The 229155-nt window shown below is 59.3% G+C and carries 215 protein-coding genes, 7 tRNA genes, 3 rRNA genes and 1 pseudogene (2 of these 226 cut by a window edge); 93 read left to right on the top strand and 133 right to left on the bottom strand.

What is annotated here, in order from left to right:
- Both nadD and ACX3YF_RS10830 read right to left on the bottom strand, forming a co-directional pair.
- Positions 1–258, bottom strand: partial view of a nicotinate-nucleotide adenylyltransferase gene (nadD, locus tag ACX3YF_RS10835; RefSeq protein ID WP_161793943.1) — the start only. It extends 432 nt beyond the left edge of the window; the window shows 258 of its 690 coding nt (coding positions 1–258); it begins with the start codon at positions 256–258; its stop codon lies beyond the left edge, outside the window.
- Between the two features lies 1 nt (position 259).
- A complete protein-coding gene (locus ACX3YF_RS10830; RefSeq protein ID WP_458973726.1) occupies positions 260–1531 on the bottom strand; it encodes a glutamate-5-semialdehyde dehydrogenase in 1272 nt (423 codons plus the stop codon).
- A gap of 189 nt (positions 1532–1720) precedes the next feature.
- Between ACX3YF_RS10830 and ACX3YF_RS10825 the strand changes: the two genes are divergently transcribed.
- Together ACX3YF_RS10825 and ACX3YF_RS10820 are read left to right on the top strand one after the other, a co-directional pair.
- Positions 1721–2419, top strand: coding sequence for a DNA-3-methyladenine glycosylase (locus ACX3YF_RS10825; protein ID WP_196587176.1), 699 nt, complete (start codon positions 1721–1723; stop codon positions 2417–2419).
- Positions 2420–2527: 108 nt separating this feature from the next.
- The gene (locus ACX3YF_RS10820) at positions 2528–3844 is read left to right on the top strand and encodes a bifunctional DedA family/phosphatase PAP2 family protein (RefSeq protein WP_458973725.1); all 1317 of its coding nucleotides are present in this window, start codon (positions 2528–2530) and stop codon (positions 3842–3844) included.
- 61 nt (positions 3845–3905) lie between these two features.
- Here ACX3YF_RS10820 and ACX3YF_RS10815 read toward each other — a convergent pair whose 3' ends face one another.
- The 4 genes from ACX3YF_RS10815 to ACX3YF_RS10800 all read right to left on the bottom strand — a co-directional run bounded on the left by ACX3YF_RS10815 (position 3906) and on the right by ACX3YF_RS10800 (position 5866).
- Positions 3906–4067 (bottom strand): hypothetical protein, encoded by a 162-nt coding sequence (locus ACX3YF_RS10815; protein WP_288099018.1) that lies wholly within the window; start codon positions 4065–4067, stop codon positions 3906–3908.
- 118 nt (positions 4068–4185) lie between these two features.
- Positions 4186–4776, bottom strand: a complete 591-nt coding sequence (locus ACX3YF_RS10810; RefSeq protein WP_130211344.1) for an LON peptidase substrate-binding domain-containing protein — start codon at positions 4774–4776, stop codon at positions 4186–4188.
- An 11-nt stretch (positions 4777–4787) separates the two neighbouring features.
- Positions 4788–5504: an LrgB family protein gene (locus ACX3YF_RS10805; RefSeq protein WP_047533755.1), complete on the bottom strand. Its 717-nt coding sequence runs from the start codon at positions 5502–5504 to the stop codon at positions 4788–4790.
- Positions 5501–5866 carry a CidA/LrgA family protein gene (locus ACX3YF_RS10800; RefSeq protein ID WP_130211346.1) on the bottom strand — a complete coding sequence of 122 codons (366 nt, stop codon included), beginning with the start codon at positions 5864–5866 and terminating at the stop codon, positions 5501–5503. The genes ACX3YF_RS10805 and ACX3YF_RS10800 overlap by 4 nt, the downstream gene beginning before the upstream one ends.
- Positions 5867–6060: 194 nt before the next feature.
- Between ACX3YF_RS10800 and ACX3YF_RS10795 the strand changes: the two genes are divergently transcribed.
- From ACX3YF_RS10795 to ACX3YF_RS10785, 3 genes are all read left to right on the top strand, one after another.
- The gene (locus ACX3YF_RS10795; protein ID WP_130211347.1) at positions 6061–6516 is read left to right on the top strand and encodes a MaoC family dehydratase; all 456 of its coding nucleotides are present in this window, start codon (positions 6061–6063) and stop codon (positions 6514–6516) included.
- 113 nt (positions 6517–6629) lie between these two features.
- The gene (locus ACX3YF_RS10790; protein ID WP_458973724.1) at positions 6630–8348 is read left to right on the top strand and encodes a C13 family peptidase; all 1719 of its coding nucleotides are present in this window, start codon (positions 6630–6632) and stop codon (positions 8346–8348) included.
- 27 nt (positions 8349–8375) lie between these two features.
- Positions 8376–9017 carry an oxidoreductase gene (locus ACX3YF_RS10785; protein ID WP_130211349.1) on the top strand — a complete coding sequence of 214 codons (642 nt, stop codon included), beginning with the start codon at positions 8376–8378 and terminating at the stop codon, positions 9015–9017.
- Between the two features lie 29 nt (positions 9018–9046).
- On the opposite strand, the gene ACX3YF_RS10780 is transcribed toward ACX3YF_RS10785, so the two are convergent.
- From ACX3YF_RS10780 to ACX3YF_RS10765, 4 genes are all read right to left on the bottom strand, one after another.
- Positions 9047–9331 (bottom strand): YceK/YidQ family lipoprotein, encoded by a 285-nt coding sequence (locus tag ACX3YF_RS10780; protein WP_130211350.1) that lies wholly within the window; start codon positions 9329–9331, stop codon positions 9047–9049.
- Positions 9324–9956: a flavin prenyltransferase UbiX gene (gene ubiX / locus ACX3YF_RS10775; RefSeq protein WP_047533771.1), complete on the bottom strand. Its 633-nt coding sequence runs from the start codon at positions 9954–9956 to the stop codon at positions 9324–9326. Before ubiX ends, ACX3YF_RS10780 begins: the two co-directional genes overlap by 8 nt.
- Positions 9953–11302: a UDP-N-acetylmuramate:L-alanyl-gamma-D-glutamyl-meso-diaminopimelate ligase gene (mpl, locus tag ACX3YF_RS10770; protein ID WP_458973723.1), complete on the bottom strand. Its 1350-nt coding sequence runs from the start codon at positions 11300–11302 to the stop codon at positions 9953–9955. The genes ubiX and mpl overlap by 4 nt, the downstream gene beginning before the upstream one ends.
- Before the next feature lie 128 nt (positions 11303–11430).
- Positions 11431–13344 (bottom strand): sigma-54-dependent Fis family transcriptional regulator, encoded by a 1914-nt coding sequence (locus tag ACX3YF_RS10765; RefSeq protein ID WP_458973722.1) that lies wholly within the window; start codon positions 13342–13344, stop codon positions 11431–11433.
- A 299-nt stretch (positions 13345–13643) separates the two neighbouring features.
- Between ACX3YF_RS10765 and exaC the strand changes: the two genes are divergently transcribed.
- The 10 genes from exaC to ACX3YF_RS10715 all read left to right on the top strand — a co-directional run bounded on the left by exaC (position 13644) and on the right by ACX3YF_RS10715 (position 24809).
- Entirely contained in the window at positions 13644–15164 is a 1521-nt protein-coding gene (gene exaC / locus ACX3YF_RS10760; RefSeq protein ID WP_047533778.1) for an acetaldehyde dehydrogenase ExaC, read from the top strand.
- Positions 15165–15427: 263 nt separating this feature from the next.
- A complete protein-coding gene (gene eat, locus ACX3YF_RS10755) occupies positions 15428–16798 on the top strand; it encodes an ethanolamine permease (RefSeq protein ID WP_130211353.1) in 1371 nt (456 codons plus the stop codon).
- Between the two features lie 136 nt (positions 16799–16934).
- Complete coding sequence (locus tag ACX3YF_RS10750; RefSeq protein WP_130211354.1) at positions 16935–18329, top strand: ethanolamine ammonia-lyase subunit EutB; 1395 nt, start codon at positions 16935–16937, stop codon at positions 18327–18329.
- A gap of 8 nt (positions 18330–18337) precedes the next feature.
- A complete protein-coding gene (gene eutC / locus ACX3YF_RS10745) occupies positions 18338–19162 on the top strand; it encodes an ethanolamine ammonia-lyase subunit EutC (protein ID WP_458973721.1) in 825 nt (274 codons plus the stop codon).
- A gap of 116 nt (positions 19163–19278) precedes the next feature.
- Positions 19279–19740: a GNAT family N-acetyltransferase gene (locus ACX3YF_RS10740; RefSeq protein WP_130211356.1), complete on the top strand. Its 462-nt coding sequence runs from the start codon at positions 19279–19281 to the stop codon at positions 19738–19740.
- Positions 19741–20010: 270 nt separating this feature from the next.
- On the top strand, positions 20011–20667 hold the full coding sequence (locus ACX3YF_RS10735) for a DedA family protein (protein ID WP_454838341.1): 657 nt from the start codon (positions 20011–20013) through the stop codon (positions 20665–20667).
- 6 nt (positions 20668–20673) lie between these two features.
- A complete protein-coding gene (locus ACX3YF_RS10730) occupies positions 20674–21486 on the top strand; it encodes a M90 family metallopeptidase (protein ID WP_130211358.1) in 813 nt (270 codons plus the stop codon).
- Between the two features lie 112 nt (positions 21487–21598).
- Positions 21599–22126, top strand: coding sequence for an inorganic diphosphatase (gene ppa / locus ACX3YF_RS10725; RefSeq protein ID WP_003228599.1), 528 nt, complete (start codon positions 21599–21601; stop codon positions 22124–22126).
- A 229-nt stretch (positions 22127–22355) separates the two neighbouring features.
- Complete coding sequence (locus ACX3YF_RS10720; protein ID WP_130211359.1) at positions 22356–23102, top strand: S24 family peptidase; 747 nt, start codon at positions 22356–22358, stop codon at positions 23100–23102.
- Between the two features lie 531 nt (positions 23103–23633).
- Entirely contained in the window at positions 23634–24809 is a 1176-nt protein-coding gene (locus tag ACX3YF_RS10715) for a GGDEF domain-containing protein (protein WP_448647458.1), read from the top strand.
- Here the strand turns inward: ACX3YF_RS10715 and ACX3YF_RS10710 are convergent.
- From ACX3YF_RS10710 to ACX3YF_RS10685, 6 genes are read right to left on the bottom strand one after another with little or no spacing between them, the layout of a single operon-like run.
- Positions 24796–25608, bottom strand: coding sequence for a YfaP family protein (locus ACX3YF_RS10710; protein ID WP_458973720.1), 813 nt, complete (start codon positions 25606–25608; stop codon positions 24796–24798). The genes ACX3YF_RS10715 and ACX3YF_RS10710 overlap by 14 nt on opposite strands.
- Positions 25609–25611: 3 nt before the next feature.
- Positions 25612–27231: a DUF2300 domain-containing protein gene (locus tag ACX3YF_RS10705; protein WP_458973719.1), complete on the bottom strand. Its 1620-nt coding sequence runs from the start codon at positions 27229–27231 to the stop codon at positions 25612–25614.
- 1 nt (position 27232) lies between these two features.
- The gene (locus tag ACX3YF_RS10700) at positions 27233–31792 is read right to left on the bottom strand and encodes an alpha-2-macroglobulin family protein (protein WP_458973718.1); all 4560 of its coding nucleotides are present in this window, start codon (positions 31790–31792) and stop codon (positions 27233–27235) included.
- Positions 31789–32439: a DUF1175 domain-containing protein gene (locus ACX3YF_RS10695; protein WP_130209795.1), complete on the bottom strand. Its 651-nt coding sequence runs from the start codon at positions 32437–32439 to the stop codon at positions 31789–31791. Before ACX3YF_RS10695 ends, ACX3YF_RS10700 begins: the two co-directional genes overlap by 4 nt.
- Positions 32424–34136: a DUF2138 domain-containing protein gene (locus ACX3YF_RS10690; RefSeq protein ID WP_458973717.1), complete on the bottom strand. Its 1713-nt coding sequence runs from the start codon at positions 34134–34136 to the stop codon at positions 32424–32426. The genes ACX3YF_RS10695 and ACX3YF_RS10690 overlap by 16 nt, the downstream gene beginning before the upstream one ends.
- A 35-nt stretch (positions 34137–34171) precedes the next feature.
- Positions 34172–34963, bottom strand: a complete 792-nt coding sequence (locus ACX3YF_RS10685; protein ID WP_130209777.1) for a YfaP family protein — start codon at positions 34961–34963, stop codon at positions 34172–34174.
- 386 nt (positions 34964–35349) lie between these two features.
- Here ACX3YF_RS10685 and ACX3YF_RS10680 point away from each other — a divergent pair, with 386 nt between their 5' ends.
- The 4 genes from ACX3YF_RS10680 (at position 35350) to ACX3YF_RS10665 (ending at position 40506) form a co-directional block, all read left to right on the top strand.
- Entirely contained in the window at positions 35350–35592 is a 243-nt protein-coding gene (locus ACX3YF_RS10680; RefSeq protein WP_458973716.1) for an exodeoxyribonuclease VII small subunit, read from the top strand.
- A complete protein-coding gene (locus tag ACX3YF_RS10675) occupies positions 35589–36476 on the top strand; it encodes a polyprenyl synthetase family protein (RefSeq protein ID WP_458944246.1) in 888 nt (295 codons plus the stop codon). Before ACX3YF_RS10680 ends, ACX3YF_RS10675 begins: the two co-directional genes overlap by 4 nt.
- A 91-nt stretch (positions 36477–36567) precedes the next feature.
- Positions 36568–38466, top strand: a complete 1899-nt coding sequence (dxs, locus tag ACX3YF_RS10670; protein WP_448647465.1) for a 1-deoxy-D-xylulose-5-phosphate synthase — start codon at positions 36568–36570, stop codon at positions 38464–38466.
- Positions 38467–38622: 156 nt separating this feature from the next.
- Positions 38623–40506, top strand: coding sequence for a TonB-dependent receptor domain-containing protein (locus tag ACX3YF_RS10665; RefSeq protein WP_458973715.1), 1884 nt, complete (start codon positions 38623–38625; stop codon positions 40504–40506).
- A 120-nt stretch (positions 40507–40626) separates the two neighbouring features.
- Here the strand turns inward: ACX3YF_RS10665 and ACX3YF_RS10660 are convergent, their stop codons facing one another.
- The 12 genes from ACX3YF_RS10660 to nrdR form a co-directional block, all read right to left on the bottom strand.
- On the bottom strand, positions 40627–41427 hold the full coding sequence (locus tag ACX3YF_RS10660) for a cobalamin-binding protein (RefSeq protein ID WP_458944244.1): 801 nt from the start codon (positions 41425–41427) through the stop codon (positions 40627–40629).
- A complete protein-coding gene (locus ACX3YF_RS10655) occupies positions 41427–41846 on the bottom strand; it encodes an MFS transporter (protein WP_458944243.1) in 420 nt (139 codons plus the stop codon). Before ACX3YF_RS10655 ends, ACX3YF_RS10660 begins: the two co-directional genes overlap by 1 nt.
- Positions 41843–42460 carry a GTP cyclohydrolase II gene (gene ribA, locus ACX3YF_RS10650; protein WP_047533858.1) on the bottom strand — a complete coding sequence of 206 codons (618 nt, stop codon included), beginning with the start codon at positions 42458–42460 and terminating at the stop codon, positions 41843–41845. The genes ACX3YF_RS10655 and ribA overlap by 4 nt, the downstream gene beginning before the upstream one ends.
- 150 nt (positions 42461–42610) lie before the next feature.
- Complete coding sequence (locus tag ACX3YF_RS10645; protein WP_130209767.1) at positions 42611–43348, bottom strand: substrate-binding periplasmic protein; 738 nt, start codon at positions 43346–43348, stop codon at positions 42611–42613.
- Between the two features lie 43 nt (positions 43349–43391).
- Positions 43392–43895, bottom strand: coding sequence for a phosphatidylglycerophosphatase A family protein (locus tag ACX3YF_RS10640; RefSeq protein WP_047533863.1), 504 nt, complete (start codon positions 43893–43895; stop codon positions 43392–43394).
- The gene (gene thiL / locus ACX3YF_RS10635; RefSeq protein WP_130209765.1) at positions 43892–44857 is read right to left on the bottom strand and encodes a thiamine-phosphate kinase; all 966 of its coding nucleotides are present in this window, start codon (positions 44855–44857) and stop codon (positions 43892–43894) included. The genes ACX3YF_RS10640 and thiL overlap by 4 nt, the downstream gene beginning before the upstream one ends.
- 23 nt (positions 44858–44880) lie before the next feature.
- Complete coding sequence (gene nusB / locus ACX3YF_RS10630; protein WP_103403407.1) at positions 44881–45381, bottom strand: transcription antitermination factor NusB; 501 nt, start codon at positions 45379–45381, stop codon at positions 44881–44883.
- Positions 45378–45854 carry a 6,7-dimethyl-8-ribityllumazine synthase gene (gene ribH, locus ACX3YF_RS10625; RefSeq protein ID WP_003228649.1) on the bottom strand — a complete coding sequence of 159 codons (477 nt, stop codon included), beginning with the start codon at positions 45852–45854 and terminating at the stop codon, positions 45378–45380. The genes nusB and ribH overlap by 4 nt, the downstream gene beginning before the upstream one ends.
- Positions 45855–45945: 91 nt before the next feature.
- Complete coding sequence (gene ribBA / locus ACX3YF_RS10620) at positions 45946–47037, bottom strand: bifunctional 3,4-dihydroxy-2-butanone-4-phosphate synthase/GTP cyclohydrolase II (protein WP_130209764.1); 1092 nt, start codon at positions 47035–47037, stop codon at positions 45946–45948.
- Between the two features lie 16 nt (positions 47038–47053).
- Positions 47054–47719, bottom strand: a complete 666-nt coding sequence (locus tag ACX3YF_RS10615; protein ID WP_008059524.1) for a riboflavin synthase — start codon at positions 47717–47719, stop codon at positions 47054–47056.
- 47 nt (positions 47720–47766) lie between these two features.
- On the bottom strand, positions 47767–48900 hold the full coding sequence (gene ribD, locus ACX3YF_RS10610) for a bifunctional diaminohydroxyphosphoribosylaminopyrimidine deaminase/5-amino-6-(5-phosphoribosylamino)uracil reductase RibD (protein ID WP_448647472.1): 1134 nt from the start codon (positions 48898–48900) through the stop codon (positions 47767–47769).
- Positions 48897–49361 (bottom strand): transcriptional regulator NrdR, encoded by a 465-nt coding sequence (nrdR, locus tag ACX3YF_RS10605; protein WP_003228656.1) that lies wholly within the window; start codon positions 49359–49361, stop codon positions 48897–48899. Before nrdR ends, ribD begins: the two co-directional genes overlap by 4 nt.
- A 127-nt stretch (positions 49362–49488) precedes the next feature.
- Here nrdR and ACX3YF_RS10600 point away from each other — a divergent pair, with 127 nt between their 5' ends.
- From ACX3YF_RS10600 to trxA, 3 genes are read left to right on the top strand one after another with little or no spacing between them, the layout of a single operon-like run.
- Positions 49489–49953 carry a YbaY family lipoprotein gene (locus tag ACX3YF_RS10600; protein WP_458973714.1) on the top strand — a complete coding sequence of 155 codons (465 nt, stop codon included), beginning with the start codon at positions 49489–49491 and terminating at the stop codon, positions 49951–49953.
- Positions 49950–50606: a class I SAM-dependent methyltransferase gene (locus ACX3YF_RS10595; protein WP_130209758.1), complete on the top strand. Its 657-nt coding sequence runs from the start codon at positions 49950–49952 to the stop codon at positions 50604–50606. The genes ACX3YF_RS10600 and ACX3YF_RS10595 overlap by 4 nt, the downstream gene beginning before the upstream one ends.
- Before the next feature lie 54 nt (positions 50607–50660).
- Entirely contained in the window at positions 50661–51533 is an 873-nt protein-coding gene (gene trxA, locus ACX3YF_RS10590) for a thioredoxin (protein ID WP_458973713.1), read from the top strand.
- A 104-nt stretch (positions 51534–51637) separates the two neighbouring features.
- Here trxA and ACX3YF_RS10585 read toward each other — a convergent pair whose 3' ends face one another.
- The gene (locus ACX3YF_RS10585) at positions 51638–51976 is read right to left on the bottom strand and encodes a hypothetical protein (RefSeq protein ID WP_130209754.1); all 339 of its coding nucleotides are present in this window, start codon (positions 51974–51976) and stop codon (positions 51638–51640) included.
- 136 nt (positions 51977–52112) lie between these two features.
- On the opposite strand from ACX3YF_RS10585, the gene ACX3YF_RS10580 reads away from it, so the two are divergent.
- The 5 genes from ACX3YF_RS10580 (at position 52113) to ACX3YF_RS10560 (ending at position 56245) form a co-directional block, all read left to right on the top strand.
- Positions 52113–52697, top strand: coding sequence for a DUF2796 domain-containing protein (locus ACX3YF_RS10580; protein ID WP_458973712.1), 585 nt, complete (start codon positions 52113–52115; stop codon positions 52695–52697).
- Positions 52698–52832: 135 nt separating this feature from the next.
- On the top strand, positions 52833–53543 hold the full coding sequence (locus ACX3YF_RS10575; RefSeq protein ID WP_047533892.1) for an ABC transporter ATP-binding protein: 711 nt from the start codon (positions 52833–52835) through the stop codon (positions 53541–53543).
- Position 53544: 1 nt separating this feature from the next.
- Positions 53545–54810, top strand: coding sequence for an ABC transporter permease (locus tag ACX3YF_RS10570; protein ID WP_047533894.1), 1266 nt, complete (start codon positions 53545–53547; stop codon positions 54808–54810).
- Positions 54811–54821: 11 nt separating this feature from the next.
- Positions 54822–55340, top strand: coding sequence for a DUF3299 domain-containing protein (locus ACX3YF_RS10565; RefSeq protein WP_288096527.1), 519 nt, complete (start codon positions 54822–54824; stop codon positions 55338–55340).
- A 206-nt stretch (positions 55341–55546) separates the two neighbouring features.
- Positions 55547–56245, top strand: coding sequence for an OmpW/AlkL family protein (locus ACX3YF_RS10560; protein WP_130209748.1), 699 nt, complete (start codon positions 55547–55549; stop codon positions 56243–56245).
- Positions 56246–56385: 140 nt separating this feature from the next.
- Here the strand turns inward: ACX3YF_RS10560 and ACX3YF_RS10555 are convergent, their stop codons facing one another.
- Both ACX3YF_RS10555 and ACX3YF_RS10550 read right to left on the bottom strand, forming a co-directional pair.
- Positions 56386–57315: an NAD-dependent epimerase/dehydratase family protein gene (locus ACX3YF_RS10555; RefSeq protein WP_458973711.1), complete on the bottom strand. Its 930-nt coding sequence runs from the start codon at positions 57313–57315 to the stop codon at positions 56386–56388.
- Positions 57308–58192 (bottom strand): sugar nucleotide-binding protein, encoded by an 885-nt coding sequence (locus ACX3YF_RS10550; RefSeq protein WP_103403396.1) that lies wholly within the window; start codon positions 58190–58192, stop codon positions 57308–57310. The genes ACX3YF_RS10555 and ACX3YF_RS10550 overlap by 8 nt, the downstream gene beginning before the upstream one ends.
- A gap of 203 nt (positions 58193–58395) precedes the next feature.
- Between ACX3YF_RS10550 and ACX3YF_RS10545 the strand changes: the two genes are divergently transcribed.
- The 6 genes and pseudogenes from ACX3YF_RS10545 to ACX3YF_RS10520 all read left to right on the top strand — a co-directional run bounded on the left by ACX3YF_RS10545 (position 58396) and on the right by ACX3YF_RS10520 (position 67980).
- Positions 58396–62700, top strand: a complete 4305-nt coding sequence (locus ACX3YF_RS10545) for an Lhr family helicase (RefSeq protein ID WP_458973710.1) — start codon at positions 58396–58398, stop codon at positions 62698–62700.
- A 183-nt stretch (positions 62701–62883) separates the two neighbouring features.
- A complete protein-coding gene (locus tag ACX3YF_RS10540; protein ID WP_130209742.1) occupies positions 62884–64086 on the top strand; it encodes an MFS transporter in 1203 nt (400 codons plus the stop codon).
- A gap of 621 nt (positions 64087–64707) precedes the next feature.
- A pseudogene (locus ACX3YF_RS10535) lies at positions 64708–64899 on the top strand (DUF72 domain-containing protein); the annotation flags it as partial.
- Between the two features lie 20 nt (positions 64900–64919).
- Positions 64920–65717 (top strand): endonuclease/exonuclease/phosphatase family protein, encoded by a 798-nt coding sequence (locus ACX3YF_RS10530; protein ID WP_130209740.1) that lies wholly within the window; start codon positions 64920–64922, stop codon positions 65715–65717.
- Positions 65714–66997: a cardiolipin synthase ClsB gene (gene clsB / locus ACX3YF_RS10525; protein ID WP_458973709.1), complete on the top strand. Its 1284-nt coding sequence runs from the start codon at positions 65714–65716 to the stop codon at positions 66995–66997. Before ACX3YF_RS10530 ends, clsB begins: the two co-directional genes overlap by 4 nt.
- Complete coding sequence (locus ACX3YF_RS10520) at positions 66994–67980, top strand: lysylphosphatidylglycerol synthase domain-containing protein (protein WP_458973708.1); 987 nt, start codon at positions 66994–66996, stop codon at positions 67978–67980. The genes clsB and ACX3YF_RS10520 overlap by 4 nt, the downstream gene beginning before the upstream one ends.
- A gap of 137 nt (positions 67981–68117) precedes the next feature.
- Here ACX3YF_RS10520 and ACX3YF_RS10515 read toward each other — a convergent pair whose 3' ends face one another.
- The 3 genes from ACX3YF_RS10515 to ACX3YF_RS10505 all read right to left on the bottom strand — a co-directional run bounded on the left by ACX3YF_RS10515 (position 68118) and on the right by ACX3YF_RS10505 (position 71178).
- Positions 68118–68876: an alpha/beta hydrolase family protein gene (locus tag ACX3YF_RS10515; protein ID WP_047533918.1), complete on the bottom strand. Its 759-nt coding sequence runs from the start codon at positions 68874–68876 to the stop codon at positions 68118–68120.
- Positions 68866–69975: a DUF3182 family protein gene (locus ACX3YF_RS10510; protein ID WP_458973707.1), complete on the bottom strand. Its 1110-nt coding sequence runs from the start codon at positions 69973–69975 to the stop codon at positions 68866–68868. Before ACX3YF_RS10510 ends, ACX3YF_RS10515 begins: the two co-directional genes overlap by 11 nt.
- 210 nt (positions 69976–70185) lie before the next feature.
- On the bottom strand, positions 70186–71178 hold the full coding sequence (locus ACX3YF_RS10505) for a GlxA family transcriptional regulator (RefSeq protein WP_288096497.1): 993 nt from the start codon (positions 71176–71178) through the stop codon (positions 70186–70188).
- A gap of 102 nt (positions 71179–71280) precedes the next feature.
- On the opposite strand from ACX3YF_RS10505, the gene ACX3YF_RS10500 reads away from it, so the two are divergent.
- On the top strand, positions 71281–71838 hold the full coding sequence (locus ACX3YF_RS10500) for a cysteine hydrolase family protein (protein ID WP_196586127.1): 558 nt from the start codon (positions 71281–71283) through the stop codon (positions 71836–71838).
- A 62-nt stretch (positions 71839–71900) separates the two neighbouring features.
- On the opposite strand, the gene ACX3YF_RS10495 is transcribed toward ACX3YF_RS10500, so the two are convergent.
- The 3 genes from ACX3YF_RS10495 to ACX3YF_RS10485 all read right to left on the bottom strand — a co-directional run bounded on the left by ACX3YF_RS10495 (position 71901) and on the right by ACX3YF_RS10485 (position 75187).
- Positions 71901–73106, bottom strand: a complete 1206-nt coding sequence (locus ACX3YF_RS10495; protein WP_130211659.1) for an ISL3 family transposase — start codon at positions 73104–73106, stop codon at positions 71901–71903.
- Positions 73107–73264: 158 nt separating this feature from the next.
- On the bottom strand, positions 73265–73780 hold the full coding sequence (locus ACX3YF_RS10490) for a single-stranded DNA-binding protein (protein WP_007970128.1): 516 nt from the start codon (positions 73778–73780) through the stop codon (positions 73265–73267).
- Between the two features lie 9 nt (positions 73781–73789).
- A complete protein-coding gene (locus tag ACX3YF_RS10485; RefSeq protein ID WP_130209726.1) occupies positions 73790–75187 on the bottom strand; it encodes an MFS transporter in 1398 nt (465 codons plus the stop codon).
- 191 nt (positions 75188–75378) lie between these two features.
- Between ACX3YF_RS10485 and uvrA the strand changes: the two genes are divergently transcribed.
- The gene (uvrA, locus tag ACX3YF_RS10480) at positions 75379–78213 is read left to right on the top strand and encodes an excinuclease ABC subunit UvrA (protein WP_130209724.1); all 2835 of its coding nucleotides are present in this window, start codon (positions 75379–75381) and stop codon (positions 78211–78213) included.
- Positions 78214–78278: 65 nt separating this feature from the next.
- Here the strand turns inward: uvrA and bfr are convergent, their stop codons facing one another.
- The 55 genes from bfr to tyrS all read right to left on the bottom strand — a co-directional run bounded on the left by bfr (position 78279) and on the right by tyrS (position 120751).
- On the bottom strand, positions 78279–78743 hold the full coding sequence (gene bfr, locus ACX3YF_RS10475) for a bacterioferritin (protein WP_025109504.1): 465 nt from the start codon (positions 78741–78743) through the stop codon (positions 78279–78281).
- Between the two features lie 150 nt (positions 78744–78893).
- Positions 78894–80348: a catalase gene (locus tag ACX3YF_RS10470; RefSeq protein WP_458973706.1), complete on the bottom strand. Its 1455-nt coding sequence runs from the start codon at positions 80346–80348 to the stop codon at positions 78894–78896.
- A 236-nt stretch (positions 80349–80584) separates the two neighbouring features.
- Positions 80585–80971, bottom strand: coding sequence for a 50S ribosomal protein L17 (gene rplQ / locus ACX3YF_RS10465; RefSeq protein WP_007924175.1), 387 nt, complete (start codon positions 80969–80971; stop codon positions 80585–80587).
- 42 nt (positions 80972–81013) lie between these two features.
- Positions 81014–82015 carry a DNA-directed RNA polymerase subunit alpha gene (locus tag ACX3YF_RS10460; RefSeq protein WP_007924176.1) on the bottom strand — a complete coding sequence of 334 codons (1002 nt, stop codon included), beginning with the start codon at positions 82013–82015 and terminating at the stop codon, positions 81014–81016.
- A 22-nt stretch (positions 82016–82037) separates the two neighbouring features.
- Entirely contained in the window at positions 82038–82658 is a 621-nt protein-coding gene (gene rpsD, locus ACX3YF_RS10455; RefSeq protein WP_003176404.1) for a 30S ribosomal protein S4, read from the bottom strand.
- An 18-nt stretch (positions 82659–82676) separates the two neighbouring features.
- Complete coding sequence (rpsK, locus tag ACX3YF_RS10450; RefSeq protein ID WP_002555466.1) at positions 82677–83066, bottom strand: 30S ribosomal protein S11; 390 nt, start codon at positions 83064–83066, stop codon at positions 82677–82679.
- A gap of 30 nt (positions 83067–83096) precedes the next feature.
- Entirely contained in the window at positions 83097–83453 is a 357-nt protein-coding gene (gene rpsM / locus ACX3YF_RS10445; RefSeq protein WP_008374135.1) for a 30S ribosomal protein S13, read from the bottom strand.
- Positions 83454–83583: 130 nt separating this feature from the next.
- Positions 83584–83700, bottom strand: a complete 117-nt coding sequence (gene rpmJ / locus ACX3YF_RS10440) for a 50S ribosomal protein L36 (protein WP_002555468.1) — start codon at positions 83698–83700, stop codon at positions 83584–83586.
- 27 nt (positions 83701–83727) lie between these two features.
- Complete coding sequence (gene secY, locus ACX3YF_RS10435; RefSeq protein WP_003228718.1) at positions 83728–85056, bottom strand: preprotein translocase subunit SecY; 1329 nt, start codon at positions 85054–85056, stop codon at positions 83728–83730.
- The gene (gene rplO, locus ACX3YF_RS10430; RefSeq protein ID WP_003228720.1) at positions 85057–85494 is read right to left on the bottom strand and encodes a 50S ribosomal protein L15; all 438 of its coding nucleotides are present in this window, start codon (positions 85492–85494) and stop codon (positions 85057–85059) included.
- A gap of 3 nt (positions 85495–85497) precedes the next feature.
- On the bottom strand, positions 85498–85674 hold the full coding sequence (gene rpmD, locus ACX3YF_RS10425) for a 50S ribosomal protein L30 (protein WP_003176408.1): 177 nt from the start codon (positions 85672–85674) through the stop codon (positions 85498–85500).
- Positions 85675–85676: 2 nt separating this feature from the next.
- A complete protein-coding gene (gene rpsE / locus ACX3YF_RS10420) occupies positions 85677–86177 on the bottom strand; it encodes a 30S ribosomal protein S5 (RefSeq protein ID WP_003186035.1) in 501 nt (166 codons plus the stop codon).
- A gap of 3 nt (positions 86178–86180) precedes the next feature.
- Positions 86181–86531, bottom strand: coding sequence for a 50S ribosomal protein L18 (gene rplR / locus ACX3YF_RS10415; RefSeq protein WP_003186037.1), 351 nt, complete (start codon positions 86529–86531; stop codon positions 86181–86183).
- Positions 86532–86541: 10 nt separating this feature from the next.
- Positions 86542–87075 (bottom strand): 50S ribosomal protein L6, encoded by a 534-nt coding sequence (rplF, locus tag ACX3YF_RS10410; RefSeq protein ID WP_003176412.1) that lies wholly within the window; start codon positions 87073–87075, stop codon positions 86542–86544.
- A 12-nt stretch (positions 87076–87087) separates the two neighbouring features.
- Positions 87088–87480, bottom strand: coding sequence for a 30S ribosomal protein S8 (rpsH, locus tag ACX3YF_RS10405; RefSeq protein WP_008065722.1), 393 nt, complete (start codon positions 87478–87480; stop codon positions 87088–87090).
- Positions 87481–87689: 209 nt separating this feature from the next.
- Positions 87690–87995, bottom strand: a complete 306-nt coding sequence (gene rpsN / locus ACX3YF_RS10400) for a 30S ribosomal protein S14 (protein ID WP_003176414.1) — start codon at positions 87993–87995, stop codon at positions 87690–87692.
- A gap of 13 nt (positions 87996–88008) precedes the next feature.
- A complete protein-coding gene (gene rplE, locus ACX3YF_RS10395) occupies positions 88009–88548 on the bottom strand; it encodes a 50S ribosomal protein L5 (RefSeq protein ID WP_003210069.1) in 540 nt (179 codons plus the stop codon).
- A 20-nt stretch (positions 88549–88568) separates the two neighbouring features.
- Positions 88569–88883: a 50S ribosomal protein L24 gene (gene rplX / locus ACX3YF_RS10390; RefSeq protein ID WP_003186046.1), complete on the bottom strand. Its 315-nt coding sequence runs from the start codon at positions 88881–88883 to the stop codon at positions 88569–88571.
- A gap of 11 nt (positions 88884–88894) precedes the next feature.
- Positions 88895–89263 carry a 50S ribosomal protein L14 gene (rplN, locus tag ACX3YF_RS10385; protein ID WP_002555479.1) on the bottom strand — a complete coding sequence of 123 codons (369 nt, stop codon included), beginning with the start codon at positions 89261–89263 and terminating at the stop codon, positions 88895–88897.
- A 23-nt stretch (positions 89264–89286) separates the two neighbouring features.
- A complete protein-coding gene (gene rpsQ, locus ACX3YF_RS10380) occupies positions 89287–89553 on the bottom strand; it encodes a 30S ribosomal protein S17 (RefSeq protein ID WP_003176419.1) in 267 nt (88 codons plus the stop codon).
- Positions 89554–89555: 2 nt separating this feature from the next.
- Positions 89556–89747: a 50S ribosomal protein L29 gene (gene rpmC, locus ACX3YF_RS10375; protein ID WP_002555481.1), complete on the bottom strand. Its 192-nt coding sequence runs from the start codon at positions 89745–89747 to the stop codon at positions 89556–89558.
- On the bottom strand, positions 89747–90160 hold the full coding sequence (rplP, locus tag ACX3YF_RS10370) for a 50S ribosomal protein L16 (protein ID WP_003228729.1): 414 nt from the start codon (positions 90158–90160) through the stop codon (positions 89747–89749). The genes rpmC and rplP overlap by 1 nt, the downstream gene beginning before the upstream one ends.
- A 12-nt stretch (positions 90161–90172) precedes the next feature.
- The gene (gene rpsC, locus ACX3YF_RS10365) at positions 90173–90859 is read right to left on the bottom strand and encodes a 30S ribosomal protein S3 (protein ID WP_003176422.1); all 687 of its coding nucleotides are present in this window, start codon (positions 90857–90859) and stop codon (positions 90173–90175) included.
- Positions 90860–90872: 13 nt separating this feature from the next.
- Positions 90873–91205 (bottom strand): 50S ribosomal protein L22, encoded by a 333-nt coding sequence (rplV, locus tag ACX3YF_RS10360; protein ID WP_003103908.1) that lies wholly within the window; start codon positions 91203–91205, stop codon positions 90873–90875.
- A gap of 11 nt (positions 91206–91216) precedes the next feature.
- Positions 91217–91492, bottom strand: coding sequence for a 30S ribosomal protein S19 (gene rpsS, locus ACX3YF_RS10355; RefSeq protein ID WP_002555486.1), 276 nt, complete (start codon positions 91490–91492; stop codon positions 91217–91219).
- Positions 91493–91508: 16 nt separating this feature from the next.
- Positions 91509–92333 carry a 50S ribosomal protein L2 gene (rplB, locus tag ACX3YF_RS10350; protein WP_003186055.1) on the bottom strand — a complete coding sequence of 275 codons (825 nt, stop codon included), beginning with the start codon at positions 92331–92333 and terminating at the stop codon, positions 91509–91511.
- A gap of 14 nt (positions 92334–92347) precedes the next feature.
- Positions 92348–92647 carry a 50S ribosomal protein L23 gene (gene rplW, locus ACX3YF_RS10345; protein ID WP_002555488.1) on the bottom strand — a complete coding sequence of 100 codons (300 nt, stop codon included), beginning with the start codon at positions 92645–92647 and terminating at the stop codon, positions 92348–92350.
- Complete coding sequence (gene rplD, locus ACX3YF_RS10340) at positions 92644–93246, bottom strand: 50S ribosomal protein L4 (protein WP_007924200.1); 603 nt, start codon at positions 93244–93246, stop codon at positions 92644–92646. Before rplD ends, rplW begins: the two co-directional genes overlap by 4 nt.
- A gap of 12 nt (positions 93247–93258) precedes the next feature.
- Positions 93259–93894, bottom strand: coding sequence for a 50S ribosomal protein L3 (gene rplC, locus ACX3YF_RS10335; protein WP_003186059.1), 636 nt, complete (start codon positions 93892–93894; stop codon positions 93259–93261).
- Between the two features lie 80 nt (positions 93895–93974).
- Entirely contained in the window at positions 93975–94286 is a 312-nt protein-coding gene (gene rpsJ / locus ACX3YF_RS10330) for a 30S ribosomal protein S10 (RefSeq protein WP_003186070.1), read from the bottom strand.
- A gap of 157 nt (positions 94287–94443) precedes the next feature.
- A complete protein-coding gene (tuf, locus tag ACX3YF_RS10325) occupies positions 94444–95637 on the bottom strand; it encodes an elongation factor Tu (protein ID WP_130211430.1) in 1194 nt (397 codons plus the stop codon).
- A 30-nt stretch (positions 95638–95667) separates the two neighbouring features.
- Positions 95668–97773 (bottom strand): elongation factor G, encoded by a 2106-nt coding sequence (gene fusA / locus ACX3YF_RS10320; protein ID WP_046815908.1) that lies wholly within the window; start codon positions 97771–97773, stop codon positions 95668–95670.
- Between the two features lie 30 nt (positions 97774–97803).
- Positions 97804–98274 carry a 30S ribosomal protein S7 gene (gene rpsG / locus ACX3YF_RS10315; RefSeq protein WP_002555493.1) on the bottom strand — a complete coding sequence of 157 codons (471 nt, stop codon included), beginning with the start codon at positions 98272–98274 and terminating at the stop codon, positions 97804–97806.
- 119 nt (positions 98275–98393) lie between these two features.
- Positions 98394–98765 carry a 30S ribosomal protein S12 gene (gene rpsL / locus ACX3YF_RS10310; RefSeq protein ID WP_003186084.1) on the bottom strand — a complete coding sequence of 124 codons (372 nt, stop codon included), beginning with the start codon at positions 98763–98765 and terminating at the stop codon, positions 98394–98396.
- Positions 98766–98981: 216 nt separating this feature from the next.
- Positions 98982–103181 carry a DNA-directed RNA polymerase subunit beta' gene (gene rpoC, locus ACX3YF_RS10305; RefSeq protein WP_047534044.1) on the bottom strand — a complete coding sequence of 1400 codons (4200 nt, stop codon included), beginning with the start codon at positions 103179–103181 and terminating at the stop codon, positions 98982–98984.
- Positions 103182–103245: 64 nt separating this feature from the next.
- The gene (gene rpoB / locus ACX3YF_RS10300; protein ID WP_130211429.1) at positions 103246–107319 is read right to left on the bottom strand and encodes a DNA-directed RNA polymerase subunit beta; all 4074 of its coding nucleotides are present in this window, start codon (positions 107317–107319) and stop codon (positions 103246–103248) included.
- Positions 107320–107539: 220 nt separating this feature from the next.
- Complete coding sequence (gene rplL / locus ACX3YF_RS10295) at positions 107540–107905, bottom strand: 50S ribosomal protein L7/L12 (RefSeq protein WP_077046802.1); 366 nt, start codon at positions 107903–107905, stop codon at positions 107540–107542.
- Positions 107906–107980: 75 nt separating this feature from the next.
- On the bottom strand, positions 107981–108481 hold the full coding sequence (rplJ, locus tag ACX3YF_RS10290) for a 50S ribosomal protein L10 (RefSeq protein WP_007970413.1): 501 nt from the start codon (positions 108479–108481) through the stop codon (positions 107981–107983).
- Positions 108482–108679: 198 nt separating this feature from the next.
- Positions 108680–109375, bottom strand: a complete 696-nt coding sequence (gene rplA / locus ACX3YF_RS10285) for a 50S ribosomal protein L1 (protein WP_003186095.1) — start codon at positions 109373–109375, stop codon at positions 108680–108682.
- Complete coding sequence (gene rplK, locus ACX3YF_RS10280) at positions 109375–109806, bottom strand: 50S ribosomal protein L11 (RefSeq protein ID WP_007933726.1); 432 nt, start codon at positions 109804–109806, stop codon at positions 109375–109377. The genes rplA and rplK overlap by 1 nt, the downstream gene beginning before the upstream one ends.
- A gap of 117 nt (positions 109807–109923) precedes the next feature.
- Positions 109924–110457, bottom strand: a complete 534-nt coding sequence (gene nusG, locus ACX3YF_RS10275; protein WP_007933727.1) for a transcription termination/antitermination protein NusG — start codon at positions 110455–110457, stop codon at positions 109924–109926.
- 9 nt (positions 110458–110466) lie between these two features.
- Positions 110467–110835: a preprotein translocase subunit SecE gene (secE, locus tag ACX3YF_RS10270; protein ID WP_110965138.1), complete on the bottom strand. Its 369-nt coding sequence runs from the start codon at positions 110833–110835 to the stop codon at positions 110467–110469.
- Positions 110836–110880: 45 nt separating this feature from the next.
- Positions 110881–110956 (bottom strand) — tRNA-Trp (locus ACX3YF_RS10265).
- A 171-nt stretch (positions 110957–111127) separates the two neighbouring features.
- A tRNA-Thr gene (locus ACX3YF_RS10260) sits at positions 111128–111203 on the bottom strand.
- Between the two features lie 26 nt (positions 111204–111229).
- Positions 111230–111303, bottom strand: a tRNA-Gly gene (locus ACX3YF_RS10255).
- 24 nt (positions 111304–111327) lie between these two features.
- Positions 111328–111412 (bottom strand) — tRNA-Tyr (locus ACX3YF_RS10250).
- A 143-nt stretch (positions 111413–111555) separates the two neighbouring features.
- The gene (locus tag ACX3YF_RS10245; RefSeq protein ID WP_458973705.1) at positions 111556–111996 is read right to left on the bottom strand and encodes a hypothetical protein; all 441 of its coding nucleotides are present in this window, start codon (positions 111994–111996) and stop codon (positions 111556–111558) included.
- A gap of 7 nt (positions 111997–112003) precedes the next feature.
- Positions 112004–112753 carry a pantothenate kinase gene (locus ACX3YF_RS10240; RefSeq protein WP_288096375.1) on the bottom strand — a complete coding sequence of 250 codons (750 nt, stop codon included), beginning with the start codon at positions 112751–112753 and terminating at the stop codon, positions 112004–112006.
- Positions 112743–113702 carry a bifunctional biotin--[acetyl-CoA-carboxylase] ligase/biotin operon repressor BirA gene (gene birA, locus ACX3YF_RS10235; RefSeq protein WP_458944232.1) on the bottom strand — a complete coding sequence of 320 codons (960 nt, stop codon included), beginning with the start codon at positions 113700–113702 and terminating at the stop codon, positions 112743–112745. The genes ACX3YF_RS10240 and birA overlap by 11 nt, the downstream gene beginning before the upstream one ends.
- Positions 113703–113839: 137 nt before the next feature.
- Positions 113840–113955: ribosomal RNA gene (gene rrf / locus ACX3YF_RS10230) — 5S ribosomal RNA — on the bottom strand.
- A gap of 151 nt (positions 113956–114106) precedes the next feature.
- A 23S ribosomal RNA gene (locus ACX3YF_RS10225) occupies positions 114107–116998 on the bottom strand.
- A 239-nt stretch (positions 116999–117237) separates the two neighbouring features.
- Positions 117238–117313, bottom strand: a tRNA-Ala gene (locus ACX3YF_RS10220).
- A 9-nt stretch (positions 117314–117322) separates the two neighbouring features.
- Positions 117323–117399 (bottom strand) — tRNA-Ile (locus tag ACX3YF_RS10215).
- A 121-nt stretch (positions 117400–117520) separates the two neighbouring features.
- Positions 117521–119057 (bottom strand): 16S ribosomal RNA (locus ACX3YF_RS10210).
- The 16S, 23S and 5S rRNA genes sit together here with 2 tRNA genes alongside, the layout of an rRNA operon.
- A 494-nt stretch (positions 119058–119551) precedes the next feature.
- Entirely contained in the window at positions 119552–120751 is a 1200-nt protein-coding gene (gene tyrS, locus ACX3YF_RS10205) for a tyrosine--tRNA ligase (protein ID WP_130209536.1), read from the bottom strand.
- A 212-nt stretch (positions 120752–120963) separates the two neighbouring features.
- Between tyrS and ACX3YF_RS10200 the strand changes: the two genes are divergently transcribed.
- Together ACX3YF_RS10200 and ACX3YF_RS10195 are read left to right on the top strand one after the other, a co-directional pair.
- Positions 120964–122382: a peptidoglycan DD-metalloendopeptidase family protein gene (locus ACX3YF_RS10200; RefSeq protein WP_458944229.1), complete on the top strand. Its 1419-nt coding sequence runs from the start codon at positions 120964–120966 to the stop codon at positions 122380–122382.
- A gap of 3 nt (positions 122383–122385) precedes the next feature.
- Positions 122386–123477: an anhydro-N-acetylmuramic acid kinase gene (locus ACX3YF_RS10195; RefSeq protein WP_458973704.1), complete on the top strand. Its 1092-nt coding sequence runs from the start codon at positions 122386–122388 to the stop codon at positions 123475–123477.
- A gap of 66 nt (positions 123478–123543) precedes the next feature.
- Here the strand turns inward: ACX3YF_RS10195 and erpA are convergent, their stop codons facing one another.
- Together erpA and argC are read right to left on the bottom strand one after the other, a co-directional pair.
- Positions 123544–123894, bottom strand: a complete 351-nt coding sequence (erpA, locus tag ACX3YF_RS10190) for an iron-sulfur cluster insertion protein ErpA (protein ID WP_007906865.1) — start codon at positions 123892–123894, stop codon at positions 123544–123546.
- A 168-nt stretch (positions 123895–124062) separates the two neighbouring features.
- A complete protein-coding gene (argC, locus tag ACX3YF_RS10185) occupies positions 124063–125097 on the bottom strand; it encodes an N-acetyl-gamma-glutamyl-phosphate reductase (RefSeq protein ID WP_047534080.1) in 1035 nt (344 codons plus the stop codon).
- Positions 125098–125231: 134 nt separating this feature from the next.
- On the opposite strand from argC, the gene hemJ reads away from it, so the two are divergent.
- From hemJ to coq7, 6 genes are all read left to right on the top strand, one after another.
- Positions 125232–125663 carry a protoporphyrinogen oxidase HemJ gene (gene hemJ, locus ACX3YF_RS10180; RefSeq protein WP_090466794.1) on the top strand — a complete coding sequence of 144 codons (432 nt, stop codon included), beginning with the start codon at positions 125232–125234 and terminating at the stop codon, positions 125661–125663.
- A gap of 33 nt (positions 125664–125696) precedes the next feature.
- On the top strand, positions 125697–126665 hold the full coding sequence (locus ACX3YF_RS10175) for an NAD(P)H-dependent flavin oxidoreductase (RefSeq protein WP_130209544.1): 969 nt from the start codon (positions 125697–125699) through the stop codon (positions 126663–126665).
- 61 nt (positions 126666–126726) lie between these two features.
- A complete protein-coding gene (locus ACX3YF_RS10170) occupies positions 126727–127677 on the top strand; it encodes a DUF805 domain-containing protein (RefSeq protein ID WP_458973703.1) in 951 nt (316 codons plus the stop codon).
- A 61-nt stretch (positions 127678–127738) separates the two neighbouring features.
- Positions 127739–128527 (top strand): SDR family NAD(P)-dependent oxidoreductase, encoded by a 789-nt coding sequence (locus ACX3YF_RS10165; RefSeq protein ID WP_130209548.1) that lies wholly within the window; start codon positions 127739–127741, stop codon positions 128525–128527.
- 81 nt (positions 128528–128608) lie between these two features.
- Positions 128609–128947: a histidine triad nucleotide-binding protein gene (locus tag ACX3YF_RS10160; protein WP_047534088.1), complete on the top strand. Its 339-nt coding sequence runs from the start codon at positions 128609–128611 to the stop codon at positions 128945–128947.
- 208 nt (positions 128948–129155) lie between these two features.
- Positions 129156–129803 carry a 2-polyprenyl-3-methyl-6-methoxy-1,4-benzoquinone monooxygenase gene (gene coq7, locus ACX3YF_RS10155; RefSeq protein ID WP_047534090.1) on the top strand — a complete coding sequence of 216 codons (648 nt, stop codon included), beginning with the start codon at positions 129156–129158 and terminating at the stop codon, positions 129801–129803.
- An 80-nt stretch (positions 129804–129883) separates the two neighbouring features.
- Here coq7 and speD read toward each other — a convergent pair whose 3' ends face one another.
- Together speD and ACX3YF_RS10145 are read right to left on the bottom strand one after the other, a co-directional pair.
- Positions 129884–130678, bottom strand: coding sequence for an adenosylmethionine decarboxylase (speD, locus tag ACX3YF_RS10150; RefSeq protein WP_047534092.1), 795 nt, complete (start codon positions 130676–130678; stop codon positions 129884–129886).
- Between the two features lie 238 nt (positions 130679–130916).
- Positions 130917–131339 (bottom strand): OsmC family protein, encoded by a 423-nt coding sequence (locus ACX3YF_RS10145; RefSeq protein WP_130209550.1) that lies wholly within the window; start codon positions 131337–131339, stop codon positions 130917–130919.
- A gap of 225 nt (positions 131340–131564) precedes the next feature.
- Here ACX3YF_RS10145 and crp point away from each other — a divergent pair, with 225 nt between their 5' ends.
- Positions 131565–132209 (top strand): cAMP-activated global transcriptional regulator CRP, encoded by a 645-nt coding sequence (gene crp / locus ACX3YF_RS10140; RefSeq protein WP_458944227.1) that lies wholly within the window; start codon positions 131565–131567, stop codon positions 132207–132209.
- Here crp and ACX3YF_RS10135 read toward each other — a convergent pair.
- The 14 genes from ACX3YF_RS10135 to ACX3YF_RS10070 all read right to left on the bottom strand — a co-directional run bounded on the left by ACX3YF_RS10135 (position 132206) and on the right by ACX3YF_RS10070 (position 148233).
- Positions 132206–132907 (bottom strand): lipoate--protein ligase family protein, encoded by a 702-nt coding sequence (locus ACX3YF_RS10135; protein WP_288094819.1) that lies wholly within the window; start codon positions 132905–132907, stop codon positions 132206–132208. The genes crp and ACX3YF_RS10135 overlap by 4 nt on opposite strands.
- A gap of 145 nt (positions 132908–133052) precedes the next feature.
- Positions 133053–133889, bottom strand: a complete 837-nt coding sequence (trpC, locus tag ACX3YF_RS10130) for an indole-3-glycerol phosphate synthase TrpC (RefSeq protein WP_130209554.1) — start codon at positions 133887–133889, stop codon at positions 133053–133055.
- The gene (gene trpD / locus ACX3YF_RS10125; protein ID WP_130209556.1) at positions 133886–134935 is read right to left on the bottom strand and encodes an anthranilate phosphoribosyltransferase; all 1050 of its coding nucleotides are present in this window, start codon (positions 134933–134935) and stop codon (positions 133886–133888) included. Before trpD ends, trpC begins: the two co-directional genes overlap by 4 nt.
- Before the next feature lie 9 nt (positions 134936–134944).
- Positions 134945–135538, bottom strand: coding sequence for an aminodeoxychorismate/anthranilate synthase component II (locus ACX3YF_RS10120; RefSeq protein ID WP_130209558.1), 594 nt, complete (start codon positions 135536–135538; stop codon positions 134945–134947).
- A gap of 113 nt (positions 135539–135651) precedes the next feature.
- Positions 135652–137133, bottom strand: coding sequence for an anthranilate synthase component I (gene trpE, locus ACX3YF_RS10115; protein WP_090466780.1), 1482 nt, complete (start codon positions 137131–137133; stop codon positions 135652–135654).
- Positions 137134–137203: 70 nt separating this feature from the next.
- Positions 137204–138022 carry a phosphoglycolate phosphatase gene (locus ACX3YF_RS10110; protein ID WP_458973702.1) on the bottom strand — a complete coding sequence of 273 codons (819 nt, stop codon included), beginning with the start codon at positions 138020–138022 and terminating at the stop codon, positions 137204–137206.
- A complete protein-coding gene (gene rpe, locus ACX3YF_RS10105) occupies positions 138019–138693 on the bottom strand; it encodes a ribulose-phosphate 3-epimerase (protein ID WP_033044299.1) in 675 nt (224 codons plus the stop codon). The genes ACX3YF_RS10110 and rpe overlap by 4 nt, the downstream gene beginning before the upstream one ends.
- 91 nt (positions 138694–138784) lie before the next feature.
- Positions 138785–139933, bottom strand: a complete 1149-nt coding sequence (locus tag ACX3YF_RS10100; protein ID WP_196585052.1) for an iron-containing alcohol dehydrogenase — start codon at positions 139931–139933, stop codon at positions 138785–138787.
- 225 nt (positions 139934–140158) lie between these two features.
- Positions 140159–140983: an ABC transporter permease gene (locus tag ACX3YF_RS10095; RefSeq protein ID WP_196585053.1), complete on the bottom strand. Its 825-nt coding sequence runs from the start codon at positions 140981–140983 to the stop codon at positions 140159–140161.
- A 12-nt stretch (positions 140984–140995) separates the two neighbouring features.
- Positions 140996–142243: an ABC transporter permease gene (locus tag ACX3YF_RS10090; RefSeq protein WP_196585054.1), complete on the bottom strand. Its 1248-nt coding sequence runs from the start codon at positions 142241–142243 to the stop codon at positions 140996–140998.
- A gap of 168 nt (positions 142244–142411) precedes the next feature.
- On the bottom strand, positions 142412–143455 hold the full coding sequence (locus ACX3YF_RS10085) for an ABC transporter substrate-binding protein (RefSeq protein ID WP_196585055.1): 1044 nt from the start codon (positions 143453–143455) through the stop codon (positions 142412–142414).
- A 309-nt stretch (positions 143456–143764) separates the two neighbouring features.
- The gene (locus ACX3YF_RS10080; RefSeq protein ID WP_196585056.1) at positions 143765–144892 is read right to left on the bottom strand and encodes an ABC transporter ATP-binding protein; all 1128 of its coding nucleotides are present in this window, start codon (positions 144890–144892) and stop codon (positions 143765–143767) included.
- A gap of 311 nt (positions 144893–145203) precedes the next feature.
- A complete protein-coding gene (locus tag ACX3YF_RS10075; protein WP_096514706.1) occupies positions 145204–145833 on the bottom strand; it encodes a response regulator in 630 nt (209 codons plus the stop codon).
- Complete coding sequence (locus ACX3YF_RS10070) at positions 145834–148233, bottom strand: PAS domain-containing sensor histidine kinase (RefSeq protein WP_448647495.1); 2400 nt, start codon at positions 148231–148233, stop codon at positions 145834–145836.
- A gap of 73 nt (positions 148234–148306) precedes the next feature.
- Here ACX3YF_RS10070 and ACX3YF_RS10065 point away from each other — a divergent pair, with 73 nt between their 5' ends.
- Positions 148307–149299 carry an alpha/beta hydrolase family protein gene (locus tag ACX3YF_RS10065; protein ID WP_458944225.1) on the top strand — a complete coding sequence of 331 codons (993 nt, stop codon included), beginning with the start codon at positions 148307–148309 and terminating at the stop codon, positions 149297–149299.
- Positions 149300–149371: 72 nt separating this feature from the next.
- Here ACX3YF_RS10065 and ACX3YF_RS10060 read toward each other — a convergent pair whose 3' ends face one another.
- From ACX3YF_RS10060 to ACX3YF_RS10050, 3 genes are read right to left on the bottom strand one after another with little or no spacing between them, the layout of a single operon-like run.
- Positions 149372–150136 carry a TerB family tellurite resistance protein gene (locus ACX3YF_RS10060; RefSeq protein ID WP_130209570.1) on the bottom strand — a complete coding sequence of 255 codons (765 nt, stop codon included), beginning with the start codon at positions 150134–150136 and terminating at the stop codon, positions 149372–149374.
- A gap of 1 nt (position 150137) precedes the next feature.
- Entirely contained in the window at positions 150138–150809 is a 672-nt protein-coding gene (murU, locus tag ACX3YF_RS10055) for an N-acetylmuramate alpha-1-phosphate uridylyltransferase MurU (RefSeq protein ID WP_130209572.1), read from the bottom strand.
- Complete coding sequence (locus ACX3YF_RS10050; protein WP_130209574.1) at positions 150806–151825, bottom strand: aminoglycoside phosphotransferase family protein; 1020 nt, start codon at positions 151823–151825, stop codon at positions 150806–150808. Before ACX3YF_RS10050 ends, murU begins: the two co-directional genes overlap by 4 nt.
- A gap of 130 nt (positions 151826–151955) precedes the next feature.
- Here ACX3YF_RS10050 and ACX3YF_RS10045 point away from each other — a divergent pair, with 130 nt between their 5' ends.
- The 11 genes from ACX3YF_RS10045 to ACX3YF_RS09995 all read left to right on the top strand — a co-directional run bounded on the left by ACX3YF_RS10045 (position 151956) and on the right by ACX3YF_RS09995 (position 166147).
- Positions 151956–154754, top strand: coding sequence for an LPS-assembly protein LptD (locus ACX3YF_RS10045; protein WP_130209576.1), 2799 nt, complete (start codon positions 151956–151958; stop codon positions 154752–154754).
- Positions 154729–156051 carry a peptidylprolyl isomerase SurA gene (gene surA / locus ACX3YF_RS10040; RefSeq protein WP_177329335.1) on the top strand — a complete coding sequence of 441 codons (1323 nt, stop codon included), beginning with the start codon at positions 154729–154731 and terminating at the stop codon, positions 156049–156051. Before ACX3YF_RS10045 ends, surA begins: the two co-directional genes overlap by 26 nt.
- On the top strand, positions 156048–157037 hold the full coding sequence (gene pdxA, locus ACX3YF_RS10035; protein ID WP_288094842.1) for a 4-hydroxythreonine-4-phosphate dehydrogenase PdxA: 990 nt from the start codon (positions 156048–156050) through the stop codon (positions 157035–157037). The genes surA and pdxA overlap by 4 nt, the downstream gene beginning before the upstream one ends.
- Positions 157034–157852 carry a 16S rRNA (adenine(1518)-N(6)/adenine(1519)-N(6))-dimethyltransferase RsmA gene (rsmA, locus tag ACX3YF_RS10030; RefSeq protein ID WP_449106462.1) on the top strand — a complete coding sequence of 273 codons (819 nt, stop codon included), beginning with the start codon at positions 157034–157036 and terminating at the stop codon, positions 157850–157852. Before pdxA ends, rsmA begins: the two co-directional genes overlap by 4 nt.
- A gap of 123 nt (positions 157853–157975) precedes the next feature.
- The gene (gene apaG, locus ACX3YF_RS10025) at positions 157976–158356 is read left to right on the top strand and encodes a Co2+/Mg2+ efflux protein ApaG (RefSeq protein WP_130209582.1); all 381 of its coding nucleotides are present in this window, start codon (positions 157976–157978) and stop codon (positions 158354–158356) included.
- Positions 158356–159240 (top strand): symmetrical bis(5'-nucleosyl)-tetraphosphatase, encoded by an 885-nt coding sequence (locus tag ACX3YF_RS10020; RefSeq protein ID WP_130209584.1) that lies wholly within the window; start codon positions 158356–158358, stop codon positions 159238–159240. Before apaG ends, ACX3YF_RS10020 begins: the two co-directional genes overlap by 1 nt.
- 33 nt (positions 159241–159273) lie before the next feature.
- Positions 159274–159603 carry a thiosulfate sulfurtransferase GlpE gene (gene glpE, locus ACX3YF_RS10015; protein WP_030130002.1) on the top strand — a complete coding sequence of 110 codons (330 nt, stop codon included), beginning with the start codon at positions 159274–159276 and terminating at the stop codon, positions 159601–159603.
- Between the two features lie 296 nt (positions 159604–159899).
- Complete coding sequence (locus ACX3YF_RS10010; protein WP_047534149.1) at positions 159900–161822, top strand: PrkA family serine protein kinase; 1923 nt, start codon at positions 159900–159902, stop codon at positions 161820–161822.
- 201 nt (positions 161823–162023) lie between these two features.
- Positions 162024–163295, top strand: a complete 1272-nt coding sequence (locus tag ACX3YF_RS10005; RefSeq protein ID WP_130209586.1) for a YeaH/YhbH family protein — start codon at positions 162024–162026, stop codon at positions 163293–163295.
- A complete protein-coding gene (locus ACX3YF_RS10000) occupies positions 163292–164854 on the top strand; it encodes a SpoVR family protein (protein WP_047534154.1) in 1563 nt (520 codons plus the stop codon). Before ACX3YF_RS10005 ends, ACX3YF_RS10000 begins: the two co-directional genes overlap by 4 nt.
- Positions 164855–164917: 63 nt before the next feature.
- Positions 164918–166147: a multifunctional CCA addition/repair protein gene (locus ACX3YF_RS09995; protein ID WP_448647499.1), complete on the top strand. Its 1230-nt coding sequence runs from the start codon at positions 164918–164920 to the stop codon at positions 166145–166147.
- A gap of 85 nt (positions 166148–166232) precedes the next feature.
- On the opposite strand, the gene folK is transcribed toward ACX3YF_RS09995, so the two are convergent.
- A complete protein-coding gene (gene folK, locus ACX3YF_RS09990; RefSeq protein ID WP_047534158.1) occupies positions 166233–166751 on the bottom strand; it encodes a 2-amino-4-hydroxy-6-hydroxymethyldihydropteridine diphosphokinase in 519 nt (172 codons plus the stop codon).
- On the bottom strand, positions 166742–167098 hold the full coding sequence (gene folB / locus ACX3YF_RS09985) for a dihydroneopterin aldolase (RefSeq protein WP_008051601.1): 357 nt from the start codon (positions 167096–167098) through the stop codon (positions 166742–166744). The genes folK and folB overlap by 10 nt, the downstream gene beginning before the upstream one ends.
- A 74-nt stretch (positions 167099–167172) precedes the next feature.
- On the opposite strand from folB, the gene plsY reads away from it, so the two are divergent.
- On the top strand, positions 167173–167742 hold the full coding sequence (plsY, locus tag ACX3YF_RS09980) for a glycerol-3-phosphate 1-O-acyltransferase PlsY (protein ID WP_198132111.1): 570 nt from the start codon (positions 167173–167175) through the stop codon (positions 167740–167742).
- A gap of 23 nt (positions 167743–167765) precedes the next feature.
- Here plsY and tsaD read toward each other — a convergent pair whose 3' ends face one another.
- On the bottom strand, positions 167766–168791 hold the full coding sequence (gene tsaD, locus ACX3YF_RS09975; protein ID WP_458973701.1) for a tRNA (adenosine(37)-N6)-threonylcarbamoyltransferase complex transferase subunit TsaD: 1026 nt from the start codon (positions 168789–168791) through the stop codon (positions 167766–167768).
- 199 nt (positions 168792–168990) lie between these two features.
- On the opposite strand from tsaD, the gene rpsU reads away from it, so the two are divergent.
- The 18 genes from rpsU (at position 168991) to ACX3YF_RS09885 (ending at position 187573) form a co-directional block, all read left to right on the top strand.
- Positions 168991–169206, top strand: a complete 216-nt coding sequence (gene rpsU, locus ACX3YF_RS09970) for a 30S ribosomal protein S21 (protein WP_002551877.1) — start codon at positions 168991–168993, stop codon at positions 169204–169206.
- A 479-nt stretch (positions 169207–169685) separates the two neighbouring features.
- Positions 169686–171665 (top strand): DNA primase, encoded by a 1980-nt coding sequence (gene dnaG / locus ACX3YF_RS09965; RefSeq protein ID WP_047534172.1) that lies wholly within the window; start codon positions 169686–169688, stop codon positions 171663–171665.
- Positions 171666–171732: 67 nt separating this feature from the next.
- Complete coding sequence (rpoD, locus tag ACX3YF_RS09960) at positions 171733–173580, top strand: RNA polymerase sigma factor RpoD (RefSeq protein WP_458973700.1); 1848 nt, start codon at positions 171733–171735, stop codon at positions 173578–173580.
- Positions 173581–173703: 123 nt separating this feature from the next.
- The gene (locus tag ACX3YF_RS09955) at positions 173704–177450 is read left to right on the top strand and encodes a bifunctional diguanylate cyclase/phosphodiesterase (RefSeq protein ID WP_458973699.1); all 3747 of its coding nucleotides are present in this window, start codon (positions 173704–173706) and stop codon (positions 177448–177450) included.
- Between the two features lie 15 nt (positions 177451–177465).
- Positions 177466–177542: transfer RNA gene (locus tag ACX3YF_RS09950), tRNA-Ile, on the top strand.
- 133 nt (positions 177543–177675) lie between these two features.
- A complete protein-coding gene (locus ACX3YF_RS09945) occupies positions 177676–178695 on the top strand; it encodes a tyrosine-type recombinase/integrase (protein ID WP_458973698.1) in 1020 nt (339 codons plus the stop codon).
- On the top strand, positions 178692–179222 hold the full coding sequence (locus ACX3YF_RS09940) for a hypothetical protein (RefSeq protein ID WP_458973697.1): 531 nt from the start codon (positions 178692–178694) through the stop codon (positions 179220–179222). The genes ACX3YF_RS09945 and ACX3YF_RS09940 overlap by 4 nt, the downstream gene beginning before the upstream one ends.
- A 68-nt stretch (positions 179223–179290) precedes the next feature.
- Complete coding sequence (locus ACX3YF_RS09935) at positions 179291–179488, top strand: hypothetical protein (protein ID WP_103404105.1); 198 nt, start codon at positions 179291–179293, stop codon at positions 179486–179488.
- Between the two features lie 35 nt (positions 179489–179523).
- On the top strand, positions 179524–181998 hold the full coding sequence (locus tag ACX3YF_RS09930) for a DNA primase family protein (protein WP_458973696.1): 2475 nt from the start codon (positions 179524–179526) through the stop codon (positions 181996–181998).
- A 135-nt stretch (positions 181999–182133) separates the two neighbouring features.
- The gene (locus ACX3YF_RS09925; protein WP_458973695.1) at positions 182134–182424 is read left to right on the top strand and encodes a hypothetical protein; all 291 of its coding nucleotides are present in this window, start codon (positions 182134–182136) and stop codon (positions 182422–182424) included.
- Positions 182425–182779: 355 nt separating this feature from the next.
- Positions 182780–183118: a hypothetical protein gene (locus ACX3YF_RS09920; protein WP_458973694.1), complete on the top strand. Its 339-nt coding sequence runs from the start codon at positions 182780–182782 to the stop codon at positions 183116–183118.
- A gap of 561 nt (positions 183119–183679) precedes the next feature.
- Entirely contained in the window at positions 183680–184168 is a 489-nt protein-coding gene (locus ACX3YF_RS09915; protein ID WP_458973693.1) for a hypothetical protein, read from the top strand.
- Positions 184169–184513 (top strand): hypothetical protein, encoded by a 345-nt coding sequence (locus ACX3YF_RS09910; protein ID WP_458973692.1) that lies wholly within the window; start codon positions 184169–184171, stop codon positions 184511–184513. It abuts the gene before it with no gap.
- Positions 184510–185454 (top strand): hypothetical protein, encoded by a 945-nt coding sequence (locus ACX3YF_RS09905; RefSeq protein ID WP_458973691.1) that lies wholly within the window; start codon positions 184510–184512, stop codon positions 185452–185454. The genes ACX3YF_RS09910 and ACX3YF_RS09905 overlap by 4 nt, the downstream gene beginning before the upstream one ends.
- Before the next feature lie 442 nt (positions 185455–185896).
- Positions 185897–186340 (top strand): hypothetical protein, encoded by a 444-nt coding sequence (locus ACX3YF_RS09900; RefSeq protein ID WP_458973690.1) that lies wholly within the window; start codon positions 185897–185899, stop codon positions 186338–186340.
- On the top strand, positions 186340–186519 hold the full coding sequence (locus tag ACX3YF_RS09895; RefSeq protein WP_458973689.1) for a hypothetical protein: 180 nt from the start codon (positions 186340–186342) through the stop codon (positions 186517–186519). Before ACX3YF_RS09900 ends, ACX3YF_RS09895 begins: the two co-directional genes overlap by 1 nt.
- 1 nt (position 186520) lies before the next feature.
- Entirely contained in the window at positions 186521–187210 is a 690-nt protein-coding gene (locus ACX3YF_RS09890; RefSeq protein ID WP_458973688.1) for a hypothetical protein, read from the top strand.
- A 15-nt stretch (positions 187211–187225) separates the two neighbouring features.
- A complete protein-coding gene (locus tag ACX3YF_RS09885; protein WP_458973687.1) occupies positions 187226–187573 on the top strand; it encodes a hypothetical protein in 348 nt (115 codons plus the stop codon).
- On the opposite strand, the gene ACX3YF_RS09880 is transcribed toward ACX3YF_RS09885, so the two are convergent.
- The gene (locus ACX3YF_RS09880) at positions 187566–187754 is read right to left on the bottom strand and encodes a hypothetical protein (protein ID WP_458973686.1); all 189 of its coding nucleotides are present in this window, start codon (positions 187752–187754) and stop codon (positions 187566–187568) included. The genes ACX3YF_RS09885 and ACX3YF_RS09880 overlap by 8 nt on opposite strands.
- Before the next feature lie 895 nt (positions 187755–188649).
- Positions 188650–189399 (bottom strand): DUF2971 domain-containing protein, encoded by a 750-nt coding sequence (locus ACX3YF_RS09875; protein ID WP_458973685.1) that lies wholly within the window; start codon positions 189397–189399, stop codon positions 188650–188652.
- 658 nt (positions 189400–190057) lie between these two features.
- Here ACX3YF_RS09875 and ACX3YF_RS09870 point away from each other — a divergent pair.
- On the top strand, positions 190058–190366 hold the full coding sequence (locus tag ACX3YF_RS09870; protein WP_458973684.1) for a DUF3077 domain-containing protein: 309 nt from the start codon (positions 190058–190060) through the stop codon (positions 190364–190366).
- 120 nt (positions 190367–190486) lie between these two features.
- Here ACX3YF_RS09870 and ACX3YF_RS09865 read toward each other — a convergent pair whose 3' ends face one another.
- Both ACX3YF_RS09865 and ACX3YF_RS09860 read right to left on the bottom strand, forming a co-directional pair.
- Positions 190487–191107 (bottom strand): peptidase M41, encoded by a 621-nt coding sequence (locus ACX3YF_RS09865; RefSeq protein WP_130209594.1) that lies wholly within the window; start codon positions 191105–191107, stop codon positions 190487–190489.
- A gap of 113 nt (positions 191108–191220) precedes the next feature.
- Positions 191221–193575 (bottom strand): glucose/quinate/shikimate family membrane-bound PQQ-dependent dehydrogenase, encoded by a 2355-nt coding sequence (locus ACX3YF_RS09860; RefSeq protein ID WP_130209596.1) that lies wholly within the window; start codon positions 193573–193575, stop codon positions 191221–191223.
- A gap of 175 nt (positions 193576–193750) precedes the next feature.
- Here ACX3YF_RS09860 and ACX3YF_RS09855 point away from each other — a divergent pair, with 175 nt between their 5' ends.
- The 10 genes from ACX3YF_RS09855 to ACX3YF_RS09810 all read left to right on the top strand — a co-directional run bounded on the left by ACX3YF_RS09855 (position 193751) and on the right by ACX3YF_RS09810 (position 204710).
- Positions 193751–194212, top strand: coding sequence for an Lrp/AsnC family transcriptional regulator (locus ACX3YF_RS09855; RefSeq protein WP_007980298.1), 462 nt, complete (start codon positions 193751–193753; stop codon positions 194210–194212).
- A 221-nt stretch (positions 194213–194433) separates the two neighbouring features.
- Positions 194434–196116 carry a flavin monoamine oxidase family protein gene (locus ACX3YF_RS09850; protein WP_047534184.1) on the top strand — a complete coding sequence of 561 codons (1683 nt, stop codon included), beginning with the start codon at positions 194434–194436 and terminating at the stop codon, positions 196114–196116.
- A gap of 12 nt (positions 196117–196128) precedes the next feature.
- Positions 196129–196923: a carbon-nitrogen hydrolase family protein gene (locus tag ACX3YF_RS09845; RefSeq protein ID WP_458973683.1), complete on the top strand. Its 795-nt coding sequence runs from the start codon at positions 196129–196131 to the stop codon at positions 196921–196923.
- 38 nt (positions 196924–196961) lie between these two features.
- Complete coding sequence (pqqF, locus tag ACX3YF_RS09840; protein WP_458973682.1) at positions 196962–199382, top strand: pyrroloquinoline quinone biosynthesis protein PqqF; 2421 nt, start codon at positions 196962–196964, stop codon at positions 199380–199382.
- Between the two features lie 155 nt (positions 199383–199537).
- The gene (gene pqqA, locus ACX3YF_RS09835) at positions 199538–199612 is read left to right on the top strand and encodes a pyrroloquinoline quinone precursor peptide PqqA (RefSeq protein ID WP_009045898.1); all 75 of its coding nucleotides are present in this window, start codon (positions 199538–199540) and stop codon (positions 199610–199612) included.
- 86 nt (positions 199613–199698) lie between these two features.
- Positions 199699–200610 carry a pyrroloquinoline quinone biosynthesis protein PqqB gene (pqqB, locus tag ACX3YF_RS09830; protein ID WP_047534191.1) on the top strand — a complete coding sequence of 304 codons (912 nt, stop codon included), beginning with the start codon at positions 199699–199701 and terminating at the stop codon, positions 200608–200610.
- A gap of 139 nt (positions 200611–200749) precedes the next feature.
- Positions 200750–201502, top strand: coding sequence for a pyrroloquinoline-quinone synthase PqqC (pqqC, locus tag ACX3YF_RS09825; RefSeq protein WP_448647505.1), 753 nt, complete (start codon positions 200750–200752; stop codon positions 201500–201502).
- On the top strand, positions 201499–201774 hold the full coding sequence (pqqD, locus tag ACX3YF_RS09820) for a pyrroloquinoline quinone biosynthesis peptide chaperone PqqD (RefSeq protein ID WP_021784513.1): 276 nt from the start codon (positions 201499–201501) through the stop codon (positions 201772–201774). The genes pqqC and pqqD overlap by 4 nt, the downstream gene beginning before the upstream one ends.
- A 7-nt stretch (positions 201775–201781) precedes the next feature.
- Positions 201782–202918, top strand: coding sequence for a pyrroloquinoline quinone biosynthesis protein PqqE (pqqE, locus tag ACX3YF_RS09815; RefSeq protein WP_448647749.1), 1137 nt, complete (start codon positions 201782–201784; stop codon positions 202916–202918).
- Entirely contained in the window at positions 202884–204710 is a 1827-nt protein-coding gene (locus ACX3YF_RS09810; protein ID WP_458973681.1) for a S9 family peptidase, read from the top strand. Before pqqE ends, ACX3YF_RS09810 begins: the two co-directional genes overlap by 35 nt.
- Before the next feature lie 103 nt (positions 204711–204813).
- Here the strand turns inward: ACX3YF_RS09810 and ACX3YF_RS09805 are convergent, their stop codons facing one another.
- Positions 204814–204972 carry a YqaE/Pmp3 family membrane protein gene (locus ACX3YF_RS09805; RefSeq protein WP_003228885.1) on the bottom strand — a complete coding sequence of 53 codons (159 nt, stop codon included), beginning with the start codon at positions 204970–204972 and terminating at the stop codon, positions 204814–204816.
- Between the two features lie 209 nt (positions 204973–205181).
- The gene (locus tag ACX3YF_RS09800; protein ID WP_448647507.1) at positions 205182–206465 is read right to left on the bottom strand and encodes an aspartate aminotransferase family protein; all 1284 of its coding nucleotides are present in this window, start codon (positions 206463–206465) and stop codon (positions 205182–205184) included.
- Between the two features lie 169 nt (positions 206466–206634).
- Here ACX3YF_RS09800 and ACX3YF_RS09795 point away from each other — a divergent pair, with 169 nt between their 5' ends.
- Positions 206635–207564, top strand: a complete 930-nt coding sequence (locus ACX3YF_RS09795) for a LysR family transcriptional regulator (protein WP_448647508.1) — start codon at positions 206635–206637, stop codon at positions 207562–207564.
- A 227-nt stretch (positions 207565–207791) separates the two neighbouring features.
- On the opposite strand, the gene ACX3YF_RS09790 is transcribed toward ACX3YF_RS09795, so the two are convergent.
- The 10 genes from ACX3YF_RS09790 to bioB all read right to left on the bottom strand — a co-directional run bounded on the left by ACX3YF_RS09790 (position 207792) and on the right by bioB (position 220310).
- The gene (locus ACX3YF_RS09790) at positions 207792–209570 is read right to left on the bottom strand and encodes an acyl-CoA dehydrogenase C-terminal domain-containing protein (protein ID WP_130210242.1); all 1779 of its coding nucleotides are present in this window, start codon (positions 209568–209570) and stop codon (positions 207792–207794) included.
- Between the two features lie 188 nt (positions 209571–209758).
- Entirely contained in the window at positions 209759–211555 is a 1797-nt protein-coding gene (locus ACX3YF_RS09785; RefSeq protein WP_458973680.1) for an acyl-CoA dehydrogenase C-terminal domain-containing protein, read from the bottom strand.
- An 86-nt stretch (positions 211556–211641) separates the two neighbouring features.
- Positions 211642–212934 (bottom strand): GGDEF domain-containing protein, encoded by a 1293-nt coding sequence (locus ACX3YF_RS09780; RefSeq protein WP_448647509.1) that lies wholly within the window; start codon positions 212932–212934, stop codon positions 211642–211644.
- A 253-nt stretch (positions 212935–213187) separates the two neighbouring features.
- Complete coding sequence (locus ACX3YF_RS09775) at positions 213188–214993, bottom strand: phenylacyl-CoA dehydrogenase (RefSeq protein WP_130210236.1); 1806 nt, start codon at positions 214991–214993, stop codon at positions 213188–213190.
- 278 nt (positions 214994–215271) lie between these two features.
- Positions 215272–215568 carry a pyrroloquinoline quinone biosynthesis protein PqqE gene (locus ACX3YF_RS09770; RefSeq protein WP_103404136.1) on the bottom strand — a complete coding sequence of 99 codons (297 nt, stop codon included), beginning with the start codon at positions 215566–215568 and terminating at the stop codon, positions 215272–215274.
- Positions 215569–215675: 107 nt separating this feature from the next.
- Positions 215676–216356 carry a dethiobiotin synthase gene (gene bioD, locus ACX3YF_RS09765; RefSeq protein WP_047534235.1) on the bottom strand — a complete coding sequence of 227 codons (681 nt, stop codon included), beginning with the start codon at positions 216354–216356 and terminating at the stop codon, positions 215676–215678.
- Entirely contained in the window at positions 216353–217165 is an 813-nt protein-coding gene (gene bioC / locus ACX3YF_RS09760) for a malonyl-ACP O-methyltransferase BioC (protein WP_130210234.1), read from the bottom strand. Before bioC ends, bioD begins: the two co-directional genes overlap by 4 nt.
- Positions 217158–217889 carry an alpha/beta fold hydrolase gene (locus tag ACX3YF_RS09755; RefSeq protein ID WP_448647512.1) on the bottom strand — a complete coding sequence of 244 codons (732 nt, stop codon included), beginning with the start codon at positions 217887–217889 and terminating at the stop codon, positions 217158–217160. The genes bioC and ACX3YF_RS09755 overlap by 8 nt, the downstream gene beginning before the upstream one ends.
- The gene (gene bioF / locus ACX3YF_RS09750; RefSeq protein ID WP_130210230.1) at positions 217882–219060 is read right to left on the bottom strand and encodes an 8-amino-7-oxononanoate synthase; all 1179 of its coding nucleotides are present in this window, start codon (positions 219058–219060) and stop codon (positions 217882–217884) included. Before bioF ends, ACX3YF_RS09755 begins: the two co-directional genes overlap by 8 nt.
- A gap of 194 nt (positions 219061–219254) precedes the next feature.
- Positions 219255–220310, bottom strand: coding sequence for a biotin synthase BioB (bioB, locus tag ACX3YF_RS09745; protein WP_047534246.1), 1056 nt, complete (start codon positions 220308–220310; stop codon positions 219255–219257).
- Between the two features lie 90 nt (positions 220311–220400).
- On the opposite strand from bioB, the gene ACX3YF_RS09740 reads away from it, so the two are divergent.
- From ACX3YF_RS09740 to rarD, 5 genes are all read left to right on the top strand, one after another.
- Positions 220401–221141: a double zinc ribbon domain-containing protein gene (locus ACX3YF_RS09740; RefSeq protein WP_458973679.1), complete on the top strand. Its 741-nt coding sequence runs from the start codon at positions 220401–220403 to the stop codon at positions 221139–221141.
- A gap of 63 nt (positions 221142–221204) precedes the next feature.
- Entirely contained in the window at positions 221205–221969 is a 765-nt protein-coding gene (locus ACX3YF_RS09735; protein WP_448647514.1) for a TOBE domain-containing protein, read from the top strand.
- Between the two features lie 67 nt (positions 221970–222036).
- Complete coding sequence (locus ACX3YF_RS09730) at positions 222037–223938, top strand: alkaline phosphatase PhoX (protein ID WP_198132823.1); 1902 nt, start codon at positions 222037–222039, stop codon at positions 223936–223938.
- A 179-nt stretch (positions 223939–224117) separates the two neighbouring features.
- Positions 224118–225092, top strand: a complete 975-nt coding sequence (locus ACX3YF_RS09725) for a serine/threonine protein kinase (protein WP_047534256.1) — start codon at positions 224118–224120, stop codon at positions 225090–225092.
- A gap of 183 nt (positions 225093–225275) precedes the next feature.
- A complete protein-coding gene (rarD, locus tag ACX3YF_RS09720) occupies positions 225276–226163 on the top strand; it encodes an EamA family transporter RarD (protein ID WP_198132824.1) in 888 nt (295 codons plus the stop codon).
- Between the two features lie 215 nt (positions 226164–226378).
- Here the strand turns inward: rarD and ACX3YF_RS09715 are convergent, their stop codons facing one another.
- Positions 226379–226897 (bottom strand): glycine cleavage system transcriptional repressor, encoded by a 519-nt coding sequence (locus ACX3YF_RS09715; RefSeq protein ID WP_130210220.1) that lies wholly within the window; start codon positions 226895–226897, stop codon positions 226379–226381.
- Positions 226898–227473: 576 nt separating this feature from the next.
- Between ACX3YF_RS09715 and ACX3YF_RS09710 the strand changes: the two genes are divergently transcribed.
- Positions 227474–229155, top strand: the 5' portion of a protein-coding gene (locus tag ACX3YF_RS09710) for a malate synthase G (protein ID WP_458973678.1). 496 nt of this gene lie beyond the right edge of the window; the window shows 1682 of its 2178 coding nt (coding positions 1–1682); its start codon is at positions 227474–227476; its stop codon lies off the right edge, out of view.

The raw sequence follows: 229155 nt of genomic DNA, 5'->3' as shown, positions 1-229155 counted from the left end.
CACCAACGGCGCCACACCGGCCACCGCGCACTCGACCATCGCCAGACGGTCTTTCGCCGACACCTGCGGCGTATCCCGATGGGGAGGCCTGGCACTGGGTGTCAGACGCAGCTCATCGAGCGCCAATGATTCGGCGACTTCCAGTGCACCGCGCAAATGGCCGATGTGCACCGGGTCGAAAGTTCCGCCCAGTATGCCGATACGGCGAGGTGCGGGCTCGCTGCCAGTGACCGGAGCTGACGGGTCGAGGTCGCCCAAGTCAGACCGACTCCTGTCCGCGCAGCTGTCCATCACCGACCACGACGTACTTCTCGCAGGTCAAACCTTCGAGGCCGACCGGGCCGCGGGCGTGCAGCTTATCAGTAGAAATGCCGATCTCGGCACCCAATCCGTATTCGAAGCCATCGGCGAAGCATGTCGGGGTGTTGATCATCACCGACGACGAGTCGACTTCAGCCACGAAACGCCGGGTGTCGCCCAGGTGTTCGCTGACAATCGAATCGGTGTGGTGAGAGCCGTAATGGTTGATGTGGTCGATGGCCTGCTCCAGCCCGTCGACCACGCGGATCGACAGGATCGGCGCCAGGTACTCGGTGCTCCAGTCTTCTTCAGTGGCCGGCAGCGCTTCGATGATAGCCCGCGTGCGATCGCAACCGCGCAGCTCGACGCCTTTTTCGCGGAACCGGGCAGCCATCGGCGGCAGGAAATCCCGGGCAACGGTTTGGTCGACCAGCAGCGTCTCCATCGCACCGCAAATGCCATAGCGGTAAGTCTTGGCATTGAAGGCGATACGCTGGGCTTTCGGCAGGTCGGCGTGGGCACTGACATAAACGTGGCAGATGCCGTCCAGATGCTTGATCACCGGTACGCGGGCATCGCGGCTGACCCGTTCGATCAGGCCACGACCGCCACGGGGCACGATGACATCAACGTATTCCGGCATGGTGATCAATGCACCAACGGCTGCACGATCGGTGGTTTCGACCACTTGCACCACCGCCGCCGGCAAATCGGCTTCGGCCAGACCGCGCTGGATACAGGCAGCGATGGCACGATTGGAATGAATGGCCTCGGAGCCGCCCCGCAGGATGGTCGCATTGCCGGACTTCAGGCACAGGCTGGCGGCGTCGATGGTCACGTTCGGTCGCGATTCGTAAATAATCCCGATCACGCCCAAAGGCACGCGCATTTTGCCGACCTGGATACCCGAAGGCCGATAGCTCATGTCGCGGATCGCACCGACCGGGTCCGGCAACGCCGCAACCTGGCGCAGGCCGACGATCATGCCGTCGATACGCGCAGGGGTCAGCGCCAGGCGTTCAAGCAGCGCCGGCTCCAGACCATTGGCGCGGCCGGCTGCCAAGTCCAGCTCATTGGCGGCCGTCAGCTCGGCGCGGGCAGCATCCAGCGCATTGGCAGCCGCCTGCAAGGCGCGGTTTTTCTGCGCGGCGCTGGCACGGCCGATAACGCGGGAAGCCTCGCGGGCAGCGATCCCCAAGCGGGTCATGTAGTCAAGAACGGACTCAGTCATGGTCTGGCGTGGTCTTTTCCGAGGTCGTGGTAAAGAGTAAAGCGGCAGATTATAGCTGTCGCGTCCACCGACTAACAGCGGTGACGGGCGGATGGTCGAAATGGAGGGCAATTTGCCGACGTTCAGCCGGGATTAAGCTGCAAATTGTTATCATCACGACTCAATCAGCCCTGATAAACGCCGTTCATCATGACTAATCTGACTGTTCGTGAGTCCGCCGCGAGCCTGCCCAAGGGCCTCCCGGACGCTTTTTTCGACCGTGACGCCCAAACAGTGGCCCGGGATCTACTGGGCAAAGTCATCCGCCATCGGGTCGGCGACCTGTGGCTCAGTGCCCGGATTATCGAAACCGAAGCCTATTACTGCGAAGAAAAAGGCAGTCACGCCTCCCTCGGTTACACAGAAAAGCGTAAGGCTTTGTTTCTGGATGGCGGCCACATTTATATGTATTACGCCCGTGGCGGCGACTCCCTCAACTTCAGCGCTCAAGGCCCTGGCAACGCAGTGCTGATCAAATCCGCCTACCCTTGGGTCGATGAGGTCAGCGGGCCGGCGAGCCTGGCGCAGATGCTGTTGAACAACCCCGACGCCCAAGGCCGCCCTCGCCCCTCGCAGAAGCTGTGCGCGGGGCAAACGCTGCTCTGCAAGTCGCTGGGGCTGAAAGTGCCCGTCTGGGACGCGAAACGCTTCGATCACGAAGTGCTGCTGGTGGAAGACGTCGGTCAGACACCCCCACACATCATCCAGGCGACCCGCCTGGGCATTCCCCACGGGCGCGACGAACACCTGATGTACCGCTTCGTGGACGGCGCCTATGCCGCCCATTGCACGCGGAACCCGCTGCGACGGGGGCAGGTCGAAGGTCGCGATTATTTTGTGCTGTCCTGAATGCTGACAAGCCTTTGATGTCACCCTATTGCTGTGGGAGCGGTGACATCTTTACTAGAGCCGCGTGGATTCAGCAGGATCAATTGAACATTCAATGGAGTTGTTTTTATGGGCCCATGGCTCGATAGCGTGACGGCCTGGTTGACGGTCAACCCGCAATGGCTGGCAGCGGCAGTATTCATCGTGGCCTTCGTGGAGTGCCTGGCGATTGCCGGACTGATCGTGCCCGGCACGGTTTTGTTATTCGCGGTGGCGGTGCTGGCCGGCAGCGGTGCGCTGTCGTTGAGCGAAACGTTGTTGCTGGGCTTCCTCGCCGGCGTACTGGGCGACGTCGTGTCCTATTTCCTGGGACGCCATTTCCATCAGAACATCCGGCGCCTGCCCGGGCTGCGTCATCACCCGGAGTGGATCGCCGGGGCCGAGTCTTACTTCCAGCGCTACGGTATCGCCAGCCTGCTGGTCGGGCGCTTCATTGGCCCCTTGCGGCCCATGTTGCCGATGGTCGCCGGGATGTTCGACATGCCATTCCCACGCTTCTTCGCCGTCAGTCTGCTGGCAGGAGCGGGATGGTCAGTGGCCTACCTATTGCCGGGCTGGGCCACGGGTGCGGCGATTCGCTTGCCGCTGCCCGAAGGCTTCTGGCCGCAGGCGGGTATCGTCGTCGGCAGTATTGCGGTCATGGTGGGACTGAGCGCGACCAGCAGTCTGCGTCGCCACCGCAAAGCCACGATGTTCATTGCAAGCATGAGTTTTCTGATTCTGGCAGGGTTGTTTATCAGCTATCCGCACCTGACGGCCCTCGACCAGGGGATTATGGCCCTGGTACAGGAACACCGCAGCCCGGCGCTCGATGAAGTGGCCGTGGTCTTCACGCTGATCGGCGAATTTCGCAGCATGCTCCTGTTCAGTGCCTTGCTGGTCGGGCTTTTACTGATCACCCGGCAATGGCGTCCGGCGATCTTTGCCGGCAGCACGCTGATGTGCACCGCATTGGCCAACACCTTGACCAAGTACTTTTTCACACGCCTACGTCCGGAAGTGCTGAGCGACCCACTGACCAGCTACAGCATGCCCAGCGGCCACGCGTCAGGCTCTTTCGCGCTGTTCCTGACCATCGCCGTGCTGGCCGGCCGTGGACAGCCACCACGGATGCGCCTGACCTGGCTGCTGGTGGGATGCCTGCCGGCGCTGGCAATCTCCCTTTCCCGCGTCTACCTCGGCGTGCATTGGCCTACGGATGTTTTGGCCGGGGCGATGCTGGCGGCGAGCGTTTGCGCGACGAGCCTGTGGTTGAGTCAGCGCAAGACTTCGCTCAACGCCCTGCCGCCCAGGGTGTGGTGGCTGGTATTGCCGGCGCTGGTGGCGCTGTTCGCGTTCTTCGTGATCCGGCACTTACCGCACACGATGCTGCGGTATGCCTATTAAAAAAGAACCCCGGCCTGACAGGCCGGGGTTCTTTTTTGAAACGTATTCAGTTCATCAGTGATCAAGCACTTTGACGCTTACGCATCTCAAGAATCAGAGCATCTGCGAACCGACCTGCCGTGGTTGCGGTGTCCTCAAAAGATTGCCCGATGCTGGCATGTTTAAGCATGTAGCCCACAGCAGCAGCTTCCCAAGTGGCGCGTTCGGTTGTGTAGATAGTCATGATTTTTAATTCCTTTTAGTAATGAAATTGGCCACTTCGTGTGGACCAACCGCAAACTAAATAAATCCTTGGCACCCTTCAATGCTGGCTACCTGACCGAATCGTTGCCAATTGCTGCTCAGGCAAACAACTCCCCTTGCAACTCGTCCAGCAACGCCTGAATCGCATCCAGTCGTTGCTGCGGATCATCGAGTTGCAGCAGGTCGATCTTGTCCACTTCGGCGAACGGCAAGAGGTAAGCCAACTGATTGGCCAACGACTGTTGGCCGGTCGCTTCCGTGCCCATGTTCAGCGCTTCGACCATCGGGTGTTCGGCCAGCGCGTTGAGCAAGGCCACCAGATCGGCGTCCTCTTCCTGTAATGGCTGTTCAGGCTCATCTTCCAGCCACTCGACTTCGGCGACGGTCAACTGATCGCGCTGAACCTCGGTGCGCAATACATGGAATCGCCGACCGCCCTGGACTCGAATCCCGAGCAGGCCGTTGTCCTGCTGCTTGAAGTCGGTGATCAGCGCCTCGCAACCAACCAGGGCATAACCCGCCGGAGCGATGCCGACTTCTTCGCCGTCTAGAATGCACACCACACCGAAGCCGCCGCCCTGCTTCATGCAGCGACCGATCATGTCCAGGTAGCGCGCCTCGAAAATCTGCAAGTCGAGGATGCAGCCAGGAAACAGCACCGTGTTCAGCGGAAAAAGCGGCAGACTCATAGACATTTCCTTCAAACCACTATCGACACCGCCAACGGCAGGAACACCGCCGTGGCCACGCCCATCAAACTCATCGCCAGCGCCGCGAACGCGCCGCACTCTTCACTTTCCTGCAAGGCCACCGAGGTGCCAACCGCGTGGGCGGTCATGCCCAGCGCCATGCCGCGTGCCTCCGGGCTGTGAACACCGAGCCGGGTCAGCAGGCTCGGGCCGAAAATCGCCCCGATCACACCCGTGATCAGCACGAACACCGCCGCCAGCGCCGCGACACCGCCGATTTGCTCGGCCACCAACATGGCAATCGGCGAAGTCACCGACTTCGGCGCCATGGTCATCAGGATCATGTGTTCGGCACCGAACCACCAGCCCAACAGCACACCCATGCCTGTAGCCACCACGCCGCCTATCACCAGCGTAGTAAAAATCGGCCAGAACAACTGCCGAATCCGTCGCAGGTTGAGATAAAGCGGGACGGCCAGCGCGACCGTCGCCGGGCCGAGCAGAATGCTGAGAATCTCGGTGCTCTTGCGGTACTCGGCGTAGGTCAACCCGCAGCCCACCAGCACACCGATCACCAGCAACATGGAGACCAGCACCGGCTGCAAAAAGATCCAGCGGGTTTTCTCGAATGCGGCCAGTACCAGCTGATAGGCGCCGAGGGTAATGCCGATACCGAACAATGGATGGTGAATCACCGACGTCCAGGCGCCATACCAGTCAAGGATCATTGGCTGTCCTCGGGATGGTGAGCGTGACGCTTGATCAAGCGCTGCATCAGCACGCCCGCGAAGGCCATGGACAGCAGCAGCGACAACACCAAGGCTCCCGTGATGGCCCAAAAATCCGCGGCAATGTCTTTGGCGTAAACCATCACGCCCACCGCCGGCGGTACCAGCAGCAAGGGCAAATACCGCAACAGGCTGCTGGCCGCCAGGTTCAGCGGTTCACCCACCTGACCACGGCTGATCAGGAACACCAGCAACAGCAGCAGACCGACAATCGGCCCCGGCAGCACTGGCAAAAACAAATGGTTTATCGCGGTGCCGAGCAATTGGAACAGCACCAGCCAGGTCAGGCCACGTAACAACATTCTTCATCTCCCGCAAATCCGTCACCCGCATTGGCCCGGGCATTATAAGCACGCCTGCGCTATAGACCGGCATTCGCCAAAAGCATGGTCGGTTGACCGGAGCAATTTGCCATGTTGATCTAAAGTGGTAAGCCGGGAGGCCAAAAATCCCCCCATTCAAAACTATAAAACCGATGAACCCAAGGAGAGTCTCAATGCCCTATGTTCCAGTTGCAGAGCTCAATGATTATGTCGGCAAGGAACTTGGACGTTCCGAATGGCTCACCATCGATCAGGAACGCATCAACCTGTTCGCCGAAGCCACAGGGGACTATCAGTTCATCCATGTCGATCCGGTCAAAGCCGCGCAAACGCCCTTTGGCAGCACCATCGCCCACGGTTTCCTGTCGCTGTCGCTGATTCCAAAACTGATGGAAGACATCCTCGTCATGCCCGAGGGCTTGAAGATGGTGGTCAACTACGGCCTCGACAGCGTGCGCTTCATTCAGCCGGTCAAGGTCAATTCGAACGTACGCCTCAAAGTCGACCTGACCGACGTCACCGAGAAGAAACCCGGCCAATGGCTGCTCAAAGCCACCGCGACCCTGGAAATCGAAGGCTCGGACAAGCCGGCGTACATTGCTGAGCCCTTGTCGCTCTGCTTCGTGTAAACCATCCCGGATGCGAAGCAGGCCGTACTGTTTCGCATCACCTCCTTTTATACCGACTGTATAAGGTCACATAGCTGCGGCATACTCCGTCGCCTAATTGCCCGGATCCTGCTATGCGCTCACTCGCACTCCTTGCCTTGACCCTGATGCTCACCGCTTGCGGCGACGGCGAATCGCCGCTGCCCCCTGACGCCCGCCTGCCGGATGGCGGACGCTATCGTGGAGATCTGGTCAATGGGCTGCTGCAAGGCCAGGGTCGCATCGATTACCCGAACGGCAGTTGGTATGCCGGCGAGTTCGACCAAGGCCAATGGCATGGCCAGGGCGAATGGCACGGCAGCAACGGCGAGGTTTATCGCGGGCAATTCAAGCAAGGGCTGTTCGACGGCCAGGGCAGCCTGACCACCAATGGCAGCAGCTTCACCGGCAGCTTCAAACTCGGCCGCCGCGACGGCGAAGGCACCCTCAAAGAAAACGGCATGACGTACCGCGGCGAATTCAAAGCCGATCAGTATTCAGGGCTTGGCCGTCTCGAACTCGATGATGGCAGCACCTACCAGGGCCAGTTCGCCCACGGCAAGCCCAACGGCGAAGGCCAGCGCGGGGACGGCAACGGCAATCAGTTCACCGGGCACTTCGTCGATGGACAGCTGCAAGGTAACGGGACGTTCAACAGTGCCGACGGCGACATTTATGTCGGCGGTTTCAAGAACAATCAACTGCACGGCAAGGGCCGCTACGAAAACGCCGACGGCGACGTCTGGCTGGGCCAATTCGAGGAAGGCTCGCTGAACGGCAAGGGCGAGTTGATCGGCGCCGATGGCAGCCATTACATCGGTCAATTCAGCGACTGGCGCTTTGTCGGCCAAGGTCGCCTGAACCTGCCTGATGGCAGTTTCTATATCGGCCAGTTCGACAACGACAGCTATTCCGGTCGCGGCACCCTGGTGCTGACGGACGGCACGGTACAAAGCGGTACCTGGATCAACGGCCAGCGCGTACGCGATGCCAGTGGCAAATTACTCCCCGACACCCTCGAACTCGGCCTGCTGGCCCAGGGCCACCTGCTGGAGGACGCACTCGGCAATGTACCGACCTCGACCCCGGCCGTAGAGTTGTACACCTTGACCCTCGGCGGCGATGGCAATCTGAGTGTTTTCCTGCGCGAATCCGACTACGTCGCCAACATGCTCACCAGCCGCTTCGGCGCCTTCGGCCAGATCCGCCTGGTGAACCATCGCGATCACCTCGTCGACCGTCCGATGGCCACCCGGGAAAACCTGCGTCGCGCCGCCGTGACCCTGGCCGAACGCAGCGGCCCGGAAGATTTGGTTTTCATCTACCTGACCAGCCACGGCAACGCCGAACACGAACTGGTGCTCGACCAGCCACGCATGGAACTGGCCGATCTGCCGGCCGACGAACTGGCCACGGTCCTCGCCCCGCTGAAAAACCGCGACAAGATCATTGTGATTTCGTCCTGCTACTCCGGCGGTTTCATCCCGGCCCTCAAGGACGAACGCACCCTGATCATGACCGCCACACGGGCTGACCGCGTGTCTTTCGGCTGTTCGGAAGAAGCCAACTTCACGTACTTCGGCGATGCCCTGTTCGCCCAGGCCCTGAACCAGACCGATGATCTGGAACAGGCCTTCAAGCTGGCCAGGGCGACTGTCGCCGAGCGCGAGCTGGCCGATGGCTTCGAAGCCTCCGAACCGCAGATCTGGGCACCGAAAACCGTGCTCTCCCACTGGCAGCTGTTACGTAAACAACAGGCACGCAAAGCCCTGCAAAGTGCCGCCATTGAAAGCAAGGATACAAAGAACAACTAAGCTGATGGGTATCAAGGGAGAAACACTATGTACTTGACGCCTCAGCACGTACTGCTTGCCGGAGCCACCGGGTTGACCGGTGAACATCTACTCGATCGTTTGCTCAATGAGCCCACCATTACGCGGGTTCTGGCCCCCTCACGCCGGGCGCTGGCCAAACATCCCCACCTTGAAAACCCGGTCGGCGACCCGGCAGTATTCCTCCCGCAATTGAACGGTCGCGTCGACATCGCCTATTGCTGCCTGGGCACCACCATCAAGCAGGCGGGCTCGGAACAGGCGTTTCGCGCGGTGGACCTGGACATGGTGGTGGCCTTCTCCAAACGGGCGCGGGAAATGGGCGCCCGTCACCTGATCGTGATCAGCGCCCTGGGCGCCGATCCGAAGTCTCCGATTTTCTACAATCGGGTCAAAGGCGAGATGGAGCAGGCATTGCGCGCGCAGGACTGGCCGCAACTGACCATCTGCCGTCCATCACTGCTCTTGGGCGAGCGCACCGAACCGCGCCTGGCAGAGAAACTCGCCGGCCCGCTGTCTCGCCTGATACCCGGCAAGTACCACGGCATCGAGGCCTGCCAAATGGCCCGCGCCATGTGGCGACTGGCGCTGGAAGAACAGAATGGAGTGCGGATTGTCGAGTCGGATGAGCTGCGCAAGCTCGGCAAATAGACTGGCCGACTTGCGGCGAGGGGACTTGCCTATAACCCACCTGTCGCCTGAAAGCTGACCCCGATTACAGTCAGCAACGACAAAGGCAGCAGCAGGGTGTCGAGCAGTGCGCTGGCCGGCAGGTCGACGCCGGGATAGCTCGGCGCTTCGGCGCCGAAGCGGTCCATCGCGCAGCAACCACCGTTCATCGCATACAAATCCAGCCGGGTCCCCGAATACACTACGGGCGCACCCGGCTTCGCGGCATCCAGCGTGCGCGCAGTGGCGCATCCGGCCAACTGCAAGGCCAGCACAATCGCCAGTAACTTATTCATCGCTGGTCAGATGGTGTTCGCCCCAGCGCGGCAGCATGTCTTGCGGAATATTCAACAGGTTGAGAATGCGCGCCACGACGAAATCGATCAGGTCGTCGATGGTTTGCGGCTGGTGATAGAAGCCCGGCGATGCTGGCAGAATCGTCACGCCCATGTTCGACAACTTGAGCATGTTTTCCAGGTGAATGCTCGAATACGGCGCTTCACGGGGCACCAGGATCAGTTGGCGACGCTCCTTCAGCGTCACATCGGCGGCACGTTCGATCAGGTTGTTGCAGGCGCCGGTCGCGATGGCTGACAACGTCCCGGTAGAGCACGGCACGACCACCATCGCCGCCGGTGCGCCGGAGCCCGAGGCCACCGGCGACATCCAGTCTTCCTTCCCATACACCCGAATCTGCCCCGCCGCAGCGCCGGTGTATTCGGTGAGGAAGGCCTGCATCATCTGCGGTTTGGCCGGCAGCGTGACGTCGGTTTCGGTGGCCATCACCAGTTGCGCGGCCTTGGAAATCAGAAAGTGCACTTCCCGCTCTTCGCGCACCAGGCAGTCGAGCAGGCGCAAGCCGTACTGGGCGCCGGAAGCGCCCGTCATCGCCAGCGTGATGCGGTCCGGGCCGTTGTTCATTTAAGCGCCTCGGCGAGTTTGCCGTGCAGGCCGCCGAAGCCGCCGTTGCTCATGATCACCACGTGAGTGCCGGGCTGGGCCTGGCTCTTGACGCGTTCAATGATGCCTTCGAGCGAATCACTGACGATCGACGGCACCGTACACAGTGCGGCGGTGCCCGCCAGATCCCAACCGAGGTTGGCCGGTGCATACCAGATCACCTGGTCGGCGTCGACCACGCTTTCCGGCAAACCGTCACGGTGCGCACCCAGCTTCATGGAATTGGAGCGCGGCTCGATGATGGCGATCAACGGTGCATCGCCAATGCGTTTACGCAAGCCGTCGAGCGTGGTGGCGATGGCGGTCGGATGGTGAGCGAAGTCGTCATAAATAGTGATGCCGCGCACCTCCGCGACTTTTTCCATGCGACGCTTCACGCTTTTGAAAGCGCTCAACGCGGCGATGCCCATGGACGGCACCACACCGACGTGACGTGCCGCAGCCAGTGTGGCCAGTGCGTTGGCGACGTTGTGCTGGCCGGTCATGTCCCACTCGACCACGCCCTGGGAAGCGCCTTCGAACATCACTTCGAACTTCGAGCCGTCTTCGCTGAGCAGCTTGACCTGCCACTGGCCGCCGACACCCGTGGTTTGCACCGGGGTCCAGCAGCCCATCTCGATGACGCGTTGCAAGGCTGGCTCGGTGGTCGGATGAATGATCAGGCCTTCACTCGGGATGGTCCGCACCAAGTGATGAAATTGCCGTTCGATGGCCGGCAGATCCGGGAAGATGTCCGCATGATCGAACTCCAGATTGTTCAGGATCGCCGTGCGCGGACGGTAGTGCACGAATTTGGAACGCTTGTCGAAGAACGCACTGTCGTACTCATCGGCTTCGATGACGAAGAACGGCGTATCACCCAGGCGCGCCGAGACCGAGAAATTCTGCGGCACGCCGCCGATCAGGAAGCCAGGGCTCATGCCCGCATGCTCCAGCACCCAGGCGAGCATGCTGCTGGTGGTGGTTTTGCCATGAGTACCGGCAACGGCCAGCACCCAGCGACCTTGCAGCACGTGGTCTGCCAGCCATTGCGGACCGGAAACATAGGGCAGGCCTTTGTTCAGCACATATTCCACGGCGGGGTTGCCACGGGACATGGCGTTGCCGATCACCACCAGGTCGGGGGCCGGGTCCAGTTGCGACGGGTCATAACCTTGGGTCAACTCAATGCCCTGGGCCTCGAGCTGGGTGCTCATCGGCGGATAGACGTTGGCATCGGAGCCCGTCACGTGATGGCCCAGCTCTTTGGCCAGAACCGCCATCGAACCCATGAAAGTGCCGCAGATACCAAGAATATGAATGTGCATAGTCGACCTCGTAAAACATGGCCGCAGGTTAGCTTAGGGAGGGGAAAATCGCACCTTGTGTTTCAGTCCCTGCTGATGGCTGGACCTGTGGAAGCACGACTTTCCGTGCCCCCACCGACTGGCGGGTCCTAGCGGGCGATACCGTGTTTGCGCAGTTTTCTATAAAGCGTGTTACGGCTGACTCCCAACTGCTCAGCCGTGCGGGTCATGTGCCAACGCGTTTGCTCCAGCGCATTCAACAGCGCCAGGCGTTCGGCATCTTCCAGCGGATGTTCGGCAGGCTCTTCAATGACCGATTGAACCGCCGGTCGGGTCTGGCGAATCACCGCCGGCAAATCGTCCAGTACAATCCGCCCGCCCTCGCACAACGCGGCCAATGTCCGCAGTACGTTGCGCAACTGCCGCACGTTGCCCGGCCAGGCGAAACCCAGCAGGGCCTGGCGGGCCGGCCCGTCGATCACGACCGGTTCTGCGCCCGCCTCTTCGGCCAGTAAAAAGTCCAGCAGTTGCGATTTGTCACTGCGATCGCGCAATGCCGGCAGCGCGACCTCCAGCCCGTTGAGTCGATAGAACAGGTCCTCACGGAAACTGCCTTCCTGCACCCGTTCCAGCAGATTGCGGTGCGTGGCGCTGATGATCCGCACGTTGACCGCCTCCGGCTCGCCACCGATCGGTACCACCTGACGATCCTCCAGCACCCTCAAGAGTCGCGTCTGCATCGCCAGCGGCATGTCGCCGATCTCGTCGAGGAACAAGGTGCCGCCATCGGCCTGTTGCAACTTGCCGCGCATGCCTTCCTTGCGCGCCCCGGTGAAGCTGCCGCCGCGATAGCCGAACAGCTCGCTCTCGATCAGGCTTTCCGGGATGGCGGCGCAGTTGAGGGCGACAAACGCCTTGTCCGCCCGTTGACTGGCGCGATGGACGGCTTTGGCGAAAGCCTCTTTGCCCGAGCCGGTTTCACCGTTGATCAGCAACGGCACATCCCGTTCGTACACCCGCAGGGCCTTGCGGAAATCCGCCTGCAAACCGGCATCGCCCAGGCAGATACCCAATGACGGCGCACGCTCCTCAACCACCGGACTGGGCACCAGTGGTACTGGCACGCGGCGCGGCTGCCCACGCAATACGGCGAACAGCTTGCGCCCGTCACGGGTGCGCAGCGGCCAACTGGCGCTGGCATTGGCGCTCGCACGGCCAAGCAACTCATCCAGCGAACAATCGAAAAATGCCTCAACCGGCTTGCCCAGCAATCCCCCGCGCACGTGGCCCAGCAGGTTCAGTGCGCTTTGATTGACCGCGCAGATCCGCCCTTCCCCATCAAACGCCAGCAACCCTTCGCTGAACAGCCCGACGGACTCGGCCTGCAAATGAAAACGCAGCAGCCATTGGTTATCGAAGTAACGCAGGAAATAGCAGCTCTCGATCATCTTCGCCGAAAGATTGACCAGGGCCATGGTATGGAACTGACTCTGACGCGACACCTCATGCCGCGCCGACGAGACGTCGAGCACCGCCAGCAATTCGCCATGCGGGTCGAACACCGGGCTCGCCGAGCAGGTCAGGCCGGTATGACGGCCGCGGAAGTGCTCGTCCTGGTGGATGGTCAGCGACTGGCGCTCCACCAGACAGGTACCGATGCCATTGGTGCCTTCGCAGGCCTCGCTCCAGTCGGCGCCGAGCCAGAGCCCGGCGCGCTCGAAAATCTTCCGTTCGGCGGGCGCCGTCACACAGTTGAGGATCACACCACGCGCGTCGGTCAGCAGCACCGCATGGCCGGCGCCGGAAAGCTGTTGATGCAGGCTGGTCATTTCACTGCCGGCGATGTGCAGCACTTGCTGCAGGCGTTCACGGCTTTCGAGGACGCGTCCATGTTCCAGCACTGTCGGCGCCATGCTCAGGGCCGGATCGAGGTGATAGTCCTCAAGGCAGCGCAGCCAGGAGCGGGCGATGGACGGATCGCTGCCAGGACCGTGCAGGTGGGCTTTGCCCTGGGTCACAGTCAGTACTTGCTGGGCATGGCGACTCAAATGGTTGTCGTGCATTTCTTATTATTCTCCCCGGGGCTCGGCGACCCGTGTTGAGGTGATGCCGAGCATCCTCCAGCCTAGCCTGCATTGCAATGCCGGCAAGACCGGCCCGTCACAGGCTGTGCCACAAACGGTACAAAGTGTCACAGGCACTGTATCGAAAGCGTCACAGACACCGCCCGCCCGTCCGACAGAAATCGCCCAAGGCCTTGATTTGCCTGACCTGCAAGGCACTGGCCCGACCCTTGCTCTACGCTTATAGCAAGCGCACATGCGCGTCTCTCTTATAAATACAAAAGCCAAGGAGAAACATCATGCGTTACGCTCACCCCGGTACTGAAGGCGCTATCGTTTCGTTCAAGAGCAAATACGGTAACTACATCGGCGGCGAGTTCGTCGCGCCTGTCAAAGGTCAGTACTTCACCAATACCTCGCCAGTCAATGGCCAACCGATTGCCGAATTCCCGCGTTCCACCGCCGAAGACATCGACAAGGCCCTGGACGCCGCCCACGCGGCCGCCGATGCCTGGGGCGCCACGTCCGCCCAGGCACGCTCGCTGGTGCTGCTGAAAATTGCCGACCGCATCGAACAAAACCTCGAACTGCTGGCAATCACCGAATCCTGGGACAACGGCAAAGCCGTGCGCGAAACCCTCAACGCCGATATTCCGCTGGCCGCCGACCACTTCCGCTACTTCGCCGGCTGCATCCGCGCCCAGGAAGGCAGCGCTGCCGAAATCGACGGCAACACCGTGGCCTATCACATCCATGAACCGCTGGGCGTGGTCGGGCAGATCATTCCGTGGAACTTCCCGATCCTGATGGCCGCCTGGAAACTCGCCCCGGCCCTGGCCGCCGGCAACTGCGTGGTGCTTAAACCTGCCGAACAAACCCCGCTGGGCATCACCGTGCTGGTCGAGCTGATTGGCGACCTGCTGCCGCCAGGCGTGCTGAACATTGTGCAAGGTTTCGGTAAAGAAGCCGGCGAAGCCCTGGCGACCAGCAAACGCATCGCCAAAATCGCCTTTACCGGCTCGACGCCAGTCGGCTCGCACATCATGAAATGCGCCGCCGAAAACATCATTCCGTCCACCGTGGAGCTGGGCGGCAAGTCGCCGAACATCTTCTTCGAAGACATCATGAAGGCAGAGCCAAGCTTCATCGAAAAAGCCGCCGAAGGCCTGGTGCTGGCGTTCTTCAACCAGGGTGAAGTCTGCACCTGCCCGTCCCGCGCGCTGGTGCAAGAGTCGATCTACGACGAATTCATGCAAGTGGTGATGAAAAAGGTCCTGCAGATCAAACGTGGCGACCCGCTGGACACCGACACCATGGTCGGCGCCCAGGCGTCCGAGCAACAATTCGATAAAATCCTTTCGTACCTGGAAATTGCCAAGGGCGAAGGTGCTGAACTGCTGACCGGCGGCAAAGTGGAAAAACTCGAGGGCACCCTCGCGACCGGGTATTACATCCAGCCGACGCTGCTCAAGGGCACCAACAAAATGCGGGTGTTCCAGGAAGAAATCTTCGGCCCGGTCGTGAGCATCACCACCTTCAAGGACGAAGCAGAAGCCCTGGCCATCGCCAACGACACCGAGTTCGGCCTGGGCGCCGGCCTCTGGACTCGCGACATCAACCGCGCCTACCGCATGGGCCGCGCCATCAAGGCCGGTCGTGTGTGGACCAACTGCTACCACCTGTACCCGGCGCACGCCGCGTTCGGCGGTTACAAGAAGTCCGGCGTCGGCCGTGAAACCCACAAAATGATGCTCGATCACTATCAGCAGACCAAAAACCTGCTGGTGAGCTACGACATCAATCCGCTGGGCTTCTTCTAAAAACCGGGGGCGACACAGGGTTTCTGTGTCGCCCTTCCAGCAGCCATCGCGAGCAGGCTCGCTCCCACAATGGATTCGGGTTGATTCCGAAAACCTGACTCAGCAGAAATCCCTGTGGGAGCGAGCTTGCTCGCGATGGCGCCTTCAATGGCACAACACAAAAGGCTGGCCGCTCTGGCACGGGCCTTGCGTGCCCGCATTACACGCAAAAGCCGCTTCCGAAAGTCCAAAAGATCAAACAATAAAAAAGACAGCGAGGACTTATGACTTCTACCACACAGCTCAAACCCACACTCGGCACCCTGCATTTATGGGGCATCGCCGTCGGCCTGGTGATTTCCGGCGAATACTTCGGCTGGAGTTACGGCTGGGGCACCGCAGGCACCCTGGGTTTCCTCGTCACCGCCCTGATGGTGGCGACGATGTACACCTGCTTCATCTTCAGTTTTACCGAACTGACCACCGCCATTCCCCACGCGGGCGGGCCGTTTGCCTACAGCCGGCGAGCCTTTGGCGAGAAAGGTGGCTTGATCGCCGGCATCGCCACCCTGATCGAATTCGTCTTTGCGCCCCCGGCGATTGCCATGGCCATCGGCGCCTACCTCAATGTGCAATACCCGGAACTGGACCCGAAAATCGCGGCGGTAGGCGCCTATTTCGTGTTCATGACCCTGAATATCCTCGGCGTCAGCATCGCGGCCACCTTCGAACTGGTGGTCACCGTACTGGCGGTCGCCGAATTGTTGGTGTTCATGGGCGTCGTTGCGCCAGGCTTCAGTTTCAGTAACTTCGTGCTCAATGGCTGGTCCGGCTCCAGCGAGTTCACGATGGCGGCCGTTCCAGGCATTTTCGCCGCCATTCCCTTTGCGATCTGGTTTTTCCTCGCCATCGAAGGCGCGGCCATGGCGGCCGAAGAAGCCAAGGACCCGAAGCGTACGATCCCCAAGGCCTACGTCAGCGGGATTCTGACCCTGGTGTTCCTGGCCATCGGCGTGATGATCATGGCCGGCGGCGTTGGCGATTGGCGTCAACTGTCGAACATCAACGATCCACTGCCCCAAGCCATGAAGGCTGTGGTGGGCAACAATTCGAGCTGGATGCACATGCTGGTATGGATCGGCCTGTTCGGTCTGGTGGCGAGTTTCCACGGGATCATCCTGGGCTACTCGCGGCAGTTCTTTGCCCTGGCCCGCGCCGGCTACCTGCCCCGCAGCCTGGCCAAGCTGTCGCGCTTCCAGACGCCGCACCGGGCAATCCTTGCCGGCGGCGTTATCGGTATAGCGGCGATTTACAGCGACGGCCTGGTCAACCTGCAAGGCATGACCCTGACGGCAGCGATGATCACCATGTCGGTTTTCGGCGCCATCGTGATGTACATCATCAGTATGCTGAGCCTGTTCAAACTGCGTAAAACCGAGCCGAACCTGGAACGCACCTTCCGTGCGCCAGGCTATCCGATCGTGCCCGGTATCGCGCTGTTTCTCGCCGTGGTGTGCCTGGTGGCAATGGCCTGGTTCAACACCTTGATCGGCCTGATTTTCGTCGGATTCATGGCCGCCGGTTACCTGTATTTCCAGTTGACCGCCAAGCAACGCTCCGAAGCACCGGCGGACGCCATGCTCGAAGGCGTCTGAGATGCACCGGCGCCGGGCTCCTGGCCTGGCGCCTGCATGATTGAAGTGCATGCACATTCCCTGGTGGGAGCACACGCTCTCCCACAGGGACTGTTTGTGTTATCAAGACTTGTACAGAACCAGAGGACACCGCCCCATGGCCGCATTTGCCCATTCCGTCGGCGCTCAGACCTACCGTTTCGAAAACCTCAAGGACGTGATGGCCAAGGCCAGTCCGGCGCGCTCAGGGGATTTTCTGGCCGGCGTCGCCGCGCTCAATGATGGCGAACGAGTGGCCGCGCAAATGGCTTTGGCCGACATTCCGCTCAGCCATTTCCTACAGGAAGTACTGATTCCCTATGAAGACGATGAAGTCACCCGGCTGATCATCGACACCCACGACATGCATGCGTTCAGCGTGGTCAGTCACCTCACCGTGGGCGGTTTTCGAGACTGGCTGCTCAGCGATGCCGCCGACGAACACGTCCTGCGCGCCCTTGCACCCGGCCTGACGCCGGAAATGGTCGCCGCCGTGTCGAAGATCATGCGCGTGCAGGATCTGGTGCTGGTGGCACAGAAAATCCGTGTGGTCACGCAGTTCCGCGGCACCCTGGGCCTGCGCGGCCGGCTCTCCACGCGACTGCAACCGAATCACCCCACGGATGAACCGGCCGGTATCGCCGCGAGCATCCTTGACGGCTTGCTGCACGGCAACGGCGACGCGATGATCGGGATCAACCCGGCCACCGACAGCATCGCCTCGATCTGCGCGATGCTGGAAATGCTCGACGCCATCATTCAACGCTACGAAATCCCGACACAGGCCTGCGTTCTGACGCATGTCACGACGTCGATCGAAGCCGTCAATCGCGGGGTGCCGCTGGACCTGGTGTTCCAGTCGATCGCCGGCACCGAGGCGGCCAACGCCAGTTTCGGCATCAATCTGAATGTATTGAAGGAAGGTTACGACGCCGGATTGAGCCTCAATCGCGGCACCCTCGGGCAAAACCTGATGTATTTCGAAACAGGCCAGGGCAGCGCCCTGTCGGCCAACGCCCACCATGGCGTCGATCAACAGACGTGCGAAACCCGGGCGTATGCCGTGGCACGACATTTCAATCCGTTTCTGGTGAACACCGTCGTAGGATTTATCGGCCCGGAGTACCTCTACAACGGCAAACAGATCATCCGCGCCGGCCTTGAAGACCATTTCTGCGGCAAGCTGCTGGGCGTACCGATGGGTTGTGACATCTGCTACACCAACCACGCCGAAGCCGACCAGGACGACATGGACACCCTGTTGACCCTGCTGGGCGTGGCCGGGATCAACTTCATCATGGGCATCCCCGGCTCCGACGACATCATGCTCAACTACCAGACCACTTCATTCCACGACGCGCTCTATGCCCGTCAGACCCTGGGCCTGAAGCCCGCGCCGGAATTCGAACAATGGCTGGCGAAAATGGGCATCTTCACTCAAGCGGACGGCAAGATTCTCTTCGGCAACAGCCTGCCTCCGGCATTCCGCCAGGCCCTGGCGCAATTGGGATGAGTGTTTCCATGGATAAACCACCCTTCGATCCGCACAACCCATGGCTGGAACTGCGACGCCTGACACCGGCGCGGATCGCCCTGGGCCGAACCGGCACCAGCATGCCCACGCGCGCGCAGCTGGACTTCCAATACGCCCATGCCCAGGCCCGGGACGCCGTGCATTTGCCGTTTGACCACAAGACACTGAGCTCGCAATTGGCTGAACGTGGGCGCGAAAGCATCTTGCTGCACAGCGCGGCGATCGATCGCAACAGCTACCTGCAGCGCCCCGATTTGGGGCGAAAGTTGAGCGATGAGTCCGCACAACTCCTGCGCGATTACGCATCGGCACATCCCGGCGGGGTCGATCTGGCGATCGTGGTCGCCGATGGTTTGTCGGCCTTGGCCGTTCATCGCCACACGGTGCCGTTTCTGGCGCGCCTGGAAGAACAGATGGGTGCCGAAAACTGGTCAATGGCCCCGGTGATTCTGGTGGAACAAGGTCGCGTTGCAGTGGCCGACGAGGTTGGTGAACTGCTCGGCGCCAAAATGACAGTGATCCTGATCGGCGAACGCCCCGGCCTCAGCTCGCCAGACAGCCTGGGTTTATATTTCACCTACAATCCCAAGGTCGGCCTGACGGACGCCTACCGCAACTGCATCTCTAATGTTCGCCTTGAAGGCCTGAGTTATGGCATGGCGGCACACCGTTTGCTGTATCTGATGCGCGAGGCCTGCCGACGGCAGCTTTCGGGTGTCAATTTAAAGGATGAAGCGCAGGTTCAGACGCTGGGGTCGGACGTTGACGCGGACATGAAAGGTAATTTCCTACTGAGTCCGCCGGATGCCTGAACCGCTTCCGCATTGCACTTTCGGGATGATTTCAGGCAGGATCGACGCACGGCTGCCAGTGAGTACCTTTTGCCGTCAGAGCACGTGAAGACAGCCACTTGAAGACGAGACCTACCATGCGGATTATTCAAGCGACCCTCGAACACCTGGACCTGCTGACCCCATTGTTCGTCAAATATCGCGAATTCTATGGCTCCCTGCCGTATCCGGACTCGTCCCGGGCGTTCCTCGAGAAACGCCTGCGTCGCAAGGAGTCAGTGATTTACCTGGCACTGGCCGATGACGACGACAACAAGCTGATGGGTTTCTGTCAGTTATATCCAAGCTTTTCCTCGCTCTCGCTGAAACGCGTGTGGATCCTCAACGACATCTATGTCGCCGAAGACGCCCGCCGCCAACTGGTGGCCGACAACCTGATCCGTACCGCGAAGAAAATGGCCAAGGAAACCAATGCCGTGCGCATGCGTGTTTCCACCAGCAGCAACAACCAGGCCGCACAGAAAACCTATGAATCCATCGGGTTCAAGGAAGACACCGAGTTCAAGAACTACGTGTTGCCGATCAGCGAAGAGCTTTGACCCGCGTCAAACCTGCAGGCGCAAGCTTGCTCTCGATTGCGGCGTGTCATTTGGCACCTTCATCGCGAGCAGGTGTGCGCCCGCAAAACAGAGCGCACCCAGCGTCAGCCCGAGTGAAATCCCCCGCTACAATCTCGACGCTCTTTTCACTTCTCACTCCGTATAATCCCGATCTTTCCGGCTTGTAAGAAAAACTACACCCATCCGTAGTCTTACGCGAAGTCATACGCACAGGCCTGCCGAGTCGGGCCGTTATCACAGGTGCCCTCCATGGATTTCAACCCGATCGATATCGTTCTGCATCTCGACGCCTACCTCGACATGCTCGTAACCAATTACGGGGCCTGGATTTACGCCATTCTGTTTCTGGTGATCTTTTGTGAAACCGGCCTGGTGGTGATGCCTTTCCTGCCAGGCGACTCGCTGCTGTTTATCGCCGGCGCCGTTGCCGCCGGTGGCGGTATGGATCCGGTGTTGCTGGGCGGGCTGCTGATGCTGGCGGCGATACTGGGCGACAGTACCAACTACATCATCGGCCGAACGGCCGGCGAACGTTTGTTCAGCAACCCGAACTCGAAAATCTTCCGCCGCGACTATCTGCAACAAACCCATGACTTCTATGACAAGCACGGTGGCAAAACCGTGACCCTGGCGCGCTTCCTGCCCATCATCCGCACCTTTGCACCGTTCGTCGCCGGCGTCGGCAAGATGCCTTACCCGCGCTTTTTCGGGTTCAGCGTACTGGGCACGGTTTTTTGGGTCGGCGGCCTGGTCACCCTCGGTTACTTCTTCGGTAATGTACCGTTCATCAAGAAAAACCTGTCGCTGCTGGTGGTCGGGATCATCCTGCTGTCACTGCTACCGATGATCATCGGCGTAATCCGCAGCCGCTTCGGCAACTCGAACTCCAAAGCCGAAACACGCTGATTCACGATGTGGTCCCTAAGCGCCTGGAGACGCCAGCGCACCCTGGCCAAACACCCGATTGCCGACGACATGTGGCAACGGGTGCGTCATCAACTGAGCTTTCTGGATGGCATCAGCGCCGCCGAAGACCAGTGGCTGAGAGAAGCCAGCGTGCTGTTCCTGCAAGACAAACACCTGACCGCCCTGCCCGGCGTTGAACTCCATCAGGAGCAACGCCTGCTGCTCGCGGCCCAGGCACAACTGCCATTGCTGAACCTGGGCGACCTGAACTGGTACCAGGGTTTTCACGAAATCATCCTCTACCCAGACGACTTCCTAAGCCCGCAACGGCATCGCGACGCCAGCGGCGTCGAGCACGAATGGGATGGCGAGCACAGCGGCGAAGCCTGGCAGCAGGGCCCGATCATCCTCGCCTGGCCCGGCGTCTTGGCCAGCGGTGGCTGGGAAGGCTACAACCTGGTGATCCACGAACTGGCGCATAAACTCGACATGCTCAACGGCGATGCCAACGGCCTGCCACCGTTGCATGCCGACATGCGAGTCAGCGACTGGGCGAAAGTCATGCAAGAAGCCTATGACGATCTCGACCGACAACTTGATCGCCATCCTGACGCCGAGACCGCGATAGATCCCTACGCCGCCGAGAACCCGGCCGAATTTTTCGCCGTGACCAGCGAGTACTTCTTCAGTGCTCCGGATTTGCTGCACGAGGCTTATCCACAGGTCTATGAGCAGCTGAAACTGTTCTATCGCCAGGACCCGCTGAGGAGACTCAAGCAACTTCTCGCCGAGGACCCGGTCTATCAGGCACATGACTAAAGGTCTACGACCTCTGGTACATGGCGTCGACGTAGGAATATGCCTATAATCGCCGCCACTTTTTGGTCAATCCGGCCAAGTGTTTTTGGTCAACTAACGGGGGCAACGCCCAATGAGCTACAGCAAGATTCCGGCTGGCAAAGACCTGCCGAACGACATCTACGTCGCGATCGAGATCCCGGCCAACCACGCGCCGATCAAGTACGAAATCGACAAAGACAGCGATTGCCTCTTCGTTGACCGTTTCATGGCCACCCCGATGTTCTACCCGGCCAACTACGGTTACATCCCGAACACCCTGGCTGACGACGGTGACCCCCTCGACGTGCTGGTCGTGACCCCTTACCCGGTTGCTCCAGGCTCCGTGATCCGCGCTCGTCCTGTCGGCATCCTGAACATGACCGACGACGGCGGCGGCGATGCCAAAGTCATCGCGGTTCCACACGACAAGCTGTCCCAGCTGTACGTGGACGTGAAGGAATACACCGACCTGCCACCGCTGCTGATTCAGCAGATTGAGCACTTCTTCGCGAACTACAAAGATCTCGAAAAAGGCAAATGGGTGAAAATCGAAGGCTGGGACGGCGCAGACGCCGCCCGTGCCGCGATCACCAAGTCGGTTGCTGCCTATAAAGGCTAAGCGCCACTGCGAGCTTCAAGCAGCAAGCTTCAAGAAAAGCCCCGGTGATCCGGGGTTTTTTTTGGGCGCTCGAAAAGCACCATTTAAACGGGTCGTTTAACAGGCGCCAATTTGGTTTTTTCTTGTTTAATTTCACCCGAGAACGTCTTACATCCAGTCTTAAATCTCCCTCGAAATTTGAACGGTTCGTTTATTCAAAGCCTTATGCGCCGCCAGTAGACTCGCGTTTATGAAAAAGAACACTAGCGGCCCGCGCTTTAAAGCGCTCCTTGAAGAAGCGAACATCACGACAACGGGATTTGCCGAGTTTCTGGACGCAGTCCCGCAGAAAGTCCACAACTGGTACACCCGTGGCGTGCCTGCGCACTGCATGGAAGAAGTGGCCAGAAAACTCTCCGTAAACAGTGAATGGCTGAAAACGGGCGAAGGCCCGAAAGACGCCAGACACCTGCGCCTGCTCGACGAGACCGGCCATACATTCGATGCCCAGGCCATTCGCGGCATTTACACCGTCGTCGAGCCCCTTGACGTCGAACTGCCCCTCTACAAGGAAACCGCCACCGCACCTGGCTCCAATAAAACCCACGTCGTCGAAGACCCCGGCCAATCCATCCGATTGCCCCGCAGTCACCTCGACTCCCTGGAAATCAGACATACCGATGCCATCTGTGCCCGCATGATCGGCAACAGCATGGGCGAAAGAATTGAAGACGGTTCCTTCCTGGGCATAGACCGCGGGCTCAAGGACATCATCGATGGCGAAATCTACGCGATCGAACATGACGGCATGCTGCGGATCAAATACCTGCACCGAGTGCCCGGCAACGCAATTCGCATGCGCAGCCACAACAGGATCGAATACCCGGACGAAATCTTCCGGGCCGCGCAGATCGAAGAGCAAAACATTCGGGTATTAGGTTGGGTGTTCTGGTGGTCGACACTGAACAAGCGCCGGCCGCAAGTGCCATTTCTGTGATACCGAGGCGAATTCATCACGCGCAAGCCATGCGCCCGCAGGGACAGACGAGACCTGTGGGAACGGACTTGCCCGCAAAGGCGTCGAGAGAATCACCCTGAGAACCAGCCCCAGAGCTCTATCTCGCACACCAAGCTGGGAATTTCCTCAAAAAATCAGTATGCTGCGCCCCACATTTGCGCATCCCCCCGCTCCGCGGCGGAGAATCGCACCGACAAGGCAGATGATTTTCTCGCCGAGTCCCACAGCCGGACGCAAGATCCGGGTGTACGTTTTGAAGGCTGGCGCGGTTTACCAAAAATGAACCAAGCCAGTCCCCGAGAAGCCGGCCACAAGCCGGCTTTTTAATGCCTGCCAGAAAACCATCCCAATCAACACAACCCACTCCCCCGCCCCGCAAACTCAGATAAACGTCCCCCTTGCCAATACTCACATCCCAAGTGCTAAATCCACCCTTTCGACCACTACCTCGTTGACCCGAGCCCCCTTCTGCAGGACCACTCCGGTTTGAGCTTCGCGGGAACCAAAGACATGGCGCTTCACATCCCGACCTTGCTGGTCGCGTCAGTCTTCGTCTTCGCGTTGATGGGGCTGTTGACCTGTCACGCCTGTTGGCGCGAACCCCGTGAGCGGACCCTGGCTTATCTGGGCGCCATGATGCTGCTGGCTGCGCTGGGTGTGGTGCTGGTCAGTTGGCGGGGCCGGGGGGTCGATTTTGTGCCGATCATCTTCGGCAACGTCGCCCTGTTGTTGAGCGCGGCGATGAACTGGACGGCCATGCGCGTGTTCGTCGGACGCACACCATCAATGCAGGGGATTCTGGCCGGTCCCGGCCTCTGGCTGACGCTGTGTCTGAGTCCGGTTTTCTATGACGCCATGCCCATTCGAGTCGTGGTGTATTCCCTGCTGGTCGCCGGTTATGGCGTGCTGACGGCACTGGAGTTCTGGCGCAGCCGTCGCAGCCTTGAAGTCGCGTACATGCCCGCGTTGCTGCTGACGCTGCTGCACACCACTTTCTATGTTGTCCGCAGTGTGATCGACAAAAGCCTGCCGCTGGATCAGGCCTTGTCGGGCGTCGGCGATGGCGTGCGCTTTTTCTCCTTCATGCTGTTCGAGTCCATGCTCTACGTCATTGGCATTGCCTATGTGGCGTTGGCCATGGTCAAGGAGCGCGCCGAACTCAAGTTCAGGGCCGCCGCTTTCTGCGATCCGCTGACCGGAATCGGCAACCGTCGCGCGTTCATGGCGAACGGAGAACGCTTGCTGGCGGACAGCAATCGCCGCAAGGAACCCGCCGCTCTGCTGCTATGCGACCTGGATCATTTCAAGCGCCTGAACGACAGTTTTGGTCACCCGATGGGGGATCAGGCCTTGATCGCATTCAGTCGGATTCTGACGGACAACCTGCGCAAGCAGGATGTGTTCGGTCGTATCGGTGGCGAAGAGTTTGCCTGCCTGCTCAAGGAGGCTGGTGAGCAGGAAGCGGTTCAGGTGGCCGAGCGCATTCGCCTGTCCTTTTCACAACTGTCGATGCTGGAACCGGGAATGCTCAGTGTCAGCATTGGTGTCGTCACCACGCGTGAGTCGGGCTACGATCTTTTCGGCCTGCTTTCACAAGCGGATGAAGCGCTATACGGGGCAAAGAATCGGGGACGTAACCGCGTTCAGACCCTGCGCAAGATGTACTTGAGCCTCACGGATAACTGAACGCCTTCACCAGCGTCAACTCCCCCACCGCCCGCATGGGCACCAGAAACGTCTCGATCTTCTCGCTCGGCGTACCCTCCTCGGTAATCACCGTGACCTGCGCGGTGGTCAGCGCTTGAACCGCCTCTTCCTGCCCCTCTTCGTCACTGCGATAGCCACCGCCGAAGTAGTTCACATACACCAGATACTGCCCCTTGATCGGCGCCGGCATGGCGAAGATTTCCGGACCGTAGCCGGTAGTCACGTCGACATCGAGTGCTGCGCCATTGGGGGCGACGCGGTCGCCGTACCAGATGTGCACACCATCGGGGGTGATCAGGTGCAGGTCGAGGTCGGTGTTGTCGCTGTCCCATGACAGCAGAACGCGCAATTTGGCCGGTGTTGCTCCACCGCTGGCATTCAAGAACTGCACACGATGGCGTTGCTGGCCGTCAGGGCTGCGGACCTCGACACTGTTGCTGCCGTTGGGAAACGAGAACGGGCGATCAAAGCGGCCCGCCGGATCGATTTTCAGCGGCATGCTGACACCGTTCACAATCAACCGGCCGGGCTCCGCCGACTTGGGCGTGGCTTTGATCTGTCCGGCAATGCGCGCGGTGTTGGCCTGGCCGGCCGGTGTGTTCACCGAGGAGGCCGGGTAGTTGACGGTCTGACGGAAGTTCTCCCCCTCGCCTTCAGCCGCACCGGTGCGCCAACCGCCTGCGGGGGTGTCGAGCTTGACGCTGTCGGCAGCCTGGGTCGGCGATAACACGGCCAACGCGCAGAGCAACAGCAAGACCTGTGGATAACGGAGTGTCATGGTCTATTCCAGCAAAAGATGACGGGCGAGCCCTTCGATGTAGGTTTCATCCTGGCCGTTGGGGTGTGCCTCAAAGGCCAGGTGCAGGTATTCGTGAGTCAGGTCGAGACGGTCTTGCAGCGAGAGCACGCCGCGCACGTAGATGCGCTGGCGTTCGCGGTCGACATAGGGGCGGCCGAAAGTCAGGCGGCAGACGGCGAACGTGCTGACTTCGTTGTAGCCGGTTTCGCTTTCCAGCCGTGAGCGCCAGCCGCGACGCTGCTTTTGCAGCCAGTCCTGCGCAGCGGGCAGGGCTTCGCAGGAAGCGACGGGATTGTCCCAACGGCTGAGGCTCGCGCGCGGGTAAGCGTGCAGCAGGATGGCGTCGTAGCGTTGGCCGGCATTGGCTTGTTCGACGGCGTGCTGCCAGGACAGTTTGTCCGGGCCGGGTTGATCGGAATGGTAGGTCACGGTGCTGCCGGCCAGTACCAGATCACGGGTCCAGGCGGCGATGTCGCGCGCTTCGGCGCTGGCCGGACGCGGTGCGACCCGTTGGCGCTGGCTGCTGTCGTCGATGCTCAGGCAGTCGCCGTGGCGCGTGGCGTTTTGCAGCAGGTAGGTGCGAATGGCCACGGCCAGGGCTTTGGCCGCTTCGGCGGGTTCAGCGGTGGCTTCGCGCTGCAGCACGCGCGCGACGTATTCTTCGCGATCCAGCCGAGCCACCAGTGTGTTGTTCAGTAAAAACAGTTCGCCATCGCTGTGGATATCGAGCTGATTGCCGCTGACGAATTCGACACGATAGTCGCCCTGCAAAGGCCCGGACGCTGCCAGGCGATCTCCAGACAGTACGCGTTTCAGTGGATAACGAGAGAACAGACTGACCTCGACGCACGTTCCGCTTTCGGCCGTCCCTGATGCCGGGAGCACCGTCGCCAACGCCGGACCATACTCACGCAAGACTCGCTGACTGGTCCCGCGCCCACCGGCCCAGATCGGCGTACCGTCCGCCGTCCAACCGGCAAAACCGCCCTGGGGCGACGCCGGATCCCGATCCCCCAGCCAGCTCCAGGTTTTCACCCGCAACCGGCCGCCGAGCTCGCCGACGACATTGCCGTCTGCGGCATTGAGCACCACATCGAGCAACACCCGGCGCGCCTGATCCTGGGCCGGCAGCAGCGCCAACGTGCGTAACAACTCAGCCACCGGAACCCGAGTGGCGGGCCGCACCGACGGTAAGCTCAGCAACCATTCCGGCGCCTGTCGCGTCTGCCAATAAACTCGCCAATCGGCGCTGGAAATGCCCAAACGCGCCGGCTCGAAATACAATCCGCAGGATTTGACCAGCGCCTGATCACGCTCGATCTTGCCGCCCGCCGTGCAGCAATAGACTTCTTCTTTCGACTGCCCGCGACATTCGTAAGCCGGCTCGCGCGCGCCGGTGTCCACCAGCCAGCTGTAGACAAACAACTTCCACACACTGCCCAGCGGGGTCTGCAAGGTATCGGGCAACGCCTCGCGCGACAGCAACTGAGTCCGGCTCAAGGACAGCAAATCACCCTTGAACGCCAGATGCAGCGGTTCGTCCTGCGCCGTGGCCAGCGCAGGGATCAAACACAACAGCCAGCAGACCAGAAGCCGCTGCATGTCAGTGGACCGTGACCTGACCGAGCGCCGGTTTCTGCTCTTGAGCCTGATGCTGTGGCGCATACACCTGAGTGAAGCGCGCCGGCGGCAGGTTGAATTGGCCTTTCTGCGAGAAGCGCACCAGATGACGCAGGCGCAGTTCGCCGCTCAGCGCATCGACCGGCACGGCATAGGCCAGTTGCCCCGGTTCGAAACGGGCCTTTTCCAGTGCCGTCGGCTCGGTGCCGGCCTTGCCCATCAACTTGATGCCCCAGGTAGTGCGCTCAACATCGGCGCCCGGTGGCAACGGCACTTCGAGCATGCCGTAGCGCAGCGGTTTGGCGGCTTTGCTGGTGAGGATCACTTCGTCCAGGTACAGGTTGTCGCTGGACAACGGCGCGTTGCCGACCGCTTCCAGTTTGAAGGTGAACGCTTCATCCCCCGGCACCAGCCGAGACAGGCGACGGGTGATGGTCACGGCCATTGGATCGACGGTGGGTTGCTGGCTTCGGAAGCTCAACGCCGCCCGCAATGGGCGCTCCTGGGTGCCGCTTAACGACAACACCGTCGGCACCGGTGTAGCCCCCTGCCACGTCCAATACACCTCACCGGTATCACCGTATTTTTTCTTCCAGCCTTCACCCGGTGCCAAGGCAATGGTAGGTGAAGCCTGTTCGATACTGCGCTGCAGCCAGGTCAGCGCCAAGGCCCGTTCCAGGGTCGATTGCTGGGGCAGCAATCGCTGCAGCAACGCTTGCGCGCGGGCCTGATCGAAGGCTTGCAGCGACAGGCTCAGGGCTTCGGCAAACGGCTGGGAACTGACGGCCAGGCGCTGCTGTGCATCCGCCAGTTGCCGGTTGAAAGCGTCGGGCACGGTGACCTTCGATTGCTTGGCCAACGACGCCGTCAACGCCCGGGCGGCGGCCAGGCCCAGCGCCGAATCCGGATCGCTCATGACAATGCTGTCTTCGCCATCGTCCATCAGGTTCGCGGCATTGCCCTCGCCCGCTTTCGCCAGGTCATCCATCAAACCGCCGAGCAAGGTGTTCACCGGCAATTGCATCTGTTTGGCGAACGACAGAATCAGCGCTCGCTGCAACAGCGGCGTGTTCTTCGCCTGCTTCGAATAGACCTCCAACACCCGCTGCCAGTGCTCCGGCGGCAGGCTCAGTTCCAGCACTTTGCTGGCGTGCCAGTCGGCGTAATAAGCGTAGGCGGTGAGGAACGCGTCCGGCTCGCCGTCCATGCCCCACCAGGTGAAACTCGCCGACGGCCCGGCCATTTGCACCAGACGCAAGCGGCTGTTCTGCATGATCAGGCGCAAGCGGTCGCGGACCTGCGGGTTCGACGTCAGGCTCGGATAGGCCATGCTCAGAGGCAGCAAGCGACTGGCGGTTTGTTCGACGCCGCCATAGGGGTAGCTCAGCAGATCATCCAACGCCGAGCGGAACAGCGCTTGCGGGCTGTCATCCAGGCGCAGGCGAATATCCGTGGCGTCCGCCGGCAGTGTCAGCGGCGTATCGCCGACGGTCACGTCCAGGCTTTGGCTCTGCGTGACCTGCCAACCTTCACCCGTGGCGGTCAGGCGCACAGCCAAGGCATCAGCGGTTTTGCCATCCTGCACCAGCTCGGCGGTCCACTCGCCAATGGCCAATGAGAACGCCGGCAACGCGATGTAGTTGATGCCGTTGCTCAGGGTCACTGGCACACGCTGCTCGTTGCCCGCGTAATGAATCACCAGCTCGGCCTTGACCGGTTTTTCTGCCTGGCTGAACGCGAACACGCCGAGATCCGGCTTATCGCCCGTGCGGAATGTGCTCGGCCCGCTCCACTTCAGGTACAGCGGTTTCTCAGAGCGCACGAACTGCTTCTTCTGCCCGACCTGACCGTCATCGGCGATGGCCCGGGCGGTGATACGCCAGCGGGTCAGCGAGTCCGGCATCTTGAAGGTGAAGCGGGTTTTGCCACTGGCGTCGGTCACCAGCTCCGGTTGCCACGCGGCGGTGTCGACGTCTTCGCGACGTGGCCGCTCCAGCACCTTCACACCGCGCTCGCTACGGTTGGCCTTGCCCGGCGCGCCGGGGCTGCCCGGCAACGCCACGTCGTAGCTGATGAATGACAGGCTGGCGCTGGTGCGCACGTTGTTGCGCCGCGGGTGATAGAAAAACTGGTCGATGCTCGGCGCCACTTCCGGCTGCAAGGCGTAGACCATTTCGTCGACCACGCTGACCGTCAGGTGCGCCGGGATCGGCTTGCCGGCGAACTGGGTGGTCAGGTCCACCGACACGGTATCGCCGGGTTGATAGGTGTCTTTATCGGTGGCGATGGCCACGTCTATCTGCGGCGCAACCACCTTGATACCGGCGTTCTGGAAACTGTACTGACCGCCCTTGGTGTACAGCACCGAGAACGTCAGGTTCGGCGCAAAGCTGTCCTTCACCGCAATGCGCGCGCGGTATTGGGTGTCGCTGAGTTTTTCCAACTTCAGCCAGTCACCGCCCCTGGACAGCAACGCCGTGGCCTCGACCTTGTCGCGCTCCAGCGACAGCAGTGCATCACTGATCGGCTCGGGGAAGGTCATCAGTGCCAGCGCTTCGTCGCCGGCCTTGTACTCGGGTTTGTCGAGGACGATTTCAACGGTCCCCGGCACCGCTTTGACGCCCTCGCCGGTGACCGAATGACCAGTGGCGCCGAGGGTTCGGCCGTGGTCATCCCGCAGTGTCAGGTTGTAGGTGCCAGGGCGCTCGAAGGCCAGGGTGAACCCCTTGTCGGTGGCCGCCAGTTTGCCTTCGCCGGTGCTCTGGTCCTCCAGGCGGACCCAGCCATAACTGCTCGGCGTGACCGCTTGGCTCTGCTCGTTTTCATTGGCGTAGCTGAATACCACCTTGTCGCCCACCGCGCTGAAACGCTGCGGCGCGCTGAGGCGGAAGTTTGCCGCACCGCGATCGATGAGGATTTCCTTGGTGGTCTTGACCCGGTACGCCGCGCCATCACTGGCGAACACGGTGAGCATGTAGCGACTCGGCTTTTCTGCGGCCGGCAGGTCGAGGGTGGCGTTGCCCTTGGCGTCGGTGGTCAGTTCGGTGCTGGTCAGCTCCACCGGGAATTGCCCGAGGTATTGCAGCGCGTTGTCGACCATCGACAGCTGCTGAGCACGCAGGCTCAGGCTCAGTTTGGCATTGGCCACCGGTTTGCCGTCGGGATACAGCAGCACCAGGCTGCCCTTGACCGCTTCGCCGGTGCGGTAGTCCTGCTTGGCCAGGTTCAGTGAAATCTCGAAGTGCGGCTTGATGTACTCGGCGACCCGGAAGGCGCTGCTGTAGGCTTGATCCTTGTAATTGAAACGCAGCTCATAACCACCGGCCACGGCGTTGTCAGGCAACTGGAAACGGCCTTGGGTGCCGGCCTTGGAATCGAGTTTCAAGTCCAGTGTTTGCAACGCCGTTCCCGTCGCATCCAGCACCGTCACATTGACATCAGCGGCACTGGGTTGCACCGAGTCCCGGGCGTTCTTGAACTCGCGCCCGACGATCTTCAGCGACACCCAGTCCCCTGGCCGGTACAGCGGCCGGTCGGTGAAGGCATAGAGTTTGGTGTCGTAGATTTCACTGTCGTAGTAGAAGTTTTCCGAGACGAAAACGCCGCCCTCTTCGTCTTCACCTATCACGAACGAACGCTCGGGGCTGACGTGCTTCAAGCGCAGCAGACCCTCGGCATCGGTGGTACCGCTGCTCATCACGCCGAGGCCGTCGGTCCACAACACACTGACCTTGGGCACCGAACTGCCTTCGTGTTTGCGCGCCGCCCACACCAGCAATTCATCGCCAGCGATCTTGCTCACGGCCACGGTATTGGAAACGAAGACCATGGTGGTCGCCCGGTACTTGCCGATCAGCGCTTCCACCAGATACAGGCCCGGTTTCAGGTTGCCCAACGGGATATAGACGTTGCCCGGCGCGACGCTGACGAATTCACTGGAGGAGCCCGCGAGGTTCACCCCTTGCGGTGGCTGGATCGGCTTGGCCTGCCACAGCGGGTAGCGGAACTGGCTGACCACTGGCAGCCCCGGAATCAACGCGAATTGCGGTTGGGCGTCGTAGGGCGTTGGCGCGGCCATGGCGTTGCCCATCTTCAGTTCCGGCACTTCTTCGGTGACGTGTTTACGCGACTCGTAGGAAAACGCCCGCTGCATCACCCGGCGGGACTTGCGGTACCAGCTATCCCACAGGTACGCCAAGGTGTTGGACAGGCCTTCGCCCTTGAACTGACCGTCGCTGACCACCCGGTGCAGGTTCTTCTGGCGCTTGAGGAAATCCAGCGGCTTGTCGATGCGATACACGCGGATGTCGGCGCCGCCGTAGGGTTCCATGCGGAACCGGCGATAGTCGCGGCCCGGTGCTTCGAGACGCACCATCGCCTGTTCATCGCTGGCGAAACTGCTGTCCGCCAGCAAAAAGAAACTCTCACCGGCTACCGGCGCATAGCCACTCGGCTCGACGGTGTCTTCGGCATTCACCCGCGAAAAAGGCAGCATCAAGACCAACAGCAAGGGCAGAAAACGCAACATGCGGGCACCGATCATTGGGAGAGAAAATTCAGTCGATAAACGCCGATGAAGTTGGGGTTGGCTGCATCGGGTATCCATCGGGTGTCCTTCCATGTCATGAGTTGTTGCAGGCTTGCGGAGCGCATGCCGTTGTCAGTGGGTGTGGTGGTGCCGGTGTGATAGGCGATGTAGCGACCCATCCAGATCATCAGGTGCTGGTCGTCGCCCTGATCGAAAAACATCAGGTCGCCGGGACGCGCCTGGGCCACATCACGGCCGACCAGATGGCTGTTGAACTGAATCAGCTTGATCGCGTTGACGTACGGCCCGACCTTGCCGCCACCCTGCTGCCACTGCTGGGCGAGGCCGCGCTGGGCGTCGCTCAGTTGCAGTTCCGGCGGCAGGTAGCGGTTGGACAGGCCATTGCTGCGCAGCCATTTATCGTCATGGACTTTCAGTGCTTCGTTGGCAGCGAAGCGCACCAGCCCGGCGCAGTCCTGCTGATACCAGCGCGGGCTCGGGCCCTGGCTCAGTTGCTCCTGGGCGATGCGCACGAACCAGGCGCGGAACACCTGGGATTGCTGCGGGTCGAGCGCCGGGGTTTCGACGGCCCGGGCACCCGCGCTCAGCAACAGCGCGAGCAGGCCAAGGCTTCGGATCAGTCCGGTCACAGCGCTTTCCATTCCAGTGGCAGCCATTGCCAGTGGCCGTCGGGTTCGCTGCCTTCAGGCAAGGTCAGCGCGTACTTGCCGTAACCGCCGAGCTTGCGCAGTTTCGGGATCAGGTAGGTTTGCGCGGCGTTGTAGAACACCGGTTCCATGTCCTGGGGCAGGCTGTCGAGGGTTTCCTGCTGCATCAGCTGGGCCATCGCATCCGGACCGAAATAGACCGGCATCAGCCGGTCTTTCGGCACCACGTCAGCCATCGGCGGGAAGCGCTTGTCGAGGGTGCCGAGCGCCTTGTCCACCAGTTTGTCGTCGAGGGAGAACAGCAGCGTCGAACCGTGACGCGCCAGGCTGACGCGCATGAAAGCCTTGCCGGTGATCGCGTCCGGGTCTTCGGCGTCCTTGGCCGCGTACGGACCGAAGTTTGAGCTGACCTGGCGCTGCCACTGATGGCTCTGGCCCTCCTGCTTTTCGACCACCGGGAACGCGTGATCATCGACCTTGCCTTCGTAGGCACCGACCATCGAGCCGAACAGTTTGCCCAGATCACCGTCGAGTCGGGCACTGTCCTTGTCGCTCAAACCGGCCACCAGCAGCGGCGTGTACAGCCGCGAATCGGCGTACCAGCACAGGCCGGCCACGCCGGCCATGTGTTCGGTCAGCGCCTTGGCCGTGGGTTCATCAGCACCGAGTTTCACCAGCAGCGGTTGCTGCTGTTCCGCCGCCAGCGGCAAGGCCACGCAAGCGCTGGCGCCCATGGGCATGGCTTGCCAGATCGGTTTGAAATCGAAGCCCGGCTGGTCGTCCAGTTCATCCATGGCGAGGAAGCTGTGCCAGCCCTTGTCGTCCATGTCGAACCGCAGACCGGCGAAGTTGGGGATGAAACGCTGGTAACCCATCGCCAGCACACTGGCGTTGACCGACAGGCGCTGCTTCACTTCGGGCGCGCGCGGCGGCAGGCCGAACGCTTCGGGGAACAGTTTGTCACCGTTGAGCAACGCGGCGATGGCGGCTGTCGAGACACTCCCCGGCTCCTCGGCCTGGCCACTTTGCGGATCGTAGAGTTTCGACGGGTTGGACAGCACCACCAGTTTGTCGCCATGGGAGGCAAACAGCAGCGCCTTGCTGGCGTTGTAGGTGAGCTGATAGAGCGCCACATCGTCGTTGCCGACTTTCACATCGGCGATTTTGCTCAGCTGTGAATCATCCAGCGCGACCTTCGCCAGCGGCTCGAGCACCTTGGCCAGTCCGCCGCGATCCATCACCAGCAGGAAATCCTTGAGCCGACCATCCGCCCCCCGCCACAGCGCCACGTCGGCGGGTTGATCGAAGAGCTGCTCGATCAGGCTGTCCTGCAACTTCAGGTCATGCTCGTAAATGATCCGCCGCAGACTGCCGATCAGCCCGAGGCGATCAGCGTGGGTTTCGTAATAGAAGACGAAATCTTCGGTGAGGGTTTCCTTGAGGAACGGCACCGCCAACAGATCCTTGGGCAATTGGCTCAAGGAACGGGTTTCCAGCAGGCCATCCGGCCGGCTCATGCCCAGCTTGTCGCTGGCCAATACGGGCGCGGGGGCCTTGGGCTTGTGCAGGAACCATCCCACCCCGCCCGCCACAACGGCTACCAGGCCCAACCCAAGCAATAGCGCCGGCCAGCGCCGGGAAGGTTTGGCGGCCGATGCATCGGCGGCTGGAGACACAATGTTTTCACTCATTTCACAAAACCCAATTCATCCGTGGTGCGGGATGCTTAATAGTTGAAAGTCTTGACCAGCAGCAGGTCGCCGATCGCACGCAAGGGCACGATGAAGGTCTCGCGTTTTTCGTCGACGGTGTTTTCGTTGAGCACCAGATTGATCTGCGAGGTGATCACCTCGTTCTGGTTGCTGGCCTCATCGAAGTTATAGCCGCCACTGCCGAAGTTGCCCCAATAGTTGACGTAAACCAGATAGGTGCCATGCAGCGGCGCCGTCATGGTGAACATTTCCGGGCCGGGACCGTCGACGCCATCCGGGTCGAGGCCGCCGCCATTGGTCAGCGCCGAATGAGCCCAGAACGCGTGCTGGCCATCGGGAGTAATGATGTGCAGGTCGAGCTCGGCCTTCGGGTCATCCCAACCGAGTACCACCCGAATCCGCGCCGGGGTGCGCAGGTTGTTGGCTTCATAGAATTGAACGCGCTTGAGCGACTGGCCTTCGGCACTGCGCACTTCGACACTGTTGGAGCCGGCGCCGAACGCATAGGGCCGGGCGAAACGCCCCTGATCGTCGGTGTACAGGTTCAACGGATTGCCGTTGACCGCCAGGGTGTGGGGGCCGCGTTGCGTGCCGATGGCCTTGAGCTGGCCCTCGATCATCGTGCGATTGCGCTGCACACCCCGGTCGATGGGCGGCGTGGGATAGGCCACTTGCGGATGTTCCGTACGGTCGAGCAAACCGTTGTAGCGCCAACCGCCCACGGGTTCCGACACCTCGGCGCTCGGCGCGGCCAGGAGTACCGGCGCACAGAGCCATCCAACCAGCAGCAAAAGAATCGAACGCATGTGATGCCTCCTGCCATGCATGACGAAACCTTGCGCCCGATCCTCGGCGCGTTACAGAGGTTGATACTGCGTTTCGTCTGAAAGACCCGTGACTGTCGGGTCGTATTGGGCGCGAAGGTTAACCGCCGTGGCCGCTTCTAACAATCAGCTCCCTCTGAAAATGCGGCGCAAATCACGCGGGTGAGTGGACGGTGAGCCGAATAACGCTTCTATTCGGCTCATTTTATGAGCCGAATAATCCCCAAGTCTGCGCCACCATCCACTTGTGGCCGGGGAGCTCGCTCTCGCTTGGCCGCGAAGCAGTCGCCAAATGCCCCGCTCATTTGCCCATAAACCCCATGTCTGCTAGTGTCGCGCCGGTTTAACGTCAACCGGAACTCGCCGCCATGGCCCGCAAAAAAGCTGCACTGGATTTCGAACAATCCCTCGCTGACCTGCAAACGCTGGTCGAGCGTCTGGAGAATGGTGAATTGTCGCTGGAAGACTCGCTGACCGCTTTCGAGCAGGGCATCGGTCTGACCCGCGATTGCCAGGCGGCGCTGGCCCAGGCCGAGCAAAAGGTGCAGGTGCTGCTCGAGCGTGATGGCGAGTTGGCCGAGGAACCCTTCGACGTGGATCAACCAGAATGATTGCAGCGTATTCGGCGACCAGCCAGGCCCGGGTCAATGCGGCCCTGGAAACCCTGTTCATCGCGCCCGGCCCTGAGCTGGCGCGTCTCTACGAAGCCATGCGCTACAGCGTGATGAACGGCGGCAAGCGTGTGCGCCCGCTGCTGGCCTACGCCGCGTGTGAAGCATTGGGTGGCAAGGCCGAGCAAGCCAACGGCGCGGCCTGCGCGGTGGAGCTGATCCACGCCTACTCGCTGGTGCACGACGATTTGCCGGCCATGGACGACGACGACCTGCGCCGCGGCCAGCCCACCACTCACAAGAAATTCGATGAAGCCTGCGCGATCCTCGCCGGCGACGGCTTGCAGAGTCTGGCTTTCAGCGCCCTGCTCGACCCGCGCCTGAACGGCGCAGACGCGGAAATCCGCCTGCAGATGGTCAGCGCCCTGGCATTGGCCGCAGGCCCGGCGGGCATGGTCGGCGGTCAGGCCATCGACCTGGGTTCGGTCGGTCTCAAGCTCGATCAGAAGGCCCTCGAATACATGCACCGGCACAAGACCGGTGCGCTGATCGAAGTCAGCGTCAAGCTCGGTGCCCTGGCCAGTGGGCACGCGCAGAAGGACGAACTGAAGTCCCTGCAGACTTATGCACAGGCCGTTGGTCTGGCATTTCAGGTCCAGGACGACATTCTCGACGTCGAAAGCGATACCGAAACCCTCGGCAAACGCCAGGGCGCCGACATTGCCCGCGACAAGCCGACCTACCCGGCCCTGCTCGGCCTCGACGCCGCCAAGGCCTACGCCCTGGAATTGCGCGATCTGGCCCTGCACGCGATGCGACCGTTTGACGCAGCGGCCGAACCGTTGCGCGATCTGGCCCGTTACATCGTCGAGCGCCGCAACTAAAGGCGTATCCGCCAAAAGGGACCTATGCGTGGGCAGGGTGCGATCCATCAGGTAAACTGCCGCATCTTTTATACCTATAACGATTCGCCTGATGCCCACGACGTTTCATGAGATTCCCCGCAAGCGCCCAACCACGCCCCTGCTCGACCGCGCGAACACGCCGGACGGCCTGCGCCGGTTAGGCGAAGCCGAGCTGGAAACCCTGGCCGATGAGTTGCGCCTGGAATTGCTCTACACGGTCGGTCAGACCGGTGGGCATTTCGGCGCCGGCCTGGGCGTGATCGAGCTGACCATCGCGTTGCATTACGTCTTCGACACCCCGGACGACCGGCTGGTGTGGGACGTGGGTCATCAGGCTTATCCGCACAAGATCCTCACCGGTCGTCGCGAGCGCATGGGCACCCTGCGCCAGAAGGACGGCATCGCCGCCTTCCCGCGCCGCTCCGAGAGCGAATACGACACCTTTGGCGTCGGTCACTCGAGCACCTCGATCAGCGCAGCGCTGGGCATGGCGATTGCCTCCCGCCTGCAAAACAATGATCGCAAGGCCATCGCGGTGATCGGCGACGGCGCCTTGACCGCCGGCATGGCGTTCGAAGCGCTGAACCACGCGCCGGAAGTGAACGCCGACATGCTGGTGATCCTCAACGACAACGACATGTCGATCTCGCGCAACGTCGGTGGCTTGTCCAACTATCTGGCGAAGATCCTGTCCAGCCGCACCTACGCCAGCATGCGCGAAGGCAGCAAGAAAGTACTGTCGCGTCTGCCCGGCGCCTGGGAAATCGCCCGGCGCACCGAAGAATACGCAAAAGGCATGCTGGTCCCCGGCACCCTGTTCGAAGAGCTGGGCTGGAACTACATCGGCCCGATCGATGGCCACGACCTGCCGACCCTGATCGCCACCCTGCGCAACATGCGCGATCTGAAAGGCCCGCAGTTCCTGCACATCGTCACCAAGAAGGGCAAGGGCTTCGCGCCTGCTGAAGTCGATCCGATCGGCTACCACGCGATCACCAAGCTCGAACCGCTGGACGCCCCTGCCGCTGCGCCGAAAAAGGCCAGCGGGCCGAAGTATTCCGGTGTGTTCGGCGAATGGCTGTGCGACATGGCCGCGGCCGACCCGCGCCTGGTGGGCATTACCCCGGCGATGAAGGAAGGCTCCGACCTGGTGGCCTTCAGCGAGCGCTTCCCGCTGCGCTACTTCGACGTGGCGATTGCCGAGCAGCACGCCGTGACCCTTGCCGCCGGTATGGCCTGCGAAGGCGCGAAACCGGTGGTGGCGATTTATTCGACCTTCCTGCAGCGCGGCTACGACCAGCTGATCCATGACGTGGCAGTGCAGAACCTCGACGTATTGTTCGCCATTGACCGTGCAGGTCTGGTGGGCGAAGACGGCCCGACGCACGCCGGCAGCTTCGACCTGTCGTTCCTGCGCTGCATCCCCGGCATGCTGGTGATGACCCCGAGCGACGAAAACGAGCTGCGCAAAATGCTCACCACCGGCCATCTGTACGAAGGTCCGGCGGCTGTGCGCTACCCGCGTGGCACCGGCCCGAATGCAACCATCGAGAAGAACCTCGAACCGATCGAAATCGGCAAGGGCGTGGTTCGCCGTCAAGGCCGCAACGTCGCCCTGCTGGTGTTTGGCGTGCAACTGGCCGAGGCGCTGAAAGTCGCCGAGACGCTGGACGCCACCGTGGTCGACATGCGTTTCGTCAAACCACTGGACGAAGCACTGGTCCGGGAAATCGCCGCCAGCCATGAGCTGCTGGTGACCGTCGAGGAAAACGCGATCATGGGCGGCGCCGGCGGCGCGGTCAGCGAGTTCCTTGCCCGGGAAAACATCCTCAAGTCGATGCTGCACCTGGGCTTGCCGGACACTTACGTCGAACACGCCAAGCCTGCGCAAATGCTGGCCGAGTGTGGATTGGACGAGGCCGGAATCGAAGCCGCGATCCGCGAACGGCTGCAGCTGCTTAACCGCTAAACACACTTTCCCTGTGGGAGCGGGCTTGCCCGCGAAGAGGCCGGCTTATCCAACATCAATGTTGGCTGTGCCGACGCCTTCGCGGGCAAGCCCGCTCCCACAGTGTTTTGTGGGCTCTCAAAACTGTATTTGCCTCAACGCACCCTCGGACTATCAATGAAGTTTGCCCGCGTCGCCCTGCCCCTGCTTCTGCTACCCACCGCCAATACCCTCGCTGACACTTTCGAACGCGATCAAGCCCTGAAACTGCCCGACGTGCTGATCAGCGCCAACCGCCAGGTCGAAGCGCGCAATGACAGCAGCGCCGCCAACACCGTGTTCACCCGCGAAGACATCGACCGCCTGCAACCGGACAGCGTCACCGATCTGCTGCGTCGAGTGCCGGGCGTGCAAGTGGCGCAAACCGGTGGTCGTGGCAGTTTGCCGGGGGTGTACATTCGCGGCACTCAATCGGCCCAGAGCCTGGTGCTGGTGGACGGCCAACGGATCGGCAACTCGACCTCCGGTGACAGCAACCTGCAACACATCAACATCGAGCAGGTCGAGCGCCTGGAAGTGCTGCGAGGCTCTCGCTCGGCGATTTACGGCAGCGATGCGATTGGCGGCGTCATCCAGATCTTCACCCGTCGCGGCGGCGAGCAAGGCTTGCAACCGCGCCTGCACATGGGCTTTGGCAGCCACCAGACCTGGGAGCGCAGCCTCGGCCTGTCCGGTGGCGATGAACGCACCCGTTTCAACCTTGGCACCAGCCTTGATGAAACCGCCGGGATCAACCGCACCCGCGAGTCGTATCCCAGCGATGGCGATCACGATGAATACCGCAACAAGTCGCTGAGCCTGAGCCTGAGCCACGCACTCACCGACGACATCGAAATCGGCGCCAACCTGCTGGATAACCGTGGCAAAAGCGCGTTCGACAACCCGTTTGGCCGCTTCGACCTGGCGACATTCGAGTCGGTGCAGCAACAGCCCTACAGCGAATTCGACGTGAGCAGTGTCAGCAGTTACCTCGATGCGCGAGTGAATGACCTCTGGAAAACCCGCCTCGAATTCGGCCACAGCGAAAACCGCGAGAAGACCCTCGACAAACTCAGCGACGAGCGCAGCGTGTTCAACACCTATCGCGACTCGCTGACCTGGCAGAACGATCTGAAGCTCAACGAGCGCAACAGCCTGATCCTCGGCGGCGACTGGTACGAAGACCGGATCAACAGCAGCACGGACTTCAACGAAGACAGTCGCTGGAACCGCGCGGCGTTCATCCAGCACCGCTACCAGACAGACCGCTTCTCCACCGAGCTGGGCTTGCGTCACGATGACAATCAGCAGTTCGGCGGCCAGAACAGCTGGAGCGGCACCTTCACGCTGCCGCTGAACCCGGACAACGAGGTCCTGCTGAGCTACAGCGAAGGCTTCCGTGCACCGACCTTCAATGACCTGTATTACCCGGACTTCAGCAACCCCGACCTGAAACCCGAAACATCAAAAAGCTATGAGCTGCAATGGCGCAGCCAGTTGACGCAGGACAGTCGCCTGGAAGCCTCGCTGTACCGCACGGACCTGGAAGACGCGATCATCTTCGGCAGCAACTCGCGCCCGCAAAACGTGGCTTCGGCACGGATCAACGGCTTTGAGGCCGCGTTGAAACAAGAGTTGTTCGGCTGGCAGAGCAACCTCGGCGTGGCGATCATTGACCCTCGCGATCGCGACACGGGCCATACCCTGGCGCGGCGTGCCCGACGCACCTTGAGCCTGGACCTGGACCGGCAGTTCGACCGCCTGGGCCTCGGCGCCAGCTGGCAAGCGGTGAGCGGAAGTTATGACGACCTGAACAATCAACAACCCTTGGGTGGCTATGCCTTGTTGGGGTTGCGCAGCAGTTGGGAACTCAATCACGAGATCAAGCTGGAGTTGAAAGTCGATAACCTGCTGGACAAGGACTACAGCCGGGTGCTGTACAGCCATGAAGGCAGTCAGTATGGGTATCGAGAGGAAGACCAAACCTGGATGTTCGGGGTGACGTGGACCCCGCAGATCTGATCTGAAATGAGCGGTGTTCGGGCTGGCCTCATCGCGAGCAGGCTCGCTCCCACAGAGATCTGCGGTGTGCTCCAATCCAATGTGGGAGCGAGCTTGCTCGCGATGGCAGGCGCCCCGGTCTCAGCGATCAGGTGCGATCAACTGGCAAAGCCTGGCTGTCGCGTTGATCATCTGGCCGCTCGGCCGCTCCAGCCCTTTATCCTCTACCAACAACAACTTTCCCTGCGCCACCGCCGCCACCTGCGGCCACGCCTTCCACGCATCGAGCTGCGCCTGATCGCCAGCCAGAATCACGTGCGGATTGCGCTGTAACACTGCTTCCAGGCTGACCTGAGGTGCCGGCAACTTCAGATCGGCAAATACGTTTTCTGCGCCACAGACTTCCAGCGCATCACTGATGATCTGCTCGCCGCCAATGGTGTACAGCGGTCGGTCCCAGACCTGATAAAACACTCGCAACGGCGTATCCCGTCGATAGCGCTGACGCAGTTCATCCAGTCGTCGGCGCAAATCCGTGGCCAATGAAGCGCCGCGCTCTGGTCGACCGAGCTGAGCGGCAATCGCCTCGATCTGTGCGGCAAGCTGTTCCAGGTTATGGGGCTCGGCGACGAAGGTCGGGATGTTCAAGCCTTTGAGTTGTTCACGCTGGGCCGGGCCGACGCTGCCGGGCCAGAGCAGCAGCAAGTCGGGCTTGAGGCTGAGCAGCCGCTCCATATCCAACTGACCGTAGCGGCCAACGGAAGGCAAGTCCTGGATTTCAGCGGGACGCTCACCGGCATCCAGCACCCCCACCAGCAGGTCGGCTGAACCCAGTTCGACAACGATTTCAGAGAGCGATGGCGCGAGACTGACGACCCGTTCGACCGCCGCCACCGAGCCGCTGACGGCCAGCAACAGAACCGCCAGCCAGGCCGCATGCATCAGCCGAGTTGACGCGGAATGCGGTAGAGGTAGAACAGCACCGTGGTCGAGAGCCCCAGCAGCACCAGCGGCACGGCTTCGAGACCGACGAACACGGCCAGGGCACCGATCCATGCCGGCAGGGCGGCGACAAGGAAGGCTGTGCGACGCTTGGCCGCCAGGCTGATCCACGCGGCAGGCTCTTCAGGGGTATCGAGGGCTTTCTGGGTGGCGATCAAGGCGTGCTTGTAAGCACCGAAAAACTTCAGGCTGACAAACATCGAAGCCACACCGGCGATGAACAACGGCATCGCCAGCACCGGCAAGATCGCTTCGCTCTGGCCGAACACGCCGTTGATCACGAACAGCGGCAACAAGGCCAGCGTCAGGTATTGCCACCAGTTGACGGACAGTCGCCGCCGCACCTGACCGCGGGTCACGCCCGGTCTACCTCGCCCTGATGTTCATTGCCCATCATGTGGTCAAGCTTGCTGGCCTTGGTCGCCAGGTAGAGTTTGTTGTGCGGATTATGACCGGTGTGCAACGGCACGCGCTCGGCGACCACGATGCCCATCTCGGTCAAGGCTTTGACCTTGCGCGGGTTGTTGGTCATCAAACGCAGGGATTTCACGCCCAGGTGCTCCAGCATCGGCAGGCACATGGCGTAGTCGCGCTGGTCGGCGGCAAAGCCCAGGCGCTCGTTGGCTTCAACGGTGTCGGCACCGCCATCCTGCAGCTCATAGGCGCGGATCTTGTTCAGCAGGCCAATGCCACGGCCTTCCTGACGCAAGTACAGCAATACGCCCCGGCCTTCGCGGGCAATCGCCTGCAACGCGGCTTCGAGTTGCGAGCCGCAGTCGCAACGCTGGCTGAACAAGGCATCGCCCGTCAGGCATTCGGAGTGCAACCGGCCCAGTACCGGGGCACCGTCGGCAATCTCGCCCAGGCTCAGGACAACGTGCTCACGGCCGGTGGCTTCATCGAGGAAGCCATGCATGGTGAATTGCGCAAAAGGCGTTGGCAGCTTGCAAGCGGCGACAAAAACGACAGGCACCTGTGTGCTCCTGATCTAAAAGTCTGAAGATTCGCAGTCGGGCATTGTAACAGCAGGTTCCGGATGACGCTTAGGCTGAATTATCGGGGATAACGATCAAAAAGTTTGATATGCCCCCTGACGACACCGCTCCCGTGAGGTGTCAGCCCTTCAGTTTTCGTCAAACGGATAAGGCTGTTTCCAGCGTTCGAAGATGGGTTTGAGCTCGCCGCTTTTCACCAGTTGTTCCATGCGCTGGTCAAACAACACCATCAGCGTACGGGCCTGCGGGGTCTTGGCGAAGCACAGATACAGCGGCAGTTCTGCGATATGGGTGCGGCGCAACTGCGATGGATCCTTGGCGCGGCTGACGACGTAATCGACCTCGGTCAACGCGTCTATATAGAAGTCGGCACGGTTGTGGGTCAGCATCGACACGATACCGGTACGCCGGATGACTTCGTCGTAATGACGCACATTGGGCAAGTAATCCTGGTAGTCGTAGCCACGAACCCACGCCAGCCGATAATTGCCCAGGGTTTCCGGGGTCGGCACCGGGCTGCTGGCCAGCCCCAGGGCGTAGATGTGATCGGTATCGAAGTTCCAGCGGGGATAGAGCAGCTCGCTGGATTCGTCGCGATAGGAACCGACACAGGCGTCGACCTCGCCACGCTCGGCCAGGCCTACGGAGCGCAGGTAGGGTTCAGTGCGGATATCGAGCTTGACGCCTGCCGGTTCGAAGACTTGTCGCAGCACGTCCCAGCCCAGCCCATGGCCGTCGGCGGCGGTATAGTCCTCCCAATCTTCGCTGGCCAGGTGAATGACCGACGGCGGCGCCACGACCTCCTGCGCTTGGGCGAGGGAGCAAAACACGGCAAGCACCATTACCATCAACCTGTGTAGAGCCATCCTTAGTTCTCCCACTTGGTGCCTCATGACCTCCACGGTCAGGTCAGGCGAAAATCCATACCAACCCCTGCATGGCCAGCCACGCAAACACACCCGCCAAAACGTCATCGAGCATGATCCCGACGCCACCGTGCACATGCCGGTCGATCCAGCGAATCGGCCACGGCTTGAGAATATCGAAGAAACGGAACATCAGGAAACCCGCCAGCAACCACTGCCAGCCTTCCGGCACCAGCCACAGGGTGATCCACATGCCGACCATTTCGTCCCAGACGATGCCTTCATGGTCGTGCACCCGCAAGTCGTCCGCGACTTTGCCGCACAGCCAGAAGCCGAACAGCATGGTGATGCCGAGCATCAGCCAGTAACCCCAGTCCGGCAGCATCTGCCACAACGGGATAAAGGGTAGCGCAACCAATGAACCCCAGGTACCGGGGGCCTTTGGCAAGGTGCCCGAGCCGAAGCCGAACGCCAGGAAATGCCACGGGTTGCGCCAGACCGACGGCGGTACGACTTCCGCCGGGACCTGTTTGGGATGATCTGTCACGGTGACTCCCGAAAATGTTGATAACCCCGGGTTTGCGGGGTGATGTCTTGCCCATCGCTATCGAGCAGCGTCACGCCCTGCCCCGCCACAATCCGCCCGATCACATGAATCGGCCAGCCTTCGGCCAGCAATGGCGGCAACTCGACGGACGGCAGCGTGAAAGCCAATACATAATCATCGCCACCGCTGAGGGCCGCGTTCTGCGCCCCCGCCTGCCCGAGTAAAGCGACCAGGGCCCCGGACAACGGCAAGCGATCGCGCTCGACCTGAACGGCGACCTTCGAGGCCAGCGCAATATGCCCACAGTCAGCGAGCAAGCCGTCGGAGATGTCCAGCGCCGCCGTTGCCTTGCCACGCAATGCCTGGCCCAGCGCCAACTGCGGTTGCGGCGACCAATAGTGCGCCAGCAGCGGATCGGCGATGGCAGGTTCGGCAGTGCGCTCGCCGAGCACCAGGGGCAAGGCGCCAGCGGCATTGCCCAGTTCACCGCCGACGCACAACAAGTCGCCCGGTTGCGCGCCGCTGCGGCTCAGGGCCAGCCCGTTGGGTACGCGCCCGAACACGGTCATGGTCATGCTCAACGGCCCGCGGGTGGTGTCACCGCCCACCAGTGCCACGCCGCAGCTTTGCGCCATCCGGTTCAAACCGCGGGCATAGGCCTGCAACCAATCGGCAGTCACCGTCGGCAAGGTCAGGGCAAGGGTAAAGGCAATGGGGGTGGCGCCCATGGCGGCCAGGTCACTGACGGCCACGGCCAGCGAGCGCTGACCGAGCAGAAAGGGATCGCAAGGGTCGGCGAAATGCACACCGGCCACCAGCGTATCGGTAGAAATCGCCAACTGCTCCCCCGGGGGAACAGCCAGCAAGGCGCAATCGTCACCGATCCCGAGGTCAACGCCTTCGCCGCCCTGCGCACAAGGCGCGGCGGCAAAGAAATTGCGGATCAGCTCAAACTCACCCATTGGGTATCCTGTTCAAGCGCAGGTTAGCGCTTGAACGCCTTCACTTCAGCTTCACGCAGACGCGGGGCCAGTTTGTCGAGCACACCGTTGACGAACTTGTGACCGTCGGTGGAACCGAAGACCTTGGCCAGTTCGATACCTTCGTTGATCACAACGCGGTACGGTACGTCGACGCGCTTGAGCAGTTCCCAGGTGGACAGACGCAGAACCGCCAGTTCAACCGGGTCGAGCTCTTCGATGGTCAGGTCCAGGCAAGGCTTGAGTGCGGTGTCGATTTCGGTCTTGAACTGCGGAACCCCGTGGAGGATCTCGCGGAAGTAAGCGCCATCGACATCGCTGAAATCGTTATCGACCCGAAACTGCGCTTCGATCTCGTTCAGCGACTGTTTGGCCATGTGCCATTGGTACAGCGCCTGGGTCGCGAGCTGACGGGCTTCGCGACGCTTGACGCTTTTCGATGGCTTGCCGGCATCCGCAGGCTTTGGATCGCGCGGGTTGAAACGATCGCTTTCGTCGCTAATCACTTGGCCTCCAACTGCGCCAGCAGGCTGACCATTTCCAGAGCGGACAGGGCAGCTTCAGCACCTTTGTTACCGGCCTTGGTGCCGGAACGTTCGATGGCTTGCTCGATGGAATCAACGGTCAGGACGCCGAAGGCAACCGGAACGCCGAACTCCATGGACACCTGGGCCAGGCCCTTGGTGCATTCGCCCGCCACGTATTCGAAATGCGGAGTACCGCCACGAATGACCGCGCCCAGGGCGATGATTGCCGCGAACTCACCCTTCTGAGCGACTTTCTGCGCAACCAGCGGGATTTCGAAGGCGCCAGGCGCACGGATGATGGTGATGTCGCTTTCGCTCACGCCATGGCGAACCAGGGCATCAACTGCACCGCTGACCAGGCTTTCAACGACGAAGCTGTTGAAACGGCCCACTACCAGAGCGTAGCGGCCTTTAGGGGCGATGAAGGTACCTTCGATGGTCTTCAGGGTCATTCGTTAGATCTCTTAAAGAGCCGGGACGCGTCTTCTACGCGCCCCTCAGTGATATTTGAACCGCGAATTCAAGGCCGGAAACAACCGGTCATTATTCGGAGGGCACGTATTCTACAACTTCCAGATCGAAACCGGATATCGCATTAAATTTCATCGGCGCGGACATCAGGCGCATTTTGCGCACACCGAGGTCACGCAGGATCTGCGAACCGGCACCGACAATGCTGTAGGTGGTCGGTTTTTTCACGGCCGCGTGGTCTGCTGTTTCGCGGATGTGCGCCAGCAACACGTCGCCATCGAGCGGGTGACCGAGCAACAGCACCACGCCGCTGCCGGCCTCGGCAACCGCAGCCATGGCGGCGCGCAGGCTCCAGCGGCCCGGTTGCTTGACCATCAGCAGGTCGCGCAGCGGGTCCATGTTGTGCACGCGGACCAGGGTCGGTTCATCAGCGCAGACATTGCCCAGGGTCAGTGCCATGTGCACGTCGCCTTCCACGGAGTCACGATAGGTCACCAGGTTGAATTGGCCCAGTTCGCTGTCCAGCGGCTGCTCGGCAATCCGCTGAACGGTACGTTCGTGGATCATCCGGTAGTGAATCAGGTCGGCGATGGTGCCGATCTTGATGTTGTGTTCGGCAGCGAAAGTTTCGAGTTCCGCGCGACGGGACATGGTGCCGTCGTCGTTCATCACTTCGCAGATCACGCCGCTCGGCTCGAAACCGGCCATGCGCGCCAGGTCGCAGGCGGCTTCGGTGTGGCCGGCGCGAGCCAGCGTACCGCCAGCCTGGGCCATCAGAGGGAAGATGTGGCCAGGGCTGACGATGTCTTCAGCCTTGGCGTCTTTCGCGGCCGCAGCCTGAACGGTGCGGGCACGGTCGGCGGCGGAGATGCCGGTGGTCACGCCGGTGGCCGCTTCGATCGAAACGGTGAACTTGGTGCCGAAACCGGAACCGTTGCGCGGCGCCATCAGCGGCAGCTTCAGCAGCTCGCAGCGCTCGCGGCTCATCGGCATGCAGATCAGGCCACGGGCGTGCTTGGCCATGAAGTTGATGTGCTCGGGCTTGCAGCACTCGGCGGCCATGATCAGGTCGCCTTCGTTCTCGCGGTCTTCGTCATCCATGAGGATGACCATCTTGCCTTGGCGGATGTCTTCAACCAGTTCTTCGATGCTATTGAGCGCCACAAGGCACCCCCTTGAGTCAGGATTTGAGGTAGCCGTTGGCGGCCAGAAAGCTTTCAGTAATGGTGCTGCCGGCCGTAGGCTCTGCGGCCTTGTCGCCGAGCAACAGGCGCTCCAGGTAACGCGCCAGCAAGTCCACTTCCAGATTCACCCGGCGACCTGGCTGGTACGACGCCATGATGGTTTCGCTCAAGGTGTGCGGAATGATCGTCAGCAGGAACTCGGCGCCATCGACCGCGTTCACGGTCAGGCTGGTGCCGTCGACGGTGATCGAGCCTTTATGGGCGATGTACTTGGCCAGTTCTTTCGGTGCGCGGATACGGAACTCCACGGCACGGGCATTCTCGGTGCGGGCAACCACTTCACCCACGCCATCGACGTGCCCGCTGACCAGATGCCCGCCAAGGCGAGTGGTCGGAGTCAGGGCTTTTTCCAGATTGACCGGACTGCCGCTTTTCAGGTCATTCATGGCGGTGCAGTCGAGGGTTTCGCGGCTGACGTCGGCCGCAAAGCCGTTGCCCGGCAATTCAACCGCCGTCAGGCACACGCCGTTGACCGCAATGCTGTCGCCCAGTTTGACGTCGCTCAGGTCGAGCTTGCCGGTTTCTACATGGACCCGCACATCTCCGCCTTTTGGGGTCAATGCGCGAATACTGCCGATGGATTCGATAATGCCGGTGAACATGGGGTTCTCCTCGAGAACAGAGCCAGCGCAGTAGCGATGGCCGGAAATTATACGCTCGCTGCTGGCAAAGGAATGGCAGTGACTCGCCAGTCATCGCCAACCGCACGAATTTCGATAATTTTGAGCGCTGGCGCGTCTTTCATTTGCGCGAGCGGCCAGTCCAGCAGTGGGCGCGCCGAGGAGCCCAGGAACTTGCCGGCCATGAAGATCTGAAACTCATCGACCAGACCTTGCTGAGCAAAAGCCCCGGCAAGACGCGGCCCCGCCTCGACCAACACCTCGTTGACTCCGCGAGCGGCCAGTTCGACCAATAACTGGCGCAGATCGACCTGGCCATCGTAGCCCGGCACGATCAGGCACTCAGGGCCGTTGGCGTATTGCTCTTCCACCGCCATGCACGTGGCGACCAGCGCCGGGCCGGCCCTGAAGAATGGCGCATCCAGCGGCACGCGCAGACGACCGTCCACCAGCACGCGCAGCGGCGGACGGCTCATGGCCAGTGCGGTTTGTTCCGCGTCCAGCCCCAGTTCATCGGCACGCACGGTCAAGCGGGCGTTATCCGCCAGCACCGTGTCGGCACCGGTCAACACCACACTGGCCTGGGCCCGCAGGCGTTGCACCGCCGAACGCGCGGCCGGACCGGTGATCCATTGGCTTTCACCGCTTTCCATCGCCGTGCGGCCATCGAGGCTCATGGCCAACTTGACCCGCACGAACGGCAAGCCGTGTTCCATGCGTTTCAGGAAGCCTTGATTGAGCTTGCGCGCCTCGCCTTCCAGCACACCGCTTTCGGTGGCGATGCCGGCCTGTTCCAGGCGTTGCAGGCCGCGACCGGCGACTTCCGGGTTCGGGTCCTGCATCGCCGCGACCACACGCGCCACACCGGCATTGACCAGTGCGTCGGCACAGGGCGGTGTCCGGCCATGATGGCTGCAGGGTTCGAGGGTTACGTAAGCGGTGGCGCCACGGGCGAGCTCACCGGCGGCGCGCAAGGCGTGGACCTCGGCGTGGGGTTCGCCGGCGCGTTCGTGCCAGCCTTCGCCGACGATCTGCCCGTCACGCACGATCACACAACCGACCCGGGGATTGGGGTGCGTCGTGTAATGACCTTTGCGCGCCAGTTCCAGGGCACGGGCCATGAAATGGGCGTCGAGGATGGCTTGTTCGGCAGGCACGCTCATTCTTTCACCGGCTCACGGGCCAGGCGATCGATCTCTTCGCGGAACTCGTTGAGGTCCTGGAAGCGGCGATACACCGAGGCGAAACGGATGTAGGCGACTTCGTCGAGCTTCTGCAGCTCGGCCATCACCAGTTCGCCGACGACGAGGGATTTGACCTCGCGCTCGCCGGTGGCACGCAGTTTGTGTTTGATGTGCACCAGCGAAGACTCCAGGCGTTCTACACTCACAGGGCGCTTTTCCAGCGCGCGCTGCATGCCGGCGCGGAGTTTTTCTTCGTCGAACGGCTGACGACTGCCGTCGGTTTTGATCAGGCGCGGCAACACCAGTTCGGCGGTCTCGAACGTCGTGAATCGCTCGCCGCAGGCCAGGCATTCACGCCGGCGGCGCACCTGTTCGCCCTCGGCGACCAGACGCGAGTCGATGACCTTGGTGTCGTTGGCACCGCAGAAGGGACAGTGCATGGTGGCAGGCAACAAAAAAAGGGAGGGCCATGGTAGCGCATCCCCGTGGCAAGACAAGCCATAGGGTTTGCGGTATACAGACGCCATGATCTATCGATCCATGGAATTTACCTTTACGGAGCTGCCAATGTCGTTACGACCGCTCATTTTGCTCAGTCTGTTCAGCCTGCTGGTGGCTTGCGGCAGCGATGCGCCCAAAACCCAGCCACCGACACCAGGCCCCGTGCCGGAGCAGGCGCAGAAGAAAGCCAGGGAGTCGGCCAACCTCGGTCCGCTGCCGGCGTATCAACGTGAACTGAGCGGCACCCTGCAAGGTGTGCCGGCAGGCGCCGAAGTCGAACTGGCGCTGCTGGTGATCGACGAAAAAGGCCGTCCGCAACAGTTACTCGCCAATTCGAGCCTGATCGGCAACAACCAGGTATTGCCCTTCCACCTGCGCTTCAATCCGGAATCCTTCCCGGCCGGTGCCCGGGTTGAACTGCGCGGCCGCGCCAGCCAGTCCGGCCAGCTGATCCTGCATCTGCCGGCGCAGCTGATCACGCAACCGAATACCCGGGTGCTGGGCCAACTGCAATTCGTCAAAGCCCCATGAGTGCTCCGCTCGACCTGCAACGGGCCTTGGGGGAATTGCTTGGCGATGCGCAATTGGTCGACTGCAAGCTGCCGGGCACCGAGCTGAAGCTGTGGCTGATCGATGGCGACAACATGGACCGCGCCTTCACCCCGGAAGAAACCCGGCGGATTCTGCATGAACCGCCTTACTGGTGTTTCTGTTGGGCCAGTGGCTTGGCGGTAGCCCGCTATCTCGCGCAATTCCCTGAGTGGGTCAAAGGCAAACGAGTCCTGGATTTCGGCGCAGGCTCCGGCGTGGCCGGGATTGCGGCGGTGAAGGCCGGAGCGCTGGAAGTGGTGGCTTGCGACCTCGACCCGCTGGCGATTGCCGCCTGTCGGGCGAATGCCGAACTCAATGACGTGCAGCTCCACTACTCGACGGATTTTTTCGCCGAAGCCGATCGCTTTGATCTGATCCTGGTCGCCGATGTGCTGTACGACCGGGCGAACCTGCCGCTACTCGATGAGTTCCTGAGTCGTGGCCAGGAGGCGCTGGTGGCCGATTCGCGAGTCCGGGATTTTCGCCATCCGTTGTATCGCCGAATCGAAATGCTTGAAGCGATGACCCTGCCGGATCTGGCGGAGCCGGAAGAGTTTCGGCATGTGAGCCTTTACCATGCGCGGCGCGCTTGAAAGCGTAGCGCCAGGCCGTATAGTTGCCCCATTCACGCTTCTACGAGATCCCCCATGAGCCAGGAAACGCCGTACATCTTCGACGCCACGACTGCCGACTTCGACCAGTCGGTGATCGAGAATTCTTTCCACAAACCGGTGCTGGTGGATTTCTGGGCCGAATGGTGTGCGCCGTGCAAAGTGCTGATGCCGATGCTGCAGACCATTGCCGAGAGTTATCAGGGTGAGTTGCTGCTGGCCAAGGTCAACTGCGACATCGAACAGGACATCGTTGCCCGTTTCGGCATTCGCAGCCTGCCGACCGTGGTGCTGTTCAAGGATGGTCAACCGGTCGACGGGTTTGCCGGGGCGCAGCCGGAATCCGCCGTGCGGGCGATGCTCGAACCTCACGTGCAAATGCCGCCGCCCGCAGCGGCCGATCCGTTCGACCAGGCCCAGGCGCTGTTCGACGACAGCCGCTTCGCCGACGCCGAAGCCATCCTCAAAGTGCTGCTGGGCGAAGACAACACCAACGCCAAGGCGCTGATCCTCTATGCCCGCTGCCTCACCGAACGCGGTGAACTGGGCGAGGCGCAAGCCGTGCTCGACGCGGTCAAGAGTGATGAACACAAGGCTGCATTGGCCGGCGCCAAGGCGCAGATCAAGTTTCTCGGCCAGGCCAAGGACTTGCCGGATGCCGCCGAGCTGAAGGCACGCCTGGCAAAAAATCCGCAGGACGATGAAGCGGTCTATCAACTGGCGGTGCAGCAACTGGCCCGCCAGCAATACGACGCGGCGCTGGATGGCCTGCTCAAGCTGTTCATCCGCAACCGCAGCTACAGCAAAGGCTTGCCACACAAGACTTTGCTGCAGGTGTTCGAACTGCTCGGCAACGATCACCCGCTGGTGACCACCTACCGTCGCAAGTTGTTTGCAGCCCTTTATTAAGCACGACCTTGCAGGAGCGAGCCTGCTCGCGATGGACATAAGGGCGCCGCAGTTATGCAGGTAGTCCGCGTCAGGATTGACGTCCTTCGCGAGCCAGCTCGCGCCTACAACCAGCGATAGAGCGGCGTATCCCCGCCGCTCTCCACCTTCACGTCCGGGCAATGGCGCAAACGCACCAACAGGCGTTTGCCCGCCGACGCATTACCGGTCAGCCCTTCCAGTTGCTCCAGCAGATCCGGCCCACTCAACTGCCCGGCCTTGCGCAATAAGTCCCTGGCAATCTGCCACAGCGCATCATCCTGATTCTGCGGTTTGGCCGGCGCGGCATTGACCTCGGTTTTTTCCACGGTCAACTGCGCCCCCAGCCGCGCCCAGTCGGCGTCATCCATCTCCAGCGTCAAATCCACCGGCCAGTCGCCGATGCTTCCGCGAATTCGCAACATGAGTCTGCTCCCGCCTGTTTCTGACGGGCATGCTCCCATGGGACTTGTGCAACGCCAAGCAGCCAGTCAAACTCTCCGCACTTACGTTATAAGATTACATAACATATTTTTCATTTTACTTTCCGGAGTGTCACCCATGCGTCGTCTGCTGCTCGCTTTGCCGTTTGCCTTGTTGCCACTGGCTGTCGCCCACGCGGCTGACGAACATGACCACGACCATGAGCACGGTAGCCTCGGCGCCCACGAACACGGTGTCGGTCGCTTGAACGCGGTGCTGGATGGTCAGACCCTGGAGCTGGAGCTGGAAAGCCCGGCGATGAATCTGGTCGGTTTCGAACATGCCGCCACCACCGATGCCGACAAGGCCAAAGTTGCCGCTGTTCGTGCTCAGCTGGAGAAACCCCTGGCGCTGTTCTCCCTGGCGAAAGCCGCCGGTTGCGAAGTGGCGAGTCAGAAACTGGAAAGCCCGCTGTTCGGCGACAAACCGGAGGCTGATGATGATCACGACGAAGATGCCAAGGACGAACATCACCACGACCACAGCGAAATTCACGCCCATTACAGCTTCACCTGCGCCACTCCCGGTGCGCTGAAGACTCTGGATCTGGCGAATATCTTCAACACGTTCCCGGCCACCCAGAAAATTCAGGTACAACTGATCGGCCCGAGCGGGCAACAAGGGGTCGAGGTGACGGCGAAGGCCGCTGCCCTGAAATTCTGATCCACCGCAAATCAAACGTGGGAGCGAGCCTGCTCGCGATGAGGCCGTAACATTCAACATCTTTGTTGACTGTTACACCGCCATCGCGAGCAGGCTCGCTCCCACAGGTTAATGAACACCACTGAAATCGGCGCCATGACCCAAGCACTCATCGAACTGTCCGACCTGGGCTTCAGTTGGCCCGGTCACCCACCGTTGCTGGATATCCCGGCGTTTCGCCTGGAGCCGGGGGAAACCCTGTTCCTCAAAGGCCCGAGCGGCAGCGGCAAGACCACCCTGCTCGGCCTGCTCGGCGGTGTGCAGAAACCGAATCGTGGCAGTATCCGCCTGCTCGGCCAGGAACTGACCGAACTCTCGGCCGGCGCCCGCGATCACTTTCGCGTCGATCACACCGGCTACATCTTCCAGCAGTTCAACCTGCTGCCGTTTCTCTCGGTGCGCGAAAACGTCGAGCTGCCTTGCCGCTTCTCCAAGTTGCGCGCCCGACGGGCGATCCAGCGCCATGGCAGCATCGATCAGGCTGCGGCCACGTTGCTTGCACATTTGGGTTTGAAAGATGAAAGCATCCTCAGTCGCCGCGCCGATTCGCTGTCCATCGGCCAACAGCAAAGGGTTGCGGCCGCACGGGCGTTGATCGGCCAACCGGAACTGGTGATCGCCGACGAACCGACCTCGGCCCTGGATTACGACGCCCGCGAAAACTTCATTCGCCTGCTGTTCGCCGAATGCCGCGAAGCCGGATCGAGCCTGCTGTTCGTCAGCCATGATCAAAGCCTTGCGCCGCTGTTCGATCGCCACCTGTCGCTGGCCGATCTCAATCGCGCCGCCACCCCGTCCGAGGTCTGAGATGTATTTGTTTCGTCTAGCCATGGCCAGCCTGGCTAACCGCCGCTTCACCGCGATCCTCACCGCGTTCGCCATTGCCCTGTCGGTCTGCCTGTTGTTGGCGGTAGAGCGGGTGCGCACCGAGGCCAAGGCCAGTTTCGCCAGCACCATCAGCGGCACCGACCTGATCGTCGGCGCCCGCTCCGGCTCGGTCAATTTGCTGTTGTACTCGGTGTTCCGCATCGGCAACGCCACCAACAACATTCGTTGGGACAGCTTCGAACACTTCGCCAGCAACCCGAAAGTGAAGTGGGCGATCCCGATGTCCCTCGGCGACTCGCACCGCGGTTACCGAGTGATGGGCACCACCGAAGCGTACTTCGAGCATTATCAGTACGGCCGCCAGCAGCACCTGGAACTGGCCGACGGTCGCGCCTTCGCCACCGATCCGTTCGAAGTCGTGCTCGGAGCCGAAGTGGCCGATGCACTGCATTACAAACTGGGCGACAAACTGGTCCTGGCCCACGGTGTCGCGGCGATCAGCCTGGTCAAGCACGACGACAAGCCCTTCACCGTGGTCGGCATTCTCAAGCGCACCGGTACCCCGGTGGACCGCACGCTGCACATCAGTCTTGGCGGCATGGAAGCCATTCACATCGACTGGCACAACGGCGTGCCGGCCAGGGGCGAAGGTCGGGTCAGCGCCGATCAGGCGCGCAACATGGACCTGACGCCGCAGGCGATCACCGCGTTCATGCTGGGCCTCAACAACAAGATTTCGACCTTTGCCCTGCAGCGTGAAATCAATGAATTCCGCGGCGAACCAATGCTGGCGATCCTGCCGGGCGTGGCCCTGCAAGAATTGTGGAGCTTGATGGGCACGGCGGAAAAAGCCTTGTTCGTGGTGTCGTTGTTCGTCGTGCTGACCGGGCTGATCGGCATGCTTACCGCCATTCTCACCAGCCTCAACGAGCGGCGCCGCGAGATGGCGATCCTGCGTTCGGTAGGCGCGCGGCCGTGGCACATCGCAACGCTGCTGGTGCTGGAGGCGTTTGCCCTGGCATTGTCCGGCGTGGTCGCCGGCGTCGCGCTGCTGTATGTGTGCATCGCTGCCGCCCAGGGTTACGTGCAAGCCAATTACGGTCTGTTTCTGCCGCTGACCTGGCCAAGCGAATATGAATGGACGCTGCTCGGTGGCATTCTGATCGCCGCGCTGCTGATGGGCAGCGTGCCGGCCTGGCGCGCTTATCGCCAATCCCTGGCCGATGGCCTGTCGATCCGTTTATGAGGACGTTGAAAATGCCCCGCGCTCTGCTTGCGCTGTTGATGCTGGTCGCCCTGCCCCTGTGGGCGGCCGAGCCGAAAGAGCTGACCTGGTCGGAAATGATCCCGCCGGACGCCCCGGCGGAAGTACCGAACATGACACCACTGCACGACCTGTCGCAGATGAGCAGCGCACTGTCCGCCGAATCCGCGCCCGCCGCCAGGCAGGACATGCCCAACGCGCCGGTGGTCAAGGCCCTTGACGGGCAAAACGTTCGCCTGCCGGGTTACATCGTGCCGCTGGAAGTGAGCGAAGAAGGACGTACGACGGAGTTTCTGCTGGTGCCGTATTTCGGCGCCTGCATCCACGTTCCGCCGCCGCCCTCGAACCAGATCGTGCATGTCAAAAGCGAAGTCGGCGTGAAGCTCGACGAGCTGTATCAGCCGTATTGGATCGAAGGTGCGATGCAGGTCAAACCCTCCACCAGCGAACTGGCCGATGCCGGGTATCAGATGGAGGCGGACAAGATTTACATCTATGAATTGCCGGAGTGAACCGTTTTTTTTGCGTCCATCGCCAGCAAGCTTGCTCCCACAGGGAATCGCGCAACCCTGTGGCAGCGAGCTTGCTCGCGAAGAGGCCCGCAAAATCGCCAACAAAATTCCGCACACCCAACTTTCATTGAGCTGAGTCAAAAGACCGAATCAAACGGCTGTTTACCATTGGACTACAAACATTTTTAACGTCCTCTGGAGCCCCCATGAACAAGTCCTTGCTCAGCGTCGCGCTGGTCTCCCTCGCGCTCGCCGCACCGCTCGCACACGCTCACGAAGCCGGTGAGATCATCCTTCGTGCCGGTGCAATCACCGTCAACCCGAAAGACGACAGCTCGAGCGTCAAAGTCGATCAGGGTCCGTTGGCGGGTACCAATCTGGGGGGCAAGGCAACCCTGAACAGCGACACACAGCTGGGTCTCAACTTTGCCTACATGATCACCAAAAACTGGGGGATCGAGCTGCTCGCGGCCACGCCGTTCGAGCATGACGTCAAACTCAAGGGCACGTCCCTGGGTGCGGCGAACGGCAAACTCGGCTCGCTGAAACACCTGCCGCCGACCCTCAGCGTCGTGTACTACCCGCTGGACGCGAAGTCCGCATTCCAGCCTTACGTCGGCGCCGGTATCAACTACACCTGGATTTACGACGAACACGTCAGCAGCGATGCCCAGGCCAAAGGCTTCAGCAACTTCAAGGCAGATAACTCCTGGGGCATGGCGTTCCAGGTCGGTGCCGATTACATGATCACCGACAACATCATGCTCAACGCCCAGTTTCGCTACATCGACATCGATACCCGCGCGACCGTGGAAAACGACGCCGTGGCACCGGGCACCCGTGCCCGCGTCAACGTCGATGTGGACCCGTTCATCTACATGGTGGGCCTGGGTTACAAGTTCTAACGGATGTTCACGTGGTGGTGAACCTGGCTTTTGTGGTGAAGGGGCTTGCCCCCTCGCCACAGGAATTAACTCGCCTCAGAAGCGAAATCCGGCCACAAAAAAGGCGCCTCCAGGGGCGCCTTTTTTGTGCTCGCTGAATCTCAGCGTCCCAACAATCGCGCCAGTCCGACACTCAACGGCGTCTGTTGCGGGCGGGTAAAGCGCTCCAGCAGACGCCGGTTGTTCGCCCGTGAATGACGGATGTCGCCGGAGCGTGCCGGGCCGTAGTTCACCGGCGGCAACTCGCCGATCACTTCCTTGAGCGCAGTGAGCATCTGCTTGAGGCTCGTCGCCTCGTTCCAGCCCACGTTGACCGCGCCGACGTCCACCTGCGGTTTCTCGATGGCTTGCACCAGCAGGCTGACCAGATCCTCGACGTAAACAAAATCGCGCGTCTGCTCACCGTCGCCAAACACCGTGATCGGCAGGCCGTTCTGCGCACGTTCACTGAAAATACTGATCACCCCGGAGTAAGGCGAAGACGGGTCCTGACGTGGGCCGAAGATGTTGAAGAAGCGGAAAATCACCGGTTCCAGCCCATGCTGGCGTCGATAGAAATCGAAGTAATGTTCGCTGGACAATTTGTCCGATGCGTAAGGGGTCAACGGCGCCTTGGGCGTGTCTTCATCGATCGGCTCACCTTCGCCATTGTTGCCATACACCGCCGCGCTGGAGGCGAACAACACGCGTTTGACACCCGTCTGGCGCATGGCTTCGCAGACATTGAGCGAGCCGATGAAATTGCTCTGGTGCGTTTTCACCGGATCGTCCACCGAGGCTTGCACCGACGCCACTGCCGCCAGGTGTGCCACGGCGCTGCAACCGGCCATCGCCCGTGCGACCAGTGCGGCATCGGCGACGTCACCGACGATCAACTCGACCTTGGGATTGTCCAGCGGCAGGTTGCTGCGCTTGCCGGTCGACAGGTCATCGAGCACCCGCACCGAATGGCCCTTGGCGAGCAAGGCATCGGCGAGATGCGAACCAATGAAACCGGCACCGCCGGTGATTAAAACGGGGCCGTCAGCCATGGCGATAGAACCTGTCGAGTAAGCCTGGAAGGGCCGCACGCCAGGCGCGTGGCTTGATCCCAAACGTGTGCAGAATTTTTTTGCAGGCCAATACCGCGTGTTGCGGTTCTTCAGCGGCGTCCGGTCGCGCGGCGTGAGCCTGGGCGGTCGGTGCTTCGATGGCCAGCGGATGCAGGGCGCGTGCCTCGGTGAGGATCGCCTGGCCCAGGGCAAGCGGCGTGGTCGCTTCATGCCCGGCGTAGTGGTAAGTGCCCCACAGCGGCGCGGCGCAGTCCAGTTGCTTGAGTACGGAGATGATCACTCGGGCAGCGTCATCCACCGGGGTCGGATTGCCCCGGCGATCGTCGGCCATCAGCAACTCTTCCGGCAGTTCGGCGCGACTGAGAAAACGCCCCAGCGTGCCCTCGGGACTGTCGTCGAGCAGCCAGCCGAAACGCAACAGCACATGTTGCGGGCACGTGGCGCGCACACTTTGCTCGATACGCCACAACGCCTGACCGCGCAGGCCCAACGGCACCGGTTCGTCTTTCTCGCTGTAGGCGGTCGCCCGGGAGCCATCGAACACGCGATAGCTCGAAGGTTGCACCAGGACGATGTTGTGATGCTGGCACAGTTCGGCCAGGCGTTCGATCGCCCGCTCCTGCCCGGCCAGACGCTGTTCGCTGACCGTCTCCGCCTGGAACCAGTCGAAGTAGTAGGCGAGGTTGATCAACGCGTCCGGGCGGGTGTCGTCGAGCAGTTGCGTCAGGCTCGCGGCATCCCAGCCGTCTTGCGGTGGGCGGGGGGCGAGGAAACCGATGTCTTCTTCCGCACCGAGGCGAATCAGCGCCTGCCCAAGGGCATTTCCGCCGCCCAGTAACATAAGGCGCATTCGCATAGAGTCAGCAGGCCCAGTCTGATTGGAACGAGGGTTTGTCGACAGCGCTCGTGAGCGGTGTCGTTGAAAGTAGCCAGAATCCTTGCATTTTGCGGGTTTAGTGCGCAACCGTCATCCGTAAAGTGTAGATGTGCGGGAATTGGGCTGCTGCGCCGCCCCAGCGGTACTTGCATCTTGCGCCCCCCACCCGCATAAATTGTGGCATGAACCTGCCCATCCCCGCAGACAGTGCCCTGAACGGCTTCCATCCCGCCGTCAGCGCCTGGTTCAGCAAGACCTTCGCGACGGTGACCGCCGCCCAGGCCCGGGCGTGGCCGTTGATTCGCCAGCGTCGCTCGACCCTGATCGCCGCCCCCACGGGCTCCGGCAAGACCCTCACCGCATTCCTCGCCGTCATCGACGAGTTGGTGCACCGTGGCCTGGAGCAGCCCGAAGGCCTGCCGGACGAAACCCTGGTGGTCTACGTCTCGCCGCTCAAGGCGCTGTCCAACGACATCCGCATCAACCTGCAAAACCCGCTGGCCGGGATCACCGAACAATTGCGCCTGCTGGGCTTGCCCGAATTGCAGATCACAACGGCCGTGCGCACCGGCGACACCCCGCAAAAAGAGCGCTCGGCGATGCGCAAGACGGCGCCGCACATTCTGGTCACCACCCCGGAATCGCTCTACGTGCTGCTCGGCTCCGATTCGGGCCGGCAAATGCTCGGCACCACGCGCACGGTGATCGTCGATGAAATCCACGCCATCGCCGCCAGTAAACGCGGCAGCCACCTCGCACTGAGCCTCGAGCGCCTGCAAGCGCTCTGCGCCGAGCCGCTGGTGCGCATCGGCCTGTCCGCCACGCAGAAACCCATCGAAGCGGTGTCGCGCTTCCTGGTGGGCCGCGACCGGCCGTGCGAAATCATCGACATCGGCCACGCCCGCCCCCGGGACCTGGACATTGAAGTGCCGCCAGTTCCGCTGTCAGCGGTAATGGCCAACGATGTCTGGGAATTGGTGTACGACCGCCTCGCCGCTCTCGCCCGCGAACACCGGACCACGCTGATTTTCGTCAACACCCGGCGCCTGGCCGAACGCCTGAGCCGTCACTTGAGCGAACGTCTCGGCAAGGACGCCGTGGCCGCCCACCATGGCAGCCTGGCCAAGGAGTTTCGCCTGGATGCCGAGCAACGGCTCAAGCGCGGCGAACTGCAAGTGCTGATCGCCACGGCGTCGCTGGAATTGGGGATCGATATTGGCGACGTCGACCTGGTCTGCCAGATCGCCTCGCCGCGCTCGATTTCGGCTTTTCTGCAACGGGTCGGTCGCTCCGGGCACCAGGTCGGCGGCACCCCCAAGGGCCGTTTGTTCGCCACCACCCGCGACGACCTGATCGAATGCGCCGCCCTGCTCGACTGCGTGCGCCGGGGCGAACTCGATACCCTGCAAATCCCCGAGGCCCCGCTGGACGTGCTGGCGCAGCAGATCATCGCCGAAGTCAGTTGCCAGGAATGGCCGGAGGACGCGTTGCTGGCGTTGTTCCGCCAGGCCTCGCCCTACGCCGCGCTCGACGACAAACATTATCAGGCGCTGCTGCGAATGCTCGCCGAGGGCTACAACGGTCGCCAGGGGATCCGCAGCGCTTACCTGCACCGCGACGCGGTGACCCGCAGCCTGCGCGGTCGCCGGGGCGCCAAGCTGACGGCCGTGACCAGTGGCGGGACCATTCCGGACAACGCCGACTACAGCGTGCTGCTGGAGCCGCAAGGGTTGAACATCGGCAGCGTCAACGAAGACTTCGCGGTGGAAAGCATCGCTGGCGACGTTTTTCAGCTGGGCAATACGTCGTACCGGATCCTGCGGGTCGAGACCGGCAAGGTCCGGGTCGAGGATGCCCAGGGTCAACCGCCGACCATACCGTTCTGGCTCGGTGAGGCGCCGGGGCGCAGCGCGGAACTGTCGTTCGCCGTCGCGCGCCTGCAAGCGCAACTCGATGAACTGCTCGGCGCTACGCCGGGTCATTTACAGCCGAGTCTCGACTGGCTGACCCAGACGCTCGGCCTGAACCTGGCCAGCGCCGAACAACTGGTGGAATACCTGGCCCGCGCCCGCCAGGCCTTCGGCGCCCTGCCCTCGCAAGACACACTGCTGATGGAACGGTTTTTCGACGAGTCCGGTGGCACGCAACTGATCATCCACACGCCGTTCGGCAGCCGCATCAACCGCGCCTGGGGCCTGGCCCTGCGCAAGCGTTTCTGCCGCACCTTCAACTTCGAATTGCAGGCTGCCGCCAGTGAAGACGCCATCGTGTTGTCGTTGTCCACCAGCCACAGTTTTGAGCTGGAGGACGTGTGGCGTTACCTGCACAGCAACAGCGCCGAGCACACGCTGATTCAAGCCGTCCTCGATGCGCCGCTGTTCGGCGTGCGCTGGCGCTGGAATGCCGGGGTGGCGCTGGCATTGCCACGCTATTCCGGTGGGCGAAAAGTCCCGCCGCAGATCCAGCGGATGAAGAGTGAAGACCTGATCGCCAGCGTGTTTCCCGATCAGATCGCCTGTGTGGAAAACCTCGTCGGCGAGCGGGACATTCCCGACCATCCGCTGGTGGAACAAACCCTCGACGATTGCCTGCACGAAGCCATGGACAGCGAAGGCTGGCTCGCGCTGTTGCGGCGCATGGAGCGCGGCGAGGTCCGGCTGATCAGCCGCGACCTGCCGGCACCCTCGCCATTGGCGGCGGAGATTCTCAGCGCCCGCCCCTACACCTTTCTCGACGATGCGCCGCTGGAAGAACGCCGCACGCAAGCGGTGCTCAACCGCCGCTGGAGCGACCCGGAATCGACCGACGACCTCGGCGCGCTGGACGCCGAAGCGATTGCCGCCGTGCGCGAAGAAGCCTGGCCTGCCCCCAACGGCATCGATGAAATGCACGAGGCATTGATGAGCCTGGCCTGCATCACCGAAGCCGAAGCCCAGGCCAACCCGAACTGGCTCGACTGGCTCAACACCCTGGCCGACAGCGGCCGCGCCTGCCGCCTCGACTCGTCGCTGTGGCTGGCACGGGAACGGTTGACCTGCCTGCGGGCGATTTATCCACAGGCTGATGTACTGCCGGCACTGGAGGCGCTGCCGGGATTCGATGAAGCCTGGGACGCGGACGATGCGGTGCTTGAAGTCATCCGCGCCCGGCTCAGCGCTTTTGGCCCGTTACCGTTGAAGGCGATTGCCGATCCGCTCGGCTTGCCCGGGACACAGGTTGCCCAGGCACTGGCGCAACTGGAACGCGAAGGTTATGTGCTGCGCGGCCGCTTCACGCCGGGCGCGACTGAAGAACAATGGTGCGAGCGTCATTTGCTGGCGCGGATTCATCGATACACGGTCAAGCGCCTGCGCCGGGAAATCGAGCCGGTGGCGTTGCAGGATTTCATGCGGTTTCTGTTCGACTGGCAGCACTTATCCAGCGCCACTCAGGGCCAGGGCAGTGCGGTGTTGCCAACGATCATCGCGCAGTTCGAGGGCTACCCCGGCGCCGCATCGGCCTGGGACAGCGACCTGCTGCCAGCACGCCTCAAGGACTATGCGCCGAGTTGGCTGGATGACCTGTGCCGCAGCGGCAAACTGGTCTGGACCCGACTCACCGCGCGCAACAAAAGCGCCGGTACCGCGCTGCGCAGCACGCCGATTCTGTTACTGCCGCGCAATCGGGTCGGGCTCTGGAGCGACTTGACCGAGCAAACGCCGATCAGTGAACTGTCGCCGAAAACGCAAAAGGTCCATGCCGCACTCAGCCAGCACGGCGCGCTGTTTTTCGATGAGTTGATTCACGAGGCCCACCTGCTGCGCTCGGAGCTGGAAATTGCCTTGCAGGAACTGGTGGGCGCCGGACTGGTGAACGCCGACAGCTTCGCCGGACTGCGGGCACTGATCACACCGGCCAGCAAACGCCTGAACCGCAGCAGCCGTCGCGGGCGCGGCGCGTTTGTCGGCGGTATGGACGATGCCGGACGCTGGGCGCTGTTACGGCGCGGGGCTGTCGCGCCGGTTGTGGATAACAAGCGGCCGTCGGCCACGCCTGCCGAGACCCTGGAACACATCGCCATGACCCTGCTGCGTCGCTATGGCGTCGTGTTCTGGCGCCTGCTGGAACGCGAGGCCGATTGGTTGCCGAGCTGGCGCGAATTACTGCGCACCTTCCATCGACTGGAAGCGCGGGGCGAGATTCGCGGCGGACGCTTTGTCAGTGGCCTGGCGGGCGAGCAATTCGCCCTGCCCGAGGCGATTGCGCTGTTGCGCGAAGTCCGGCGCCGGCCCCATGACGGCAGCTTGATCGCGGTGTGCGGCGTCGATCCCTTGAACCTCGCCGGCACCCTGCTGCCCGGTCCCAAAGTACCGGCACTGGCAAGCAATCGGCTGGTGTACCGCGACGGTTTGCCGGCCGCGGCCGAGATCGCCGGCAAACCGCATTTCTGGCTGGAGCTGGATCAACAGGCCATGGCGGAAGTGCATGGCAAGCTGATCCGGCATTAGTGCTGCCTGGGCTGGCCTCATCGTCGGAACGCCGCCCGGAGCAAGCGCCCTCGCCACAGGGCTGCCGTTGTCGCGGCAATATTTGATCTGCACGCAAATATCAAATGCTCATCCCTGTATTTTTCCGCACACCCCAAACCCCGACACTGCGCTCCATCGAATCAACCCACCGGAGTTGCAGCCATGCCCATTGCCTTGCTCGCGCTGACCCTCAGCGCATTTGCCATCGGGACGACCGAATTCGTCATCGTTGGCCTGTTACCCACCATCGGCGCCGACCTGGGCGTCAGCCTGCCATCCGCCGGCCTTCTGGTCAGCCTGTATGCGCTGGGCGTCGCGGTCGGCGCCCCCGTGCTGACGGCCCTCACCGGCAAAGTCCCGCGCAAAATGCTGCTGTTGTCGCTGATGGTGCTGTTCACCCTCGGCAACCTGCTGGCCTGGAAAGCGCCGAGCTACGAATCGCTGATCATTGCGCGGATCGTCACCGGCCTGGCCCACGGGGTGTTCTTTTCGATTGGTTCGACCATCGCGACCAGCCTTGTGTCCAAGGACAAAGCCGCCAGCGCGATCGCCATCATGTTCACCGGACTGACCGTGGCACTGGTCACTGGCGTGCCGTTGGGCACCTTCATCGGCCAGCATTTCGGCTGGCGTGAAACCTTTCTCGCCGTGTCCGCGCTGGGTGTCATCGCGTTCATTGGCAGCCTGCTGTACGTGCCGAAAAACATCGCCCACAGCAAACCTGCGTCGCTGTTGCAGCAATTGCAGGTGCTTAAGCAACCACGGTTGTTGCTGGTGTACGCCATGACGGCGGTTGGTTACGGCGGTTCGTTCATTGCGTTCACGTTCCTGGCACCGATCCTCCAGGACATTTCCGGCTTCAGCGCCAGCACTGTCAGCCTGGTGCTGCTGGTCTACGGCATCTCGGTGGCCGTGGGCAACATCTGGGGCGGCAAACTGGCGGACAAACGCGGTCCGATCAGTGCCCTGAAAATTATCTTCAGCCTGCTCGCCGCCGTGCTGTTCGTGCTGACTTTCACGGCCGGCAATCCATGGCTGGCGCTGGCCACCGTGCTGGTCTGGGGCGCCGTGGCGTTCGGCAATGTGCCGGGGTTGCAGGTGTACGTGGTGCGCCAGGCCGAACATCACACGCCACATGCGGTGGACGTGGCTTCCGGCCTGAACATCGCCGCGTTCAACCTCGGCATCGCCGGTGGCGCCTGGGGTGGTGGCCTGATCGTTGCGCATATGGGGCTGATACATACGGCGTGGATTGGCGGCCTGGTGGTACTGGTGGCACTGGCGCTGACGGCCTGGAGCGGTCGTCTTGACCGCTTGGGTCCGGTGTATGCCGAATCCTCGACACGTATCGTCGTCGGTCACTGACCCCCCTGTAGGAGCCAGCCTGCTGGCGATGGACCCAAGGGCACCGCGTTTATCCAGATCACACGCGTTATCGCTGACGACCATCGCCAGCAGGCTGGCTCCCACAAGAGACCATGCCCAGGCATAGGTCACGCAATACCTGTAGGGGCGAGCTTGCTCGCGATGGACCCAAGGGCGCCGCGTTTATCCAGATCACACGCGTTATCGCTGACGACCATCGCCAGCAGGCTGGCTCCCACAAGAGACCATGCCCAGGCATAGGTCACGCAATACCTGTAGGAGCGAGCTTGCTCGCGATGGACCCAAGGGCGCCGCGTTTATCCAGATCACACGCGTTATCGTTGAAGACCATCGCCAGCAAGCCGGCTCCCACAAGAGACCATGCCCTGGCATAGGTCACGCAATACCTGTAGGAGCCAGCCTGCTGGCGATGGACCCAAGGGCGCCGCGTTTATCCAGATCACACGCGTTATCGTTGACGACCATCGCCGGCAAGCCGGCTCCCACAAGAGACCATGCCCTGGCATAGGTCACGCAATACCTGCCACCCGTAGTCCCGTCGAAACTTTTGCCATTGCCCCGCAGTCATCAAAAGACAGGGGCACTCGGACCGGAGGCGACATGGCGGCGATTCATATCGGCATTTCAGGTTGGCGCTACACACCTTGGCGAGGGGATTTCTACCCGAAGGGCCTGGCCCGGAAGCGCGAATTGCAATTCGCCTCGCGGGCCGTCAACAGCATCGAACTCAATGGATCTTTTTACGCCCTGCAACGGCCAGAGCGCTATGCCGAGTGGTACGTCGACACGCCGGCTGCCGAAGGAGTGCTGGCATGAGCATTACCGAGCCGGTTGGCGTCACCGACGAGCAAGCGACCATCGAGCCCCTGGTGCATCGCTTCACCGTACTGACGGTCAATACCCACAAAGGCTTCACCGCATTGAACCGGCGATTCATCCTGCCGGAATTGCGCGAAGCGGTGCGCAGTGTGTCTGCCGATGTGGTGTTTTTGCAGGAAGTCCACGGCACCCACGAACACCACCCCAAGCGCTATGACAATTGGCCGGCGATGCCGCAATACGAATTCCTCGCCGACAGCCTCTGGCCGCAGTTCGCCTATGGGCGCAACGCGGTCTACCCGGCGGGCGATCACGGTAATGCGCTGCTGTCGAAATTCCAGATCGTGCGCCATGACAATCTCGACGTGTCGATCAGCGGCCACGAGAATCGCGGCGTCCTGCATTGTGTGTTGCGCTTGCCCGGCGAAGGCCCGGAGGTGCATGCCATTTGCGTGCACCTGGGCCTGCGTGAAAGCCACCGCACTGAACAACTCAAGCTGTTGGCCCGTCGCCTGGAAGAACTGCCCGGTGACGCACCAGTAATCATCGCCGGTGATTTCAACGACTGGCGCCAGCGCGCCGATGCCTTGCTCAAGCCTTGCGGCTTGCGCGAAGTCTTCGCCGAACATCAGGGCAAACCGGCGCGCAGTTTTCCCGCGCGATGGCCGGCGCTGCGCCTGGACCGCATCTACGTACGCAATCTGAAAGCCGGTTGCCCGCAGGTGCTGACAAACCGACCCTGGTCACACCTTTCCGACCACGCACCGCTATCGGTGGAGATCGAGCTATGAGTGCTTCGCCGATGGATAAAACCACCGTGGACCCGGTTCCCGCGCCCCCGGTCAGCGAGCCGGCCGTGGTCGATGTCGAGTACCGCTGGCAGGGCAACAACCGGGTCGAGTTGCTGGAAAACGGCGAAGCCTATTTCCCCCGGGTGTTCGAGGCGATGCGTCAGGCCAAAAGCGAAATCCTCCTGGAAACCTTCATCGTCTTCGAGGACAAGGTCGGCGCAGAACTGCAGGACGTACTGATCGACGCGGCCCGGCGCGGCGTGCGTGTCACCGCCAGCCTCGACGGATTTGGCTGCGGAGAACTGAGCAGCGGTTACCTCGCCGCCCTCAGTGACGCCGGTGTGCATTTGCAAATGTTCGACCCGGCGCCCAAACGCCTGGGCATCCGCACCAACTGGTTTCGGCGCCTGCACCGCAAGATCGTGGTCGTCGACGGGACCTTCGCGTTCCTCGGCGGGATCAACTTTTCCGCCGACCATTTGGCCGACTTCGGCCCGGAGGCCAAGCAGGATTACTCGGTGGAAGTGCAAGGCCCGGCGGTGACCGACATCCATCACTTTGCCCTGCTGCAATGCGGGCGCCCGGTGCGCGCCAGGTACTGGTGGCAACGACGTCGCCAACGCCGCTCGGAGTTGGCGTTCAGCGATCACGATGGACAAGTGCGCCTGGTGTATCGCGACAACGGCGAGCATCGGACCGACATCGAGGAGGTTTACCGCCAGGTACTGCGTACCGCACAACGGCGCGTGGTGATCGCCAACGCGTACTTCTTTCCCGGCTATCGACTGCTGCGCGATATTCGCAATGCAGCCCGCCGGGGTGTCGAGGTGCGGCTGATTCTGCAAGGGCAGCCGGACATGCTGGTGGCCAAGCTCGCGGCGCGCATGACCTACGACTACCTGCTCAAGTCCGGTGTGAGGATTTACGAATATTGCGACCGTCCGCTGCACGGCAAAGTCGCGCTGGTGGACGAAGACTGGAGCACGGTCGGCTCCAGCAACCTCGACCCGTTGAGCCTGTCGATGAACCTGGAGGCCAATGTGTTGATCCGCGACCGTGGGTTCAACCGGCATCTGTTCGAACGCCTCGAAGATCTCAGCGACAACCATTGCAAGATCATGTCGGTCGACAACGCCCCGCGCGGCCGCATCTGGCACATGACCGTGGGTTTTCTGGTCTTCCACTTCCTGCGGCATTTCCCGGCCTGGGCCGGTTGGTTGCCGGCGCACAAACCCCGCCTCAAGGCCTTCACCGCGCCGCCCCGGAGCGAGCCATCATGAGCCGCACTGAAGCACCCGCGATGCGCAACGCCGAACACCCGGCCAAGTCGCGCTGGCGCCGCTGGAAACGACCATTGACGCTGCTGTTTTTTCTGGCGCTGATCGTGCTGTTGACGATGTTCGCCCAGCGCATCGAATGGAACGAGGTGTTCGACACCCTGGCCGACTTCAAGGTGCGCACGCTGATCATCGCGTCCGGGCTGACCCTCACGAGCTTCCTGGTGTATGCCTGCTTCGACCTGATCGGCCGCACTTACATCCGCCAGGACCTCACGTGGAAACAGATCCTGCCCGTCGGGATCATCAGTTACGCCTTCAACCTCAACCTGAGCGCCTGGGTTGGCGGCATTGCCATGCGCTATCGGCTGTACTCACGACTCGGTGTGAGCAAAGCCAACATCGCGAAAATCCTCGGTCTGAGCCTGGCCACCAATTGGTTTGGCTACATGGTGATTGCCGGCGCAGTGTTCAGCAGTGGTCTGGTGCGCATGCCGCCCGGCTGGACACTCAGCAGCGGAGCGCTGCAAGGGGTGGGTGTGTTACTGCTGCTGGTGAGCGCGGGCTATCTGGCCGCCTGCCGGTACTCCACCCGCCGGGAATGGGCCATTCGCGGTGTGGAAATCAACTTGCCGTCGCTGCGCATGGCCATCCTGCAACTGGCCCTCGGGGCCTTGAACTGGTCGTTGATGGCGGCGGTGATTTTCACCCTGCTGCCGAGCAAACTGGACTATCCGCTGGTGCTTGGCGTGCTGCTGATCAGCGCCATCGCCGGGGTGATCACCCACATCCCGGCCGGCCTCGGTGTGCTGGAGGCGGTGTTCGTGGCACTGCTGCAACATGAGGTGTCGCGGGGCAGCCTGGTGGCGGGGCTGCTGGCCTACCGGGCGATCTACTTCCTGCTGCCGTTGTTGATCACACTGGTGATGTATCTGGTGGTGGAGGCCAAGGCCAAGGCATTGCGGATCTCGAGGAAGCCCAAGTGACTGATGCTGCCTGAAAGGCCGCCTTCGCGGGCAAGCCCGCTCCCACAGGGTCCCTGGTGTTCACAAATAATGTGTTCAACCAGGATCCATTGTGGGAGCGGGCTTGCCCGCGATGGCGTCCTTCGAAACACCCACTATCACCGGGACTGAATGATGCTCAGCCGCTCGCCCACCACCATTTCCGTGATCCAGTCCACGAGGATCGAGGTGTAGGCCTGCTGTGAAACGGGATCACTCAGCGCATGGTCGGCACCGTCGATGATGCGGTGCGTCAGCGAATGGGTCTGCTGACAGGCCGCGCGATAACTCATGATGGTTGCGTGGGGCACGTAGTCGTCGGTCTCGGACTGCACCAGCAGCACATCCCCGGTAAATTGCGAACAGGCATGCAGCGCCCGGTTGCCATCGGCGCGCACCAGGGTGCTGCGATAATCGCGCAGATCGAGTTTGTCCAGATCGCGCTTGGGCGTGTGCCATTGATCGTCGCGGTACAGCGCCGGCACCCGCAGCGCCAGCCAGCGCACGGGGCGCAACGAAGTCAGGATCGCAGCCAGGTAACCGCCATAGCTGGTGCCGACCACGGCAATCGCCGAGGTATCGAGCGCCGGGTGCGCGAGCAGGCGATCGTAGGCCGCCAGCAGGTCGCGCAGGTTGTCTTCACGGGTCACCCGGGACAACGGAATGCCGGTGCCGCCGGTATGCCCGCGCAGGTCGAAGGTCAGGCACACGCAACCCAGGCCGGCAATGCCTTTGGCCCGTTCCAGGTCGCGCTCCTGACTACCGCCCCAGCCGTGCACGAACAACACGCCGGGGACCTTGGATTTGGGGCTGAGAAAAGTCCCGCTCATCTGTTCGTCGTCGATGTCGATTTGAATGCTTTCGCTTCTAGCCGTCATAGGGTTTGACCGTTACGTACTTGAGGAGAAAATCACTGTCTTGCGCCGGTCCGCGATACACCTCGATGGCGTGCGCCGGCAAAGGTTGTTCAATGTAGGTTTCCACCGAAGACACACGAATCGCGCGCATATCCGGATCGTTGACGAAGCTCTGCAAGGCCGCCACTTCGGCACTGCTGGCCCCGCCCATGCGCCAGGATTGTTCGAGCACGCCGCTGCGTGGCTTGCCGTCGCTGGCCATGCCTTGGGCAATGTCGTAATTGCGACGCGACGCATAGAAACCGGGGTAGGCTTCATCCGCGGCGCTGTCGAACACTTGTGCCTGCTGGATGGCCAGCCGCACGTCATCGGGCAGGTCCAGCTTCAGTAAATCGTCGTATCCACCCTGCACCACCAACAGGTTGGAACCACCATAGACCTCTTCGCCGTGGGCGTCTTTGGTCAAATATTGATCACCGCAATAACTCAGTACTTTGTCGCCGATGAAACTCTGACCAACGCTGTGGGTAATCACCTGGTCCAGGTCCTGCTCCAGCACCACGCCTTCGGTGAACAGGGTTTTGGCCTCGGGTCGGGCAAGAATTTCATCGAACTGGTCGAGGCACTTGATGACTTCCTGACCCCGCCCGGCGCACGCATGAATCGGCTTGAGGCGGATCGGGCCGGTGTATAGCAGGTGCTCCGCCGCCGGCCGCGCATCGTCGAAGGAAAACACGCTGAGACCATCCAGCACCACAGGGCGCACCCGTTGGGAAAACAACGGCGACCAGCCATGGGGAGCACGGGCCAGATGGTTGCGCAAACCGTGACTGATGGCCTTGGTGCAGATGAAGTCATGCTCGACGTAACCGCCCCACAAATCCTCAGGCCCCTTGACGCCCAGTTGCCGGGCAGCGGCAGCACCGACCAGGGTTTGCGTCGGCAGCAGGTAAAGTTCACGACCGAGATGCTGAGCCGGATCGTAACTGCCGCCGTACTTGAGCCCGAGAATGTGCGCCAGCCAGCGGGCCAGCGCGCGATTGGTTTCGACTTCGTGCAACGGCGCGTCGGAACGCACCGAGTGGGCGACCACCAGTTTCTTGCGGCTTGTTGGGGTCATGCGTCCCCCTTCAATCGGCGCCAGATGAATGTAGCTGTTGGGGTGCAGAGATCAGGCCAATCGCGGCTGAAAAGAAACGCATTTCAAATCAGCCGGTTACACGGAAGGCAGTGGCATCTGGCCTGCTTTATTCTGCACGACGACCTTTAACATTCCGGCATTTTGCACGACTCAAACCGTCCTCTTCCCACGGGTTAAGTGGTTCGGCTTTTATCGGGTAACAACACTCGGCATCACGCCAAACCGGGTCCGGTAATCACTTGGCGCCAGCCCGGTGATCTTCTTGAAGGTCGAACGAAAGGCGCCCGGGTCCTGATACCCCACGGTCCAGGCAATGTGGTCGATGGTGCTGTTGGTGAATTCGAGCATTTCCCGCGCCTTGCCGACCCGCAAGTGCTGGCAGTACTCGGTGGGCTTGAGCCCGGTGGCGGCACGGAACCGGCGCAGGAAGGTGCGCTCCTCCAGCCCTGCCCGCTCGGCCATGGACGTCAACGACACGTCGGTGGCCCCGGTGCTTTGCAGCCAGTGTTGAACCTTGAGGATCGATGCATCGCCATGGCTGAGAATCGGCGCGAAGTTGCTGCCGCACTCGCTGGCGCTGTCACTGTGTTCAACCACCAGAAAGCGTGCGGTGCCGGTGGCGATGCTCGGCCCCAGCAAGCGATCCACCAGGCGCAGACCCAGCTCCGACCAAGCCATCAGCCCGGCGGTGGTGATCAGGTCGCCGTCATCGACGATGGGGGTATCAGCCTTGAGCTTGATTGCCGGGTAACGTTCGGCGAATGCCTTGGCCGAGGTCCAGTGGGTGGTGGCACTCCGGCCGTCGAGCAGACCGCTTTCGGCCAGCAGAATCGAGCCCACGCAGACACCACCGAGGGTTGCGCCGCTGGCATGTTGCTGGCGCATCCAGCGAATCAACGCCTGCGGTGCCTGGCCTTCGCGGAACCCGGCAATCGACGGCGGAATCAATACCGCCACCAAGGCGCCGTCCACCCCGGGATGGCTGTCGTACACCCGTGCTGGCGCCTGCTCGCCGTCCACTTGCCAATGACTGACCCGAAGCAACGGTAACTGCGCCGCCTGATGTTCGGCGGCGATCCGGTTGGCCACCCCGAACAGGTCCGTCAACCCATGCACCGCCGCCATTTGCGCGCCGGGATAGATCAACACGCCCAGTTCGGCGATTGCCCTGTGTGCATCCATTGTCAGTTTTCCCCCTTCTATTGTCGGTGAGGCCAATCCCCGGATGGCGCGCCTGGGCCAATACTTGATGCCACATCCAACCCGCACTTCAAGGAACCAGTCATGGCCAAGCAAGCACTCATCCTAGTCGATATCCAAAACGACTACTTCCCCCAAGGCAAGTGGCCGCTGGTCGGCGCCGATGCCGCGGCGGACAACGCTGTACGCCTGCTCAAAGCCTTCCGCGACGCCGGTGATTCAGTGGTGCACATCCGCCACGAATTCACGTCCGAAGAAGCACCGTTTTTCACCCCTGGCTCCGAAGGCGCGAAGCTGCACCCCAAAGTCCTCAACCGTACCGATGAGCCGGTGGTACTCAAGCACTTCGTCAACTCGTTCCGCGAAACCGAACTGCAGTCGATCCTCGACGAACAGGGCATCAAGGAACTGGTGGTGGTCGGCAGCATGAGCCACATGTGCATCGATGGCATCACCCGTGCCGCAGCGGATTTTGGTTACACCGTGACAGTGATCCACGACGCCTGTGCGACCCGTGACCTGGAATTCAACGGCGTGACAGTCCCGGCTGCCCACGTTCATGCGGCCTTCATGTCAGCCTTGGGTTTTGCCTACGCCAAGGTGATAGCCACCGACGAGTTCCTGTCTGCGAGCCAGGGCTAGGACCGGAGCTTGCCGCGCCCGGTAGCGAATTGATCAATCCATTGCCCACAAAAAAAGGTTCTTCACGGATTACCGGGAAAGACGCTCTTGATCTTCATGAAAAAGAATTCGCTATCCCGGTAACCGTACGCCATCCGCTTAATGACCTTTATTCGATTGTTGATGCCTTCCAATTGGCCCGTATGCATCGGCCAGCGAACACGACTGACGATGCCTCGCCAGTAACCCTTCAGTCGTTTGGCAAACTGGATCAGAGGTGGTATTTGGCTTTCATGAGCGTGGCGCAACCATTGCTGCCAGGCTGATCGCCAGCCCCAAGCGGTGCTCGGTGCCCAAAGCGTTTTGAGTTCAGCCTTCATCAAATAGACCGTCATCAACGCTTGGTTGGCCGCCAGCAGATCCTCCAAACGGACCTGTTGCTCCGGCGTTTTCAGGTTCTGCGGGTTGCGCAGCAACAGCCATCGCGCTTGCTTGATGACCTTTCGGGCAGGCTTGTCATGACGTAGCCGATTAGCTTCATCGACGCGGACTCGATCAATCACCTCTCGGCCATATTTAGCCACCACATGAAAGAGGTCGTAGACCACGCGCGCTTTTGGGCAGTGCTGACGAACCTCCAGGTCAAAGGCGGTGTTCATGTCCATCGCCACCGCTTCGATGCGAGCGCAACCCTCTGGCCCCAGCTCTTCGAAGAATGGCCTGATCGCCGCGCGGCTGCGACCTTCGCCAATCCAAAGCACTCGCCGGGTATCGGCGTCCAGCACGACGCTGGCGTAACGATGACCTTTGAACAGAGCGAATTCATCCATCACCAAGCGCCGTGGCTGCGCCTTTGGCAAAACACTCAACGCCACTTGCAAGGCTCGACGCTCTAGCAACCGAACGCTGTCCCAATGCAGACCGAACAGTTGAGCCACGTGTTTTGTGGGGAGACGCTCGCAGGCTTGAATGACCGCCTCGGCCAGGCGGCGCGTCATGCGGGCATAGCGATCCAGCCAACTGACCGCTTCCATGCGTTTACCACAGTCGCGACACCCAACACGCCGAAGCAAAACGCTGAGGCGCACTGCTCGGCCAAGAATGGGCAGATCGCGGATGACTCGTTGGCAATACTCATGCGTGGTCGAGCACGGTTTTTGGCAGCCGCTACAAGAGGGGAATTGGGTGGCGTGGGGTGTCAGGTCGATCTGTAGCGCATCGCCATCGGGCTTGATGGTGACGACAGAAAAGCCCTCCCAAAAGGGAAGGAAAGTATTAATATCGCGCATAAGAACGCCGGTTTGTTAGATGTGTTTGCTCGCACGAACATCATCAATCAAATCGGCGTTCTTGTTTCTGTGTTTCCCGGGATTCCGTGAAGAACCCAAAAAAAGGCCCGACGCTGTGAGCGCCGGGCCTTTGTGTTCAGAGCGGGTGAAGCGGCTTATCAGAACGGAATATCGTCATCAAAGCTGTCGAAATCCGGAGCCGGTTGCGGCGCGGCTTGTTGCGGTGCCGGGCGCTGTGGCTGCTGTTGCGGGGCAGGACGTGGTGCCTGCTGGCGCGGAGCGGATTGCTGGTAGTTGTTACCGCCGCCCTGGCCTTGCTGGTCGCCCTGTGGACGGCCGCCCAGCAGTTGCATGGTGCCTTGCATGTCGACGACGATTTCGGTGGTGTAACGCTTGATGCCGTCTTTTTCCCACTCGCGGGTCTGCAGCTTGCCTTCGATGTACACCTGCGAACCTTTACGCAGGTACTCGCCAGCGATCTCTGCAACTTTGCCGAACATCGACACACGGTGCCATTCGGTCTTTTCGACTTTCTGACCGGTTTGCTTGTCAGTCCACTGCTCGCTGGTCGCCAGACTCAGGTTGGTCACGGCGTTACCGTTTGGCAGGTAGCGAACTTCAGGATCCTGGCCGCAAGTGCCGACCAATATGACTTTGTTAACCCCACGGGCCATTACGTTCTCCTAGGCTACGCACGCTGCCTCGGCCGGGCTGTTCACCAGGCGCTCAAGGGTGGTGCGATCCAATAGTTCGGTGTCCAATTTGATGTAAATGGCCGCTTCATCAGCGACGATCACTGCATCTGTTACCCCTACGACCGCCTTCAGGCGCTCAACCAGACCCGCTTCGCGGATCGCCTCGGGCGACAACGGCAAGCGCAGGCTCGTGACGTAGGGTGGTTCGCGCATGGTAACAGCAAAGGCCAGCCAGAGGGCAGCCAGACCGGCGCATCCCAGGAACACAACCGACAAACCGCCATGCTGGAACAACCAGCCGCCGAGAATGCCGCCCAGTGCCGAACCCAGGAACTGGCTGGTGGAATACACCCCCATGGCCGTGCCCTTGCCGCCGGCCGGTGAAACCTTGCTGATCAGCGACGGCAACGAAGCTTCCAGCAGATTGAACGCAGTGAAGAACACCACCGTCCCGATCACCAGAGCCCGCAAGCTGTCGCCGAACTGCCAGAAGAATAGCTCAGTGAGCATCAGCGTCACGACGGCACCGAGCAAAACTCGTTTCATTTTGCGTTTTTTCTCGCCGTAGATAATGAACGGAATCATGGCGAAGAAGGAAATCAGCAGCGCGGTCAGGTACACCCACCAGTGCTGTTCTTTAGGCAGCCCGGCTTTTTCGACCAGGGCCAAGGGCAACGCAACGAAACTCGACATCAACATCGCGTGCAACACAAAGATGCCCAGGTCCAGGCGCAGCAGGTCCGGGTGCTTGAGCGTCGGAATCAGCGCCTGGCGTGCGACACCGGACTCACGATGCTGCAACGGCCCGGTGGCACGCGGCACCATGAACATCACGATCACAATGCCGAACAGTGCCATGCCGCCGGTGGCGAGGAACAATCCGCTCAGGCCGAAAGCGCGCGTCAGCAACGGTCCGACCACCATGGCGACGGCAAACGACAGGCCAATCGTCATGCCGATCATGGCCATGGCCTTGGTCCGATGCTGCTCGCGGGTCAGGTCTGACAACAATGCCATGACTGCGGCGGAAATCGCCCCGGCCCCCTGGAGGATACGTCCGGCGATCACGCCCCAGATCGAATCGGCGTTGGCGGCCAGCAGACTGCCCAGCGCAAAGATAATCAAACCGAGATAAATGACCGGGCGGCGACCGATGCGGTCGGAAATGAAACCGAAAGGAATCTGGAAAATCGCCTGGGTCAGGCCGTAAGCGCCAATCGCCAGCCCGATAAGGGCCGGGGTCGCTCCCGCCAGGTCCATCCCATAGGTCGCCAATACCGGCAACACCATGAACATGCCAAGCATACGGAAGGCGAACACCAGGGCCAGACCACTCGCTGCGCGGGTCTCGCTGCCACTCATGCGTTCGCTGTGGGGATCGTGCATGGAAAAACCTCATGTGAACCGGCGGCGATTCTACCAGTCCCATCGATTGGCGGGGTATATCGCGACGCTTTGACGCGCTCAGCTGACAGACTCTTCATGTAAGCCAATACTCCCGTCATTTGATAGTGTGCATCCATCCAGTATTTGGCCGTATACTCTTACGTTTTCGACGCCCGCCAAGCGAGGCCACTTTGGACAAGATCCTGATTCGTGGGGCTCGAACCCACAACCTGAAGAATATCGACCTGACCCTGCCAAGGGACAAGCTGATCGTCATCACCGGCCTGTCCGGCTCCGGCAAGTCATCCCTGGCTTTCGATACGCTCTACGCCGAAGGCCAGCGCCGCTACGTCGAATCATTGTCGGCCTACGCCCGCCAGTTCCTGTCGATGATGGAAAAGCCCGATGTCGACACCATCGAAGGCCTGTCGCCGGCCATTTCCATCGAACAGAAGTCGACCTCGCACAACCCGCGCTCGACGGTCGGCACCATCACCGAAATCTACGACTACCTGCGCCTGCTTTATGCCCGCGTAGGTATTCCGCGCTGCCCGGATCACGACATCCCGCTTGAGGCTCAGACCGTCAGCCAGATGGTCGACCTGGTTCTGGCGCAACCGGAGGGCAGCAAGCTCATGCTGCTGGCCCCGGTCATTCGCGAGCGCAAGGGCGAGCACCTTTCGGTGTTCGAAGAGCTGCGTGCCCAGGGCTTCGTGCGCGCCCGGATCAACGGCAAGCTGTATGAGCTGGATGAAGCGCCCAAGCTCGACAAACAAAAGAAGCATTCCATCGATGTGGTGGTCGACCGCTTCAAGGTCCGCGCCGACCTGCAGCAACGTCTGGCCGAATCCTTCGAGACTGCGCTGAAGCTGGCAGACGGCATCGCCCTGGTGGCACCGATGGACGACGAACCGGGTGAAGAGATGATTTTCTCCGCACGCTTCGCCTGCCCGATTTGCGGTCACGCCATCAGCGAACTCGAACCCAAGCTGTTCTCTTTCAACAACCCGGCCGGCGCCTGCCCGACGTGTGATGGCCTGGGTGTGAAGCAGTTTTTCGACATCAAGCGACTGGTCAATGGCGAGCTAACCCTGGCCGAAGGCGCGATTCGTGGCTGGGACCGGCGCAACGTCTATTACTTCCAGATGCTCGGCTCGCTGGCCTCGCACTACAAGTTCAGCCTCGAGGTGCCGTTCAACGAACTGCCCGGCGATCAGCAGAAATTCATCCTGCACGGCAGTGGCTCGCAAAACGTCGACTTCAAGTACCTGAACGACCGTGGCGACATCGTCAAGCGTTCGCACCCGTTCGAAGGCATCGTGCCGAACCTGGAACGCCGCTACCGCGAAACCGAATCGGCTTCGGTGCGCGAAGAGCTGGCCAAGTTCTTAAGCACCCAGGCCTGCCCGGACTGCCGCGGCACCCGTCTGCGGCGTGAGGCGCGGCATGTATGGGTCGGCGAGAAAACCTTGCCGGCGGTGACCAACCTGCCCATCGGCGATGCCTGCGATTACTTCGGCGAGCTCAAGCTCACCGGACGTCGTGGGGAAATCGCCGACAAGATCCTCAAGGAAATCCGCGAGCGCCTGCAGTTCCTGGTCAACGTCGGTCTGGATTACCTGTCGCTGGATCGCAGCGCCGACACCCTGTCCGGTGGTGAGGCCCAGCGTATTCGCCTGGCCAGTCAGATCGGCGCCGGCCTGGTTGGTGTCCTGTACATCCTCGACGAGCCGTCGATTGGCTTGCACCAACGCGACAACGACCGGTTGCTTGGCACGCTCAAGCATCTGCGGGACATCGGCAACACGGTGATCGTGGTCGAGCACGACGAAGATGCGATTCGCCTGGCTGACTACGTGGTGGATATCGGCCCGGGTGCCGGGGTTCATGGCGGGCATATCGTTGCCGAGGGCACGCCGGCCGAGGTGATGGCTCACCCTGACTCGCTGACCGGCAAGTACCTGTCGGGTCGGGTGAAGATCGAAGTACCGGCCAAACGCACGCCGCGCAACAAGAAGCTGTCGCTATCGCTCAAGGGCGCTCGCGGCAACAATTTGCGCAACGTCGACCTCGAGATCCCGATCGGGCTGCTGACCTGTGTGACCGGTGTATCCGGCTCAGGCAAATCGACCCTGATCAACAACACGCTGTTTCCCCTGAGCGCCACGGCACTCAACGGTGCGACCACGCTGGAAGCCGCCGCTCACGACAGCATCAAGGGGCTGGAGCACCTGGACAAGGTCGTCGATATCGACCAGAGCCCGATTGGTCGTACGCCGCGTTCCAACCCGGCGACCTACACCGGGTTGTTCACGCCGATTCGCGAACTGTTCGCCGGCGTGCCGGAGTCCCGCTCCCGTGGTTACGGGCCGGGGCGCTTCTCCTTCAACGTGAAGGGCGGACGCTGCGAGGCCTGCCAGGGCGATGGCCTGATCAAGGTGGAAATGCACTTCCTGCCGGACATCTACGTTCCTTGTGACGTGTGCAAGAGCAAGCGCTACAACCGCGAAACCCTGGAGATCAAGTACAAGGGCAAGAGCATCCACGAAACCCTCGAGATGACCATCGAGGAAGCGCGGGAGTTCTTCGACGCCGTACCGGCACTGGCGCGCAAGCTGCAGACGCTGATGGATGTCGGCCTGTCGTACATCAAACTGGGGCAATCCGCGACCACGCTGTCCGGTGGCGAAGCACAGCGGGTGAAACTGTCCCGCGAGCTATCCAAGCGGGACACAGGCAAGACCCTGTACATCCTCGACGAGCCGACCACGGGCCTGCACTTTGCAGATATCCAGCAACTGCTCGACGTGTTGCACAGACTGCGCGACCACGGCAACACGGTCGTAGTGATCGAGCACAACCTGGACGTGATCAAGACCGCTGACTGGTTGGTGGACCTGGGGCCGGAAGGCGGCTCCAAGGGCGGGCAAATCATTGCCGTCGGTACACCGGAGGAAGTGGCGCAGATGAAACAGTCTCATACCGGCTTCTACCTGAAACCGCTACTGGAACGCGATCGGGCCTGAGTCCAGGCCAGTAAAAAGCCCCTGTCACTTCATCAGTGACAGGGGCTTTTTGATATCCGCCGCAATCAGGTGTGCGATTGCAGGTAGTTCTCGAGACCGATCAACTTGATCAGACCCAACTGCTTTTCCAGCCAGTAGGTGTGATCTTCTTCGGTGTCATTGAGCTGAATACGCAAGATTTCGCGACTGACGTAGTCCTTGTGCTGCTCGCAGAGCTCGATACCTTTGCACAGTGCTGCGCGAACCTTGTACTCAAGGCGCAGATCCGCCTCAAGCATCTCAGGCACTGTAGTGCCCACATCGAGATCGTCCGGACGCATGCGCGGCGTGCCTTCCAGCATCAGGATCCGCCGCATCAGCGCATCGGCGTGCCCGGCTTCTTCTTCCATTTCGTGGTTGATTCGTTCGTAGAGCTTGGTGAATCCCCAGTCCTCATACATCCGCGAATGGACGAAATATTGATCACGCGCGGCCAATTCGCCGGTCAGCAACGTGTTGAGGTAATCGATAACGTCTGGGTGGCCTTGCATCGCCCTACATCTCCCTGCCTGAAAGTCTGTAGTTTGAACCAAGCTGCTTGGCAGGTCACTCGATTCAAGCAATAAAAGCGAAGATATTCTGAGAAAAGCAGCTTAATTAACGCAAAAAACCGCCCAATCAAGGGCGGTTCTGCTTCTCATTTAGACTTCGTTAAGCTGTACGTCGAGCAGCTTCGCGATTGCTTCTCCATACGCCGGATCAGCCTTGTAGAAATGCTGCAATTGGCGGTCAACCACATCACTGGATACACCCCCCATCGCACCGGCAATGTTACCGACCAACAACGCTTTCTGCTCATCGCTCATCAGGCGAAACAGCGCGCCGGCATGACTGTAGTAATCGGTATCCTTGCGGTGATCGTAGCGATCGGCCGAACCGCTTAACGCGAGCGCCGGCTCAGCGTAACGAGGTGCTTGTTTAGGCGATTCGACATAACTGTTCGGTTCGTAGTTGGGTGCTGCACCGCCATTGGTGCCAAACGCCATCGTTCCATCGCGCTGATAGCTGTTAACCGGGCTACGCGGAGCGTTAACCGGCAATTGTTGGTGATTGGTGCCGACACGGTAGCGGTGAGCATCGGCATAAGCGAAAACGCGTCCCTGTAGCATCCGGTCTGGCGACAGCCCAACCCCCGGTACCATATTGCTTGGGCCAAACGCTGCTTGTTCGACTTCCGCGAAATAGTTGAGCGGGTTGCGATTGAGCTCCAACTCGCCGACCTCAATCAACGGAAACTCTTTCTGCGACCAGGTCTTGGTCACGTCGAACGGGTTCTCATAATGCGCGGCAGCTTGTGCTTCGGTCATGATCTGGATGCACACACGCCATTTCGGGAAGTCGCCACGCTCGATGGCGCTGAACAGATCACGCTGGGCGTAATCCGGATCAGTACCCGCGAGGCGCGCAGCTTCTGCCGGCGCCAGGTTCTTGATCCCTTGTCGGGTCTTGTAGTGCCACTTGACCCAATGGCGTTCGCCATTGGCATTGATCAAGCTGTACGTGTGACTGCCGAAGCCGTGCATGTGACGATAGCCATCAGGAATGCCACGATCGGAAAACAGGATCGTGACCTGGTGCAGCGCTTCAGGAGAGTGGGACCAGAAGTCCCACATCGCCTGCGCGCTTTTGAGATTGCTTTGCGGCAGCCGCTTCTGCGTATGGATGAAGTCCGGGAATTTGAGCGGATCGCGGATGAAGAACACTGGCGTGTTGTTGCCAACAATGTCCCAATTTCCTTCCTCGGTGTAGAACTTCAACGCGAAGCCGCGTGGATCGCGCTCGGTATCCGCCGAACCGCGCTCACCGCCAACGGTGGAAAACCGCAAAAAGGTCGGCGTTTGTTTACCCACTGTTTCAAACAGCTTGGCGCTGGTGAGCTGAGTAATGTCGCGAGTCACGGTAAACGTACCGTACGCACCTGAACCTTTGGCGTGTACACGTCGTTCAGGGATGTTTTCCCGGTTGAAATGGGCGAGTTTCTCGATCAGGTGGAAATCGTCGAGCAGCAGCGGGCCCCGAGGGCCGGCGGAACGGGAATTCTGATTATCGGCGACAGGAGCGCCACTGGCGGTGGTCAGTGTTTTATTTTGGCTCATGCGAACTCTTCCTTTGTCAGTCTTGAACTGCCGGGGAATCGGCTTGGCGGGAAGTATTGATCATCATCGTGACCGCCACAAATTCATTAACTTGCGGAGATCGATAGAAAATTACTAATGATCAACCCACACTTATAGTGCCGACCAGGAAGGCTTGAAGCTTGTATGTAGAGCGCATTTCTTACAGGCACAAAAAACCGGGCACTGGGCCCGGTTCCTTGTTTCAGACTGACGTCTTACTCAGCGGATACAGCTTCACCGCCGACAGCACGATCAACCAACTCGACGTACGCCATAGGCGCGTTGTCGCCAGCGCGGAAACCGCACTTGAGGATGCGCAGGTAGCCACCCTCACGGGTAGCGTAACGCTTGCCCAGGTCGTTGAAGAGCTTACCAACGATAGCTTTCGAACGAGTACGGTCGAAAGCCAGACGGCGGTTAGCCAGGCTGTCTGTCTTGGCCAGAGTGATCAGCGGCTCAGCAACGCGACGCAGTTCTTTGGCTTTTGGCAGAGTAGTTTTGATCAGCTCGTGCTCGAACAGCGACACCGCCATGTTCTGGAACATGGCCTTGCGGTGCGAGCTGGTGCGGCTGAGGTGACGACCACTTTTACGATGACGCATGGTTCATTCCTTACCAAACACTACGTTCGGTGATTACGACGATCAGGCAGTCGCCTTGTCGTCCTTCTTAAGACTTGCAGGCGGCCAGTTGTCGAGGCGCATGCCGAGGGACAGACCGCGGGAGGCCAGAACGTCCTTGATTTCAGTCAAGGATTTCTTGCCCAGGTTCGGAGTCTTCAACAGCTCTACTTCGGTACGCTGAATCAGGTCACCGATGTAGTAGATGTTTTCCGCCTTAAGGCAGTTGGCCGAACGTACAGTCAGTTCCAGATCGTCAACCGGGCGAAGCAGGATCGGATCGATCTCGTCTTCTTGCTCGATTACCACTGGTTCGCTGTCACCTTTGAGGTCGACGAACGCAGCCAACTGCTGTTGCAGGATGGTTGCAGCGCGGCGGATAGCCTCTTCAGGATCCAGAGTACCGTTGGTTTCCAGATCAATAACCAGCTTGTCCAGGTTAGTACGCTGTTCGACACGGGCGTTTTCCACCACGTATGCGATACGGCGAACCGGGCTGAACGAAGAGTCAAGCTGCAAGCGACCGATGCTGCGGCTTTCGTCTTCATCGCTCTGACGCGAGTCTGCCGGTTCATAACCACGACCACGAGCTACGACGAGCTTCATGTTCAGGGCGCCGTTAGACGCCAGGTTAGCGATTACGTGATCGGGGTTAACGATCTCGACATCATGATCCAGCTGAATATCGGCAGCGGTAACCACCCCCGAACCCTTCTTCGACAAGGTCAGCGTAACTTCGTCACGGCCGTGCAGCTTGATAGCCAGACCTTTAAGGTTCAACAGGATTTCAATTACGTCTTCCTGTACACCTTCGATGGCGCTGTACTCGTGGAGCACACCGTCAATCTCGGCCTCGACTACTGCACAGCCGGGCATTGAGGACAACAGGATGCGGCGCAGCGCGTTGCCCAGGGTGTGGCCAAAGCCACGCTCGAGAGGCTCGAGAGTGATCTTGGCGCGGGTTGGACTGACAACCTGCACATCAATGTGGCGGGGTGTCAGGAACTCATTTACCGAAATCTGCATGGATGCACCTATTTTCTAGCCCTTACTTGGAGTAGAGCTCGACAATCAGGCTTTCGTTGATGTCGGCGGACAGATCACTGCGAGCTGGAACGTTCTTGAAAACGCCCGACTTCTTCTCAGTGTCTACTTCTACCCATTCTACGCGGCCACGTTGGGCACACAGATCGAGAGCTTGGACAATGCGAAGTTGATTTTTTGCTTTCTCGCGAACAGCAACCACGTCACCAGCACGAACCTGGTAGGACGGTACGTTAACGGTCTGACCGTTTACGCTGATCGACTTGTGCGATACCAGCTGGCGAGATTCGGCACGAGTCGAACCAAAGCCCATACGGTATACAACGTTGTCCAGACGGCATTCGAGCAGTTGCAACAGGTTTTCGCCAGTTGCGCCTTTCTTGCCAGCAGCTTCTTTGTAGTAGCCGCTGAATTGACGCTCGAGAACGCCGTAGATACGACGGACCTTCTGCTTTTCACGCAGTTGGGTGCCGTAATCGGACTGGCGACCGCGGCGTTGGCCGTGGATACCAGGTGCTGCTTCAATGTTGCACTTCGATTCGATCGCGCGCACGCCGCTCTTCAGGAAGAGATCGGTGCCTTCGCGACGAGCGAGTTTGCATTTTGGACCAATGTAACGAGCCATTCTTTACAATCTCCTGGATTACACGCGGCGCTTCTTCGGCGGACGGCACCCGTTGTGCGGGATTGGCGTCACGTCGGTGATGCTGGCGATCTTGTAGCCACAGCCGTTCAAAGCGCGGACTGCGGATTCACGACCTGGACCTGGACCTTTGACGTTTACGTCGAGGTTTTTCAGGCCGTATTCCAGCGCAGCTTGACCAGCACGTTCAGCAGCTACTTGAGCAGCAAACGGGGTGGACTTGCGGGAACCGCGGAAACCCGAACCACCGGAGGTAGCCCAGGAAAGAGCGTTACCTTGACGGTCGGTAATGGTCACGATGGTGTTGTTAAAAGATGCATGGATGTGGGCGATGCCATCAACCACTGTCTTTTTAACTTTTTTACGAGGACGAGCAGCAGGTTTTGCCATGATTAATTTCCTGTCGATTCGCTGGGGCGATTACTTGCGGATCGGCTTACGCGGACCTTTACGGGTACGCGCGTTGGTCTTGGTACGCTGACCGCGTACTGGCAGACCACGACGATGACGCAGACCGCGATAGCAACCGAGGTCCATCAAGCGCTTGATTTTCATGTTGATTTCGCGACGCAGGTCACCTTCAGTGGTGAACTTCGCCACTTCGCCACGCAGCTGTTCAATTTGCTCGTCGCTCAGATCCTTGATCTTTGCTGCTGGGTTTACCCCAGTATCTGCACAAATTTTCTGTGCAGTAGTGCGACCAACACCATAGATGTAGGTCAGCGAGATAACAGTATGCTTGTTATCTGGAATGTTAACGCCTGCAATACGGGCCATTCAGTGGGACTCCAATTGACAGCTACCTACGCCCCGGAAGCCAAGAAATAGGGCGCGAGATAATATCGCTGTAATAACAAATAATCAACCCGGCAGCGCACTAGCTGCCGGGCTTGAAGCACAATCACACTCAGCCTTGGCGCTGTTTGTGACGCGGTTCCGCGCTGCAAATTACTCGAACAACACCTTCGCGGCGAATAATCTTGCAGTTACGGCACAGCTTTTTCACCGATGCACGAACTTTCATCACCAACTCCTCGAACCTTATGGGTACTCAGCGCAACATGCCGCTGCCGTAACCCTTCAGGTTGGCTTTCTTCATCAGGGATTCGTACTGGTGCGAAACGAGGTGCGATTGTACTTGGGACATGAAGTCCATCACAACCACGACCACGATCAGCAACGAGGTCCCGCCAAGGTAGAACGGAACGTTGGCTGCAACCACCAGGAACTGGGGCAACAGGCAGACGGCCGTCATGTAAAGAGCACCGAACATGGTCAAGCGAGTCAGAACGCCATCAATGTAGCGCGCAGACTGCTCACCTGGACGGATGCCCGGAATAAAGGCACCGGACTTCTTCAGGTTTTCCGCTACGTCTTTCGGATTGAACATCAACGCCGTATAGAAGAAGCAGAAGAAAATAATCCCTGCACTAAACAGCAGAATATTCAACGGCTGACCAGGAGCGATCGACTGCGAGATGTCCTGCAACCAGCCCATACCTTCAGACTGACCGAACCAGGCACCCAACGAAGCCGGGAACAGCAATATGCTGCTCGCGAAAATAGCCGGAATAACACCGGCCATGTTCACCTTCAGCGGCAAGTGGCTGGTCTGCGCAGCGAAGACCTTGCGACCCTGCTGACGCTTGGCGTAGTGAACAGCAATACGACGCTGGCCACGCTCAATGAACACCACGAAACCGATAATCGCTACTGCCAGCAAACCGATGGCAACCAGGGCGAAGATGTTGATATCACCCTGACGTGCAGACTCGAAAGACTGCCCGATCGCTCTCGGAAGACCGGCGACGATACCCGAAAAAATCAACATCGAGATACCGTTGCCAACACCACGCTCAGTAATCTGCTCACCCAGCCACATCATGAACATCGCACCAGCCACAAAAGTGGATACCGCGACGAAATGGAAGCCAAAGTCACCAGTGAACGCTACGCCCTGCCCCGCCAGACCAATGGACATGCCAATGGCCTGAACGAGAGCGAGGACGACAGTGCCGTAGCGGGTGTACTGGCTGATCTTGCGACGGCCAGCTTCACCTTCCTTCTTCAACTGCTCCAGCTGCGGGCTGACGGCGGTCATCAGCTGCATGATGATCGATGCCGAAATGTACGGCATGATCCCCAATGCAAAGATGCTCATCCGTTCCAGCGCGCCGCCGGAAAACATGTTGAACAAGCTAAGAATGGTCCCCTCATTCTGTCGAAACAGGTCCGCGAGTCGGTCCGGGTTGATACCTGGAACCGGGATGTGTGCGCCTATTCGGTAGACGATAATCGCCAGGAACAGAAAACGCAGACGAGCCCAGAGTTCAGACATACCGCCTTTGCCGAGCGCAGAGAGAGCACCTTGCTTAGCCATTTATTCCTCGAACTTGCCGCCAGCTGCTTCGATAGCCGCACGCGCACCTTTGGTGGCGCCGATTCCCTTGCCGATAGTGACAGCGCGAGTCACTTCACCGGACAGCATGATTTTCACACGCTGTACGTTGACGTTGATCACGTTGGCATCTTTCAGGGACTGCACGGTGACGATGTCGCCTTCCACTTTAGCCAGCTCGGACAGACGCACTTCTGCGCGATCCATGGCTTTCAGGGAAACGAAACCGAACTTCGGCAGGCGACGATGCAGCGGCTGTTGACCGCCTTCAAAGCCTGGAGCAATGGTGCCACCGGAGCGGGAAGTCTGACCTTTGTGACCACGGCCACCAGTCTTACCCAAACCACTACCGATACCACGGCCCGGACGATGCTTTTCGCGACGGGAACCCGGCGCTGGACTCAGATCATTGAGTTTCATCGATTAACCCTCGACACGCAGCATGTAGTAAGCCTTGTTGATCATCCCGCGATTCTCGGGAGTATCCTGGACTTCTACAGTGTGACCGATGCGACGCAGACCCAGACCCTTAACGCACAGTTTGTGGTTAGGGATGCGGCCGGTCATGCTTTTGATCAGCGTAACTTTAACGGTAGCCATGATCAGAAGATCTCCTTGACGCTTTTGCCACGCTTGGCGGCAATGGATTCAGGAGACTGCATAGCCTTCAAACCTTTGAAAGTGGCGTGAACCACGTTTACCGGGTTAGTCGAGCCGTAGCACTTGGCCAGAACGTTCTGAACGCCAGCAACTTCGAGAACGGCACGCATAGCGCCGCCAGCGATGATACCGGTACCTTCAGAAGCAGGCTGCATGTACACCTTCGAAGCGCCGTGAGCGGACTTCATTGCGTACTGCAGAGTGGTGCCGTTCAGATCAACCTGGATCATGTTGCGGCGAGCAGCTTCCATTGCCTTCTGGATCGCAGCAGGCACTTCACGCGACTTGCCACGGCCGAAGCCAACGCGCCCTTTACCATCACCAACCACGGTCAACGCGGTGAAAGTGAAGATACGGCCGCCTTTAACGGTTTTGGCTACGCGGTTAACTTGAACCAGCTTCTCAATGTAGCCTTCGTCGCGCTTTTGGTCGTTATTTGACATAACTTAGAACTCCAGCCCAGCTTCACGAGCAGCATCAGCCAACGCTTTAACGCGGCCATGGTACTTGAAGCCAGAGCGGTCGAAAGCCACCTGCGAGACGCCAGCGGCCTTAGCACGCGTAGCGACCAGCTGGCCAACCTTAGTGGCCGCGTCGATGTTGCCAGTGGCGCCATCACGCAGTTCTTTATCCAAAGTCGAGGCGCTTGCCAGGACTTTGTTGCCGTCGGCCGAAATGACCTGGGCGTAAATGTGCTGCGAAGAGCGGAACACGCAGAGACGCACGACTTCGAGTTCGTGCATTTTCAGGCGTGCTTTGCGAGCGCGACGCAGTCGAGTAACTTTTTTGTCGGTCATTTGCTATGCCCTACTTCTTCTTGGCTTCTTTACGACGGACGACTTCGTCCGCGTAGCGCACACCTTTGCCTTTGTATGGCTCTGGTGGACGGAAGTCGCGGATCTCGGCGGCCACTTGACCTACCAGCTGCTTGTCGATGCCCTTGATCAGGATATCGGTCTGGCTAGGAGTCTCAGCGGTGATGCCTTCCGGCAGTTCGTAATCCACTGGATGCGAGAAGCCAAGAGCCAGGTTCAGCACTGTGCCTTTTGCTTGCGCTTTGTAACCAACACCGACCAGCTGGAGCTTGCGCTCGAAGCCTTGGCTTACGCCTTGGACCATGTTGTTTACCAACGCACGAGTGGTACCAGCCATTGCGCGAGTTTGTTGATCGCCATTGCGAGCAGCGAAACGCAGCTCACCAGCTTCTTCAACAATCTCAACGGACGAATGGATGTTCAGTTCGAGAGTGCCCTTGGCACCCTTCACCGAAAGCTGTTGACCTGCGAATTTTACTTCGACACCGGCTGGCAGCTTAACGGGGTTCTTAGCGACGCGAGACATGCTTATCCCCCCTTAGAACACAGTGCAAAGAACTTCGCCGCCGACACCGGCAGCGCGCGCAGCACGATCAGTCATCACACCCTTGTTGGTGGAGACGATAGACACACCGAGACCGCCACGAACTTTTGGCAGATCATCGACGGACTTGTACTGACGCAGGCCTGGACGGCTAACGCGCTTCACTTCTTCGATAACCGGACGGCCTTCGAAGTATTTCAGCTCGATGGACAGCAGTGGCTTTGTTTCGCTGCTGATCTGATAACCCGCAATGTAACCTTCGTCCTTCAGGACTTTGGCAACAGCTACCTTCAACGTGGAAGATGGCATGCTTACGACGGACTTTTCAGCCATCTGGGCATTACGGATACGAGTTAGCATGTCCGCTAACGGGTCCTGCATACTCATGGGCTAGACGCTCCTAATACAAAAAAATTAGCCTTGCGGCTATTACGTGTCGCCGAGAATCTCCGAGCGTAGAAAACACGGGCTCAGGCGAGCCGGGTATTCTAGACACACCCCAGAAATGAATCAAGCCCCAAAAGGGGCTTGATTCAGATTCAAGGCCACCAGTGGTCAGGATCTTGCGATTCCGACCACCGAGACTTTGACAGTACTTACCAGCTAGCTTTAACCAGACCTGGTACGTCACCACGCATTGCCGCTTCACGCAGTTTGTTACGGCCGAGGCCGAACTTGCGGTAAACGCCGTGTGGACGACCGGTCAGGCGGCAGCGGTTACGCATGCGCGAAGCGCTTGCGTCACGTGGCTGCTTCTGCAAGGCCACTGTAGCTTCCCAACGCGCTTCTGGACTTGCGTTCAGATCAACGATGATAGCTTTCAGTGCTGCACGCTTCTTGGCGTACTTGGCAACCGTGAGCTGACGCTTCAGCTCGCGGTTTTTCATGCTCATCTTGGCCATGGTCCTACTCCAATCAGTTGCGGAACGGGAATTTGAACGCACGCAGCAGAGCGCGGCCTTCATCATCGTTCTTGGCAGTGGTGGTCAGGGTGATGTCCAGACCGCGGAGAGCATCGATCTTGTCGTAGTCGATTTCCGGGAAGATGATCTGCTCTTTCACGCCCATGCTGTAGTTGCCACGACCATCGAAGGACTTGGCATTCAGGCCGCGGAAGTCGCGAACCCGAGGCAGGGAGATCGACAGCAGACGATCCAGGAACTCGTACATACGCTCACGGCGCAGGGTCACTTTGACGCCGATCGGCCAACCTTCACGGACTTTAAAGCCAGCGATGGATTTGCGAGCGTAGGTCACAACGACTTTCTGGCCGGTGATCTTTTCCAGGTCAGCAACAGCGTGCTCGATGACTTTTTTGTCGCCGATCGCTTCGCCCAGACCCATGTTCAGGGTGATTTTGGTAACGCGCGGAACTTCCATCACGTTCGAAAGCTTAAGTTCTTCCTTAAGTTTCGGAGCGATTTCCTTCCGGTAAATCTCTTTTAGTCGTGCCATGGTCTTCTACCTAGCAGTGTTCAAGCATCAACCGCTTTTTGGGTCGACTTGAAGACACGAATTTTCTTACCGTCTTCTACTTTGAAACCAACGCGGTCAGCCTTGTTGGTTTCGCCGTTGAAGATGGCGACGTTGGAAGCGTGCAGTGGCGCTTCTTTCTCGACGATACCGCCCTGTACGCCCGACATCGGGTTAGGCTTGGTATGACGCTTGACCAGGTTCAGACCACCAACAACCAGACGGTTGTCAGCAAGAACCTTCAGCACCTTACCGCGCTTACCTTTGTCTTTGCCGGCGATCACGATGATCTCGTCGTCACGACGAATCTTTTGCATGTCGGATCTCCTTACAGCACTTCTGGGGCGAGCGAGACGATCTTCATGAACTTCTCAGTACGAAGTTCACGGGTCACTGGCCCAAAGATACGGGTGCCGATTGGCTCTTGCTTGTTGTTCAGAAGAACAGCAGCGTTGCCATCAAAGCGGATAATGGAGCCATCAGCACGACGTACGCCGTGACGAGTGCGGACTACAACAGCAGTCATCACTTGGCCTTTTTTCACCTTACCGCGAGGAATTGCTTCCTTCACGGTAACTTTGATGATGTCACCGATACCAGCGTAACGACGATGGGAGCCACCCAGCACCTTGATGCACATAACGCGGCGAGCGCCGCTGTTATCGGCCACATCGAGCATGGATTGAGTCTGAATCATATAATTTCTCCGACCCCTAGTCCTTAGACTTCCACAGCGCGTTCGAGAACATCAACCAGCGCCCAAGACTTGGTCTTGGCCAAAGGACGAGTTTCACGAATAGTGACTTTGTCGCCGATGTGGCACTGATTGGTTTCGTCGTGCGCGTGCAGCTTAGTCGAACGCTTAACGTATTTACCGTAGATCGGGTGCTTTACGCGACGCTCGATCAGAACGGTGATGGTTTTGTCCATCTTGTCGCTGACAACACGGCCAGTCAGCGTACGGACAGTTTTTTCGGCTTCAGCCATGATTACTTACCTGCCTGCTGGTTGAGCACAGTCTTCACGCGAGCGATGTCACGCTTAACTTGCGAGAGCAGATGAGACTGCCCCAACTGGCCAGTTGCTTTCTGCATACGCAGATTGAACTGGTCGCGCAGCAAGCCGAGCAGTTGCTCGTTCAGCTGCTGTGCGGATTTTTCACGAAGTTCATTCGCTTTCATCACATCACCGTCCGTTTAACAAAGGAGGTGGCGAGCGGCAGCTTTGCAGCAGCCAGGGCGAAAGCCTCACGCGCCAGCTCTTCAGAAACACCCTCGATTTCATACAGGACTTTGCCTGGCTGAATCTGGGCAACCCAGTATTCGACGTTACCCTTACCTTTACCCATCCGAACTTCGAGTGGTTTTTTGGAAATAGGCTTGTCCGGGAATACACGGATCCAGATCTTGCCGCCACGTTTTACGTGACGGGTCAGAGCACGACGCGCTGACTCGATCTGACGAGCGGTGAGACGACCACGAGCAACAGACTTCAGCGCGAACTCGCCGAAGCTGACTTTGCTACCGCGCAATGCCAGGCCACGGTTGTGACCAGTCATTTGCTTGCGGAACTTCGTACGCTTTGGTTGCAACATTTGGCGTACCCCTTACTTAGCAGCTTTTTTACGAGGCGCTGGTGCTTGTGGTTTCAGTTCTTCTTGGCGACCACCAATTACTTCGCCTTTGAAGATCCAAACCTTTACACCGATCACACCGTAGGTGGTGTGAGCTTCGTAGTTGGCATAGTCGATGTCGGCACGCAGGGTGTGCAGTGGCACACGACCTTCGCGATACCATTCAGTACGTGCGATTTCAGCACCGCCGAGACGACCGCTCACTTGGATTTTGATGCCCTTGGCACCAATGCGCATTGCGTTCTGTACAGCGCGCTTCATAGCGCGACGGAACATGACGCGACGCTCCAGCTGCTGAGCTACGCTCTGCGCAACCAGCATACCGTCGAGCTCCGGCTTGCGGATCTCTTCGATATTGATGTGCACAGGCACACCCATTTGCTTGGTCAGGTCCTGACGCAGTTTCTCAACATCTTCACCTTTCTTCCCGATAACGATACCTGGGCGAGCGGTGTGAATGGTGATACGTGCAGTTTGGGCCGGACGATGGATATCGATACGGCTTACGGACGCGCTTTTTAGTTTGTCTTGGAGATACTCACGCACCTTCAGATCAGCGAACAAGTAGTCCGCATAAGTCCGACCGTCTGCGTACCAGACGGAGGTGTGCTCCTTGACGATTCCCAGGCGAATGCCAATGGGATGTACTTTCTGACCCATCTCTTCGACTCCGTTACTTGTCAGCAACCTTGACAGTGATATGGCAAGACCGCTTGACGATGCGATCAGCACGGCCTTTGGCACGTGGCATGATGCGCTTCAGCGAACGCCCTTCGTTAACGAAAACGGTGCTGACTTTCAGGTCATCAACGTCTGCGCCTTCGTTATGCTCGGCGTTGGCTACGGCCGACTCCAGCACTTTCTTCATGATCTCGGCGGCTTTCTTACTGCTGAAAGCCAACAGGTTGAGCGCTTCGCCCACCTTCTTCCCGCGGATCTGGTCGGCGACCAAGCGGGCTTTCTGGGCGGAGATTCGAGCGCCCGACAACTTAGCGGCTACTTCCATTTCCTAACCCCTTAACGCTTGGCTTTCTTGTCTGCCACGTGCCCACGATAAGTGCGGGTACCGGCGAACTCGCCCAGTTTGTGGCCGACCATGTCTTCGTTAACGAGAACTGGGACGTGTTGACGACCGTTGTGTACTGCGATGGTCAGACCGACCATTTGTGGCAGGATCATCGAACGACGCGACCAGGTTTTAACTGGTTTGCGATCGTTCTTTTCCGCCGCCACTTCGATCTTCTTCAGTAGGTGAAGATCGATAAAAGGACCTTTTTTCAGAGAACGTGGCACTGTCGTATCCCTCTATTTACTTGCGACGACGGACGATCATTTTGTCGGTACGCTTATTACCACGAGTCTTCGCGCCCTTAGTCGGGAAGCCCCATGGCGATACCGGATGACGACCACCAGAGGTACGACCTTCACCACCACCATGTGGGTGGTCAACCGGGTTCATGGCAACACCACGAACGGTTGGGCGAACGCCACGCCAGCGTTTGGCACCAGCTTTACCCAGCGAACGCAGGCTGTGCTCGGAGTTCGAGACTTCACCCAGGGTCGCGCGGCATTCAGCCAGCACTTTACGCATCTCACCAGAACGCAGACGCAGGGTCACGTAGACACCTTCACGAGCGATCAGCTGAGCCGAAGCACCAGCGGAACGAGCGATCTGTGCGCCTTTACCTGGCTTCAATTCGATGCCGTGTACGGTGCTACCAACTGGAATGTTACGCAGTTGCAGAGCGTTGCCCGGCTTGATCGGTGCCAGAGCACCTGCGATCAGCTGGTCGCCAGCGCTCACGCCTTTAGGGGCGATGATGTAGCGACGCTCGCCATCTGCGTACAGCAGCAGAGCGATGTGAGCAGTACGGTTTGGATCGTATTCGATACGCTCGACAGTGGCAGCGATGCCATCTTTGTCGTTGCGACGGAAGTCGACCAGACGATAATGCTGCTTATGACCACCACCGATGTGACGAGTGGTAATACGGCCATTGTTGTTACGACCACCAGACTTCGACTTCTTCTCGAGCAGCGGTGCGTGAGGAGCGCCTTTATGCAGCTCCTGGTTGACCACCTTGACCACAAAACGGCGGCCAGGGGAAGTCGGTTTGCATTTAACGATTGCCATGATGCACCCCTTCCTTACTCAGCACTGCTGCTGAAATCGAGATCTTGGCCTGGCTGAAGGGAGATAACTGCCTTCTTCCAGTCATTACGCTTGCCCAGACCGCGAGCAGTGCGCTTGCTCTTACCCAGAACATTCAGGGTAGTAACACGCTCTACTTTCACGCTGAACAGGCTTTCGACGGCCTTCTTGATTTCCAGCTTGGTTGCATCAGTAGCAACCTTGAAAACGAACTGGCCTTTCTTGTCTGCCAGAACCGTAGCCTTCTCGGAAACGTGCGGGCCAAGCAGAACTTTAAATACGCGTTCCTGGTTCATCCCAGCAGCTCCTCGAATTTCTTCACGGCCGACACGGTGATCAACACCTTGTCGTATGCGATCAGACTAACTGGATCGGAACCTTGCACGTCACGTACATCTACGTGCGGCAGGTTACGAGCAGCCAGGTACAGGTTCTGATCAACAGCGTCCGACACGATCAAAACATCGGTCAGGCTCATGTTGTTCAGCTTGCCCAGCAGGTCTTTGGTTTTCGGCGTTTCAACAGCGAAATCCTGAACCACGACCAGACGATCAGTACGCACCAGCTCAGCAAGGATGGAACGCATTGCTGCGCGATACATCTTCTTGTTCAGCTTCTGGGAGTGATCCTGAGGACGAGCTGCGAAAGTGGTACCGCCGCCACGCCAGATTGGGCTACGGATAGTACCGGCACGAGCACGGCCAGTACCTTTCTGACGCCATGGGCGCTTACCGCCACCAGAAACGTCGGAACGGGTCTTTTGCTGCTTGCTACCTTGACGGCCGCCAGCCATGTAGGCCACGACTGCTTGGTGAACCAGCGTCTCGTTGAATTCGCCGCCAAATGTCAGTTCGGAAACTTCGATCGCTTGAGCGTCATTTACATTTAATTGCATGTCAGCTTCCCCTTAACCGCGAGCCTTGGCTGCTGGACGTACAACCAAGTTGCCGCCAGTAGCGCCAGGAACAGCGCCCTTGACCAACAACAGATTGCGTTCAGCGTCCACGCGCACTACTTCGAGGGACTGCACGGTCACGCGCTCAGCGCCCATATGACCGGACATTTTTTTGCCCTTGAATACACGACCAGGAGTCTGGCACTGGCCGATAGAGCCTGGAACGCGGTGGGATACGGAGTTACCGTGGGTGTTATCTTGCCCGCGGAAGTTCCAACGCTTGATCGTACCCTGGAAGCCTTTACCCTTGGACTGACCGGTTACATCAACCAGTTGACCAGCGGCGAAGATTTCAGCGTTGATCAGATCGCCGGCCTGGTACTCGCCTTCTTCAAGACGGAATTCCATTACGGTACGACCAGCGGCAACGTTCGCTTTAGCGAAGTGGCCAGCCTGAGCTGCTGTTACACGCGAAGCACGACGCTCGCCGACAGTGACTTGCACTGCACGATAGCCATCGGTCTCTTCAGTTTTGAACTGGGTGACGCGATTCGGTTCGATCTCAATGACCGTGACCGGAATGGAGACACCTTCTTCGGTGAAAATACGGGTCATACCGCATTTACGACCGACTACACCAATAGTCATGTTGTAAACCTCATGAGTGTACGGGGCTTTCACCCGCTATGGCCGCCCATTTCAGAGCGTTACACGACTAAGACCGAGTCTTAGCCGAGGCTGATCTGCACTTCCACACCGGCCGCAAGATCAAGCTTCATAAGTGCATCAACGGTTTTATCCGTTGGCTGGACGATGTCCAGAACGCGCTTATGAGTACGGATCTCGTACTGGTCACGCGCGTCTTTGTTGACGTGCGGGGAGACCAGAACGGTGAACCGCTCTTTACGGGTAGGCAGTGGAATTGGACCACGCACTTGAGCACCAGTACGTTTCGCGGTTTCCACGATTTCCTGGGTGGATTGGTCGATCAGGCGATGGTCGAAAGCCTTCAACCTGATACGGATTTGCTGATTTTGCATTGGATTTCAGACTCCGGCTGCTATTCCCACCGGGCGCAATACGCCCGTTAAAAGGAGGCGCAATTCTATAGACGCCCCCGATAGGTGTCAACCCAATAAAAAAAGCCCCCGCTGAGCGGGGGCCTTTTCAAAGCATCAAAGCTAACTCAAAAGGAGCTTACTCGATGATTTTAGCTACAACGCCAGCACCAACGGTACGGCCGCCTTCACGGATAGCGAAGCGCAGACCGTCTTCCATTGCGATGGTTTTGATCAGGGTAACAGTCATTTGAATGTTATCGCCTGGCATTACCATTTCAACGCCTTCTGGCAGCTCGCAGTTACCAGTCACGTCAGTAGTACGGAAGTAGAACTGTGGACGGTAGCCTTTGAAGAACGGAGTGTGACGACCGCCTTCTTCTTTGCTCAGAACGTAAACTTCTGCGGTGAACTTGGTGTGCGGCTTAACCGAACCTGGCTTAACCAGAACCTGACCACGCTCAACGTCGTCACGCTTGGTACCACGCAGCAGAACGCCGCAGTTCTCGCCAGCACGACCTTCGTCGAGCAGCTTGCGGAACATCTCAACACCGGTGCAGGTGGTGGTGGTGGTGTCACGCAGACCAACGATTTCCAGTGCATCTTGAACGCGAACGATACCGCGCTCGATACGACCAGTCACAACAGTACCACGACCCGAGATCGAGAATACGTCTTCGATTGGCATCAGGAATGGCTTGTCGATAGCACGCTCTGGTTCTGGGATGTAGCTGTCCAGAGTCTCTACGAGGCGCTTAACGGCAGTGGTGCCCATCTCGTTGTCGTCCAGACCTTCCAGAGCCATACGAGCCGAACCGATGATGATCGGAGTGTCGTCGCCAGGGAAGTCGTAGGTGGACAGCAGGTCGCGAACTTCCATCTCAACCAGTTCCAGCAGCTCAGCGTCGTCTACCAGGTCAGCCTTGTTCAGGAAAACCACGATGTACGGAACGCCTACCTGACGGGACAGCAGGATGTGCTCACGAGTTTGCGGCATCGGACCATCAGCGGCCGAGCAAACCAGGATCGCGCCGTCCATCTGGGCAGCACCAGTGATCATGTTCTTCACATAGTCAGCGTGACCTGGGCAGTCAACGTGAGCGTAGTGACGAATGCTCGAGTTGTACTCTACGTGCGCGGTGTTGATGGTGATACCACGAGCTTTTTCTTCTGGTGCGCTGTCGATCTTGTCGAAGTCAACACGAGCCGAACCGAAAACTTCGGAGCAGACGCGAGTCAGAGCAGCGGTCAGAGTGGTTTTACCGTGGTCAACGTGGCCGATGGTGCCAACGTTTACGTGCGGTAGGGAACGATCAAATTTTTCTTTAGCCACGACAATTAACTCCTTGCCTAAAGGACTGAATCAGCCTTGTTTTTTGGTAACGGTTTCGACGATGTGCGACGGAGCCGTATTGTATTTTTTGAATTCCATAGAGTAGCTTGCGCGACCCTGGGACATCGAACGAACGTCAGTCGCATAACCGAACATCTCGCCCAACGGAACTTCAGCACGGATAACCTTACCGGAAACCGTATCTTCCATACCCAGAATCATGCCGCGACGACGGTTAAGGTCGCCCATCACGTCACCCATATAGTCTTCAGGCGTAACAACCTCTACCGCCATGATCGGCTCGAGCAACTCACCACCACCCTTCTGGGCCAGTTGCTTGGTCGCCATGGAAGCAGCCACCTTAAACGCCATCTCGTTCGAGTCGACGTCGTGGTAAGAACCATCAAACACGGTAGCCTTCAGGCCGATCAGCGGATAGCCGGCAACAACACCGTTCTTCATCTGCTCTTCGATACCCTTCTGGATAGCCGGGATGTATTCCTTAGGAACCACACCACCCACTACTTCGTTCAGGAATTGCAGACCTTCCTGACCTTCGTCAGCAGGTGCAAAACGGATCCAGCAATGACCGAACTGGCCACGACCGCCGGACTGACGAACGAACTTGCCTTCGATTTCGCAGCTCTTCGTGATGCGCTCACGATAGGAAACCTGAGGCTTACCGATGTTGGCTTCGACGTTGAACTCACGGCGCATCCGGTCAACCAGGATGTCCAGGTGCAGCTCGCCCATGCCAGAGATGATCGTCTGACCAGTCTCTTCATCAGTTTTGACGCGGAAAGACGGGTCTTCCTGAGCAAGCTTGCCCAGAGCGATACCCATTTTTTCCTGGTCATCCTTGGTTTTAGGCTCAACGGCAACCGAAATAACCGGCTCCGGGAAGTCCATACGAACCAGGATGATTGGCTTGTCAGCGTTGCACAAAGTTTCACCGGTGGTGACGTCCTTCATGCCGATCAAGGCCGCGATGTCACCAGCGCGTACTTCCTTGATTTCTTCGCGAGCGTTTGCGTGCATTTGCACCATACGACCCACACGCTCTTTCTTGCCTTTAACCGAGTTGATCACGCCGTCGCCGGAGGCCAACACGCCCGAGTAAACACGGACAAAGGTCAAGGTACCCACGAATGGGTCGGTAGCGATTTTGAACGCCAGAGCCGAGAACGGCTCGTTGTCGTCTGCATGACGCTCCATCTGCTTTTCCTCGTCATCCGGGTCAGTACCCTTGATGGCAGGAATGTCAGTTGGCGCAGGCAGGTAGTCGATAACGGCGTCGAGAACCAGGGGAACGCCCTTGTTCTTGAAGGAAGAACCGCAAACAGCCAGAACGATCTCACCAGCGATGGTACGCTGACGCAGAGCGGCCTTGATTTCCTCGATGGAGAGCTCTTCGCCTTCGAGGTACTTGTTCATCAGCTCTTCGCTGGCTTCGGCCGCAGCCTCAACCATGTTGCTGCGCCACTCTTCAGCCAGCTCCTGCAGTTCAGCAGGGATAGCTTCGCGACGTGGAGTCATGCCCTTGTCAGCATCGTTCCAGTAAACCGCTTCCATGGTCATCAGATCGATCTGACCCTGGAAGTTGTCTTCGGAACCGATAGCCAACTGGATCGGCACCGGAGTGTGACCCAGACGCTGCTTGATCTGAGCGATCACGCGCAGGAAGTTCGCACCGGCACGGTCCATCTTGTTCACGTAAACGATACGTGGAACACCGTACTTGTTGGCTTGACGCCATACGGTTTCGGACTGAGGCTCAACGCCGGAAGTACCACAGAACACAACGACCGCGCCGTCGAGTACACGCAGGGAACGTTCAACTTCAATGGTGAAGTCTACGTGACCCGGGGTGTCAATGACGTTGAAGCGGTATTGGTCTTTGTGCTGCTTAGCAGAACCCTGCCAGAAGGCGGTAATAGCAGCAGAAGTAATGGTAATACCACGCTCCTGCTCCTGCACCATCCAGTCTGTGGTCGCGGCGCCGTCATGCACCTCGCCCATCTTGTGACTTTTGCCAGTGTAAAAAAGGACGCGCTCGGTGGTGGTGGTTTTACCAGCATCCACGTGAGCAACGATACCAATGTTACGGTAGCGATTAATCGGTGTAGTACGAGCCATAAAGCCCTCGCAAAATTAGTGACGCTAAAATTAGAAGCGGTAGTGCGAGAAAGCTTTGTTAGCTTCAGCCATACGGTGCACGTCTTCACGCTTCTTAACTGCAGCACCTTTACCTTCGGCAGCGTCCAGCAGTTCGCCAGCCAAACGCAGAGCCATAGACTTCTCGCCGCGCTTACGGGCGAAGTCTACCAACCAGCGCATTGCCAGAGCGTTACGACGGGACGGACGAACTTCAACCGGAACCTGGTAAGTGGCACCGCCTACACGGCGCGACTTTACTTCGACCAGCGGAGCGATGGCGTCGAGAGCTTTCTCGAAGATTTCCAGGGGGTCGCTGTTCTTGCGTTCTTTAACCTTTTCCAGCGCGCCATAAACGATACGCTCGGCAACGGCTTTCTTACCGCTTTCCATCACGTGGTTCATGAACTTGGCCAGGATTTGGCTTCCGTATTTTGGATCGTCAAGCACTTCGCGCTTGGCTGCTACGCGTCTTCTTGGCATGGATAAGCCCTCAAACGGTCTTCAGGTTCGCTCGGAATCGGTGCCCTTGACGGGACGCCTCCGACCTTACTCTTATCGACTCAGAAAAATAGAAATCAGTTTTTTGCAGCAAGCGACTACTACTTCGGACGCTTGGTACCGTACTTCGAACGACCCTGGTTACGACCTTTAACGCCGGAAGTATCCAAAGAACCGCGTACGGTGTGGTAACGAACACCTGGCAAGTCTTTTACACGACCGCCGCGGATCAGTACCACGCTGTGCTCTTGCAGGTTGTGGCCTTCACCGCCGATGTACGAGGAAACCTCGAAACCGTTGGTCAGACGCACACGGCATACTTTACGCAGTGCCGAGTTAGGTTTTTTCGGCGTAGTGGTGTACACACGGGTGCACACGCCACGACGTTGCGGGCAGTTCTGCAGCGCAGGCACGTCGGATTTCTCGACGATACGCTTACGCGGCTGACGTACCAGCTGGTTGATAGTTGCCATCTACTAGCTCCACTGTTGTCTTGCGACGCTATTGTCTTGCAAGAAAAGCAAAATGGCAGGAACGAGTTCCCGCCAAATTTAGGGGTACAAGAGTCTAAAGAGGATCTTGTCCCCAGTCAAGGCAAGGCCCCGACCTCCCCGCTCATCCAACCTCGACAATTTGTCTCGATTCGATGAACGGAGTGACCAGGGCCTTACGCTCATTTACCGCAGAACTCAGTTACCGCTCGAGTTCAGCGCTTCGGTCAGTGCAGCTTCCACTTCACTGGCGCTTACGCGCAACGGTTTGTCTGCATCACGGCGACGCTTGCGCTCGCTGTGATAAGCCAGACCGGTACCAGCCGGGATCAGACGACCCACGACCACGTTTTCTTTCAGGCCGCGCAGGTAATCGCGCTTGCCGGTTACCGCCGCTTCGGTCAGTACGCGAGTGGTTTCCTGGAAGGAAGCCGCCGAGATGAACGATTCGGTGGACAACGACGCCTTGGTGATACCCAGCAGAACGCGAGTGAACTTGGAGACAAACTTGTCTTCCGCGCTCAGGCGCTCGTTCTCTACCAGTACGTGAGTCAGTTCCATCTGGTCGCCCTTGATGAAACTGGAATCGCCGGATTCAGCGATCTCAACTTTACGCAGCATCTGACGCAGGATGGTCTCGATGTGCTTGTCGTTGATCTTCACGCCTTGCAGACGGTAAACGTCCTGGATCTCGTTAACGATGTACTTGGCGAGCGCACTTACACCCAGCAGACGCAGGATGTCGTGTGGATCGCTCGGGCCGTCGGAGATAACTTCGCCGCGGTTCACTTGTTCGCCTTCGAAGACGTTCAGGTGACGCCACTTCGGAATCAGCTCTTCATACGGATCGCTACCGTCGTTCGGGGTGATAACCAGACGGCGCTTGCCTTTGGTCTCTTTACCGAACGCGATGGTGCCGCTGACTTCAGCCAGAATCGACGCTTCTTTCGGACGACGAGCTTCGAACAAGTCGGCAACACGCGGCAGACCACCGGTGATGTCACGGGTCTTCGAAGTTTCTTGCGGAATACGAGCGATAACATCACCGATCGCAATCTTCGCACCGTCCGCTACACCGACCAGGGCGTTGGCTGGCAGGAAGTACTGAGCGATAACGTCAGTGCCTGGCAGCAACAGATCCTTGCCGTTGTCATCGACCATCTTCACGGCTGGACGGATGTCTTTACCGGCAGCTGGACGATCTTTGGCGTCGAGTACTTCAATGTTGGTCATACCGGTCAATTCGTCAGTCTGACGCTTGATCGTGATGCCTTCTTCCATGCCCACGTAGGTCACGGTACCTTTCATTTCGGTAACGATCGGGTGAGTGTGCGGATCCCACTTGGCCACGATTGCGCCAGCGTCGACCTTGTCACCTTCTTTAACCGAAATCACGGCACCGTATGGCAGCTTGTAACGCTCACGCTCACGACCGAAGTCATCAGCGATAGCCAGCTCGCCAGAACGGGACACAGCAACCAGGTGGCCATCCACTCGCTCAACGTGTTTCAGGTTGTGCAGACGGACGGTACCGCCATTCTTCACCTGAACGCTGTCGGCTGCGGAGGTCCGGCTTGCCGCACCACCGATGTGGAACGTACGCATCGTCAGCTGGGTTCCCGGCTCACCGATGGACTGGGCAGCGATAACGCCAACCGCTTCACCGATGTTCACCTGGTGACCACGAGCCAGGTCACGGCCGTAGCACTTGGCGCAAATGCCATAACGGGTTTCGCAACTGATCGGCGAACGCACGATCACTTCGTCGATGCTGTTCAGCTCGATGAACTCGACCCACTTCTCGTCTACCAGGGTGCCGGCAGGAACGATGACGTCCTCGGTACCTGGCTTGAATACGTCACGGGCGATAACACGACCCAATACGCGCTCACCCAATGGCTCTACAACGTCACCGCCTTCAATGTGCGGAGTCATTACCAGGCCATGTTCGGTGCCGCAATCGATCTCGGTTACAACCAGATCTTGCGCTACGTCTACCAGACGACGAGTCAGGTAACCGGAGTTAGCTGTTTTCAACGCGGTATCCGCAAGCCCCTTACGAGCACCGTGAGTGGAGATGAAGTACTGGAGTACGCTCAAACCTTCACGGAAGTTCGCAGTAATCGGCGTTTCGATGATGGAGCCGTCCGGCTTGGCCATCAGGCCACGCATACCGGCGAGCTGACGGATCTGCGCAGCAGAACCCCGTGCGCCCGAGTCGGCCATCATGTACATCGAGTTGAAGGATTCCTGGTCGACTTCGACGCCATGACGGTCGATGACTTTCTCTTTCGAGAGGTTGGCCATCATCGCCTTGGAAACTTCGTCGTTCGCCTTGGACCAGAGGTCGATCACTTTGTTGTACTTCTCGCCCTGGGTTACCAGGCCGGAGGCGTACTGACTTTCGATCTCTTTCACTTCGTCGGTGGCTGCACCGATGATGCGGGCTTTTTCATCCGGGATAACGAAGTCGTTAACACCGATGGAAACGCCGGAAATGGTCGAGTAGGCAAAACCGGTGTACATCAACTGGTCAGCGAAGATCACGGTCTCTTTCAGACCAACCACGCGGTAGCACTGGTTGATCAGCTTGGAGATCGCCTTTTTCTTCATCGGCAGGTTGACGACGTCGTACGACAGACCTTTTGGCACAACCTGGAACAACAGCGCACGGCCGACAGTGGTGTCGACGATACGGGTGTTGGTCACGCTGCCGCCGTCACGGTCGTTGACGGTTTCGTTGATCCGCACTTTGACCTTGGCGTGCAGAGCGGCTTCGCCGGCACGGAACACACGGTCAACTTCCTGCAGATCCGCGAACACACGACCTTCGCCCTTGGCGTTGATCGCTTCACGAGTCATGTAGTACAGACCCAATACAACGTCCTGCGACGGAACGATGATTGGCTCACCGTTGGCTGGCGACAGAATGTTGTTGGTCGACATCATCAACGCACGCGCTTCCAACTGGGCTTCCAGTGTCAGCGGTACGTGCACGGCCATTTGGTCGCCGTCGAAGTCGGCGTTGTACGCGGCGCAGACCAGAGGGTGCAGCTGGATAGCCTTGCCTTCGATCAGTACCGGTTCAAACGCCTGGATACCCAGACGGTGAAGGGTCGGCGCACGGTTGAGAAGCACTGGGTGTTCGCGAATCACTTCAGCGAGAACGTCCCAAACCTCTGGCAGCTCGCGCTCGACCATCTTCTTGGCGGCTTTGATGGTGGTCGCGAGACCACGCATTTCCAGCTTGCCGAAAATGAACGGCTTGAACAGCTCGAGAGCCATCTTCTTCGGCAGACCGCACTGGTGCAGACGCAGGGTCGGACCTACGGTAATTACCGAACGACCCGAGTAGTCAACACGCTTACCGAGCAAGTTCTGACGGAAACGACCTTGCTTACCCTTGATCATGTCAGCCAGGGATTTCAGAGGACGCTTGTTGGAACCAGTAATGGCGCGGCCACGACGACCGTTGTCGAGCAATGCGTCGACGGCTTCCTGCAACATACGTTTTTCGTTGCGCACGATGATGTCCGGAGCGGACAGATCCAGCAGGCGCTTCAAACGGTTGTTACGGTTGATCACTCGACGATACAGATCGTTGAGGTCGGAAGTCGCGAAACGACCGCCATCCAGCGGGACCAGTGGACGCAGATCTGGCGGCAGAACCGGCAGAACGGTCAGCACCATCCACTCTGGCAGGTTGCCGGAACCCTGGAAGGCTTCCATCAACTTCAGACGCTTGGACAGCTTCTTGATCTTGGTTTCGGAGTTGGTTTGCGGAATTTCTTCACGCAGGCGACCAATCTCGTGCTCCAGGTCGATAGCGTGCAGCAGTTCGCGGACAGCTTCGGCACCCATGCGGGCATCGAAATCGTCGCCGAACTCTTCCAGCGCTTCGAAGTACTGCTCGTCGTTGAGCAGCTGACCTTTTTCAAGGGTGGTCATGCCTGGATCGATAACGACGTAGCTCTCGAAGTAGAGAACGCGCTCGATATCACGCAGGGTCATGTCCATCAGCAAGCCGATACGGGACGGCAGCGACTTCAGGAACCAGATGTGGGCAACCGGCGAAGCCAGTTCGATGTGCGCCATGCGCTCACGACGAACTTTTGCCAGCGCGACTTCAACGCCGCACTTCTCGCAGATCACACCACGGTGTTTCAAGCGCTTGTACTTACCGCACAGGCACTCGTAATCCTTTACCGGGCCAAAGATTTTGGCGCAGAACAGACCGTCACGCTCAGGTTTGAACGTACGGTAGTTGATGGTTTCCGGCTTTTTAACTTCACCGAACGACCACGAACGGATCATCTCAGGCGATGCCAATCCGATACGGATGGCGTCGAACTCTTCGACTTGACCCTGGTTTTTCAGCAAATTCAGTAGGTCTTTCAAGGCCTTTCCTCCTGGCGGAGCAGAGAGCGGGCAATCCAGCCCCGCTCTCGATTCGCGTCACGTGTTATTCGGTTTCCAGATCGATATCGATGCCGAGGGAACGAATTTCCTTGATCAACACGTTGAAGGACTCGGGCATGCCCGGCTCCATACGGTGATCGCCGTCCACGATGTTTTTGTACATCTTGGTCCGGCCGTTCACATCGTCCGACTTCACTGTGAGCATTTCTTGCAGAGTGTATGCAGCACCGTATGCTTCCAGTGCCCAGACCTCCATCTCCCCGAAACGCTGACCACCGAACTGCGCCTTACCACCCAGCGGTTGCTGGGTAACCAGGCTGTACGAACCGGTAGAACGAGCGTGCATCTTGTCGTCTACCAAGTGGTTCAGCTTCAGCATGTACATGTAGCCAACGGTAACCGGGCGCTCGAACTTGTTGCCGGTACGGCCATCGGTCAGCTGCATCTGGCCGCTTTCTGGCAGGTCTGCCAGTTTCAGCATGGCCTTGATCTCGCTTTCCTTGGCACCGTCGAACACCGGAGTGGCCATCGGTACGCCGCCGCGCAGGTTTTGAGCCAGATCCAGAATTTCCTGGTCCGAGAAGTCATCGAGGCTTTCCTGACGACCGCCGATCTCGTTGTAGATCTCGTGCAGGAATTTACGCAGCTCGGCAACTTTACGCTGCTCTTCAATCATGCGGTTGATCTTCTCGCCCAGACCTTTGGCCGCGAGGCCCAGGTGGGTTTCAAGGATCTGACCAACGTTCATACGCGAAGGTACGCCCAACGGGTTGAGGACGACGTCGACCGGGGTGCCATTGGCATCGTGCGGCATGTCTTCAACCGGCATGATCACGGAGACCACACCCTTGTTACCGTGACGACCGGCCATCTTGTCGCCCGGTTGGATGCGACGACGGATTGCCAGGTAAACCTTGACGATTTTCAGCACGCCTGGAGCCAGGTCATCACCTTGCTGCAGTTTGCGCTTCTTGTCTTCGAACTTGTCATCCAGCAGACGACGACGATCAACGATGTAGGCCTGGGCCTTTTCGAGCTGCTCGTTCAGAGCATCTTCAGCCATGCGCAGTTTGAACCACTGGCCGTGCTCAAGACCGTCGAGTACTTCGTCGGTGATGTCCTGGCCTTTCTTCAGGCCGGCGCCGCCTTCGGCTTTGTGGCCGACCAGAGCGGAGCGCAGACGTTCGAAAGTAGCGCCTTCGACGATACGGAACTCTTCGTTGAGGTCCTTGCGGATCTCGTCCAGCTGGGACTTCTCGATCGACAGGGCACGAGCATCACGCTCAACGCCGTCGCGGGTGAAGACCTGTACGTCGATGACAGTACCCTTGGTACCGGTAGGTACACGCAGGGAGGTGTCTTTAACGTCGCTGGCTTTTTCACCGAAGATCGCGCGCAGCAGCTTCTCTTCCGGAGTCAACTGGGTCTCGCCTTTCGGAGTGACCTTACCAACCAGGATGTCGCCAGCGCCTACTTCAGCACCTACGTAAACGATACCGGCTTCGTCCAGCTTGTTCAGTGCAGCCTCACCCACGTTCGGGATGTCCGCAGTGATTTCCTCTGGGCCAAGCTTGGTGTCACGGGCCACACAGGTCAGTTCCTGGATGTGGATCGTGGTGAAACGGTCTTCCTGAACAACACGCTCGGACAGGCAGATGGAGTCTTCGAAGTTGAAGCCGTTCCATGCCATGAACGCGATGCGCATGTTCTGACCCAGTGCCAGTTCACCCATATCGGTGGACGGACCATCGGCCATGATGTCGCTACGCTGAACCCGATCACCTTTACGCACCAGCGGACGCTGGTTGATGCAGGTGTTCTGGTTGGAGCGGGTGTATTTGGTCAGGTTGTAGATGTCGACACCGGCTTCACCGGTTTCAACTTCGTCATCGGCAACACGAACCACGATACGGCTGGCATCGACGGAGTCGATCACGCCGCCACGACGAGCCACGACGCAAACGCCGGAGTCACGAGCTACGTTACGCTCCATACCGGTACCGACCAGCGGCTTGTCAGCACGCAGGGTTGGTACGGCTTGACGCTGCATGTTCGAACCCATCAACGCACGGTTGGCGTCGTCGTGCTCGAGGAACGGGATCAGCGACGCTGCAACCGAAACTACCTGCTTCGGCGATACGTCCATCAAGGTGACGTCTTCAGGCGCCTTGACGGTGAACTCGTTCAGGTGACGAACAGCTACCAGCTCGTCGATCAGGACTTTCTTGTCGTTCATCGTGGCCGAAGCCTGAGCGATCACGTGATCAGCTTCTTCGATGGCGGACAGGAACACGATCTCGTCGGTGACCAGAGCGTCTTTCACCACGCGGTACGGGCTCTCGAGGAAGCCGTACTGGTTGGTGCGCGCATAGGCAGCCAGGGAGTTGATCAGACCGATGTTCGGACCTTCCGGCGTTTCGATCGGGCAAACACGACCGTAGTGCGTCGGGTGTACGTCTCGAACTTCGAAGCCGGCACGCTCACGAGTCAGACCGCCAGGGCCGAGTGCAGAAACACGACGCTTGTGGGTGATCTCGGACAGCGGGTTGTTCTGGTCCATGAACTGGGACAGCTGGCTGGAACCGAAGAACTCTTTCACCGCCGCCGCTACCGGCTTGGCGTTGATCAGGTCTTGCGGCATCAGGCCTTCGCTTTCAGCCATCGACAGACGCTCTTTGACCGCACGCTCAACACGCACCAGGCCAACGCGGAACTGGTTCTCGGCCATTTCGCCTACGCAGCGAACACGACGGTTACCCAGGTGGTCGATGTCATCGACGATGCCTTTACCGTTACGGATGTCGACCAGAGTCTTCAGTACCGCGACGATGTCTTCCTTGCACAGCACGCCCGAACCTTCGATTTCGGTACGACCGATACGACGGTTGAACTTCATCCGGCCGACCGCAGACAGGTCATAGCGCTCAGGGCTGAAGAACAGGTTGTTGAACAGGGTTTCGGCAGCGTCTTTGGTTGGCGGCTCGCCAGGACGCATCATGCGATAGATCTCGACCAGCGCTTCCAGTTGGTTGCTGGTGGAGTCGATCTTCAGCGTGTCGGAGACGAACGGACCGCAGTCGATATCGTTGGTGTACAGAGTTTCGATGCGAACAACGCCGGCCTTGGCGATTTTCGCCAGGATCTCGGTGTTCAGCTCGGTGTTGCACTCTGCCAGGATTTCGCCGGTTGCCGGATGCACGATGACCTTGGCGGTGGTGCGACCCAGGACGTAGTCCAGAGGCACTTCCAGCTCTTTGATCCCTGCTTTTTCCAGCTGGTTGATGTGACGAGCGGTGATACGACGACCTTGCTCGACAATAACCTTGCCTTTGTCATCCTGGATATCCAGAACTGCGATTTCACCGCGCAGGCGCTGAGGCACCAGCTCCAGGCTCAGGCTCTCGCCTTTCACGTGGAATACGTTGGTGGTGTAGAACGCGTCCAGCACTTCTTCGGTGGTATAGCCGAGCGCGCGCAGCAGTACCGATGCAGGCAGCTTGCGACGACGGTCGATACGCACGAATACGCAGTCTTTCGGGTCGAACTCGAAGTCCAGCCACGAACCGCGGTAAGGAATGATGCGCGCGGAGTACAGCAGTTTACCGGAGCTGTGCGTCTTGCCACGGTCGTGGTCGAAGAACACGCCCGGGGAACGGTGCAGCTGGGAAACGATTACACGCTCGGTACCGTTGATTACGAAGGTACCGTTCTCAGTCATCAGGGGGATTTCACCCATGTAGACTTCTTGCTCTTTGATGTCCTTGATCGCTTTATTCGACGACTCTTTGTCGAAAATGATCAGGCGCACTTTTACCCGCAAAGGTACGGCGTAAGTTACACCGCGCAATACGCATTCTTTGACATCAAATGCCGGTTCGCCCAGGCGATAACCGACGTACTCCAGCGCAGCATTGCCGGAGTAGCTGATGATCGGGAAAACGGATTTGAAGGCCGCATGCAGGCCCACGTCGCGGAACTGATCTTTAGTCGCTCCCGCTTGCAAGAATTCACGATACGAATCCAGCTGGATGGCCAGGAGGTACGGCACATCCATGACGTCCGGCAACTTGCTAAAGTCCTTGCGGATACGTTTTTTCTCAGTATATGAGTAAGCCATCAGCGTTCCCCAGCTTGGTCACCTGCTTGTTTGGCCCCTCCCGACGGGAGCAGCCAGAAAATCGTGCAAACCCCATGGTTTGCGCCACCGCATCGGGTGGTTACAGCTCGTTATCAGCGCCGACCGAGCCGGCTGCCAATAACGGAAAAAGGCCGGTGGCAAGAGCCACCAGCCATCAGCCTGTCGCTTAACGCTCGGGCTGGAAACGCAAAGTCGATGCTTACTTCAGCTCGACTTTAGCGCCTGCTTCTTCCAGAGCTGCTTTGGCTTTGTCAGCTGCGTCTTTGGCAACGCCTTCCAGAACCATCGCAGGAGCACCGTCAACTACAGCCTTGGCTTCTTTCAGGCCCAGACCGGTCAGTTCACGTACAGCCTTGATCACGTTAACTTTCTTCTCGCCAGCTTCGGTCAGCATGACGTTGAATTCAGTTTGTTCTTCAACAACGGCAGCGGCAGCAGCTGGACCAGCCGATGCAGCAGCAGCGGTAACACCGAATTTTTCTTCGAAAGCTTTGATCAGCTCAACAACTTCCATTACGGACATGTTGCCAACTGCTTCAAGGATATCGTTCTGAGAGATAGACATGAATCTAATTCCTGATATTGGGGACGGCCTACGCGACCATCGAAAAAAACAAAAAACGCGAGAAGTTGACGAGCCTTAGGCTGCAGCAGCTTCTTTCTGGTCGCGAATTGCCGCCAGAGTACGAGCCAATTTGCTGGTTGCGCCTTGAATCACGCTCATCAGCTGAGAAATTGCTTCGTCACGGGTCGGCAGAGTTGCCAGTACGTCGATTTGGTTAGCTGCGAGGAACTTGCCCTCGAACGCAGCTGCCTTGATCTCGAACTTGTCCTGACCCTTTGCGAACTCTTTGAAAATCCGGGCAGCAGCGCCTGGATGTTCTTTGGAGAATGCAATCAGGGTAGGGCCGGTGAACACGTCGTTAAGGACACTGAATTCAGTGTCAGCAACAGCGCGCTTGAGCAGGGTGTTACGTACAACACGTACGTAAACGCCAGCTTCACGAGCCTCTTTACGGAGTCCGGTCATCGCGCCTACTGTTACGCCACGGGCATCAGCCACGACAGCGGACAGAGCGACTTTGGCAGCCTCGTTGACTTCAGCGACGATGGCCTTCTTGTCTTCGAGTTTAATTGCCACGGGTTTAACTCCTGCTTGTTACCGTTTCATCTGGTCGAAACCGGATGTCGTTTTGGTGTCTGATTCGGTAAGGAACCGGGAGCACCATCTGCGTAGGCTTGTGGTTTAAGACTTTCGTCGCCTACGGTCTTGGATAGCCCCCGCCAGGCAGGGACCCCAATTTTTCAACTGGCGCAAATACTTGCGCCAATTTTTGTCTTACGCGTCCAGCGAGCTCTGGTCGATGACCAGACCTGGGCCCATGGTGGTGCTCAGGGTTACGCGCTTAACGTAAATGCCTTTCGAGGAAGCTGGCTTGATACGCTTCAGATCAGCGATCAGGGCTTCAACGTTTTCCTTCAGCTTGACGGCGTCGAAGCCGATCTTGCCAACGGAAGTGTGGATGATGCCGTTTTTGTCGGTGCGATAACGAACCTGACCAGCCTTGGCGTTTTTAACCGCGGTGGCTACGTCTGGAGTTACGGTGCCGACTTTAGGGTTAGGCATCAGACCACGTGGACCGAGGATCTGACCCAGTTGACCTACTACGCGCATGGCATCCGGGGATGCGATCACTACGTCGTAGTTCAGGTCGCCGCCTTTCATTTCGGCAGCCAGATCATCCATACCTACGCGGTCAGCGCCGGCAGCCAGAGCAGCTTCAGCAGCTGGACCCTGGGTGAACACAGCAACGCGAACGGTCTTGCCAGTGCCGTGTGGCAGCACAGTAGCGCTACGAACGACCTGGTCGGATTTACGTGGGTCAACGCCCAGGTTTACAGCAACGTCGAACGACTCGCTGAACTTGACAGTCGACAGCTCGGCCAGCAGTGCAGCGGCGTCTACAAAGTTGTAGGCCTTGCCTGCTTCGATTTTGCCGGCGATAGCCTTTTGACGCTTGGTCAGCTTAGCCATTACACACCCTCCACGTTAAGGCCCATGCTACGAGCAGAACCGGCGATAGTACGCACGGCTGCTTCCATATCAGCTGCAGTCAGATCCGCGTTTTTGGTTTTCGCGATTTCTTCCAGCTGAGCACGGGTAACGGTGCCAACCTTAACGGTGTTCGGACGAGCGGAACCGCTGGTCAGACCGGCCGCCTTCTTCAGCAGAACCGAAGCAGGGGTGGATTTGGTTTCGAACGTGAAGCTACGGTCGCTATAGACAGTGATGATCACTGGAGTCGGCAGACCTGGCTCAAGCCCCTGAGTACGGGCGTTGAAAGCCTTGCAGAATTCCATGATGTTCACGCCGTGCTGACCCAGAGCAGGACCAACAGGTGGGCTTGGGTTAGCCTGAGCGGCCTTCACTTGCAGCTTGATGTAAGCGGTAATCTTCTTGGCCATGAGGCACTCCAATTACGGGTTCAAACGCCTCGAAAGGCTCCCCGGTTACTTGCGCGTTTATCCCAGTGACGACAAAACCCCACAGCCTAGGGCTGCGGGGTTGGGATGCTTGCTCAGTTAGACCTTTTCGACCTGACTGAACTCCAACTCTACCGGAGTAGAGCGACCGAAAATGAGTACAGCCACCTGGATGCGACTCTTTTCGTAGTTAACTTCTTCAACAGTGCCGGTAAAATCGGCAAAAGGACCATCATTGACGCGTACCGACTCACCTGGCTCGAACAGAGTCTTCGGCTTCGGCTTGTCGCTACCATCAGCGACGCGGCGCAGAATTGCTTCTGCTTCCTTATCAGTGATTGGAGCCGGCTTATCAGCGGTACCGCCAATGAAACCCATAACTCGAGGAGTATCCTTGACCAAGTGCCAAGTACCCTCATTCATGTCCATCTGAACCAGCACGTAACCCGGGAAGAATTTGCGCTCGCTTTTACGCTTCTGGCCATTACGCATTTCAACCACTTCTTCAGTGGGAACCAGAATCTCGCCGAAGCCATCTTCCATGCCAGCCAGCTTTACGCGCTCAATCAACGAGCGCATAACATGCTTCTCGTAACCGGAGTAAGCATGCACAACATACCAACGCTTAGCCACGGGACACCCTTAGCCGACAATCAAGGAAACAAGCCAGCCGAGCAGGGAATCAAGCCCCCACAACAGCAACGCCATAACCAGAACAACAGCCACAACAATCAACGTGGTCTGCGTGGTTTCTTGGCGAGTTGGCCAAACGACTTTACGAATCTCGGTGCGCGCTTCCTTGACAAGAACAAAGAAAGACTTGCCCTTGACCGTCTGCAAGCCTACAAAGGCAGCTACAGCAGCAATCACAAGCAAAGCGAGCACACGGTACAGGATCGGCGAAGCAGAGAAATACTGATTGCCAACAACGCCAACAACCACCAAAGCGACTACCACTAGCCACTTGAGCAGATCGAAGCGAGAACCTTGAGCTTCAGCTTTAGGAGTCATCTATGAAGATCCTGTGAAAAGAAAGCCAGACACACCTGGTGAATCTGGCAGGTCAGGAGGGAATCGAACCCCCAACCTACGGTTTTGGAGACCGTCGCTCTGCCAATTGAGCTACTGACCTAAAACAAAATCAGGCCGACCATTATGCCGGCCCGAAAAAGACTTTACAACAACTTACTCAATGACCCAAATCGCTCGCCTGCACCAGGAGGTCAAAACCGCCTGCACACAATGACAAACAACCTCTAGCCATTAAAACAAAGGCAGATATTTTCATATCTGCCTTGTTATATGGAGCTCTTGAGCGGATTTGAACCGCTGACCTCACCCTTACCAAGGGTGTGCTCTACCAACTGAGCTACAAGAGCGAAACACCGTGCAAAACCTGCAAACTTGGAGCGGGTAGCGGGAATCGAACCCGCATCATCAGCTTGGAAGGCTGAGGTTCTACCACTAAACTATACCCGCGAGGCTTGCAGCTCTCGCTAAAAATGGTGGAGGGGGAAGGATTCGAACCTTCGAAGTCGTAGACGTCAGATTTACAGTCTGATCCCTTTGGCCGCTCGGGAACCCCTCCTAAGCGAGCCGGCATTCTACATCATGCCAGCCTTCTGTCAAGCATTTTTCTCATTAAAAACCTGAGGTTAGCTGCGTTGACCTTGCTTCACATCGCTAACCGCTTTAGGTCTTCGCTGTGGAGCGGGCGCCATTCTATGCAAACTATTCGATGGGCGCAACCCCCTCGCAAGGCATTATTTTATGTTTTAACTCATTGAATTCTCTAGAAAGGTTTAGCAACTGCAAATCATCCAGCCAACGCCTGCTCTCGGGGGCCACACGTACCCAGTAACCGGCTGACTCAGCACTCCCCTTCGGCAACAACTGATATTTCACCTCCATGCCGCTCAATCGGCGCTCAAGCCCCTGAGCGACATCCTGCCGCGTAAATCCGCCTAAATACAGGCAACCTGGATCTACTTGAGCAGCCTTTCCTTTTTCCTTGGTCGAATCAGGCGTTTCACTCAGCAGGCGAATATCCTGCTGCCCCCCCCGATACAAGCTTAAAGGCGTCACATCCTTCGCACGCAGAGGAGCCTCTTGCTGATACCAGATGTAGTAGAAGACGTTGAGAACCAGCAGAAGCAGAAACAACCAACGCATAAGGACCTCAGGACAAAGGACACGCCATAGCCAAGCCAACGAATACCAGGTCCGGAACCACCCTCGCCTCCGGCACGATGCCTGAAACCAAGGCAGCATCCCCCCCCGTCAGGAACACTACGAATTCTTTACCCCAGTAGCTGCGCGCCAGTTCCAGCTGAGTAAGCACAAACCCTTGAAGCATCAACAGACACCCTCGCTCGACAGCTTCGACCGTCGTACGACCCGGAATGAGACTCTCCAGCGCGCGCTCCGCCGCGCGATCACCGTAACGAATCTTGCGGGTATGTGTGCGAAGCTGATTACGCATCAATGGCATACCGGGACAGATGAATCCACCCAAGTGCCCTCCATCCCTGGCAACGAAGTCAGCTGTTACAGCAGTACCGAAATCAAGGACAAGGCACGCGCCTGCAGCCAGATGAAAACCGCCCAGCATCGCAAGCCAGCGATCCAGCCCGAGCCGCTCGAATTCCTCATAACCATTGCGCACGCCGGACATTTCCCGCGCGGGAACCGCGCAGACCGCCGAGACATTGAAGGACGCCTTCAACAAAGCGGTCAACTCATTGGTTTCATCCGCAGTCCTGACACTCACCAGCCGACAAAACTTCAGAGCAAGGCCTTTCAGTGCCTTCAAGTCGTCAAGCAGCGCCAGATCCGAATCGACAACGCCCTCACCCACCACTGACTGCGCATTCGCCTCAAGCACGCGCCACTTGATGAAACTATTTCCGCAATCGAGCTCAAGAATCATCGCGCAACCTCAGACTCAGCTCGCCACCACTGAAAACTTTTTCCACGCCATCCACCTTCAAGCGCAAGGCGCCTTGGCTATCGATCCCCAGCACTTCACCGTCTATATGGGTTACACCAGCTATCAACGACACCGCCCGCCCCTGCCACAGATGATTTTGCTCCCACTCAGCCTGAATAGCTGAAAATCCGCTCGCCTGGTGACGCAACAGATACTTTTGAAGCATCAATCCAAGCTCGGCGACCAGGCGATTGCGATCGAACACCTTGCCGGACTCAAGCCGCATGGAAGTCCACTGCTGATCGACCTCCTCAGTTATCTGCATGTTTACATTGATCCCCACACCCAGCACCACATGGCAAACATCAGCGGGATCTCCCACTAGCTCAAGCAGAATTCCGGCAATCTTCTTCTGACCCACAAGAACATCGTTGGGCCACTTCAATCCAGCCGCCGAAATGCCAAGCTCTCGCAGCGTATGCATGACAGCGAGCCCCACAACAAGGCTCAAACCTTCCAGCTGACGCATCCCACCTTCAATACGCAGCACCAGGCTGTAATAAATATTCTCTGCAAATGGACTCGCCCATCGCCTTCCGCGCCTTCCACGACCCGCTGTCTGACGCTCGGCGAGTACGATAAAGGGAGACGCCTGGCCTTGATCTATGGCGCGTAGTGCCTCGGCATTGGTGGAGTCAATCGAGTCAAAAGCCAAAACCGGCCAATTACAGGAAGACGCCAGCCGGCCAATTTCCTGCGGATCAAGCAACGTCAATGGCGCGGCAAGCTGATAACCTCGCCCTCGGACCTTGTGAATGGACAAACCCAGCTCAGCCTCCAGGTGCTGGAGCTGCTTCCAGACAGCACTGCGACTGATGCCCAAGGCAGCACCTAGCGCTTCACCCGAATGGAATCGGCCATCTTTAAGAAGCTTTAACAACGTCAGCATGCAAGTCTCGCCTCACAATGAGGCCCGCATGATAGCCACGCCCCGAGCAGTTGCATAGAAACCCGGAGAGTCAGATTTTCCTGCGGACAAAAACAAAACCCCTACCTGCATACGCAGATAGGGGTTTCGGAATTTAATCTTGACGATGACCTACTCTCACATGGGGAAACCCCACACTACCATCGGCGATGCATCGTTTCACTACTGAGTTCGGGATGGGATCAGGTGGTTCCAATGCTCTATGGTCGTCAAGAAATTCGGGTACCGAACCGTCTTTCGACGCTTCAGCAAATTGGGTATGCGATAGTTTGTGTGTTGTGCGAACTTTCGGTTCATTGCGTCTTCACACACCGCAATCTGGCTTTGCTCTTTATTTAGGAGCATGCAAATTGCTTGGGTGTTATATGGTCAAGCCTCACGGGCAATTAGTATTGGTTAGCTCAACGCCTCACAGCGCTTACACACCCAACCTATCAACGTCGTAGTCTTCGACGGCCCTTCAGGGAACTCAAGGTTCCAGTGAGATCTCATCTTGAGGCTAGTTTCCCGCTTAGATGCTTTCAGCGGTTATCTATTCCGAACATAGCTACCCGGCAATGCCACTGGCGTGACAACCGGAACACCAGAGGTTCGTCCACTCCGGTCCTCTCGTACTAGGAGCAGCCCCTCTCAAATCTCAAACGTCCACGGCAGATAGGGACCGAACTGTCTCACGACGTTCTAAACCCAGCTCGCGTACCACTTTAAATGGCGAACAGCCATACCCTTGGGACCGGCTTCAGCCCCAGGATGTGATGAGCCGACATCGAGGTGCCAAACACCGCCGTCGATATGAACTCTTGGGCGGTATCAGCCTGTTATCCCCGGAGTACCTTTTATCCGTTGAGCGATGGCCCTTCCATACAGAACCACCGGATCACTAAGACCTACTTTCGTACCTGCTCGACGTGTCTGTCTCGCAGTCAAGCGCGCTTTTGCCTTTATACTCTACGACCGATTTCCGACCGGTCTGAGCGCACCTTCGTACTCCTCCGTTACTCTTTAGGAGGAGACCGCCCCAGTCAAACTACCCACCATACACTGTCCTCGATCCGGATAACGGACCTGAGTTAGAACCTCAAAGTTGCCAGGGTGGTATTTCAAGGATGGCTCCACGCGAACTGGCGTCCACGCTTCAAAGCCTCCCACCTATCCTACACAAGCAAATTCAAAGTCCAGTGCAAAGCTATAGTAAAGGTTCACGGGGTCTTTCCGTCTAGCCGCGGATACACTGCATCTTCACAGCGATTTCAATTTCACTGAGTCTCGGGTGGAGACAGCGCCGCCATCGTTACGCCATTCGTGCAGGTCGGAACTTACCCGACAAGGAATTTCGCTACCTTAGGACCGTTATAGTTACGGCCGCCGTTTACCGGGGCTTCGATCAAGAGCTTCGCGTTAGCTAACCCCATCAATTAACCTTCCGGCACCGGGCAGGCGTCACACCCTATACGTCCACTTTCGTGTTTGCAGAGTGCTGTGTTTTTAATAAACAGTCGCAGCGGCCTGGTATCTTCGACCGGCGTGGGCTTACGTAGCAAGTACTTCACCCTCACCGGCGCACCTTCTCCCGAAGTTACGGTGCCATTTTGCCTAGTTCCTTCACCCGAGTTCTCTCAAGCGCCTTGGTATTCTCTACCCAACCACCTGTGTCGGTTTGGGGTACGGTTCCTGGTTACCTGAAGCTTAGAAGCTTTTCTTGGAAGCATGGCATCAACCACTTCGTGTTCTAAAAGAACACTCGTCATCAGCTCTCGGCCTTAAGATCCCGGATTTACCTAAGATCTCAGCCTACCACCTTAAACTTGGACAACCAACGCCAAGCTGGCCTAGCCTTCTCCGTCCCTCCATCGCAATAACCAGAAGTACAGGAATATTAACCTGTTTTCCATCGACTACGCTTTTCAGCCTCGCCTTAGGGACCGACTAACCCTGCGTCGATTAACGTTGCGCAGGAAACCTTGGTCTTTCGGCGTGGGTGTTTTTCACACCCATTGTCGTTACTCATGTCAGCATTCGCACTTCTGATACCTCCAGCAAGCTTCTCAACTCACCTTCACAGGCTTACAGAACGCTCCTCTACCGCATCACCTAAGTGATACCCGTAGCTTCGGTGTATGGTTTGAGCCCCGTTACATCTTCCGCGCAGGCCGACTCGACTAGTGAGCTATTACGCTTTCTTTAAAGGGTGGCTGCTTCTAAGCCAACCTCCTAGCTGTCTAAGCCTTCCCACATCGTTTCCCACTTAACCATAACTTTGGGACCTTAGCTGACGGTCTGGGTTGTTTCCCTTTTCACGACGGACGTTAGCACCCGCCGTGTGTCTCCCATGCTCGGCACTTGTAGGTATTCGGAGTTTGCATCGGTTTGGTAAGTCGGGATGACCCCCTAGCCGAAACAGTGCTCTACCCCCTACAGTGATACATGAGGCGCTACCTAAATAGCTTTCGAGGAGAACCAGCTATCTCCGAGCTTGATTAGCCTTTCACTCCGATCCACAGGTCATCCGCTAACTTTTCAACGGTAGTCGGTTCGGTCCTCCAGTCAGTGTTACCTAACCTTCAACCTGCCCATGGATAGATCGCCCGGTTTCGGGTCTATTCCCAGCGACTAGACGCCCTATTAAGACTCGCTTTCGCTACGCCTCCCCTATTCGGTTAAGCTCGCCACTGAAAATAAGTCGCTGACCCATTATACAAAAGGTACGCAGTCACAGAACAAAGTCTGCTCCCACTGCTTGTACGCATACGGTTTCAGGATCTATTTCACTCCCCTCTCCGGGGTTCTTTTCGCCTTTCCCTCACGGTACTAGTTCACTATCGGTCAGTCAGTAGTATTTAGCCTTGGAGGATGGTCCCCCCATATTCAGACAAAGTTTCTCGTGCTCCGTCCTACTCGATTTCATGACCAAGAGATTTTCGCGTACAGGGCTATCACCCACTATGGCCGCACTTTCCAGAGCGTTCCGCTAATCTCAAAGCCACTTAAGGGCTAGTCCCCGTTCGCTCGCCACTACTAAGGGAATCTCGGTTGATTTCTTTTCCTCAGGGTACTTAGATGTTTCAGTTCCCCTGGTTCGCCTCTTAAGCCTATGTATTCAGCTTAAGATAACCATCTTATGATGGCTGGGTTCCCCCATTCAGACATCTCCGGATCAAAGTCTGTTTGCCGACTCCCCGAAGCTTTTCGCAGGCTACCACGTCTTTCATCGCCTCTGACTGCCAAGGCATCCACCGTATGCGCTTCTTCACTTGACCATATAACCCCAAGCAATCTGGTTATACTGTGAAGACGACATTCGCCGAAAATTCGCATTGCTCAAAGAGCAACTCACAAATTTTACCTTAGCCTGATCCGTTACCAGTGAAAGTAACGTTCAGTCTATCTTTCTATCACATACCCAAATTTTTAAAGAACGATCTAGTCAAAAGACTAGAAATCAATATTCACATCGGAATATTCATTTCTAAACTCTCAAACGTTTCGAAGCAGTTAATGGTGGAGCCAAACGGGATCGAACCGTTGACCTCCTGCGTGCAAGGCAGGCGCTCTCCCAGCTGAGCTATGGCCCCATACAAAATTGGTGGGTCTGGGCAGATTCGAACTGCCGACCTCACCCTTATCAGGGGTGCGCTCTAACCAACTGAGCTACAGACCCAATTTCGAGCGCGTAACTGTTAGCGTGAGCTATCAGCTTGGAGCTTAAAGCTGCTTCTATCGTCTTCTTCAATGAATCAAGCAATTCGTGTGGGAACTTATGGAGCAGCTGAGTCGTCGATTAAGGAGGTGATCCAGCCGCAGGTTCCCCTACGGCTACCTTGTTACGACTTCACCCCAGTCATGAATCACACCGTGGTAACCGTCCTCCCGAAGGTTAGACTAGCTACTTCTGGTGCAACCCACTCCCATGGTGTGACGGGCGGTGTGTACAAGGCCCGGGAACGTATTCACCGCGACATTCTGATTCGCGATTACTAGCGATTCCGACTTCACGCAGTCGAGTTGCAGACTGCGATCCGGACTACGATCGGTTTTATGGGATTAGCTCCACCTCGCGGCTTGGCAACCCTCTGTACCGACCATTGTAGCACGTGTGTAGCCCAGGCCGTAAGGGCCATGATGACTTGACGTCATCCCCACCTTCCTCCGGTTTGTCACCGGCAGTCTCCTTAGAGTGCCCACCATGACGTGCTGGTAACTAAGGACAAGGGTTGCGCTCGTTACGGGACTTAACCCAACATCTCACGACACGAGCTGACGACAGCCATGCAGCACCTGTCTCAATGTTCCCGAAGGCACCAATCCATCTCTGGAAAGTTCATTGGATGTCAAGGCCTGGTAAGGTTCTTCGCGTTGCTTCGAATTAAACCACATGCTCCACCGCTTGTGCGGGCCCCCGTCAATTCATTTGAGTTTTAACCTTGCGGCCGTACTCCCCAGGCGGTCAACTTAATGCGTTAGCTGCGCCACTAAGAGCTCAAGGCTCCCAACGGCTAGTTGACATCGTTTACGGCGTGGACTACCAGGGTATCTAATCCTGTTTGCTCCCCACGCTTTCGCACCTCAGTGTCAGTATCAGTCCAGGTGGTCGCCTTCGCCACTGGTGTTCCTTCCTATATCTACGCATTTCACCGCTACACAGGAAATTCCACCACCCTCTACCATACTCTAGCTTGTCAGTTTTGAATGCAGTTCCCAGGTTGAGCCCGGGGCTTTCACATCCAACTTAACAAACCACCTACGCGCGCTTTACGCCCAGTAATTCCGATTAACGCTTGCACCCTCTGTATTACCGCGGCTGCTGGCACAGAGTTAGCCGGTGCTTATTCTGTCGGTAACGTCAAAACAGCAAAGTATTAATTTACTGCCCTTCCTCCCAACTTAAAGTGCTTTACAATCCGAAGACCTTCTTCACACACGCGGCATGGCTGGATCAGGCTTTCGCCCATTGTCCAATATTCCCCACTGCTGCCTCCCGTAGGAGTCTGGACCGTGTCTCAGTTCCAGTGTGACTGATCATCCTCTCAGACCAGTTACGGATCGTCGCCTTGGTGAGCCATTACCTCACCAACTAGCTAATCCGACCTAGGCTCATCTGATAGCGCAAGGCCCGAAGGTCCCCTGCTTTCTCCCGTAGGACGTATGCGGTATTAGCGTTCCTTTCGAAACGTTGTCCCCCACTACCAGGCAGATTCCTAGGCATTACTCACCCGTCCGCCGCTGAATCAGAGAGCAAGCTCTCTTCATCCGCTCGACTTGCATGTGTTAGGCCTGCCGCCAGCGTTCAATCTGAGCCATGATCAAACTCTTCAGTTCAAACATCTTTGGGTTTTGAGAAAACCCTAAACTTGGCTCAGCAATCGTTGGTTACATCTTTGATTTCTCGCGGAGTAACTTGTGATGCTGATAATCTGTTGACTAGCAGTCTGACTCCACAAGCACCCACACGAATTGCTTGATTCAGTTGTTAAAGAGCGGTTGGTTAAGAGCTTTCGTCTCAACCGAGGCGCGCATTCTACAGCAGCCTCATTTGCTGTCAAGTGATTATTTTCAGAAGTTTTCAAGGATTCCTTAACAACTTCAACCACTTGCGCCTTCGATCTCTCGTCAGCGGGAGGCGAATTCTACAGCGTTACTCGCTGCTGTCAACACCTCTTTTTCAACTTCCTTCGCGCTTCGATGACCTGAAGCAACTTGCTGCCGAAAACTGCGTAACTCATTGTATTCCAAGGAGTTTTCCGTTTCGACTGCGCCGGAAGTGGGGCGAATTATAGGCTTCTATAATTCGCCGTCAACCCTTTATTTCAGGTTCATTCGGATTTGAGCGTAATTCGCGCAAATGCCTTCTTTCCCGCCTGACAAACATGGGTCGCACCCAGCGCGTATATAAAGGTGCGATCAACAACCTCACCATCGATACGCACGCCGCCGGAGCCGAGCAGATCCCGCGCGACGGCCGAGTTCTTCACCAGCCCTGCTTTATTGAGGACAGCAGCAATCGGCATATCCTCAGTTGCGGTCAACTCAATCTCCGGCAGATCATCAGGCAGCTCGCCATCCTTCATACGATTACCAGCTGCGCGATGAGCGTTGGCCGCAGCCTCCTCACCATGGAAGCGTGCAACAATCTCTTCCGCCAGCTTGATCTTGATATCACGCGGGTTGGCGCCAGCCTCTACATCAGCACGGAAGGCATTGATCTCATCCATGGAACGGAAACTGAGCAGCTCGAAGTAACGCCACATCAGCGCATCCGGAATGGAGACGAGCTTGCCGTACATGACACCAGGCGCCTCCTGAATACCGACATAGTTGCCCAGCGACTTGGACATCTTCTTCACGCCATCCAGCCCCTCGAGCAATGGCATGGTCAGAATGCACTGAGCCTCCTGACCATAACCACGCTGCAGCTCACGCCCCATCAACAGGTTGAACTTCTGATCGGTACCGCCCAGCTCGACATCTGCGCGCAGGGCAACAGAGTCGTAGCCCTGAACCAATGGATAGAGGAACTCGTGAATGGCGATCGGCTGATTGGTCGTGTATCGCTTATCGAAGTCATCGCGTTCAAGCATGCGAGCTACGGTGTACTGCGAAGTCAGCCGAATGAAGTCGGCCGGCCCCATCTTGTCCATCCAGGTGGAGTTGAATGCCACTTCGGTTTTAGCCGGATCAAGAATCTTGAATACCTGGGTCTTGTAGGTCTCGGCGTTTTCGAGGACCTGCTCTCGGGTCAGCGGGGGCCGCGTAGCACTCTTGCCGCTGGGATCACCGATCATCCCGGTGAAATCGCCAATCAGGAAGATCACCTGGTGACCCAACTCCTGAAACTGGCGCAGCTTATTGATAAGCACGGTATGACCCAGGTGCAAATCCGGTGCAGTCGGATCGAAGCCTGCCTTAATGCGCAGCGGCTGGCCGCGCTTGAGCTTTTCAATCAGCTCGGACTCGACCAACAGTTCTTCCGCACCACGTTTGATCAGCGCTAGCTGCTCTTCAACCGACTTCATAACAGACCCGCAAGGCTCAGATTCAAAGGGACCCAACCATACAAGATCGCGCGTCAAATACAAAGTTTGCCCGGCGCACGGACGCCAATCCACGGACAGAGCTTCCGCAGACTTGCTTCAGAGATGATTTGGTTATATTTTATACAGTTATTTCATCTTCATCATGTCATTCATCTTTTCCAATTCATCTTTATTCAAAGTCAAAATTACTTATGACCACAGAATCGTCTAAAGCGCCACCGCTTTACCCGAAGACCCACCTGCTCGCCGCGAGCGGCATCGCCGCCCTTCTGAGCCTGGCCCTTCTGGTATTTCCTTCCAGTGATGTAGAAGCCAAAAAGACGACCCTGAGTCTTGAACTGGAAAGTCCTGCTGAACAACTGACACAAGATCAAGACGCTGCTGACGCCGTTCAAGCCACAAATGAGCCAGCAGCTTCACCATTCGCGCAGATCGACAACAGCGCTGAAGACACCCAGGAAACCGCTCAATCCGCGCCCGCTCCGGCTGCCGAAGAAAAGAAGGCTCCCAACCACAGGGAAGTGATCGTCGCCAAAGGCGACACTCTCTCCACGCTGTTCGAGAAAGTTGGTCTTCCAGCCACCTCGGTACATGACGTGCTGGCCAGCGACAAGCAGGCCAAGCAGTTCAGTCAGCTCAAGCACGGACAGAAACTGGAGTTCGAACTGAGCCCCGATGGCCAGCTGACCAACCTGCACAGCAAGGTCAGCGACCTCGAAACCATCACCCTCACCAAGAACAACAAGGGCTATACGTTCAATCGCATTACCGCCAAGCCGACCGTCCGCTCCGCCTACGTTCATGGCGTGATCAACAGCTCGCTGTCGCAGTCCGCTGCTCGTGCCGGCCTGTCCCACAGCCTGACCATGGACATGGCCAGCGTGTTTGGTTATGACGTCGATTTCGCCCAGGACATTCGCCAGGGCGATGAATTCGATGTGATTTACGAGCAGAAAGTCGTCAATGGCAAAGCCGTCGGCAACGGTCCGATCCTGTCCGCACGCTTCACAAACCGCGGCAAAACCTACACGGCAGTGCGTTACACCAACAAACAAGGCAACAGCAGCTACTACACTGCTGAAGGCAACAGCATGCGCAAGGCATTCATCCGCACCCCGGTGGACTTTGCTCGCATCAGCTCGAAGTTTTCCATGGGCCGCAAGCACCCGATCCTGAACAAAATCCGCGCACACAAAGGTGTCGACTACGCAGCACCACGTGGCACTCCTATCAAGGCTGCCGGTGATGGCAAGGTATTGCTGGCAGGGCGCCGCGGCGGCTATGGCAATACTGTGGTCCTCCAGCACGGCAACACCTACACCACGCTCTATGGTCACATGCAAGGCTTTGCCAAAGGCGTGAAGACCGGTGGCACCGTCAAACAGGGTCAGGTCATCGGCTACATCGGCACCACCGGACTCTCGACTGGACCGCACTTGCACTACGAGTTCCAGGTCAATGGCGTGCACGTCGATCCACTGGGCCAGAAATTGCCAATGGCTGATCCAATCGCCAAGGCCGAACGCGCCCGCTTCCTCGCACAGAGCCAGCCTCTGATGGCGCGCATGGAGCAGGAAAAGGCCACCATGCTGGCTTCGAGCAAGCGCTAAGCCATGCCGCTCTATATAGGCGTGATGTCCGGGACCAGCCTTGATGGACTGGACATTGCGCTGATCGAGCAAAACCAGGCGATCAGACTGATCGCCACGCGCTACATACCCATGCCCGACACCCTGCGCACCGAGCTACTTGGCCTGTGCGCCAGCGGACCCGATGAGATAGCCCGCTCCGCCATCGCCCAGCAGAACTGGGTGACGCTCGCAGCGCAGGGCATTCACGACCTCCTGGCACAAGAACAACTCAAACCTGAAGACATTCGAGCGATTGGCAGTCACGGCCAGACCATTCGCCACGAGCCGGCGAGAGGCTTTACGGTGCAGATCGGTAATCCGGCCCTGCTGACGGAGCTGACCCACATCACCGTGGTCAGTGATTTCCGCAGCCGCGATGTGGCCGCAGGCGGGCAAGGCGCCCCCCTGGTACCTGCCTTCCACGAAGCCTTGTTTGAAGAGCGGACCGGCAACCGAGCCGTGCTCAACGTCGGCGGCTTCAGCAACCTCAGCCTGATCGAGCCGGGTAAGCCTGTCGCCGGTTTCGACTGCGGCCCGGGGAATGTGCTGCTGGATGCCTGGATTCATCAGCAGCGTGGCGACAACTTTGATCGCAACGGTCAATGGGCTGCCAGCGGAAAAGTCGAGCCAGTGCTGTTAAAAGCGCTGCTTAGCGACCCATTCTTCTTGACCAAGGGACCAAAAAGCACCGGCCGGGAGGTTTTCAACCTGCCATGGCTGATGCATCACCTGGCGCAGTTGCCGACCTTCGCTTCCGAGAACGTGCAGGCAACACTACTTGAGTTGACTGCGCTGACCATCGTCGAATCCCTGCAAAACGCCCAATCAGACACCCAGGAACTGCTGGTCTGTGGGGGTGGCGCGCATAACACCACGCTGATGAGCCGGCTGGCCAGCCTGCTGCCAGGCGCAACCGTTAGCAGCACTGCGGCTTACGGTGTCGACCCTGACTGGGTCGAAGCCATGGCCTTCGCCTGGCTGGCCCACTGCTGTCTCGAAGGCATCGCGGCCAATCGCCCTAGCGTCACCGGTGCGCGCGGCTTGCGTGTATTGGGCGCGATCTACCCCGCATAAACGCCAGACAGCAAAACGCCGCAGAGCCCAGAGGCTATGCGGCGCTTAGTGATGCAGGCGTGCTGATCAGATCGAGAACGAAGAGCCGCAGCCACAGGTTGTGGTTGCATTCGGGTTCTTGATGACGAAGCGCGAACCTTCCAGACCTTCCTGATAATCCACCTCGGCCCCGGCCAGGTACTGGAAGCTCATCGGATCGACCACCAGACTCACACCTTCGCGCTCGACGATGGTGTCGTCATCGGCCACTTCTTCATCGAAGGTGAAGCCGTACTGAAAACCTGAACAACCGCCGCCCGTAACGAATACGCGCAGCTTCAAGCGATCATTCCCCTCTTCATCGACCAGGCTCTTCACCTTGTGCGCGGCACCGTGGGTAAATTGCAAAGCCGTGGGGGTGAAGGATTCGACGCTCATGCTGACTATCTCCCGGCGTTACGCCGCCATAATGCGTGATGACGCGCATTATCCGCTTCTCCTAGAAAAGCGGTCAACTATTGTTAGGGTATATCAACCAATCAAATCGCCGACCCAGAATGAAAAAAGGCCCGCTCAACGGGCCTTTTTACTGGGCGCTACAGAGCCTTACGGCAACATGCCAGCGTGAGACAGACCAAGGCGCTCATCCAGTCCGAACAGGATATTCATGTTCTGCACCGCCTGACCCGACGCACCTTTGACCAGGTTGTCGATCACCGACAGCACAACCACCAGATCACCGTCCTGTGGCCGATGTACCGCAATGCGGCAGACGTTGGCACCACGCACGCTGCGGGTTTCCGGGTGGCTTCCGGCGGGCATGACGTCGACGAACGGTTCGTTGGCATAACGCTTTTCGAACAGCGCCTGCAGATCCACCGAGCGATCCACGACAGTCGCGTACAGCGTGGAATGAATGCCACGGATCATCGGCGTCAGATGCGGAACAAAGGTCAGGCCGACATCCTTGCCTGCGGCACGACGCAGACCCTGGCGGATTTCCGGCAAGTGACGGTGGCCTTTGACGGCATAGGCCTTCATGCTCTCCGATGTCTCGGAGTACAACGAACCGACAGCAGCGCCACGACCGGCACCGCTGACACCGGACTTGCAGTCGGCGATCAGGCGCGATGCATCGGCCAGGCCAGCTTCAAGCAACGGCAGGAAACCCAATTGCGTAGCAGTCGGGTAGCAACCCGGCACTGCGATCAGTCGCGCCTTCTTGATCTGCTCGCGATTAACTTCCGGCAGGCCATACACCGCCTCATCGAGCAACTCTGGTGCGCCGTGCGGCTGGCCGTACCACTTGGCCCATTCATCAGCATCCTGCAGACGGAAGTCAGCCGACAGGTCGATGACCTTGGTCCCCGCCGCCAGCAACTCACCCGCCAGAGCGTGGGCAACGCCGTGTGGCGTGGCGAAGAACACCACGTCGCAGGCGCCCAGGGTCTTGATGTCCGGAACGGTGAACGCCAGGCCGTCGTAATGGCCTCGCAGGTTCGGGTACAGGTCGGCCACGGCCAGGCCGGCCTCGGATCGGGAAGTGATGACTACCACTTCAGCTTGCGGATGCTGTGCCAACAGACGCAGCAGTTCGACACCGGTGTAACCCGTGCCGCCGACGATACCGACCTTGACCATAAACCTGCCCTCAACGAACCCACTGGAAAGCCGTCGATGATAGGGGGCTGGCGCGCCTGCGACAACCGGCAAGGTGACGTATGGAGCCTCAAGCCTCTACTATCCCGACTACCGTGAATCTGGGAATGACCAAAATGCTTTATCTGTGGCTCAAAGCTTTTCACATCATCAGCATCGTATGCTGGTTTGCCGGCCTGTTTTACCTGCCGCGCCTGTTCGTCTATCACGCTCAAAGCGAGGACACCGTCAGCAAGGAACGCTTCAGCCTCATGGAGCGCAAGCTGTACCGCGGCATCATGGGTCCGGCAATGATCGCGACGCTGATTTTCGGCGGCTGGCTGATCAGCCTCAACCCTGGTGCCTACTTCAGCCAGGGCGGCTGGATGCACGCGAAACTGACCCTGGTGGTCCTGCTGATCGGCTACCACCACATGTGCGGCGCCCAAGTGAAGCGATTTGCCCGTGGCGAAAACACCCGTAGCCATGTCTTTTATCGCTGGTTCAATGAAGTGCCGGTCCTGATATTGCTGGCTATCGTCATTCTGGTCGTTGTACGGCCGTTCTAAATCCAACAGGCACATCTCACCGGGGTACTTCCCATGTCGCTGCCCGCTCAGCTCGAACAATGCCTGCGCCTACCCGTGGTGGTGGCGCCGATGTTCCTGATTTCCAATCCGCAACTGGTGCTCGCCTGCTGCCGCAACGGGGTGGTGGGCAGCTTTCCTGCGCTCAATCAGCGCGAGAGCAGCGGCTTCAAGGGCTGGCTGGAAGAGATCGAAGCCGGGCTCGCTGCGCTCGAGAGCCCCGCGCCGTACGCTGTGAACCTTATCGTCCACAACAGCAACCCGCGATTACAGGCGGATCTGGCGATCTGCATCGAACACAAAGTGCCGATCGTGATCACCAGCCTTGGAGCAGTGAAAGAAGTGGTCGACGCCGTGCACAGTTACGGCGGCCTGGTGTTCCATGACGTGACGACCCGCCGCCATGCCGAAAAAGCCGCCGAGGCCGGCGTGGATGGATTGATTGCCGTGGCCGCCGGTGCCGGTGGGCATGCCGGAACCTGGAGCCCGTTCTCGCTGATCGCCGAAATCCGACAATTCTTCGACAAAACGTTGCTGCTGGCCGGGTGCCTGAACCACGGGCACGAAATCCTCGCCGCCCAATTGCTCGGTGCGGACCTGGCCTACTTCGGCACACGCTTTATCGGCACTGCCGAAAGTCATGCGCCTGACGCCTACAAGGAGATGCTGCTGACATCCAGGGCGGCAGACATCATTCATACTCCTGCGGTGTCGGGTGTACCGGCGAGTTTCATGCGCCAGAGCCTGGAAGCCGCCGGGTTTGACATGGCTGCGCTGCAAAACAAGGGCGAAGTCAACTTCGGCGCCAAGCTCAAGCCGATCAGCGATGAAGCCAAAGCCTGGAAAACCGTGTGGTCCGCAGGCCAGGGCGTTGGGGGAATCGATGATTTACCCAGCGTTGACCAGTTGGTGGCGCGGCTCGACGCGGAGTATCGCAAGGCACTGGAACATGCCGCACAACTGCCCAAACGCTGGCCTCGCTGACAGAAAAACCAGGCCATCCGGCATTCCCCAGTAAAACACTCGCGACAAGGATGCCTCGGCAATGAGCGAACACCGTTTCAAAATCGTCTTCGACGGCACGCTACTGCCGGGTGTTGATATCAACACCGCCAAACTCAATCTCGCCGCGCTATACAAAAGCGAGGTCGCTGCCGTCGAACTCTTGTTCAGCGGTCAACCCGTCACACTCAAACGTGACCTGTCACGGATTGACGCACAGACCTACCTGCAAGCCCTCAAGAACACCGGCATAGATGCCCGCCTCGAGCCGGAACCGGCGATCGAGCTGAATCTCTCCGATGTCCGTGATCACGCGCCCGCCGCTACAGAGCCCGACTCCCCCTACGCGCCACCGCAGGCTGACGTCGCTGAGCGCGTGCCTGAGTACGCGCCGCTCAAGCCGTTCGGCGTCGAGGGACGCATCGGACGCCTGCGGTTTCTGGCATGGTCAATGGTGCTGAGCCTGGTGACGATCGCTGTGGTCAGCGTATTTGCCCTGATCGGCCTGGCCCTCGTCAGCACCGACTCGACCGCTGGCCTGATCGTCGGGGGTATTCTGGCGTTCATCCTGTGCGTGGTTTTCCTTATCGCCACCATCCTCATCAGCGTTCAGCGCCTGCATGATGTCGGCTGGTCAGGCTGGCTATGGTTGCTGAACCTTGTACCGTTCGTGGGCAGTTTCTTTCCGCTGCTGTTAGTAGTCTTGCCGGGAGCCGGCGTGGCCAACCGCTATGGCGCACCTCCGCCGCCCAACAGCACGGCGGTCAAGGTGCTTTCTTCGTTATGGCTGGTGTTGATCGCCCTGATGCTCATCGGAGCAATGGCAGGCGGTATCTCAGCCATTCAGGACACATACGAAAACACCCTCGAAAACAGTTACCAAAGCGCCTCGGTCACCACCGACGAGATCGAGGTCGAGGTAGAACCGACACCAAATTCCACCGACGATGCAGCCGAACAAGCCCTGCCCCCTGTAGACTCTGCGCAAGAATGAACAGCGCTCCCCGCCCATGACACCTGCGTCGCGGCGTGGAGCTGTTGCGATGGAGAAATGCATGACCCGTTACGCTCTGATCACTGGCGCTTCCAGCGGCATCGGCCTGGCGATGGCCGAAGCGCTGGCCCGGCGTGGCCGCAGCCTGATTCTGGTGGCCCGCCAGCGTGATCAGCTGGAAAGTATTGCGATTGAACTGACCCAACGTTTTGGTGTGGAAGTGTTGTTCCGTGCCTGTGACCTGGGTGAGCCGCTGCGGCTATCCGGGTTCCTGCTGGAACTGGAGGAAGGCGACCGGCAAATCGATTTGCTGGTCAATTGTGCCGGCATTGGCACTTGCGGCCCATTCCTGGCCCAGGACTGGATGACTGAACAGGACCTGATCGAAGTGAACATCCTGGCCCTGACTCGCCTGTGCCATGCCATCGGCAACAGCATGGCGCTGCAGGGCGGTGGACAAATTCTGAATGTGGCCTCGCTTGCCGCGTTCCAGCCCGGTCCGTGGATGAGTACGTATTACGCCAGCAAGGCTTACGTGCTGCATTTTTCCGAAGGTCTGCGCGTCGAGCTGAAAAAATGCGCCGTCAACGTATCAGTGCTCTGCCCTGGCCCGACGCGCACAGGCTTTTTCCGCACCGCACAACTGAACACCGACAAACTGGCCAACAGCAAACTGCTGATGAGTCCGGAAGAAGTCGCACTCTATACCGTGCGGGCCCTGGAGAAAAATCGCGCAATCATCATTCCGGGACGACGCAACCGCTGGCTCGCTGCCCTGCCCCGCTTCGGCTCGCGGTGGCTGACCCGGACAATCGCTGGCATGGTCATCAAGGCTCACTGCCCGCGCTGATCGACCTGCAAGGTAAAACGCTGGGCTCGGGCAAAACCCATGAGTACACTCAGGCCAGCCCAAACAACGGAGAAAACAGCTGTGGATACTCTGTTCACAAAGATCATCAACCGGGAAATCCCGGCGAAGATCATTTACGAGGACGACCAGGTACTGGCCTTCCACGACATCGCCCCACAGGCGCCCGTGCATTTTCTGGTGATCCCGAAAAAACCGGTGCGCACCCTGAACGACCTGACCGAGGACGACAAGGCATTGGCCGGGCATATCCTGTTCACTGCCCAGCGCCTGGCCAAGGAATTGGGTTGCGAAGACGGCTTCCGCGTCGTCATGAACTGCAATGAACTGGGTGGCCAGACCGTCTACCACATTCACATGCACGTGCTGGGTCAGCGTCAGATGCACTGGCCGCCGGGCTGATTTCGTAAAACCTGCAGGAGCGAGTTTGCTCGCGAAGCCGCCGTGGCAGCCAATACAGGCGTTGGATGTCAGCGCCTCTTCGCGAGCAGGCTCGCTCCCACAAAGGCATCACAGCATTGTCACAACCCCAGCCTCACAATGACCCAGCGCAAACCTTCCACGGCCGATTGAGTTAAACTGGCCGCCGAGATTCCCCCCGGAGGTCAGCATGACTACCCAGCGTCACTACTCGCCAATTGACCGCCTTCTGCTGCAAGCCGATGCCGCAATGCGTACTTTGCTGCCCTTCAGTGGTCAGCCGTACCGTCCGTCGCCTGCCATCGTGCAGCCGGATGCGAAGATGAGCGATGAAGACACTCGGCACGTTGCCGGCCTGATGCGCATCAACCACACCGGTGAAGTTTGCGCCCAGGCGCTGTACCAGGGTCAGGCCCTGACCGCCAAGCTGCCGAAAGTGCGTGCCGCCATGGAGCATGCCGCTGAAGAAGAAATCGACCATCTGGTCTGGTGCGAGCAGCGCATTCATCAGCTGGGTAGCCATACCAGCATTCTTAATCCGCTGTTTTACGGCATGTCGTTCGGGATTGGTGCGGTCGCCGGGTTGATCAGCGACAAAGTCAGCCTGGGGTTCGTTGCAGCGACCGAAGATCAGGTGTGCAAGCATTTGAACGAACACCTTGAGCAACTGCCAGCCGAAGATGAAAAGTCCCGGGCGATCCTTGAGCAGATGCGCCTTGATGAAGAACAACATGCCGAGAGTGCGCGGGAGGCGGGTGGTTTCCGCTTTCCGGCGCCAGTGAAGTTCGGCATGAGCTTGTTGGCCAAGGTCATGACCAAGAGTACTTATCGGATCTGACTCCGTTTTTGACAGGCGCCCGCGCCAGCAATAAAAAAGGCGACTGCCGCAAGGTAGTCGCCTTTTTGTGCTCGGTGGTCTTAGCTCGACATATTGCGCGCGTAGAAAATTTCGAGCATTTCGTGTTTCACACGGTCGGTCACCTGGGCACGCTGCTCAGAGGACAGATTGCTGGTGGCGTCACCGAACAGGTAATTATCCAGTTCGAAGTTCTTCAGCAACATTTTGGTGTGAAACAGGTTTTCCTGATACACGTTCACGTCGGTCATCTGGTACGCGTCGCGGGTATCGTCGGAAAGGTAGTTCTGAATCGAATTGATTTCGTGGTCGATGAAGTGCTTTTTGCCTTCAACGTCGCGGGTGAAACCACGCACACGGTAATCCACTGTCACGATGTCCGAATCGAACTGATGAATCAGGAAGTTGAGCGCTTTAAGCGGTGAAATGACCCCGCATGTCGACACGTCGATATCCACACGGAAGGTTGCAATGCCGTCGACCGGATGGATTTCCGGGTAGGTGTGCACCGTGATGTGGCTCTTGTCGAGGTGGGCCAGGATAATTTCGGGCAACGGCCCCGGAGATTCTTCGATCTGGCTGTCAGTCGGGGTCACCGGTTCTTCAGAGATCAGAATCGTGACGCTGGCGCCCTGCGGCTCATAGTCCTGACTGGCGATGTTCAGGATGTTGGCACCAATGATATCGACAACCTCTGTGAGGATCTGCGTCAGGCGCTTGGCGTTGTACTCTTTATTGATGTACTCAACGTAAGCCTGTTGGTCTTGCGGGGTTTCCGCGTAGCAGATGTCATAGATGTTGAAGCTCAAGGTCTTTGTCAGGTTATTGAACCCGTGGAGCTTGAGTTTGCTTTTCACCGTTAAAAACTCTCTATGTATTGCGGCCCGGCCGCGTGATCAAGCATGCCCGTCAGATGCGAAGGACGCACCTGCGTAGGACGGTTAACACCTCTTCGCGATGGCGATTTTGGTTGTCTGTTCGGGTGCGCGGCCTGTCGGAGGACTGGCCACTACCCTGAAAAAAGTGGCGCATTATGCAGACGTCGGCTTGGGATCGCCAGAGTCTGCACTGCTTTTATGATAGTTGAATGTCGATTCAACCGAGTTCGATGATTTCGTAGTCGTGGGTAATCTCGACACCGGCCGAACCGAGCATGATCGAGGCCGAGCAATACTTCTCGGCAGACAGCTCGATGGCACGCTTGACCTGGGCTTCTTTCAGGCCGCGGCCCTTGACCACAAAGTGCATGTGGATCTTGGTGAAAACCTTTGGATCTTCGGTCGCACGCTCAGCCTCGAGGAAGGCTTCGCAACTCTCGACGGCCTGACGGGACTTCTTGAGGATACTGACCACGTCGAAATTGCTGCAACCGCCAACGCCCAGCAGGAGCATCTCCATCGGCCGAACACCCAGGTTACGACCGCCAGCATCGGGCGGGCCGTCCATGACCACGACATGACCACTACCGGATTCGCCGAGGAACATGGCTTCGCCAGCCCATTGGATGCGTGCCTTCATCGCCAAGACTCCACTGTATAAAAAGGGTAGCCAGCTTAGCACAGGCCCCGTGATTGACAGCGCTCGCCTTCCTAGGACATAACCTCCTGAGCTGTAGGTAAATTCTCGAATATTGCAGGAAGCGTCTGTTAAGCTGGCGCCAATTCGCTGGCGCAAGCCAGGTTGCCGCGGCTTCGCGATGCATAAAAAACCAAATACACCGTGCAGTTTTTTCGGGATACAACCATGGTTGCGATTGCCCCACCCCCCAAGATCAAAAACCTCGACAAATTGTTGATGCATTGCCAGCGTCGTCGCTACCAGGCCAAGAGCAATATCATTTGTGCCGGTGACCGCTCGGAAACCCTGTTTTTCATTATTAAAGGCTCGGTCACCATCCTGATCGAGGATGACGATGGCCGGGAAATGATCATCGCCTACCTGAACGGCGGGGACTTTTTCGGTGAGCTGGGTCTGTTTGAACAAGCAGGCCTGGAACAGCAGCGCAGCGCCTGGGTACGCGCCAAGGTCGAATGCGAAGTCGCGGAAATCAGCTACGCGAAATTCCGCGAATTGTCCCAGCAAGATCCAGACATTCTTTACGTGCTAAGCGGACAAATCGCACAACGTTTGCGTAACACGACTCGCAAGGTCGGCGACCTGGCGTTCTTCGACGTCACCGGGCGTGTCGCCCGCTGCCTGTTGGAGTTGTGCAAACAGCCCGATGCGATGACCCACCCGGACGGTATGCAGATCAAAGTGACCCGTCAGGAAATCGGAAGGATTGTCGGGTGTTCCCGTGAGATGGTCGGCCGCGTGCTCAAGGACCTGGAAGAACGCAATCTCGTGGACGTCAAAGGCAAGACCATGGTGGTCTTCGGTACACGCTAAGCGCTGAACATCTGCGTCAGCATTTGTCGATAGAGTTCATCGAGACGCTCCAGCGCGTCTGGTGCCGTAAACTTTTCATGCAAAGCGATATGGCTTTCGGCGCGTACTCGCTGCTCCAGACTGCAGGCCTCGTTGAAGCAGTTGACTGCGGCAACCATCGATTCACGCTCGTTCTCCAGCAGCATAGCTCCGTGCACCAGCCCCACCGGGCGCTGGCCACCCTGGCTCTGGCGCCACCGCTGGGCCGTGCCGACCATCTTGCGGCCGTCGAGGTTGACGTTGAAACGACCGTCGCAGAATGCGCCTTCGATTTCCCCAAGCGACGACGTACCGCCCAGTTCATCCAGCAACTGACAGATCGGGTCGCACAGCCGACGGTAACCGGATTCGATGCGGTTCAGATCCCCCTCACTGCGTGGTGGTGCGTAGACCAGTGCGATGTTGATCGTCGATGCCGATTGCGGCACAGGTTCACCGCCGGTTTCGCGCAACAGCACTGGCCAGCCGGCGGCGGCAGAAACTTCGCAGGCGTGCTGGAAACCGGGCAGACGATTCAAGCGGCGCGGCATGACCAATGCGCGATCACTCGGTTGCCAGAACAGCAGGCCGAACTCCGAGGCGCCGGCGCAGACCGACGCCAACAAATCCTGTTCGGCTTGCAGGCCGGCTTCGATGGTCAAGGAAACAAGTGAGGTCATAAGGTATTCCGTAGGACATCAAGTCTGTGGTGTTTCTTATGCCACTATCGCGAGCAGGCTCGCTCCCACAAAAATTCTGCCAACACCAGACATTCAATGTGGGAGCGAGCCTGCTCGCGATAGGGTCGACTCGATCTGCGGGTGATCAGTCGAGAGTAGAACCGCTGACAGGAATGCCACGCTCCGGAAAGAACAGGCGCTGCAGTTCGGTACCCGGGCTTTCGGCACGCATGAATGCTTCGCCGACCAGGAACGCGTAAACGTCGCTGATTTCCATCAGTTCGACGTCGGCACGGTTGAGGATGCCGCTCTCGGTGATCACCAGACGATCGCGCGGGATCCGCGGCAACAGGTCGAGGGTGGTTTCCAGGCTGACATCAAAAGTGTGCAGGTTGCGGTTGTTCACGCCAACCAGCGGCGTGTCGAGGGTTTTCAAGGCCCGCTCCAGCTCGTCGCCATCGTGAACTTCCACCAGAACATCAAGGCCGACGCTTTTCGCCACCGACGCCAGCTCGGCCATTTTCACATCGTCCAAAGCGGAGACAATCAACAGCACGCAGTCCGCGCCCAGCGCACGAGCCTCGACGATCTGGTATGGATCGATCATGAAATCCTTGCGAATCACCGGCAGTTTGCACGCGGCACGTGCCTGCTGCAGGTACTCATCAGCGCCCTGGAAATAGTCGATATCGGTGAGCACTGACAGGCAGGTGGCGCCGCCTTTCTCGTAGCTCCTGGCGATAGCGGCGGGAACGAAGTTCTCCCGAATCACGCCTTTGCTCGGCGAGGCTTTTTTGATTTCAGCGATGACCGCCGGCTGTTTCAGCTTGGCCTGAGCCAGCAAAGCCTTGGCAAAACCACGGGGTGCATCGGCCGCCTTGGCCAGGTTTTCCAGCTCGGCGAGGCTCACGCGAGCACTGCGCTCGGCAACTTCCTCGACCTTGCGCGCCAGAATGTTTTCCAGAACCGTCGGTACACTCATCCCTCATTCTCCACTTTGAATACCGCGGTAAATGCACCCAGCTCCTCGAGTTTTTCCCGAGCGAGACCGGTGTGCAGCGCATCGTGCGCCAGGGCAACCCCCTCTTTCAAACTGCTGGCATGGTCGGCGGCGTACAACGCGGCACCTGCATTGAGCATGATCATCTCAGCCGCTTTCTGACCGTTTTCGGTCTTGCGCTTGCCCAGCGCATCGCGGATCAGCTCAAGGGACGCCGCCGGGCTATCCACCGCCAGGCCATGCAGGCTCTGGCTCTTCATGCCCAGATCTTCCGGTTCGACCCAATACTCGGTGATCTGGTCATTCTTGAGCTCCGCCACATAGGTCGGCGCGGCCAGACTGAACTCGTCCAGGCCATCCTTCGAATGCACCACCAGCACATGCTTGCTGCCCAGACGCTGCAACACTTCAGCCAAAGGCCGGCATAGCGCCTGAGTGAATACGCCGACCACTTGATGCTTCACACCGGCCGGATTCGTAAGCGGGCCGAGCATATTGAACAGCGTACGCAGGCCCAGGTCACGACGCGGACTCGCGGCGTATTTCATCGCAGAGTGATGAGTCTGGGCAAACATGAAACCAATACCAACGTTGTCGATACAACGCGCCACCTGGACCGGCGTCAGGTTCAGGTAGATACCGGCGGCTTCCAGCAAATCGGCACTGCCGCTCTTGCCCGAAACCGCACGGTTACCGTGCTTGGCCACGGTGCAACCGGCCGCCGAAACCACGAAGGCGGCGGCGGTCGACACGTTGAAGATGTTGGCGCCGTCGCCGCCGGTACCGACCACATCGACTACACCGTCGAGTGTCTTGAGCTCGACCTTGTCAGCCAGCTCACGCATGACTGACACGGCACCAACGATTTCATCGATGCTTTCACTCTTCATGCGCATGGCCATCATGAACGCGCCGATCTGCGCGTCCGTGCATTGTCCGGTCATGATTTCGCGCATCACATCGCGCATCTCATCGGTGCTGAGGTCGAGTTGCTCGACGATACGGCTCAGGGCAGTCTTGATATTCATGAAAAGTCCTTAGCGCGTGCCGCCGGTTTGTTTGAGGAAATTCGCGAACAGTTCGTGACCCTGTTCGGTGAGGATAGACTCCGGGTGAAACTGCACACCCTCAATATTCAGGGTCTTGTGGCGCAGCCCCATGATCTCGTCCACCGAACCGTCTTCGAGCTGAGTCCAGGCGGTCAGTTCCAGGCAATCGGGCAGCGTTTCACGCTTAACGATCAAGGAATGATAGCGGGTGACCGTCAGCGGATGATTCAGCCCCTCGAACACGCCTTTGTCTTCGTGGAAAACCGGGCTGGTCTTGCCGTGCATGACCTGGCGGGCACGGACCACATCGCCGCCAAAGGCCTGGCCGATGGACTGATGGCCCAGGCACACGCCGAGGATCGGCAGTTTGCCGGCGAAGTGCTTGATCGCTTCAATCGAAATGCCGGCTTCGGTCGGGGTGCATGGACCGGGAGACACCACGATGCGCTCAGGGTTGAGGGCTTCGATTTCAGCAATGGTGAGTTCATCGTTGCGCACGACTTTGACCTCGGCGCCCAGCTCACCCAGGTATTGCACAACGTTGTAGGTAAAAGAGTCGTAGTTATCGATCATCAGCAACATGGCGTTAAGAACCTCTTGAATTCACTGACTTCTAATGCAGCCTTCGGATAAACCACCCGCTGCGGCCTGCGCTCGATCGGTCGAGGCGGCCGGCATACGGGTCAGTCCATGGGTCAGCTTTCTGGAGTTTGTTCAGCCAGGGCAACGGCGCGGAACATCGCGCGGCGCTTGTTCAGGGTTTCTTCCCATTCCAGCGCCGGCACCGAGTCGGCGACGATGCCGCCACCGGCCTGCACATGCAGCTCGCCGTTCTTGATCACCGCCGTGCGGATTGCAATGGCGGTGTCCATGTTGCCGTTCCAGGCGAAGTAGCCGACGGCACCGCCGTAGACACCACGCTTGACCGGTTCCAGCTCGTCGATGATTTCCATCGCGCGAATCTTCGGTGCGCCCGACAAAGTGCCCGCCGGCAGGATTGCCCGCAAGGCGTCCATCGCCGTCAGCCCGGCCTTCAATTGCCCGGTGACGTTGGACACGATGTGCATCACGTTGGAATAACGCTCGATGACCATCTTCTCGGTGAGTTTCACCGAACCGATTTCCGAGACCCGACCGGTGTCGTTACGACCCAGGTCGATCAGCATCAAGTGCTCGGCGATCTCCTTGTCGTCGGACAGCAGGTCTTTTTCCAGCGCCAGATCGGCTTCTTCGGTGGCCCCGCGCGGGCGGGTGCCGGCAATCGGGCGCACCGTGATCAGATTGTCTTCGACCCGCACCAGCACTTCCGGCGAACTGCCGACGACGTGGAAGTCGCCGAAATTGAAGAAGTACATGTAAGGCGTCGGGTTGAAGCAGCGCAGCGCGCGGTACAGGTCGATGGGTGCAGCCTTGAAGTCAATCGACATGCGCTGGGACGGTACAACCTGCATGCAGTCGCCAGCCAGGATGTATTCCTTGATGGTGTCGACGGCTTTTTCGTAATCATCCTGGGTAAAACTGGAGCGGAACACCGGATCGGCCGATTGCTGCTTGCTGAAGTCCAGGCCACGGCGCGGGGTGATTGGCTGCCGCAGTTTTTCCAGCAGTTCTTCCAGGCGTGCACGCCCCTGTTCAAAGGCGTCTTCCTGTGCCGGGTCGGCCAGGACGATGGCGTGCATCTTGCCGGCGAGGTTGTCGAACACCACCACCGCGTCGGAGACCATCAGCAGGATGTCCGGGACACCCAGCGGATCCGGGTTCGGGCATTTGCCCAGACGCTTCTCCACATAACGCACGCAGTCGTAGCCGAAGTAACCCACCAGGCCGCCGTTGAAACGCGGCAGACCGGCGATGGTCGGTACGTTATAGCGGGCCTTGAAGGTTTCGACGAAGGCCAGCGGGTCTTCCACGTCGTGACTTTCAGTCTCGACGCCATCGACGGTCACACTGACGTGATGGTCGTGAACCCGCAGTACGGTGCGGCATGGCAGGCCGATGATCGAGTAACGGCCCCACTTCTCCCCGCCCTGTACCGACTCCAGCAGGTAGGAATTGGGTTCATCGGCCAGTTTCAGGTAGATCGACAGCGGCGTGTCGAAGTCGGCCAGGGTTTCGCAGGCAAGCGGGATGCGGTTGTAGCCGGCAGCGGCCAAACGCAGGAATTCTTCGCGGATCATGAGGTGCCTCGTGGCTTGAGGGTCTAACAGTCAGGTATGCAAACGCGCCGGGTAACCGGCCAGGGAAAAGTCAGGCGCGCCAACGCCAGCGGGCCAGGGCCTTGATGACTTTCATCCAGAGTTTGCGAGTGACCACCACGATGGAGTTTCCAGGAGGGGATTGAACAGCGTCGGGCAACGTTATCTCAGCCGCCGGATCCAGGCAACCGGGAATTAGCTTGCGCAGATCGTCAATCACCAGTGTCGGCGATTCTTCGGCGATCGGACGACCATGGTTATAGCCGTAGCTCAGGGCCACGCACTTGACCCCCGCCGCTTTCGCCGCCAGCACATCACTGCGCGAATCGCCGACGAACAAGGACTGCGAAGCCGGGACATTGGTCATTTTCATCACGAAAAACAGTGCGGCCGGGTCCGGTTTTTTCTGCGGCAGGGTGTCGCCGCCGATGATCAGGCGGAAATACCGACCGATCTTCATCTGATCAAGCAGCGGCGCGACGAAGCGTTCCGGCTTGTTAGTGATCAGCGCCATCTCGACACCCTGTTTGTGCAGCCACTTCAGGGTATCGCGTACACCGGGGTAAACCATGGTCAATTTGTGACCATCTTCATAGAAGCCGTTGAACAGCTCAAGGGCATGTTCGGCTTCGGCCTCATCGATACCTTCGGCGTCGATGTTGTTGGCCAGGGCCCGGCGCACCAGCATCTGGACACCGTTACCCACCCACTCCCGCACCGATTCGATACCCGCGGGTTGACGGCCGAGTTTGAGCAGCATGTTATCCACAGCCGCTGCGAGGTCAGGGACCGAATCGATCAGCGTGCCGTCCAGATCGAACATCACCAACCTTGGCAGGCTTCCCGGGAACAGCTGCTCAAAACCGCTCATGGACGAGCCAGCGCCAGTTCGGAACGCATCTTCTCGATCACTTCCTGATAGTTCGGCGCGTTGAAAATGGCCGAACCGGCGACGAAAGTGTCGGCGCCGGCCGCAGCGATTTCACGGATGTTGTTCACGTTCACACCACCGTCGATCTCCAGGCGGATGTCGCGACCGGAAGCATCGATCAGCGCCCGCGCTTCGCGCAGCTTGTCGAGGGTGCCGGGGATGAACTTCTGCCCGCCGAAGCCCGGGTTGACGCTCATCAGCAGGATCATGTCGACCTTGTCCATCACGTACTTGAGCACGTCCAGCGGGGTCGCGGGGTTGAACACCAGGCCCGATTTGCAGCCGCCTTCACGGATCAGTTGCAAGGAACGGTCGATGTGCTGCGTGGCTTCCGGGTGGAAGGTGATGTAGGTCGCGCCCGCTTCGATGAAGTCACCGACGATGCGGTCCACCGGACTGACCATCAGATGCGCGTCGATCGGCGCGGTCACGCCGTACTTGCGCAGTGCCGAGCACACCATCGGGCCGATGGTCAGGTTTGGCACGTAATGGTTGTCCATGACATCGAAGTGCACGAAGTCGGCGCCAGCGGCCAGGACATTGTCTACTTCTTCACCCAGGCGGGCGAAGTCGGCGGAGAGAATCGACGGAGCAATTACGAAGGGCTGCATGACGCACCTTTTCTGAGCAGAATCACGATGGCGCGCATTGTATACCTCATGCTTTGACGCGCGCACCGTGACCGCGATGATTGGGTTATGCCTAGTAAGCCGCGCGGTAGATCTTCTCGATATCGGCCGCACTCAGTTTGCGCGGATTATTGCGCATCAGGCGCTCGATCCCCGCCGCTTCCACGGCCATGGTCGCAATGGCCTCCTCGGGAACCCCGAAGCTGCGCAGGTCTGAGGGGATTTCCACCGCCGCGCACAGCTCGGTCATGGCTTCCACCGCTTTATCGGCCGCCTGCGTGACGCTCAGATGAGCGGTCTTCACCCCCATGGCCTCGGCAATGTCCTGCATGCGCTCGAAGCAGGCCATCTTGTTCCAGTGCATGACATGGGGCAGCAGCAAGGCGTTGCTGACGCCGTGGGCAATGTTGTAACGCGCGCCCAGCGGATACGCCAGCGCATGGACCGCACCGACACCGGCATTACCAAAGGCCATGCCGGCCATCAGGCTGGCGGTAGCCATGTCTTCGCGGGCCTGCAGGTTGGACGGATTGGCATAGGCCTTGGGCAGCGCCCGGACAATCAGTTTGATGGCGCCGATGGCCAGGGAATCGGTTATCGCTGACGCATTCAGTGACAGATAGGACTCGATGGCATGCACCAGCGCATCGACACCACTGGCCGCTGTGACACTGCGGGGACACGTCAGGGTCATCTGCGGGCTGACCAGCGCAACGTCTGGCAACAGGTAGTCACTGATGATGCCTTTCTTCAACTGCGCGACCTTGTCGGAGAGGATCGCTACATTGGTGACTTCCGAGCCGGTACCGGCCGTGGTCGGGATGGCGATCAGCGGCGGCCCTTTACGCGGCACCAGGTCGATGCCGAACAGATCCTCCAGCGCGCCGTGATAACCGGCATACGCCGCTACGCTCTTGGCGATGTCGATGGCGCTGCCGCCGCCCAGACCGATCAAGCCGTCATGCCCGCCATCGCGGTAGACCCGCATGCAGTCTTCGACGATGGCGATTTCCGGGTCCGGCAGAACCCGGTCGAAGATTTCGTACGTACGCTCCCCCAACTGCGCCAGCGCCAGTTCCACCGTGCCGGATTTGACCAGGGCGGCGTCGGTGACGATCAGCGGGTTGTCGATGTCCAGACGCGTCAACTCAGCCGCCAGTTGCTCGATGGCTCCGGCACCGGTGATCAGTTTGTGAGCAATTTTGAAAGAGGAAAGACTCATGTGCGCAGCCTCTTATAGGTAGGGGAGCTGGGCACAAGCGTAGCTGGGGATTTGGGGTTGTCTGGTATTCAGGTCGTGAATGACCGACGAGCCCGAGAACCACTGAAAACACCTGTAGGAGCGAGCCTGCTCGCGATGAACCTGAGAACGTCGCGGGATGTCAGGTTTCCCGCGTTATCGTTGACGTTCATCGCGAGCAGGCTCGCTCCTACAGTTAGTCGAGCGTCAGGCCTGCGCAGTACGCAGTTTCTCGCTACGCCCACGCAACCATTCCAGGGTCAGCAACAGGATCACCGAGAAAGCGACCAGCAAAGTCGCCGCAGCGGCAATCGTCGGGCTGAGGTTTTCGCGGATCCCGCTGAACATCTGCCGTGGCAAGGTCGCTTGCTCTGGGCCGGCGAGGAACAGCGTCACCACGACTTCGTCGAACGAGGTGGCGAAGGCGAACAATGCACCGGAAATCACACCCGGAGCGATCAGCGGCAAGGTTACCCGCCGGAACGCCGTCAGCGGCGAAGCACCGAGGCTGGCAGCGGCGCGCACCAGGTTTTGGTTAAACCCCTGCAACGTCGCCGACACGGTGATGATCACGAACGGCACGCCCAGTACCGCGTGCACCACGATCAACGAGAAGAAGCTGTTACCCAGGCCCAGCGGCGCAAAGAACAGGTAGCTGGCCACACCGATGATCACCACCGGCACCACCATCGGCGAAATCACCAGCGCCATGACCAGCGCCTTGCCGGGGAAGTCGCCACGGGTCAGGCCAATGGCCGCCAGCGTACCGAAGACCATCGCCAGCACCGTGGCCGCCGGGGCGACGATGATGCTGTTCTTCAGCGCGCGCATCCACTCCGCCGAAGCGAAGAAATCGTGGTACCACTGCAGCGAGAAGCCCTGCAGCGGGTAGACCAGGAAACTGCCGGAGTTGAACGACAGCGGAATGATCACCAGTACCGGCAAGATCAGGAACAACAGAATCAGGCCGCAGAGAATCCGCAAACTGTAGAACCACACCCGCTCAATGGGCGACATATAAGGACTCAGCATTTCGTTCTCCCCTTAGCTCAGGCGCAGGCGACTGGCGCCTACCAGCCAGCTGTAAATCAGATAAAGCACGACCGTTGCCAGCAGAAGCAGCCCGCCCAGTGCGGTCGCCATGCCCCAGTTGATGCTGGTGTTGGTGTAGAAGGCGACGAAGTAGCTGACCATCTGATCGTTCGGGCTGCCCAACAACGCCGGGGTGATGTAGTAGCCGATGGCGATGATGAACACCAACAGGCAACCGGCGCCGACACCGGCATAGGTCTGCGGGAAGTACACCCGCCAGAAGCTTGCGAATGGATGGCAACCGAGGGAAATCGCCGCACGCATGTAGGTCGGCGAGATGCCTTTCATCACGCTGTAGATCGGCAGAATCATGAACGGCAGCAGGATGTGCACCATCGAGATGTAGACCCCGGTGCGGTTGAACACCAGCTCCAGCGGCTTATCGATGATGCCCAGGGCCATCAGGCCGCTGTTGATCAGGCCACCCGACTGCAGCAGCACGATCCACGCCGCGACCCGCACCAGGATCGAGGTCCAGAACGGCAGCAGCACCAGAATCATCAGCAGGTTGCTTTGACGCGATGGCAGGTTCGCCAGCAGGTAGGCCAATGGATAGGCCAGTACCAGACAGATCACGGTGATGACCAGGCCCATCCAGAAAGTCCGGGCGAAGATGTCGAGGTAGATGGCCTGATCCGGGGTGGCGGGGGCCAGTTCGCCGAGGTCATCGATACGGTGATCGACGGCGGCCAGCAAGTAGTAAGGCGTGATGCTGCTGGTGTTACGGCGTACGGCTTGCCAATAGGCCGGGTCGCCCCAACGCTCGTCGAGACCTTCCAGCGCTTCTTTATAAGAGGTCGGCTCGGTGGCGAACGGCAAGGCGCGCGCGGTTTTGGTCAACAGGCTGCGATAGCCGGCCAACTCCATGTTCAAGCGCTTGGACAGGTCGCCCAAGGTCTGATTCTTGCGGGCTTCAGCAAGGTCCTCGCTGGCGGCCTTGTACACCGGTTCAGCGGGCAGGCCACGGCCGTCCCAACTGGCGATAGCCGTCACGGTGCGCGGCATGCCGCCGACCACTTCCGGGTTACCGACACTTTTGTAGAGCAGCGCCACGATCGGCACCAGGAACACCAGCAACAGAAACAGCACCAGCGGCGCGATCAAGGCCTGGGCCTTCCAGCGGTTGACCCGCTCGGCGTGCTTGAGCCGTTGCTTCAAGGTGGGATCAGTGCCCGCGTTCAGGGGAACGGCGATAGCCATGGCGTACTCCGGAAATCTTTGATCGTTACAGAGGCATACAAACAACCTGTGGGAGCGAGCTTGCTCGCGATGGGGACATAACATTCAACATCAATGTTGACTGACCCACTGCTCTCGCGAGCAAGCTCGCTCCCACAAGGATTGCGGCGTTCAAACCACGGGGTTTGCTTACTTCGCGGCCCAGGAATTGAAGCGCTGTTCCAGTTGCTCCCCGTTGTCAGCCCAGAAGCTGACGTCGATCTGCACCTGGTTGGCGATGTTTTCCGGGGTGGTCGGCATGTCTTTCAGGACATCCTTGGCCAGCAACGGTACGGCTTGGGTGTTGGCCGGGCCGTAGGCGATGTTTTCCGAGTAGATCTTCTGCTGCGGTGGCTGTACGGAGAAGGCGATGAATTTCTTCGCCGCTTCCGCCCGCGCCTTGTCCAGACCTTTTGGAATGGCCCATGCGTCGAAGTCGTAGATACCGCCGTTCCACACGACTTTCAGGTTGCTTTCTTTCTGCACGGCAGCGATACGACCGTTGTAGGCCGAGCTCATGACCACGTCGCCGGAAGCGAGGTATTGCGGCGGTTGAGCGCCGGCTTCCCACCATTGAATGCTTGGCTTGAGCTCATCGAGCTTCTTGAACGCACGGTCCTGGCCGTCTTTGCTGGCCAGCACTTTGTAGACGTCTTTCGGCGCAACGCCGTCGGCCATCAGAGCGAATTCCAGGGTGTACTTGGCGCCTTTACGCAGGCCACGCTTGCCCGGGAATTGCTTGGTGTCCCAGAAGTCCTTCCAGCTGGTCGGTGCGGTTTTCAGCTTGTCGGCGTTGTAGGCCAGCACGGTCGACCATACGAAGAAACCCACGCCGCACGGCTGGATCGCGCCTTTGACGTAGTCTTCGGTCTTGCCGAACAACTTCGGATCAAGCGGCTCGAACATGTCTTCGTCACAACCACGGGACAGTTCTGGCGACTCTACTTCCACCAGATCCCAGGACACGCTCTTGGTGTCGACCATGGCCTTGACCTTGGCCATTTCACCGTTGTACTCGCCTGCCACGATCTTGCCGTTGCCTGCCGCTTCCCACGGTGCATAGAAAGCTTTGACCTGCGCTGCCTTGTTCGCGCCGCCAAAGGACACCACGGTCAGGTCAGGGCCAGCGGCCATTGCGCTCGCTGCCCCCATCATGCCCAGTGCCAGAGCGGTGAATTTCAGGGATCTCAACATTTATTGTTCTCTCCACGTGCAGGGTTGGTGTTGGTATTGCCGGGGCGATCAGTTCGCCTCTGGGGACGCTCTCGATTAGTTTCCCCTCCGCGTTGTCGCCTTAAAGCGGGCCAGGTAAGGCGCAGGCCGCCGGGAATGGTCATTCCCTTTCCAAGGCCTGCAACGCAGCCTGGCCCGCTTCAAGGCACAACCCGAAGGGCCGGGCCTGCTGTTGTGCAGGGCTGCGTTGCTCGAAGCTTATTTGGAATGACCAAACCTCGCTTCTCGCGCCTTGCCCTGCACAACAGCAGGCCCGGCGCGGTGTGGAAACTAATTGAGAGCGTCCCCAAGTGGATCGAGCGCGCGTACGTGTTCGACCTGCCAGCCAAGCGGTACCACATCGCCGACCGCCAGCCCGGGATCGAGCTCGGCAATCGGTTGTTTCACGAAGAAGTCGGTCTTGCCACAGACTTCAAGGCGAACCCGGACGTGGTCGCCCAGATAGATGAATTCCGCCACCCTTCCCGAGAAGCGGTTGACGCAAGACTCGCTGGAGCCATTGAGGCTCACGCGCTCCGGACGAATCGACAGGGTGACGGGTTCACCGGTCCTGCCGACATTCACCGCCAGCGCTTCAACTTTTTCACCACGTCCCAGTTCCACCACGCAGCGGTCGCCGGTCTGGCTGTGCAAACGGCCATTGAGACGGTTGTTCTCGCCGATGAAGTTGGCGACGAAGGTGTTTTTCGGCTCTTCGTAGAGCGTGCGCGGTGGCGCGATCTGCTGGATTTCACCCTGATGGAACACCGCCACGCGGTCAGACATGGTCAGGGCTTCGCCCTGGTCGTGGGTCACGTAGACCACGGTCACGCCCAGACGCTGGTGCAGGTGTTTGATTTCCATCTGCATGTGTTCACGCAACTGCTTGTCGAGCGCGCCGAGGGGTTCGTCCATCAGCACCAGTTGCGGCTCGAACACCAGTGCGCGGGCCAATGCCACACGTTGCTGCTGACCACCGGACAGTTGTCCCGGGTAACGCTGAGCGAAGGCATCGAGTTGCACCATGCTCAGTACACGCTTGACCTTGTCGCCGACATCGCTCTTGTTCATGCCACGCACCGTCAGCGGGAACGCCAGGTTCTCGGCGACCGTCATGTGCGGGAACAACGCGTAGTTCTGGAACACCATGCCGATGTCGCGTTTGTGCGGCGGCACGTTATTGATGGCGCGACCGGCCAGGAGGATCTCACCGGCGGTCGGCGTTTCGAAACCGGCAAGCATCATCAGGCTGGTGGTCTTGCCGGAACCGGATGGCCCGAGCAAGGTGAGGAATTCGCCTTTGCGAATATCCAGGTTGAGGTCTTTGACGATCAGGTTCTCGCCGTCGTAGCTCTTCTGCACTCCACGAAAGCTGACCAGAACATCATTGGCCCCTGCACTTGAATCGACCTGGCTCATACCCACACCTTTGTTGTTGATGACTGCTGTGGACTAAGCCTAGTGGACGCTGGGGACCACGCAAATCGGGGTGCAGGAGAGAATCGCCTCAGACGGATGGAAGGTTGAGGGTAGGGATTGCCCTACAAGGATGGCGCGTTTTGGCATACGCAGCGGCAAGCTGTCAGCTACAAGCCACTGACAATGGCAAAAGCTATTTCGCGCGATGTCGTAAACGGATATGTCGTCGCGTTATTCCTGTAGGAACCAGATTGCTGGCGAAAAGTACGCCCTCGCCAGCAAGCTGGCTCCTGCAAAGGATTTTTGTGCTTTTAGAGGAGCTTGTGTTCCATCGCGTACTTCACCAGTTCCGCCAGCGAAGTGATGTTGAGTTTCTGCATCAGCCGCGCCTTGTGGGTGCTGATGGTCTTGCTGCTCAACGCCAATTGCTGGGCGATGTCGTTGACGTTCGCCCCCTGGGCCAGGCGTTCGAAAACCGAAAACTCACGTTCCGACAGCAATGAGTGCAAGGGGCGCGAATCGGTCAGGCCGACTTCGAAGACCATGCGGTCGGCCAGGTCCGGATCGATATAGCGTCCACCGGCCGCGACCCGGCGGATGGCGGTCAGCAGCAGGGCCGGGTCGCTGTCCTTGGTGGCGTAACCTGCGGCGCCGATCTTCAATGCCCGCGCCGCCATTTGCGCTTCGTCGTGCATCGACAGCACCAGAATCACCGGCGGATTGTTCAGCGCACGTATCCGTGGAATCGCCTCCAGGCCGTTGACGCCCGGCATGGAGATGTCCAGCAGCACCACTTCACAGGGCACATGTCGCAACGTCTCGAGCAACTGTTCGCCATTACTCGCCTCCCCCACCACCAGCAGATCCTTGGCCAGGCCAATCAATTGCTTGATGCCTTCGCGGACGATGGTGTGGTCTTCGGCTACCAGTACACGGATCACTTACTTCTCCTCATCCAGCGGCACTCGCACGATCAGGGTCGTGCCCTCGCCCGGCTCACTCTCAAGCGACAACTGGCCGCCCATGATCAGCACCCGCTCGCGCATGCCGACCACCCCAAAGGAGGTCGGCCTGCCAGCGGCTGCAACAAATCCTACGCCATCATCGCTGATGGTCAGACACAACTCATTGCCGTCAAGGGCCAGTGTCAGTTCGACAGTATGCGCCTGGGCATGGCGCATGACATTGGTCAGTGCTTCCTGAAGGATACGGAACAGGCCAATCGCCTTGGCATCACTGAGCACCGGCAAATTGTCCGGCACCTGCACCAGACAAGGAATCTGCGTGCGCGCCTCGAAGCGACGGGCCTGCCATTCAATGGCCGAGGCAATCCCGGCATCAAGAATCGGTGGCCGCAACGCTGTCGCCACATCACGCACCAGCTGGAACAACTGCGCGATCAGGCGCTTCATGCTGTTCAAGCGCTCGTTCAGACCGGGGTCGAGTTGGGCGTAGGCCAGTTCGCACATGGACGTTTCCAGCTTGAGCACGGTCAACATCTGCCCCAGCTCGTCGTGGACTTCCCGCGCGATGCGGGCCTTTTCCTCTTCACGCACGCTCTCCAGGTGCGCGGACAACTCCCGCAGTTGCTCCCGGGAACTGGCCAGCTCCAGTTCGATGCGCTTGCTCTCGCTGATGTCCCAGACGATGCCGTCCCAAACGTACGCGCCGTCCTCGAGTCGCCGGGTAATCGCCTTGATTTCCGCCCAGCGTTGCTCGCCCTTACGGGTCAGGATTCGCCCTTGCCATGACCAGTCGCTGTCGGTGTCCAGGGCATGGTCCTGGGTCTGGTGATAGCTGGCCTTGTCGTCGGGGTGCACCAGGCTGCGCAGGCCTTTGTCGCGATGGGCCAGGGTGGCCGGCGAGTACCCCACCAGACTCTCGCTGCCTTCACTGATATAGGCAAAGTCGATCTGCCCGGTCACCGGCGCCCGCTCAAGGCGAAAGACCAGTCCAGGCACATTCGCCGCGATCCCTTGCAGCCGCGCCTCGCTTTCCTGCAGCGCGGCCAGGGCACGGCGGCGCTCGGTGACATCGGTGAGGTAAACCACCAGGTATTCGCCATCGCGAAAACGCAGGAAACTCAGCGAGACGTCGGCCGGCAGGATGCTGCCGTCGGCCCGCAGGCAATTGGTTTCGAAACTTTGCGGGGCATCGTCGCTGGCCCTGGCGAGTTTCCACAGGTTCAACCAGCGATCCATGTTCAGACCGGGCTCGAAGTCGATCAGGGGGCGATCGATGATTCCCCCCGATGAATAGCCCAACATGCTTTCGGCCGCTCGGTTGGCGTAGCGCACATGACTGTCCCAATTGACCCAGAGGATGCCCACGGTGCTCTGGTCGATGGAAAATTGCGTCAACCGCAAGGCTTCTTCACTGGCGGCACGCAAGGCAATGTCTTGCTGCGCTGCCGCCAGTCGTTGCTCCAGGCTGAGCTGCTGACGGCGCTGCCAGAACACGATGGCCATGCTGCTCAATGCCAACACCAGCAACAGCAGGCAAAGGTTTTGCCAGAAGCCCGGCGTTTCGGTGAGCCGCGGGTACTTGGGCTGCAGCCATTGGTTGTGCAGGTTCTCAAGATCCTTGGCCGGGATTGCCCGTAATGCGCTTTCGACGATGCCTGCCAACTCAGGCAGGTCGCGCCGCGTCGCGATCCGCAGCAGTTGGGGCAAGCCGATGTCGCCCACGACGACCAGCCCGGCGAACTCCGGCTCGACGGACAGCCGCCCCAATTGCGCCTCATCGACGACGGCGTAGGCCGCTTGCTGACTCAACAACAATTGCAGCGCCTGACGCTCGACCGGAACGCCCTGCAGGTTTAAGTGCGGGTAGTTGCTGCGCAGGTAATCGGCAGTGGCGCTGGGCATGCGTATGGCGACGCGGCTCTGGCTGTCGAGTTTTTCCAGCTCGACCGCGCCGGTGCTTTTCTGGTCGCTGACCACCAATTGAGGCACGCGCATGTATGGGTCGGAAAACTGCCAGAGGCGCAGACCACCAGGCGTCTGGGTCAGCCCTGGCGCGATGTCGATTTCGCCCTGGCGCGCAGCGGCTTCCAACTGTTCGAGGTCGGGAAAGTTACGCCAGGTCAGTTCGACCTTGAGCGACTTGGCCAGCCATTTCATCAGCTCGACGTTAACCCCGGACAGCCGCTGCAAGCGGCGATCGTATTGCGCATAGGGCGCTTGCAACACCAGCCCGACCCGCAATTCTCCTTGCCGGGCCAGCCACTGTTGCTGCTTGGGCGACAAGATTGCAACGTGCGCCGGGGGCATGACTGCCGCCCAGCCCATCAAGGGAAACCACAAACAGCCGATAACCCACAGGCAGCGAAAACGCATCATCGAACTCTCACACACTGACAAATACTGACCAACCCATTAGGCTGCCGGAATTACTTCTGGCCTGGAATATCCGATGCCCCCTGTCTACCGCCTGGCACTGCCAGCATTGTGCCTGTCGCTGATCCTGCCTTGCGCTTTTTCGGTCGAAGCTGCCGACCCGGCACCCGACGCCGCGCAAAAGCCCGCCGAAGAAAAACCGGTCGAACGCCAGCCCTTGCCTGAGCGTAGTCAGGAAGAAGCGACAGCACTCGAGCGAACAATCCCGGCTCAGGAACAGCAGCAACTGCAAGCGGGCAGCGATACCTTCCTGGCCTTGTGGAAACCGGCCAATACGGCCGAACCCAAAGGTGCGGTGATTATCATCCCGGGCGCGGGCGAAACCGTTGACTGGCCTCAAGCGATCGGCCCTTTACGGCGCAACTTGCCGAACGCCGCGTGGAGCAGCCTGAGTATCACCTTGCCGGACCTGCAAAGCGATGCCATTGCACCGCGCATCGTTGAAGTGGCGCCAGCCCCCAAGGCGGCGGACACCGGCAGCAAGGATTCGACCACCGCGCCCCCCATCGAACAGGCGGCTGGTGGCGAAGCGGACGTGGCCGACAAGGCGATCGCCGAAACCACGGAAGAGCAGGCCAAGGCCGATGCCGAGCGAATCTTCGCCCGTATCGACGCCGCGATTGCGTTCGCTGAACAGCAAAGCGCGCGCAGCATCGTCGTATTGGGGCACGGCACTGGCGCTTACTGGGCGGCACGCTACCTGAGCGAAAAACAGTCATCGCAGGTCGAGCGGTTCGTCATGGTTGCCGCGCAGACGCCGGTTCAAGCGAAACCCGAACTGGCCGAGCTCACGCCAACCCTGAAGCTGCCTACCGCCGACATTTACTATAAGGACAAACCCCTGGACCGCGACGCGGCGCTCACCCGTTTGCAGGCCAGCAAACGCTTGAAATCTTCGGCGTTTAGCCAGGTGTCGCTCAAGGCATTACCGGGCAATGCCAAGGCGGAGCAGGAGCAATTGGTGCGCCGGGTTCGGGGTTGGTTAAGTCCACAAACCGCAGCAGACTGAGTGAGCGGGTCACCTGTATCGCTGGCTTGCCAGCGATACAGGCATCACGGGCCATACACACCGTTGCCGCTATCAAAAATCCCGCCGCTGACGAATCAGCATATAAGCACCCTGCAATTCACGAGTTTTCTCGGTCGCTTCACGGACCTGAAGCTCCGTCGCCCCCCTTCCGGCGACTTTGTCCGGATGATGGCGACTGAGCAGGCGGCGATAGGCGCGCTTGATCTGCGCCGGCTCAGTGGTGGCTGACACGCCCAACAGCCGCATGGCGTCTTGATAGGTGGCCGCTTTGTTGGCCACCGATCGCTTTTGCGGCTCATAGTCCGCCGCCAACGCCTGCACCTGATAGGACCGCCAGCCCAGCCACCGCCCCCATTGAGCAATCAACTCCCGCTCACGGGTGCCGGCCCGACCGTCCGCCCAGATCATCCGCCAACAGGCGCGCAATACCCCTTCTGCCGCATGGGGTTGTGCACTCAAGCGGCGCAGATAACCACGCAACCGATCATTGCCCGACTTTCCGCGATTGAACGCTGCTATCGCCCGACGCTGAGCCGATTCGCTCATCTCCAGCGCCCGCATTTCCTGCCGCGCCTGCTGGATATGGCCATCCACTACCTGCCCGTCGCTCTTGGCCAATCGCCCCAACAAAACAAACAACAGTTCATCGTTGCGCAGCGCCGGGCGGCCACCGAGCTTTTCAAGCAAGTGCCCCCAGCTCTGCAAGTGCAGGCGCCGATCCAGCGCCTGCCCCAACAATGCACCCAGCATGGCCCCGGGAATGCTGGCGATGGCAAAACCCGCTCCGGCTCCAATCAGAGTCCCTGGCCACAGCATGTCAGCGTCTCGCTTCAATCAGGGTTTCGACTTGCGCCAATCGCTCGTGAGTGCCGACATCGACCCACTGCCCGTTCAGCCGTTCGCCGGACACTTGCCCGTTCGCCATTGCCGAGCGCAGTAACGGTGCCAGTTTGAACGCCCCGGCAGAGCAGCCTTCGAACAACTGCGGGTGCAACACTGCAATACCACTGTAGGTCAGGGTGGCAACGTCCGGTTGAGCGTCGCGCACTTGCCCGTCGATCAACTGGAAGTCCCCGGCCGGATGGTGGTCCGGGTTGTTCGCCAGCACCAGGTGAGCCAGGCCGACAATCGGCTGATGCAACACGCTGAAGTCGTAATCGGTCCAGATATCGCCGTTGACCACCACAAAAGCCTCATCACCCAACAACGGCAATGCGCGGAAAATCCCGCCTCCCGTTTCCAGCGGCTCCCCTTCCGGCGAGTATTGAATGTGCACACCGTACCGCGAGCCATCGCCCAGATAGTCTTCGATCTGCTGGCCCAGCCAGGCATGATTGATCACGATTTCGTCAAACCCGGCCGCCGCCAGGGCGCGCAGGTGATACTCGATCAGGGGCACCCCGCCTGCACGGACCAGCGGCTTGGGCGTGGTCAGCGTCAGGGGGCGCATGCGCTCGCCTTTGCCTGCTGCCAGAATCATTGCCTTCATGCCGTGACTCCAGCACGCAGACTGGCCAGCAACACATCGAGCTCAGCCAACTCCGGACGGCGCGCAATCACGGCCTCTATATAAGCAAAGAATCGCGGAACATCGGACAGGTAACGGGGCTTGCCGTCGCGGTGACAGATGCGGGCGAAGATGCCGATCACTTTCAGGTGTCGTTGCACGCCCATCAAATCACTGGCGCGCAGGAAATCTTCGAAATCGGGCTGAACCGGAATATCCAGCGCCCGGGCCTGCTGCCAGTAACTTTCCAGCCAACCATGCACGCGCTCCTCGGGCCAACTGAGAAAGGCATCCTTGAACAGGCAAGTCACGTCATACGTCACCGGACCATAAACAGCATCCTGGAAGTCCAGCACGCCGGGATTCGGTTCGCTGAGCATCAGATTGCGTGGCATATAGTCACGATGTACGAGGACTTTCGGCTGGGCCAGTGCGCTGTCGATCAACAGATCGCTGACCTGCTGCCAAAGCACTTGCTGCGCGGCGTCGAACTCGATGCCCAGCTCGCGTTTCACGTACCACTCGGGAAACAACTCCAACTCTCGACGCAGCAGCGCCACATCATAACTCGGCAGTGGCGCAACCATCGGCAACTGCTGAAACGCCAACAGTGCTTGCAGCGCATCGGCGAACAAATCGTCGGCGTTTTCGCTGTCGATGACATCCAGATACGTCTTGTTGCCCAGGTCATTGAGCAAAAGAAAACCGCGCTCGAGGTCCTCGGCATAAATTTTCGGTACATTTATTCCGGACTTCGCCAGTAAAAAAGCGATATCCACGAAGGGTTTGCAGTTTTCCTGGGGCGGCGGGGCATCCATCACGATGAAACTTTTACCCGCGCCTTCCCAACGAAAATAACGCCGGAAACTCGCGTCACTACTGGCCGCGGTCAACGTGGCCGGGGGTACGGCACCCCAACCCTGTTCTGTATACAGGTTTGCCAATTGCTCATCGAGCCAAACTTTCAGGTGTTGCAAACGTACATCTTGGTCAGGCATTGCAAGGGTCTCCGACGGCGCTAGCCGTCAAGCGGGTCATGCTTTATTATCCAGCATCTTTTTCAGACCATCGAGAGGCGTGCGGCCCACACCGCGGGCAGATGGCACGCAGGAAGCCCGGACTAATAAGATGGCATTGAAATCCCCCGCGTTTCGTAAAAAATTTCCGTTGTTGGTAACCGGCAGTATGCTGGCCTTGCAACCTCTAGCCACTTCCTTCGTGGTCGCCGCGGAACAGTATGACTGCTCAGTCTCTGCTTCGGGTGCCTGGGCATGTGCGCCAAAGGCGCCGGCGGCAGCCTTGCCACCGCGTCCCGTGCATGAAGGCAGCGCAGTCAGCGCCACTGGCGAGACCCCGTCACAGGAAGGCACCAGTGAAGACACCGGCGCCAAGCCTGTGCTCGTGACCGAGTCCAAGGGGCGCGGCCTGAAGTCGCGTAGCGAAGACTATAGCCACCTCGACTGGGTTCCACGCGATCAGCTCACAGCGGCGCAATTGGCAGAAACCGGTCCTTATTGCTCTGGTTCCTATATCGAACCGATTCGTCCTGGCATGAATGACAAGACGAATAAAAGTGACGCGCCAACCTTTATCGGCGCGAAAGCCTCTCGCTACAAGCAGGATGAACAAGTCGCCACCCTGGCCGGTGACGTGGTCATGCGCCAGGGCAGCATGCAGGTCGAAGCCGACGAGGCCAACCTGTACCAGGCCGAGAGCCGTGGCGAACTCAGCGGCAATGTCCGTATCCGCGACAACGGCGCACTGATCGTGGGCGATCACGCCGATGTGCAGCTCGACACCGGTGAAGCCAAGGTCGATAACGCCGAATACGTGATGCACAAGTCCCGTATTCGCGGTAACGCGCTGTACGCCAAACGTGCCGAGAACGCGATCATCCGCCTCAAGGATGGCACGTACACCACGTGCGAACCGAACAGCAACGCCTGGCAGCTCAAGGGCAACAACATCACCCTGAACCCGGCCACCGGCTTCGGTACTGCGACCAACGTGACACTGCGGGTCAAGGACATTCCAGTCCTGTACACGCCGTACATCTACTTCCCGATCGACGACCGCCGCCAGTCCGGCTTCCTGCCGCCGACCATCGGCACCGGCAGCGATACCGGCTTCATGCTGGTAACACCGTACTACTTCAACCTGGCACCGAACTACGACGCCACGTTGTACCCGCGCTACATGGAAAAGCATGGCTTGTTGATGGAAGGCGAGTTCCGCTACCTCACCAAGTCCAGCGAAGGCCAGTTCGGTGCTGCGTACCTCAACGACGAGGACACCGATCGCAGCAAGCAGACCGACTACGAAAAAAACCGCTACATGTATAACTGGCAACACAAGGGCGGCCTCGATTCGCGAGTCTTCACGCAAGTCGATTACACCAACATCAGCGATCCTTATTACTTCCAGGATCTGGAAACCGACCAGATTGGTGTAAAAAGCGCAGACTTTGTGAACCAACAAGGCTCCGTCACCTATCGTGGCGACAGCTACACCGCCCGCGTGAACGCCCAGGCTTACGAGCTTGCAACCGTTTCGAACATCACGCCGTATGACCGTCTGCCGCAGATCACCTTCGACGGTGCACTGCCGTATCATCCAAACGGCCTGAATTTCTCCTACAACACTGAAGTCGTGCGGTTCGATCGCGACCTGAAAAATGGCACGTTCACCGATGAAAACGGCAATGTGTCGCCGCGACTGGACACCAATGTCGTGGGTCTTGCCCGTGCCACTGGCGATCGCCTGAACCTTGCGCCCGCTGTCAGCCTGCCGCTCGACTGGACTTATGGTTTCCTGAAGCCAACGCTCAAGTACCAATACACCCAGTATCAACTGGACCTGGACAGCATCGGCAAGAACCAGATTGCTGCACAGACCGCGGAGCAGGACAAACTCAACGGCACCTTCGGCAGCAACCAGAATCGTGGTGTGCCGATTGCCAGCATCGACAGCGGCCTGTACTTCGATCGCAACACCCAATGGTTCGGCAAGAACTATCGCCAGACCCTTGAGCCGCGCTTGTTCTACCTCTACGTGCCGGAAACGGACCAGGAAGACATTCCGGTATTCGACACCAGCGAATACACCTTCAACTATGCATCGCTGTTCCGCGACAACCGCTTCTCGGGCTCCGACCGCGTCGGTGACGAGAACAAGCTGTCCCTGGGCGTGACCAGCCGCTGGATTGAAGACAACGGCTTCGAGCGTCAACGCGTCAGCGTCGGCCAGGCCATGTACTTCAAGGATCGCGAAGTCCAGTTGCCGGGCATCGATGCGAAAACCCGTCAGGATGCGCATTCGAACGTTTCGCCTTACGCACTGGAATACGAATATCGCTGGAACCGCGATTGGCGCACCACGGCCGATTACAACTGGGACCCGGACAGCCGCAGCCCTCGCTCGGGCAGCGCGATGTTCCACTACCAGCCTGAAGACAACCCGAACAAGGTCATCAACGCCGGCTATCGCTATCGCAATGACCAGGTCCGTTATGACCAGAACACGGGTAAATGGTCGGTGGGCGGCGGTGACTATGGCACCCCGGGTCAGCCTGGCTACGTAAAGGATTACTACAAAATCCAACAGCACGACTTCTCGGTAATCTGGCCAGTCGTGCCGCAATGGAACGCCATCAGCCGCTGGCAGTATGACTACAACCGTAACCGTACCCTGGAAGCCTTCGGTGGTTTCGAGTACGACAACTGCTGCTGGAAATTGCGCCTGATCAACCGTTACTGGGTTTCCTACGACGAATTCAGTCAGGAAGCACCGCAAAACGAAAAAGGCGACCACGGCGTATTCCTACAAATCGTTCTGAAGGGACTCGGCGACCTCACCGGCGCCAAAGCAGAGAGTTTCCTCGACAAAGGCATCCAAGGTTATCGTGAACGTGAAGACCAAGCTTTCTGATTGTCTGCGCCCGCTGCTGCTGGGCGCGCTGTTCCTGGGTACTGCGGCCAACGCCGCGGTACAGTCCATCGATAAAGTGGTGGCCATTGTCGATAACGATGTGGTCATGCAGAGCCAACTGGACCAACGGGTCCATGAAGTTCAGCAAACCATCGCCAAGCGCGGCACCGCCGTGCCACCGGCCAGCGTGCTGGAACAACAGGTGCTCGAGCGCCTGATCGTCGAAAACCTGCAACTGCAGATCGGCGAACGTTCCGGCATCCGCATCACCGATGAAGAACTGAACCAGGCTGTCGGCACCATTGCCCAACGCAACAACATGTCGGTCGATCAATTCCGCGCCGCGCTGACGCGCGACGGCGTGTCATATGACGATGCACGTGAACAGATTCGTCGCGAGATGGTGATCAGCCGCGTGCGTCAGCGCCGCGTGGCTGAGCGCATCCAGGTCTCCGAGCAGGAAGTGAAGAACTTCCTGGCATCGGACCTCGGCAAAATGCAGCTGTCCGAAGAGTTCCGCCTGGCCAACATCCTGATTCCTACGCCAGAAAGCGCCAACTCTGACGCGATTCAGAATGCTGCCAAACAGGCTGATGCGATTTATCAACAACTCAAGCAAGGCGCCGACTTCGGTCAATTGGCCATCGCCAAATCCGCCAGCGAAACCGCACTGGAAGGCGGCGACATGGGCTGGCGTAAAGCCGCTCAACTGCCACCGCCGTTCGATCGCCTGCTGAGCACCATGGCGGTCGGCGATGTGACCCAGCCTATGCGTACGCCGGGCGGTTTCATCATCCTGAAGATCACCGACAAGCGTGGCGGCGAGACCCAGGTACGTGACGAAGTGCATGTGCGCCACATCCTGGTCAAACCAAGCCCGATTCGCGACGAAGAAAAAACCAAGGCCCTGGTTCAGTCGCTCTATACTCGCATCGAGGCGGGCGAAGACTTCGGCGAACTGGCGAAAAGCTACTCGGAAGACCCGGGTTCCGCCCTCAACGGTGGCGACCTGAACTGGATCGACCCGAGCGTTCTGGTCCCGGAATTCCGCGAAGTGATGTCCAAGACCCCGCAAGGTCAACTGTCCAAGCCTTTCAAGACTCAATACGGCTGGCACGTCCTGGAAGTCCTTGGCCGCCGCGCCACCGACAACACCACCCAGGCTCGCGAGCAACAAGCGATGACCGTACTGCGTAACCGCAAATACGACGAAGAGCTGCAAACCTGGCTGCGTCAGATCCGTGACGAAGCGTATGTTGAAATCAAACTCCCTGGCGCGAACCAGGCAGCGCAGTGAAACCCAAACGTTTTGCGCTGACACCCGGTGAACCAGCCGGCATAGGTCCTGACCTGTGCCTGCTGCTTGCCTCGCAAGCCCAGCCGCACCCCCTGATTGCCATTACCAGCCGCGACCTGCTCCTCGAGCGGGCCGCGCAGCTGGGCGTGGTTGTCGACTTGCTGCCGGTCACTCCAGACGCCTGGCCAGATGCGCCCGCACCCGCCAACAGCCTGTATGTCTGGGATACCCCACTCAACGCCAAGGTCGTCGCCGGGCAACTGGACAAGGCCAATGCCGCTTTCGTCCTGGAAACCCTGACCCGCGCAGGCCAAGGCTGCCTGGACGGGCACTTTGCCGGAATGATCACGGCACCCGTGCACAAGGGCGTGATCAACGAATCCGGAATCGCCTTTTCCGGACACACCGAATTCCTCGCCGACCTGACCCATACCGCGCAAGTGGTCATGATGCTCGCCACTCGCGGATTGCGCGTGGCCCTGGTCACCACCCACCTGCCCCTTCGCGAGATTGCCGATGCAATCACACCGGAGCGTCTGGAGCGGGTCACGCGCATTCTGCATGCCGATCTGCAACACAAGTTCGGCATTGCCCAACCACGGATCCTGGTGTGCGGGCTAAACCCCCACGCGGGTGAAGGTGGACACCTGGGCCATGAAGAAATCGACATTATCGAACCCACATTAGAGCGCCTGCGCGGCGAAGGCATGGACCTGCGAGGTCCGCTGCCCGCCGACACTCTGTTTACCCCCAAATATCTGGAGCACTGCGACGCAGTGCTGGCGATGTACCACGACCAGGGCCTGCCTGTGCTGAAATACAAAGGCTTTGGCGCTGCAGTCAACGTGACCCTGGGCTTGCCGATCATCCGCACATCGGTCGATCACGGCACGGCGCTGGATCTGGCCGGCAGCGGCAAAATCGATACCGGCAGCCTGCAAGTCGCCCTGGAAACCGCCTACCAGATGGCCGAGACCCGTTTATGACCGAGCAATACCAACACCGGGCGCGCAAGCGCTTCGGCCAGAACTTTCTGCACGATGCCGGCGTTATCGACCGCATCCTGCGCTCCATCCACGCCAAACCCGATGACCGCATGCTGGAAATCGGCCCAGGCCAGGGCGCGTTGACCGAAGGCCTGCTCAACAGCGGCGCACAACTTGACGTGGTAGAGCTGGACAAGGATCTGATCCCGATCCTCAACCAGCAATTCGCCGGCAAGAGCAACTTCAACCTGCACCAGGGCGACGCACTGAAGTTCGACTTCAATAGCCTGAACGCCGCGCCGGGCAGCCTGCGAGTGGTTGGCAACCTGCCATACAACATCTCCACCCCGCTGATTTTCCACCTGCTGCACAACGCTCACTTGATTCGCGACATGCACTTCATGCTGCAGAAGGAAGTGGTCGAGCGCCTAGCGGCAGGGCCTGGCGGTGGTGATTGGGGCCGGCTGTCGATCATGGTTCAGTATCACTGCCGTGTTGAGCACCTGTTCAACGTTGGCCCGGGCGCGTTCAATCCACCGCCGAAAGTCGATTCGGCCATTGTGCGACTGGTGCCACACGCAGTGCTGCCCCACCCTGCCAAGGACCATCGATTGCTCGAACGTGTCGTGCGCGAAGCGTTCAACCAGCGCCGCAAAACATTGCGCAACACCCTCAAGCTGCTGTTGAGCAACGCCGAAATCGAAGCTGCTGGCGTCGATGGCAGCCTGCGTCCCGAGCAACTCGACCTGGCCGCCTTTGTGCGCCTGGCCGACAAGCTAAGCGAACAAGTCCTACAGAAGCCTGCCGATATCTGACAGACCTGACGCGTTATCGGATAGGACACCAACGCCCATGTCTGGTTTACTATCCGATACTTGGCCTAGACTGAATTGCATCAGCTACGCCCCGCGTCCCGCTTCGTTTTTAAGGCCTCTTGCATGTCCGATCCTCGTTACCAGGTCGACGTCAGCGTCGTCACCCGCTATCTGGCAGAACAATCGCAACCCGATCAAGACCGCTTTGCCTTCGCCTACACCATCACCGTGCAAAACAATGGCGAGCTACCCGCCAAACTGTTGTCACGGCACTGGGTGATCACCGACGGCGACGGGCGTGTCGAAGAGGTGCGCGGTGCCGGCGTGGTTGGTCAGCAACCGTTGATCGCGGCAGGCAAAAGCCACACCTACAGCAGCGGCACGGTCATGACGACTAAAGTCGGGACCATGCAAGGCAGCTATCAGATGATTGCCGACGACGGCAAGCAATTCGACGCCATCATCGCCCCGTTCCGTCTTGCGGTCCCCGGAGCCTTGCACTGATGGCGACATACGCTGTCGGTGATTTGCAAGGCTGCCTTGAGGCGCTGCAATGCCTGCTCAAAAAAGTCGCCTTCGACCCGGAAAAGGATCGCCTGTGGCTGGTGGGCGATCTGGTCAATCGCGGCCCGCAATCACTGGAAACCTTGCGCTTCCTCTATAGCATCCGCGAATCGCTGGTATGCGTACTCGGCAACCACGACCTGCATTTGCTGGCCGCCGGCCAGAACATCGAACGCCTGAAGAAAGCCGACACCCTGCGCGAAATCATTGAAGCGCCCGATAGTGCCGACTTGCTGGACTGGCTGCGCCAACAAAAACTCATGCACTACGACGAGCAACGCAACGTAGCGCTGGTGCATGCCGGCATTCCGCCGCAATGGTCGCTGCGCAAGGCCCTCAAATGCGCCGCCGAGGTCGAAACGGCCCTGCGCGACGACAACCTGTTCGCGCCCTATCTCGATGGCATGTACGGCAACGATCCGGCGAAATGGGACAGCGATCTCAAAGGCGTTACTCGCCTGCGGGTGATCACCAACTATTTCACGCGCATGCGCTTCTGCACTGCGGACGGCAAGCTTGACCTCAAGAGCAAGGAAGGCCTGGACACCGCACCACCGGGCTACAAACCCTGGTTCCAGCACAAGGACCGCAAGACCAAGGACCTGAAGATTATCTTCGGTCACTGGGCCGCGCTGGAAGGCAAGGTCCAGGAGCGGGGCATCTCGGCCCTCGACACCGGTTGCGTCTGGGGCGGCGCCCTGACCCTGATGAATGTCGACACTGGCGAACGCCTGTCCTGCAAGTGCGACGAGCATGGCCAGGCCGCCCTGCCGCCAGTCGCCTCACCCATTCCCGACACATCGCCAGCCAGCGCCCCGCGCTAGACTGCCTATTCAGCCGAGCCACAGGAGCCCGACATGAGCGAATTCAAACGTATCCCCCCTGAACAGGCCCAAGCCCTGCGCGAACAAGGCGCAGTGGTGGTCGACGTCCGCGACCCTGCAACTTTCGCGGCGCTGCACATCGCCGGTTCGAAGCATCTGGACAATCACTCCCTGCACGCCTTCATCCAGGGCGCCGACCTCGATGCCCCCACCGTGGTGGTTTGCTACCACGGCAATTCCAGCCAAGGCGCAGCCGCCTACCTGATCAGCCAGGGCTTCTCCGACGTCTACAGCATGGATGGCGGATTTGAGCTGTGGCGTACGACGTATCCTTCAGAAACGGCGCAAGGCACCTCCGAATAATTTTTTTGTAACACGCAAGCCCCGGCTCCCGCGGGCTAGCGCGGTGGCAGACGAACGGTCTGCCACACATAATTACGCATCTCCCCTTTACCTCCCGAATAAGCAACTATCCTTAAGCGCAGGCCATCCAAAACAGGGGAGAGCCGGTACACCGGCGCGCGGGTCATCGGGAGTAGCTTTCGGAGTCGTCAGCTTCGAGAGAGTTCTGGGGGGTAAACAGCGACTGCCTGTTCGGTTGCTGCCAGCATCGACTGAGTGATCCGGCGTCGGCTCCACGTATCGAGCGAGGTGACGTCATGAGTATCTTTAGCCACTTCCAACAACGTTTCGAGTCCACACGCCAGGAAGAACTCACGCTGCAAGAGTATCTTGAGCTGTGCAAAAAGGACCGCAGCGCCTACGCTTCCGCCGCCGAGCGTCTGCTCCTGGCCATCGGCGAACCGGAACTGCTCGACACTTCGACCAATTCGAGGCTGTCGCGAATCTTCTCCAACAAGGTGATCCGTCGCTATCCGGCCTTTGAAGACTTCCACGGGATGGAAGAATGCATCGACCAGATCGTGTCGTATTTCCGCCATGCCGCTCAGGGCCTGGAAGAGAAGAAACAAATCCTCTATCTGCTCGGCCCTGTTGGTGGCGGTAAATCGTCCCTGGCCGAGAAGCTGAAACAACTGATCGAGAAAGTGCCCTTCTACGCCATCAAGGGCTCGCCGGTTTTCGAATCCCCCCTGGGTCTGTTCAACGCCACTGAAGATGGCGCGATCCTCGAGGAAGACTTCGGCATTCCACGGCGCTACCTCAATACCATCATGTCGCCGTGGGCCACCAAACGCCTGGCCGAATTCGGCGGCGATATCAGCCAGTTCCGCGTGGTGAAACTCTACCCGTCGATCCTCAACCAGATCGCCGTGGCCAAAACCGAGCCGGGAGATGAAAACAACCAGGACATCTCGGCACTGGTGGGCAAGGTCGATATCCGCAAACTGGAAGAATTTCCGCAAAACGACGCCGACGCCTACAGCTACTCGGGCGCACTGTGCCGGGCCAACCAGGGCTTGATGGAGTTCGTCGAAATGTTCAAGGCACCGATCAAGGTGCTGCACCCATTGCTGACGGCGACCCAGGAAGGTAACTACAACAGTACCGAAGGTCTTGGCGCGATTCCGTTTACCGGGATCCTGCTGGCCCACTCCAACGAATCGGAATGGCACACCTTCCGCAACAACAAGAACAACGAAGCGTTCATCGACCGGATCTACATCGTCAAAGTGCCGTACTGCCTGCGGGTCAGTGACGAAGTGAAGATCTACGACAAGCTGCTGTTCAACAGCTCGCTGGCCAAGGCCCATTGCGCACCCGATACCTTGAAGATGCTCGCCCAGTTCACTGTGCTGTCTCGGCTCAAGGAGCCGGAGAACTCCAACATCTACTCCAAAATGCGCGTGTACGACGGCGAAAACCTCAAGGACACGGATCCGAAGGCCAAGTCGATCCAGGAATACCGCGACAATGCCGGCGTCGATGAAGGCATGAACGGTCTGTCGACCCGATTCGCGTTCAAGATCCTGTCGAAGGTCTTCAACTTCGACCCGCACGAAATCGCCGCCAACCCGGTGCACTTGCTCTACGTGCTGGAACAACAGATCGAACAGGAACAATTCCAGGCGGAAACCCGCGAACGCTACCTGCGCTTCCTCAAGGAGTACCTGGCGCCGCGCTACATCGAATTCATCGGCAAGGAGATCCAGACCGCTTACCTCGAGTCTTACAGCGAGTACGGCCAGAACATCTTCGACCGCTACGTGCTGTACGCCGACTTCTGGATTCAGGATCAGGAATACCGCGATCCGGAAACCGGCGAAATCCTCAACCGCGTGGCACTCAACGAGGAGCTGGAGAAAATCGAAAAACCGGCCGGCATCAGCAATCCGAAGGATTTCCGCAACGAAATCGTCAACTTCGTACTGCGTGCCCGGGCCAACAACAACGGCAAGAACCCAACCTGGCTCAGCTACGAAAAACTGCGGGTGGTCATCGAGAAGAAAATGTTCTCCAACACCGAGGACCTGCTGCCGGTCATCAGCTTCAATGCCAAGGCCAGCAAAGAGGACCAGCAGAAGCACAACGACTTCGTCACACGGATGGTCGAGCGGGGCTACACCGACAAACAGGTACGACTGCTGTCCGAGTGGTATCTGCGGGTCAGAAAATCACAATAACCCGCTGCCGGTCAGACCGGTTGTCGTCAGCCCGAGGCCTGTTTACGCATTTTCTGTTACACAGGCCTCTGGAAGGTGTTCGAAAGGCAGTAGCGCGGTTCAGGCAGTATCCACAGCGCTTGGGGGAGCGTGTACATCCCTTGGCACTCGGTGTGCTGCTTGAATGCTCGCCCCTTTGAGGACAGCTTCTAAGGAGCAGTCATGAGCTATGTGATCGACCGACGTCTCAATGGCAAGAACAAGAGCACGGTGAACCGTCAGCGGTTTCTGCGGCGTTACCGTGACCACATCAAGAAGGCTGTCGAAGAGGCGGTCAGCCGGCGCTCCATTACCGATATGGAACACGGCGAGCAAATCAGCATCCCCGGCCGCGATATCGATGAGCCGGTGCTTCACCATGGTCGAGGTGGCAAACAGACGGTCGTGCACCCCGGCAACAAGGAGTTCACCAGCGGCGAACACATTGCGCGCCCACCGGGAGGTGGCGGCGGTCGAGGCCCTGGCAAGGCCGGCAACTCGGGTGAAGGGATGGACGAGTTCGTCTTCCAGATCACCCAGGAGGAATTCCTCGAATTCATGTTCGAGGATCTCGAGCTACCGAACCTGGTCAAGCGCAACCTGACCGGCACCGACACGTTCAAAACCGTTCGCGCGGGCATCAGTAACGAGGGCAACCCGGCGCGGATCAACATCATCCGCACCCTGCGCTCGGCTCATGCGCGGCGAATTGCGCTATCCGGCAGCAGCCGGGCGAAACTGCGCGAAGCAAAAGAGGAACTTCTGCGACTCAAGCAAGAAGAACCGGACAATTTCGGCGATATTCAGAAAATCGAAGCGGAAATTGAAAAACTCAGCGCGCGCATCCATCGCGTTCCTTTTCTCGACACCTTCGACCTCAAATACAACCTGCTGATCAAGCAGCCCAATCCCAGTTCGAAGGCCGTGATGTTTTGCCTGATGGACGTGTCCGGCTCCATGACTCAGGCGACCAAGGACATCGCCAAGCGCTTCTTCATCCTGCTGTACCTGTTCCTCAAGCGTAATTACGACAAGATTGACGTCGTGTTCATCCGCCACCACACCAGCGCCCGCGAAGTGGACGAAGAGGAGTTTTTCTACTCCCGCGAAACCGGCGGGACCATCGTGTCCAGCGCCTTGAAACTGATGCAGGAGATCATGGCCGAACGCTATCCGAGCAACGAGTGGAACATCTACGCCGCCCAAGCCTCCGACGGTGACAACTGGAACGACGACTCGCCGATTTGCCGCGACATCCTGATCAACCAGATCATGCCGTTCGTGCAGTACTACACTTACGTTGAGATCACCCCACGCGAACATCAGGCCCTGTGGTTCGAGTATGAGCGCATCGCCGAAGCGTTCTCCGACACTTTTGCCCAGCAACAACTGGTCTCGGCCGGGGATATCTATCCGGTCTTCCGTGAACTCTTCCAGCGCAGGTTAGTGACATGACCGCCAAAGAGCAGAAGCGCCAACCCATTTCCACCGGCTCGGAATGGACGTTCGAGCTGATCCAGGCCTACGACAAAGAAATCAGTCGTCTTGCGGCTCGCTATGCGCTCGACACTTACCCCAACCAGATCGAAGTGATCACCGCAGAACAGATGATGGACGCCTACGCCTCCGTCGGCATGCCCCTGGGCTATCACCACTGGTCCTACGGCAAACACTTCCTCAGCACTGAAAAATCCTACAGCCGCGGCCAGATGGGACTGGCCTACGAGATCGTGATCAACTCGGACCCGTGCATCGCCTACCTGATGGAAGAAAACACCATCTGCATGCAGGCACTGGTCGTTGCGCACGCCTGTTATGGGCACAACAGCTTTTTCAAGGGCAATTACCTGTTTCGCACCTGGACAGACGCCAGTTCGATCATCGATTACCTGGTGTTCGCCAAGCAGTACATCATGCAATGCGAAGAACGCCACGGCATCGACGCGGTCGAGGACCTGCTCGATTCCTGCCACGCCCTGATGAACTATGGCGTCGACCGCTACAAACGGCCTTATCCGATCTCCGCCGAAGAAGAGCGCCGTCGGCAGAAGGACAGGGAAGAACACATGCAGAAACAGATCAATGATCTGTGGCGCACCATTCCCAAAGGCGCGGACAAATACAGCGACAAGGACAACGCACGCTTCCCCGCCGAACCTCAGGAAAACATCCTGTACTTCATCGAAAAACACGCGCCACTGTTGGAACCGTGGCAGCGGGAAATCGTACGGATCGTGCGAAAAATCGCCCAGTACTTCTATCCACAGCGTCAGACTCAGGTGATGAACGAGGGCTGGGCCACGTTCTGGCACTACACCTTGATGAACGACCTGTACGACGAAGGCCTGGTCACTGATGGCTTCATGATGGAGTTCCTGACGTCCCATACCAGCGTGATCTATCAACCGGGCTTCGATAGCCCGTACTACAGCGGGATCAACCCCTATACCCTGGGATTTGCCATGTACCGCGATATCCGGCGCATGTGCGAAGAACCAACGGAAGAGGATTACCGCTGGTTCCCGGACATTGCAGGCACTGACTGGCTGGCAGCCATCAAGTTCGCCATGAGCAGCTTCAAGGACGAGAGTTTCATCCTGCAGTACCTGTCACCCAAGGTTATCCGCGACCTGAAACTGTTCAGCATTCTCGATGACGACCAGAAGGACGACCTGCTGGTCCCGGCCATCCATGATGAAGGCGGCTATCGAATCATCCGTGAAACCCTGGCCGCTCAATACAACCTGGGCAACCGCGAACCCAACGTACAGATCTACAGCATCGACCGGCGCGGCGACCGCTCGCTGACCCTGCGCCACCAGCAACACGATCGCAAACCGCTGGGAGATTCCACTGAGGAGGTGCTCAAGCACTTGCACCGCCTCTGGGGCTTCGACATTCACCTGGAAACCTTGCAAGGCGATCAGGTGATGAAAACCCATCACGTTCCACCCAGAAACGAACATGGCGAGGGTGATTACGGCCGACTGGACCTGGCCGTCGTTCATCTTTGATCCAGTTTTGACCTCCGAAAGCCCGACGCAAAGGTTATCCTGTCGAGCTAACGGAGGTTTTTTATGCGTATTTATAAAGTCGGCGGTGCCGTTCGTGATCGCCTGCTGGGCAAACCGGTCACCGATATCGACTGGGTCGTGGTGGGCGCCACCACCGAAGACATGCTCGCCAAGGGCTTTCGCCCGGTAGGCGCGGATTTCCCGGTGTTTCTTCACCCCAAAAGCGGAGAGGAATACGCCCTCGCCCGCACCGAACGCAAAAGCGGACGCGGCTACGGCGGCTTCACCTTTCACGCCAGCCCCGAAGTGACCCTCGAAGAAGACCTGATCCGTCGCGACCTGACCATCAACGCCATGGCCGAAGACGATCAACAAAACCTGACCGACCCGTACCATGGCCAACGCGACCTGGAAGCGCGCCTGCTTCGCCACGTTTCCCCCGCGTTTGCCGAAGATCCGCTCAGGGTTCTGCGCGTTGCGCGCTTCGCAGCCCGTTACGCAGCGCTTGGCTTCACCGTCGCTCCGGAGACGCTGGATCTGATGCGTCAACTCAGCGAATCAGGTGAACTGCAAGCGCTGACCGCGGAACGCATCTGGAAAGAAATCTCCCGTGCCCTGATGGAAGACCAGCCACAGGTGTTCATTGAAGTACTGCGGGCCTGCGGCGCTCTCAAAGAACTGATGCCAGAAGTCGATGCCTTGTTCGGCGTGCCGCAACCACAAGCCCATCATCCGGAAATCGACACGGGCGCGCATACCCTAAGCGTGCTGGAACAAGCCGCGCGCCACAAGCAACCACTCACCGTACGCTGGGCGTGCCTGCTGCATGACCTGGGCAAAGGCCTGACGCCGGAGGAAGAATGGCCTCGACACATTGCCCACGAGTTCAAGGGACTGAAGCTGATCAAAGCGGTCAACGAACGCTTCAAGGCACCGAGGGACTGCCAGGAATTGGCGTTGCTGGTGGGCGAATATCACACCCACGGCCATCGCGCCCTGGAGCTGAAGCCATCGACGCTGTTGGAGTTGCTGCAAAGCTTCGACGTTTACCGTCGACCACAGCGGTTCGAGGAGTTCATCGCGGCATGTGAGATGGATGCGCGCGGGCGCAAAGGACTGGAAGAGCGAAGTTACCCACAGGCGGATTATCTGCGCGGGGCAGCAACTGCGGCGCGCAGTGTTGCGGTGCAGCCATTGCTGGAGAAGGGGTTCAAGGGGCCCGAACTGGGTGAGGCGATCAAGCGTGAAAGGCTCAAGGCGTTGAAGGCCTACAAAGAGACTGCGTCGTCCTGACTGACGCCATCGCGGGCAAGCCCGCTCCCACAGGGATTGCATCGTACCTGTGGGAGCGGGCTTGCCCGCGATGGCGTCATGAATGTCACAACAAATCTGAAGGCGTCAGTTGAATGCCGCGCCACTCAAAAGCCACGGGGGCCAACACCTGATCAATCTGCGATTCAGCCCACAACGTGGCGAAACTCTTGCCGACGCCCGGGTGAACTCGATCCGGCGCGATCAACGACAACGGCCACAGCACGAAGGCGTTTTTCAGAATCTCTGCTCGCGGCAACACCAAACCATCGAAGTTGCCCACCAGATCACCGAACAGCAGCACATCGATGTCCAGCGGCAAACCCTTGCGGTCTGGCGCGTAACGGCCATTGTCCGCCTCAATGAATTTAAGCCGGCGATCCAGTTCAATCAGTGGCAGATCGGTAAAGGCCGACACCACAAAATTGAAAAACGGCCCGCTCTTGATCCCCACCGGCTGGCTTTCGAAAACCGCCGAGCAACGAATATCCACCAGAAAACCCGCCAACGCTTCCAGGCCGGCCTGCAAATGGGCTTCACGCTCGATATTGCTACCGAGCCCGAGATACACCTGAGTCAGCGACATCCGCGCTCGATCTCCACACCCACACCACCGGTAGCGGCAGGCACTGCACCAGGCTTGGTCAGCTTCAGACGCATCCAGGTGATCTTGAATTCGCTCATCAGCACTTCAACCAGACGCTCGGCGAAGGTTTCCACCAACTGGAATTGCGCCTGCTCGGCAAAGGCCTGGATGCGTGACGAAACGCTCGCATAATCGAGCGCCAGCGTCAGGTCATCACCAGCGGCTGCCGGACGATTATCCCAGGCGAAACTCAGATCAAGACGCAAGCACTGTCGGATGCCTCGCTCCCAGTCGTAGGCACCGATGACGGTGTCGACTTCCAGGCCCTCGATAAACACTCTGTCCAAGCACTTTTCTCCGCTACACGACAAGGGCGCAATGCGCCGTTAGAATCAGGGCGTCCTCGCCCGGAATAGTTAGCATGTTTTGGTTATTGGCGATCCTCGCCTACCTGCTCGGCTCTCTGTCCTTCGCCATTTTGCTCAGCCGCCTGACCGGAAACCCCGATCCGCGAATGAGTGGCTCGGGCAATGCCGGCGCCACCAATATGTTGCGCCTGGCCGGCAAAAAACTCGCCGTCCTGACGTTGCTCGGTGACCTCTGCAAAGGCCTGCTGCCTGTGCTGATCGCCGGTTTTGCCGGACTTTCCCTGCATGATCAGGCCTGGATCGGCGTCTGCGCCGTCATCGGCCACCTGTTCCCGCTGTACTTTCGCTTTCGCGGTGGCAAGGGTGTCGCCACCGCTGCCGGCATGTTGCTGGGCCTGTACCCGCCTGCGGCCTTACTGGCGGTCTGTGCCTGGCTGCTGACGTTCTACCTGACCCGCACCAGCTCGTTGGCTGCCTTGATCGCCACCCCACTGACCCTGCCATTGCTGGCCTGGCAAGAGCCGGCGGCACTGCTGCCCATGAGCGCGCTCACGGGGATGATCGTCTGGCGTCATCGCGGCAATCTACGCGACCTGTTGGCCGGGCGCGAACGGCATTTTTAAATGCCGCCCGGCAGCACCACTCATCACAGCGCCGACAACTGCTCCATCGGCCAACGCGCCTGGACACTGATCGCCAGGCTTTCCCGCTGACCGGCCTGCAAACGCTGGCAACCGGCAAAAGCGATCATTGCACCGTTATCGGTACAGAACTGTGGACGGGCATAAAAAACATCGCCCTTCATGTCGCCGAGCATTTTTTCCAGGGACGTGCGCAACGCCTTGTTGGCGCTGACCCCGCCAGCGATCACCAGACGCTTCATGCCTGCCGCCTTCAAGGCACGCTTGCACTTGATGGTCAAAGTCTCCACCACGGCCTGCTGGAACGCCAGCGAGATGTCGCAACGGGCTTGCTCGCTGTCGTCCCCGGCGCTCACACACTGCTGCCAGGTGTTCAGGGCAAAGGTTTTCAGGCCACTGAAGCTGAAATCGAGGCCAGGTCGGTCACACATCGGACGCGGGAAGACGAAACGTCCTGCAAGCCCTTGCTCCGCCAGTCGAGCGATTTCCGGGCCGCCCGGATAGTTGAGGCCCATCATCTTCGCGGTCTTGTCGAACGCTTCGCCTGCGGCGTCATCCAGGGTTTCGCCCAAAAGCGTGTATTGACCGATCCCGTCGACTTGAACCAGTTGCGTATGACCACCTGAAACCAACAAAGCGACGAACGGAAATTCCGGCGGTTGCGACTCCAGCATCGGCGCCAGCAAATGGCCTTCCATGTGATGAACACCAAGGGCCGGAATGCCCCAGGCGAAGGCCAGCGCCTGAGCACAGGAAGCGCCGACCAGCAGCGCCCCTACCAGGCCAGGACCGGCGGTGTAGGCGATCGCATCGATCTCGGTCGGCACGCAGTCGGCTTCGGCCAACACCTGACGAATCAAGGGCAGCATGCGTTTGACGTGGTCACGCGAGGCCAGCTCCGGCACCACGCCACCATAGGCACGATGCAGGTCGATCTGGCTGAACAGCGCATCGGCCAGCAGGCCGCGCTCACTGTCATACAATGCGACACCGGTTTCGTCGCAGGAGGTTTCTAATCCCAGTACTAGCATGGGTTTGCGCCTTGTTTAGGCTGAATTCGAAGGCGCGCATAATAGTCGCCGCGTGATGCCCCGACCAGCGGTTTTCGATCAGAGGCTTTGCATTCCGTGCGATGAGGGGTTAACATCCGCAACCCTTAAAAACCGACGTCTTCAAGTGCTCTTTTGCCGCGAGGATGTTGACCCCGGTAATGAATGAAGGTAGCTCTGGATGCCAGCCGTCAAAGTAAAAGAGAACGAACCCTTCGACGTAGCTCTGCGTCGTTTCAAGCGCTCCTGCGAAAAAGCCGGTGTACTGGCTGAAGTTCGTAGCCGCGAATTTTACGAGAAGCCAACTTCTGAGCGTAAGCGCAAAGCAGCAGCCGCTGTTAAGCGTCACGCCAAGAAAGTTCAGCGCGAACAGCGCCGCGCCGTTCGTCTGTACTAATACACAGACGATCGTAGCAAGCTTCTGCCAAGCCCGGCTCTTTGCCGGGCTAATGGCATTTGCGTAAAACGCTTGATGCTTCACCGTCGAAGCCGCAGACGCGACCGAGACAAATCTGCTTCATCGCGTCAGACCTGGCTCTTTTGCCAGCGGTGCACGTCTTTTCTGACGAGCCTTTCAAGGCTACTGACGAGCACACCCACTGATTCCTCTCACGACGATCAGCCCAAGGCACCTCACGCGTGCAAATGATGAGCTATCCGAGGCCCATGACTGGCCGCAGCCGGATTCAGCGCAACACTTTCAAAAAGTCGAATACTGATTGGCATTAACGTCAGGGGATTTTCGGCAGATACATTTCCCGATAGCGATTACGCAGACGACACCGGTCGAGCCGCCCATCTTGTGCGCCTCAAACAATGACCTTCGTTCGACTACCCTTCGTTTCGGACCCAATCAGCGCAGATGACGAGAACGCCATGGCCGGGCTAATTCCCCAGAGCTTCATTGACGACCTTCTGAACCGCACCGACATCGTCGATGTGGTCAGCTCGCGCCTGCAAATGAAAAAAGCCGGCAAGAACTACACCGCCTGCTGCCCGTTCCACAAAGAAAAAACCCCGTCATTCAGCGTCAGCCCCGACAAGCAGTTCTATTACTGCTTCGGCTGCGGCGCCGGCGGCAATGCCCTGGGCTTCATCATGGACCACGACAACCTGGATTTCGTCCAGGCTGTCGAAGATCTGGCCAAGGCGGCCGGCATGGAAGTTCCACGGGAAGAAAGCGGCCGCGCGCACAAGCCGCGCCAGCCGACTGATTCGCCGCTGTATCCGCTGCTCACCGCCGCTGCCGACTTTTACCGCCAGGCCCTGAAGAGCCACCCATCGCGCAAAGCTGCAGTGGACTACCTGAAAGGTCGCGGCCTGACCGGCGAAATCGCCCGCGACTTCGGCCTCGGCTTCGCGCCGCCTGGCTGGGACAACCTGTTCAAGCACTTGAGCAGCGACACCCTGCAGCAGAAAGCCATGATCGATGCCGGCCTGTTGATCGAGAACGCCGAAACCGGCAAACGCTATGATCGCTTCCGCGACCGCGTGATGTTCCCGATCCGCGACAGTCGCGGGCGCGTCATTGCCTTCGGCGGCCGGGTATTGGGCGACGATAAACCGAAATACCTGAACTCGCCGGAAACCCCGGTATTCCATAAAGGCCAGGAACTCTACGGCCTGTACGAAGCCCGCAAGAACAACCGCAACCTCGACGAAATCATCGTCGTCGAAGGCTACATGGACGTCATCGCCCTCGCCCAGCAAGGCCTGCGCAATGCTGTCGCCACCCTGGGTACCGCGACCAGCGAAGAACACCTGAAGCGACTGTTCCGTGTCGTGCCCAGCGTGCTGTTTTGCTTCGACGGCGACCAGGCGGGTCGCAACGCCGCGTGGCGTGCACTGGAAGCCACCCTGCCAAGCCTGCAGGATGGGCGACGGGCCCGCTTCCTGTTCCTGCCCGAAGGCGAAGACCCGGATACGCTGGTGCGCTCCGAGGGCACCGACGCTTTCCGCGCACGGATCAACCAGCACGCCCAGCCATTGGCAGATTATTTCTTTCAACAGCTGACGGAAGAATCGGACCCGCGCTCCCTCGAAGGCAAGGCCCACATGGCCACCCTCGCAGCGCCGCTGATCGACAAGGTGCCGGGAGCCAACCTGCGCATTCTGATGCGCCAGCGCCTGACCGAAATTACCGGCCTGAGCAGCGAAACGGTCAGCCAACTGGCGCAAAGCGCGCCACACGAGGCGCCGCCCGCCTATGACCCGGGTATCGATTACGACGCGATGCCTGATTACAGCGACTATCATCAGCCGCAATCGCAAGAAATGTATGTGCCGCAACAGGAATGGACACCGAAGAAGCCCGGTGCCGGCGGCAAGAAATGGGACAAAAAACCCTGGGACAAGAACGGCAAGCGTGGCGGCGATCGCGATCAACAGAGTGCCCCGCGCAAACCCATTGCCGTCGAAGCACCTACACTCATTGCGTTGCGTACGCTCATTCATCATCCGCAACTGGCTGGCAAAGTCGAAACCGCCAACCACTTCGCCAATGAAAGCAGCACTTATGGGCAATTGCTGGTAGCCCTCATCGAGGCTGTGCAAAAAAACCCTAAGCTAAACTCTATTCAGTTAATGGCTCGCTGGCACGGCACTGAACAGGGACGCTTGCTGAAGGCCCTGGCTGAAAAGGAATGGCTGATTGACGGCGACAACCTTGAACAACAGTTTTTAGACACCATTACTAGGTTATCAGCGGGTCAACACACCGATAGCCTGGAAGAACTCATCAGGAAAGCGAAGCAGCCAGGATTGACTGCCGAGGAAGCAAATCAGATCGCAAATCAGATGCGCGACCTATTAAAACGCAATATGGCTGTACCAAACCCGACCTCAACTGGCGCGTGAGGTCATAGCTCAGGTATAATCCTCGGCTTGTTTTTTGCCCGCCAAGACCTTCAGTGGATAGGGTGTTATGTCCGGAAAAGCGCAACAGCAGTCTCGTATCAAAGAGTTGATCACACTTGGTCGTGAGCAGGGCTACCTGACTTACGCGGAGGTCAACGACCACCTGCCGGAGGATATTTCAGATCCGGAACAGGTGGAAGACATCATCCGCATGATCAACGACATGGGGATCAACGTATTCGAGGTTGCGCCAGATAAGGATTCCCTTATGCTGGCCGACGCCGATACCGACGAAGCCGCGGCCGAAGAGGCAGCAGCAGCGCTGGCAGCGGTCGAGACCGACATTGGTCGCACTACCGACCCGGTGCGCATGTACATGCGCGAAATGGGTACTGTAGAGCTCCTCACACGTGAAGGCGAAATCGAAATCGCCAAACGTATTGAAGAGGGCATCCGTGAAGTGATGGGCGCAATCGCGCACTTCCCTGGCACGGTTGACCATATTCTCTCCGAGTACACCCGCGTCACCTCCGAAGGTGGTCGCCTGTCCGACGTCCTGAGCGGTTATATCGACCCGGACGACGGCATTGCGCCGCCTGCTGCCGAAGTGCCACCACCGATCGATCCGAAAGCCGTGAAAGCGGACGACGATTCCGACGATGATGACGCCGAAGCTTCGGACGACGAGGAAGAAGCCGAAAGCGGTCCGGATCCGATCATCGCTGCACAGCGCTTTGGCGCTGTTGCCGATCAGATGGAAATCACCCGCAAGGCCCTGAAAAAGCACGGTCGCCACAACAAGGCGGCGATTGCCGAACTGTTGGCCCTGGCCGACCTGTTCATGCCGATCAAACTGGTGCCGAAGCAATTCGAAGGCCTGGTGGAGCGTGTACGCAGTGCTCTGGATCGCCTGCGTCAGCAAGAGCGCGCAATCATGCAGCTCTGCGTTCGTGATGCGCGCATGCCGCGCGCCGATTTCCTGCGCCATTTCCCGGGCAACGAAGTCGACGAAAGCTGGTCCGACGCGCTGGCCAAAGGCAAAAGCAAATACGCTGAAGCCATTGGTCGCCTGCAGCCGGACATCATTCGCTGCCAGCAAAAGCTGACCGCGCTGGAAACCGAAACCGGTTTGACGATCGCCGAGATCAAGGACATCAACCGTCGCATGTCGATCGGTGAGGCCAAGGCCCGCCGCGCGAAGAAAGAGATGGTTGAAGCGAACTTGCGTCTGGTGATCTCCATCGCCAAGAAGTACACCAACCGTGGCCTGCAATTCCTCGACCTGATCCAGGAAGGCAACATCGGTTTGATGAAAGCGGTAGACAAGTTTGAATACCGCCGCGGCTACAAATTCTCGACTTATGCCACCTGGTGGATCCGTCAGGCGATCACTCGCTCGATCGCCGACCAGGCCCGCACCATCCGTATTCCGGTGCACATGATCGAGACGATCAACAAGCTCAACCGCATTTCCCGTCAGATGCTGCAGGAAATGGGTCGTGAACCGACCCCGGAAGAGCTGGGCGAACGCATGGAGATGCCTGAGGACAAGATCCGCAAGGTATTGAAGATCGCTAAAGAGCCGATCTCCATGGAAACCCCGATCGGTGATGACGAAGACTCCCATCTGGGTGACTTCATCGAAGACTCGACCATGCAGTCGCCAATCGATGTTGCCACCGTTGAGAGCCTTAAAGAAGCGACTCGCGAAGTACTCTCCGGCCTCACTGCCCGTGAAGCCAAGGTTCTGCGCATGCGCTTCGGTATCGACATGAATACCGACCACACCCTCGAGGAGGTTGGTAAACAGTTCGACGTGACCCGTGAACGGATTCGTCAGATCGAAGCCAAGGCGTTGCGCAAGCTGCGCCACCCGACGAGAAGCGAGCATCTGCGCTCCTTCCTCGACGAGTGATCAAAGAACCCCCGGCCCAGGCCGGGGGTTTTGCTTTCTACAGATTAAATCCCCCGCGCTACCCCTCCCGCCGATTTGCCCGTCTACACTCGAAGCATTCCCCCGAGCCATAACGAGACCGTTATGCCCAGACTGCCGACCGTGTTTTTTTTGCTGTCGCTGATGACCTGGACCGCAACGGCTGGCGCGCTGACTCTGACCGACGAAGAACGTAGCTGGCTTGTGGCCCACCCGGACCTGCGCCTGGGTGTCGATGCATCATGGCCGCCCTTTGAGTTTCGCGACGAACAGGGCCGCTATCAGGGCCTTGCGGCAGACTACATCGACCTGATCCGCCGGCGCCTGGCGGTTGAACTGACGCCTATCGAGCCGGTCAGCTGGACAGTCGTGCTGGAGCAAGCCAAACAAGGCAAGCTGGATCTCTTGCCAGGCATCATGTCGACCCCGGAACGCCAGAGTTACCTGTCATTCACCCGCCCCTATCTGGATTTCCCGATTGTCATCCTGGCCCATGTCGGAGGCCCCCAGCCACGCAAAATCGAGGACTTGTACGGGCTGAAAATTGCCGTGGTGGAAAACTACGCGCCCCACGAATTGTTACGCACCCACAACCCCGATTTGAATCTGGTGGCGATGCCCAACGTCAGCTCGGCCTTGCAGGCACTGGCCACCGACGAAGTGGACGCCGTGGTCGGCGACCTTGCCTCCAGCGTCTGGAGCCTGCGCCAGCTCAAGCTGGACGGCCTCTACGTCAGCGGCGAGACCCCCTATCGCTATCAATTGGCCATGGGCGTGCCCCGCAACAACAAAATGCTGGTCGGCATTCTGGACAAAGTTCTGGCAGACATGAGCCCGGCCGAAATCAGTTCCATTCAGGAACATTGGGTAGGCAACGTCCTCGATCATCGGACTTTCTGGTCCGATCTGCTGGTCTACGGCCTGCCGGGTTTACTGTTGTTGATGATCGTGCTGGCCGTGGTGATCCGGATCAACCGCCGCCTGAGCTCGGAGATCGCCCGCCGCGTCGATCTGGAACAGGAACTGCGCAGCAGCGAATACCATTACCGCGGGCTGGTGGAGAGCCTGTCGGCCATCGCCTGGGAAGCGCGGATGAGCGACTTCACCTACAGCTATGTGTCGCCGCATGCCGAAGCCTTGCTCGGCTATCCGCTGTCCCATTGGCTGATTCCCGGCTTCTGGCGCAACATCATTCACCCCGCCGACCTGACCCGCGCGCAGAACTTCTGTGATCACGAAGTGCTGGCCGGACGCGACCACAGCCTCGATTACCGGGTCATCACTGCTGACGGGCGCTGCCTGTGGGTGCGCGATATCGTCAGCCTGATCGAACATGGCCACGAACCGGTGATGCGCGGACTGATGATCGACATCAGCGAAGCCAAGCGCACCGAAGAAGCCCTGCGCCTGTCGGAGCAGAAATTTGCCTCGGTGTTCCAGCAATGCCCGGACATCCTGGTGATCGCACGCCTTTCCGACGGCTGCCTGCTGGAGGTCAACGAAGCGTTCGAAGAACAGATCGGCCTGCGGGCCGAGGACGTCATCGGCCAGACAGCCACCAACCTCAATATCTGGGGCATACCCGGCGTCGGGCCGGGATTGTTGCAGCGCTTGCAGGCCGGCAGCATCCGCAACCTGGAGATGCCCTTTCGTCGCAGCAATGGCCAGGTGTTTACCGGCCTGATCTCCGCCGAGCCCTTTGACCTCGATACGACCCCGGCGCTGGTGGTGGTCGTGCGTGATATCACCCAGCTCAAGGAAACCCAGCAACAACTGCAAACCTCCGAAGAGAAATTCGCCAAGGCGTTCCACGCCTCGCCGGACGGCTTGTTGCTGTCCCGGCAAAGCGACGGCCTGCTGATCGAGGTCAACGAGGGGTTCAGCCGCATTACCGGGTTCAACAGTGCGATGTCGGTGGACCGTTCGGCGCTGGATCTGGGGATCTGGGTCAACCTCAACGAGCGCAAGCAGATGCTCGACCTGCTGCACCGCGACGGCTTTGTCCGCGACTTCAGTTGCCATATTCGCCGCAGCGACGGCCAGATCCGCCTCTGCGAAGTGTCCAGCCGTCCGCTGCCGATTGGTGACGAAGACTGCATGCTGACCATCGCCCGGGACATCACCGAGCGCCACCTGATGCAGGAAAAACTGCAACAAGCGGCGACGGTATTCGAGAGCACTGCCGAAGGCGTATTGATCACCGATACCCAGCAGCACATCAGCGCCGTCAACCGCGCGTTTACCGAAATCACCGGTTACAGCGAGAGCGAAGCCCTGGGCCATACCCCGCGCCTGCTCGCCTCCGGCCTGCATGACAGCGCGTTCTATGCCGCCATGTGGCATCAATTGACCGCCGAAGGTCACTGGCAAGGCGAGATTTCCAACCGGCGCAAAAACGGCGAGCTCTACCCGAGCTGGCTGACCATCAGCGCCGTGCGCAACCGGGACAGGTTCATCACCCACTTCGTGGCCGTGTTCGCTGACATCTCCAGCCTCAAACACGCCCAGGCCAGACTCGATTACCAGGCCCACCACGACCCGCTCACCGGCCTGCCCAACCGCACGCTATTCGAAAGCCGCCTGCTGACCGCCCTCAATACCCAGAAGGAGAACGGCGGCCAGGGCGCGGTGCTATTCCTGGATCTGGACCGTTTCAAACACATCAACGACAGCCTCGGTCACCCGGTCGGCGACCTGCTACTCAAAGGCATTGCCGTGCGGCTCAAAGAGCAGCTGCGCGACATCGACACCGTGGCGCGCCTGGGCGGCGATGAGTTCATCATCCTGTTACCCGGCCTGCAGCAAGCCAGCGACGCCGACAACATCGCCACCAAACTGCTTAATTGCTTCACCGCTCCGTTTCAGGCCGGTGAGCATGAGTTTTTCATCAGCTCCAGCATCGGCACCAGCCTCTATCCACAGGACGGCGGCGATGTCGCCACGCTGATCAAGAACGCCGACGCGGCGATGTACCGCTCCAAAGCCAAGGGCCGCAACCGGGTCGAAAGCTACACCCGCGACCTCACCGCGCAGGCCAGTGAGCGAGTGGCACTGGAACATGAACTGCGTCGCGCCATCGAGCGCAACGAGCTGCAGCTCTACTACCAACCAAAAATCAGCCTCGACGACTATCGCCTGGTGGGTGCCGAAGCGCTGATTCGCTGGCGCCATCCGACCTTTGGCGACGTACCGCCGGAGCACTTTATCTCCCTGGCCGAAGAAAACGGCATGATCCTGCAGATCGGCGATTGGGTGCTCGAAACCGCCTGCCGGCAAATGCACGAATGGAACCTGACCTACGAAGGCCTCGGCCCGCTGTCCGTCAACCTGGCGGGCGCTCAGTTGCGCCAACCCAACCTGCTCGGCCGCATCGAACAACTACTCAAGGACAACCACCTCAAACCGGGTTTCCTGCAACTGGAAATCACCGAAAACTTCATCATGAGCCAGGCCGAGGAAGCGCTGGCGGTGCTGCATCAACTCAAGCATCTGGGCGTGCAACTGGCGATCGACGACTTCGGAACGGGCTACTCGTCACTGAGCTACCTCAAGCGCCTGCCTCTGGACATACTTAAAATCGACCAATCCTTCGTTCGCGGCCTGCCCGATGACCCGCACGACGCCGCCATCGTGCGCGCCATCATCGCCCTCGGCCGCAGCATGCAATTCACCGTGATTGCCGAAGGCGTGGAGACTCACGCGCAGCAGCAATTTCTGGCCGACGAAGGCTGCGAGCAGATCCAGGGCTACATCGTCAGCCTGCCCCTGCCCCCCGACGAATTTGCCGCGACGTTTCTTCGTTCAACCGTTTCAGACTTTTCGGATAGCACAGCCGCGAAACCGTCGCTATAATCCGCGGCCTACTGAGGGCCTATAGCTCAGTTGGTTAGAGCAGAGGACTCATAATCCTTTGGTCCACGGTTCAAGTCCGTGTGGGCCCACCAAAATTCTCATCAGCATCAAGGGTTTACCTGCGATGTCGCAACAACCGAAAGCGTGCAAGGTACGGGATGAGGTACGTCTACTTTTCCCTGCCGACCGACTAGCTTGGCCCCTACGGGCCTCGGGAGATCTGTCATGCACGCCACTTTCGTCAAAATCCAGCGCCAGTCCGGGGTACGCTACAAGGCTGTAATCCGCGACGGCGACAAGCTGATCAGCACTAAGACCTTCACTCGTAAGACCGATGCCACGACATGGGCCAATGCCCTGCTGCGTGATAGTCAACGCCTTGAAGCCCTTGGTAATCCCAAAGCCAAAATCAACCTCGCCAAACTGGCCGAGCTTTATATGGAAGCTTGGACGGGTCGTGATATCTCGCGCAAAGGTCGCGTCCAGTCGCTGGCCGATGCGCACGGCGAGTTACGTCTGCTCGACATCACCGAAAGCCTGATCAAGGCTGATCTCAAGTCTTATGCCAAGGGTCGCGCACCTGCCACTGTGAATCGGCGCAAAGCGGCTTGGTCGGCGCTGTTCAAGTTCGCCATCGACGAAGAATACGTCGGCGTCAACCCGGCAAAAGGCATCACCAGTAGGGAAGAAAACAACCAGCGGATTCGCTTCCTCGACGACGATGAACGCAAGGCACTGCTCGCTGCCTGCGATAATTCCGAGTGGCCGCTGCTGAAACTGTTGGTCATGCTGGCAATGACCACCGGCGCGCGCTTGGGAGAATTGCAGTCATTGCGCTGGGAAGGTATCGACCTGAAGAAACGCACTGCCACGCTCGCTATCACGAAGAACGGTGACCCTCGCGTTCTGGTGTTCCCGGCGCCTGCGATTGCTGCACTGATGTTGCACAGGAAGTCGAAGGGGCTGGTGTTCGGTCGTGCTGATGGTGAAAAACCCCTGTGCTTTCGCAAACACTGGAACAAAGCGCTAAAGGAAGCCGGTCTAGTCGCTTTCAGGTTTCACGACTTGCGGCATGATGCAGCAACCAGCTTGATCAACGCTGACACTGACCTCTACACAGTCGGCCAGATTCTCGGCCATCGCAGTCAGCAGTCCACTGCGCGTTACGCCCACCTCAGCATCAAGACCAAGCAAGCCGCCGCCGACAAGGCGATGGCTGAGGTTTTCGGGAGGATAAAAGAATGATCGATCTTCGCGAACGGGCCGAATGGTGGGGTGTAAAACCTGAGCCGTTGATCGAAGCGCTGACAGCCGCACAACAGGTGAGGCGCTACCGGGAGGGGCAGAAGCCGCTGATCGCCAGTACCGAGCCTGCCGACGCCAACCGTCGTCTCAGGCAAGCGCACAAGGCGATTGCTGCGCTGCCCTTGCGGGCCAGGGCACACCTGCACTGGGGGCTGGCCGAACGCATCGCCTACGGTCGCGGGCTCGATCCTGAGCAGGTTCGGAGGTTGATGCAGGATACCAATCTGGTGGAACTCATCCTCGACGCCTTGAGCGAGCCAGTCGAACCGGAAGAACCAGACCGGGAACTTCAGGGGCTGGCGCAAGCCTGGGAGCGTGCGGGCGGTGAGGTTGAGATTGACGACCGGTACGATGGCGACCTGATCGAGTACCTGACCATCGCTTACGAGCACCTGGGCGAAACCCTGACCCCTGATGCCATCCGTCTTCGTCTGGATCGCATTAGACGCGCCCCCCTCGATTCCTAGGGGTGAGCGTCGGGTGGGGAATTCCCCACGAATATTATTGAGACTCCAGCAAAATGGAGTCTCACACCATGACTACCCCTACCATCATTTCCCGCAAGCAATTGCTGGTCGAAGTGCCGGGCCTGAAGCCAGAAACCCTCGGCTATCTCTTGCGCAATCGTGAAGCCAACGGCTTGGCCGAGTACGGCGCCGTGTTGCGTCCCGGTAAGGAATTTTTGTTCGACCTTGAAGCATTCATCGCCTTCCTGCGTAGTAAGAAGGCCTAACCCACGACTGCTACACCGCAACACGGGGGTTATGTATGAACGCGCAACTTGCACCTGATATTTTCCAAGGGCTGTCAGCTCTTCCCATCTGGATGCCGCACGCCAACAAAACACCAAATAACGGTTTAGGCAGGCTGTCTAAAAGCGTACCCGAACACTGGATGACGCGGGCCGAGGCGCAACAGCTGGTCGCTCAATACCAAGATAGCGAGATCCTCGATAACCGGCTGACCGGTGTCGGCATGGTTGTCGTCAACACCACTGTGATCGACGGCCAGCGCCTGATCATCATTGACGCGGATGGTATCGTCGGTGCTTACACGGGGGTGTACGAGGAAAAGGTTCTCGATCCTGTCGGCGCTGCCGACGCGCTCCCGGCATTCGCCCTGATGAACCAGATCCCCACCTATTGGGAGGCGTCACCCTCCGGCACCGGGTTACATGCCTATGCACTGGTGCCTGACGAATGGGCGGCCAAGTATGCCAACGCGGGCCACATAGCATTCCCTGGCTGCCACCACGTCGAGATCTACACGGGTGACGCGCCACAGTACGCCACCGTGACCGGCGTAGCCGTCAATGGGTTGCCTATCAGCCACCTCGACGATGACGCTCTGGCGCTGCTGGCAGGATTGTTGGAGCAAGCCAAGGAAGCCAAGACCCGCGCGGCCAATCTGGATCTTGGCGGTGGTACGCCCTTCGACTTGACGCGGGTTATCGGTCTGCTGCCGAAGCACCGGCAAATGATCAACGGCGAGATCCCCGTAGGCCAGCGCAGCCCGATTTTCCAAGGCCTGCTGATTGCCGTGATGAACGACCACGCTGGCTACACCCTGCCCGATATCAAGGCGTCGGTGCTGGATAACGAACATCTGCTGACCTATCTCAAAAAACATACTGACCCAGTGAAGTTCGCCGACTCCGAGATAAAAGGCGCCTGGGCCTTGAGCGTTCCCGGCAGGCTAGAAGCACTGACCGGCTTTAATAGCAATCGCAAGGTAGCCACCAACATGACCGACACCGATAGCGCTACCACACCCGAGAAACCAAAAACGAAAAAACCCGCTGGCGTAGCGCCGTTGGAAGCCAAGCACCTGATCACCGATCAGGCCAACGCGGTACGTCTGCAAAATGCGGTCGGCGGCGGCGTCATTCATGCTGCGGGTAAATGGCGCGTGTGGGATGGCGCGTACTGGCGGGAAGATGAACCCGCCGCGTTTCGGATGACCTGCACCCTGTCGGACATGATCGGCGCCGAAGCTACAGAATGGGAAAACAAGCCCTACGCCAGCGCCGAAGAAAAGACGAAAAACCAGGAGATTGCCAAGGCCTTGCGTAAGTGGGGTGCAAAATCCGAAATGCTGGACCGCTTGAATGCGGCCTTCAACCTATTGCGGCGGCTGGTGTCGGTGCCCGCCGATAATCTTGACTGTGATCTTTATGCGCTCAACGTGGCGAACGGCACTGTTGATTTGCGCACTGGTGAATTGCGTCCGCACAGCAAAGACGACTTGATTACCCGCTGCATCCCCATCGCCTATGACCCGAAAGCACGGGCGCCACTGTATGAGAAAACCCTGGCCGAGATTACCGGCGAGGTGGGCATGGCGCGTAAGCCACTCGCCGAGTTCCTGCAACGCTGGTTCGGTTATAGCGCCAACGGCGTGACCAGCGAGCAGAAATTCGCTGTACACCACGGCGACGGTGCCAATGGCAAGTCGCTGCTGTTCGATACCATCGGCAATGCGCTGGGTCCGTATGCGGGTACGGCTGCGCCAGGCTTGATGATGGCTGGGGGGCAAAACCGCCATCCAACGGAAGTCGCCGACCTGTTCGGCATGCGCCTAGTAGCGGCGCACGAATCCGGGGAAGGCGGCGCCCTGAACGAGGATCGAATCAAGCACGCAACCGGCAACGAAAAGATGAAGGCCCGAGGCATGCGCCAGGACTTCTTTGAGTTTTCACCGACCCATACTCTCAACCTGCTGACCAACCATAAACCGCAGATCCGGGGGCAGGACATGGGTATCTGGCGCCGGGTCATGCTGATTCCCTACGGTGTGACGTTCGGCACCGTTGCCGAGGTCGCGCAAGGTCTTGCCCATCACTTGCGCGATGACCGGCTTGGTGAGGCGTTGAAGGCGGAAGCCCCCGGCATCCTGACCTGGGTAGTGCGCGGCGCGGTGACGTGGTTCCAGACTGGGCTCAGGCCACCGGATGCCGTGATGATTGCCAGCGCCGAGTATCGCAGTGAGCAGGATCGCGTCGGTCAGTTTCTCAACGAGCGGGGTGAGCATTACGCCAAAGACTGGGAGCCGTGCGACCCACTGTTCAGGGACTACCAGACGTGGTGTAAGGATTGCGGCTACTTCCCTCTGGGGAAAAACAATTTTATTGCGGCAGTCGAAAAACGGCCCGGCATAAAAAAGGAAGTGCGGTTGATCGACTGGGGCAACACGAAAAAGCAGTACAGGTGCTTCTCAGGGTTAAAAACGGTTTTTGGAAGCTAAAGTATTTTGTTAGAAAGTTACCCCCCTTTTATATATCAACCTCACGAGAACTCAATTCTTAGGGGTTAATAGAAAAAAGGCCTTAACTTTCTAACAAAGTACCAAAACGGGTTTTTAGGGGACTGGTGAAAGACGATGAAAACCTATCGGCTGGTGCGTGAAAGTCAGGTGCGGTGTATCGACAGCCCGACGCAGGCGGAGGCGATGTTGGCGAGTGACTATCTGTTGGTGAGGCCGAGGGCTCGTGGCAAGGATGCCAAGCGGATGCGCGAGCTGAACAACCACCGCCGAGCCGAAGGCTGGACTACCAGAACCCTTTGGTTCAGCCCTATGGACCTTGCTGCAGTCAGGGCCGCTCTGCTCCCCGGTGAAACCTATGCGGAATTATTTCTCCGACTGGTCAGAAAAAACTCTTTGTTGTTATAAAAACCGTAGCAGTAATGACACAAATAGAAATCCTACGGATTACCACCCCGACAACGACGACAGCGGTGATGGCGCTAAAAAACATCGTAAACGGATAGTGAATCCATGTGTCATGTCCAACTGGCGCGGCTTCCAAGCCCGCGAGGTACGTATTTTAGGTACGTCAGGGTACGGAATATGGCCAAACGGTGTCGAAGTAGCTCCGAGGTATTGGTGAAGGTATGAAGCAGCAAACGAAGCTCAAAACGATCCTCGATAGTTGGTTCGGTCCGTATTTCGACACTCGTCCCTGGAAGCCGTGTAGCAAGACTGCTCACAACGGATATCGTCAGCGTCAGATGCAGGGGTTTCGGACATGAACTTCCTCGATACCACGGCCGGCTCCACGTACGCGGTCAACGTCGCGATCCAGCGTTTCATGCCACCGGCCGAGGCTGCGACGGTGCTGGCAATCCTAGACGCCTACCGGGCTGCACCAACTGCGGCCAAGGTCGCCAGAGCACAGCGTGCTCGCGAAGCCAAGGCAGCACGCAAGCGCGCCGCTGTCAGCGCTGGTGTTGAGCGCTATCGGCCGCAGTTGGTGTCGTGGACTGGAACGCCTACAGCTCGCGCCAAGTGGCTGGCGAAGCTGTTAGGGCCAGACGCCCCGCACTGGCGGTATGTTTACGACCATTTAAAAACAATGCAAATCTAACTTTACATCAGCACTGTATCTAAGTTTCAGCCGGTACAACAATCACGCAAAGCGTTATAAATACTCCAACATCAAACAAGTTGGAGTAACCCAAGTGTCTAGATCAGACGTAGCCGTCGATAGCCCACGAATCCCCTACACGCTCTCGTCTAAGGACGTGAAGTTACGTGAGTCAGCCGGTAACGAATTTCGAATCATTTACCCGGCCAATACCGCACCCGAACGTTTAATGGAATCAAGTTTTTACTCAACAGTGGCTCATTTATTTCAGCCCTACGACGAACTAATTCTTATCGACACTGGACGGACTACTTATAGCCGCTACTTGGTTTTACAGGCCGGCCATGGTTACTGTGAAGTACACAAACTCTACTCTTCCCAGTTGCCAGCCTTGATGTCGGCAGTGGGCGAACGCTTGCCATCTAATCATAAGATTGTGTGGACCGGGCCAGAGACTGGCTGGAGCGCAATCCGGAACAGTGATGGGATTGTTATCGTAAGCCTCGCCAAGTCTCAAGAGGCCTGTTTGCAAGAACTGTTGAATCACGCGAGCCTGACAAAATGAGCAATCCCATCATTAATCGGGCGTTGCAAGAAGCGGCCATTCAATTCATAAGCTATCGTGGACCACTTACCACGATGGCAACTTTCGTCGCCCACGCTATTGGTGTCGCGGCGCCCGACATGGAGACGTTAACCCACTACATGCGCAAGGAGGAAACCCACATCGAGCTTCTAACGTACGATGTTGGTTTGTGGCGTAACACTGTCGGCGACTGGAGTTTAGTTTCGCTGGCTACGCCTCCTACTCTGGACGCGATGCGTTATCGGCTCGCTCACTTCCCACCGTCAAATACCTGTTGCAGATGGTGCGGACAAGATGCCAGACGCCTCGCCCATATTGAACTTATCCCCGAAAAAGATATTCGCGGCGAGCCCGTTCATAACTCCATGCTGCACAAATACTGCGCCAAACCTTGGCTCGCAATGCGCAATCAAGTTGCCAGAGCCGATGCGGCTCCAACCAAGGCAAAGGAGTCTTTAATTTAAATGGACATTTTATCGGCGTTACTTGCAGCTGTACAACTTATGCCCAACGCCGCGCACATCACCCAACATATCGTGAGAAATAAAACCATGTCCATTTCGCAAAAAATTATTGGCGCCTTGTACCAAATTACCAACACGGAACGCTTCGGCTTTTACGTCGCCGAAGAACCGGTGCTGATTGAACGTATCTTGGAAGTCGCTGAACTTCCCATGACCGGTGAAAGTGCCGCCGAAGTTAAATCACACCTCACTGGTGTCACGCCAGCGCTTAACAGGGTCGGTATCGAAGTTACCAACCCCCGCGATGGTTATCTGACCGTATGGGGTCCGGGGGTTAAAAAATGAGCAACGAAATCGACACACTGGCCGCTGGGGAGCTTCAGCCCTACTCCGGCGATGTTCGCCCGTTCGCGCCTGAGCTGGGCAACAGTTGGGGCCGAACCGACCTCGACGAATACCAGCAGGCACCGCAAAACCGGGGCCCCGCCTTTTTCGGTACGGCCCTGCCGACTGGAACGACACAGCAACAGGCTGACGCGATGCTGGGCCAGTTGGGCGCCGCGTTCATGAATGACTTCGCCCAGTTGGGATATCCCTCCAACTATGTGCAAGCCACCATCAGCTTTATGCAGGCGAACGCCAACAAAAAACCCTATCAGGTAACACCGCGCCATAACTTACGCCTACCCAAAGAAGCGGATGATTGGTTAGGCCATGCATTTGCTAACGCCATCAGCGAACAGTCAGGTTCACCGCGTGCCAAACAGCAGTTTGTCACCGCCGCCATAACTTGGCTGGCCAAAGTAACAGCCAAATTAAAATCGCAGACTGAGGGGTCTGTGACATTGCCAAGGACGGCCCCTAATTCTTCGCAAGCAGCACTAAGTCAGCTTTCTGATTCTGACTACTCCAAGGTCGTCGCGATCAACGACAAGGCGCAACTGCAAACGTTAAACACCTTGTCCGCCAAACATGGCCAATACACCGCACAAAATATGATCGCGCTGGCCCAAGCACACTTGGAAAAGTTAACCCCAGCAGAGCGTGCGCACTTCGACCAGTTCACCACGGGTTGGGTGCACATGATGAATTGCGTGGAAACCATCGAGTTCTTGTATAGCGCTAGTATCGGACGTGCTTCCATGCCTCAAGATGGCGCGAGCATCGCAAAAGAACTGGCTGAATTCGACCGCATGTTGCGAGTGCCCAGCGAAAGAGCCCGTTATATGAAAGATCCGCAGCTTCAAGCAAGATACAGGACCTTGCTCGACATGCGAGGGAGTTAACATGAAAGCAACTAAAGCCAAACGCATTGATCAAAAACATAAGCAAAGCCTGAAGCGCGAAAAGCGCCAACAAGTTAAACCTGTGAAGGAGTAAACATTATGGCTTATTCATCGACTAACCCAGTTCGTAAAATATTGGACTTTGGGTTCGCGTCAGGTGGTTCAATTTACACTTACGAAAGCACCCATATCCACTCCGCCATCGAGGCAGCAAACTTCTTTGCCGGCTGTGGGGTCGGCTCTCCGGGTAACGCCTCCGTGGGCATGCGGGTCGGGGATCTATTGGTCGCTTGTTGCGTTGCTACATCCGGCACGTCGGCTTGTACGATGCACCGTATTACTTCCATAAGTACATCCACGGGTTGGGGCGGCGGCCTGCACGCGAGTGTTTCGGTGGGGTCTACATAATCACTGAAACTTCAAAATCTGAGGAGGCCAAATTATGAACCCCAAGTTAGCTATATTACAGCGCCGAATGAACTTGCAGCCCGAGCAAGCACCTGTACCAGAAAGTGGCCATGGCCTTGGTGTAGCGATTGAACAGCTGATCGCGGATGAAGTTTCGCGCCGGGTCGGTGAAGCCATGCAGCAGTCACCAAAAGTGCAGCGGCTGCTTGATGATTTTAATCGGCCGAAGCCAACGACTGATTTTAAACAGTTGCCACCTGTGGCCCGGACTCCAGCACCAAAAGCCATGGAATTGCAGTTCCAGCGTGACGAACTGGGTCGTGTGGCCATGGTGGACGCGGGCTTCATGCAGTGGCGCGTCCAGCGTAATGAAGTCGGCCAGATCGTGCGGATGGTCCCGGCTGACATTGCCCCCATACCACCCGCTATCGAGCCGCCTTATTTGGGCAAGGCCCGACAATATCAGGACGGTGTGTGATGGCCACTGTGACCTTTTCAAAAGACCCGCAGGCTGAGGCCCGCGCTCTCATTTGCGCATTGTCTCTGTACCTGCGCGAGCTGCCGAAGCCTGACCGGGCGTTACCCGCCACGGTGGAACTCAAGCACGATGACGCGGGGAAGCTGCAATCCATGACCGTCGACCTGCTGGACGAATGACATGGCCAGAGGACGCCCACCGGGGTCACCCAAAATCCCAGGCAGTGGCCGGGTAGCCGGCAAATCACTGGATAAGCAGGCGAGGCAGCTCGTTAGTGCCGACCTTGCAGGCTCGATACTGGCTACTTTTGAGATGCTGGGCGGCACCGCCGCAATGGTGGAGTGGGCCCACGACAACAAGAGCATCTTTTACACACAGATTTTGAGCCGCCTTATGCCAGCTCCCCAAAAGGACGACGACTCGACCATAAACAATTACACACAGATAAATAATTTGTCCGACAGAGACGCGGCGGTCAGAGTTGCTTTTGCATTATCAACGGCCTTGTACGGTGATCCCTCGGTTACTGTCGAGCATGACGCCCCGCTGGTCGAGCGCGTGCCGGAGGAGCCGCCCCAGCGAATGTATCAGGGTGTGCCTTGGAGGGCACCCGCCGATGCACCCGGCATGCTTCCGCCAGAGCCCATGACACCACAGGAAGCCGAGTGGGCGGCCGGCTTGCCGCTGACACCAGCCGAACGAGCCAATCAAAAACTGATCCGGCAAACCAAGGAAGCCAGCATTACGAATTACGCGGGCAGCTCATCCGAGCAAGGCGGAGGTGCAGCGCATAGCCGACCCGTAGAACGTGACCCGCGAGGCGAGCAGAGGGATCGTATTCTGGCGCGTCGTCGCTCTGAGTTGCTGTAACCAAAGGGGAACCTTATGAACGAAAAACACGCAGCCGCTTTGGGTGCCCTTGTGCGCATTGTATCGCTGATGTTGAGCAGCCCCAGCCCGGACATCGGACTGGGGCGCAGGATGAATCTACTTCTGCCTATGGGATTTTGCAGCAGCGAATGTCCCGAGGTGAATGAAGGCGGGATCGAGGCAGGAAGCCTTGCACCAGTCGGCGAATTCCTGCGGGTGGATTGTCACCTCATTGATGAACTCGCCACGCGCTCGGCATTGCTCGTTTTCCTTCGTAGTGCGTTCGAGCCACTTGTCATAGGTTTTGGGAAATTCAGAGTCGTGGCCGATGAGCGTGGCGAAGGAATCATATTCATCAGGTGAGATAATTACGGCAATGCGCGGCAGCATTGTGATCCCCTCGAACGTCAGTGCTTAACAGTTCCAGTTGCACTGGCACCGGCTCTGCCGGGTCCAGCTCAATGATCAGACCAGTCTCTAGGTCGAGGCCCGGTTTGCTGAAGCCCTGAAGGTCTTCCTGGGTAACGACGATGATGGTTGGCATGGCGGGGTACTCCGCACTTAGCAGGTATTTGGCGAACGCCCCTGCAAATGGGAAATCGGCGCATGATTGAGTGTAGCGTACAGGCAGAGACTCGAATCATATTCCAAAACGTACTAAGTCCTTTGGTCTGCTATGAGTAATCAAATTTGAGTAATGGATGACATAGTTGCTAAGCTTCCAGTGCCACCACCAGTTTGGTGGCATCTACTACCTATGAGGTGCATCGTGCATCCCCTACATTTGCAAGGCCAAAAGAATCGTGAAGTCGTGGTCGGTATCGACCTTGATCGGATGCATGCGGCCCGACAAACGCCTTCGTACGAGCTCCCACGTGGTCTATCCTTGGACGAAATGCGCGAGCACATTCTCGCAGTGGCCAAAAAAGCAAAGTAACGCTAGGCCTTCAGCAAGGATGTGAGATTGACGTACTCCGTTCACTTCAACAAGCAGTTCGCTGTCGAATTCGCCAATTACCCGATGCCCCAGCAGAATGCTGTTCTGACTTTCGCTCAGAAATTTCAACTGCATGGCCTCGGGGACTTTACGCGATTTGAAGGTAAAATCTCACCTTCGTGGTCAAATCTTGCATCCACAGATCCGGTGTACATTTACACCGTCCAGAACAGTCTGTGGCATTACCATATAGGTATCCCGGACTACAGGGCAGTACACGGCAAGTACAAAACTAGCGACGTGGTCCTCCATTTCGAGTGGCCTAATCGAGGTTCTCGTATCCATCTGGTTGACACCTACGATCACTTGCGCGCGGACGGCACCTTCTACATCCCACCGCCCAAGTATCTAGAAAAAGACTGACCGCCCACCGTCCCCCCAATGTAACCCCGACCAGAAATGACAAGGGCCGGCATCGCTGAGTCCTTGGCGACCAGCCGCATTAAGCGATAGGCAATTCGGGATCATATCGCTCTGCATGTAGGTCCCAGGTCCGGCGATCTTGGTGGCAAAGGTAGATCTCGTATTTTTGGTGCTTTAAGTGAACTCGTGGTAACTGGAGGTCCCAATCATCTATCAGGGCGGGAAAATATTTAGCGCCTAGGTAGACAGCTTTAATGGCGGAACTAGGGACCACGAAGTCTTGGTGCCGCACTTGCGGCGTGTAGTCAACATGGCGTGCCACCCTGATCTCCTCTTCGTATGACCAATGCAAGGATTTGTAGAGGAACAGTCTTTCAAGCATCAGCCTATCAAGCTGTGCCGTGATTTCGTCGTGGCGAGGGAGATGGTCGTCATCCACGCTAGGCCTGACGGTTGTGTAGATCACATTGCCAGCGCTGGCAGGGATAATGTTTGCCTCTGTGCATTCGAGGCCTGCCTCCTCGGTGTCTATAGCTATCACGCCACCCCTGTGATTCTCGCCATAATGTGCCCACATCAGGGGGTTGAGCGGATTTCGAGTCAGGGAAAGGATGCCTATTCCATTTCTGATCGTGAAAAGCTTGTCGGCATTAGTCGAGCCAGCGGTGTGTATGTTCAGTATGTTCAACCCTTCCACAGCCACCTCTGCTGCTGCTGCGGCTGCGCAGTCAAAGGGGTCGTTAAAGTTGACCGGCTTCGTAAACCTAATCGTTCGTTGGTTCAAGCACGCATCTAACCCTTGCAAGGTCATATATTTGTAAACAAGCATCGCAGCTCCTTTGTTGCTAATTCAGCTATCCATGAGGTACGTCGCAAGGTACGTAACGTACCTCAATAGAACGCATTGCAACTCCACGCAACTACGGCTAACCTTTGAAATAGCACGCTTTGCGCGTAGTTGCGTGGCGTTCTGGTGACTATTTTTAGGACTCATAATCCTTTGGTCCACGGTTCAAGTCCGTGTGGGCCCACCAAACAAGAAAGCCGCGCATTGCGCGGCTTTTTCGTGTCCGGGCGTTTTTATCGCTCAACGGGCAAAGCTCTCGATCGTTATCGCTTGCTGCGTTTAATTTCGTTTACTTAAGGTGTCGCAATATCGGATGACGCCGTAGGACCTTGTAGGCAAACTCCGAATCTTGCGTTTGGGCACTTTGCCGTCTTGTTGCGCTTTTCTTCGACGGGATACTCTCCGGCCGTCGCTGATCATTCAGCGATCGGGTGTGGTAACCCGGAGAAACCAGCGCAACAGCGCCTCCCATCCTGAACACAAGCATTTATGCCTGCGATCTTCAGTTATGGCGGCTGTGCGTGGGACGCCTTCGGGCGTGCCGGTTTCCTTGGTTCCCGGTTTACCACCCTGCGTACAGCTGCCACCCCCTTTCGTGTGGTAACGAAAGTGGCAGCTCCTCAAACCTTGGAGCAGCACCATGACTAAAACAGATTCTTCCGCCACTTCAGAACTGAAAACCGTCGGCTTCACCCCCTTCCTCTACTGCTCGGACCAACCCCTGTTCCATGTCTGTCGCGGCGTCCCCATCGCCGACGCCCTGGCCCAGGCCTCCAATCTGCTGTTCCTCGCCAAGTCTCTGGCTGTCGATGCCGCCTACGCCCAAGACAGCGACCGCCACGCCTGGGCCGCGCACTACCTGACGACGATGAGCAAAGCGGTGATTGATGATGTGGTGAAGGTATTAACGCGACGGCCTGTTCAACCAAGCAGCAACGCAGGCCAGTGAACGGGTAGGAGCGAACCCGCTCGCGAAGACACCACAGGCGACGGTGAATAGCTGGTTTTTCGCGTTTATCGTTTACGACCTTCGCGAGCAAGCTCGCTCCTGCCATGGATTCGCCGCGTTTCAGCGTACCGGCCAACTCCGCTCAAGCCTCTCGCCCGTCAACACCACTTCATACGTATCCGCAGGCCTCCCCCACTGCTCCACTAGAACCATACGATCCACCACCGCAGCGCCCAACCCTGTAATGGTCTCGGCCAAAGCCTCCACCATTTCTTGAGCCCGCAGCCACAAGCGATCATTGATCGCTTTCAGTTCGGTCGCGATGCGGTCAGGTGATGTGAGGCCTGTATCGGGATAGGTGATGTTGCGCAGCAGGTGCCGCAGCTCCCTGATTTTTGCGTCGTCCCGCTCAGCACCGAGCGCCCCGTTGAGGATGGCTGCAGCGTCCGACAGGTCGACGCGTTTTGCGCCGACAGGTGCTGAAGGTAACGTCTGGGCCATCGCGCCTGCGAAAAGCATGATGATCCGGGCTTCCAGATAGGCCCTCATGGCGTCCATCGACGAGATGGGCCGAACCAGATTGATGGTCGCGCCCCCTTTGTGCCGCAAATCCATGGTCACGGTCAGGGTGACGCCACCTGTTTCAAAGCCCAGGGCACGGGCCACGACGTAGTGGCCCATTTCGTGATGGGCGATCTGCAATGCACGATCCCGTACAGCGGCAGGCAGTTTTGTCGTCATGTCCTTCCCCTCGCACTCTCGACTGCATCAATCCTAGCCGATCTCCACAGACGTTCTTTCGCCCAGAAAAAAGCCGCGCAATGGCGCGGCTTTTCCGAGTCAAACGTCAGACCTTATTTGGGCAACGCATACGCAATCACATAGTCCCCACGATCGGTCGACTGACGCGCACCGCCCACCGTCAGCAGGATGTACTGCTTGCCGGTTTTCGGCGAAACATACGTCATCGGCCCGGACTGACTGCCCACTGGCAGACGCGACTTCCAGATCTCATTGCCGTTGCCGGTATCGAAGGCGCGCAGGTAGAAGTCCTGGGTGCCGGCGAAGAACAGCAGGCCGGACTGGGTCGCGAGCGAAGCGCCGAGGGTCGGCATGCCGATCGGGATCGGCAGGTGCATGCGAATGCCCAGCGGGCCGGTGTCTTGCACGGTGCCGACCGGGACTTGCCACATCAGTTTGTGGGTCTTGAGGTCGATGGCGGACATGGTGCCGAACGGTGGTTTCTGGCACGGAATGCCGACCGCCGAAAGGAAGCGTTCGCGCATGGCGCCGAATGGCGTGCCTTCCTGCGGTACCACGCCCATTTCGATGCCGCTGGCCCCGGCGCCGATCTTGGCGCGCGGGATCATGTAGTTGGCCAGGCCCAGGCGCATGTCGTTGACGAACATGTAGTTCGTGTGCGGATCCACCGAGACGCTGCCCCAGTTCATGCCACCCAACGAGCCCGGGAATTGCAGCGCGCGGTCCATACCTGGCGGGGTGTAGACGCCTTCGTGGCGCATGCCCTTGAACTGGATACGGCACATCAACTGGTCGAACGGCGTGGCGCCCCACATGTCGGATTCGGTCAGGGTCTTGTTGCCGATCGAAGGCATGTCCACCGAGAACGGCTGGGTCGGCGAGTAGCGTTCGCCAGGCACATGGCCCTGGGGTACCGGACGTTCTTCAACGCGCGCAATCGGTACGCCGGTTGCGCGGTTGAGCAGGAAAATCTCGCCCTGTTTGGTGACTTGCGCCAGGGCCGGCTGCATACCGCCCTTATCGTCCGGCACGTCGTACAGCAGCGGTTGTGCCGGCAGGTCGAAGTCCCACAGATCGTGGTGAGTGGTCTGGAAGTGCCAGCGCACCTGACCGGTCTTCACGTCGACGGCGACGATGGAGGAGTTCCACTTGTCGTCGAACTCGGTACGCTGGCCGCCGAAGAAGTCCGGGGTGGCGTTGCCGGTTGGCAAGTAGACCAGGCCGAGCTTGGCGTCGTAGGACATGGCCGACCACACGTTCGGCGTGCCACGGGTATACGTCTCACCCGCTGGCGGGCGTTTGGTGGTGTTCGGGTTGCCCGGATCCCACGCCCACACCAGTTCGCCGCTGCGCACGTCGTAGGCACGGACCACGCCTGGCGGTTCGCCGGTGGAATAGTTGTCGGCCACGCGACCACCGACGATCACCACGTCTCCGGCGACCAATGGCGTCGAGGTCTGCTGGTAGTAACCGGGCTTCACTTCACCCATGTCGGTTTTCAGGTCGACCGTGCCTTGGTTGCCGAACTCTTCGCAAGGCTTGCCGGTTTCGGCATTGATGGCGATCAAACGCGCATCGCCGGTCGGCAGGAACAGACGTTTCGTACAGGCCGTTGGCTGAGCACCTGCAGGTGCCGGGGCTTCGGAATAGCCCAGGCCACGGCAACGCTGCCAGTTCGGCGCGGAGCCTTGCGGGTCGAACTTCCAGCGCTGGGCGCCGGTGTCGGCATCCAGGGCGAAGACTTTGCCGTAGGCGGTGCAGGTGTAGACCGTGTCACCGATTTGCAGCGGGGTGTTCTGGTCTTCGGCACCGGCGCCGGTGCTTTGCGGGATATCGCCGGTACGGAAGGTCCAGGCCACCTGCAATTTGTCGATGTTGCCCTTGTTGATCTGGTCCAGCGCGGCAAAGCGGTTGCCGGCGGTGGTGTTGCCCCAGTGCGCCCAGTCTTTCTGCTCGGTGCCCGGCGCGACCGGCGTGATGGCTGGTTCGGTGGTGGCCTTGACCACATGGGTCGGCACAAACATGTAGGCCATGGTGGCGACGACACCGACGGCCAGAATACCGGCCAACCCATAGGCGCCACGCCCTGCGGACGCGCCCGAGGCACGCACCAGCGTCGGATAGATCAGCGCCACGACCAGGCCGATCACGGCAAAGGTCAGCACGCGCGAGACCAGCGGCCAATACTCGAGGCCGGCATCCCACACGGCCCAGATCGCGGTCAGGATCAGCGCCAGACCATACAGCCAGGCGCCTGCCGGTTTACGGCGGGCAATCATCAGGCCGGAGACCAGCATCGCCAGGCCCATCAGCAGGAAATACCCGCTGCCACCGAGTGAAATCAGGTAGCCACCACCCCCCGCCAGGCCGAGCCCGATCAGTGCAATCAGGACACCCAGCCCCGCCAGCAGCCATTTGCTGCCGGCGGCAGCCCCAGAATTATTCATGTCGGAAATTATCCCCATTTGTGACAAGCGCGGAATAATGTACTACCTAGTTACTTATGGCAAATTGTCGCAGGTGAAAATGGCATGAACGGTAGTAAGCCTAGATCAAGCATCCGCTCCATGAGATGTGGCGGTAACATGCGTGCCCATTGCTCGGTCCCGTTGGAGACAACCTTTGCCTGACACTCGCCCGCCCGTTCTTGATGAAATCGACCGCCAGCTGATCGCGGCCCTGCAGATCAACGCCCGCGAAAGCGTGGCCATGCTTGCCCGGCAACTGGGCATCGCACGCACCACGGTTACCTCGCGTTTGGCACGCCTGGAAAAAGCCAAAGTGATTACCGGTTATGGCGTTCGCCTGGGTCAGCGTGTGGTCGACGGCGGATTGCAGGCGTACGTGGGGATTACCGTGCAGCCGCGCTCCGGCAAAGAAGTGCTGCGACGCCTGAGTGCGATGGCGCAGGTGCAGCAGTTGTGTGCCGTAAGTGGCGAATTTGATTATGTGGCGTGGCTGCGGACCGATTCGCCGGAGCAACTGGACCAATTGCTGGATCAGATCGGCAGTGTCGATGGGGTGGAGAAGACCACGACCTCGATCATCTTGAGCAGCAAGATTGATCGGGGGCAACCGGTTTGAGGTTCCGCCCGTCGTTACTCGTTGTCTGATCGGGCCTCTTCGCAGGCAAGCTCGCTCCCACAGTGGACAGTGTGCGCAGCACCATCGTCATATTGATCATTAATATGGCAAAACGACGACACTTTGCGTCTTATTAACGTGTTCCACGCTCTCTAGAATGGCCGGCATCTTTTCCTATACTCAGACGCGCACCCCGCGTCCGGACGCCAGTAAGGTCAGCCATGAACAAGAACAATCGCCACCCTGCAGACGGTAAAAAACCAGTCACCATTTTCGGCCCGGACTTTCCTTTCGCCTTCGACGACTGGATCGAACACCCGGCCGGGCTGGGCAGCATTCCCGAGCATAACCATGGTGCCGAAGTGGCGATCGTCGGTGCCGGCATCGCCGGACTGGTGGCGGCTTATGAACTGATGAAACTCGGCCTCAAGCCAGTGGTTTACGAAGCGTCGAAGATGGGCGGTCGCCTGCGCTCCCAGACCTTCAACGGCACCGATGGCATCGTCGCCGAACTGGGCGGCATGCGCTTCCCGGTGTCGTCCACCGCGTTCTACCACTATGTCGACAAACTCGGTCTTGAGACCAAACCCTTCCCCAACCCGTTGACGCCGGCCTCGGGCAGCACCGTGATCGACCTGGAAGGCCAAACCCATTACGCACAGAAACTGGCGGATCTTCCTGCACTGTTCCAGGAAGTCGCTGACGCCTGGGCCGATGCATTGGAAGACGGCTCGCGCTTCGGCGAAATCCAGCAGGCCATTCGCGACCGCGACGTGCCACGTCTCAAGGAACTGTGGAATACCCTGGTGCCGCTGTGGGACGACCGCACGTTCTACGACTTCGTCGCCACGTCCAAGGCATTCGCCAAGTTGTCGTTCCATCACCGTGAAGTGTTCGGCCAGGTTGGTTTCGGTACCGGTGGCTGGGACTCCGACTTCCCGAACTCGATGCTGGAAATCTTCCGTGTGGTGATGACCAACTGCGACGACCACCAGCACCTGGTGGTCGGTGGTGTCGAGCAAGTACCGCAAGGGATCTGGCGTCATGTGCCGGAACGTTGCGTGCACTGGCCTGAAGGCACCAGCCTTAAATCGTTGCACCGGGGCGCCCCGCGCTCCGGCGTGAAAAAAATCGCCCACGCCCCCGGCGGCCGTTTTGCGGTGACCGACAACAACGGCGACACCCGCGAATATGCCGCAGTGCTGACCACCTGCCAGAGCTGGCTGCTGACCACCCAGATCGAATGCGACGAAACCCTGTTCTCGCAAAAGATGTGGATGGCCCTGGACCGTACCCGCTACATGCAATCGTCGAAGACCTTCGTGATGGTCGACCGTCCGTTCTGGAAGGACAAGGACCCGGAAACCGGCCGCGACCTGATGAGCATGACCCTCACCGATCGCCTGACCCGTGGCACCTACCTGTTCGACAACGGCGACGACAAGCCGGGGGTGATTTGCCTGTCGTACTCGTGGATGAGCGATGCGCTGAAAATGCTCCCGCACCCGGTGGAAAAACGCGTGAAGCTGGCACTGGATGCGCTGAAAAAGATCTACCCGAAAGTCGACATCGCCGCGCGCATCATCGGCGACCCGATCACTGTGTCCTGGGAAGCCGACCCACACTTCCTCGGTGCCTTCAAAGGCGCCCTGCCCGGCCACTACCGCTACAACCAGCGCATGTACGCGCACTTCATGCAGGAAGACATGCCAGCAGAACAGCGCGGGATTTTCATTGCCGGTGACGATGTTTCGTGGACGCCGGCCTGGGTCGAAGGCGCCGTGCAGACGTCGCTCAACGCGGTATGGGGCATCATGAAACACTTCGGCGGTGCAACTCACGCCGAGAATCCGGGTCCAGGTGATGTGTTCAACGAGATCGGACCGATCGCCCTGCCCGAGTAAGAGGAATCCGAAATGCGCGTAGCCCTTTACCAATGTTCACCGTTGCCCCTGGATGTCGCGGGCAACCTGCAACGCTTGCACCAGCTTGCGCTGGAGGCCAAAGGCGCCGATGTGCTGGTGCTGCCGGAGATGTTCCTGACCGGCTACAACATCGGCGTCGATGCCGTCCGCGTGCTGGCGGAGGTGTACAACGGTGAGTCGGCGCAACAGGTCGCGCGCATCGCCAAGGCGGCCGGGATCGCCATTTTGTATGGCTATCCCGAACGCACCGAGGACGGGCAGATCTACAACGCCGTGCAGTTGATTGATGCCAATGGCGAACGCCTGTGCAACTACCGCAAGACGCACCTGTTCGGCGACCTCGACCGCTCGATGTTCAGCCCCGGCACTGACGATTTTCCGGTCGTTGAACTCAACGGCTGGAAGCTCGGCTTTCTGATCTGCTACGACCTGGAGTTCCCCGAAAATGCCCGGCGCCTGGCTCTCGAAGGCGCCGAGCTGATCCTGGTGCCGACGGCGAACATGATTCCCTTCGATTTCATCGCGGACGTCACCGTCCGCGCCCGCGCTTTCGAAAACCAGTGTTACGTGGCCTACGCCAACTACTGCGGGCACGAAGGCGACATCCACTACTGCGGCCAGAGCAGCATCGCCGCACCGGACGGCAGCCGCATCGCCCAGGCTGGCCTTGATGAGGCATTGATCGTCGGTGAGCTGGATCGTCAGTTGATGGTCGATTCCCGTGCCGCCAATCGCTACCTCCTCGATCGCCGCCCCGAGCTTTACGGCGCGCTGAACAAGCACTAATCCGCTAGCATTGGCACTTCACTGTTCTGGAAGTGCCCATGCCTGCGCCGAATCACCCTCGCCCCCCTTCTGAAACCCTGGCCAACGGTCTGCGGGTGACGCTGCGTCATGCGCCGGATTTGAAGCGCTGCGCAGCGGCGTTGCGAGTCGCCGCGGGCAGCCACGATGTGCCGCTGGCCTGGCCCGGCCTGGCGCACTTTCTCGAGCATCTGCTGTTTCTGCACACCGAGCGTTTTCCTGCGGACCAGGGGTTGATGGCCTACGTCCAGGGTCATGGTGGGCAGGTCAACGCGCGCACCAATGAGCGCACCACCGACTACTTCTTCGAGTTGCCAACGCAGGCATTGGCCGGTGGGCTGGAGCGTCTGTCGGACATGCTCGCTCACCCGCGCATGAATCCGGATGATCAGCAGCGCGAAAGAGAAGTGCTGCAGGCCGAGTTTGTCGCCTGGTCCCAGGACGCCACGGCCCAACAGCAACTGGCGCTGTTCAACGGGCTGAGTGAAACGCACCCATTGCGCGGCTTTCACGCCGGTAACCGCGACAGCCTTCCGCTATTGCAGCCGGAGTTTCAGCACGCCTTGCAGGATTTTCATCAGCGCTTTTATCAAGCCGGACAGATGACGCTGAGCCTGGCGGGGCCGCAAAGTCTGGAAGAGTTGAAAGCGCTGGCCCAGGCTTTCGCTGATGCCATACCCGCAGGCAAAGCGATCATCCAACAAGCGCCTGCGCCGCTGATGAGCACTGCCGACAACAGTTATCAACAGGTGGACGCCCAGCGCCTGCATCAGTTGTTCGCCCTCGAAGCACTGCCCGACTCATCGGCTGACGCATTGGCGTTCCTGTGCCATTGGCTCAACAGCGCCAAGCCCGGCGGGCTGTTGGCCGGTTTACGCGACCGGGGCTGGGCCACCCACCTGAAAGCGGCGCCGCTGTATCAATTCGCCGGGCAAGCCTTGCTGCATATTGAATTCACGCTGAGTACCGGTGCGCCTTCAACGGCGATTCGCGAGCAGTTGCTGGATTGGCTGGGCTTTTTCGCCCGGCAAGACTGGAACGCCTTGAGCACCGAATACACGACCCTGCTGCAACGCCAGCAGCAAATCAGCACAGCCCTGCAACTGGCCCGACTGGACAGCGAACAACTCGAAGCCGGGTTATCCGAACAGGGGGCGACAGCCCTCAGGCACGTGCTGAATCAAATCGGCGCTGTGGATAACTTCAGCGGTCAATGGCAACTGCCGACACCCAACCCCTTCCTGCGCTCCGATGCACCGGCCCCCAACGCCGGCCTGATTCGTGGCCAGACCAGCGCTCACCGTGGCCTGCGCACCTTTGCCCAGGATCGCTCGCGCACTCGTCGCGAACGCTCGCCCATGCAGTTCAGCCAGGCGTTGTCGGACAGCGGTGCACAAGGGGCGGTGTATCTGCGTTGGCGTCTTGATGCGGCACCCGGCACTCTCCTGCAATCGGGGCTGGTCAATTATCTGCAACCATTGCGCGAAGAGGCGCGGCAGGCGGGTGTGGATGTCTCGTTCAACGCCTCGGGTAATGAATGGTTGCTGAAGATGACCGGACTGCAGGAGCCAATGCCCGTTGTACTGGAGCATGTGCTGAAAGCGCTGGCGAAACCTGAAATCGACGGTTCGCAGGATGAATCAGCGTTGATGCCCATTCGGCAGCTGCTCAAAGCGCTGCCCGGTTGCTGCCTCGAACCGTGCGCACGCTCGGATGACCTGCAACAACTCTGGTCAGGCGCCCGCTGGGATGGCCTGGCGATAGGTCTGTCGGCGCAGACCCAAGCGGCCATGGGCCTGGCTTTGAGCCGCATCCCCGGCACGCCGGACAGTCAGCTGACACCGCCGCCATCGAGCCAGTGGCAATCTCTGTGGAGCACCATCGATACCGGCACCAGCGAACACGCGTTGCTGCTGTTCTGCCCATCCGCGAGCGAAGCGATCGCTGACGAAGCCGCGTGGCGCCTGCTGGCACACGTCTGCCAGACGCCGTTCTACCAGCGCCTGCGGGTGGAATTGCAACTCGGCTATGCGGTGTTCAGTGCCTTGCGCCAGATGCACGGGCAGACCGGACTGCTATTCGGTGTGCAATCGCCAAGTGTCGAGCCAGTCGAACTGCTGCAACACATCGAGCAGTTCCTGGACGGGTTACCGCCGATGATCCGAGACATCGATGACGAGAGCTTCATCGCCCTGCGCCAGACCCTGGCCGACCAATTCGCCAGTACGGTATTGCCCGACGCCCAAGCGGCCGAACTGCTGTGGCAAGGCAAACTGGCGGGCCGCTCGTCGGATTATCTGAGTCAACTGCCCCAGGCAATTCTGCTGGTTGATCGACCGACACTCATCGCCGCTGCCCAACGCCTGAAACAGGCCGAAGGCGGCTGGCGCTGCCTGTCCAACGGGAGTTGCCCCGGTTCGCCCTGGCAAGTGACAAAATGATCGTTACTGAGGCCGCAATTAACTTTCTCGAACATTTGCGGCCAATTATTGTGAAATTTTAAGTAACATAGCTGCCTAACTATCTGAACATCTCCCGTTGGAGGTGGACTATATGTATAGATCTCAACTGTCCCATCACCTGAAGGAGCGCTCCCATGTCCTGGTCCAAACCTGCTTACACCGACCTGCGTATCGGCTTTGAAGTCACCATGTACTTCGCCAGCCGTTGAGTCCTGCCGCCAGGCAGAACATGCGGTCCAACGCCTCGGTTTGCCGAGGCGTTTTTATTTTCAGCTGTTGAATGATTGGAGCCTCCATGTTTGTCCAGATCCTGGGATCCGCCGCTGGCGGCGGTTTCCCCCAATGGAACTGCAACTGCGCGAACTGCGCAGGTTTTCGCGACGGTAGCCTGAATGCCAGGGCGCGCACCCAATCGTCGATCGCGATTTCCGATGACGGGGTCAATTGGGTGCTGTGCAACACTTCGCCGGACATCCGCGCCCAGCTCCAGAGCTTCGCCCCGATGCAACCGGGCCGCGCCCTGCGTGATACCGGGATCGGCGCGATCATTCTGATGGACAGCCAGATCGACCACACCACCGGCCTGCTCATGCTGCGTGAAGGGTGTCCGCATCAGGTCTGGTGCACGGACATGGTCCACGAAGACCTGAGCAGCGGTTTCCCGCTGTTCAACATGCTGACCCACTGGAATGGCGGCCTGACCTGGAACCGCATCGAACTCGATCAGAGCTTCAGCGTCCCGGCCTGCCCCAACCTGCGCTTCACCCCGCTGCCGCTGCGCAGTGCCGCGCCGCCCTACTCGCCCCATCGCTTCGACCCGCACCCGGGGGACAACATCGGCCTGATCGTTGAAGACATCAACACGGGCGGCAAACTGTTCTACGCACCGGGCCTGGGCAAGGTCGATGCGCCGTTGCTGGAGATCATGGCCGGCAGCGATTGCCTGCTGGTGGACGGCACGCTGTGGGACGACGACGAAATGCAGCGCCGTGGCGTCGGCACCCGCACCGGGCGGGAGATGGGTCACCTGGCGCAGAATGGCCCCGGCGGCATGCTCGAAGTACTGGAGCAACTGCCCACGCAGCGTAAAGTCCTTATCCACATCAACAACACCAACCCGATTCTCGATGAGGATTCGCCGCAGCGCGCGGAACTGGATCGGCGCCAGGTTGAAGTGGCGTATGACGGCATGAGTATTGTTTTGTAAGTAGCCGAGACCGCTGCGCGGTCCATCGCCAGCAGGCTGGCTCCCACAGAGGGAACGCGATCACTGTGGGAGCCAGCCTGCTGGCGATGAGGCCGGTGCAGACACCACAGAATCCATCGGTTGCCCCCGGAGAACCGCAATGACCGACACCCCGATGTCCCCCGCCGAATTCGAAGCCGCCCTGCGCGCCAAGGGGGCCTATTACCACATCCATCACCCGTACCACGTGGCGATGTATGAAGGCCGGGCGACCCGCGAGCAGATTCAGGGCTGGGTCGCCAATCGCTTTTATTATCAGGTGAACATCCCGCTCAAGGACGCCGCCATTCTGGCCAACTGCCCGGATCGCGAAATCCGCCGTGAGTGGATTCAACGCCTGCTCGACCATGACGGTGCGCCCGGCGAGGACGGCGGCATCGAAGCCTGGCTGCGCCTCGGTCAGGCCGTCGGCCTCGACCCGGATCAACTGCGTTCCCAGGAACTGGTGCTGCCCGGCGTGCGTTTTGCCGTGGATGCCTACGTCAACTTCGCCCGCCGCGCCAGTTGGCAGGAAGCCGCCAGCAGCTCGCTGACCGAACTGTTCGCGCCGCAGATCCACCAGTCGCGCCTGGACAGCTGGCCGCAGCATTACCCGTGGATCGACCCGGCCGGCTACGAGTATTTCCGCACGCGCCTGGGTCAGGCGCGACGCGATGTCGAACACGGCTTGGCCATCACCTTGCAGCACTACACAACGCGCGAGGGCCAGGAGCGCATGCTGGAAATTCTCCAGTTCAAACTGGACATTCTTTGGAGCATGCTCGATGCCATGAGCATGGCTTACGAACTCAAGCGTCCGCCGTATCACAGCGTGACCGAACAACGGGTCTGGCATAAAGGAATCACCTTATGAGTTTCGATCGCAGCAAGACCCCGACCTGGCGGCCCGGCTACCGCTTCCAGTACGAACCGGCGCAGAAAGGCCACGTGCTGCTGTACCCCGAAGGCATGATCAAACTCAATGAAAGCGCCGCGCTGATCGGTGGCTTGATCGATGGTCAGCGCGATGTCGCGGCGATCATCAATGAGCTCGACAAGCAGTTCCCCGGCGTGCCCGAGCTCGGTGACGACATCGAGCAATTCATGGAGGTTGCCCGTGCGCAGCACTGGATCGAACTTGCCTGAGTCGTCGGTGCAAGTACCGCCCACACCCGAAATCGGCCTGCCGCTGTGGCTGCTGGCCGAGCTGACCTACCGCTGCCCGCTGCAATGCCCGTACTGCTCGAACCCTCTCGACTTCGCCGAACAAGGCAAGGAGCTGAGCACCGAGCAGTGGATCAAGGTGTTTCGCGAGGCCCGGGAGATGGGCGCGGCGCAACTGGGCTTTTCCGGCGGCGAACCGCTGGTGCGCCAGGACCTCGCCGAGCTGATTGCCGAGGCGCGCAAGCTGGGCTTCTACACCAACCTGATCACCTCCGGCATCGGTCTGACCGAGCAGAAGATCAGCGACTTCAAAAAGGCCGGTCTCGATCACATCCAGATCAGCTTCCAGGCCAGCGACGAGCAGGTGAATAACCTGCTGGCCGGGTCGAAAAAGGCCTTCGCGCAGAAGCTCGAAATGGCCCGCGCGGTAAAGGCCCACGGTTATCCGATGGTGCTCAACTTCGTGACCCATCGGCACAACATCGACCAGATCGACCGCATCATCGAGCTGTGCATTGCGCTGGAAGCGGACTTCGTCGAACTCGCCACGTGCCAGTTCTACGGCTGGGCACAGCTCAACCGCGTCGGCCTGTTGCCGACCAAAGAGCAACTGGTACGCGCCGAACGCATCACCAACGAATACCGGGCAAAACTCGAAGCCGAAGGTCATCCGTGCAAGCTGATTTTCGTCACCCCGGACTATTACGAAGAACGCCCGAAAGCCTGCATGAACGGCTGGGGCAGTATTTTTCTGACGGTCACCCCGGACGGAACCGCACTGCCCTGTCACGGCGCCCGACAGCTGCCGGTGCAATTTCCCAACGTGCGCGACCACAGCATGCAGCACATCTGGTACGACTCGTTCGGCTTCAACCGCTTTCGCGGCTACGACTGGATGCCTGAGCCCTGCCGCTCCTGCGACGAGAAAGAAAAGGACTTCGGCGGCTGTCGCTGCCAGGCGTTCATGCTCACCGGTGATGCAAGCAACGCCGACCCGGTGTGCAGCAAATCGCACCATCACGGCGTGATCCTCCAGGCCCGCGAAGAAGCCGGGCACGCCACCCAGACCATCGACCAACTGGCCTTTCGCAATGAACGAAACTCACGCCTCATCGCCAAAAGCTGAACCCTTCAGCGCGGCCAACGCCGTCGCCGCCGGTATCGACTTTGCCGAGCTACAGGCCGGCGCCAACGGTCTGTTCTGGAACGAATACCGCCCGGAAGATGGCGCCTGCCGAATCTGGCACTGGCGCGATGGCACGGCGAAATGTCTGACGCCACCAGGGTTCAGTGTTCGCAGTCGGGTGTACGAATATGGCGGTGGTGCGTTTTGTCTGACTGACGATGGCGTCGTTTTCGTCAACGAGGCCGACCAGCAGCTGTATCGGCAATCGCTGCTGGATGAGTCGCCCGAATTGCTGACATCAGGGGAGTGCCGTTATGGCGATCTTCAGTTCGCCAAGGGTCAAGTGCTGGCGGTAGAAGAGAACCGCGACCGACATCGCTTGGTGGCGATTGATCTGGCGGACGGCGGACGGCATTTGCTGGCCGAGGGTGCGGACTTTTACGCGGCACCAACGCTGAGCCCGGATGCCCGTCGCCTGGCCTGGGTCGAGTGGAATCGCCCGCATCAGCCCTGGACGGCGACGCGCCTGATGGTCGCCGAACGCCAGCCCGATGGCGGGTTTGCACCGCCCCGTTGCGTCGCCGGTGACGACGCTCAAGAGTCCCTGCAACAACCACGATTTGACGACAGCGGGCGCTTGTTTTGCCTGACCGATCGCGGCGGTTTCTGGCAACCCTGGGAGGAATCCACCGAGGGGTTGAGCCCGTTACCCAGTGCCGCTGCCGATCATGGTCCCGCGCCCTGGCAACTCGGTGGCTGCACCTGGCTGCCGCTGGGCGAGGCCGGTTATCTGGCCACTTGGACGCAAGAAGGTTTTGGCCGATTGGCGGTGTGTGGCGACAACAACGAGGACTTCACGGGCGAATACAGCCGCTTCCGTCATCTCGCTGTGGATAACCAGTTCATCTACTGCATCGCGGCATCGCCGATCAGTTCGTCAGCGGTGATCGCCATCGACCGCCAGACCCGCGAGGTGAAGAAGCTCGCCGGCGGCATCACACCGCTACCTGCCGAGCAGATCAGCCTTCCACAAACCCTGCGTTACCCGAGTGGTTCGGGCGAGGCTCACGGCTTCTTCTACCCGGCGATGACGGGCGAGGCCAAACCGCCGCTGGTGGTGTTCATCCACGGTGGCCCGACATCGGCGTGCTACCCGATGCTCGATCCGCGCATTCAGTACTGGGCGCAACGGGGTTTCGCCGTGGCCGATCTCAACTACCGCGGCAGCAGCGGCTATGGGCGAGCCTATCGCCAGGCCCTGCATTTGAGCTGGGGCGACGTCGACGTCGAAGACGCTTGCGCAGTGACCAGTCACCTCGTCGAACGTGGATTGATCGACGGCGACAGAGCGTTCATCCGTGGCGGCAGTGCCGGCGGTTACACCACGCTGTGCGCACTGGCGTTCCACAAGGTCTTCCGCGCCGGCGCCAGCCTCTACGGGGTCAGCGATCCTGTCGCCCTGGGCCGGGCGACCCACAAGTTCGAGGGGGATTATCTGGACTGGCTGATCGGTGATCCGGTGCAAGACGCCGAGCGCTATGCCGCACGGACGCCATTACTGCATGCGGGCAACATCAGCGTGCCCGTGATCTTCTTTCAGGGCGAACTGGATGCGGTGGTGGTGCCGGAGCAAACCCGCGAGATGGTCACAGCGCTGCAGAACAACGGCATAGCCGTCGAAGCCCATTACTACGCGGACGAACGTCATGGCTTTCGCAAGGCCGGCAATCAGGCCCATGCGCTGGAACAGGAGTGGTTGTTTTATCGAAAGGTGATGGAGCAGGTGGGCTGAACACAGCAATCAATAAAGATCCCAAGTGCCCCATTCGCGAGCAGGCTCGCTCCCCTGTGGGAGCGAGCCTGCTCGCGAAAGCGATCTGCCAGGCGCAGCAAACTCAACGTTTGGCGATGATGTACACCGCATGCACGATTCCTGGAATGTAACCGCACAACGTCAGCAGAATGTTCAGCCAGAACGCCCCGCCAAACCCGACTTGCAGAAACACGCCCAGCGGCGGCAACAGAATGGCGATGATGATGCGAATGAAATCCATGGGGTCAGCTCCTGATTGAAGTCGGCTCATGCGAGCCTCACACACAATCGACCCGCGCCGCTGGTCAGGGTTCACTGTCGATATGCTTGAGCATCAAAGTGCCATAGAGAATGACGCCCACAAAAAAAACGCCCCACGCCAAAAAAATCCAGCGTGGGGCGTGCGTTATACCGCGAGACGGTTCGGGGATTCGTGCAGGGTGTGTCTGATCAGACGGCGATCCCTTTGCGGCACTGCAACTGGGCGGTGCGTACACGGGAGAAGGCGCGGGCCAGTCGCAGGAGCATTTCGTCGATGTTGGCTTTGCTGACATTCAGCGCCGGTGTGAAGCGCAGGCAGTCGGGTTGCGGGGCGTTGAGCAACAGGCCTTCGTAAAGTGCAGCCTTGACCACGGCGTCGGCGGAATCATCGGACAGGGTCAGCCCCCAGAGCAGGCCTTGACCGCGTAACTCGCCGTGGCCATAACGGCGCGCCAGACGCTGCAGTCCTTCACGCAGATGCTGGGCACTTTGCCCGACATGCTCGAGAAATCCCTTGTCGTGCACGCTGTCGAGCACGGAGAGCCCCGCCGCTGTCATCAAGGCATTGCCGTGATGAGTGCCGGTGATTTCACCGGTTTCAAAACAGCAGGCCTTGCCCCGCGCCAGCAACGCCGCCACGGGCACGCCACCGCCCAGCCCTTTGCCGAGCACAACGATATCCGCCCGCACGCTGTAGGACTGTTCGGCAAGCAAGGTGCCGCAGCGCCCGATGCCGGTTTGCACTTCGTCGAGGATCAACAGGATGCCGAGTTCACGACACAGGCGCTCGACGCCTTTGAGGTAATGCGCGGTCGCCGGTATCACGCCGGCTTCGCTCTGGATCGGCTCGAGCATGATGGCGACGGTGCGCTCATCCACGGCCGCATGCAGCGCTGGAAGATCGTTGAACGGAACGTGACTGAAGCCCGGCAGCTGCGGCTCGAATCGATTGACCTGCGCCGAACTGTCTGACGCGGAGATCGTCGCCAGACTGCGACCATGACAGCCGTTATTGGCGACGATGATCCGCGAAGCGCCGCCGCGATGCTGTTGGCCCCATTTGCGCGCCAGCTTGATCGCCGCCTCACAGGCTTCGCTGCCACTATTGAGCAGGTAGGCCTGGTCGCTGCCGGTGCTGACACACAGTCGCTCGGCGAGGTTCAGCATGCCGCGGTTATGCAACCCGAAACCGGGGTTGATCAGTGTTTGTGCCTGCGTCGCGATGGCATTGACCAGCGCCTTGGGGCTGTGTCCAAGGCTGTTGGCGCCACCACCTTGGGAGAAATCCAGATAAGCCCGGTCATCGTTGTCCCACAACCAAGAACCCTGGCCTCGGACAAAAACCTGTTTCGGTCGCTCGACACTGGGCATCAGGCACTCACTGGAAAGGTTGTCGCCCCTGGACTGAAAGGAAGCGTGCGCCACTAGATCATCAAGGCTCGGTGAGTGACGACGCAGACTGAACAAATTCATCCGTTCAATCTCCGTTTTGGATTTTTTGCCTTACCTATGTCAACACCATCGAAGCAAACGGTAATCATCGCGCTTTGTGGCCCTGTAAGCCTTGTGAATGCGGTTAGACTAGGCTCAGGCAAGGCCTTTGGCCATTTCGATTTCTCAACATTTTCGATAAGTATTACTTATGGATTTTAAACAACTGCGTTATTTCGTCGCGGTCTACGAAGAGGGCCATGTGGGCCGTGCCGCCGAGCGGCTGTCCATCTCTCAACCGGCGCTGTCCCAGCAGATCCGGCAACTCGAACAAACGCTGGACGTGACCCTGTTCGAACGCAGCAGCAAACGACTGTTGCCGACGCTGGCGGCACATACCCTGTACAACCACGCCTTGCCCCTGCTTGATGGCTTGCAACGGGCGCGCGAGGCGCTGGGCAATTTCAAGGGGCAAGCGCTGCGCACACTGGCGATTGGCGTTTTGCAGACCGTGCATACCAGCCTGGTGCCGCAGATGCTCGAACGGGTGCGCAAGGCGCAACCGCATCTGGTGGTGCAGATCTATGAGTTGACGGGCCTGGAAGTCGAGCGACGCCTGCTCAATGGCTCGCTGGACATCGGCATCAGCTACCTGCCGCCCCGGCAACCCGGGTTGCACGGCGTGATGCTGTACGAAGATGAACTGACGCTGGTGATCCCGACGGACCATCCGCTGCGGGAATTCAAGAAGGTATCCATGAGCCAGGCCGCCGAGTTGCCCATGTTGCTGCTGGGCGAGGAGTTTCAAGTGCGGCAGATCTGGCAAACGCAACTGGCCAGCATGGGGAGACGACCGCAGGTACAAGCCGAACTGAACAACATGGCGGGGATTCTCGACAGCCTGCCGCACACGCGATTGGCGACGGTACTGCCTGGGCGCTCGCAAAAAGCCCACGGCAGCAAAGACCTGTTGTGGAAGCCCCTGAGTGAACCCCGGGTACCGCTGAAAATCGGACTGGTGTGTCGGGATGTGCAACGGCAACAGGCCTCGATGGCATTGTTGCGAACATTGCTGGAGGAGGTGATAAATCGACCGGACGAGCGCTTGAACACCCCATCGGCACTGGATGGACTGAGCTGAGTACTTTTTTGCGGGCATAAGAAAACCCCGCCGAAGCGGGGCTTTGCAGACTGTTTCCCTGACATCCATTTCACTCCGCCGTCCTGGCAGAATCCTACGTGTCCGTGTTGTTGCTTTGCGCTTCCTGCGCTACGTCCATGTGAAGTAGATTAGCTGTGGATCCAATCTGCTTCTATGGGAGAAGTGCAGCACGTCGTGTAAGAGAATGCTTACATGACGTTACACCTTCAGAATTGCGCGGCATCCAGCAGGAACAGCGACTCGCTGCCAGCCTTCACCGACGCACTCAACGAGTGAATCCGCGGCAGCAGCCGGGCGAAGTAGAAACGTGCCGTGCCCAGCTTGCTGGCGTAGAAATCGTCCTGCGCTTCTTTGCCGAAAGCAGCCTTGGCCATCAGTGCCCACATGTAAGCGTAGGCGGTGTAGCCAAACACTTGCAGATATTCAACCGACGCGGCGCCGATTTCATTCGGGTTGTTTTTTGCCCGATCCAGCAACCACGCCGTCAGCTCATCGAGGGTCGTCACGGCATCGTTCAGCGGTTTGGTGAACTCCGCCAGGTCGGCGCTGGCCGTGGCGGTGAAATGACGAATCTCGTCAGCGAACAGTTTGTAGAACGCCCCGCCGCTGCCGACGATCTTGCGCCCGACCAGGTCCAGCGCCTGAATGCCGTTGGTGCCTTCGTAGATCTGGGTGATGCGCACGTCGCGCACCAGCTGCTCCTGGCCCCATTCGCGGATGTAGCCGTGGCCGCCGAAGATCTGCTGGCCATGTACGGTGGTTTCCAGACCCAGATCGGTCAGGAATGCCTTGGCCACCGGCGTCAGCAACGCCACCAGGTCCTCCGCACGCTTGCGGGTCGTGGCGTCTTCACTGAACTTGGCAGTGTCCAGTTGCATGGCCACGTAGGTCGAGAAAGCGCGGCCGCCTTCGTTCGATGCCTTCATGGTCAACAGCATGCGACGCACGTCCGGGTGGACGATGATCGGGTCGGCCACTTTGTCCTTGTTCTGCGCGCCGGTCGGCGAACGGCTTTGCAGGCGGTCACGGGCGTATTCGATGGCGTTCTGGTAGGAACGCTCGCCCGTGGCCAGGCCTTGAATACCAACCCCCAGACGCTCGTAGTTCATCATGGTGAACATCGCTGCCAGGCCTTTGTTCGGCTCGCCAACCAGATAACCCACGGCTTCGTCGAAGTTCATCACACAGGTCGCGGACGCCTGGATGCCCATCTTGTGTTCGATCGAACCGCAGTTGGCCGGGTTGCGCGCGCCCAGGCTGCCATCGGCATTGACCATGAACTTCGGCACCAGGAACAGCGAGATGCCTTTCGGTCCCGCCGGGGCATCCGGCAGTTTGGCCAGCACCAGGTGAATGATGTTCTCGGTCAGGTCGTGTTCGCCGCCGGTGATGAAGATCTTGGTGCCGCTGACCTTGTAGGAACCGTCGGCCTGAGGTTCGGCCTTGGTGCGGATGATGCCCAGGTCGGTACCGGCATGCGGTTCGGTCAGGCACATGGAACCGGCCCAGACACCGGCGTACATGTTCGGCAGGTAGGCGGCTTTCAGTTCTTCGCTGGCGTGGGCATTGATCGACAGACAGGCACCGGCCGTCAGCATCGGGTACAGACCGAACGCCAGGCTGGCAGAGTTGACCATTTCTTCGACCTGGGCCGAAACGGCCTTGGGCATGCCCATGCCACCGTAGGACGGGTCACCGCCGACACCGACCCATCCGCCCTCGGCGTAGGTCTGATAAGCCTCCGTGAAGCCGGCCGGCGTGGTGACGGCACCGTCCGCCCAGTGGCAACCTTCTTCATCAGCGGCACGGCTCAGGGGCGCGATGCTTTTGCTGGTGACCTTGCCGGCTTCTTCAAGGATGGCCTCGACCGTTTCCGCGTCGACGGTTTCGGCCAACGCAGGCAGCTCGGCCCAGAGTTTGGCGACCTCGAAAACTTCATTGAGGACGAAACGCATATCGCGCAGGGGCGCTTTGTAGTCAGCCATGGCAAACCTCGCAAGATCTAAACGGGTGAATCGTAGGGGTAGTATTTTCGTTGTATCCGAGTGTAACCCAACAACTTTTGCGACACATAGGGTCAGGCGGTGACCGTTTTGTAATGTTTGGTCACTGAATCACGCACTCAAAAAAAAGCCCGCAATAACACGGGCTCCTTTGCCACTGGTTTTAAAGATTAAAGCGCAAACAACTCCGCCGGCAGCTGCATCAGGCAGTCGCTGCCCGCCTCGATCGCCGACCGATGAGCGGCTGTACGGGGCAGCAGGCGCTTGAAGTAAAACTCGCTGGTCGCCAGTTTGGCTTTGCAGAAATCCGCATCGCCACCGCCCGCTTCCAGCCGTGCCTGGGCCACCAGTGCCATGCGCAGCCACAAATAGCCAAGGATGATGTAGCCGCTGTACATCAGGTAATCCACCGACGCGGCCCCCACTTCATCGGGGTTTTTCATCGCCGCCATGCCGACCCTGGTCGTCAACTCGCCCCACTGCTGGTTCAGGCCACTGAGTTGCGCCACATAGCTGGCCAACTGCGGATGTTCAGCGTTCGCCGCGCAAAACTTGTGAACGATCCTGGTAAAGCCGCGCAACAGTTTGCCCTGGCTGCCCAGGACCTTGCGCCCCAGCAGGTCCAGCGCCTGAATGCCATTGGTGCCCTCGTAGATCGGCGCGATGCGGCAATCGCGCACCAGTTGCTCCATGCCCCATTCACGAATGAAGCCATGACCACCGAACACCTGCATGCCGAGGTTGGTCACTTCCAGGCCGGTGTCGGTCATGAAGGCCTTGCAGATCGGCGTCAGGAACGCCAGCAAGTCTTCAGCGTCCTGGCGCGCCGTTTCGTCCTTGCTCAGGTGTGCAACATCCAGCAATTGCGCCGTGAAGTAGGTCAGTGCGCGATTGCCTTCGTTGAAGGCCTTCATGGTCAGCAGCATCCGGCGCACGTCCGGATGGACGATGATCGGGTCGGCCGCTTTGTCCGGTGCTTTGGGGCCGGTGAGCGCGCGCATCTGCAAGCGCTCGTTGGCGTACTTGATCGCGCCCTGGAAACTCGCCTCCCCCAGGCACAAGCCCTGCATCCCGGTGCCCAGGCGCGCATGGTTCATCATGGTGAACATGCAGTTCAGGCCCTTGTTCGGCTCGCCGATCAGGAAGCCTCTGGCGCCGTCGAAGTTCAGCACACAGGTGGCCGACGCCTTGATGCCCATTTTGTGTTCGATGGAGCCGCAGGACACGCCGTTACGCTCGCCAGCCTCACCGGCCGTATCGGGCAGGAATTTGGGCACGATGAACAGCGAAATGCCCTTGGTGCCGGCCGGTGCGTCCGGCAGCTTCGCCAGTACCAGATGAACGATGTTGTCGCTCATGTCGTGTTCGCCGGCGGAGATGAAGATCTTGCTGCCGGAGATCGCGTAACTGCCATCGGCCTGCGGCACGGCGCGGGTCTTGATGATGCCCAGGTCCGTGCCGCAATGGGCTTCGGTCAGGCACATGGTGCCGGTCCATTGGCCGGCGGTGAGTTTGCTCAGGTAGGTCTGTTTCTGTTCGTCGGTGCCATGGGCGTGGATCGCTGACATGGCGCCGTGAGTCAGGCCGGGGTACATGCCCCAGGACGTGTTGCTCGACGCCACCATTTCGCTGATGACCAGGCCCAGAGAGCTCGGCAGACCCTGGCCGCCGTAGGCCGGATCGGCCGCCAGCCCGTGCCAGCCGCCTTCCACATACTGTGCGAAAGCCTGCTTGAAGCCTTTCGGTGTCGTCACGACGCCATTGTCGAAATGGCAGCCTTCTTCGTCACCGCTGCGGTTAAGTGGCGACAGCACGTTCTCGCAGAACTTCGCGCCCTCTTCAAGAATCGCACTGACCATGTCCGCACTGGCGTCAGTGGCCCCCAGCGCGGCGTAGTTGCTGTGAAAGTCGAAGACGTGGTCGATCAGAAAGCGCATGTCGCGCAGGGGAGCTTTGTACTCGGGCATGGTCATTTCTCCGGCAGCAGATGACTCAAACCTACTGCCGCCGACCACGCCTCACAATCACAGTCCAGACGCTGAATGCGCCATCATCACTCAACCGCAGCGGCGTCCATGCGCACCGCACCACGACGAGTCTGACCGAATGCCATGACACAGTTACGGCCTGCGCCCTTGGCGCTGTAGAGCGCCTGATCCGCGGATTTGAGCACTTCTTCAGGGGTGCGTTGTTCAATGCGCTCGGCGACGCCGATGCTCACCGTGACCGACACGCTCGTAGCATTGGCGCCCGAGCGGCGCTGGCGTCCCTGACTATCGTCCTGCGGACGGCTGTCCTGGTTACGCAGATGAATATTGTAGGTGGCGATGGATTCGCGGATGACCTCCAGGTGCGGCATGCACTCTTCGAGGGTCTTGCCGGCGAACACCAGGGCAAACTCCTCACCGCCATAGCGATACGCCTTGCCGCCCCCGCCGATTTTCGACAGTTTGCTGGCGACCAGTCGCAGCACCTGGTCACCGACATCATGGCCGTGGGTATCGTTGAATTTCTTGAAGTGGTCGACATCGCTCATGGCCAGCACGTAGTTGCGCCCCAGTCGCTGCATGCGCTCGTTCAAGGCACGACGCCCCGGCAGACCGGTGAGTTCATCGCGGAACGCCATTTGATAGGCCTCGTGCGCAACGGCGGCGGCGATCATCAGCATCACCTGGCTGCACATGATGTTCAGAGTGAATGGCAGGATGAAGGTCTTCGGCAACATCCAGAACAGTCCGAGCAAGCCCACCAGTTGCGCGGCGTGCAGCGGTCGCGGATTGCGCCAGTACTGATACACCAGCAGCAGGAACGAACCGATGAACACCGGGTAGGACAACTGGATCAGGCTCATCCAGGCACCGTGCAACGCCGGCCAGCGGATCTCCGACAGCCAGATCAACAGCGCATGCGGGTAACTTTGCTCCAGCCCCAACGCCACGCTGCCCACGGCCAGCAACACGGCGAAGCGCGCCACCATGTCCTGGAACAGATGAGTACGCTCCTGCCAGGCGGCGAATACGCCGAATAACAACGGCAATAGCAAGCAACACAAGTGGAAGACCACGGCCGCGTCATCGCGCACCTTGCCGTTGTCGCGGTAGTAGTCGGTCTGGGTGTCGAGCAGGTAGTAGGCGATGTACACCGTGACCATCAGAAACAGTTCACGCTGACGTCGGTACACCGCGCAGTAAGAACCGCCGAGCAACAGCACCAGGGTTGGCAGCACGTTGAACAGCGAAGTGAAGAAGACGTTCAGATCCTTGACGTAAGCCGCCGCAAGTCCCGCCAGCAATAGCAGTAATGACGGCAGGAAATGACTGAAACGTACAGCGGAAGAACGCGGCAAGGGTAAAGCTCCGACCGTCAAATCAAAAAAGATGGCAATGTGCCCACCACTTTAACGGCAAAATTCCCGGATTGCTGAGTGAATTACTGAGGTATTTTTGTAAAAAAGAGCATCACTGGCGACGAACGGTCTGCCAGTGACACAGGGGAAAGCCCCGACACGCTGGACGAGTCCCGCTGTCGCTTGAGCATTGCCGCAAAAAAAACCGCCAGTCCCGAAGGAATGGCGGTTCTTTACACGACAGCGTTAAGGCTTAGTAGCCCAGCGCGAAGTCTTCTTCTTTCATGTCCATCAGGTTATTGGCGCCCGACAGCATGGTTGCCACGTGAGTGCGGGTACGCGGCAGGATGCGCTGGAAGTAGAAACGCGCAGTCTGCAACTTGGCGGTGTAGAACGCCTGTTCGGTGGTGCCGGCAGCCAGTTTTTCCGCAGCCAGACGCGCCATGTCAGCCCAGAAGTAGGCCAGGCAGGCGTAACCGGAGTACATCAGGTAGTCCACGGAGGCCGCGCCGACTTCTTCGCGATCCTTCATGGCGGCCATACCGACCTTCATGGTCAGCTCGCCCCATTCCTTGTTCAGTGCAGCCAGCGGTGCGACGAATTCCTTGACGGCTTCGTTGCCTTCGTTGTTCTGGCAGAACTTGTGGACGATCTTGGTGAAGCCTTTCAGGGCCTCGCCTTGAGTCATCAGCACTTTACGGCCCAGCAGGTCGAGTGCCTGGATACCGGTGGTGCCTTCGTACAGCATCGAAATGCGGCTGTCGCGAACGTTCTGCTCCATGCCCCACTCGGCGATGAAACCGTGGCCGCCGTAGATTTGCACGCCGTGGTTGGCCGATTCGAAACCGACTTCGGTCATGAAGGCTTTGGCGATTGGCGTCATGAAGGCCAGCAGAGCGTCGGCTTTCTTCTTCTCTTCTTCGTCCACACCGTACTTGACGATGTCGACTTGCTTGGCGGTGAAGTACACCATCGCACGGTTGCCTTCGGCGAAGGCCTTCATGGTCAACAGCATGCGACGTACATCAGGGTGCACGATGATCGGGTCAGCGGCTTTGTCCGGCGCTTTCGGGCCAGTCAGCGAACGCATTTGCAGACGATCGCGAGCGTATTTCAGGCCGCCCTGGAAACCGATTTCGGCGTGGGCCAGACCTTGCAGCGCGGTACCCAGGCGTGCGGTGTTCATGAAGGTGAACATGCAGTTCAGGCCTTTGTTCGCCGGGCCGATCAGGAAACCGGTGGCCGCGTCGAAGTTCATCACGCAAGTGGCGTTGCCGTGGATGCCCATCTTGTGTTCCAGGGAACCACAGGACACCGCGTTACGCGCACCGATCGAACCGTCTTCGTTCGGCAGGAATTTCGGCACGATGAACAGCGAGATGCCTTTGGTGCCGGCCGGTGCATCCGGCAGACGGGCCAGCACGATGTGGACGATGTTATCGGCCATGTCGTGTTCACCGGCCGAGATGAAGATCTTGGTGCCGGACACTTTGTAGGAACCGTCGGCCTGAGGCTCGGCCTTGGTGCGCAACATGCCCAGGTCGGTGCCGCAGTGTGGTTCGGTCAGGCACATGGTGCCGGTCCATTCGCCGGACACCAGTTTGGTCAGGTAGGCGTGTTGTTGCTCTGGGGTGCCGTGCTCGGAGATGGTGTTCATCGCGCCATGGGACAGGCCCGGGTACATGCCCCACGACCAGTTGGCTTCGCCGACCATTTCGCTCACCGCCAGACCCAGGGACTCCGGCAGGCCCTGGCCACCGTGATCCACGTCGTGGGCCAGGCTTGGCCAGCCGCCTTCGACGAATTGCTTGTAGGCTTCTTTGAAACCGGTCGGGGTCTTAACGCCGGACTCGCTCCAGGTGCAGCCTTCGATGTCACCCACGCGATTCAGCGGAGCCAGCACCTGCTCACAAAACTTGGCGCCTTCTTCGAGAATGGCGTCAACCATGTCCGGAGTTGCGTCTGCGCAAGCCGGAAGGCTCTGATAGTGCGCTTCGTAGCCGAGCAGTTCGTCACGAACGAAGCGAATATCACGCAAGGGGGCCTTGTAGTCAGGCATAGCGATAAACCTCTGCTGATGTAACCGGGAATGAGCGACCGTGTCGATTTGTTGTGACGGTCAAACAGTTGTTTGAAACATACGTTTACGCCCAAATCTTGTCAAGCGCCGATCTTTTGCCGTTCGTCATCACTGTTCGGGAATGGCGGACGCACCGATGCGCAACGCCGTTGACCGAGCAACACGCCGTATCGGAAAGATTATTTTTGGCAAGAAGGACTTACACAGCAAAACGCCGCGAATGTTCGCGGCGTTGCAGGTGCAGATTCAGCGAGGAATCAGGCGAACGTATCGATCAGCGTACCGAGCATTTCATCGGATGCCTTGGCCACCCTGGCCCCCAGCTCCACCTGAAATTTGCCTTGGGACAGCTCGACCACGTTGCTGGCCAGGTCCGATTGCTGACTACGATCGACCGAACGCAACCGATCGACTTGAGCTTCTGAAGATTGGCTGGTCACCGAACGCTCGATCGTCGTGTTGGCGATCTGACTGGCGGCCTGGTCGACACGGTTCTGCCCTGTCTGAATAGTGCTCAGACCGGCATAAAAAGCGGTGCTTCCTGAGATTTCCATGGGAGAACCCGTCTTTGCAAAGGATCAATAGTGCGCATTGAACCAGAGCCGGTGGCAAAACACCCGACAAAAACACTAATGGCATTGTGCCTTGTCATAGACAAAGCCTAGTCAAGCAGATCCAGCTGAAGATGCTCCGCCACCGCTTCAGCCGTCACCACCTTGAGTTTCGGCACACGTCCCAGGCACGGCGCCGGGATTCGTTCGGCGAGGGTCGCCAGGTTTTCTTCCAGACGCGAGGTTTTCGGATCGATGATGTTGGCCACCCAGCCTGCCAGTTGCAAACCGTCCCGGGCAATCGCCTCGGCCGTCAGCAACGCATGGCTGATGCAACCCAGGCGCACGCCAACCACCAGAATCACCGGCAGGTCCAGCGCTATTGCCAGGTCGGACAGATTGGCCTGGTCCGCCAACGGCACCCGCCAGCCACCGGCACCTTCGATCAGGGTGAAATCGGCCTGCCTATCGAGAATCTGCCGCATCGGCGCCAACAAGGACTGCACCGTCAACGCCACGCCCGCCTCACGGGCGGCCAGGTGCGGGGCGATGGCCGGTTCGAACGCCACCGGGTTGACCTGTGCATAAGTCAATGGCAGTGAACATTCCGCCAGCAGCGCCAGTGCATCGGCATTGCGCAAGCCCTTGGGGGTGACCTCGCAACCGGAAGCGACCGGCTTGCCCGCCGCGGTGCTCAGGCCCGCCGAACGCGCCGCATGCAGCAACCCGGCGGCCACCGTGGTCTTGCCGACATCGGTGTCGGTGCCGGTGATGAAATAGGCTGCACTCATAAGGGTTTCTCCAAAACGGCATACACCACTTGATAAGTCGCCGGCAGTCCCTGGGCCTGACGAAACTGCTCATAAGCCTCGATCAACCCCAGAATCCGCGCCCGGCCGGTCAAACCGCCCGGCCGACCAGGATTCAGATTATGCGCCCCCAGCGCCTTGAGTTCATGGGTCAGGCTGCGCACATCGGGGTAATGCAAAACATGGGGACGGGTTTCCAGGCTGATCGCCTGCAGACCACTGGCCGCGCACAAGCCTTGATAAACCGCGAACTCGCGGAAGCGGTTGACGTGGACCATGCCGTCCACCTGCCGCCAGCTGTCACGCAATTCAAACAAGGTGCCCACGCACAGACTAGCAAATGCGAAAACACCGCCCGGTTTCAGGACGCGCCTGGCCTCGCCGAGCACCGACGCGAAGTCCTCGCACCACTGCACTGCCAGGCTGGAGTAGATCAGGTCGCAGGTCGAATCCTGTAGCGGCAAACGCTCGGCATCGCCCGCGATGAAATGCGTGGCGCCGCCCAACGGCCGGGCATGCTTGAGCATGCCCTCGGCAATATCCAGCGCCACGCCGTGACTGGCGGGAAACCGCTCGCCCAGTGCACGACTGAAATGCCCGGTGCCACACCCGAGATCCAGCCAACGCCCCGGCACGAAATCATCCGGCAAACGACGCAGCAACTGGCTGCCGACGTCACGCTGCAACTCGGCCACACTGTCGTAACTCGCCGCCGCACGGGAAAAGGACGCCGCCACCTGGCGCTTGTCGGGCAAACCGCCGGGTGGAACGGGAAGGGATAAATCAGTCATCACCGGACTCATGCAAAAAGGCCTGGATCGCCCCCGCCACACCGTGGGGGTCTTCCAGAAGAAACGCGTGGCTGGCCTGTTCAATCAGACCGATTTCGATATCCGGCAGCAACGCCAGCAAGTCGCCCGCCGCTTCGGCCGGCACCAGCCCGTCGAGGCCGGCGAACAAATGCAACTGCGGGCCGCGAAACGCCTGCAACGCTGGCCGGGTGTCCAGTTGTGCGAGCAACTCCAGCCCACTCATCAACACGGGCGCCGCCGTATGGGGCGCACCACCAAGCAACAAACGCGACAAGCCGCGCGGGTCTTCGGCACCTTGCGCGCAGAGCAGTGAAAAGCGTTTCAACGTCATCCGTGGGTCGGCGGCACAGCCTGCCAGAAACGCATCGAAGGTTTCGCCAGGCATCGCACTCGGCCACTGTTCGTGGGCGACAAAGGACGGGTTGCTCGCCAGGGTCAGCAAGCCGCAGCAACGATCACCGCGACGCGCCGCCAATTCGCAAGCGAGCATGCCGCCCAGGGACCAACCGCCGAGCCAGGCGTCCTGTGGCAGCGTCGAGTCGAGTTCGTCGAGCCATTCTTCAAGATCGCTCGATTCCAGCTCCGGCAGCGGCTCGATCTCGACACGCAGGTGCTCGTCCAGGCCCTGCAACGCCGCGGCCAAGGGTTCCAGCGGTGAAACGCCGAGGCCCCAGCCGGGCAGCAGAATCAGTCGATCACGCATGGCTTGGCTCCGGTCCCAGTTGCTGAAAACAATCGGCCAGTCCATCTAACAATAGCTGCACCTGCGCCTCGCTATGGGCAGCGGTCAGGGTCACGCGCAACCGGGCGCTGCCGGCGGGCACGGTCGGTGGGCGGATCGCGGTCACCATCAGGCCGCGCTCGCGCAACATCTGCGACAGGCGCACCGCACGCCCGGCGTCGCCAACCATGATCGGCTGGATTGGCGTGAAGCTGTCCATCAACTCCAGGCCGATCTGCTCGGCACCTCGGCGGAATTGGCTGATCAACGTTTTCAGATGCTCACGCCGCCAGTGCTCGCTGCGCAGCAGCTCCAGGCTTTTCAGCGTGGCGCAGGCCAGGGCCGGAGGCTGGCTGGTGGTGTAGATGTAGGGGCGGGCGAACTGGATCAGGCTTTCGATCAGTTCCTCACTGCCAGCGACAAAGGCGCCTGCGGTGCCAAACGCCTTGCCGAGGGTGCCGACCAGCACCGGCACGTCATCCTGGCTCAGGCCGAAATGCTCGACGATGCCGCCGCCGTTGGCCCCCAGCGGACCGAAACCATGGGCGTCATCGACCATCAGCCACGCGCCTTTGGCCTTGGTTTCCCGGGCCAGCGCCGGCAAGTCGGCGATGTCGCCGTCCATGCTGAACACGCCGTCGGTGACCACCAGCGTATTGCCGGTCGCCTTCTCAAGGCGCTTGGCCAGGCTCACCGCGTCGTTATGCAGATAACGGTTGAAGCGCGCGCCGGACAACAGCCCGGCATCGAGCAACGACGCGTGATTGAGCCGGTCCTCGAGCACCGTATCGCCCTGCCCCACCAACGCCGTCACTGCACCGAGGTTGGCCATGTAGCCGGTGGTGAACAGCAAGGCGCGTGGGCGCCCGGTCAGGTCGGCCAGCGCTTCTTCCAGCGCGTGATGGGGACCGCTGTGGCCGATCACCAGATGCGAAGCCCCGCCACCGACGCCCCACTTCGATGCGCCAGCGCGCCAGGCTTCGATCACTTGAGGGTGATTGGCCAGGCCCAGGTAATCGTTGTTACAGAACGCCAGCAACGGCTGACCATCGACCACCACTTGCGGGCCTTGCGGGCTTTCAAGCAGCGGGCGCTGACGATAGAGATTTTCGGCACGACGGGCAGCAAGGCGTGCGGCGAGATCGAAAGACATGCAGGCCTCGGGGATCAGGTTTCAGAAGCGATCGCAGTTCCGTGTGGGAGCGAGCTTGCTCGCGATGAGCTTGAGGACGCCGCGGGGGTATCAGATTTTCCGCGTCATCGTTGACGACCATCGCGACGGTGCGACGATTCGACAGGCTCGCTTCCACAGTGTTTTGCATTCCAGCAATGGAACAGGTGCAGTCATCAAACCGCCGCGTTATAGAACTGCTCGCTGCTCTTCTGCTCCACCAGCGCCTGCTCGATGGCGGCCTGATGAACTTCGTCCGAGTGCTCTTCGCGGGCTTCCGGCAGGATGCCCAGACGCGAGAACAACTGCATGTCCTTGTCGGCCTGCGGGTTGGCGGTGGTCAGCAATTTCTCGCCGTAGAAAATCGAGTTGGCGCCGGCAAAGAACGCCAGGGCCTGCATCTGCTCGTTCATGGCTTCGCGGCCGGCGGACAGGCGCACGTGGGATTTCGGCATCAGGATCCGCGCAACGGCGAGCATGCGGATGAAGTCGAACGGGTCGACGTCGTCGGCATTTTCCAGCGGCGTTCCGGCAACTTTCACCAGCATGTTGATCGGCACCGACTCCGGATGCTCCGGCAGGTTGGCCAGCTGGATCAGCAGGTTGGCGCGGTCATCAAGGGACTCGCCCATGCCGAGAATGCCGCCGGAGCAGATTTTCATCCCCGAATCACGTACGTACGCCAGGGTTTGCAGGCGCTCGCTATAGGTGCGGGTGGTGATGATGCTGCCGTAGAACTCAGGCGACGTATCGAGGTTGTGGTTGTAATAGTCGAGGCCGGCCTTGGCCAGCGCTTCGGTCTGTTCCTGATCCAGGCGACCGAGGGTCATGCAGGTTTCCAGGCCCAGAGCTTTGACGCCTTCGACCATTTTCAGCACGTAAGGCATGTCTTTGGCCGACGGATGTTTCCACGCCGCGCCCATGCAGAAACGGGTCGAACCGATGGCCTTGGCGCGAGCGGCCTCTTCGAGGACCTTCTGCACCTCCATCAGTTTTTCTTTTTCCAGGCCGGTGTTGTAGTGACCGGACTGCGGACAATATTTGCAATCTTCCGGGCAGGCGCCAGTCTTGATCGACAGCAGGGTCGATACCTGCACGCGGTTGGCGTCGAAATGCGCGCGGTGCACCGTCTGAGCCTGGAACAACAGGTCATTGAATGGCTGAACGAAGAGTGCTTTGACTTCGGCCAAAGACCAGTCATGACGCAGGGTTGCAGAGGTGCTGGCGCTCATGGGTGTTTCCTTTGTTTTATGCTTGGCAAGCGCCGGGAACGGAACCCCGCAGGCGCATCACAGATGTTTCGGCATATTTAAGGAAGAGCGATGCGCTGTCAACCACGATACAAAGGACCGGTTTACAACTGGTTAAAAAACAAACAACCCTGTTTGCTGTGTGATGAGTGGACTGATGGCGTCACGCCCATCTGCATGGCCTGTGAAACCGAGCTGCCCTGGCTCGGCGATCATTGCCAGACCTGCGCCCTGCCCTTGCCCGCTGCCGGCCTGACGTGCGGCCAATGCCTGAACCAGCCGCCGGCCTTCGAACAGGTGATCGCGCCCTGGACTTACAGCTTCCCGATCGACAGCCTGATTACCCGCTTCAAGCACAGCGCCAAATGGCCATTTGGCCACCTGCTCGGCGAACTTCTTGCCAAATCGCTGCAACATCGCTTCGACAATGACCTGCCTCGACCCGACACGCTGGTAGCGGTGCCCCTGGCCGTCCGGCGCCTGCGCCAACGGGGGTTCAATCAGGCCGCCATGCTGGCGCGCTGGCTCAGCATTCGCCTCGAGATCCCTTCCGATGAACGGTTACTCCTGAGACCCCGGGACACGGGCGCTCAACAGGACCTGAATGCCGAGGCGCGCAAGAAAAACCTGCGCCACGCCTTTGCCCTGGCACCCGATGCGTCACCGAAGGGACGCCACCTGGCACTGGTGGATGACGTACTGACCACCGGCGCCACGGCGCACGCACTGGCCCGCCTGCTGATGGATGCCGGGGCCACCCGCGTCGACGTTTATTGCCTGGCGCGCACGCCCAAGCCTGGCGAGTCACCGTGACTTGACTCCCGGGCCCCGAGCCGCCAACGTCCTCACCCTCGTCACAGCCCAAAGCGTCTTGCCATGTCCTTGCCTACGTTGTTGTCCCAGCACATTGTCCGCCGCCCGCAACGCATCGCCTTGCTGCAACACATCGCCGAGCAAGGTTCGATCACTCGCGCGGCGAAGAGCGCGGGGCTGAGCTACAAGGCCGCTTGGGATGCCATCGACGAGCTGAACAACCTCGCGCAGAAACCGTTGGTGGAACGCAGTGTCGGCGGCAAGGGCGGTGGCGGCGCCAGACTGTCCGCCGAAGGCGAGCGCGTGTTGCGCCTCTATCAGAAGCTTCAGGCGCTGCAGGCCCAGGTACTGGAGGCCGCCGAGGACGCCAGCGACCTCGACTTGCTTGGCCGGCTGATGCTCCGGACCAGCGCACGCAATCAGTTGCACGGTAAGGTCGCGGCCATTGAAACCCAGGGCTACAACGACCGGATTCGCCTCGAATTGGCCGCTGGCTTGAGCCTCGATGCGCAAATCACTCACGACAGCACCCTGCGCCTGGACCTGCAAACCGGTACCGAAGTCGTGGCCCTGATCAAGGCCGGTTGGCTCGAGGTGCTGGGCAGCGACGACGACGCAACAGCCGGACACAATTGCCTGGAAGGCGTTATCGAGGAGATTCTCGACGCCGAGGACGGCCCCTGCGAAGTGCGCATCGGCCTGCCCAATGGCCAAACGCTCTGCGCACTGGCCGAATCCCGGCATTTGCAATCGCGCCAGTTGAGCACCGGAAAACCGGTACGCGTGCAGTTCTCGCCGTCCAACGTCCTGCTCGGCACACCGCTGTAAGGACAACTGCAACAAAAGCTTCATCGCCCATCATTAAGGTGACTGCAAAATACGCAGGGAGCCTGATGTGAGCCTATTAAAAGACAACCAACCCACCGACCTCGAACAAATGGTCGGCCTCAGCCGTCGCGGTTTCATCAGCGCGGGCGCCCTGTGCGGTGCCGCCATGTTTCTCGGCGGCAACCTGTTGAGCCGTAGCGTACTGGCCGCCAGCGTCAGTGCAGGCACCAGCCAGTTGCTGGGTTTCGACAGCATCCCCGCCGCCACCAGCGACGCGATCACCCTGCCGCCAGGCTACAAATCATCGGTACTGATCAGCTGGGGCCAACCGCTGCAGAAAAACGGCCCGGCCTTCGACCCGAGCGGCAATGGCACGGCCGAGCATCAGGAAGTGCAGTTCGGCGACAACAACGACGGCATGAGCCTGTTCGAATTCCCCGGTGAAAAAGACCGGGCGCTGATGGCGATCAACAACGAATACACCAACTACCGCTACCTCTATCCCCACGGCGGCATGCCGCAGTCGGCGCAAGACGTGCGCAAAGCGCTGGCCTGCGAAGGCGTGTCGGTGATCGAGGTGCAGCGCAAGAACGGTCACTGGCAGTTCGTCCAGGGCTCGCACTACAACCGACGCATCCACGGCAATTCGCCGATCAGCCTGAGCGGCCCGGCCGCTGGCCACGACCTGTTGAAAACCAGCGCCGATCCGCACGGCAAAAACGTCCTCGGGACATTCCAGAACTGCGCCAACGGCAAGACGCCCTGGGGCACCTATCTGACCTGCGAAGAGAACTTCACCGACTGCTTCGGCAGCAGCAACGCCGAACAGAAATTCGATGCCGCACAGAAACGCTACGGCGCGGTGGCGACCAGCAAAGAAATCAACTGGCACCCGCACAACGAGCGCTTCGACCTGGCCAAAAACCCCAACGAACTCAACCGTCACGGCTGGGTGGTGGAGATCGACCCGTTCGACCCGAAATCGACCCCGGTCAAACGCACCGCGCTGGGCCGCTTCAAACATGAAAACGCGGCCCTGGCGGAAACCGGCGACGGTCGCGCCGTGGTTTACATGGGCGACGACGAACGCGGCGAGTTCATCTACAAATTCGTCAGCCGCGACAAGATCAACCACAAGAACCCCAAGGCCAACCGCGACCTGCTGGACCACGGCACCTTGTACGTGGCGCGTTTCGACGCCGGCGACGGTAATGCTGATCACCCCAAGGGCCAGGGTGAATGGATCGAACTGACCCACGGCAAGAATGGCATCGACGCCAGCAGCGGTTTTGCCGATCAGGCCGAGGTGCTGATTCATGCGCGCCTGGCCGCCAGCGTGGTCAAAGCCACGCGCATGGACCGCCCGGAATGGATCGTCGTCAGCCCCATGGACGGCCAGGTTTACTGCACGTTGACCAACAACGCCAAACGCGGTGAAGACGGCCAGCCGGTAGGCGGTCCGAACCCGCGGGAGAAGAACGTCTACGGGCAAATCCTGCGCTGGCGCACCGACCGCGACGACCATGGCGCGAACACCTTCGCCTGGGACTTGTTCGTGGTCGCAGGCAACCCGCAGGTGCACGCCGGGACGCCAAAAGGCGGATCGTCAAACATCACCGCACAGAACATGTTCAACAGCCCGGACGGATTGGGTTTCGACAAAGCCGGGCGCTTGTGGATTCTGACCGATGGCGACATGAGCAATGCCGGCGACTTTGCCGGCATGGGCAACAACCAGATGCTCTGCGCCGACCCGAAGACGGGTGAGATTCGCCGTTTCATGGTCGGGCCGATTGGTTGCGAGGTGACAGGGATCAGCTTCTCGCCGGATCAGAAGACGCTGTTCGTCGGGATTCAGCATCCTGGCGAAAACGGTGGATCGACCTTCCCCGAGCATTTGCCGAACGGCAAGCCGCGCTCTTCGGTGATGGCGATTACCCGCGAGGATGGCGGGGTCGTCGGCGCCTGATCCGGCCTCATCGCGAGCAGGCTCGCTCCCACATGGTCAACACCGAACCTGTGGGAGCGAGCCTGCTCGCGATGACGTCAGCCCAAACCACACACATCTCAAGCCCAGTCACTAAAGAAGCCCCGTCTGCGCTACCATGCTTGGCCGGACGCGGCAGCCTGCTGCGCGCAGGAGTCAGCATGGCCCATCCGTTTGAAACCCTCACCCCAGACCTCGTGCTCGATGCCGTCGAAAGCATCGGCTTTCTCAGCGACGCGCGCATTCTGGCGCTCAACAGTTATGAGAACCGCGTCTATCAAGTCGGCATCGAAGACTCCGAGCCGCTGATCGCCAAGTTCTACCGTCCGCAGCGCTGGACCAACGAAGCGATTCTCGAAGAACACCAGTTCACCTTCGAACTCGCCGATGTCGAGGTGCCGGTCGTCGCGCCGTTGATCCACAACGGTGAAACCCTGCACGAACACAAAGGCTTTCGTTTCACCCTGTTCCCCCGCCGGGGTGGCCGTGCGCCGGAGCCGGGCAACCTCGATCAGTTGTATCGCCTGGGGCAATTGCTCGGGCGCCTGCACGCGGTGGGTGCGACCAAACCGTTCCAGCACCGTGAAGCCCTGGGTGTGAAGAACTTCGGTTACGACTCGCTGACTACCTTGCTCGAAGGCAACTTCGTCCCCCGCAGCCTGTTGCCCGCTTACGAGTCAGTAGCCCGCGACCTGCTCAAGCGCGTGGAAGAGGTCTACGACGCCACCCCGCACCAGAACATCCGCATGCACGGCGACTGCCACCCCGGCAACATGATGTGCCGCGACGAGATGTTCCACATCGTCGACCTCGATGACTGCCGCATGGGCCCTGCGGTGCAGGACATCTGGATGATGCTGGCGGGTGATCGCCAGGATTGCCTGGGGCAGTTGTCGGAATTGATGGACGGTTACAACGAGTTCCACGATTTCAACCCGCGCGAACTGGCCTTGATCGAACCGCTGCGCGCCTTGCGCCTGATGCACTACAGCGCCTGGCTCGCCCGCCGCTGGGACGACCCGGCCTTCCCGCGCAGCTTTCCGTGGTTCGGGACGGAAAGGTATTGGGGCGATCAGGTGTTGGCGTTGCGTGAACAACTCGCGGCCCTCAACGAAGAGCCGCTGAAACTCTTCTAAACAGCAGCGCCCCCTGTAGGAGCGAGCCTGCTCGCGATGGTCGAGAACGATAACGCGGGGAACCTGATACCCCGCGGCGCCTTTGAGTTCATCGCGAGCAGGCTCGCTCCTACAAGGATCAGCACATCAGGACAAATCTCCTTACAATCCCCTCTTTGTTAGCTGCCTAAGCAAGGACTCTGCATGCAAGCTGCCAACCTCCGTCGGGGGTACATCCTGGGCCTGAGTGCCTACATCATCTGGGGAGTTTTCCCGCTCTACTTCAAAGCCATCGCCAGCGTGCCCTCTGTGGAGATCATCATCCACCGTGTGTTGTGGTCGGCGCTGTTCGGCACGTTGCTGCTGATGGTCTGGAAACATCCGGGCTGGTGGCGCGAGCTGCGGGAGAACCCGAAACGACTGGCGATCCTGGCCCTGAGCGGCACGCTGATCGCCGCCAACTGGCTGACCTACGTCTGGTCGGTGAACAACGGACGCATGCTTGAAGCCAGCCTGGGTTACTACATCAACCCACTGGTGAACGTGCTGCTGGGCATGCTGATCCTCGGCGAACGATTGCGGCGCATGCAATGGATCGCCGTGGGTCTGGCGGCGGTCGGCGTGGCGCAGCAGGTGTGGCAGGTAGGGAGCCTGCCATGGGTGTCGCTGGTGCTGGCCCTGACCTTCGGTTGCTACGGGCTGATCCGCAAACAGGCACCGGTCAAGGCATTGCCGGGGCTGGTGGTGGAAACCTGGATGCTGGTGCCGATCGCCATCGCCTGGCTGCTGTTCAATCCGACCGCTGTGAGTGCTCAACCTGAGTTCTGGACGACGTCCGAAGCCTGGTGGCTGGTCGCTGCCGGCCCGGTGACGCTGGTGCCGCTGGTCTGCTTCAACGCTGCTGCACGGCATTTGCCCTACACCACGCTGGGATTCCTCCAGTACGTGGCACCGACATTGGTGTTGTTGCAAGCCGTGCTGCTGTTTGGCGAACACCTGTCGTCGAGTACGTTGCTGGCCTTCATCTTTATCTGGGCCGGCCTGGCCGTTTACAGCGTCGATGCCTGGGTCAGCCTGCGCCGCCGAAGCTGATCAAAAAACGCACAAAGCTCCGCAGGCCACGTCTACCGTGGCCTGCATCGTTCCTTCCCAAGGTTATCCACAGCCTGATCCCCGGCGAATGTGCGCAAGTCGCTGAAACTGCTGGTTTTTTGATCAGATCCTGAAAAGCCCCGACCGGCGTGGCCTGGCGGGCTGTCTCTACAGGTTATCCACAGGCAGGTGCACGTTTAACTTGGATAACCTGATCAAGGCTCGCTGCGCAGCACCAATTCCACCATCAGATCGTCGGCCAGGGTTTCCAGGCGCGATTGCAGTACATCCAGGGACAAGGTCAACGGCACTGCGAGAATCGCTTCGGCGTGGAACAGCGGCTCACTGCTCATCGGTGCCGGCCGCACCTCCGTCACCAGTCGTTCCAGGTTCACGCCCTGCTCACTCAACAGGCGGGTGATATCACGCACGATTCCCGGCCGGTCATTGCCGACCAACTCCATGGCAATGGGTTTCCAGGTGCACGATTGCTCGATGCCGCTTTCGGCGATCAAGACGCGAATGCCTTGGGCGGACAAACCTTGCAGGGCATCGACCAGTTCATCGTAGGCCTCTGCCGGTACGCCGACCCGAAGGATCCCGGCGAACTGCCCGGCCATGCGCGACATGCGGCTTTCCAGCCAGTTGCCGCCGTGCTCGGCAATGCATTGGGCGATGCGCTCGACCTGCCCTGGCTTGTCTGGAGCGAAAACAGTGAGTACGAGGTGGTCCATGGCGCAGCCCTCTGGTCATGACTTTTGTTATAGAAAACCAAGTATAGGCAAGGCGCCGGAATCGGCTTGGCACTGCTTTTCTGTGGCGAGGGAGCGTGCTCCCGCTCGACCGTGTAGCGGTCGTAAAGCTTTTGGGCTTGCTTCGCAAACCAGCGGGAGCAAGCTCCCTCGCCACCGAAAACAAAGCCCCATAGCCGGGCCATCAAAGATTATGTGTACAACTTTTTATATTTAACTGGAACAATCTCATGCTTTTTTGAGAACATCCCGATCCTCGACGTGACTGCAATGCGTCATGGGGTCGCAGAACGACGTAATTAGTCTAATTTTCACAACCGCAATTCATCATGTAGTATGCCGCAGCGCGCACTACATAACGTTGGATCGATGTCTGCCTCAGGCGCAGTCGCATCCCTGAAAGCCCCGTCAGCACGGTCTCCGCGCCGTTGATTGGTCCCCACCCAGCCGTCAGAAATGGCATGTACTGGTCCCAGGGTTTGTGGTTTAAATGCCAAAGGCTTCATTGTTAAATTGAAGAGCTGAAAAGCGAAATAGCTGAGCAGAGTGAGGCAAGCAATGACTGAACACGTTCAAGTCGGTGGCCTGCAGGTCGCCAAAGTCCTGTTCGACTTCGTGAACAACGAAGCCATTCCCGGTTCCGGCCTCACCGCCGACACGTTCTGGGCCGGTGCCGACAAGGTCATTCATGACCTGGCGCCGAAGAACAAAGCCCTACTCGCCAAACGCGATGATTTCCAGGCTCGTATCGATGGCTGGCACCAATCCCGTGCCGGTCAGCCACACGACGCCGTGGCCTATAAAGCCTTCCTGCAAGACATCGGTTATCTGCTGCCAGAAGCGGCCGATTTCCAGGCAACGACGCAAAACGTCGATGATGAAATCGCCCGTATGGCCGGCCCGCAACTCGTGGTGCCGGTCATGAACGCCCGTTTCGCACTCAATGCTTCGAACGCCCGCTGGGGTTCGCTGTATGACGCGCTCTACGGCACCGACGCGATCAGCGAAGCTGACGGCGCGGAAAAAGGCAAAGGCTACAACAAGGTGCGCGGCGACAAGGTCATCGCCTTCGCCCGCGCCTTCCTCGACGAAGCGGCGCCATTGGCGGCCGGCTCCCACGTCGACTCCACCCGCTACACCATCGTTGACGGCAAACTGGTGGTCGCCCTCAAAGGCGGCAGCAACACCGGCCTGCGCAACGATGCCCAACTGATCGGCTTCCAGGGCGCTGTTTCGGCCCCCACCGCGATCCTGCTGAAAAACCACGGCCTGCATTTCGAAATCCAGGTCGATGCCAGCACCCCGGTCGGCCAGACCGATGCTGCCGGCGTCAAAGACATCCTGATGGAAGCGGCGCTGACCACCATCATGGACTGCGAAGACTCGGTCGCTGCGGTCGATGCCGACGACAAAGTGGTGATCTACCGCAACTGGCTCGGCCTGATGAAGGGCGATCTGTCGGAAGAAGTCTCCAAGGGTGGTCAGACGTTTACCCGCACCATGAACGCCGACCGCACCTACACCGCCATCGATGGCAGTGAACTGAGCCTGCATGGCCGTTCGTTGCTGTTCGTGCGCAACGTCGGTCACCTGATGACCATCGACGCGATCCTCGATAAAGACGGCAACGAAGTGCCGGAAGGTATCCTCGATGGCCTGGTCACTTGCCTGGCCGCACTGCACAACCTGAACGGCAACACGTCGCGCAAAAACACCCGCACCGGTTCGATCTACATCGTCAAACCGAAAATGCACGGTCCGGAAGAAGCGGCGTTCACCAACGAGCTGTTCGGTCGTATCGAAGACGTGCTGGCCCTGCCACGCAACACCCTCAAAGTCGGGATCATGGACGAGGAGCGTCGTACCACGATCAACCTCAAGGCCTGCATCAAGGCGGCCAGCGAGCGTGTGGTGTTCATCAACACCGGCTTCCTCGACCGTACCGGTGACGAAATCCACACCTCCATGGAAGCCGGCCCGATGGTGCGCAAGGCCGACATGAAGGCGGAAAAATGGATTGGCGCCTACGAGAACTCCAACGTCGATATCGGCTTGAGCACCGGCCTGCAAGGTCGCGCACAAATCGGTAAAGGCATGTGGGCCATGCCGGACCTGATGGCCGCGATGCTCGAACAGAAAATCGCTCATCCACTGGCCGGCGCCAACACCGCCTGGGTCCCTTCGCCGACCGCCGCTGCCTTGCACGCACTGCATTACCACAAGGTTGACGTGTTCGCGCG

It is taken from the genome of Pseudomonas fluorescens group sp. PF-69 (assembly GCF_054481235.1).
This window is presented reverse-complemented; position numbering and strand designations above follow the sequence as displayed.

What these genes read in the sequence shown, in the direction of transcription:
- ACX3YF_RS09905 (WP_458973691.1), top strand. Translation starts at nt 184,510, where the DNA reads ATGAGCAACGAAATCGACACACTGGCCGCTGGGGAGCTTCAGCCCTAC.
- ACX3YF_RS09875 (WP_458973685.1), bottom strand. Translation starts at nt 189,399, where the DNA reads ATGCTTGTTTACAAATATATGACCTTGCAAGGGTTAGATGCGTGCTTG.
- dxs (WP_448647465.1), top strand. Translation starts at nt 36,568, where the DNA reads ATGCCCACGACGTTTCATGAGATTCCCCGCAAGCGCCCAACCACGCCC.
- ACX3YF_RS10700 (WP_458973718.1), bottom strand. Translation starts at nt 31,792, where the DNA reads ATGATCGGTGCCCGCATGTTGCGTTTTCTGCCCTTGCTGTTGGTCTTG.
- ACX3YF_RS10550 (WP_103403396.1), bottom strand. Translation starts at nt 58,192, where the DNA reads ATGCGAATGCGCCTTATGTTACTGGGCGGCGGAAATGCCCTTGGGCAG.
- ACX3YF_RS10600 (WP_458973714.1), top strand. Translation starts at nt 49,489, where the DNA reads ATGTCGTTACGACCGCTCATTTTGCTCAGTCTGTTCAGCCTGCTGGTG.
- ACX3YF_RS10515 (WP_047533918.1), bottom strand. Translation starts at nt 68,876, where the DNA reads ATGACGGCTAGAAGCGAAAGCATTCAAATCGACATCGACGACGAACAG.
- ACX3YF_RS10065 (WP_458944225.1), top strand. Translation starts at nt 148,307, where the DNA reads ATGCCCCCTGTCTACCGCCTGGCACTGCCAGCATTGTGCCTGTCGCTG.
- ACX3YF_RS10500 (WP_196586127.1), top strand. Translation starts at nt 71,281, where the DNA reads ATGGCCAAGCAAGCACTCATCCTAGTCGATATCCAAAACGACTACTTC.
- ACX3YF_RS10705 (WP_458973719.1), bottom strand. Translation starts at nt 27,231, where the DNA reads ATGCAGCGGCTTCTGGTCTGCTGGCTGTTGTGTTTGATCCCTGCGCTG.
- ACX3YF_RS10580 (WP_458973712.1), top strand. Translation starts at nt 52,113, where the DNA reads ATGCGTCGTCTGCTGCTCGCTTTGCCGTTTGCCTTGTTGCCACTGGCT.
- ACX3YF_RS09785 (WP_458973680.1), bottom strand. Translation starts at nt 211,555, where the DNA reads ATGCCCGAGTACAAAGCTCCCCTGCGCGACATGCGCTTTCTGATCGAC.
- ACX3YF_RS09810 (WP_458973681.1), top strand. Translation starts at nt 202,884, where the DNA reads ATGAACGAAACTCACGCCTCATCGCCAAAAGCTGAACCCTTCAGCGCG.
- apaG (WP_130209582.1), top strand. Translation starts at nt 157,976, where the DNA reads ATGTCCGATCCTCGTTACCAGGTCGACGTCAGCGTCGTCACCCGCTAT.
- rpsN (WP_003176414.1), bottom strand. Translation starts at nt 87,995, where the DNA reads ATGGCCAAGATGAGCATGAAAAACCGCGAGCTGAAGCGTCAGCTCACG.
- ACX3YF_RS10740 (WP_130211356.1), top strand. Translation starts at nt 19,279, where the DNA reads ATGCGGATTATTCAAGCGACCCTCGAACACCTGGACCTGCTGACCCCA.
- ribH (WP_003228649.1), bottom strand. Translation starts at nt 45,854, where the DNA reads ATGACCCTGAAGACCATCGAAGGTACCTTCATCGCCCCTAAAGGCCGC.
- ACX3YF_RS10780 (WP_130211350.1), bottom strand. Translation starts at nt 9,331, where the DNA reads ATGAATAAGTTACTGGCGATTGTGCTGGCCTTGCAGTTGGCCGGATGC.
- trpC (WP_130209554.1), bottom strand. Translation starts at nt 133,889, where the DNA reads ATGAGTGTACCGACGGTTCTGGAAAACATTCTGGCGCGCAAGGTCGAG.
- ACX3YF_RS09800 (WP_448647507.1), bottom strand. Translation starts at nt 206,465, where the DNA reads ATGAATTTGTTCAGTCTGCGTCGTCACTCACCGAGCCTTGATGATCTA.
- rplL (WP_077046802.1), bottom strand. Translation starts at nt 107,905, where the DNA reads ATGTCTATCTCTCAGAACGATATCCTTGAAGCAGTTGGCAACATGTCC.
- ribD (WP_448647472.1), bottom strand. Translation starts at nt 48,900, where the DNA reads ATGAGCGTGCCTGCCGAACAAGCCATCCTCGACGCCCATTTCATGGCC.
- ACX3YF_RS10820 (WP_458973725.1), top strand. Translation starts at nt 2,528, where the DNA reads ATGGGCCCATGGCTCGATAGCGTGACGGCCTGGTTGACGGTCAACCCG.
- fusA (WP_046815908.1), bottom strand. Translation starts at nt 97,773, where the DNA reads ATGGCTCGTACTACACCGATTAATCGCTACCGTAACATTGGTATCGTT.
- rpmJ (WP_002555468.1), bottom strand. Translation starts at nt 83,700, where the DNA reads ATGAAAGTTCGTGCATCGGTGAAAAAGCTGTGCCGTAACTGCAAGATT.
- ACX3YF_RS09940 (WP_458973697.1), top strand. Translation starts at nt 178,692, where the DNA reads ATGATCGATCTTCGCGAACGGGCCGAATGGTGGGGTGTAAAACCTGAG.
- ACX3YF_RS09725 (WP_047534256.1), top strand. Translation starts at nt 224,118, where the DNA reads ATGGCCCATCCGTTTGAAACCCTCACCCCAGACCTCGTGCTCGATGCC.
- ACX3YF_RS09895 (WP_458973689.1), top strand. Translation starts at nt 186,340, where the DNA reads ATGGCCACTGTGACCTTTTCAAAAGACCCGCAGGCTGAGGCCCGCGCT.
- ACX3YF_RS09770 (WP_103404136.1), bottom strand. Translation starts at nt 215,568, where the DNA reads ATGGAAATCTCAGGAAGCACCGCTTTTTATGCCGGTCTGAGCACTATT.
- rplC (WP_003186059.1), bottom strand. Translation starts at nt 93,894, where the DNA reads ATGACTATTGGTGTAGTCGGTCGTAAATGCGGTATGACCCGTATTTTC.
- secE (WP_110965138.1), bottom strand. Translation starts at nt 110,835, where the DNA reads ATGACTCCTAAAGCTGAAGCTCAAGGTTCTCGCTTCGATCTGCTCAAG.
- crp (WP_458944227.1), top strand. Translation starts at nt 131,565, where the DNA reads ATGGTTGCGATTGCCCCACCCCCCAAGATCAAAAACCTCGACAAATTG.
- tyrS (WP_130209536.1), bottom strand. Translation starts at nt 120,751, where the DNA reads ATGAAGTCGGTTGAAGAGCAGCTAGCGCTGATCAAACGTGGTGCGGAA.
- rplR (WP_003186037.1), bottom strand. Translation starts at nt 86,531, where the DNA reads ATGACCGACAAAAAAGTTACTCGACTGCGTCGCGCTCGCAAAGCACGC.
- ACX3YF_RS10045 (WP_130209576.1), top strand. Translation starts at nt 151,956, where the DNA reads ATGGCATTGAAATCCCCCGCGTTTCGTAAAAAATTTCCGTTGTTGGTA.
- ACX3YF_RS10460 (WP_007924176.1), bottom strand. Translation starts at nt 82,015, where the DNA reads ATGCAGATTTCGGTAAATGAGTTCCTGACACCCCGCCACATTGATGTG.
- rplO (WP_003228720.1), bottom strand. Translation starts at nt 85,494, where the DNA reads ATGAAACTCAATGATCTGAGTCCAGCGCCGGGTTCCCGTCGCGAAAAG.
- ACX3YF_RS10520 (WP_458973708.1), top strand. Translation starts at nt 66,994, where the DNA reads ATGAGCCGCACTGAAGCACCCGCGATGCGCAACGCCGAACACCCGGCC.
- ACX3YF_RS10090 (WP_196585054.1), bottom strand. Translation starts at nt 142,243, where the DNA reads ATGGCTATCGCCGTTCCCCTGAACGCGGGCACTGATCCCACCTTGAAG.
- ACX3YF_RS10710 (WP_458973720.1), bottom strand. Translation starts at nt 25,608, where the DNA reads ATGACACTCCGTTATCCACAGGTCTTGCTGTTGCTCTGCGCGTTGGCC.
- ubiX (WP_047533771.1), bottom strand. Translation starts at nt 9,956, where the DNA reads ATGAACAACGGCCCGGACCGCATCACGCTGGCGATGACGGGCGCTTCC.
- ACX3YF_RS10050 (WP_130209574.1), bottom strand. Translation starts at nt 151,825, where the DNA reads ATGCCTGACCAAGATGTACGTTTGCAACACCTGAAAGTTTGGCTCGAT.
- ACX3YF_RS10085 (WP_196585055.1), bottom strand. Translation starts at nt 143,455, where the DNA reads ATGTTGAGATCCCTGAAATTCACCGCTCTGGCACTGGGCATGATGGGG.
- ACX3YF_RS10785 (WP_130211349.1), top strand. Translation starts at nt 8,376, where the DNA reads ATGTACTTGACGCCTCAGCACGTACTGCTTGCCGGAGCCACCGGGTTG.
- ACX3YF_RS10240 (WP_288096375.1), bottom strand. Translation starts at nt 112,753, where the DNA reads ATGATTCTTGAGCTCGATTGCGGAAATAGTTTCATCAAGTGGCGCGTG.
- ACX3YF_RS10110 (WP_458973702.1), bottom strand. Translation starts at nt 138,022, where the DNA reads ATGAGCGGTTTTGAGCAGCTGTTCCCGGGAAGCCTGCCAAGGTTGGTG.
- ACX3YF_RS10675 (WP_458944246.1), top strand. Translation starts at nt 35,589, where the DNA reads ATGATTGCAGCGTATTCGGCGACCAGCCAGGCCCGGGTCAATGCGGCC.
- ACX3YF_RS10060 (WP_130209570.1), bottom strand. Translation starts at nt 150,136, where the DNA reads ATGCTGTGGCCAGGGACTCTGATTGGAGCCGGAGCGGGTTTTGCCATC.
- ACX3YF_RS10540 (WP_130209742.1), top strand. Translation starts at nt 62,884, where the DNA reads ATGCCCATTGCCTTGCTCGCGCTGACCCTCAGCGCATTTGCCATCGGG.
- ACX3YF_RS09755 (WP_448647512.1), bottom strand. Translation starts at nt 217,889, where the DNA reads ATGCGTGATCGACTGATTCTGCTGCCCGGCTGGGGCCTCGGCGTTTCA.
- ACX3YF_RS09735 (WP_448647514.1), top strand. Translation starts at nt 221,205, where the DNA reads ATGTCCTTGCCTACGTTGTTGTCCCAGCACATTGTCCGCCGCCCGCAA.
- ACX3YF_RS10490 (WP_007970128.1), bottom strand. Translation starts at nt 73,780, where the DNA reads ATGGCCCGTGGGGTTAACAAAGTCATATTGGTCGGCACTTGCGGCCAG.
- ACX3YF_RS10555 (WP_458973711.1), bottom strand. Translation starts at nt 57,315, where the DNA reads ATGGCTGACGGCCCCGTTTTAATCACCGGCGGTGCCGGTTTCATTGGT.
- ACX3YF_RS09945 (WP_458973698.1), top strand. Translation starts at nt 177,676, where the DNA reads ATGCACGCCACTTTCGTCAAAATCCAGCGCCAGTCCGGGGTACGCTAC.
- ACX3YF_RS09790 (WP_130210242.1), bottom strand. Translation starts at nt 209,570, where the DNA reads ATGGCTGACTACAAAGCGCCCCTGCGCGATATGCGTTTCGTCCTCAAT.
- ACX3YF_RS10530 (WP_130209740.1), top strand. Translation starts at nt 64,920, where the DNA reads ATGAGCATTACCGAGCCGGTTGGCGTCACCGACGAGCAAGCGACCATC.
- ACX3YF_RS10495 (WP_130211659.1), bottom strand. Translation starts at nt 73,106, where the DNA reads ATGCGCGATATTAATACTTTCCTTCCCTTTTGGGAGGGCTTTTCTGTC.
- ACX3YF_RS10615 (WP_008059524.1), bottom strand. Translation starts at nt 47,719, where the DNA reads ATGTTCACCGGCATTATCGAATCCATCGGCAGTATTCGCGCATTGACC.
- ACX3YF_RS10695 (WP_130209795.1), bottom strand. Translation starts at nt 32,439, where the DNA reads ATGGAAAGCGCTGTGACCGGACTGATCCGAAGCCTTGGCCTGCTCGCG.
- hemJ (WP_090466794.1), top strand. Translation starts at nt 125,232, where the DNA reads ATGCTTTATCTGTGGCTCAAAGCTTTTCACATCATCAGCATCGTATGC.
- bioD (WP_047534235.1), bottom strand. Translation starts at nt 216,356, where the DNA reads ATGAGTGCAGCCTATTTCATCACCGGCACCGACACCGATGTCGGCAAG.
- ACX3YF_RS10750 (WP_130211354.1), top strand. Translation starts at nt 16,935, where the DNA reads ATGGCCGCATTTGCCCATTCCGTCGGCGCTCAGACCTACCGTTTCGAA.
- rplP (WP_003228729.1), bottom strand. Translation starts at nt 90,160, where the DNA reads ATGTTGCAACCAAAGCGTACGAAGTTCCGCAAGCAAATGACTGGTCAC.
- nrdR (WP_003228656.1), bottom strand. Translation starts at nt 49,361, where the DNA reads ATGCACTGTCCCTTCTGCGGTGCCAACGACACCAAGGTCATCGACTCG.
- rpsD (WP_003176404.1), bottom strand. Translation starts at nt 82,658, where the DNA reads ATGGCTCGTTACATTGGTCCAAAATGCAAACTCGCTCGTCGCGAAGGC.
- ACX3YF_RS10765 (WP_458973722.1), bottom strand. Translation starts at nt 13,344, where the DNA reads ATGCACGACAACCATTTGAGTCGCCATGCCCAGCAAGTACTGACTGTG.
- ACX3YF_RS09995 (WP_448647499.1), top strand. Translation starts at nt 164,918, where the DNA reads ATGCGTATTTATAAAGTCGGCGGTGCCGTTCGTGATCGCCTGCTGGGC.
- rpsQ (WP_003176419.1), bottom strand. Translation starts at nt 89,553, where the DNA reads ATGGCTGAAGCCGAAAAAACTGTCCGTACGCTGACTGGCCGTGTTGTC.
- rpsK (WP_002555466.1), bottom strand. Translation starts at nt 83,066, where the DNA reads ATGGCAAAACCTGCTGCTCGTCCTCGTAAAAAAGTTAAAAAGACAGTG.
- ACX3YF_RS10795 (WP_130211347.1), top strand. Translation starts at nt 6,061, where the DNA reads ATGCCCTATGTTCCAGTTGCAGAGCTCAATGATTATGTCGGCAAGGAA.
- tsaD (WP_458973701.1), bottom strand. Translation starts at nt 168,791, where the DNA reads ATGCTAGTACTGGGATTAGAAACCTCCTGCGACGAAACCGGTGTCGCA.
- ACX3YF_RS10510 (WP_458973707.1), bottom strand. Translation starts at nt 69,975, where the DNA reads ATGACCCCAACAAGCCGCAAGAAACTGGTGGTCGCCCACTCGGTGCGT.
- rplW (WP_002555488.1), bottom strand. Translation starts at nt 92,647, where the DNA reads ATGAACCAGGAACGCGTATTTAAAGTTCTGCTTGGCCCGCACGTTTCC.
- ACX3YF_RS09870 (WP_458973684.1), top strand. Translation starts at nt 190,058, where the DNA reads ATGACTAAAACAGATTCTTCCGCCACTTCAGAACTGAAAACCGTCGGC.
- ACX3YF_RS10790 (WP_458973724.1), top strand. Translation starts at nt 6,630, where the DNA reads ATGCGCTCACTCGCACTCCTTGCCTTGACCCTGATGCTCACCGCTTGC.
- ACX3YF_RS10815 (WP_288099018.1), bottom strand. Translation starts at nt 4,067, where the DNA reads ATGACTATCTACACAACCGAACGCGCCACTTGGGAAGCTGCTGCTGTG.
- erpA (WP_007906865.1), bottom strand. Translation starts at nt 123,894, where the DNA reads ATGAGCGTCGAATCCTTCACCCCCACGGCTTTGCAATTTACCCACGGT.
- ACX3YF_RS10470 (WP_458973706.1), bottom strand. Translation starts at nt 80,348, where the DNA reads ATGAGCCAAAATAAAACACTGACCACCGCCAGTGGCGCTCCTGTCGCC.
- ACX3YF_RS10685 (WP_130209777.1), bottom strand. Translation starts at nt 34,963, where the DNA reads ATGCGTTCGATTCTTTTGCTGCTGGTTGGATGGCTCTGTGCGCCGGTA.
- ACX3YF_RS09935 (WP_103404105.1), top strand. Translation starts at nt 179,291, where the DNA reads ATGACTACCCCTACCATCATTTCCCGCAAGCAATTGCTGGTCGAAGTG.
- ACX3YF_RS10485 (WP_130209726.1), bottom strand. Translation starts at nt 75,187, where the DNA reads ATGCACGATCCCCACAGCGAACGCATGAGTGGCAGCGAGACCCGCGCA.
- ACX3YF_RS10070 (WP_448647495.1), bottom strand. Translation starts at nt 148,233, where the DNA reads ATGATGCGTTTTCGCTGCCTGTGGGTTATCGGCTGTTTGTGGTTTCCC.
- ACX3YF_RS10545 (WP_458973710.1), top strand. Translation starts at nt 58,396, where the DNA reads ATGAACCTGCCCATCCCCGCAGACAGTGCCCTGAACGGCTTCCATCCC.
- pqqB (WP_047534191.1), top strand. Translation starts at nt 199,699, where the DNA reads ATGTTTGTCCAGATCCTGGGATCCGCCGCTGGCGGCGGTTTCCCCCAA.
- rplV (WP_003103908.1), bottom strand. Translation starts at nt 91,205, where the DNA reads ATGGAAGTAGCCGCTAAGTTGTCGGGCGCTCGAATCTCCGCCCAGAAA.
- ACX3YF_RS10645 (WP_130209767.1), bottom strand. Translation starts at nt 43,348, where the DNA reads ATGGCTCTACACAGGTTGATGGTAATGGTGCTTGCCGTGTTTTGCTCC.
- ACX3YF_RS10135 (WP_288094819.1), bottom strand. Translation starts at nt 132,907, where the DNA reads ATGACCTCACTTGTTTCCTTGACCATCGAAGCCGGCCTGCAAGCCGAA.
- rpe (WP_033044299.1), bottom strand. Translation starts at nt 138,693, where the DNA reads ATGCAGCCCTTCGTAATTGCTCCGTCGATTCTCTCCGCCGACTTCGCC.
- plsY (WP_198132111.1), top strand. Translation starts at nt 167,173, where the DNA reads ATGTTTTGGTTATTGGCGATCCTCGCCTACCTGCTCGGCTCTCTGTCC.
- rpsM (WP_008374135.1), bottom strand. Translation starts at nt 83,453, where the DNA reads ATGGCCCGTATTGCAGGCGTTAACATTCCAGATAACAAGCATACTGTT.
- bioC (WP_130210234.1), bottom strand. Translation starts at nt 217,165, where the DNA reads ATGACTGATTTATCCCTTCCCGTTCCACCCGGCGGTTTGCCCGACAAG.
- eutC (WP_458973721.1), top strand. Translation starts at nt 18,338, where the DNA reads ATGGATAAACCACCCTTCGATCCGCACAACCCATGGCTGGAACTGCGA.
- ACX3YF_RS10005 (WP_130209586.1), top strand. Translation starts at nt 162,024, where the DNA reads ATGAGCTATGTGATCGACCGACGTCTCAATGGCAAGAACAAGAGCACG.
- ACX3YF_RS10730 (WP_130211358.1), top strand. Translation starts at nt 20,674, where the DNA reads ATGTGGTCCCTAAGCGCCTGGAGACGCCAGCGCACCCTGGCCAAACAC.
- ACX3YF_RS10565 (WP_288096527.1), top strand. Translation starts at nt 54,822, where the DNA reads ATGCCCCGCGCTCTGCTTGCGCTGTTGATGCTGGTCGCCCTGCCCCTG.
- trpD (WP_130209556.1), bottom strand. Translation starts at nt 134,935, where the DNA reads ATGAATATCAAGACTGCCCTGAGCCGTATCGTCGAGCAACTCGACCTC.
- trpE (WP_090466780.1), bottom strand. Translation starts at nt 137,133, where the DNA reads ATGATCCGCGAAGAATTCCTGCGTTTGGCCGCTGCCGGCTACAACCGC.
- ACX3YF_RS10810 (WP_130211344.1), bottom strand. Translation starts at nt 4,776, where the DNA reads ATGAGTCTGCCGCTTTTTCCGCTGAACACGGTGCTGTTTCCTGGCTGC.
- ACX3YF_RS10010 (WP_047534149.1), top strand. Translation starts at nt 159,900, where the DNA reads ATGAGTATCTTTAGCCACTTCCAACAACGTTTCGAGTCCACACGCCAG.
- ACX3YF_RS10660 (WP_458944244.1), bottom strand. Translation starts at nt 41,427, where the DNA reads ATGCATGCGGCCTGGCTGGCGGTTCTGTTGCTGGCCGTCAGCGGCTCG.
- ppa (WP_003228599.1), top strand. Translation starts at nt 21,599, where the DNA reads ATGAGCTACAGCAAGATTCCGGCTGGCAAAGACCTGCCGAACGACATC.
- rpsE (WP_003186035.1), bottom strand. Translation starts at nt 86,177, where the DNA reads ATGTCAAATAACGACCAAAAGCGCGACGAAGGCTACATTGAGAAGCTG.
- ACX3YF_RS09915 (WP_458973693.1), top strand. Translation starts at nt 183,680, where the DNA reads ATGAGCAATCCCATCATTAATCGGGCGTTGCAAGAAGCGGCCATTCAA.
- bioB (WP_047534246.1), bottom strand. Translation starts at nt 220,310, where the DNA reads ATGAGCGCCAGCACCTCTGCAACCCTGCGTCATGACTGGTCTTTGGCC.
- ACX3YF_RS09850 (WP_047534184.1), top strand. Translation starts at nt 194,434, where the DNA reads ATGAACAAGAACAATCGCCACCCTGCAGACGGTAAAAAACCAGTCACC.
- rplX (WP_003186046.1), bottom strand. Translation starts at nt 88,883, where the DNA reads ATGCAAAAGATTCGTCGTGACGACGAGATCATCGTGATCGCCGGCAAA.
- rplB (WP_003186055.1), bottom strand. Translation starts at nt 92,333, where the DNA reads ATGGCAATCGTTAAATGCAAACCGACTTCCCCTGGCCGCCGTTTTGTG.
- ACX3YF_RS10800 (WP_130211346.1), bottom strand. Translation starts at nt 5,866, where the DNA reads ATGTTGTTACGTGGCCTGACCTGGCTGGTGCTGTTCCAATTGCTCGGC.
- ACX3YF_RS10805 (WP_047533755.1), bottom strand. Translation starts at nt 5,504, where the DNA reads ATGATCCTTGACTGGTATGGCGCCTGGACGTCGGTGATTCACCATCCA.
- birA (WP_458944232.1), bottom strand. Translation starts at nt 113,702, where the DNA reads ATGCTGACGTTGTTAAAGCTTCTTAAAGATGGCCGATTCCATTCGGGT.
- ACX3YF_RS10175 (WP_130209544.1), top strand. Translation starts at nt 125,697, where the DNA reads ATGTCGCTGCCCGCTCAGCTCGAACAATGCCTGCGCCTACCCGTGGTG.
- ACX3YF_RS09715 (WP_130210220.1), bottom strand. Translation starts at nt 226,897, where the DNA reads ATGGACCACCTCGTACTCACTGTTTTCGCTCCAGACAAGCCAGGGCAG.
- ACX3YF_RS10720 (WP_130211359.1), top strand. Translation starts at nt 22,356, where the DNA reads ATGAAAAAGAACACTAGCGGCCCGCGCTTTAAAGCGCTCCTTGAAGAA.
- rsmA (WP_449106462.1), top strand. Translation starts at nt 157,034, where the DNA reads ATGACCGAGCAATACCAACACCGGGCGCGCAAGCGCTTCGGCCAGAAC.
- glpE (WP_030130002.1), top strand. Translation starts at nt 159,274, where the DNA reads ATGAGCGAATTCAAACGTATCCCCCCTGAACAGGCCCAAGCCCTGCGC.
- rplK (WP_007933726.1), bottom strand. Translation starts at nt 109,806, where the DNA reads ATGGCCAAGAAGATTACCGCTTACATCAAGCTGCAAGTGAAGGCCGCT.
- trxA (WP_458973713.1), top strand. Translation starts at nt 50,661, where the DNA reads ATGAGCCAGGAAACGCCGTACATCTTCGACGCCACGACTGCCGACTTC.
- exaC (WP_047533778.1), top strand. Translation starts at nt 13,644, where the DNA reads ATGCGTTACGCTCACCCCGGTACTGAAGGCGCTATCGTTTCGTTCAAG.
- ACX3YF_RS10200 (WP_458944229.1), top strand. Translation starts at nt 120,964, where the DNA reads ATGACCACAGAATCGTCTAAAGCGCCACCGCTTTACCCGAAGACCCAC.
- ACX3YF_RS10825 (WP_196587176.1), top strand. Translation starts at nt 1,721, where the DNA reads ATGACTAATCTGACTGTTCGTGAGTCCGCCGCGAGCCTGCCCAAGGGC.
- ACX3YF_RS10000 (WP_047534154.1), top strand. Translation starts at nt 163,292, where the DNA reads ATGACCGCCAAAGAGCAGAAGCGCCAACCCATTTCCACCGGCTCGGAA.
- eat (WP_130211353.1), top strand. Translation starts at nt 15,428, where the DNA reads ATGACTTCTACCACACAGCTCAAACCCACACTCGGCACCCTGCATTTA.
- ACX3YF_RS09880 (WP_458973686.1), bottom strand. Translation starts at nt 187,754, where the DNA reads ATGCCAACCATCATCGTCGTTACCCAGGAAGACCTTCAGGGCTTCAGC.
- rpoB (WP_130211429.1), bottom strand. Translation starts at nt 107,319, where the DNA reads ATGGCTTACTCATATACTGAGAAAAAACGTATCCGCAAGGACTTTAGC.
- ACX3YF_RS09955 (WP_458973699.1), top strand. Translation starts at nt 173,704, where the DNA reads ATGCCCAGACTGCCGACCGTGTTTTTTTTGCTGTCGCTGATGACCTGG.
- bfr (WP_025109504.1), bottom strand. Translation starts at nt 78,743, where the DNA reads ATGCAAGGCCACCCAGACGTTATCGATTACCTCAACACGTTGCTGACC.
- ACX3YF_RS10595 (WP_130209758.1), top strand. Translation starts at nt 49,950, where the DNA reads ATGAGTGCTCCGCTCGACCTGCAACGGGCCTTGGGGGAATTGCTTGGC.
- ACX3YF_RS10585 (WP_130209754.1), bottom strand. Translation starts at nt 51,976, where the DNA reads ATGTTGCGAATTCGCGGAAGCATCGGCGACTGGCCGGTGGATTTGACG.
- ACX3YF_RS09805 (WP_003228885.1), bottom strand. Translation starts at nt 204,972, where the DNA reads ATGGATTTCATTCGCATCATCATCGCCATTCTGTTGCCGCCGCTGGGC.
- coq7 (WP_047534090.1), top strand. Translation starts at nt 129,156, where the DNA reads ATGACTACCCAGCGTCACTACTCGCCAATTGACCGCCTTCTGCTGCAA.
- rpsL (WP_003186084.1), bottom strand. Translation starts at nt 98,765, where the DNA reads ATGGCAACTATCAACCAGCTGGTACGTCAGCCGCGTAAGCGTATCGTC.
- secY (WP_003228718.1), bottom strand. Translation starts at nt 85,056, where the DNA reads ATGGCTAAGCAAGGTGCTCTCTCTGCGCTCGGCAAAGGCGGTATGTCT.
- rplD (WP_007924200.1), bottom strand. Translation starts at nt 93,246, where the DNA reads ATGCAATTAAATGTAAATGACGCTCAAGCGATCGAAGTTTCCGAACTG.
- rpmD (WP_003176408.1), bottom strand. Translation starts at nt 85,674, where the DNA reads ATGGCTACCGTTAAAGTTACGCTGATCAAAAGCATGACCGGCCGCATC.
- ACX3YF_RS10665 (WP_458973715.1), top strand. Translation starts at nt 38,623, where the DNA reads ATGAAGTTTGCCCGCGTCGCCCTGCCCCTGCTTCTGCTACCCACCGCC.
- rplQ (WP_007924175.1), bottom strand. Translation starts at nt 80,971, where the DNA reads ATGCGTCATCGTAAAAGTGGTCGTCACCTCAGCCGCACCAGCTCGCAC.
- ACX3YF_RS09795 (WP_448647508.1), top strand. Translation starts at nt 206,635, where the DNA reads ATGGATTTTAAACAACTGCGTTATTTCGTCGCGGTCTACGAAGAGGGC.
- ACX3YF_RS10020 (WP_130209584.1), top strand. Translation starts at nt 158,356, where the DNA reads ATGGCGACATACGCTGTCGGTGATTTGCAAGGCTGCCTTGAGGCGCTG.
- ACX3YF_RS10570 (WP_047533894.1), top strand. Translation starts at nt 53,545, where the DNA reads ATGTATTTGTTTCGTCTAGCCATGGCCAGCCTGGCTAACCGCCGCTTC.
- argC (WP_047534080.1), bottom strand. Translation starts at nt 125,097, where the DNA reads ATGGTCAAGGTCGGTATCGTCGGCGGCACGGGTTACACCGGTGTCGAA.
- pqqD (WP_021784513.1), top strand. Translation starts at nt 201,499, where the DNA reads ATGAGTTTCGATCGCAGCAAGACCCCGACCTGGCGGCCCGGCTACCGC.
- ACX3YF_RS09865 (WP_130209594.1), bottom strand. Translation starts at nt 191,107, where the DNA reads ATGACGACAAAACTGCCTGCCGCTGTACGGGATCGTGCATTGCAGATC.
- thiL (WP_130209765.1), bottom strand. Translation starts at nt 44,857, where the DNA reads ATGGGTGAGTTTGAGCTGATCCGCAATTTCTTTGCCGCCGCGCCTTGT.
- rplE (WP_003210069.1), bottom strand. Translation starts at nt 88,548, where the DNA reads ATGGCACGACTAAAAGAGATTTACCGGAAGGAAATCGCTCCGAAACTT.
- ACX3YF_RS09740 (WP_458973679.1), top strand. Translation starts at nt 220,401, where the DNA reads ATGCGCTGTCAACCACGATACAAAGGACCGGTTTACAACTGGTTAAAA.
- ACX3YF_RS10560 (WP_130209748.1), top strand. Translation starts at nt 55,547, where the DNA reads ATGAACAAGTCCTTGCTCAGCGTCGCGCTGGTCTCCCTCGCGCTCGCC.
- ACX3YF_RS09930 (WP_458973696.1), top strand. Translation starts at nt 179,524, where the DNA reads ATGAACGCGCAACTTGCACCTGATATTTTCCAAGGGCTGTCAGCTCTT.
- ACX3YF_RS10080 (WP_196585056.1), bottom strand. Translation starts at nt 144,892, where the DNA reads ATGAGCCAGGTCGATTCAAGTGCAGGGGCCAATGATGTTCTGGTCAGC.
- rplF (WP_003176412.1), bottom strand. Translation starts at nt 87,075, where the DNA reads ATGTCTCGCGTCGCTAAGAACCCCGTTAAGCTGCCAGCCGGTGTCGAA.
- ACX3YF_RS10120 (WP_130209558.1), bottom strand. Translation starts at nt 135,538, where the DNA reads ATGTTGCTGATGATCGATAACTACGACTCTTTTACCTACAACGTTGTG.
- ACX3YF_RS10680 (WP_458973716.1), top strand. Translation starts at nt 35,350, where the DNA reads ATGGCCCGCAAAAAAGCTGCACTGGATTTCGAACAATCCCTCGCTGAC.
- rpoD (WP_458973700.1), top strand. Translation starts at nt 171,733, where the DNA reads ATGTCCGGAAAAGCGCAACAGCAGTCTCGTATCAAAGAGTTGATCACA.
- ACX3YF_RS09845 (WP_458973683.1), top strand. Translation starts at nt 196,129, where the DNA reads ATGCGCGTAGCCCTTTACCAATGTTCACCGTTGCCCCTGGATGTCGCG.
- rpsC (WP_003176422.1), bottom strand. Translation starts at nt 90,859, where the DNA reads ATGGGTCAGAAAGTACATCCCATTGGCATTCGCCTGGGAATCGTCAAG.
- dnaG (WP_047534172.1), top strand. Translation starts at nt 169,686, where the DNA reads ATGGCCGGGCTAATTCCCCAGAGCTTCATTGACGACCTTCTGAACCGC.
- ACX3YF_RS10575 (WP_047533892.1), top strand. Translation starts at nt 52,833, where the DNA reads ATGACCCAAGCACTCATCGAACTGTCCGACCTGGGCTTCAGTTGGCCC.
- rpsJ (WP_003186070.1), bottom strand. Translation starts at nt 94,286, where the DNA reads ATGCAAAATCAGCAAATCCGTATCAGGTTGAAGGCTTTCGACCATCGC.
- ACX3YF_RS10195 (WP_458973704.1), top strand. Translation starts at nt 122,386, where the DNA reads ATGCCGCTCTATATAGGCGTGATGTCCGGGACCAGCCTTGATGGACTG.
- ACX3YF_RS09885 (WP_458973687.1), top strand. Translation starts at nt 187,226, where the DNA reads ATGAACGAAAAACACGCAGCCGCTTTGGGTGCCCTTGTGCGCATTGTA.
- clsB (WP_458973709.1), top strand. Translation starts at nt 65,714, where the DNA reads ATGAGTGCTTCGCCGATGGATAAAACCACCGTGGACCCGGTTCCCGCG.
- ACX3YF_RS09920 (WP_458973694.1), top strand. Translation starts at nt 182,780, where the DNA reads ATGAACTTCCTCGATACCACGGCCGGCTCCACGTACGCGGTCAACGTC.
- rpsU (WP_002551877.1), top strand. Translation starts at nt 168,991, where the DNA reads ATGCCAGCCGTCAAAGTAAAAGAGAACGAACCCTTCGACGTAGCTCTG.
- pqqF (WP_458973682.1), top strand. Translation starts at nt 196,962, where the DNA reads ATGCCTGCGCCGAATCACCCTCGCCCCCCTTCTGAAACCCTGGCCAAC.
- ACX3YF_RS09890 (WP_458973688.1), top strand. Translation starts at nt 186,521, where the DNA reads ATGGCCAGAGGACGCCCACCGGGGTCACCCAAAATCCCAGGCAGTGGC.
- ACX3YF_RS10245 (WP_458973705.1), bottom strand. Translation starts at nt 111,996, where the DNA reads ATGCGTTGGTTGTTTCTGCTTCTGCTGGTTCTCAACGTCTTCTACTAC.
- ACX3YF_RS10145 (WP_130209550.1), bottom strand. Translation starts at nt 131,339, where the DNA reads ATGAAGGCACGCATCCAATGGGCTGGCGAAGCCATGTTCCTCGGCGAA.
- murU (WP_130209572.1), bottom strand. Translation starts at nt 150,809, where the DNA reads ATGAAGGCAATGATTCTGGCAGCAGGCAAAGGCGAGCGCATGCGCCCC.
- ACX3YF_RS09775 (WP_130210236.1), bottom strand. Translation starts at nt 214,993, where the DNA reads ATGCCTGACTACAAGGCCCCCTTGCGTGATATTCGCTTCGTTCGTGAC.
- ACX3YF_RS10100 (WP_196585052.1), bottom strand. Translation starts at nt 139,933, where the DNA reads ATGAGTCTTTCCTCTTTCAAAATTGCTCACAAACTGATCACCGGTGCC.
- rpsH (WP_008065722.1), bottom strand. Translation starts at nt 87,480, where the DNA reads ATGAGTATGCAGGACCCGTTAGCGGACATGCTAACTCGTATCCGTAAT.
- pqqC (WP_448647505.1), top strand. Translation starts at nt 200,750, where the DNA reads ATGACCGACACCCCGATGTCCCCCGCCGAATTCGAAGCCGCCCTGCGC.
- rplA (WP_003186095.1), bottom strand. Translation starts at nt 109,375, where the DNA reads ATGGCTAAGCTGACCAAGCGTCAAAAGGCTATCGCCGGCAAAATCGAA.
- ACX3YF_RS09910 (WP_458973692.1), top strand. Translation starts at nt 184,169, where the DNA reads ATGGACATTTTATCGGCGTTACTTGCAGCTGTACAACTTATGCCCAAC.
- rpsG (WP_002555493.1), bottom strand. Translation starts at nt 98,274, where the DNA reads ATGCCAAGAAGACGCGTAGCAGCCAAGCGCGAAGTGCTTGACGATCCA.
- ACX3YF_RS10505 (WP_288096497.1), bottom strand. Translation starts at nt 71,178, where the DNA reads ATGGATGCACACAGGGCAATCGCCGAACTGGGCGTGTTGATCTATCCC.
- folK (WP_047534158.1), bottom strand. Translation starts at nt 166,751, where the DNA reads ATGTCGCTGACTCAGGTGTATCTCGGGCTCGGTAGCAATATCGAGCGT.
- ACX3YF_RS09925 (WP_458973695.1), top strand. Translation starts at nt 182,134, where the DNA reads ATGAAAACCTATCGGCTGGTGCGTGAAAGTCAGGTGCGGTGTATCGAC.
- mpl (WP_458973723.1), bottom strand. Translation starts at nt 11,302, where the DNA reads ATGCACATTCATATTCTTGGTATCTGCGGCACTTTCATGGGTTCGATG.
- rarD (WP_198132824.1), top strand. Translation starts at nt 225,276, where the DNA reads ATGCAAGCTGCCAACCTCCGTCGGGGGTACATCCTGGGCCTGAGTGCC.
- ACX3YF_RS10715 (WP_448647458.1), top strand. Translation starts at nt 23,634, where the DNA reads ATGGCGCTTCACATCCCGACCTTGCTGGTCGCGTCAGTCTTCGTCTTC.
- ACX3YF_RS09900 (WP_458973690.1), top strand. Translation starts at nt 185,897, where the DNA reads ATGAACCCCAAGTTAGCTATATTACAGCGCCGAATGAACTTGCAGCCC.
- bioF (WP_130210230.1), bottom strand. Translation starts at nt 219,060, where the DNA reads ATGTCTTTCGATCTCGCCGCACGCCTTGCTGCCCGTCGTGCCGAAAAT.
- ACX3YF_RS10830 (WP_458973726.1), bottom strand. Translation starts at nt 1,531, where the DNA reads ATGACTGAGTCCGTTCTTGACTACATGACCCGCTTGGGGATCGCTGCC.
- ACX3YF_RS10165 (WP_130209548.1), top strand. Translation starts at nt 127,739, where the DNA reads ATGACCCGTTACGCTCTGATCACTGGCGCTTCCAGCGGCATCGGCCTG.
- ACX3YF_RS10690 (WP_458973717.1), bottom strand. Translation starts at nt 34,136, where the DNA reads ATGAGTGAAAACATTGTGTCTCCAGCCGCCGATGCATCGGCCGCCAAA.
- rpmC (WP_002555481.1), bottom strand. Translation starts at nt 89,747, where the DNA reads ATGAAAGCGAATGAACTTCGTGAAAAATCCGCACAGCAGCTGAACGAG.
- ACX3YF_RS10735 (WP_454838341.1), top strand. Translation starts at nt 20,011, where the DNA reads ATGGATTTCAACCCGATCGATATCGTTCTGCATCTCGACGCCTACCTC.
- ACX3YF_RS10170 (WP_458973703.1), top strand. Translation starts at nt 126,727, where the DNA reads ATGAGCGAACACCGTTTCAAAATCGTCTTCGACGGCACGCTACTGCCG.
- rplN (WP_002555479.1), bottom strand. Translation starts at nt 89,263, where the DNA reads ATGATTCAGACTCAATCCATGCTCGATGTGGCCGATAACAGCGGCGCT.
- ACX3YF_RS09860 (WP_130209596.1), bottom strand. Translation starts at nt 193,575, where the DNA reads ATGAATAATTCTGGGGCTGCCGCCGGCAGCAAATGGCTGCTGGCGGGG.
- ACX3YF_RS10095 (WP_196585053.1), bottom strand. Translation starts at nt 140,983, where the DNA reads ATGCTGAGTCCTTATATGTCGCCCATTGAGCGGGTGTGGTTCTACAGT.